Genomic DNA, 230,686 nt, shown 5'->3' on the forward strand with positions numbered 1-230,686 from the left:
TCTCAAACTGATTGCGGAAGGCGTTGAAAAAGCCGATCAGTACCGTTTGCTGTACGCGTTGCAATGTAACGAAGCGCAGGGCTTCCTGTTCAGCAAGCCGCTGTCCGGCCATGAGATCACCGAGCTCCTGATTAAAGACAACCCGCTAGGCCCTCAAAATCTAAGATCCCAGCATTGCTTTAATTCGTGATATCCCGAATTTTCCGGAAATGGCAGGGATCATGCTGAAAGTGCCGGAACTCGTTTCGTGATCCGGATACGAAGTAACGCCTGCAAAAACAATCAAGACGGCACTGCCACTGTGACAGCCGAGCCCATGGTCGAATGCAGCACCACCCGGTTACGCGTATCATGCTTGGCCCGATACAACGCCCGATCGGCAGCCGCAACCAGCGACGAGAACGTTTGACCGGCGCAAGTCGAGTCGGCGACACCGATGCTGACCGTACTCTTCAGGGTTATGCCGCCAAACTCGAGGTTCGCAGCGGCATAGGTCTGGCGCAAACGTTCTGCCAGCACCAGGGCTTCTTGTTCCGTTGTGGAAGGCAGCAGAATGCAGAACTCATCGCCGCCGTATCGCGCGAAGTAATCATCGGCACGAATAGTCATTTGCGCAATCGCAACCAGCCGGCTCAGCACTTCGTCTCCTGTCTGATGCCCATAACAGTCATTGATCGACTTGAAATGATCGACATCAAGCAGCATGATTGCCAGTGTATTCCCTGTACGTAAATGCCGCGCCCACTGAAGCACTGCCTCCTCTTCCAGCCGACGCCGGTTGAAGGCGCCGGTCAGCACATCGCGCGACGCCAGCTTCTGCATATCCGTGACCAGCCGGTAATCCAGCATCAAGATGAAACCAAATGTCACGCAGAGCTGCACCAGGCTGGCAATGAAAAATGACAATGGATTGATTGGTAGCTGCGAATAGATGCCAGCGTAAGCATCCGGCGGTGACAACCATATCGTCACCCCCCTGGCCAGCAGTACGGCTACCAGCACAACGAAAGACAAACCGGTAAACCAGTAGGCTGTCCGAAACGGAGACTCGATTCTGATAAGAAGTGCACGAGCGCACATAGCGTAACCAAAGGCATACACTATGGAATTCGCTATCGATCGAAGACGAACATCGGGATGCAGAACGGCAAACCAGACATTCAGGGAGAATACCGCGACGACAATCAGCGACAGGATACGCCAGTCGCCATGTTCACCCTTGAAGGCCTGTATGCCGCCGAATTGAAGACCTATCCCTACCGCAACCAGCGTCGCACCCGCAACGATGGCCCAATCGAATCCCGGCATGGGCCTGTTAAAAATATAAGCAAGTCCAAGCCCCAGACCCAAACACAAACTTGCAACAGACCATTGCCGGATACCCCGGATATTTCCGGCATGCAGCCTGGCCAGCTCGAGCAGACCGGCAAACATAAAAGCCAAAATGGCGAGCATCACCAATATCGTGCGAACATCTAAATCCATGCATCCCTCAGAAATGATTAACGGGACTCATGCCGGAATTACGATACAACCGGTGATTTAACCCATACTCAGGCCGAATTCTGGCCTCTTTTTGCCACTTAATCAAATACGACTGAACAGCCAAAGATGTGCATGAGCAGCGAACTGCAAAGCAATCAGCCCTCATGACATCATGATCTTGCTGGTTATATACAAAATATCCGGCGTGCCAGATCTTCCGTCAGACTTTACGCAACTGCCTGGCCCAGGCAGTCAGCGCGACCAGCTGTTCATGTACTTTCTGCCTGGTCTTTTCATCCACCAATTCGCCATCCCTGAATTTCTCCGGTACAGACGACACCATAATTTCCGGCTTGTTGAGCACGTAGGCGTTGAGGAATACACATATTTGCCGTAAATGATATTGCGCCCGCGCCGTTCCAATAGTGCCGCTGGTGGCTCCCATGATGGCAACTGCCTTGCCGTCGAAACTATTACTGCCGTACGGGCGCGATGCCCAGTCAAGCGCATTTTTGAGCACACCGGAAATGGAATAGTTATATTCAGGCGTTACCATGAGCACCGCATCGGCCTGCACGATCTTATCCTTAAATGCCGCAACCATTGGCGGAAGCGTTTTCTCAATATCTTCATTGTATAAAGGAAAGTCCCCGATATCGACAATTTCCACTTCAGTGCCGGCAGGAGCAAGCTTCTGTGCAGCACGCAGCAACGCCCGATTGTAAGAGTCTTTACGTAAACTTCCAGCGAATCCAAGGATTCTGGTCATGTCAGCGCTCCTTATAATAAGCAAATACAAACTTACCGGGTCAAGGATAGTCAGCAACATTCGGAACAGCTAGGCGCAGTGAACTTGTGATGAACGCCTATTCTGCCAAAGCAAGCGCGCTCAATGTCTTAAACCTAGACCATGAAAGCGGGAATGTCAAACCCGCTGGTTGGCACTCAATGCACGACCAATTCCCGCTAACCGGCAAACTATGGCACTATCTGGAATCAGCGTCAGATACAGTAAATCCTGCCCACTACAGAATTATTGGAAAGCCATGCCACCCATGCCAAAATTCCCCAATACAAAAACTTGCATGCTCGGCATTGCCGCACTGCTGGCAGCCAACCCGGTTCAGGCTGATGAAACGCAAACCGGTTTTTGCGATCCCGCCGAAAAAGGCATTACCGCACTTGCCCGGCATCCCGAAATTTACAATATCCACTTTGAAAATGACCTGTTCAATGGCACCGATGAAGGGTATACCAACGGCGTCAAGCTCTCCTGGGTTTCCGCGAATCTGAAGGATTATATTCACGATCCCTGTCTGCCGGTATGGGTACGCCGCCTGAATCGAATGTTCGAATCCTTGCACCGGGCCGGATACAAGTCGCGCAACATGGTCGTCACATTCGGGCAATCGATGTATACCCCGCTGAATAAAATCCGCACCGATGTCATTCCCGATGATCGGCCTTATGCTGGCTGGCTATATCTCGGTCTGGGTTACAACGAACGAAATGCAAGGCAGATGGATACGGTTCAGGTCAATCTCGGCATGATCGGTCCCGCGTCAATGGCCAAACAGACCCAGGACTTCATTCATGACCTGCGAGACATCCCGCGTTTCAATGGCTGGGGCAATCAGTTGCATAACGAGCCAGGTATCCAGATCATAGTCGAGCGCAAGAAAAAAGTATGGAACAGCGCCACCGGCAGCTGGCCGCAATTCGATGCCATCACCCATTATGGCGGCAGCCTGGGCAACGTGGCCACCTACCTGAATACCGGCTTCGAATTGCGCGCAGGCAACCGTTTACCCAACGACTTCGGCACTTCGCCGATACGCTCTGCCGGGGATAGCAACGCACCGCTTGAAGACCCGAACCTGCGGCGTTTTTCCTCTGGCGGAGTACATGCGTTCATATCCGCCGACGCACGGCTGGTCGCACATGACATCTTTCTCGATGGCAACACGTTTGCCGCCAGCCATAGCGTCAACAAGGAGCTGGTCGTGGGCAACATTGCGGTAGGCGCAGCATGGCAATGGCACGGTGGACAAATCACCTACGCCCATTACATCAGCAGCAAGGAATTCACCACCCAAACCACAAATCCCGGCTATGGCGCGATCACACTCAGTCTCGAATATTAAACCGGTGCGCAGGGCCAGCCTGATTTCAAATTCCGCACAAAATGAACTTCACGGGAAAGCAGCCCTGTTCATGTGCCTTATCATGTCGAATCTTCCCGGTACCACCGTTTAATCGGCCAGCTTCGTCGCAATCTCATCCAGCGCGCCATGCATCGCCGCCATGATGAGCTTATCTGCTGCCGGCTGATTAATTTCCGGAATATCCCAATCGAAAATTGCACGATATTTTTCCACCAGACTCCGCATATCCGCAGCGATTTCGCTGCGATGCGCATCCAGTTCCAGCTGTTCCATTTTTTTCATGATGCCCCTCCTTGAATTAAACAGCAATAAACATCTATTTCCACATCACGTCACTGTTCGCCTTGACGGCTGCCGTCAGCAGCTTCACCAGCGGCAGCCCGCGATTGGCCATGCTCACCACCGGCTCATCCTCATCCGCGTCGGCAACGGATGGTGCCGTCTTTTCGGCCTCAAGCGCACCGGTTAACCGGCGCAGGGCATCCGGCACATCCGCCGCCAGAATGGCGCCGGGCACAGTCGCGCTATGCCCCATCATTTTCAGCATGCTCAGCGCGACATCGCCAAACATGGTAATGTCGGCATAGGCATCGGTTGTGAATGTCACCAGCATATCGCTCTCCTTTGATAAATGATCGGCATTGTTTAGCCATAAAACCGGTCTGCCGATTCTACGCTGCATAGCGGGAATGGCATTCTCAATCACGTTGAGTATGGCGATAATTGCGAAAAAACGGGCAATCCGCCCGCGCCATTGTTAATCGACATGGGTACCGAATACCCGATCCCAGAACGAGGTAATGACACCGAAATCACATTTGCTTTGCCCATGATGATGCATGGCATGCAACCGCTTCCGTCGCTTCAGCCACCCGCCATTTGCCCGCCAGTGATGAGCTGCATGGTGCATCCAGGAATAAACGGCATAGCCGCTCACCACGCCGAGCGTGAAACCGCCACCCGACCAGATGCCCTCAACCAGCAAAGCCGGTAGAAATATGCAGACCAGAAACAGCATCAGACTGAATACAGTAGGGGTGCCGATTAACGCATAAGGCCGTAGATGATGTTGCGTATGCCAACCCTTGAACGGTTCTATCCCGTGCAACACAAAGCGATGCAATACGTATTCCAGCAGTGTCCAGGCGACCAGCCCGGTCATGCCGGCAATGACGATATTGATCCATTCGCCCTGCGGCGCGTAATGCAACAGCATAAAGGCAGCAACCGCCGGCAGCAGAAGGTAAACTGCAAAGTCGGCAAAATAAGCCGTTTTGCTGAATTCCAGATTGAAAAGATTCATGAGTCAGCGGCCTTATTCAGGCATACAGATGTCATAACAGAAAAATCGCACAAGCCATCTCCCCAACGATAATTACGCCATGTCATTAATTTAGACCGGTTGACCTTTACCGTTTGATACTCGCCAGCTTGTAGAGTTCATTACCGGATGGAAACGACGACGGGAACCGCCTGCTGTTTTCAAGAATATGCTAGGACATAACGTGCTGACGCTTCTGTGCACTAACGCACATATCGCCCGGAGAGCAGCAAGTTCAGGTGTCATCTCCCCCATTGCCCTTGCGCGAAAAAACGTAGATCACCGCCGCCGCCACAGCAATGGAGCCCACGGCCCAGATATAAGGCTCAAGCTGCTTCAACAGGAGCAGCGGCTGGGCGATACGTTTGCCCAGATAATAGGCCCCCAGGCCCCAGGCGCCGACCCACAGCGCCGCACCCAGTGCATTGAATGCCAGAAAACGCCACCACGGCATCTTCGCCAGCCCCGCCGCAATGCCGTTCAATTGACGCAGCAGCGTGACAAAGCGGGCAAATGTGACCAGCCAGCCGCCATAACGGGCGAAAAAATGTTCGACGCGCGTCAGGTGCGCCACATTCAACCCCACATAGCGTCCGTTGCGCAACACCACGGCTCGCCCGCCAAAACGCCCGATCAGATAACCGATATTGTCACCGAGCACCGCTCCCAGCCAGGCGAAAAACAATAGCGGCACGATATGCAGCTTGCCGCTCGCAGCCAGGAATGCCTCTGCGATCAACAGCGACTCTCCGGGCGCCGGCACCGCGAAATCCTCGATCAGTATCCCGAGAAATACTGCAGCATAACCATAGTGCTCAAAATAAGCGCCGGCCAGGGACAGATAATGATGCAGCGACTCGGAATACACCATATGCGATTTAATCAATAATCATCGGGGAGTCCGCTACCGGAGCCGCCGTCCCGGAGCGTTTCTCCAGCAATTTCCTGATCTCCTGCAGCTCGGCCGTGCGTTTTGCATCCGGATGCGGGAACTCCGGATTAAGCTCGCGGAACGTATCCAGGATGATTTCCGAAATGATCAGGCGTGCGTTTATCTTGTCATCGGCCGGCACCACATACCAGGGCGCGTCCTTGGTGCTGGTCACACTGAGGCAGGCCTCGTAAGCCTTCATGTAATCGTCCCAGTATTTGCGCTCTTCTATGTCGGCAAGACTGAATTTCCAGTTTTTCTCCGGCTCGTCAATACGCGCGAGGAAGCGCTTGCGCTGCTCTTCCTTGGACAGATGCAGGAAAAACTTGACTACCCGGGTGCCGTTGCGATGCAGATGTTTTTCCAATTCATTGATCGAGTGATAACGTTGCATCCAGATGGTCTTTTCATTGAGCAGCGCGTCCGGCAGACCCTGATTATGCAGGATCTCAGGATGCACGCGTACGATCAGCACGTCTTCGTAATATGAGCGGTTGAAGATACCGATGCGCCCGCGCTCGGGCAAACACCGGGTCGCACGCCACAGGAAGTCATGATCAAGCTCGCTGACGCTGGGATGCTTGAAACTGTAAACTTGGCAACCCTGCGGATTCACGCCCGACATCACATGCCGGATCGCGCCGTCCTTGCCGGCGGCATCCATCGCCTGAAAAATCAGCAATACCGAATAACTGTCGGCCGCATAATGCCGCTGCTGCAGCGCGCTCAATTCGGCAACCTGCGCCGCGAGTCGCTGTTGATATTGAGACTTGGACTTGTACACCGGCTTTACCAGCGTCGGCCATTTCCTGAGATTGACTTTTTTCCCTGCGGGTACACGGTAATCCGCCACATTGATCTTCATGCGCTTCCTTTCAGTTATTCTGGTTATTGCCTGACTGTACCGCTTTCCGCCCCGGTACGGTCAATGCTTCGAAACCGGAAATGACGTCGAACAGTTCGGCGTCTATCCCGCTCTGGCGCAATCGATGATAAGTCAGTTTAAGCTCGACCAGCAGTTCGTCGATGTTCTTTTCCGCCCGTTGCATCGCCGCCAGACGGCTGGCATTCTCGCTGGACAGCGATTCGGTGCAGGCACGAAACAGCGATACGAACAGATATTCGCGTATCAGCGCCCACAAGGTAGCCGTTTCGCCGCCCACTGCCTCCGGCAGATTGCGCGTCGGCCAGCGCTGCGCCAGCAAATCACGTTGCCAGGTTTCGTCCAGCGGCAGCAGACGCTGACTGACCGGTTCATACAATGCCCCCGGCTCAGGCCGGTTATGGAAGATATATACCTGATCCAGCAACCCCTGTTCGCGCTGCGTTTCGATCTCGATCAATAGGCGCGCTATCAGCGGCGTGATCGCATTGATCGAATTAGGCACGCCGAACAGCGCTTCGGGCACCAGCCCTATGTGCGCCAGCCGCAATTGCACGCGCTCGCCGACCGCCCAGATGATCGTGTCGCCCGGCAGATCGTTGAGCACCGCTGCGGTAAAATCAGCCAGCTCATCGTTGAACTGCCCTACCAGCCCCTGATCCGAGCCGAACACGATGACGCCTGTTGCCGCTGGCCGCTGCCACCCGCCAGCAGCGCCATCAAGCAACGGCGCACCTTGGCGCAAACACGCCGCCAGACCCAACCGTACGGTCCGATAATATTCATCCAGCGACTGCACCGCGCGTTCGTACTGGCTGACACTGGCCGCCGCCAGCGCCTTCATCGTGCGTACCACAGACTCCAGTTCGCCGGCATTACTGATCTTGCGTTGCAGATTCACCGAGATATCGCTCATGACGCACTCCCGGCATCCGCCTGCGCGACAAAAGGCGTCAGGGCCCTGCGCGCGATTTGCAAAATGATTTCCCTGTCCTCGTCCTCCAGATGGGTCGCCGTCGCAAAGCGCTGATAAACCGCTGACGGGATCGCCGCAGCCGCCTCACGCAAAGCGTATTCGGCTTCAGCCATGCGCGCCAGCGGCACGTCGTCAAACAGACGCGCACTCAGGGCCAGCAATACCGTAATCTGCACGGCTACCGGCACCGGAGAGAATTCCGGCTGTTTGAGACAGGCGCGGATGCGTCGCCCATGTTCGATGCTGCTGCGCGTATTTTCATCCAGCCGTGCCCCGAAACGGGCGAAGCTTTCCAGCTCCTCGAATTGCGCATAATCCAGCTTGAGATTCGACGCCACGGCCCGATATGCCGCCAGCTGCGCCTTGCCGCCGACACGCGATACCGACTTGCCGACATCGATCGCGGGCAGCACGCCCAATTCGAATAGCGACGGCGACAGATAAAGCTGACCATCGGTAATCGAAATCAGATTGGTGGGTATGTATGCAGAAATATTCTGCGATTCGGTTTCGATGATCGGCAACGCGGTCAGCGACCCACCGCCGAACTCCTGGCGCAGATGCGTCGCCCGTTCCAGCAGCCGCGAGTGGATGTAGAAGATATCGCCGGGAAATGCCTCGCGGCCGGGCGGCCGGCGCAACAGCAACGACAGCTCGCGGTAAGCGCGGGCATGATTGGTCAGGTCGTCATAGACGATCAGCACATCACGCCCCTGTTGCATGAAGTATTCCGCAATGCTGGTGGCGGCATACGGGGCGATATAAGCGAGGCCTGGCGGATCGTTGCCCTCGGTCACCATCACCATGGTATAAGCCAGCGCCTCTTTCTCGCGCAAGGTGGCGATCACCTTGGCTACGCCGGATGCACGCTGGCCGATGGCGCAATAGATGCACAGCACATTCTGGTTATGCTGGTTGAGAATGGTATCCAGTGCGATCGTGGTCTTGCCGGTCTGGCGGTCACCCAGGATCAGCTCGCGCTGGCCGCGGCCTATCGGTATCAGGGCATCGATCACCTTGAGCCCCGTCTGTAGCGGGCGGCTGACCGGGGCCCGGTCCATGATGGAAGGCGCAGGTCGCTCGACCGGCATGCGTTCGCTGAAATGCACCGCCCCGCCTCCGTCCAGCGGTTGGCCCAGCGGGTTGATGACGCGCCCCAGCAAGCCGTTACCGACGCCGACATCCAGTACCCGACCGGTACGCTCGACCTCATCGCCCGCATGCAAATGCCAGTATTCGCCCAGCAGCACCACGCCGATCTCGTCTTCATCCACATTGAACGCGATACCGAATACGCCGCCGGGAAACTTCAGCAACTCCTCGAAACCGACGCCGGGCAAGCCGGCAACCTTGGCGATCCCGGTAGCAATGCTGGTAATGATGCCGATTTCCCGCGACATCAGATACGGAGCCTGAGCTGCCCGCACCTGGTCAAACCCGGCGAAAGCCTGATCGAAAACCGCCCGCAGATTGTTAGCCGTTTCGCTCATGTAAACTTCACTCCGGCACGATATCGGGTTCAGGTTTGAGTTGCTTGCTCAATAATTCACCGACCCCTTTCTCCAGGGCGCCCAGATAATCCGCAATACTCCACGCCAGCTTCTGCCCGTCCGCAACCAGCTCGATACCGCTGACGGTATCGGCGACCTCGAATTGCAAGGGCTGCGCCAGGCCGAATACGGCTTTTACCGCATCGGCTATGACTGCATGCTGTTCGGCTGTCAGTGCATACGTGCTGCGCACCAGCATCTGGCTGGACGGCGCCTTGAATACGGAAACCAGACGCGTGCGCTCGGCGCCTTCCAGATCATGCAGGCGCTGCACGAACAACTCGACCATACGCGCTTCCAGACTCACGCCTGCCAGATCCGTCAGCACCTTGCGGGCAATGGCAAATACTTCTTCCTGCGTCCTGCGTGTGATCTCCGCATTCAGATTGCGATGTTCGTTACGCAAAGCCTCCTGCCACCGGCTACGCAAGTCCGTCGATTCCTGCCGCGCGGCATCGATGAAACGCTGCCGCTCAGCCTTGGCTTCGTCCATCGTCTGATTGACCATGTCGGCATGCGCTTGATCGAACGCGGTGTTCTTCCGGTTGAATTCGTCCCGGGCATGCTGCGCAGCCAGCTTGGTTGCATGGGCATTCGCGAGTTCGTCGGCAATGCGTTTTTCGCGGGCGGCGATGGCATCGAGGATCGGCCGGTAGAGGAACCGCTTTAACAGCCACACCAGCACCAGAAAATTGATGACTTGGGCAATGACGGTAAACCAGTCGATGATCATGGTTTATTTTCCCGCAGCTTCTGCGATGACATGACTCCAGAACGGGTTGGCGAATATCAGTATCATCGACACCACAAAACAGTAGATCGCAATGGATTCGATCATCGCCAGTCCGACAAACAGGGTACGGGTAATCATGCCTGCCGCATCGGGCTGCTGCGCCAGCGAAGTCAGCGCGGTCGACACAGCGCGTCCCTCCCCCAGCGCCGGCCCGATACTGCCCAGGCCGATAGTCAGCCCGGCAGTGACGATTGAAGCTACCGCAATTATTGTCATGCTATCCATTTCGGCTCCTTGTTGAAATTATGCTTCAGGTTGCAGAGGCGCAGTTTCGTGTTGAGGTCTGTGTGTGCCCGTTGCGGCGGCGATGTAAACCGTGGCCAGTATGCTGAAAATATAAGCCTGCACCATACCGGTCAACAAGCCCAGCACGCTCATCGCGATCGGGAACAGGAAAGGCGTGATGGTGAGCAGGATGCCGACGATCATCGCGCCGCTCATCATGTTGCCGAACAGGCGCACCGCCAGCGCCAGCGTGCGCGACAGCTCGCTGATGATATTGAACGGCAGCATGATGAAGGTCGGCTGCAGGTAATCCTTCAGATAGCCGCCCAGACCCAGCTCCTGGATACCGAACAGCGGCACCGCCACCAGCACGCAGATCGCCAGTGCAGCGGTAGTCGACAACGAACCGGTGGGCGGCTCGTAACCGGGGATGATGGTAAAAATGCTGGCGATCGCCACGAACAGAAACAGGGTGCCGAGAAAGCCCATGTATTTTTCCGGCTGACGCAAACCGACATCCATGATCTGCTGTTTGATCGCGGCGACCACGATTTCCAGCAGACTTTGCCAGCGCGTGACCTGCACGCCCTGCGGCGCGAGTGTGCCGATTTTGCGCGTCACCAGCCTGGCGCCGACCACCAGTACCAGCATCAGCGCCCAGGTGGTGACGATGGTGAGATTGAGTTTCGCCCAGCCGTATTGCCAGAACACCACGTCATCAGGGCTAAGATGCATGGCCGGCCTCCGCGGCCATCGCCGCTGTCTTGATATCGAACGGACGTGTGAGCCGGGTCACGATCAACCGTGCGATGACAAATCCGGCCAGACAAGCCAGCAAACGCCAGCTATCATGCGCCGCTACGGCATAAAATCCGGCCAGAGTAATGCCGGTTCGCAACAACAGGCTACCCAGAAACCAGACAGCAGGATGGCGCGCAGTCAACCCCTTGCGCACAGTCCACCACAGACCGCCGAAAAACATCGCCCCCAACAGCAATCCCGTCACCCACGCCAGCACCAGTCCTCCGATGTCATTCATCGCCACGTTCCTGTTCCTCCCGTACGCTCTGATTTTCCTTACCTATCCAACGCCACGCATTCCAGCATCCCAGACTCAGCCCTGTCATTATAAGCATCAGCGTCCATGAATGTGATATCGGATAATGCGCGTCCAGCCAATGGCCCAGCGCGGCGCCCAGCAACGTCGGTACCACCACCGACCAGCCTATCAGCCCCATTACGCTCAAACCTGACCATACCACCTCTGCGGCATTGCGCTGCGCGTTAAGCTTGCGCGTCGCCTTGGCGCCTACCTGACGGCTGAGCCGGGTTTCGCTTTGTGCAGGCTTGATTTTCGGCTGTTCACTCACCGCGGAATGCCTTGAAACGACGGATGAAACCGCTCTCCAGTTTCGCCAGCACCAGCCGCGCCTCACGCTCCTGCTCATCGAGATTGAGGAATTCCTGCTCCACTGCCGCGCGCAGTTTGCGCAGATCCGTACCTGCAATCGCATTGCGCACCGACACCAGCACGTCAGCGCCGGCTTTCACTAGCACGCCTTCATCGACGGCGACATACACCTCGCCTTCCGCTGCGGTTTCGAATACCAGTATCCCCGGTACCAGCGCAGCCACACAATCGAGCCGATGCGGCAGGATGCCGAATGAACCGACTGCGGTTTCAGCCACGATACGCGACACGTCGGTTTTCTCGACAAAAATCCGGTATGGCAGCAACACCTTAAGATTCATGGGGTTCGACCTCCACTGCGCTTGCAACCGGCACCGGCGCAAGTGTCGATGCCGATTGCGGCAATCTGGTCTGCGCTTCGTCTATACACCCTATCATGTACAGCGCGCTCTCGGGATAATCCTTGAATTCGTCGCGCAAGATACGTTCGCAGCCGTCCAGCGCATCTTCCAGGCTGACCAGTTTGCCTGCCATGCCGCTGAACTGTTCGGTAGTGAAAAACGGCTGGGTAAGGAAGTGTTCCAGGCGCCGCGCACGACCCACGATACTGCGGTCTTCCGGCGACAGCTGCTCAAGCCCGAGCATGGCGATGATGTCTTTCAGCTCGGCATACTGCGCGAGCGTACGACGAATCTCCTGCGCCAGCAGATAATGGCGCATGCCGATGATGCCCGGCGTCGCCATTTTGGAGCTGGACTGCAATGGATCGATCGCCGGATACAGGCCTTCGCTGGCACGCTTGCGCGACAGCACGATGGATGCCGACAGATGGGAAAAGGCATGTACCGCAGCCGGATCGGTAAAATCATCGGCCGGTACATACACCGCCTGAATCGACGTGATGGCGCCGTTATCGGTATTCGCAATACGCTCTTCCAGCTCGGCCAGTTCGGTGCTCATGGTCGGCTGATAACCCAGCCGCGACGGCATCTGTCCCATCAGTCCCGACACTTCGGAGCCGGCCTGGATAAAACGGAAGATATTATCGATCAGCAGCAGCACATCGCGATGCTCGTCGTCGCGGAAATACTCGGCCATGGTCAACGCGGCATGACCGACGCGAAACCGGCTGCCGGGCGGCTCGTTCATCTGGCCGAACAGCATCACCATGCCGGGCAGCACGCCCGCCTGCTGCATGTCACGGTAAAGTTCTTCGCCCTCGCGGCAGCGCTCGCCGATGCCGCAAAAGATGCTGACGCCGTCGTGATGCCCCACCATGTTATGGATCATCTCGGTGAGCAATACAGTCTTGCCTACTCCCGCACCGCCGAACAGGCCGGCCTTGCCGCCACGCTCCAGCGGCACCAGCACGTCGATGGCCTTGATGCCGGTTTCAAAAATTTCGGATTGGGTAGAACGGCGCAGCAAGGCGGGTGGTGCACAGTGCACGGAGCGCCATTCCACTGCTGACGGTGGGGGCTGGTGATCGATCGGCGTGCCGAAAACGTCGAACATGCGGCCGAGAATATCGCTGCCCACAGGTGCCTGCAAGGGGCCGCCAGTATCGGTCACCCGCATGCCGCGAGCCAGACCCTGGGTCGGTGTCAGCGCAATGCCGCGCACACGATGTGCGTCGAGCTGCGCCAGCACTTCAATGGCGATCTCGCCATTCAGGCCGGTACGCAGCAAGGTATAAATCGGCGGCAAAGAAGCCTCGAACCGTACATCCACCACGCTGCCCCGAATCGAGACGACAGCGCCAAGGTTAGGGGACCCGGTTTTATTATTCATGTTCGCTCCCGTTTGTCCGAGGGTGTTAAACCATCATAGAACGTTTTGACTGGCCCTGCCAGCCATTTCCTGCCACAGGCTTTCAAGTTGAACTTCGTGCACATTCATGCTGTCAGTCTTTAACGTATGGTAAGAAAGGTAATAATGTACTACAGTTGCTTAGCTACCCTCATTCAGCCAGCGTAATCGTATCAACTAATAAACAGGGTGAGAAAATATATGATTAAGCAGCCTACGACTCATCAAAATCAGTTACTGGCCGTACTTCCGGCTCCCGTCCTCAAGCGACTGCTCCCTCATCTGGAACTTGTTTCATTAGCGCGCGATGAAGTGCTATATGAAGCAGGACGCCCATTGCAACACGTATTTTTCCCCACTACCGCTATCGCTTCGATACTCTATATTTCCGAAAACGGCTCATCCGACGAATTGGCGATGGTTGGAAATGAGGGTCTGATCGGCATATGCGTACTGATGGGAACCAATTGCACCAACGATGATGCCATCGTGCAAAATGCCGGATATGCCTACCGACTGAAAGCCTCTATCCTGAAACAGGAACTGGACCGGGCTGGCGGACGCCGCTCCGGTGCGCTGCAGAACCTGCTGTTGCGCTACAGTCAGGCACTGCTTGCACACATGGGGCAAACTGCCGTGTGCAATCGGCATCATTCTGTGGAAAAACAGCTCTGCCGACGGCTGCTGTTAACCCTCGACCGTATTGACGGCAATGAACTGGACATGACCCAGGAATCGATCGCCAACATGCTCGGCGTAAGGCGCGAGGGAATCACCGAAGCGGCCGGAAAATTACAACGTGCCGGACTGATCAATTACCATCGGGGACACATAACCATCCTTGATCGGGAAAAGCTGGAAGCGAACGCGTGCGAGTGTTATCGGACAGTCAAAAAAGAGTATGACCGCCTGCTGGCGGATGAGCCCGCCAATCTCTCTTCCATGCCACCTCTCGCAGCCAATCTGGTATATATATCAGACTCGAAACGGAAAGCCATGCGCTGACTTCCGGCTTTTAAAACTCACAGGAATCCGCACCATGCGTCTACTTCATACCATGCTTCGCACCGGCGACCTCGACCGTGCCGTTGATTTTTACACCCATGTCCTCGGCATGAAACTGCTGCGCAGGACCGATTATCCCGAGGGGAAATTCACGCTGGCTTTCGTCGGCTACGGCGATGAGAGCGACCATACGGTCATCGAGCTGACCTACAACTGGGGCACGGACAATTATGATCTGGGCGACGGCTTCGGCCACATCGCCATCGAGGTGGATGACGTCTATGCTACCTGCGAGCAGATCAAGCGACTCGGCGGAAAAGTGGTGCGTGAGGCCGGGCCAATGAAACACGGCACGACCATAATAGCCTTCGTCGCCGACCCGGACGGCTACAAAATCGAGCTGATCGGCAAGAAACATTGATTTTCGGGGAAGCCGCAATCTCCCGGTTTATATGCCGGGAATAACGGTATTTCCGACGGGTAATCCAATGCAAGCAGCTAGTTTTTACCCAGATAATCCGCCTTGCCCAGCTCCACCCCGTTGTGGCGCAATATATCGTAAGCCGTAGCGATATGAAAAAACAGATTGGGTAGCGCGCGATTCAACAGAAAACTCTGGCCGGTGTAGAGGATCGAACTATCGCCCTGCTTGATCGTAACCTGCCTTTCCTCCGCACCATCGATCTGTTCCGGTTTGAAGGTGTTCAGATATTCGATGGTTTTTTGCAGGCGTTCGATGAGCTCGGGAAACGTCTTTTCAGTGTTCTCGGATGTCGGCGCTTCGATTCCCGCCAATCGGGCGGCTCCGTTTTTGGCATGGTCGGCGGCCACCTGCACCTGCTTGCCGAATGCGAACATGTCAGGATAAAGACGGAAACCGATCAACACAGCGGGGTCTATCTTCCTGGCTTCGGCGTGAGCAGCGGCTTTCTCCAGAATGGCGCGAAGATTATTCAAATTGCGGATAAATATGGGTATTGAAGCCTGGTACATTGAAATAGCCATACAAATACTCCTTATCGATTTGATTGAATAACTACATTGGACTCATGAAGATTGTTTCCAGACGGAAAGGGTTGATGGGTAAAACGCGGCGTTCGCTCATTGATAACGTAACATGCCCGACGATATGTTATAAATTAATACAAACAGCACGGCAAAGCAACGAGCGTTTTACCTCTGGCGCAAGCACAAGGCTTATGTTTGCGCATGAGCGGTTTCTGCATCGAATGCCTGCCAGCGGACTTCATTATCAGCAATGTAATTTACGACCGACTTTTGGAGAGGAATGATGAAAACAGGATTCATCGGGCTGGGACAGATGGGCGCAGGCATGGCCTCACGTCTGCATCAGGCAGGATATGACCTCACCGTATTCAATCGCTCTGCCGAGCGCATGCAACCCTTGGTAGCCATGGGCGTGAAAGGCGCAAAAAGCATCGCTGAAGCCTGCGATGCCGATGTGGTTTTCACCATGCTGGCAAATGACGTGGCGCTCGAAGAAGTGGTGCTGAGTCCGTCAGGCATGCTGGCGCATCTCAAGCCCGGCGCCATCCATGTCTCCTGCAGCACGGTCAGCGTCGCCCTGTCTGCCCGGCTCGCCCAGACGCACGCCGAGAAGCAGCAAGGCTATATCGCAGCGCCTGTTTTCGGCAGGCCGGATGCAGCCGCCGCCGGCAAACTGTTCATGGTCGCCGCAGGCAAGCACGAGCTCATCGCAAAGATCCAGCCGTTGCTGGATGTGTTCGGCCAGCGCACTTTCATCATGTCGGATGCACCGGAAAAAGCCAACCTGGTAAAACTGAGCGGCAATTTCCTGATCGCCACCGTGATCGAGTCGCTGGGCGAAGCCATGGCGCTGGTGGAAAAAGGCGGCGTGGACAGGCATCAATACCTGGAACTGCTGACTTCCAGCCTGTTCAATATCCCGCTGTACAAGAATTACGGCGGCATGATTGCCGATCGTCAATTTGAGCCCGCCGGTTTTGCCGCGCCTCTCGGGCAGAAGGACATGCGGCTTGTGCTGGCGGCAGCCGAGGAGTTGCAAGTGCCGCTGCCTTTCGCCAGCATCCTGCGCGATCGTTTTCTCGAGCTGATGGCGCATGGCGGCGATAAGCTCGACTGGTCGGCTGTAGGCAGCCTGGCCGCGAAGGATGCAGCTCTTCTTCCCTGAATGATGTAACCACTTATCGACTGGAGCCATTTATGAGCAAACTGTTTTCTCCTATCGCTATCGGCAAGCTGACATTAAGCAACCGCATCGTCATTTCACCCATGTGCCAGTACTCCGCCGAGCACGGTCAGGCAACCGACTGGCATCTCATTCACCTCGGCCATATGGCTTTATCGGGTGCCGGCCTGTTATTCATCGAAGCGACCGCAGTCGCAGCCGAAGGCCGCATCTCTGCCGGCGATCTCGGTTTATGGTCCGATCAGACCGAGGCCGCACTCGCGCGAATCATCACGGCGATACGGCGATACTCTCCGATACCCATTGCGATCCAGCTGGCGCATGCCGGACGTAAGGCCTCGACCCAGGTGCCATGGGAAGGCGGCAAATCCATCACTCCGGAACAAGGTGGCTGGCAAACGGTTGCACCGTCTGCGTTGCCTTATGGCGCAGACGACACGCCGCCGCTTGTACTGGATGCCGCCGGGCTGCAGCGCATCAAAAACGACTTTGTGGCGGCTGCACAACGCGCTCACCGGCTGGGCATCGATGTCATCGAACTGCATGCAGCGCACGGCTACCTGTTGCACGAGTTTCTGTCGCCGCTGGCAAACGACAGGCATGACGAATATGGCGGCTCGCTGGAAAACCGGATGCGTTTTCCGCTCGAAGTTTTCGAAGCCGTACGCAATGCGCTACCGGATGACAAACCGGTAGGTGTCCGCATTTCAGCAACGGACTGGGTACCACAGGGATGGGAAATCGAACAGAGCGTGGTTTTTGCAAAGGAACTGCAGCAGCGCGGCTGTGCATTCATCGACGTTTCCTCGGGCGGGCTGTCGCCCCTGCAGCAGATTCCGCTTAACCCCGGCTATCAGGTGCCTTTTGCTGAAAGAATCCGGCGGGAAACCGGATTACTCACCATCGCCGTAGGGCTGATCACGGAACCGGAACAGGCAGAAACGATTATCGCCTTGAGGCAGGCGGACATGGTAGCCCTGGCTCGCGGCATGCTATATGACCCGCGCTGGCCATGGCACGCGGCTGCCTATCTGGAAGATCAGGTAGATGCGCCCAAACAGTACTGGCGATCCCAGCCGCGAGAACTCAAAACGCTATTCAAGCAATAAATGCGATTCAGGCGCTGGCGCTCTACCAGACAAAGGCAAAGCGTTCTTCGCGGAATAGTTTGAGGCACGCCTCTACCGTCGACGGATCATAGAAGGTACCCTTATGATTGCCGATCTCCGCCAGCGCTATCACTTGTCCCAAACCGGCCCGGTAAGGGCGGTGAGAAGCCATCGCTTCCACGACATCAGCCACCGCAAGGATTTTGGCCTCGAACAGAATTTCCCCGCCCTTGAGTCCGTTGGGGTAGCCGGACCCGTCTATCCGTTCATGATGCTGCAACACGATCTGCGCAATCGGCCACGGGAACTGGATACCTTTGAGAATATCGTAACCGGCCTGCGGATGCTGCTTGATCATGGCATATTCAATGGCGGTAAGGCGCCCGGGCTTGCTGAGGATTTCCGCGGGAATCTGTATCTTGCCCAGATCATGCACGATCCCCGCAAGGTGCAAACCATACACCCGATCCTCGTCCAGTCCCAGTTCATGGGCGATCGCCACTGCCAGATCGGCAACCCGGTGCTGATGCCCAGCGGTATAAGGGTCGCGCACTTCCACTGTGGCAGCGATAGCCTGGATCGTGTCGCTCAGGTTGGAAAGCAGCTGCTCCGACTTCTCCCGGTAGCGTTGCAAGGCATCGTCGCGCTCGATTTCCGTGCGCAGACCGGCGATGCCGTATGCCATGTCACCCGCCATTTCTTCCAGCAACGCGATTTCCTCGGGGATGAATGCCGAGGTTTCCTTCGCGTAAATGCCAAGCACGCCGAATACCTTGCCCTTGATCATGAGCGGCAACGCGATACAGGCGTTATAACCGCGCTGTAGCGCATTCGCGCACCAAGGCGTCATGCGAGGATCTGCCCGGATATCCTGCACCACCTGCGTCATGCCGAGCCGCACGGCGCAGCCGACAGGACCATGCCCGCGTTCGCTGTCGGCCCATGTGATATCCACTGTTTCCAGATATCCCTGCTCGGCGCCTACGTGTGCGACCGGCACCACTGATTTCGCCTCATCCGCCTGCACATAACCGACCCAGGCCATCACGTAGCCGCCCTGCAATACCGCGGACTTGCATATCTCTTCCAGCAATTCGGTTTCGCCATTTGTGCGTACCAGTGCATGATTAACTGCACTCAGCGTCACGAGTGTCCGTGTGATACGCTGCAATTTCTGTTCGGCGTGCTCGCGCTCGGTAATATCCTCCATGACATGGATGGTATATATCTTGACGCCATTTGCATCCTTGATGGCATAGCAATGCGAAAGATAGATGCTGCCGTCGGCGAGGTGGATTTTTTCCTCCATATCCCCGGTATCGGTAGTGCTATATAACGGCTCATCCAGTTTGGGAAACAGCTGCCAGTAGTATTTTCCGATAATCTCTTTGTAAGGCAAGCCGATCTTCTCGGCATAAGCCCGGTTTGCACGCACTACGCGCATATCCTGATCATGGATGCAAATCGGGTCCGATACGCTGTCGAACACGTCCGCCCATTCCTTGCGGATATTTTCAAGCTCGGCAAATTGCTGCTGGAATTTTTCCTGAAAGGATTTGCGCTCGCTTATGTCACGAATGATCTCCTGACGAAACGTCTGGCTGCCGATTTCCATGAGACGCATGCTGACCTCGACCGGAAAGGTCGAGCCGTCCTTACGCTGATGCAGGGTCTCGAACAACACGCCGTCCGGCACAGCCGATTGTCCCCAGTCGATCATCAGACTGTCCCGGAACTCTGGCGCTCTCAAGCTGATTACCGACATTCCTTCCAGTTCTTCACGACTGTAGCCATAGACTTCAATCGCACGATCGTTGGCTTCGACCAGTCTCGATTCCGAGTCAAACAGCAGGATGATATCGTTGGCATATTTGATCATCGACTCACACTTGACTTTAAGTGTGCGCAATTCATCAAAAGTCTGCCTGCATTCCATGCTCAGGGATGACGTTTTCCCGGTGCCAGTTTCCTTAGTCATGCATGGCCCCGTCCTGCAGATTAAACCGATCTTTTATATCGCATATATTCAACCCTGAGTCTCCCTGCTTCCAAATGAGCAAAAACTTTCAATAACGCACATATCCATTTAATTTATATACGACAAACCGTTTTTTTCAATGCACGATTGGATAAAGGCAATAATTCGCTATCGCCATTACATGCGGCATTCCATCTTGCACAATGCAAGACAAAGACCATATCAACACAAGATAATTAATCAGTGATTTTGCAGATTGACGCAACAAAAAGGCGGGAGTGGCTGCCGAAATACAGACAGGAAGCGCGGCACCCGCCAGCATGGCGGGCGCCGGATAAGCAGCGTTTAGCGTCCGTAACGCCCGGTCAATGTCGCCTTTGCCAAGGCTTGGCTATTGATCATGAAACCTACCACTGAAGTCGAGGTGCCTGCAGGAATATCCAGCCTGTCGGTTTTCAGCGCATAGACAGTGAAATTATAATGGTGCGGCTTGTCGCCCTCCGGCGGGCAAGGGCCACCCCAGGCCGCCTGGCCGTAATCGTTGCGAATCTGTTGCGCACCTTGCGGCAGATTCCTGCTGTCCAGACCGCCATCGCCCTGTGCCAGACCAGTCATCGTCGCCGGCAAATTCACCACCACCCAATGCCAGAATCCGGCGCCGCCGGTAGGCGCATCAGGGTCATGCACCATGATGGCGAAACTCTTGGTGCCTGCCGGCGCATTTTTCCAGTTCAGCGCCGGCGATACATTCTCGCCGCTGCAGCCGAAACCATTGAATACGAACCTGGGTCCGATAGTCTGTCTGGGCGCAATATCGGGACTGCTCAACGTAAAGCTGGCAGCTGCCGCAACCGTCGAACCCAGTGCCAACACGCCTGCCAATAGGAAACGCTTCATTTTCACTTCTCCTCTTCAAAAAACATCATGACTCATCGGTTTAAAATCCGCCCCGCAACAACGGGGCGCTGACTGCTGCAACACGTTAGCACATATTTGTCGCAGCAATCGTACTCCAACGTCGGGCAACAGCACCATACCGTTAATGCGTCGGGACATGGAACTGCAATGCCGCCAGATTGGCATAGATGCCGCCGAGCGCGACCAGACTCACATGCGTGCCGGTCTCCACGATGCGGCCGTTATCCATCACCACGATACGGTCGGCGCGCTGCACCGTCGCCAGCCGGTGCGCGATGATCAGCGTGGTGCGCCCGACCATCGCAGCTTCCAGCGCGCCCTGCACCAGACGTTCGGATTCTGCATCCAGTGCGCTGGTCGCCTCATCCAGCAACAACAACGCCGGGTTCTTCAGCAACGCGCGCGCAATTGCGATACGCTGGCGCTGGCCGCCGGACAGGCGCACACCGCGCTCGCCGAGGAAAGCGTGGTAGCCTTCCGGCAATTTTTCGATGAATTCGTGCGCTGCCGCCATTTTCGCCGCAGCGACCACTTCGGCATCGCTGGCATCGGCACGCCCGTAGCGGATATTCTCCAGTGCATTGGCGAAAAAAATCACGGTATCCTGCGGCACGATACCGATCGTATCGCGCAGGGTATGCAGATCCAGTTGCCGGATATCGATACCGTCCAGCGTGATGATACCCTGCTGCGGGTCATAGAAGCGCAGCAGCAACTGGAACAGCGTGGTCTTGCCCGCACCGGACGCCCCGACCACCGCTACCGTTTCGCCAGGCCGCACTGTCAGCGACACGCCCTGCAGCGAAGGCGTTTGCGGACGCGACGGATAATGAAAAGTCACCTGCTGCAATGCCAGTGCAGCACCGTTGCCAGCGCATGGCGGCAACGGCAGCGCTTGCGCAGGCGGCCGGATCGGCGAACTTGCCGCCAGCAGTTCCAGCAAGCGCTCGGTCGCACCAGCCGCACGCTGCGCTTCGCCCAGCACTTCCGACAACGCACCGATCGCACCGGCCACGATCACCGCATAGAGAATGAATTGCCCGAGTTCGCCGCCGCTCATATCGCCCTGCATCACCGCATGCGCCCCCAGCCAGAGCACGAACACGATCGCGCCGAACACCAGCAGAATCGCGATCAGCGTCAGCATGGCCCGCGCCCGGATACGCCATATCGCGGTTTCGAACGCGCTTTCCACCGCAATGCCGAAACGGCCGGATTCCAGCGCTTCGTGGGTAAACGCCTGCACCGTCGGCATCGCGTTGAGGATCTCGCCTGCCATGGCCGACACATCGGCGATACGGTCCTGCGAATCGCGCGACAATTTGCGCACGCGGCGACCGAAAACGATGATGGGCAGCACCACCGCTGCCAGCAGCACGATGATGATGGCCGACAGCTTGATGCTGGTCACGAACAGCATCACCAGACCGCCGATCAGCAGCAGCATATTGCGCAGCGCCATGGAGATGCTGGTGCCGACCACCGCCTGGATCAGCGTGGTGTCGGTGGTCAACCGCGACAGCACTTCGCCGGTTTGCGTGGTCTCGAAAAACTCCGGACTGAGTCCGACCACATGGCGATACACCGCGCTGCGGATATCGGCAGTCACCCGTTCTCCCAGCCACGACACCATATAGAACCGTGCCGCCGTCGCCACAGCAAGTATGCAGGCGACACCGAACAGCGCCAGGAAATAGGTATTCACATGCTGGATGCTTTTACTGCCTGTCGCGCCAAAACCGAGATCTATCATCTGCCTGAACGCGTAAGGAATGGCCAGCGTGGCGCCGGCAGCGACCAGCAGCGCAATTCCCGCCAGCACGAATTGGCGCTTATACGGTGCGAGAAACGGCAGCAAGCCCTTGAGGATGACCAAACCTTTTACTTGCGTGGTTTGCTGCGGAGTAGTCATAATTTGAGTGGTTTCACGTATCCGGTCAGTTCCAGGTAGCCGCGCCCTGCGGCTTTGCCGTCACGGCTCAGGCTCACCGCACCTTCCCAATACACCGCGCCGGTGGACTGGCGCGAATCGAGTTCCTGATCGTCCTGCAGCGGCGTCAGTTGCCATACGCTCGTCCCGGTCTGCACCTGCATCGCGACCGGATAATTCGCGCCGGTGCGCGGAGAGCGCCAAACCCGCTGCGGCATGAAGCTCACCTCGCTGTTACCGAACTGCGTCATCCTGCCGCCGGCATCGCGCAGCGTCGCATGCGCCCACAGCGGCTTGCCGGATTTGTCGCGTATGCGGAACGCCATTAGCGCGCCGCCGTCATCCAGATTGGCGCCCACCCAGTCCCAGCCGACCGCATGCTGATCCAGCACGCTGGTCGACCATTCGTGGTCCAGCCAGGCGCTGCCGGTGACGTTCACGGTTTTGCCGTTACGCTCGACGCTGCCGCTGACGAGCAGATGCGGCTCGCTGTAATAATAGCTGGCTTGTCCCGGGCTGGCACCCTTGCGCGAATAGCCGTGCTCGCCTTGCAGCATCGGCGGCTGCGATGGGGAAAGCTGCAGCTGCAAGCGATAGTCTCGTGCAGCGACCGTCACTTGGTACTGGCCGCCGCTGGCGCGCAGCAGCCGCCAGTCATCCAGCTTGACATCGGTGTTCCCCGTCCCGGCATACGCCAGGCCGAAGCCCTGGCGCGCGCTTTTCTGATCGTGCAGCAACCTGCCCAGCGCCGGGTCGGACAGCGCGCTATGCGCGATGATGAGCTGTCTGGCGGCGAACTCGCTGGGGTTGGCGTCATCGATACCGGTAGCGATGCGGAAGAACGTGATCTGGAATCCCAGCGGCTTTTTATCCGGCGTCTGCAGCCAGCCGGTCGCATACCACCATTCCGTGCGGAAACCCGGATGCGCTCCGTAAGCCGCCGGGAAGCTGACGGCATGGCCGGAGGTCACCTGCGCAAATTGCGGCGGTGCAGCTGCAGCCCATGACGCCAGCAACAGAAATAACAGATTCAGATAACGCATCACCAGTCCTCGCTCACTGCACGAATCGCGCTGCCCGACAGCGCGTAACGCCCCGCTGCCAGCGCGGTCACGATGGCCGACACCAGCAGCAAGGCCGCCACCGAACTCAGCAATCCCCACGGCAGATGCAGCTGCATGCGCCAGTGGAACGACTGCGGATTGACCACAAACACGAGGATGAGGCTGATCGCAAAGCCCAGCGCAAAGCCGACCGCAACGCCGATGCCGGTCAGCAGACCACCTTCCGCGGCGAGGATGCCGATTATCTGCCTGCGGGTCACGCCTATATGCCGCAGCATGCCGAATTCCTTTGCGCGTGCCAGCGTCTGTGCCGAAAAGGTCGCCGCCACCCCAAACAGGCCGATAACGATCGCCACCACTTCCAGCAGGTAGGTCACCGCAAAGCTGCGGTCGAAAATCTTCAGGCTGACAGCGCGGATCTCGCCGGGTTCGGCGAATTCCAGCAGCGCGCCGAACGGCAGGTGTTTCAGGGTAGCGATCACCCGTGCCGGCGTGACGCCCGGTTGCAGCCACAGCCCGACGTCATTGGCATCCATGTCGCCGGTCAGCGCCCGATAATCCGTCAGCCGCATCTGGATCGCACCGAATTGGCGGCCGTAGTCGCGCCATACGCCGGCCACCACCGCATCCTGCATGCGCCCATTGAGCGGCAAGCGCACATGCTGACCCAGCGTATAGCCATACAGATCCACCATCGGTTCCGACACCCAGACCGGCATCCCCTGCGGCACGAGAGTCGGCCCGATGATCGGCAGGATTTTACCGGGGTCACGGACATCAATGGTACGCGCAATCAGCATCACGTCCGGCCGATCCGCCGCGAGCGTCAACGGCGTCTGGCGCAGAAAATCGGCGCGGGCGATGCCGGGCGCATTCGCGATCGTCATTTGCGCCTGCGGAGAAAGTGCGCCGGTGTCGCCATTTTGTGCCGAACGCACATATACGTCCGCCGCCAGCAGGCGCGACAGCCAGTCATCCACCGACACCCTGAAACTGGCGACCATGATCGCCATCGCCACCATCAGACTGAAGCTGGTCAGCACACCGCCCAGCGCAATGGACGCCTGATTCGGCGCATTGGTCAGTCGCGCCAATGTCAGGCTGGCGACGGCACCGCGCAGGTGCAGGCTGCTCACCAGCCGGAAAAAACCGCCGGTCAGCCGCGGCATCAGCACAATGGTGCCGATCAGCAAAAACGCGACGGCAATATAGCCGAATACCGGTAAACCGCGTACCGGCGGCAGCTGCGTCAACAATGCGCCAACTACCAGCATGGCCAACGCCGGCCACGGATTAGCCAATCGCGTCAGCGCGCCCTCTTCGCTGCCGGATTTGAGCGCCGCTGCCGGATGGGCACGCGCTGCTTCCCAGGCGGGCGTGACCGAACCCAGCAAAGCCACGATGACACCGAGCGAAAACAGCCCGGCTGCCGCTGCCGGCATAAAATGCACGACAGGATCAATCCCGGCAAAATAGCCGCCGCCCAGATCCCCGCCGAAGAAGTGCAGCGCCGCGGCGGCCATCGCGTAGCCCAACGCAATGCCGCCGACAGACCCCAGCATGCCGAACACCGTCCCTTCCAGCAGCACCTGGCGCATGAGCTGGGCACGGGTCAGCCCCATCACCCGCAGCAGCGCGAACTGGCTGCGCCGACGCATCACCGACAATGCCTGCGTGGAGAACACCAGAAACGCGCCGGTAAACAGCGCCACCATCGCCAGCACATTCAGATTGACCCGATAGGCGCGCGACATGTCGGCTGCCCGCGTCGTCTGCTCTCCGCTCTGCGTCACCAGCAGGCGGCCCTGCAGTTCACGCTGCAACGCCGCCTTGAATACGGCGCGGTTGACGCCCGCAGTCAGCTTCAGATCGATACGCGAAAGCTGGTCGACACGATGGAAGCGCCACTGCGCGGCAGCGATATCCATCACCGCGATGCGCTGGCCGGCGCGTGCATGCACCAGGCCGCCGGCGACACGCAATGCGATGATATGCGTCCCGGAACGCAGTTTCAGCTGATCGCCCTGATGCACCTGCAACCAGCTCATCGCCGCTGGCGACAGGAAAATCGCATCGTCCGACAACGTGTCGAAGGTCTTGTCCTCATCCGGGATGCCGATCAGATCGGGTGCGATCGCACCGGCGCGAAACATGTCGATGCCGAGGATTTTCAAGGGCTGCTTTTTGCCCGGCACGACCGCATCCAGCTCCAGCACCGGGCTGGCGACCGCCACCCCGTCATGCTGTGCCAGCCACGGATAGATACGCTGGTCGAAACCGGCTTGCGCACCACGCACCTCCAGATCGGATTGCCCCGACAGGCTCTTTACCGCCGCCGAAAACTCGTCCAGCGCCGCCGCATTGATCAGCTGGATCGCAAACCCCATGCCCACGCCGAGCGCAATCGCCGTGATGGCTACCAGCGCACGCAGCGGATAGGCGCGCCATTCGCCCCATACCAACCAGCGCGTAAGCAGAGCGGTACGCACGTTCATCAGGCGGGATGCAGGCCGTCGTTGGTCAGAATCAGCACGCGATCCGCGGTGGCCGCTGCCGCGGGGGAGTGGGTGACGATCATGGCGGAAGCGCCATTGGCCTTGATTTCGTCACGCAACAGCATCAGTATGCCGTGCGCCGTATCCGGATCGAGATTACCAGTGGGTTCGTCGGCCAATACCAGCCTGGGACGGTGCACCAGCGCGCGGGCAATGGCAACACGCTGCAGCTCGCCACCCGAGAGCTGACGCGGGAAATCGTCGCCTCGCCCTTGCAAGCCGACCGCATCGAGCATGGTCCGGACACGCTGCGTATCCATGCCATTCAGCAGCAAGGGCAACCCAATATTTTGCAGCACGCTCAAATGCGGCAGCACATGAAACGCCTGAAAGATGAAACCGAGCCGGGCGCGCCGCAGCAGGGTCGCCGCATTATCATCCAGGCCGGCCAGGGATACGCCGTCGATCACGATCTCGCCCGCATCCGGGCTATCCAGCCCGGCGATCAGATTGAGCAAGGTGGACTTGCCCACGCCGGAGTCGCCCATGATGGCGACATATTCGCCTTCGCCCAGCGTGTAAGACAAGTCGGTCAGCACACGCCGCCTGTTCGCGTAAGACTTGGCAATATGGTGCAGCTCCAGCATCATGACTCCGCTTGAGATGTGTTGGCGTTATCCTATCATTAATACCTGCCTGCCTATATCACCACTTGTTTATATGCGAAATACGGTTCGTCATGTCGCACCCGACATTCATGGCAACATGACACGAAATCCGGCTGTTGCCGATCTTCGGACTCTTCTGCGCTGATGGTGCTTGCCAGCCGGTATCGGGCATCATCCCGTACGCCATTCCCATTCATTTGACGTCATCGTATTCCTTGATGGAAGCCTCGACGACGCCGCGGGCGAGCGCGGATTCATTCTCGCTGTGCGTTTCGACCACCAGCACGATCTGACCGTTATCGAGCGCATCACGGACCATATCGGTAAATGGCCGTTCGGTATTGGCGGCCCCGATCGCAGCCCCCAGCATGCCGCCGACCCCGGCACCCCATCCCAGCATGAACAGTGGCGCCACTAGCGGGCTGGCGATGAACAGACTGACATTCGCCGCTACCAGCGCCAGCTCGCCCAATGCGCCGAGGCCGGTGCCGATCACGGTACCGACTGCACCGTCGACCAGCACATCCTTCAGCACCAGCTTGCTGCCCGCATGCGGTGTCGTAGTCAGTGCCGGCGGCTCGTTTTCATAAATCTGCATCTGGCTGGGCGAAAACCCTTCCTGCACGAGCCGGGCAAGCGCGCTTTCGGCGTCACTGCGGCGGACATAAAACCCTAATACATGGTGACGGTATGCTTGCATGTTATTTCTCCTTGAATTGACCCGTGCATGACGGATCTTGTCGAACGAGAGAAGATGGCCAGGCTAATGCTCATTCGCTCCTGGAAATCGGCCTGACACGAGATGTCCATAGCATGGCGATCTTTCAGGGAAATGTATGTTCGGCAGCACACCGAAGCATGCTATCGTTACCGGTGCGGCGATAAAGTATCCGCCCGGCTATGCATCAAAGCGTAATCAATAAACCTTAAACTCTTGCTTTCCGCATCGGTCTACATTCGTTTGGGAGATTAGTGCATGAAACAATCATGGAAAGACAGTATCTATCTGCAACGCGAAGATCTGGCGCACATGGTGAAAGACCCGCTGGCGCACCTGGCTGAACAGTGTCCCGCCGCATGGGGAGACCGGGAGCAACTCGATGCGGTGCTCACGCAGGGCTTCACCGGCATTCCTTACTGTACCTCGCTGTACTGCCTGACCACCGACGGCATCCAGATTTGCGACAATGTCTGCGCCCAGGGGCTGGCCCCTGAGCATTTCGGGCGTGACCGCTCGCAGCGCCCTTACATGAAAGAAACCGTACCGGCGTGGGGTTTCCTGCTCTCTGATGCCTACATCAGCCTGCGAGGACGGCGCCCGTCCCTCACCGCGCTGCAGATCGTTCGTGCCGACGGCAACGCGATAGGCTATCTCGGCGCCGACTTCGACTTGCGCGGCCTGCCGGTAACCTCGGCGCTCTACGAAGAACCCGGCTATTGGCGGCAGATAAAGGGCGACCCGGCGATCCGCGGCACGGTATTTCTGCAACAACGGACAGACAGCCCCATGGACGGCAATCTGGAACAGGCGCTGTCCATTCTGGAAGAACTGCTGACACAACGCGGCATATTCCAATGCCAGATACACTTCTCCAGCAGTCAGGCCACCATCTGGACCATGGACGACCCGTTCCGCTATCGCATTCTGGACCATGAGGCCTTGAGCGACCCCGATATCTGCCTGATATTCCCATCCCATCCTTATCCGCACGACGCGCTGATCCTGCAGCACAGCATCGCCCACATTCTCGACACCATGCGCTCATTGCGCTTCGCCGACCCTACCATTTACCTGCGCACCGCATCCATCAATGTCTTCAATGGCATGATCAGCGTGACCTTCTCCTGCGATGGATCGCATTACATGCCCTACGACGAATTCCTGCTGAAGAGCACGTCATTCTGGTTTTGAATGAGGGTACTGGCGGCTGACAACCCGCCGGGGCTTGTTATCTGCTATATTCCCGGCTAATTTGGCTGATCTGCCCTGACCTTCCGCAGGCCTTATGCGAATCAAGAACCGCAAGTTACCCGCTGACGCAGCACCTGCACACAGACTCCATCCGCGCAATCGCCATCAGGGCCGCTACGATTTCGAACGCCTGATGCAGGCCGATGCGCGGCTCGGCGATTTCGTCAGCGTCAATGCGCACGGCGAACGCAGCATCGATTTCGCCGATCCGGCAGCGGTCAAGGCATTGAATCGCGCGCTGCTGCAGGATAACTACGGCATCCGCGGCTGGGATATCCAGCCGCAGAACCTGTGCCCGCCGGTACCAGGACGCGCCGATTACGTGCATTACCTGGCTGACCTGCTCGCTGCCGATAACCGCGGCAGCATCCCCGAGAGCATACAGGCGCTGGATATCGGCACCGGCGCAAGCTGCATTTATCCGTTGATCGGGCACAGCGAATACAGGTGGGACTTTGCCGGTACCGACATCAATGCGGCATCGCTGACCAATGCGCAAGCCATTCTGGATGCCAACCCGGCGCTGGCGCAGCACATCACGCTGCGCTTGCAGCCAGCCGCCGGCAGGATTTTCGCCGGTATGATACGCGACAACGAATGGTTCGACCTGACGCTGTGCAATCCCCCATTCCATGCCTCGGAGGCCGAAGCCAGCGCCGGCACGCAACGCAAATGGCGCAATCTGGGCAAGCAGGATACCGGTCTGAATTTCGGCGGCGAGAGTGCGGAGTTGTGGTGCGCAGGCGGCGAACAGGCCTTCATCCGCCGCATGATAGACGAAAGCACGCAGATGCCCACGCACTGCTACTGGTTTACCACGCTGGTGTCGAAATCAGCCAGCCTGCCCGGCATCTACGCCGCATTGCAGCAAGCCGGCGTCCAGCAACACAAGACCATCGCGATGAGCCAGGGACAAAAGCAAAGCCGCCTGGTGGCCTGGACTTTTCTCAATCCGGCACAGCAGACGGCCTGGCGCAAACTGCGCTGGTAAACTCAGTTGCGTTGCGGCGTTTCGCTCAGCCGTTGTCGCGCAGCTGCGGTTTATTGAACTGTCAAGGTATCGTTTTCTGCTTGCTGCGCCGCCAGAAGCGCCCCATCATTGGTTTGACGCTCAAGCCATGCAGCAGGATGGACAGCGCCACCACGATCAGCGTCAGCTGTATCAGTTGCAGCGCCAGCGTTTCCGGCAGACCGCGCTGTATCGCGTACATCAGGTAATAGAGCGAACCGATGCCGCGCACCCCGAACCATGCCGTCATACCGCGTATCCGCCACGGCGTACGGGTTCCCAGCAGACTGACGACGACGCTGACCGGACGCGCAATAAAGAACACGAACAACGCCAGCCCGACCGCTGCCCAGCTCCATGAGTTGATGAAGAGCGTACCGCCGATCAGCAGGATCAGCAGCACTTCCGACAATCGTTCCAGATGCTCATTGAATATCAGCGAACCCTCGCTGACCTTGGCCGGCAATTCGCTATCCGGGTACAGGCTTGCGTAGCTGGGCGCAGTGCCTTCGTAGGCATGGCCGATAGCGGAACGAGCCGCTTCTGCCAGCTTCAGCTCGGTCTGGCGCAAGGTGACGGCAGCGAAGAAAACCGCCAGAAACCCGCCGACATGCAGCGATACTGCCAGCCCATACACCACCCCGATCAGCCCAAGACCGAGAAAATCGTCCATCAGTTCGTGTTTGAAGGGCGTACGGCGCAGTTTCCACCCCAGCTTGGCCAAGGCCAGGCCTGCGACTACGCCGAGGGCAATGCCGCCCACCGCAACCCAGACGACATCCACCAGCAACCAGTTCAGCCCGGTATTATGGAACCCCTCCAACCCCAGCAGACCCATTCCCAGCACCACGAAAGGGAAAGCGCCGCCGTCGTTCATGCCCGCCTCGGAGGTCAAGGTAAAACGCAGCTGGTCTCGATCGCTGGCATGCCGTATCTGCACGTCGGTCGCCAGCACCGGATCGGTGGGGGAAAGGATCGCACCCAGCAACACGCCTGCGCCCAATGGCATACCCAGCACATAGTAGGCAAAGGCCGCGATCATCGCGACGGTCACCGCCATGGAAACCGTCGCCAGCAGCAGCGGTGCACGCCAGCGCGCAAAACTGAACGGCAGCGGCATTTTGACGCCGGCGGAAAACAGCGAAATCAATACCGCGACTTCGGTCAGCACTTCCAGCAAAGCCGCTTCCTTGAGCGGGTTGAAGTGAAACAGATTGAGCATGGTCGGCCCGACCAGCAACCCCACCGCCAGATAAATGATGGCAGAAGTAACCGGCAGGCGTTTAAGGACGGAGGACGTGAGCCCCATCACCAGCAGCAATCCACCTACCAATACGAACCAGAAGGCGTTAGCCATCGATGGAATTCAGCAACAGGAAAAACAGCATAATCGAGGACACAAGCGGTTAGAAACGAGGATGCTCATCTTACCCCAACCCCCTGATGCGTAAAAGCGCAAACACGGCGCCGTAACCTGCTAGTAACAGATTGTTACATGCATAAGGAAAATAGAAACAATTATGAAACCACCCGGTTCAGATGAGCGAATACACGATTGAATCGGCTCCATTATTTTCAAATAGCTATCGACGGAATAAAGATAAATCGTCAGAATATCGTTACGAGACAATCGCTCGGCAAAGGGATAAAAAAAACGTGGCCGCGAAGCGGTCGGACACCCAGCCTGATTATGCTTATTCCCTACTAAATATCCAGCATGATGAATTTACTAACGATTCTGGCAAGTTTCGGGTTAGTCATTGTGGCATTTCACGCCCTGATTCACTGGAGCCTGCGTGCGCCCAGAGTGGTGGAGCAATCCACGCCGGAAGCGATGGGATTGGCATATTCAGAAACGCAAATTTTAACCACCAACGACAAACAGCTTTACGCCTGGTTTATTCCGGCGCCAGGGCCGGAACTCGCACCAGCACTGGTTGTATTGCATGGATGGGGAGGCAATGCAGAGACGATGCTTCCCCTTGCCGCACCACTGCACCGTGCCGGCTACGCACTGCTGTTCTTCGATGCCCGCAGCCATGGCCGTAGCGACATAGACACCTTCTCGTCCATGCCCCGCTTCGCCGAGGATCTCGACCATGCATTAAACCAGCTTAAATTGCTGCCGGGAGTGGATGCTAAACGGATAGGCGTGGTCGGTCATTCCGTAGGGGCAGCCGCAGCCCTGCTTGCCGCTTCGCGCCGGGATGATCTGGCGGCCGTGGTCAGCATTGCCGCTTTTACACACCCTGAGACTGTCATGCGCCGCCTGCTTGCAGCCTGGCACGTGCCATACATCCCTATCGGCTGGTATATCCTGCATTACGTTCAGCACGTGATCGGCTACAAATTCGACGACATCGCACCACTCAACACCATCGGGCGCATCCACTGTCCAGTCTTGCTGATTCATGGCACCGAGGATACGACTGTCCCCGTGTCAGAAGCACAAGCGTTATATAGCAGGCGTTACAGCGAGGCGGACAAATTGCTTTTGGTGTCAGGCAGCCATGACAGTTACGAAGATTTGGATCAACAGATTGGTGACATGATCGATTTTCTCAACGATGCCATGAATGTTTAAATGACCTTCTATTAATTTTTATTAGCGCGCCAGACTATGCCTTTTTAACAAACTCCGATTTCAACTGCATTGCACCAATGCCGTCAATTTTACAGTCGATATCATGATCGCCATCGACGAGACGGATGCTTTTCACCTTGGTACCCACCTTCACCACCGATGACGAACCCTTGACCTTCAGATCTTTGATCACCGTAACCGCATCGCCGTCCTGCAGTACCGTGCCATAAGCATCTTTCACCACGCGCTGCTCATCGCCACTCTCGGCTACCGCATCCTTCGACCACTCATGCGCGCATTCCGGGCAAACATACATATTGCCGTCTTCGTAAGTGTATTCGGAATTGCATTTTGGGCATTTCGGCAAGTTATTCATGGAAATCCTTTATTCGATTCATTAAAAGACATTAAAGTCAGAATCTATAATTATGCATCATTGCCAAACCAAGCTGCTGATTAACAGCATCATCCAAACACAGCAATGCTATCTGACGCGAGTATGGACGCGGTACCGACACAAAAATTTCCGAGCGAAATGATTCCTGTCGCCATTAAGCGAAAGAAAATGTCTTTGTTTAACAATCACTTGCTCGTCAAGTCGGTTTTTGTGTCGCTTGCAAACGACAAAATAGAGACTATCCAGAGCACAGAATTAATAGCAAGCCATTGAAAATAAAAGAATATAACGTGCTGGCACAGCCATTGCTATACAAAGATTAGCTTCGAAACGAAAGCTTTTTTATTTAACCCGTATAAAAATGGAGTATTCAAAATGACACAACATGCCAAACCGATGCGTACTAAAATATTAACCGCCATCATGGCTAGTGTAGTCAGCGTCGGCTTCGTCACCGCCGCCACCGCTGCAAGACTCGGTATCGACACCAACACCAATATCGGCGCAGGCACCAGCGTCGAAGCCCCCATAAATGATAGAGCTGGCGTGAGCGCCGATACGCACATGAGCACCTCCGGCAGCGCCAACAACGACGCTCAATGGGGCAGCGGCGCTTCCCGCGGCGCCGATCGTGCCGCTGATCGCCAGGACTTGAAGAGCGATACGCACATGTCAGCGACAATGCGACATCACAAAGGCAAGGAGTAAGTGCTAAATTTGCGGCAGGTTGGTTTAACGCCGCATAACGTCCGGGAAGCAGTGCCAGATATTGAATCTGGCACTGCTTTTTTTATTCATTGCATCCCTCTCAAGGCACTATGATAAAGTGAGGCGCGCAGGGAAATTCCATCGCGCGCTACAGGCATTGGCGAATTCAGTAGCAATGCCGGAAGGTCAAGATCGATCCCGATTCTCTCTTTTTCATACTTAAGGAAGCCGAGCAGATGACAATCACTGTTGAAATTCTGGGGAAAGCAGTTCAGATCGAATTAAGCGATGCGGCGGAAAAGACATTAAATCAACTGGAGAAACCGCTGCTAGTCGAGATGGAGCTGCTCTTTAGCTGCCTGATCCGCAAGACAGTACGGTTTCCACAGGACGCCGACCCGGATAGCTTTGTGTCCGCCACACCGCAATTGAAAGTAAGATTTCGCCCGGCCATGACCAAATTCTGCCGTATAAGCGACTTGGGCGACGAGACCCCGCCACTGGAAGATTTTCCTATCAAAAAACCATCGGCTTTCGTCCCCAAACAGCTATTTATCGACTTCAGGCATGGCCAGTGGCATGGCGAATTCCAGCATCACTAAATTCGCGCTTGCGCGTAACTCCGCGCCTTTAATGCTTTTCTCCCCTTCTGCATCGCTTCGTCCGGGCCGTTCAGGCGGGAGGGGTAGGCGAGCACTGTTCGAGTTCCGCAGCAGCTTGCGGGGTGTGCAAGCTGTCAGGGCGAGTTGCGCAGCCCCCGCCTGAACGGTTCGGACGAAGGCACCCCGAAGGGGCGAGGCTGCAGGGTGCCGTTCTCTTTGGTTACTTTCTCTTGGGCAATCAAGAGAAAGTTACTTGCCGCCAGGCAACCCCCGGCCTGACAGGGCTACGATCTGCTACATAGCTAGACCAAACCCTAAGTTCTTCTTAATCCATAATCATGGTGGGCCATCACAACTATCATCACTAGAGACCGAGTAACTCGATCTAACATGACTAGCGATCTGCCACAGAACTAGACCATATCTTGTACTACAAACGACTATCTCGATTCCAAATTTACTATATATATTTGAGCAATTCTTTGTACCAATTTGGCGCATGAATAATTCTTGCGATATGTTTTTTCCCTGCAAGAATTTCTGCTTTAGTTAATCGTGATAAATCTTCCCAATTATCACCTAATATATATATTGCGTTATTAACCCGCTGAGATTCCAAAATAAAAATATTTTTCGCTGTAAATCCAAATATGACATAGCCTTGATAACCACCTTGCCCAATAGCTCTAAAATCAGGGTCTAATGCGGAAATTTTCTCAAACCGATTTAGTGCTGCTAAAAAAGTTTTAGGAGGTTGACGCGATTGATTATCAACAATCACCTTTTTTAATACTTCCCATGGCAAATTACCGGGAGGTAATAATTTCCAATTAAGCCGTTTCGTAACAGATATTTTTTGAATATCCTGATCAGGCAGATATATATTACATACGCCAAACAACTCTAAAAAAATATTTATGGCATGCTTAATTTCTTCGAATTGATTTACTGTAAACTTAAATGTCTTTACTAATAATGAAATATGTCCATCTTGACTTTGAGAAACCAATATTTCGAGCCCTGGTGGTAAAATAATTTCACGAGGATATTTTAGGTATGGTATCCACACGAAGCTAGTAACAACCTCCGTTTGATCCTTACCACGCCACTGATGCCTCGTAAATTCCATATCACGATAATGAGTCTCTTTCGGTTGGTTTCGTTGAGGAATTTCTTTCCCTAATGTATTAAATCGGGTTATAGGGCCTACAATCGACGGAAGAATAACTTCACCTGTTACAAGCGGCCATGAAAGCCCCATCCGCTTTACTTGATCTGATGTTATTTGATTTTCAAGAACACCAATAACGATATCTTGTTCTTGAAACTCTTGCGGTAAATAACCAGCAATATTCAAAACTCGTTTTTGTTGAATGGTAATCATTGTTTGTGACTTTCTATAGAATACGATTAAAAGTTGTACCCATCTAAGTCACATGAGAGACCATAAACGCATGCACTCACACAACTTCAAAACCAAACCCAACATAACACCCACCTAAATAAAAAGGCGCATCGTAAATGCGCCTTTTTATTAACTTCCCCTCAATCCCAACTCAACGCCCCACCCGTCTGATACTCCGTCACCCGAGTCTCAAAGAAATTCTTCTCTTTCTTCAAATCAATCATCTCGGACATCCACGGGAACGGATTGGTCGCATTGGAGAACAGCTCATCCAGGCCGATCTGCTGGCAACGGCGATTGGCGATGAAGCGCAGGTATTCCTTAAACATGCTGGCGTTCAGGCCGAGCACGCCGCGCGGCATGGTGTCTTCCGCATAGCGGTATTCCAGCTCGACGCCTTTCAGCATCAGCGCCTTGATCTCGTCGCGGAATTCGCTGGTCCACAGGTGCGGATTTTCCAGCTTGATGGTGTTGATGAGGTCGATGCCGAAATTGCAGTGCATGGATTCGTCGCGCAGGATGTACTGGTACTGCTCGGCGGCGCCGGTCATCTTGTTCTGGCGGCCCAGCGCGAGGATCTGCACGAAACCGACGTAGAAGAACAGGCCTTCCATGATGCAGGCGAACACGATCAGCGATTTGAGCAGCTTCTGGTCGTTCTCCGGCGTGCCGGTCTTGAATTCCGGATTGGTCAGGGTCTCGATGAACGGGATCAGGAAGTCGTCCTTGTCGCGGATGCTCTGGATCTCGTGATAGGCGTTGAATACTTCGCCTTCGTCCAGGCCCAGGCTTTCCACGATGTACTGGTAGGCGTGGGTGTGGATAGCCTCTTCAAATGCCTGACGCAGCAGGTACTGGCGGCATTCCGGCGCGGTGATGTGGCGGTAGGTGCCGAGCACGATGTTGTTCGCGGCGAGACTGTCGGCGGTGACGAAGAAGCCGAGGTTGCGCTTGACCACGCGGCGCTCGTCTTCGGTCAGCGCGGCCGGGTCTTTCCACTGCGCGATGTCGCGGCTCATGTTGATCTCTTGCGGCATCCAGTGGTTGGCGCAGCCGGACAGGTATTTGTCCCATGCCCATTTGTATTTGAACGGCACCAGCTGGTTGACGTCGGCGGTGCCGTTGATGACGCGCTTATCTTCGGCGCGCACGCGGGTGGCGACGGCGGCCTGGGTATCGGCAGCGGACACGCCGCCCCCGGCGGGCATCACCGGTTTCAGTGCAGGACTGGTAAAAGTGTCTTCAAAATTCAGCATACGGTGCTCCTTGATTTATGTGCAGCACCGCCAGAATTGACTGGCGGCCTAATTTTATTTACTGGCAGGATTCGCAGGTCGGGTCGTCAATCGCGCAGAATTTGACTTCCGTTGCCGGGGCCGCAGCCGCGATGCTCACCATTGCCGGTGCACCGGAACTGACTGCGTTGAGCTCGCCGCCCTTGCCGGTGGATTTCTCGGCGCTGGTGGCACCCAGGGTGCGCAGGTAGTAGGTGGTTTTCAGTCCGCGCAACCAGGCCAGCTTGTAGGTTTCATCCAGTTTCTTGCCGGATGCGCCTGCCATGTAAATATTCAGGCTCTGCGCCTGATCGATCCATTTCTGGCGGCGGGCAGCGCATTCGACCAGCCACTGCGTATCCATCTCGAACGCGGTCGCGTACAGCGTGCGCAGTTCGGCAGGAATGCGGTCGATCTTCGCCAGCGAACCGTCAAAGTACTTGATATCTCCGACCATGACTTCGTCCCATAGTTTCAGTGCCTTGAGGTCGCGCACCAGATATTCGTTGGTCATCGTGAACTCGCCGGACAGGTTCGATTTGACGTAGATGTTCTGATACGCCGGCTCGATACTGGCGGACACGCCGACGATGTTGGAAATGGTCGCGGTCGGCGCGATCGCTACGCAGTTGGAGTTACGCATGCCGTGCTGCTTGATTTGCGCGCGCAGTGCGTCCCAGTCCAGTGTGCTGGACTGATCGACTTCCAGATAGCCGCCTCGTTGCTGGCCCAGCAGCTTGAGCGAATCGTGCGGCAGGATACCCTGGCTCCACAACGAGCCTTCGAAGCTTGAGTAACGGCCACGCTCGGCGGCAAGCTCGGTCGATGCCCAGTAAGCGTAGTAGCACACGGCTTCCATCGAGCGGTCGGCGAATTCCACTGCGGCTTGGGACGCGTACGGTACGCGCATGGCGTGCAGGCTGTCCTGGAAGCCCATGATGCCAAGGCCGACCGGACGGTGCTTGAGGTTGGAGTTGCGCGCCTTGCCGACAGCGTAGAAGTTGACGTCAACCACGTTATCCAGCATGCGCATTGCGATCCGGATGGTGCGCTGCAATTTTTCCATGTTCAGCTTCTTGCCGCCCTGACCGTCATCCTGCAAGTGCGCGACCAGATTGACCGAGCCCAGGTTGCACACGGCAATCTCGGTGTCGGAGGTATTCAGCGTGATCTCGGTGCACAGGTTGGAGCTGTGCACGACGCCGACGTGCTGCTGCGGGCTGCGGATGTTGCATGGGTCCTTGAAGGTGATCCATGGATGACCTGTTTCGAACAGCATGCTCAGCATCTTGCGCCACAGCTGGGTCGCCGGGATGCGCTTGAAGTACTTGATTTCACCGCTGTCGGCTTTGGCTTCGTAACGGGTATAAGCGATTTCGAACGCCTGACCGTAAAGGTCGTGCAGATCGATCACATCGGACGGGCTGAACAGGGTCCATTCGCCGTTTTCCATGACGCGCTTCATGAACAGGTCGGGAATCCAATTGGCGGTATTCATGTCGTGGGTACGACGGCGGTCGTCACCGGTGTTCTTGCGCAGTTCGAGGAATTCCTCGATGTCGAGGTGCCAGGTTTCCAGATAGGCGCATACCGCACCTTTGCGCTTGCCGCCCTGGTTCACCGCGACAGCGGTATCGTTTACCACCTTGAGGAACGGCACGACGCCTTGCGATTTGCCGTTGGTGCCCTTGATGCGCGCGCCCAGCGCACGTACCGGGGTCCAGTCGTTGCCGAGGCCGCCTGCGTATTTCTGCAGCATGGCGTTTTCCTTGATGGCCTGATAGATGCCGTCGAGGTCGTCGGACACGGTGGTCAGGTAGCACGACGACAGCTGGCTGTGGCGCGTGCCGGCATTGAACAATGTCGGCGTGGAACTCATGAAATCGAAGTTGGACAATACGGTATAGAACTCGATGGCGCGGGCTTCGCGGTCGATCTCGTTCAGTGCCAGCCCCATTGCGACGCGCATGAAGAACGCCTGCGGCAGTTCGATGCGGGTTTCTTCGATATGCAGGAAATAACGGTCGTACAGCGTTTGCAGGCCCAGATAGCCGAAATTGAAATCGCGGCTGGCATCCAGCGCGTTGCCCAGCTTGACCAGATCGAATTGCGCCAGACGTGCGTCGAGCAATTCGGCGTCGATGCCTTTCTTGATGTAAGCCGCGAAATATTCCGGATACAGACCGGCCATTTCCGCTTGCGTCGCGCTGCGTCCGAGCACTTCGTGACGGATGGAGTTGAGCAGCAGGCGGGCAGTCACGAAGGCATAATCGGGGTCCTGCTCGATGCCGGCACGCGCAGCCAGAATCAGCGCCTTCTCCACTTCTGCCATCGGCACGCCATCGTACAGGTCGCGTACCACGGCTTGCAGGATTCCCTCCGCGTTCACTTCCCCGCTCAGGCCTTCGCACGCAGTCAGCACCAGCGCCTGCAATGCAGCCATGTCCAGCGGCTTGCGTTCGCCGTTGTCGAGCACATAGATCGCGGATTCGGCAATGCCTTCGTCGCGATGCGCGGCACGTTCCTGATTGCGCTTTTCCCGGTACAGCACATACGCCCGTGCAACTTCATGCTCGCCCGAACGCATCAGCGCCAGTTCGACCTGATCCTGGATATCTTCGATATGGCAGGTGCCGCCATGCGGCTGGCGGCGCATCAATGCCTGCACCACGCCCTGAGTGAGCTGATCGACCATCTCGCGGATGCGCGCTGAAGCCGCCGCCTGACCACCATGCACTGCAATGAACGCCTTGGTCATGGCAATCGCGATCTTGGACGGTTCAAAGCCTACCACCGTGCCATTACGTCGGATGATCTTGTAATCATTCAACACGGTCTGGCTATTCGGCTCAGCCAAAGCATCAAAGCGCGGGGGCACGTTGGTTTCGGTGTTAGCGGCGGTTACAGTTTGCATGGGATGGTCTCCTGGAGTCCTTTGATTATATGGGGATAGCCACGGTTATTCACAAGATATGCACAGCTTATTTTACAAGATATGCACAACATCTAGTGATTTATCAGCTATCGACCCACTAATTGTAGTAATACCCGTACACAACGGCAAGTACTATTTGCGTATTTTTTTACATTGATTTTGAAATGCTTAGAAATCAATTAAATAGCACTGTGTTTACGAAAATCCATGAGGTATCGTTATAATATCGGACAGGATGTTGCATCAACCGGTGCGCACAAATTTAACGGCAAGCGAATCCCTACTACGCCCAAGCTAAACCAGGAGCCCATGATGTCAACCAAAGCCACGGCCATTCTTTTGATCAGCTGCCCTGACCAGAAAGGGCTGGTCGCAGCCATTGCCGACTTTCTCTACCAGCATAACGCCAACATCCTCCACGCCGACCAGCATCAGGACGCCGAACTCGGACTGTTCTTAATGCGCGTAGAGTGGGATCTGGCCGGATTCGACATGGACTTGCTGGATTTCGATGCTGCATTCAGGCCGATTGCCGAGCGTTTTCAGATGCACTGGCGGCTGGCACATTCCGGACATCGCCCGCGCATGGCGATATTCGTCTCGCGCTACGACCATTGCCTGGCCGACCTGCTCTACCGCTATCAGGCCGGTGAACTCAATTGCGACATTCCCATCATTCTCAGCAATCATCTGGATACACAATGGCTGGCGGAAGCCTATCGCATTCCGTTCCAGCATATCGCCATCCACAAGGATGCCAAAGCCGAGGCCGAAGCTACGCAACTGGCGATACTGCGCCACCATCGCGTCGATTTCATCGTGCTGGCGCGCTACATGCAGGTGCTATCACCGAATTTCATCCGCCATTACCCGAATCGCATCATCAATATCCACCACTCGTTCCTGCCGGCATTTCATGGCGCAAAACCCTATCATCGCGCCTATGAACGCGGCGTAAAACTGATCGGCGCCACCAGCCATTACGTCACCGAGGTGCTGGACGACGGCCCGATCATCGAACAGGATGTCGCCCGCATCTCGCACCGCGACGATCTCGACGACCTCATCCGCCGCGGTGCCGACCTGGAGAAGATCGTGCTCTCGCGCGCCGTGCGCTGGCATATCGAAAACCGCGTGCTGCTGTATGCCAACAAGACGGTGGTATTCGATTAAGCTGAAAATCGGGTGTTACGGCTGATGCCGTGGGCGGGATTATCCGGAATGTTGCGACGGCAGGAGAAAACGCCGTTTCTCCTGCCGGATGAATTACACGCTGATGTTGATGACGCTGCCGACCGGCTCGCCGGGAATCGGACGGTTCTGAAAACTGAATTGGCTGTTGCTTGCCGCCTGAGCCTCCTGCAACGGGTTGGGTCCCACTGGGGACGGCGACTCCAAGCGGGCTTTGAGCGAATTGATCTGATCCGATATGGTCTGAGCCTTGGCCTGACCTTCGGCGGTGTTCGCCGTCGAGCAATTGACGCAATCGGACAACTGCTGATGCAAACGGGCAAGCTGGGAATCCAGCCCGATCTGGACAATGCCTGAACTCGAAACGCCGCCTGCCACAGATAATCCTGTTGTCGATATCATTTGTTCACCTCCAATATCTATGCGCTGATATTGATGATGCTGCCGACCGTCGCCCCGGGAGTGGGGTTGTTCCCGGAAGCAGGCTGAACCTGGCTCGCCTGCTGCGCAGCCTGAGCCTGCGCAGCCTGTTTGGTATCGTTATCGCGTTTTGCCTGGGTAGCCTGACTGTAAGCCTTGAGCGCATCTGCGCTACTGGCCTGGCTGGATGTATTTCCGCTTGTTACCTGCATGTCAAATCCCCTTTAATTCAAGTTGAAGCACAGGCGGCAATCATGCCGCCAGCTATCCTCATACTTGTTTATCGGCAGCAAATTTAACTTCTTGAGGCGATTATCAAAGAAAAAACGAAATTTATTTCGCATCAGTCAGGCAAACCGGTTTACAAGCCTGATTCGAAATCCTCGCATAACGCCGCCCGTACTGCGTCCGCCAACGGATCGATAACGGCCTGACAGTGCGGATGATCGACCCCAACGCCCAGCGCAGCACCCGCCTTGAGCGCTGCTATCATCGGCGCAGTGAACTCGAAGCGCAGGAAATGTACGGCGGCGGTCTTTTCTGCATTCTCGCGTTCGATATCCTCATCGGCGATCGCAAATACCGGCTCGAATCCGGCCACCCGCATCCAGACACGGTCTTCGATACCCTTTAACAACGCCAGCATCTTCTTGCGCTGGGCATCGTCCGCATATTCGATCTGCATCGTGGCTTTCAGGTTGCTGCCATCCGGCACCAGCGGCGCAAAGCTGTCGAACTCGTGGCGGATGCCGTCTTCCTCGAATATCTTCTCGACGCGCAGCATTTCCTGTATCTGGTAATGGATCAGCAGCGCGTTTTCAAAAATCAGCACGACATGCTCATTGAGAAACACGCGGCGCAGCTTTTTCGCTGCCATCACCTGCTCACGCATCGCAGGCCGCGCCTTGGCGTAAGCTTCCAGGGTCAACAGGGATTCTCGGGTGAATGACATGATCTACTCCAATCCGTAAGCGATGCGTAACAAGGTCAGCGGGTGCTGTTTTCGGGCGTGGCCGGCACTGCCGCTCTCGGTCATGCCCTGCAAAATGTGTCTGCCGGCAATCGCGCAATCCGAGCTCACGTAATCCGGTTCGTCCTTGGCCATGGCCTTGAACACCGGCTTGCCGATCTTCATCGACAGCGCGTAATACTCCTTTTTCACGCCCCAGGTGCCGTCATGGCCGGAGCAGCGTTCGACCGTATTCACCGTCGCGCCGGTCAGCCTGAGCATTTCTTCGGTCTTGCGCCCGACGTTCTGCACTCGCGAATGGCACGGGATGTGATACGACACTTTGCCCAATGGCTGCTTGAAATCGGTTTTCAGCAAGCCGTCCTTGTGACGCTGCACGAAATATTCGAACGGGTCGAACATCGCGGCAGCCACCGCCTGCACATCGGCATCGTCGGGAAACATCAGCCGCAGCTCGCTCTTGAACATCAGCGTGCACGACGGCACCGGGGTCAGGATGGCGTAGCCGGTGCGAGCCAGCTCGGCCAGACTCGGAATGTTGACGTCCTTCAGCTTCTCCACGCTATCGAGATCGCCCAGCTCGAGCTTGGGCATGCCGCAACAGGCTTCCTTTTCCACCAGCCGCCAGGGAACGGCATTGTGCTCCAGCAGCTTCACCAGATCGTGGCCGATGCCGGGCTCGTTGTAATTGACATAGCAGGTGGAAAAAATCGCGACCTTGCCGGGCGTGCGCTCGCCGTCGGTGATCTGCTGTGCGGACGACATGCCCGCGGTTTTGCGGAAATGCGCACTGTCGTATTCAGGCAGCCAGCGCTCCTTCTTCACCCCCAGCACGGCTTCCATCGCGCCGCGCGCCGCACTGCTCTTGTTGACAGCGTTCACGACCTGCACCACGACGGGAATACTGGCCAGCCTGCCGACCAGATCGGTCGATGTCAGCAAACGGTCACGAAAGCTGGCCTCCCCCGCCTTGAATTTGATGGCCTTGGCACGCAGCATGGTATGCGGGAAATCGAGATTCCATGGATGCGGCGGCACATAGGGGCACTTGGTCATGTAGCAGACGTCGCACAGATAGCACTGGTCGACCACGCTACCGTATTTTTCCTTGGGCACACCGGCAACTTCGTCGTCGCCAGCGGCATCAATCAGATCGAACAGGGTCGGAAAGGCATTGCACAGCGACACACAGCGGCGGCAACCGTGACAAATCTCAAACACGCGCTCCAGTTCCTGCTCGCAGGCGGCTGCGTCATAAAACTGCGGGTTTTTCCAGTCCAGAGGATGCCGGGTTGGCGCTTCAAGATTGCCTTCACGCATAGTATTTTTCTTTCATTGTCATAATGGAAATCGGCAGTCCGGCGAGGCGACGGCAAGCCGCCGCCCGCTTTCACCCTTGGCTGCTACGTTTAGCCGTTCAGCGCATCCAGCGTTTTCTGGAACTTGTTGGCATGCGAACGTTCGGCCTTCGCCAGCGTTTCAAACCAGTCGGCGATTTCATCGAAACCTTCTTCGCGTGCCGTCTTGGCCATACCCGGATACATGTCGGTGTATTCGTGAGTCTCGCCGGCGACGGCGGTTTTCAGATTGGCATCGGTTGCACCGAAAGGCAGGCCGGTAGCCGGATCGCCGCAAGTTTCCAGATATTCCAGATGACCGTGGGCATGACCGGTTTCGCCTTCTGCCGTATTGCGGAACACCGCAGCCACATCGGCATAGCCCTCGATATCAGCCTTGTTCGCGAAATACAGGTAGCGACGGTTGGCCTGGGATTCGCCGGCAAAAGCGGCTTTCAGACTTTCTTCGGTTTTTGAACCTTTGAGTTGCATGGTGTTTTTCCTCCTCAGTGAATGAACTTACATGACAGGTATATCCGCCGGAATCTATCGGCAGGCGACATCACCCGGATTCACTTTAGTTCGCTTGTGCCATAGATACCAATTGATTTTTTGCATGGACTTGATAGCCATTGGCTATCAAAGCAGCCATCCCAATCCGGGACTTGCCTCAAATTTAAAGGACCGTCCCCAATTATCGGAGAAAAGCAAATTTTTATGTAAGACAATTTCTGTATTCATACTGCCAAAATTACTGGAACTTTCTGGGGCCTGACGAACTCAGAAAGGAAGCACTAACAGATATCCGGCTAAATTGCACCAGTGCGCAGACAACAACAAGCGAGGTAAAATTTGTTTCTCCTTCTATCAAACCATACATCTTTAACGTTCCCATCGTTTGCCATTTCATGGCGGGCCTCATGGTTTGCATGCAACGCCGGCCTTCTGTTCAGCCTCCTCGCCCATCCTGCTGCGGCATTCGATTTAAAACAGGTATCGGAGCGCGCACGCCAGCTTGCGAACGCGCCATTCAAACAGCCCCAGGTCAATCTGCCGCAAGAAGTAAAAGACCTCGACTACACGCATTTCCAGCAGATCAATTACAAACCCGAACGCATCCTCTGGCGCAACAGCGGTACCCGTTTCGATCTCGACTTCTTTCCCGAAGGCTGGCATTTCAATCTGCCCGTCAAAATCAATGAGGTCACCAGCCAGGGCGTGCACGAGATTCGTTACGATCCGAAGAACTTCAACTACGGTAGCAACAAAATCAATCCGGATAATTTGCGCAATCTCGGTTTTTCCGGTTTTCGGGTGCACTATCCGATCAACGTAGCGAATCGCCAGGATGAGATCGTGGCATTTCTGGGTGCCAGCTACTTTCGTGCGCTGGGTAAAGGCCAGCGCTACGGGCTATCAGCCAGAGGGCTGGCGATCGACACCGCAATGGGCAGCGGCGAAGAGTTCCCCCGCTTTGTGGAGTTCTGGCTGGTTAAACCCGAACCTTCGGCCACAAATCTGATTATCTACGGCTTGCTCGACTCGCCGCGTGTCACCGGCGCCTACCGTTTTGTGGTGAAACCGGGGGTATCCACCACGATGGAGGTCAATGCCCAGCTTTATTTCCGCGACAAGGTCGGCAAGTTGGGCATGGCCCCGCTGACCAGCATGTTCTTTTTCAGACCAGGCCAGCACCCCAACAACGACGATTACCGCCCGGCAGTGCATGATTCGAGTGGCCTGTCGGTACACATGAACACCGGTGAATGGCTGTGGCGTCCTTTGTCCAATCCCAAGCGCCTGCTGGTAACATCTTTCTCTGCAACCGATCCGATCGGATTCGGCCTGATGCAGCGCCATCGCGCGTTCGCCGATTACGAATCCCCATCCCATCGCTATGAGCTGCGCCCAAGTGTCTGGGTCGAACCGATCGGCAAATGGGGCACGGGACGCATCGAGCTGGTGCAGATCCCGACCACGGATGAAACCAACGACAACATCGTCGCCTACTGGGTGCCGGACAAGTCACCTCTGCCAGCCAAGGAGCCGTTCAGTTTCAACTACCGAGTATGGTGGCAAAAAGACCAGGAGACCCGTCCGCCCGGATTGTATGTCGCACAGACGCTGCAGGGCCGAGGCTATACGCACAACCCCGACGACAGCATTTCGCTGGCGGTCGATTTCGTAAGCGGTGACGCTGATCAGGTCACGCCCGACAACAAACCCGATGCACAGGTATCCGTAGACGCCAATGCAAAACTGCTGGAACAGACCTTGCTTTATAACGAAGCCACCAACGGCTGGCGGCTAAACTTGCGCTTGCAACGGCTCGACACCGGCAAACCGGTGGAAATGCGCGCATCTTTACATAATGGAAATAAGGAGGTATCTGAAACATGGAGCTACATCCTGCCACCCGATTGAAAAATAATTTTCCCTACGGGGCCTTGTGCGAACTCTATCTGGACCGATTGCCCCTCAGCCCGGAGCGCCGGGAGGCGATATTGACGCAACTGGCTGCACAGAATGCAGCCAGTCCGCGCGAAGCGATCACGGCCTTGCACGCTGCACTCGCCGGTCCGCAGCAGACAATCGATCCTGACAACCCGGCTGCGGCTTCGATCGGGGCGCGACTGGCGCTGGACGGCAAGGCGCCGGTGGCTGAGACACCCCTGATCTGGCGCCCAGCCTCAAGCCAGGCAGGCTTGCCGATCCGACCGCTCTTGCAGCGCACCACGATGGCACCACTGAATTGGCCGCCACGCTTCAGTTTCAACCTGTTCAAATCCAGTAATACCGGCCCGGGACAGGATTATTGCCCTGCCAATGCGCTGGCGGACGACAACGGGCTTGCCACCGGCAGCTGGCAGCAGGCCGGAACCCGGCGCCGTCTGGTGCTGCTGATGATGACCGTCGTCATCACTTATTTCACCACCACCGCGATGGAAGCCGTCTTGCCCTATCACGGTCGGCAATCGCTGGAAATCGCGATCCTGGTGCTGTTTGCGATATTGTCGGCCTGGGTCACACTGGGCTTCTGGACGGCGCTGGTAGGTTTCATCGTGCAACTCACCGGCGGCGACCGTCATATCATCTCTGCGCATTCGGCGGCGAATACGCCTATCGGCGAGCAAACGCGCACGGCGATCATCATGCCGATCTGCAACGAGAACGTACAGCGCGTGTTCGCCGGGCTGCGTGCCACTTATGAATCGCTGGCGCGCACCGGTGAGCTGACGCATTTCGATTTCTTCATCCTCAGCGACAGCAACGACCCCGACAATCGGGTGGCCGAGGTCGCTGCCTGGCGTGCCTTGTGCGAGGACGTGAATGGCTTCGGCCGCGTGTTTTATCGCTGGCGCCAGCACCGCATCAAGCGCAAAAGCGGCAATGTGGCCGATTTCTGCCGGCGCTGGGGCAGCCAGTACCAATACATGATCGTACTCGATGCCGACAGCATCATGAGCGGCAAGAGCCTCACCGGCCTGGTGCGCCTGATGGAAGCCAATCCGGGCGCCGGCATCATCCAATCCGCACCGCAGGTAGCCGGACGCGATACGTTTTATGCCCGCATGCAGCAGTTTGCGAGCCGGGTCTACGGCCCGATTTTTGTCGCCGGCCTGCATTACTGGCAGCTCGGCGAATCGCACTACTGGGGACATAACGCCATCCTGCGCATCGAGCCATTTATGCGCCATTGCGCGCTCGGCAGGCTGTCCGGCAAGGGTCCGCTGTCCGGCGAGATCCTGTCGCATGACTTCGTCGAAGCGGCATTGATGCGTCGCGCCGGCTGGACGGTGTGGATCGCCTACGACTTGCCCGGCAGCTATGAAGAAGTGCCGCCCAATCTGGTCGACGAACTGAAGCGCGATCGCCGCTGGTGTCAGGGCAACATGATGAATTTCCGCCTGTTCCTCGCGGATGGACTGCATCCGGCGCACCGGGCGGTGTTCATGACCGGCGTGGCCGCATACGTGTCGGCGCCGCTATGGTTCCTGTTCCTGCTGCTGTCCACCGCCCAGCTGGCGGTGCACGTGCTGGTGGAGCCGGATTATTTCACGCAGCCGTTCCAGTTGTTTCCGATCTGGCCACAATGGAATCCGGAACGTGCGATGGCGCTGTTCGGCGCGACCGCCGCGCTGCTGTTTTTACCCAAGATCCTCAGCGTCGTTCTGATCTGGATCAGAGACGCCAAAAGCTTCGGCGGGTGGTTCCGGCTCGGCGTCAGCATGGTCATCGAAGCGATTTTTTCCGCACTGCTGGCGCCCATACGCATGCTGTTCCATACCGGTTTCGTGATGAACACGCTGCTGGGGCGCGGCATAAAATGGAAATCGCCGGCGCGGGAAAATGCCGAGACCACCTGGAGTGAGGCGCTGCGCCGTCACGGCTGGCACACCTTGTTAGGGCTGGTCTGGGCTGCAGGCGTGTATTGGTTAAGGCCATCCTATCTGCTGTGGTTATCCCCGATCGTGGGCTCGCTGATCCTCTCTATCCCGATCTCGGTGCTATCGAGTCGCGTATCTTTCGGGCAATGGCTGCGAAAACTGCGCCTGTTCCTCATCCCGGAGGAGCTCAACCCGCCGGAGGTGTTGACCAGCACTTACAAACTTGCTGCAGTGCCGGCTGATGCGTCGGGCTTTATCGATGCCGTAGTGCATCCGGCAACCAATGCCCTGCTCTGTGCGGCAGGCGCACCCCGTTGCGGCGAGACGCCCATTACCCGAACGCACCGCAAATGGGTGGATGAAGCATTGGCAGGCGGTTTTGGCGTGCTCTCTGCAAATCAGAAAATGCATCTGCTCAACGATACCAACGCTTTATCGCGTCTGCATTTCGAAGTGTGGACTGCGGCCGCGGCACATCCTGACTGGATGGCGGCAGCGGCTCAAAACAAGAATTAACGGAACTCAGGATTAAAATCTATGCATCGACGCGACTTTCTCAAGACCTTGTCCCTTTTCGGCTTGCCGAGCTCTTTGCTGTTTCACCGGGATGCTACTGCTACTGCCCGCAGTCAGCTGAAGCATATCCACGAGAAACAGGCTTTCGACTACGCCATGCTCAAGGGCGAGGCCCGTGCTCTGGCCGGGCATCCTTATCGCCCGCCCCGCGAAGCGCTGCCCAAAAGCCTGCAACAGCTAAACTGGGACCAGTTCCAGGCGATTCACTACCGCCCCGACCATGCCTTGTGGGCCAAGCAGAAGCTGCGCTTCGAAACGCGGTTTTTCCACATGGGCTGGTCTTTCAAGACCCCGGTGCAGATGTACGAGCTGGACAACGGCCAGGCTCAGGAAATCGCCTATGACCCGGCCATGTTCGATTACGGCAAAAGCGGTCTGAACGGCACGCAACTACCCCACGATCTCGGCTTTGCCGGCTTCCAGCTGTTTTACCACACGGATTACCAGCGCGACATCGCCGCCTTTCTCGGCGCAAGCTACTTCCGCGCAGTCGGCGCAGAAATGCAGTACGGCTTGTCGGCGCGCGGATTAGCGATAGACAGCGGCATGGCGCGGGCGGAAGAATTCCCGCGTTTCACCGCTTTCTGGTTCGAGCGTCCGAAAGCGGAATCGGATCAGGTCACCATTTACGCGCTGCTCGATTCGCCCAGCATCACCGGAGCTTATCGCTTCGTCATCGACCTCACGCAGCAAGTGGTGATGGACGTCGATACGGCGCTCTATCCGCGCAAAACCATCGAACGGCTGGGGATCGCTCCGCTTACCAGCATGTTTCTGTACGGCGAGAACGACAATCGCCTCAACAACGACTGGCGGCCGGAGATCCACGACTCCGACGGCCTGGCAATATGGCGCGGCAACGGCGAATGGATATGGCGGCCACTCACCAATCCGGCCAGCCTTCGCTTCAATGCCTATACGGACGACAGCCCGCGCGGCTTCGGTCTGATCCAGCGCGACCGCGTGTTCGACCACTACCAGGACGACGGTGCCTTCTACGAACGCCGTCCGAGCCTGTGGGTCGAGCCGCGCGGCAACTGGGGCAAAGGCTCCATCCAGCTGATCGAGCTTTCCACGCCGGACGAAACCGCGGACAACATCGTCGCTTTCTGGAACCCGGACAAGCCGCCGCAACCGGGGCAGGAACTGCTGTTTTCCTACCGCCTGCACTGGGGCGCGAAACCGCCGGTGACTTCGCCCTTGGCCAAGGTCGTCGCAACCCGCACCGGGCTTGGCGGCATCGTCGGCCAGAAGCGCAAATATTTCTCCTGGCGCTTCGTAGTCGACTTTACCGGTGGCAATCTCGGCATGCTGGGCAAAGACAGCAAAGTCGAGCCGGTCATCACCGCCTCGCGCGGTACGGTAGAGATCACCTCGGTACGTCCTTTGGCCTCGGTAAACGGGCTGCGCGCGATGTTCGACCTCAGGCCCGACGACACTTCGACGGCACCGATCAACCTGCGGCTGTATCTGCGTCTGGACGGCCAGCCACTGAGTGAGACCTGGCTGTATCAGTGGACGCCGCCGAAAGTACGCCCGGAAATCTGATATATACGACCCTTGCTGACACCCCGTTCCCGAAACGAATTTTTTCGCCATAATGCTGCTTGTGGATGGATCAAATCAGGCTAAACTTGCGCATTGAAAATTTTCGCGTGGCCTGCGATAGTCACAGCCAGCAAAGGAATGTCATGGCGGGTAACAAGGACAGCAGCACTGCGCAATCGACATTGCGCAAATTCCGCACGATATTCAGTGCGGTAAGACAGCATACGCAGTGGGTGGAAGCGCAATGCGGCATCAGCGGCGCTCAATTATGGGTGCTCTACGAACTGGCGGCTCAGCCCGGAATGCGCGTGTCGGAGCTCGCTAATGCACTGGCGATAAAACGCTCGACTGCCAGCAACCTGCTCGACAAGATCGCACAGCGCGGGCTGATCCGCAGGGAGCGCGGCTCCCCCGATCAGCGTGCAGTGCATCTGTATCTGACCGATGCCGGAGTTGCCGTCATGACAAAGGCGCCGCAACCGGCGCAGGGAATACTTATCGATTCGCTCAGCCGACTGTCTCCCGATGAGCTGGCAGCACTGGATCAGGATCTGTCGAAACTGATGGACCTCATGGGGCTTACCGACAGTGCCGGCATGGAACCTGTGGCGGGAACCTGAAACAGGTGGTTCGCACTTCAATCCTCTGTTTCGATCGGCTTCCGGTTTCCCGGAAACACTGTCAGATGAGGGAAGGGTATCTCGATGCCCTGCTTGTCAAAAGCGTATTTCATGCGCCGCAGAAACTCGCGGCGCACATCCCATTGCGCCAGCGGCTGAACCTTGAAGCGGCAACGCAGTACCACGGCTGAGTCGGCCCATTTATCCACGCCCGCGATTTCGAGGTCTTCCATGATCCTGTCGCCAAAGATCGGATCGGTACGCATGTTCGCCCCGACTTCGCGCATGATGTCGAGGATGCTGTCTATGTCTTCGCGATATGCGATATTTACATCGACGACCGCAAAGGCGAACTGCCGGCTCATGTTGGTTACCGTCGTGATCGTGCCGTTGGGGATATAATGGACATTGCCGTCATAGTCCCGCAGCCGCACGTAGCGCAGCGTGACTTCCTCCACCAGCCCGCCCTTGCCGCCCGCTTCAACCACATCGCCCTGACTGATCTGGTTTTCCAGTAACAGGAAGAATCCATTGAAATAATCCTTGATCAGACTTTGTGCACCAAAGCCGACCGCTACACCAACTACCCCCGCCGTGGCAAGTATCGGTGCGATGGAAATACCGAATTCGGAAAGCACGAGCGAGCCGGCGACAACCGATATCACCGCCGAAGCAATGTAGCGGAATACCCGCCCCAGCGTCTCCAGGCGTTTGATGTTTTCCACGTCATGAGTGCGTCCGCTCATATAGAGGCGGAACATGCGGATTAGCCGGCTGGCGAGCCGCATCAGTATGGCGGCCAGCACCAGAATCAATACCACATGCAGCAGCGACTGCATGAAATCGGCATATTCCTTCAAGCCTACGCTGTTGAATATCGCGTGCATCGATCACCTCCGATCTATCCTTTATTCAAACCCCAAGCCTTGCGAAAAGGCGCATAGAATGCATCGCTCGGAGGAATGGCGCCGCGTATGCCGCAGAGCGCACGGGCAAAACGGTCGGCGCGCAGCAGTATCTGTTCAGGGCTCCAGTTTTTAAACAGACCAAGAATGAAAACCGAGGTAAAACCGTCACCTGCGCCGACCGTATCCTTGACCGGAATATCCTCGCCGGCAGGCAGACTGATAATATTGCCCTCGTCATCCAGCAACCAGGCGCCCTCTTTGCCGCATGTAACCAGGACGTTACTCAGATGAAACTGTGCCAGCAATACCGCAGCCTGTTGCACCTCGTCCCTCGCGCCCAGCCGCAACAGGCGCACGATCTGGGCCAGCTCCTCACTGTTAAGCTTGAGGATGTCGGCCTGTGCCAGGGAACGCTTCAGCGTGGTCACGTCATACCAGGGTGCCCGCAGATTGATATCCAGCATGCGCGGCACGGCTACGCTCCTCAGTAACGAACCGAGTGCGCGGCGCGATATCAGATGACGCTGCGCCAGGGTGCCGAAATAAACCAGCTCAGGCTGCACAGCCAACGCAACCATGTGAGTCACGCTGGCATGGATATAATCGTAAGCCTGTTCCGACAATATCTCGAAGCGGTGGCCGCCGTTTTCCATATGCACCTGAACCTGCCCGGTGGGATGAACCGGATCGGACTGCACGCCCAGTGTATCCATGCCCAGGCCGGTCATGGTCGCGATCAGGTCGTCGCGCAAGACGTCGTTACCGGTGCGGGTGATCAGCACCGGGTGCAGACCAAACGCCTGCAAATGGCGCGCGACATTAAAGGGAGCACCGCCGAGCACCCGACGGTCAGGAAATACGTCGGCCAGAACTTCACCGAACAAAGCCACGGTGCCCGTACGCTTGTCCGGCATGAGCGAATGTGGGTGTTGAGCCGACTGCAGTGATGATTCAAGCATGTCCGGGTAGCCCCTCGACTGGTATTCCGCAATTGTCTTTGAGTAAAATATAGTTTCTCACAAAACTATATGCCGAATCAAATCATCAAAAGTGGAGATGAGCTGATTTATAAATCGGATTGGCCGTATTGCCGTTATTTATGAAGCAGCGGTTTTTCGATACTGTCGCAGGGTTGACGCTGAGCCGTGTCATTAATAACAACCAATCGCAGGTTACACAAAAATGAATCCGCAAAAATTATTCCCGGCTACCGTCATGCCGGATCGGGACTGGTGGCACGCTTTGTGGCCCAACCCTGACAACGTCGTCAAGGCGTTGCATATCGGTGCCGGAATGACAGTGATCGATCTCGGCTACGGCGACGGTTATTTCACCGCAGCCATCGTCAACTGGCATCCGCTACCACGGGAAACGACACCGGTACTGGGACAACCGCGCGGCCCGCGCACGGAATTGCGCCTGTCCGCAGAGCAGACACAGCAAGCGGTAGAGCCGGCGGGCTTGCGGCTGGAAACGCTGGTTGAACTGCCGCCGTATCATTACGGTGCGATTTTCAGGAAAACAGCATAAAAAACGGGCCACAGTCATCTAAACAAACTATGGCCCGTCCTGATTTGCAAATTAACGCCGTTTCTGTATCAGCCCCTATTTCACCGCATCATGCCCTTCTTCATCCGCATCGATCGGCCACAACGCGTGTGTGTCCAGCAACAGACGATAACGGGCCTGTGCTGCCGCCAGCCGGCTGTTGATCGCGTTCAGCTCGGCATCCTGAGCCAGGCGCCGGGCATTGAGCAAATCGCTCAGCCCGCTCTCGCCCAGCTGGTAGGCACGGCCCATCAGATCGGCCTGTTTGCGCATAGCGTCACTGGCAGTCTCGCTGGCTTGCCAGGCGATGTAAGCGGATTGAGTAGCCAGCCAAGTGTTCGCAGTCTCGGTCTGGATTTTGGTGCGCACGCCCTGTTCACGCTCGACGGCTACCAGCTGATTCGCCGCCGCCATCTGCTGACTGGCCTTGCGCCCGCCGCCAGGCAGCGGAATGGTAAGGCTCACGCCGACCACTTTCTCTTCACCGCCGCGCTCATCGGCAAAACGCACGCCGACACTGGGATCCGGGATGCGATCTGCTTCGCTGCGCGACAACATCAGACCGTATCGCCGGGTGTCGGCATGAGCAATGGCCAGCTCGTGGTTATGTTGCATGGTACGCTGCTGCCATACGTCAAGACCGTCGGTCACCGGCACAGGTTGCGGCAGTATCGGATTCTCGGGAATGCTGATTGCCGGATAGCGGCGACTAAGCTCGTTACGCGCGGTAGCAAGACGCAACTCGGCCTCGGCCAGCTGCGCCTGCGCCTGCGACAGCGCCGCTTCGGCCTGTAGCTGGTCGAGCCTGGCGGCATCGCCGGCCTTGACGCGTTTTTGCACGATACGCATCTGCTCAGTCAGACCATCGATCTGCGCGTGCCACTGCCGGGTCTGATAGAACTCGCGCAGCCAGTTAAACCAGCTGGCAAGCAACATGCGCCCGGATTCATGCAGCGCATCGCCCAGCATATAGTGTGCCTGCACCACGCCCTGCTCGCCCAGTTCGTTATCTATGCGCGACTTGCTGGGCAGCCGCAACGCTCGCTCCAGACTGACATCCCATTCGTGATAACGGTTATCCGGCACCATGGTACGGCGTTGCTGGGAATTGAGGCGAACGCTGGTTTCATAGCCACCGGCACGCAAACGGTCGCGATTGGCGGCTTCGACACCCAGATTCGCCGTGGCCGCTCGCACCGTTGGGGTGTTATTCAAAGCGGTGGAGACAGCTGACAGCGGCGGCAGATCGGGCGGACTCAGATAGCTGTCCGCATATACCGGTGCTGCGAATAACGAGGCGATCAATACGATTAATTTTTTCATTTACGCCTCCTGTGGGGCAACGCCAAAGCGGCGATACAATATGGGTAGCAACACCAGCGTCAGCAGCGTGGACGTGACCAGACCGCCGATCACCACGATGGCCAGCGGTTTCTGGATTTCGGAGCCGGGACCGCTGGCAAAGACCAGCGGCAGCAGACCGAACGCCGCAATCATCGCAGTCATCAGCACCGGACGCAGCCGCCGTTTCGCCCCCTCTACCACCACCTCCTGCAAGGGCATGCCTTCCATCAGCAGGTAATTGAAGTAACTCACCAGCACCACGCCGTTAAGCACGGCAATACCCAGCAGAGCGATAAATCCGACCGATGCCGGTACCGACATGTACTCGCCGGACAGCCACAACGCAAACACCCCGCCGATCAGCGCGAACGGCACATTGGTCAGCACCAGCAAGGCCTGACGCACCGAACCGAAAGTAGTGAACAGCAGCAGAAAGATCATGCCCAGCGCAATCGGCACCACGATGGACAGGCGTTTGGCCGCGCGCTGCTGATTCTCGAACTGACCGCCCCACACCATGCTGTAGGCGGCGGGCAATTTGACCTTGGCCGAGACCACCTGCTTGGCCTGCTCCACAAAGCCGACCAGATCCCGTCCGTGCACGTTGGCTTGCACCACCACGTAGCGCCGCGCGTTTTCCCTGTCGATCTTGACCGGACCATCCACCCGGCGCAAATGCGCCACTTCACTCAATGGAATAGTGCGCCCGTCAGGCAGGCTGATGCGCATCGCCGCGAATACCGCCGGCGAAGTACGCACATCATCCGCGCCACGCAGCACCAATGGCGTACGTCGCACACCTTCCAGCACGACGCCCAAAGGCTTGCCTTCGATCTGCACGCGCAAGTCGTTCTGGATGTCATCGGCATTCAGCCCAAAGCGGCCAGCCGCCAGCCTGTCCACTTCGACTTGCAGGAATTGCACACCTTCATTCTTCACCGTGATCACGTCCTGGGCACCGGGTATGGTTTTGAGCACGCCCTCCACCTCAATCGCCAGACGATTCAGCTCAGATAGGTCAGTACCGAAAATCTTCACCGCCAGATCGCCACGCACACCGGTCAACATCTCCGATACACGCATTTCTATCGGCTGCGTGAACGCGATGGTAATACCGGGAAAATCCTGCATCACTGTACGCAACTGGTCGATCAGCCAGTCTTTATCCGGCTTGCGCCACTGATCGCGCGGCTTGAGCACAAGGAAGGTATCCGTTTCATTCAACCCCATCGGGTCCAGACCCAACTCATCCGAACCGCTACGTGCGACTACCCCCTTGACTTCAGGCACCCGCGCCATAATGGCCCGTTGCACACGCAGATCGATATCAACTGAATTTTCCAGGCTGATGGATGGCAATTTCATCAATTGCAGAATGATGTCGCCTTCATCCATCACCGGCATAAAGGTTTTGCCGATCAGCGTATACACGCCGACCGTTGCCGCCAATGCCAGCAATGCCACACTGACCACGATGCGCACATGGGACAGTGACCAGTTCAACACTGGCTGATAAATCGCCATCGCCTTGCGTACCAGCCACGGATCGCTATGCGCGCCCTGGCGCAGCAGCCAGGATGACAGTACCGGTACCACGGTCAGCGACAACAGCAAAGACCCTGCCAGCGCAAAGATGATGGTGAGCGCAACCGGGATGAATAGTTTGCCTTCCAGCCCTTGCAGCGTGAGCAACGGGAAAAATACGACGATGATAATGACCACGCCCGATGCCACCGGCGTAATCACTTCACGCACTGCGTGATAAATCAGCCTTAATTTGTCGCCTTCCTTGTCATGCGCCAGATGGGTAACGATATTCTCCACTACCACCACTGCCGCATCGACCAGCATACCGATGGCAATGGCCAGACCGCCCAGACTCATCAAGTTGGCCGACATGCCAAACTGGCGCATCATAATGAACGTAAACAACGCTGCCAGCGGCAACACCAGCGCCACCAATATCGCCGCCCTGATGTTACCCAGGAACAGCACCAGCAATACCACCACCAGCACGATCGCCTCTGCCAGCGCTTCAGATACCGTACCTATCGCCCGCTCGACCAGACTGCCGCGATTGTAAAATACACGGGTATGTACGCCCTTGGGCAAGGTTTTATCGATTTCGGCCAGTTTGGTTTGCACGCTCTCCACCACTTGCCGCGCATTGGCACCCTTCAAGCCCAAGACCAGGCCTTCGACCGCTTCGCCGCGCCCGTTTTTGGTCACCGCCCCATACCTCGTCAGGCTGCCGATTTGCACGGTTGCCACTTCACCGACACGAACGGGTATGCCGTCGCGATTGCCGACCACGATACTGCGCACGTCGTCCAGCGTTTTGATTGCACCTTCCACCCGCACCACCAGCACTTCTTCACCGGCGCGCAGGCGGCCAGCACCGTCGTTGCGGTTATTCATTTCCAGCGCGCGCTGCAGGTCGCTCAACTGCACGCCGCGCGCGGCCAGTTGCGCATTATTGGGTACGACTTCAAAGGTACGCACCATACCGCCCAGCGTATTCACATCCGCCACACCAGGGAGCGTGCGTAATTGCGGGCGTATCACCCAATCCAGCAAGGAACGCCGTTCTTCCAGCGACAAACCGCCACCTTCGACGGTGAACATGAACATCTCGCCCAAAGGCGTGGTAATCGGCGCCAGACCACCGGAACTGCCTTGCGGCAAATTGGCCTGCGCATTCGCCAGCCGTTCGGCAACCTGCTGCCGCGCCCAGTAGATGTCGGTACCTTCTTCAAAATCGATGGTAATATCGGCCAGTGCATACTTGGAAATGGAACGCAGGATACGCTGCCTGGGTATGCCCAGCATCTCCGTCTCTATCGGCGCCACAATGCGCGCCTCGACTTCTTCCGGAGTCATCCCCGGCGCTTTCATAATTAATTTAACCTGCGTACTCGACACATCGGGGAAAGCATCGATCGGCAGTTGCTGAAAAGCCATCCAGCCCGCACCAATCAACATTACCGTGAATATCAATACCAGCAGCCGCTTGGACAGCGAAATTTCGACGAGTTTATTCAGCATGTCACTCCCCACCCTCTCCGCCCATACCGGTCCATACCGCCTTGATTTGCGCTACACCCTGCATGGCAATCACATCGCCTGGCTTGAGGCTGCCGACAACACGGGCGACCCTCGCAGTTTGCGACAGCACCTGCACTGCCACCGGATGGAATCCGCGTGCATCGCGCACAAATACAAAAGCCTTGCTTTGCTGATAGGCCAACGCAGTCACTGGGACTTGCCAGTCACCACTGGCTTTGCGCATCAACTTGGCCTCCACCGCTTGCCCGCTGACCAGGCCATCCAACTCACCATCAATCTGTGCACGAACCAGTACCGTTTGCGCCAGTTGTGCGGATTGCCCGACCGAGAGCACACGACCGCTTGCCTTGCGTCCGGTCACACTCACTGCATCACCCACCCGGATCGCTGCGGCATCGCTGCCCGGCACCTGTATCTCCAGCCACAGCGGCTTCATTTGCGCGATTTTGAATAAGGCGGTAGCTGCATCGACACGCTGACCGGCAACGGCATTCACTTCCAGCACCACGCCCGTCATCGGCGCGACCAGATGCAGCTCGGCGGTATTCGCCTGACCGCGCTCCATTTGCGCAATGGTCGCCGCCGGCACCCCGAGCATGCGCAGTGACTGGCGCTGCTGGACCAGCATCGCGTTTGCGCTCAGATATGTGGCCCGCGTCGCCTGCTGGCGTGATTGTGGAATGATGCCGTCAGCCAGCAGCTGGTCATCACGCTGCAACTGCCCGCGCGCCAGCTGCGCCTGGGCGGCAGCCTGTACCAGCCCGCCTTGCGCCTCTGCCAGACCCGGACTGGCTAGTGTTGCCAGAGTCTGGGCCGCCTTGACCTGGGTATTGCTTGTCACCCATACCCGGTTCACCAGGCCCATCATCGGCGCCGCAACGATGCGTTGCTGGGTTGGCGGCACCACTACCGTTGCCGGATATCCCAGGCTGGCTTGCTCGCCGGATGCCGCTAGCGGCATGGTATGGATACCCAGAGTCTGTATCTGTTTGGGGGTAAAACTTAAATTGTCAGCGGCGTGCGCCGACATCGCCGCGCATAAGGCGGCAACAAAGATAGAACGGTGCATGAGATTTCCTCCACTCGAAATAGAACGCAAATCTGCAAACGGCAAAAGCCGGCAGATGCACTTAATTTATACGAGTTGTTATAGGTGGAGCGAGCGACAAGGGTCGCAAGTAAGATGGTGAAGCAAAGACGCCCGACAATGCAGGAAAATCCGCAATAATCAATTGCGTAGAGGGTATCAGCGCTACCAGGATACGGCTAATCAGCGCCGTCATGTCAACCACGCCAAGATCAAACTCATTTTTACCGACGGATTCCATGCCTATGGCATCTTCATCGGCCAGATGTTTTTTGAGCTGGTACACACCCGTATCGACCGGGGTATCGGCCACATCGACTTCCAGAGTATGGAAATGAATCTTGCCGGGCATCGACAGATCATGGACATGGGCGTGCAACAGCGGCGCAATGCTTTGCAGCAGCGCCAGGCACATCACCAGCACGATATTTTTCCAGGACCTAATCATCTGCTTATGATAGCTGCAAGCTGCGAAAATTTCTAGCAGATACTCGCAGCCCCCAGCCGATAAGCCTGAATTAGCGCATTTTTCAGCTGCGGATGTTGCATCAGATCAGCTATACCCAATTCGCGCTGTGCTACCGGCTGCAATAAACCGAGCACCTTGCTGTCGCGCCACTTGGCGATAAAAACGTCCTGATCGAATACACCGTTTGCAAGGCAGTCCGCCGCCAGCCCTTGCGCGTTATCGAACACGATTTCGGCATCCCGCATGACTTCATACAGATAGGAATAGGTGTCTATGTCATGCGCCTTGGCCAGCAACGCATGAATGGACGGAAACTCGCCTTTGCTTTCCAGCAAGGCATCCAGATCCAGCGTCATGCGCGGGGCATGGCTTTCACCCTTGTAATCGAACTCAACGTGCACATCGATGGTGTTTTTCATGCCATTGCTTCCCGTCGGTTTTCAACCAGCATACCGTCGTTGAGGCGCAGCACCCGCTGCATTTTGCCGCCAAGTTCGGGATCATGGGTCACCACAAGGAAACTGGTACCGTGTTGCTGGTTGAGCCGGAGCATCAGTTCATGGATACCCTCGGCGGTATGCCGGTCCAGATTGCCGGTAGGCTCGTCGGCCAGCACGCATGCCGGACGGGTAACCAATGCACGGGCGATGGCCGCACGCTGACGCTCGCCGCCGGACAATTCGCCCGGGGTATGGGCCAGACGATGGCCCAACCCGACTTCTTTCAGGATTTCGGCTGCCTGTGCGCGCGCCTCTTGCGGCGCCATGCGGCGAATGAACAGCGGCATCGCCACGTTATCCAGTGCAGTGAATTCGGGCAGCAGATGATGGAACTGGTATACGAAACCCAGGGAGCGGTTGCGCAATTCGCCACGCGCGACTTCGCTCATGCCCTGCATGTTCTGCCCCATGATATTGACCACGCCGCCGGTCGCGCTATCCAGCCCGCCAAGCAGATGCAGCAAGGTCGATTTGCCGGAACCGGACGCGCCCATGATGGCGACGCGCTCGCCAGCGCCGATAGCGATATCCACGCCATTCAGGACCGACACTACCGTCTTGCCCTGGATATAGGATTTGGTCAGCGACTGACAGGAAATAATGGACTTATTCATAACGCAATGCCTCCGCCGGATTGGTACGCGATGCGCGCCAGCTTGGATAAATCGTCGCCAGCCATGACAGCGCCAGCGAGACCAGACCGATCACCGTAACGTCATGCCAGTCGAGCTTGGACGGCAGCTCGCTGATCTGGTACACATCGGCGGAGAGGAATTGCACGCCGAAAGTATGCTCGATAAACGGCACCACCGTGCCAATATTCAGCGCCAGCAACACCCCGCTCACCAGCCCCAGCGCAGTCCCGATGACACCGATCACCGCGCCCTGCACCATGAATATTTTCATGATGCTCAGCGGCGATGCGCCCAGGGTGCGCAGAATGGCGATGTCGGCCTGCTTGTCGGTCACCACCATCACCAGCGTGGACACGATATTGAATGCAGCCACCGCGACGATCAGCAACAGGATCACGAACATCACCCGTTTCTCCATTTGCACGGCGCGGAAGAAATTGCTGTGCGATTGCGTCCAGTCGCGGATGTAATGATCGCCGGTCAGTGTCTTGGTAAGCTGCTGGGAAACCTGCGGCGCACGGTACAGGTCGTCTATTTTCAGACGCAGGCCGGAAACCTTGTCGCCGGTGCGGAACAGTTTTTGCGCATCCTGCATCGCAATCAGCGCGAGGCCGGAATCATATTCGTACATGCCGATCTGGAACAGGCCCACTACCGTGAACTGTTTCAGCCGCGGCACCATTCCTGCCGGGGTCACCTGTCCTTGCGGCGTGATGACGGTGACTTTGTCACCCATCTGCACCCCCAAGGAACGTGCCAGATCCGCGCCCAGCACTATACCCCACTCGCCGGGACGCAATGCACTCAGCTTGCCGGCACGCATCTTGTGACCAATATCGGCGACGCTATCCTCCTCGGCCGGCAGGATGCCCCGCACCAGCGCACCTTGCACCGCCTGATCGTACGCGATCAGACCCTGACCGACGACATAAGGGGCGGTTGCCTGCACTTCCTTCAATTTGCGGCTTTGCGCCGCGACTTGCTGCCAGTCTGCCAGCGTATTGTCGAATCCGCTGATTTCGATATGCGCCGCCACGCCCAGAATGCGGCTGCGCAATTCGTCCTGAAAGCCGTTCATCACCGACAGCACCACAATCAGGGCAGCTACGCCCAGCGCAATGCCCAACATCGAAATCAGGGAGATAAAAGAAATAAAATGATTACGCCGCTTGGCACGGGTATATCGCAACCCGATAAATAATTCGTAAGGCTTCACAGTATCCTATCCAACACGCATTACAAAAAACAGACCGATTTTTCTATTATTCAATTACCGGATCGCCAAATCGACAGTATCACCCACAAACTATTCAGGAACGCCAGCAGGAACCCTATAAACCCCATGAAGCGCCAACCGTCGACTGTCATCACGATAGATGAGCCAATCACCAGCGATGCGGTCAGTATTCCCATGGTGATGCGATTGCTGGCGCGATCGAGCTGCTGCCCGAACTGATCCAGCCGCTTCAGATCGAGGTCGATACGCAGATGCCCGCGCCGCGCCTCGCGCATGAGCCGCGCCAGATCGCGCGGCAAGCCTGCCACCACCTCGAACGCATCCTTTAAACTTCTGCGTCCGCGTTTTATCAGCGCATCGGGAGTATAGCGCTCGGCAATCACGCCACGCACAAAGGGCGTCAGATGATCAACCAGATGGAACTCGGGGTCCAGTTGCTGCCCCAGCCCTTCCAGGGTAATCAACGCCTTGAACAGCAGCGTCAGATCGGCTGGCAGCACCAGCGAATTTTCGCGTATCAATCCGGCGATCTCAGTCAGCATCGCGCCGATTTTAACGTCCTTGAGTTGCAGATTGTCGTAGCCGAACATAAGTTCCGAGACATCATAACCCAGCTTTGCCTCATCGACCTCGCCGTCGCCGGTCCAGTCCATCAGCACCTGCAACATCGCCTCTTCGTCTTTATGCGCCAGCGCATCCAGCAAATTCACCAGCTGCTGGCGACGATAATCGGTCAGCCGCCCCACCATGCCAAAGTCGATCATCCCGATACGGTTACCCGGCAGATAGATCACATTGCCCGGATGCGGATCGGCGTGAAAATAGCCATGCACCAGAATCATTTTCAGCACGAGATCCGCACCACGGGATGCCAGCAATGGCATATCCATCCCCGACGCGCGTACCGCAGCCAGATCGGTACCGGCAATGCCGACCAGCTCCTCCTGCACATTCATCGTCGAACAGGTGTAATCCCAGAATACCTGCGGGATATGCACCGTCTCGTCACCGGCAAAATTCTGGCTGAAACGCTCGATATTATGCGCTTCCATCAGCAGATCCTGCTCCCGGCGCAATGAACGGCGGAATTGCGCCACCATCATCGTCGGCTGATAGCGCCGCGCTTCCGGCATGTCGTGTTCGATCAGGCGGGCAAAGTGCTGCAGAATCCGCAGATCGGCTTCGATTTTCTTGTCGATGCCGGGACGGCGTATCTTGACGATGACGCGCGTGCCATCGAACAGCTCGGCGCGATGCACTTGCGCCATCGATGCTGCTGCAAACGGCTCGCGATCGAATTTCAGGAATGCCTCATCGATAGGCTTGCCCAACAAGGCGACAAGCTCGGCTTCGATCAATTCAAATGCGACAGCCGGCACGTTCGACTGCAGTTTCTCCAACTCGACTATCCATGCGGGCGGCAACAGATCGACCCGCGTAGCCAATACCTGCCCCAACTTGACGAAAGTCGGACCCAATTCTTCCAGCGCCAGGCGCACCCGTATCGCCGGTTCCAGCTGGCTGATTTCAGAAGGCTGGGCGTGCCAATGCAAAATACGCCCGGCACGCTCCAGCACCGTACCGATACCCAGCACCCGTACGAAATCACCCCAGCCGTAACGAATCAGGATACTGGCGATATCATGTAAACGCGACAAGTCGCGCACCACACTAAACGTCTCCCACAACATAGTTCCGGCACCACTCTTTAAATAAAGTCACTACATTCTACCTGCATAATTCGCAACGTAGAAAACCGCATAAAAATCCATGCGGGATATTTCTTTGACCAATCACACAAATTCGATTAAATTACCAAACCATGCGTATTATCAAATTGTTACTTATCTTTGCGCTTTTGATCCCCAGCCTTCCGGGGCGGGCGGACGACGCCTCGCCCAAACCGACGCCTACCCGTACCGAACTGGCACTGTTTGCGATGGGTTTGATCGGCGCCGTGTATAAGCCGGGCGGCGATAATCCCAGTACCGGCATGGACTGCAGCGGCTTTGTCAAATACGTATTCGGCCAGGTCGCCGGCTTGAAGCTGCCGCACAATGCGCTGGCCATGAGCAAAATCAGCACACAAATCGACAAGACCGAACTCAGGCCCGGCGATCTGGTTTTCTTCAAGACCATGAAGAACGCATTTTCCCATGTCGGCATTTATTTGGGCGATAACCGTTTTATCCATGCCGCCAGCAGCAAAACCGGCGTAGTGATGATTTCCCATCTGGATGACCCCTACTGGTCCACCAAGTTCAACGGCGCACGCCGCCTGCTCAACCCGATTTCCGCAATCACCACCATCCCCGACGCCGTTGCTGCCACTGAATAACTCACCGGGCTAGATGAAACAGATCAACCTCAAACTCAGTCTGGCGATTGGTTTTGGCCTCATGCTCGCATTGCTGCTGGCCCTCACCTTACTGGGTCTGGCACAAATGCGCTCCATCAATGCCAAGCTGGAAACCATCGTCACGGTGAACAATTACAAGACCGAACTGATCACCATCATGCGCGATGCGCTGCGCGACCGCACCATCACCCTGCATTCGCTGGTATTGAATACCTCGCCGTTCGATCAGAATGACGAACTCTACGAATTCCACGAAAACAGCGTGCGCTTCGGTCAGGCCTTGCAGGCACTGAATCTGAGCCCGCTCGGCCCAAAGGAACAGCAGCGTCTCGCGCAAATCAGCGAATATGCGAAGATTGCTCAGCCTCTGGGCGTACGTACGGCAGACCTAGCACTGGATCAGCGCAATACCGAAGCCCTGTTTCTTCTGCAGCACAGCACCATCCCCGCCCAGAAGAAGATCCTGGTGGCGCTGGACGATCTGCTGGCATTGCAGCGTAGCGCCAATGCCGATGCCGCAGTTGCCGCATTCAACACTTACGACCAGACCCGGAATTTCGTCATCGTGATGGGCACTGCCGCCGGGCTGGTCGGGCTGTTAATCGCCGTGTTCGTCACACGCCGCGCCGGTCGCCAGGCCGATGAGATCGAAAAACAGAAACTCAAATACCAGACCCTGTTCGAAGCCAATTCCGATGCCATTGTCATTATCGGCAAGAACGGTTTTACTGATTGCAACCCCGCAGCATTGGCCATGTTCAGAATCAAGACGGTAGATGAGTTCATCCGTCGGCCGCCGCACATGCTAGGCGCACCGATCCAGGCTGACGGGCGCAGCGCCGAAACCGTCGCCAATGAAGCCATCCTGCGCGTGCGCAAGGAAGGCTATTACGCTTTCGAGTGGACGGGCATCCGCACCAACGGCCAAACCTTCCCTGCCGAAATCGCGATGTATGCAATGCGCATCGAAGATCAACCGATGATACAGGCCATCATGCGCGATATTACCCAGCGCCGTCAGACCGAACAGAATCTGCAACAGGCTCGCGATGCGGCGCTCGAAGCTGCCCGCATCAAGGCCGAGTTCGTCGCCAACGTCAGTCACGAAATCCGTACGCCGATGAATGCCATCATCGGCATGAGCGGTCTTCTGCTCAAAACGCCACTGGATGCCACCCAGCACGATTACGCCCATACCGTCGACAACGCAGCCAAGACCCTGCTCAAGCTGATTAACGACATTCTCGATTTTTCCAAAATCGAAGCGGGCAAACTCGATATTGAACATATCGCATTCAATCTGCACCAGCATTTACGCGACACCGTGCAGCTCTTCAACCTGCGCGCCACCGAAAAAGATCTGGAATACACACTGGATATCGCAGCCGATGTGCCCGAATTCATTTTCGGCGACCCCTGGCGTATCCGCCAGGTGCTAACCAATCTCATCGACAATGCCATCAAGTTTACCAGTGCCGGCGCGGTGCGCATTCTGGTCGAATTCGACCAGAATCTGCTCATCGTTCGCGTAGAGGACAATGGCATCGGCATTTCCGATGAAGCCAAGTCGCGTCTGTTCCAGGCATTCTCCCAGGCCGACGGCTCCACTACGCGCAAATATGGCGGTACCGGACTGGGTCTGACGATCAGCAAGCAGCTGATCGAATTGATGGGGGGTGAAATCGGCGTAAACGACCATCGCACGCAGGGCAGCTGTTTCTGGTTCAGTCTGCCGGTCATGCCCGCTGCCGCCGCCGATGTTGACAGCGCTACGCCCATAATCGTACCGCACTTCGCCAACCAGCGCATTCTGGTGGTCGATGACAATGCGATTAACCGCAAGGTCATGTACCACCTGCTGATGTCGCTGGGTCTGCAAGTCGATACCGCAGCCAATGGCAAGGAAGCCGTCGAGCGCTGCATCGCGCAGCATTACGATCTGGTGCTGATGGATTGCCAAATGCCGGAAATGGATGGCTTCGCCGCCACAAGCACTATCCGCAACGTTGCTCCGCACACCGGCGCCATCATTGCGATGACTGCGAACACCCAGCCGGATACCCGGGATAACTGCCTGATTGCCGGCATGCAGGACTATCTCAGCAAACCGGTGCTCGAAGCCGACCTCATCAGGCTGTTCGAGCATTGGCTTAATACAACCGGTACCGCAACTTCGCCCCCGCTCGATATTGACAAACTGCGGCAGCTATTCCGTCGGGACGATGCCCTGATCCGGGAATTGCTCCAACTGTATCTGGGCACCAGCGCACCTCTGATCGAACAGCTCGAACAAGGCATTGCCGCCCGTAATCCGGCGGCCACACGCTACGCCCACGAACTGAAGGGCGCTGCCGCCTACATCAGCGCACTGACGACATCCATGCTTTGCGAGGCCATTGAGCACGCGATTAAAACCAATGACTGGGAAAGCGCGGAGGCCCGCATTAGCGAACTGAAAGCTGTATTTCTGGAAACCAGGAATTTTATTCAGCAATACCTGCAAACAGACATCGCATCACTTTAACTCGCCGCATCCCGCCTGATAAGCAACTGTTTTCAGGGTTATAGTTTATAATCTTGCCTTTGCCTGTTTGTCCTACTGTCAGCCCATGTCCATCGACTCAGAAATTCGCCGCCGCCGTACCTTTGCCATCATCTCTCACCCCGACGCCGGTAAAACCACACTCACAGAAAAACTGTTATGGTTCGGTGGCGCGATCCAGGTGGCAGGCGAAGTCCGGGCGCGCAAGGCGAGTCGTCATGCCACCTCCGACTGGATGGAACTGGAAAAGCAGCGCGGCATTTCGGTGACGTCGTCGGTGATGCAGTTCCCTTACCGCGAGCACATCATCAACCTGCTCGATACGCCGGGCCACGAAGATTTCTCTGAAGACACCTATCGCACACTAACCGCCGTCGACTCGGCGGTGATGGTGATTGACTCGGTCAACGGCGTCGAAGCGCAGACCATCAAGCTGCTCAACGTGTGCCGCATGCGCGACACTCCAATTATTACTTTCATCAACAAGCTCGACCGCGAAGGTCGCTCGCCGATCGAACTGCTGGATGAAATCGAATCGGTGCTGGGCATGCAATGCGCACCGATGACCTGGCCGATCGGCATGGGCAAACGCTTTCGCGGCGTGTATCACCTGTACGACGACACCGTGCTGGTATTCGATCCGCAGGCGGAAAAAGGCACCAGCGAGATCATAAAGGGGCTGGATAATCCGCGCCTGGACGAGTTCATCGGCGACCAGGCCGACGAATTGCGCATTGAAGTCGAGCTGGTACGCGGCGCATCGCACACTTTCAATGCCGAAGCTTACCTGTCCGGCAAGCAGACCCCGGTACTGTTTGGTTCCGCGGTGAACAATTTCGGCGTGCAGATGATGCTCGATGCCGTGGTCGATCTGTCCCCGGCGCCGTTGCCGCGCGCCACCGAATCGCGCCAGGTGGAACCCGCCGAGCCTAAATTCTCCGGCTTCGTATTCAAGATACAGGCCAACATGGACCCAAAACACCGCGACCGTATCGCCTTCCTGCGCGTATGTTCAGGCCGTTTTGACCGCGGCATGAAGATCAAGCAGATATCCACCGGAAAATTCATGGCGGTCAACAACGCCATTACCTTCATGGCGCAGGACCGCAATACCGCCGACGAAGCTTACGCCGGCGACATTATCGGCATACCCAACCACGGCACAATCCGTCTGGGCGACACCTTCACCGAAAACGAAAACCTGAAATTCACCGGCATACCGTCGTTTGCGCCGGAATATTTCCGCAAGGCGCGGATAAAGAATCCGCTAAAAATGAAACAGCTACAGAAAGGCCTGCAACAGCTGGCCGAAGAAGGCGCCACTCAGCTGTTCCGTCCTATTTCATCGAACGACTTGATCCTGGGCGCAGTGGGTACCCTGCAGTTCGACGTGGTCGCGCACCGGCTGGAATTCGAATACGGCGTCGACGTGCTGTTCGAGGGCTGCGAATTCGCCACCGCACGCTGGTTGCGCGGCTCCGAGGCCGACCTCAAGCAATTGGTGGACAAATACGGGTTCAACGTCGCGCTGGACGGCGCAAACCAGTATGTCTATCTGGCACCGAACCGGGTCAATCTGACCATGACCCAGGAACGTTTCCCCGATGTAAAATTCCTGGAAACCCGGGAGATTTATTGAACATGGCTACGGGAACGATGTCCTATAGCGGACGACACAAATAACATTGTTCCCTAAACATGCTTAACCATCCTGTCCCGTCAACCAATCAGAATTGGTTTAAAGCCCCGCCAAAACGCAAGAATACCAGTCTTGAAATCAGCATTAGCCGCAACACGCTTATCGGCATTATCGTGTCGCTGCTCATCCATGCGCTCCTGCTGTTTTTATATGTCCGCACGCCTGTACAGATGAACATGGGTGAGCCCGGCGATCAGACGCTCAGCGTGCAGCTCAGCCCGTTACCTGCTCCAAAACCGCAGGTTCCGGTCTTGAAACCGCAAGCTGAGGTCAAGCCCGCGCCGGTTAAAAACAAGAAATTGCACAAGCCCAGGACTTTGCCGCCTGCCTCGCCCCCTGTTCTCGCTGCCCGGACCAGAACAGCACCACCGATGCCGACCCCTGCACCTGAGACCGCCCCGGCCAGCAACGCCGCGCCTACCGACATGAGCAGCTATATCAATGCAGTGAGGGCAAAACGTGCAGCCGAATCCGGCGCTCCTCCCGCAGAACCGCAACCAAGCGCCGATGATATCCGCATGGCCAACATCAAACGCAATTTGCAATCCCAGGGCGGCGGCTTATTCCAGATATTGCGGGTAGGCAACAACACCGCCAGCTTCCTGTTCCGTGGCTGGGGCAACACTTATACCAGCCCCCTGCATGAAACCATTTATGTACAGGCGGACGGCAATACCGATATCCAGCACGCTGTTATCCGCAAGATGATCAGCATCATCCGCCAGCGGCAGACTGGCGATTTCACCTGGGAATCGATGCGTCTGGGTCGGGTGGTGACTTTATCCGCGCGTCCTGAAGACAACGCGGGTCTGGAAGATTTTCTGATGAGTGAATTTTTCGGAACAGACCTCAAACCGTCAGCGCAATAGCCTGACCATTATCAGTCCGTAATACGCGCGGCCCAGTTCTGCCGTGCCTGTTGCGCATTGCTGAACACCTGATTAAGCGCCGCACTGTCCAGATTAGCCAGCGCCTCACGCAGCTTATCGAGCTGCGCCTGATACGCATCCAGCTCGGCCAATAACGCTGGCTGGTTGGCAAGCGCAATATCACGCCACATCTCCGGACTGCTGCCAGCGATACGGGTGAAATCACGAAAACCGCTGGCGGCGAAGCCGAATAACTGATCTGCGTTATCGCGCTGTGCGATCATGTCCACCAGCGCAAAAGCCAGCAAATGCGGCAAATGGCTGACTGCGGCAAAGATCGCATCGTGCTCTGCGGCACTCATGCGACTGATGTTCGCACCGCAAGCCTGCCACATGGCCGTGACCCGCGCGATGGCGTCGGGATGCGTGGCAGCCAGCGGCGTCAGCACCAGATTTCTGGATTGATAGAGATCGGCGCGAGCCGCACTGGCGCCGCTCAGCTCCGCACCGGCAATAGGATGGGCCGGTACGCAATAGGCAAGATGCGCGCCCAGATGCTGCTGCATCAGGGCAGCCACATCCTGCTTGGTACTGCCCGCGTCGGTGACGATGGCATGAGCGGCAAGATGAGGCGCGATGGTTTGCATGATGCCCGCCATCTGGCCGACAGGAACCGCGAGCAATACGACATCGGCATCGCGCACGGCGTCGGCCGCATCGGCAGCAATGCGGTCAATGATACCGAGCTTGATGGCGTCCTCGAGATTGGCAGTGCTGCGACCGACACCGACGACCTCGCCTACCGCACCCGCCTGTTTTAGCGCCAGAGCAACCGAGCCGCCGATAAGGCCAACCCCGAACAGGGCGAGTTTAGGGAGAGCAACAGTCATTTATGCCAATCTTGAAATACGAAGAAAAAACAGATGCATTACTGGCCGGATGCAAAATCTCGCACCCGGCCGCCATACTTTAGATGTCGCGGCCAAGTATCTTGGCGATACCGCCCAATTCGCCCATCAGCGTTTTCAATTCACTCGGAGTCAATGCCTGATCGGCATCACACCAGGCTTCGCAAGGCGTGGGATGCATTTCCACCAGCAGGCCGTCGGCGCCAGCCGCAATCGCAGCACGTGATAGTGCCGGCACCATCCATGCCTTGCCGCCGGCATGCGACGGATCGACGATTACCGGCAAGTGAGTTTCTTTTTTCAGCACCGGGATCGCGGTAACGTCCAGCACATTGCGATAGTAGGTTTCGAAAGTGCGGATGCCGCGCTCGCAGAAAATGATGTTGTGGTTACCCGCCGCTGCGATGTACTCGGCAGCCATCAGCCATTCGGAAATGGTGGCCGACATGCCGCGTTTCAGGATAACCGGCTTGTCGACACGTCCCACTTCCTTGAGCAAATCGAAGTTCTGCATGTTGCGCGTACCGATCTGGATGACATCCACGTCCCATTCCATGAAGGTGTCGAGCATACGCACGTCCATCAGCTCGGTGACGATAGGCAAGCCCTGCGCATCGGCAGCCTTGCGGAACATTTCCAGACCCTCGACGCCCTTGCCCTGGAACGAATACGGGCTGGTACGCGGCTTGAACGCGCCGCCACGCATCAAACGGCAACCCGCCTCTTTGACATACCGGGCCGAATCGTCCATCTGTTGCTGGGTTTCGACGGAACAAGGACCGGCAATGATCTGCACGGTATTGCCGCCCAACGGCACACCCTTGATGTCGATAACGGTGTTTTCCTTGTGCCATTCGCGGGCCACGATCTTGTAGGGCTTGACGATATGCATGGACTGCTCGACACCGGGCAGTGCGTCGATCGATTCCTGATCGATGGCGCGCTCGTCGCCGATCGCGCCGATGATGGTGCGCTCCACGCCGCGCGAAATATTGGCTTCGCAGCTGTATTCCTTGATTTTTTTGACCACTGCTTCGATCTGCTGCTCACTGGCACCTGGGCTCATTACGATAATCATGCTTGCTCCTTAACGACGTCTTCCAACGCCTGCAAAAATTGGTTGTTTTCTGACGCCAGCCCTATGCTGACGCGCAAATATTCGGGCATTCCGTAATTGCCGACGGGGCGGACAATCACGCCGTGTTCCAGCAAGCGTCGGTACATCGCCGTGGCATTGCCGATGCGTATCGCCAGGAAATTGGCAAACGACGGAATATAATCTATCCCCAGCAACATCAATCCCTGGGTAAGCTGGCGCATGCCCAGCTGGTTCAATGCATAGCTACGCGCGATGAATTCATCATCATTGAGTGCAGCAGCCGCGGCTGCCAGCGCCAGATTGTTGACGTTGAACGGCTGGCGCACACGGTTCATCATATCAGCTACGGCAGCGCTTGCCAGCGCGTATCCGACACGCAGTCCCGCCAGACCGTAGGCCTTGGAGAACGTCCGGGTCACAATCAGATTCGGAAAACGCGACAGCCAGGTCAGCGCATCCGACTTCAGCGTCTCGGGCAAATACTCACCATAGGCTTCATCCAGTACGACCAGCACGTTAGCCGGTACTTTTTCCAGGAACGCCGACAGATCGGCGTTGGACAGCAAAGTGCCGGTAGGATTGTTCGGATTGGCGATGAATATCATGCGTGTATCCGCACGTACCGCAGCCAGCATCGCATCCAGATCATGGCCATAATCGCGGGCAGGCGCCTCGATACCTTCTGCCCCCGCGGCCAATACGGCCAGCGGATACACTGCAAAGGCGTGTTCCGAATACACTGCCGATGTGCCCGAGCCGAGGAAGGCCCGCGCTGCCATTTCCAGTACATCATTGGAACCGTTGCCGAGCACGATCTGATTGACATCGACACCCAGCCTGGCTGACAGTGCCGCCTTGAGATCGAAACCGCTGCCATCCGGATAACGCGCCAGCTGCTCGAGCTCGGCGTCTATCGCCGCCAGCGCCTTGGGACTGGCGCCCAGCGGATTTTCATTGGATGCCAGCTTTACAATACGATGCGGCTCCAGCCCCAGTTCGCGCGCAAGTTCGGCGATGGGCTTACCCGGCTGATACGGGGCGATCGCACGGACATAAGAAGGCGCGAGGTCACACAAATTCATTACAGAACACCTATCGGGTAAGACCCTAATAATTTCAGGAACGCCGCTCTGGCCGCCAATTCCGACAACGCTGCAGCGACAGCTGGATCATCGCGATGGCCTTCGATATCCACAAAGAACACATATTCCCATAACCCCGAACGCGCCGGGCGCGATTCCAGTTTGGTCAGCGATATCCCATGACGAGCGAACGGCTGCAACAATTCCACAATCGTGCCGGGCAGATTAAGCGCAGACATCACCAATGAGGTCTTGTCGTGACCGGAGATCGCCGCGTCATGCTTGCCCAGCACCAGGAAACGCGTGGTATTGTTCGGCTCGTCTTCAATGTTATCGAACAGACGCTGCAAACCGTAGATTTCAGCTGCGATGTCGCCCGCGACGGCCAATGCCGCTTCATCCGCTGCCGCCATTTGCGCCGCCTCGGCATTGCTCGCCACCTGTACACGCGGCACGCCTGGCAAATGGCGATTCAGCCACTCATGACATTGCGCCAGGGACTGCCCGTGCGAATAAATCACCTTGACGCCGTCCAGCCCGGAAATCTTGCGCAGCAGCGATTGGTGTATGCGCAAATCCACCTCGCCGCAAATCTTCAACGGTGTATCCTGCAGCAGGTCCAGCGTGCGGTTCACCGCACCTTCAGTCGAATTCTCCACCGGCACGATGCCGTAATCGGCACCACCCGCATTGACTTCGCTAAACACCTCGTCAATCGAGGCACAAGAACGCGTCTCTGCGGCGTGACCGAACTGCTTGATCGCAGCCGCCTGACTGAATGTACCTTGCGGCCCCAGAAACGCCACGGAAAGCGGCTTTTCCAGCGCCAGGCAGGCCGACATGATTTCACGGAACAGCCGCGCAGCGGTCTCGTCCGCCAATGGCCCCAGGTTCAATTCCTTGATCCTGCGCAATACCTGCGCCTCGCGCTCGGGCCGGTACACCGTACCGTTCTTCAACCGGCCTATCGTTTGCGCATGACGTGCGCGCTGATTGATGAGGGTTAATACCTGCTCATCAATGGCATCAATCTGGGCACGAATCTGCTGTAAATCTTCTGACATCGCTCAGCCTTGTTGTCGCACAAAATCCCGCATGTATTCAACCAGCGCCTGCACCCCGGCCATCGGCATGGCATTATAGATGGAAGCACGCATGCCGCCCGCCAGCTTATGCCCCTTCAGTTGCAGCAGGCCGCGCTGCTGTGCTCCCTTGAGGAAAGCCTCATCCAGCGCAGGGTCCCGCAGCGTGAAAGGAATGTTCATGCGCGAACGGTTCTCACGCGCAACGGAGCTGCCGTAAAAATCACTGGCATCCAGATAATCATACAGCAGATCGGATTTGGCGATATTGCGCTGCTCCATCGCGGCCAGGCCGCCCTCGCGCTTTAGCAGGGCAAACACCAGACCGGCAATATACATCGCATAAGTCGGCGGTGTGTTGTACATCGAGTCATGCTGGGCATGGGTACGGTAATTATACATCGTCGGTGTAGCCGCCAGCGCATTGCCGATCAGATCGTCGCGCACGATGACGATGGTCAATCCGGCCGGACCGATATTCTTTTGCGCGCCTGCATAGATCAGACCGAAACGGCTGACATCAATCGGTTTGGACAAGATATTCGACGACATGTCCGCCACCAGAGGCACTTCCCCGGTATCCGGCGTCCAGTGGAACTCTACCCCGCCTATGGTCTCATTCGGTGTGTAATGCACATATGCGGCGTTGCGATCAAGCCGCCATTCGGCCTGGGCCGGCGCATAGCTGAAATTCCTGTCCGCGCTGCTGGCTGCCACATTCACGTTGGCATAGCGACGGGCTTCATCGATGGCTTTTTCCGACCAGATGCCGGTATTGATGTAGTCCACGCTGGTTTTGCCGCGCAACAGATTCATCGGCACCATCGAAAACTGCGACGATGCACCGCCTTGCAGGAACAGCACCTTGTAGTTGGCCGGGATGCTCATGAGCTCGCGCAAGTCCGCTTCAGCCTGATGCGCGATCCCGGTAAATTCCTTGCCGCGATGGCTCATTTCCATCACCGACATGCCCGAACCATGCCAGTCCAGCATTTCGTCGCGCGCCTGTTCCAGCACCGGCTTTGGCAATACAGCAGGACCGGCGCTGAAATTAAAAATTTCGCTCATGTATTGGCCCTATCAAATATCCAGTTGACCGTTGGGACTGTCAGCCGGCGCCTCTTCGTCATCATCACGCTCCAGTACGCGTTCGACACCGATCAGTTTCTGTCCGTCATCCAGATTGATCAGGGTGACGCCCTGGGTAGCACGACCCATTTCACGCATTTCCTTGACACGGGTCCGGATCAGCACGCCGCCGTTGGTGATCAGCATGATTTCATCATCCGGCTCAACCAGCGTCGCCGCCACCACACGCCCATTGCGCTTGGTGGTCTGAATCGCGATCATGCCCTGGGTACCGCGGCCATGCCGGGTGTACTCGGCAATATTGGTGCGCTTGCCGTAACCGTTTTCGGTGGCGGTAAGCACGGACTGCTGTTCGTTCTCGGCAACCAGCAGGGAAATCACTTTCTGATCGGTCCCCAGCTTCATACCGCGCACGCCCCGCGCACCGCGGCCCATCGAACGCACATCGTTCTCGTCGAAGCGCACGGCCTTGCCGCCATTGGAGAACAGCATGATGTCGTGATTGCCTTCGGTAACCGCAACCCCGACCAGATAATCGCCTTCATCCAGACCCACCGCGATAATGCCGGCACGGCGCGGGTTACCGAATTCGGACAGCGTGGTTTTCTTCACCACGCCATTCGCGGTTGCCATGAATACATAACGGTTATCCACGAACTCCTTGACTGGCAGAATCGCGTTGATTTTCTCGCCTTCAGACAATGACAGCAGGTTGACAATCGGCTTGCCTCGCGAAATACGGCTGCCTTGCGGCACTTCATACACCTTGACCCAGTACACGCGGCCGAAGTTGGAGAAGCACAGGATGTAATCATGGCTGTTCGCAATGAACAGGCGTTCGATAAAGTCGTCATCCTTGGTCGGCGCTGCCTGCTTGCCGCGGCCACCGCGTTTTTGCGCACGGTAATCATCCAGCGGCTGCGACTTCATGTAACCGCCGTGGGACAAGGTCACGACCATGTCCTGCGGCGTAATCAGGTCTTCCAGACTCAAGTCTTGCGCATACACCACGATTTCCGAGCGACGCTTGTCACCGAACTGCTGCTTGATCAGGCCGATTTCCTCGACGATGATGGCGGTAATCCGTTCCGGTTTAGCCAGAATATCCAGCAAATCGGCAATTTTTGCGACCACTTCCTTGTATTCGCTGAGGATTTTATCCTGTTCCAACCCGGTCAAACGTTGCAAACGCAGTTCCAGGATTGCCTGCGCTTGTGCATCCGACAAGCGATAGCCGTCTTTGGAGAAGCCGAATTCGATCGCCAGACCATCCGGACGGAACGCATTGGCGTCTGCCACTGCGCGCGACAGCATCTCTTCGACCAGCTGCGAACGCCAGGTTCTACCCATCAGGCCTTCCTTGGCCACCGCAGGGGTAGGCGCGGCCTTGATCAGCGCAATGATGTCATCCACGTTGGACAACGCCACGGCCAGGCCTTCCAGAATATGCCCGCGCTCGCGGGCTTTCTTCAGCTCGAATACGGTACGGCGCGTCACCACTTCGCGGCGGTGACGCAGGAACGCATCCAGCATCTGCTTGAGGTTCAGCAGGCGCGGCTGGTTATCGACCAGCGCCACCATGTTCATGCCGAAGCTGTCCTGCATCTGCGTGTGCTTGTACAGGTTGTTCAGAACCACCTCGGGCACTTCGCCGCGCTTCAGCTCGATCACCACGCGCATACCGGATTTATCCGATTCGTCGCGCAGATCGGAAATGCCTTCGATGCGCTTCTCGCGCACCAGCTCGCCGATCTTGATCAGCAGATTGGCCTTGTTGACCTGGTACGGCAATTCATCGACGATGATGGACTGGCGATTCCCGGCCTTGTCCAGATCCTCGAAATGGGTACGCGCACGAATCACCACACGACCGCGGCCGGTGCGATAACCTTCGCGCACGCCCACCAGGCCGTAAATGATGCCCGCGGTCGGGAAATCAGGCGCTTTGACAATATCGATCAATGCCTCGATATCGGTTTCCGGCTCCTGTAACAGGGTCAGACACGCATCGCACACATCCGTCAGATTATGCGGCGGAATATTCGTCGCCATGCCCACCGCGATGCCGGAAGAACCGTTAATCAGCAGATTCGGGATTTTGGCCGGCAATATCAGCGGCTCATGTTCGGAACCGTCGTAGTTAGGTCCGAAATCAACGGTTTCCTTGTCCAGATCCGCCAGCAATTCGTGGGCAATCCTGGACATGCGGATTTCGGTATAACGCATTGCCGCCGCGTTATCACCGTCGACCGAACCGAAGTTACCCTGACCATCGACCAGCGGATAACGCAGCGAAAAATCCTGCGCCATGCGCACAATGGTGTCATACACGGCAGTATCGCCGTGCGGATGGTATTTACCGATGACGTCACCGACGATACGCGCCGATTTTTTGTAAGCCTTGTTCCAGTCATTGGACAACTCGTGCATGGCAAACAGAACACGACGATGCACCGGTTTCAGGCCGTCACGCACATCGGGTAGGGCACGCCCCACGATCACGCTCATGGCGTAATCGAGATAAGAGCGGCGCATTTCTTCTTCGAGACTGACGGGAAGCGTTTCTTTAGCGAAAGATTCCATTGCGTAGTGATTTTTATGTGAACGGATAATCCCGTGATTTTAGCACGGGCGGCGCATTCGGTGAAACCCGATCACACCACCCGAGATTATTAAATAGCCAATAAACCGATACCTAGCATGGCTACAGCTTCAAAAATCGAAATCGGAAGTAATTTAATCATGTTCATGATAATAATCTCCTTTGCCTATCTCAGCATTCCAGCCTGATTACAGGGACTACCGCACAAGCGCCTGAGGAAACTAACGATCCAGTCACTCAGGATCAAATCGACACTTCCGCCATCGCCACGCCCAATGCAGCGGCGACACGACTGCCATAATCCGGATCAGCCCGATAGAAATGCGCTATCTGCCTGATCTGAATAAACCGCGGTACCGGCGCTAATGCACCAGCCAGATTACCAATCAGTTGCGCCTGTTGATCTGCATTCATCAAGCGATACAAATTACCCGCCTGGGTGTAATCATCATTGCCCGCACGATGGTCGTAGCGATCCGCATCGCCATCAACGCGCAATGGCGGCTCTTTATAAGCAGCATTATCAGCAGGCCCATCAAAGCTGTTAGGCTGGTAATTCACCGCACCATCGTAATTGCCATCAAACCGCGTTTGGCCGTCACGGTGGTAAGTATGCACAGGACAATGCGGTTTATTGACCGATAGCGCGGCATAATTGATGCCAATACGATAACGATGCGCATCCGGGTAAGATAATATCCGCGCCTGCAACATTTTGTCCGGCGACACGCCCATACCGGGCGGGGTATTGCCCGGCTCAAACGCGGCCTGCTCGACTTCGGCAAAATAGTTTTGCGGGTTACGGTTCAGCTCCAGCACACCAACATCCATTGGCGGGTAGTCTTTATGCGGCCATACCTTGGTCAAATCAAACGGGTTGATTGCATAAGTATCCGCCTCCCGCTCCGGCATGATTTGCACCTGCACCTTCCATTGCGGAAATTCGCCACGCGCAATCGCATCATGCAGATCACGCCGATGGAAATCCAGGTCGGTACTCGCGATTTTTGCCGCCTCGGCATCGGTCAGGGTTTTAATGCCTTGCAGGGTTTTAAAGTGCCACTTCACCCAATAACGCTCGCCATTGGCATTCCACAAGCTGTAAGTGTGACTGGAATAACCGTTCATATGACGGTAATCGGCTGGAATACCGCGATCGGAAAACAATGTGGTAACCTGATGCAAAGATTCCGGCGACAAGCTCCAGAAATCCCATTGCATGGTGTTATCGCGCAAACCCGTCGCTGGATGACGTTTCTGTGAATGAATAAAGTCGGAAAATTTCAGCGGGTCACGTACAAAAAACACCGGGGTATTATTCCCCACCATATCCCAATTACCTTCTTCGGTATAAAACTTGAGCGCAAAGCCACGCGGATCGCGTGCCGTATCAGCGGAACCCTGTTCCCCCGCTACCGTGGAAAAACGCGCAAACACCTCGCACTGATTACCGACCTTACCAAACAGCTTGGCAACGGTATAGCGTGAAATATCACCCGTCACCGTAAATTTACCGAACGCACCTGCACCCTTGGCATGCACCACCCGCTCAGGCACACGCTCACGATTAAAATGCGCCATCTTCTCCATCAATTGATAGTCCTGCATCAGCACGGGACCGCGGGCTCCCGCAGTTTGTGAATTCTGATTATCCGCGACCGGCACGCCCGCAGTTGTCGTCATGGTTACAAATGGGCATTTACTCATCATCATCTCCTTCATTAGGGTTTCAGATACAACCGCCAGCATCCTGATTAACGTTTTTGGCAGTTACATTTAAGACCAAACCGTAGCGATTTCCCAATGAGATATTTCAACCGTCTCGATAGCGATAAACTATGACTGCCGCACATTACTGAAAGACATATCCTGTGCCTTTGTTATAATGCGCGACTGACTTTTGATTAGGTAGTTACCGTGTCCGAACGTTTCGCCGTATTGCTGCAACACCTGTCGCCCAAGCGGGCACTTACCGATTTCGCCGGGCTGATGGCCAATTCCCGCCACCCCGGGCTGTCGCAGTACCTGATCCGCTGGTTTCTCGGGCGTTACGACGTCAATATGGCCGAAGCCGCCAATCCGGACATCAGCAGCTACGGCAGTTACAATGAATTCTTCACCCGCGCGTTGCGCAGCGATGCGCGCCCGCTGGCTGCAGCCGGTTTCGTGTCGCCGGTGGATGGCGCGATCAGCCAGTTCGGCAATATCGAACAAGACCAGATATTCCAGGCCAAAGGCCATCACTACTCGACTACCGCGCTGGTAGGCGGCGACCGCGAGCTGGCCGCACAATTCGAAAACGGCCTGTTCGCCACACTGTATCTCAGCCCCAAGGATTACCACCGCGTGCACATGCCCTGCGCCGGCCGCCTGATGCGCATGATCTACGTGCCGGGCAGTCTGTATTCGGTGAATCCGGTCACAGCGCGCGGCGTGCCCGGATTATTTGCCCGCAATGAACGCGTGGTATGCGTATTCGAATCCAGCCACGGTCCGTTTGTATTGGTACTGGTAGGCGCCACCATCGTCGGCAGCATGGCGACGGTGTGGCACGGCATCGTCAATCCGCCGCGCACCGGTGAAGTACGCGAATGGCACTACGACGATCAGCACATCCTGTTGAACAAAGGCGAGGAAATGGGGCGTTTTCTGCTCGGCTCTACCGTGGTGATGCTGTTCCCCAAAGACACCCTGCAGTTCAACCCGGCATGGGCACCCGAGCGCCCGGTGCGCATGGGCGAGATGATGGGGCAGTAACAGCGGATTCAGCTGTGGATACGAATGACCATGCCGTCAGTCTTGACCTGACGCGGCCATAACACCGGCCAGATACGCCAGGCAAACACCCACAGCGACGACCAGATCAATAGCCCTCCTGCCACGATCACGGCATACCATCCCGCCAGGAACCCGACCGCGTAGGCGATCATGCCGGCATGGGCCAGCCCCATCTGCAGCCACGGCCATATCCCCATCCGGATCGGGTTGGCGGTAAATCGCGGCAGCATATGCGCGCCCAGCCCGTACACCAGCATGAGCATGAACCCGACCGTCACCAGATGCAGCGCGACCGGGCGGGTCGGCCCATCGGACAGCAAGGCGCCATTGACGATCAGGCCGATACCGCCCAGCATCAAATAGATCATCGCGGCGACGATAAACAGGCGATTGTCCAGCGACAGCGCGATGCCGGCATTCTGCATGTCGCTCTGCGCTTTCGCCGGCGCGCTGGCCACCCACTCACGCGCCTGCGCCAGCGTATGCACGCCCAGGCCTTTCAGCTCGTCGTCGATGACCAACGCGGGTATGGTCTTCAGCCGCAACCGGCTCACCAGCGCCCGACCTTCCGGCTGCGCCATGTCCACGACGGCAAAATCAATCTGCTTTTCCTTCGCGATCTGTTGCCAGATTTTTTCTTCCTGATGACAGGATGCGCACCATTCCGAAACCAGTAATTCGACTTTCATCGTCATCTCCTATTGCTGGCAGCGCATGCACTGCACATCGTAACGGTCTATCCAGTTCTTGAGCGCCTGCTGCGCCGCTGCCCCGGTAGTCAAATGATCCAGCGCGGTCGCCGGATCGTCCGGCCGCATCTGTACCAGCCAGGCATCCTTGTACGGATCGATATTGATCAGATTCGGATTCGCCAGCACCGTCTCGTTGCGCGCCACGATTTCGCCCGCAAACGGCGCAGGGATACCGCCCGCCCACTTGCCCGACTCGATGCGCGCCAGCGGCTTTTTCCATTCGCGGTGCGTGCCCACGTCCTTTATCCACACGTATTGCACCTTGCCCGACATTGTCTGCGACGGATCGGTCAGGCCAATGGTATAGATGCCGCCTTCTTCCGGGCGCACCCAGACATAATCCAGATCGTAATAAAGATCTTCCGGCAATTCACAGCCACGATGTTCAGACATGATGCACCTCCACTTATTTCCACGGGCCGGTAGGCCGCACGGTCAGTCCTATGTTCACGGCAAACAGGGCGATACCCGCGTACGCCAGCACGCCGCCTGCCAGCACCAGCCAATTGAGCATCGTTAACCAGCCTGCTATCATGACCGGCAAGCCGAGGTTGGCCAGATACAGCTGCCAGTTCGCCATGCGTTCCGAATACAGCGCCCGTCCGGAAAAGCGCGGCAGCACATGCAGCGCCACGCCGTAAATCATCATCAGAACAAAACCCAGCAACATGATATGACCATGAATACGCGGCACGTTACCCGGAATCAGGCCCGGCATGGTCAGATGCGTCAGTGCAACCAGACCGCCGAGCAAGCCGTAGACAAGACCGATACTGACAAACCAGCGATTGCGCTTATGCATGTAAACTCTCCCTTTAACTCGACGATTTCAGCATAGCAGATTTAATTTTTTAACGCCTTGACCTGGATCAATTCATGCTCATCAACCCCGACATCAAGGATTTCCGCCTCGCCCACCTGTTCCGCGACCTCGAGCGCGAGGTACTGGCACAAATCGCGCGGCATGCGGTCTGGCGCGAGCTCGACGCCGGCGAACCGCTGTTTGCCAGAGGCGATGCCGGCAAGTATTTTTTTCTGGTAAAAACCGGCGCAGTTAAACTGTTTTTATTATCCGAAGACGGCGAGGAGCACATCATGGAGATCATCGGCCGCGAACGCCTGTTCGCCGAAGCAGTGATGTTCATGGGCGGCAGTTACCCGGTATATGCCACTGCACTGGAACCGAGCCGGCTGATCGCATTCGACGCACAATTCTTCGTCAGCCTGTTGCGCAACAATTCCAGCCTGTGCCTTACCCTGCTCGCCGCCATGAGCCGGCAGATGCATGCGCTGGTTGCCGAAATCGACCGCCTGACCCTGCAAAGCAGCGCACGCCGCCTCGCGCAATACCTGCTGGCGCAACCGGCGCACAAATCGGGGAGCAGCCGCCAGGTAGCGCTCCCGGCATCCAAGCAAACCATCGCCTCATTGCTGGACATCCGCCCGGAAACGCTGTCGCGCCTTCTCGCCCGACTGACTGATGATGGCCTGATCGCCGTCCATGCCGACAGCATCACCATCCTGCAACCGACACTCTTGGACCAAGTATTGTGAGCCTGCCGATGAAACCCATGCCACCCGACTTTATCGCCTATAAACGCACCCGCAACTTTACCGATACCGACCTCCCCGAATCGCTGACCCGACGCCACGACACCAAGCCTGGCGCCTGGGCCAAAATCATCGTGCTGGAAGGTGCGCTGGATTACGAAATCATGACCGAGCCGCCCCGGCATTACCGCATCGATGCCGATCATCCCGGCATCATCGAGGAGCAGGTGCCGCATCGCGTCACGCCCGTTACCGTGCCGCTCAGTTTCTATCTTGAATTCTACAAACGTAGCGACACCGATGCCGCGACTCTGGCGCGCCCTATGGACACCGGCCTGTTCAAGCCCGAGTAAACGGCACGATCCGCCACATAAGGAAAACAACATGAGCATCCGCAATATCGCTACCCAGCCGTTTTCCGACCAGAAACCCGGCACTTCGGGTTTGCGCAAAAAAGTCAGCGTATTCCGGCAACCGCATTATCTGGAAAACTTCGTCCAGGCCATATTCAACAGCATCAATGCGCCGCAAGGTGCAACGCTGGTACTCGGCGGCGATGGGCGCTACTACAACCGCACCGCGATCCAGACCATACTGAAAATGGCGGCGGCCAACGGCTTCGGCAAGGTACTGGTCGGGCAAGGCGGCATTCTGTCGACACCCGCCGCATCCTGCGTGATCCGCAAATATCGGACCTTCGGCGGCATCATCCTCTCCGCCAGCCATAACCCGGGTGGCCCCGACGGCGATTTCGGCATCAAGTTCAATAGCAGCAACGGCGGCCCCGCCACCGAAACCGTAACCGAAGCCATTTTTGCCGCCAGCAAGATTATCAGCCAGTACCCGTTGCTGGATGCGCCCGATGTCGCGCTGGATAAACCGGGCACCAGCAAATTGGGGAACATGATCGTGGAAGTGATCGACCCGGTCAGCGACTACGCCGAGCTGATGGAATCGCTGTTCGATTTCGGCGCTATCCGCGATTTGCTGGCAAGCGGCTTCCGTATCCGATTCGACGCCATGCACGCGGTGACCGGTCCCTATGCCCGCGAGATATTGCAACGCCGTCTGGACGCACCTGCCGGCAGCGTGATGAACGCCGTGCCGCTGGAAGATTTCGGCGGCGGCCATCCCGATCCCAATCTCACCTATGCGCCCGAACTGGTCGGCATCATGTACGCTGACGACGCCCCGGACTTCGGCGCAGCTTCCGATGGCGACGGCGACCGCAACATGATTCTGGGCAGGCGGTTTTTCGTCACGCCTTCCGACAGCCTGGCACTGCTCGCCGCCAACGCGACACGGGTACCTGCATACCATAGCGGGCTGGCCGGCGTGGCGCGCTCCATGCCCACCAGCGCAGCGGTCGACCGCGTCGCCCAGACGCTGAATATCTCCTGCTACGAAACGCCTACCGGATGGAAGTTTTTCGGCAACCTGATGGACGCCGGCAAAGTCACCCTGTGCGGCGAAGAAAGCTTCGGCACCGGCTCCGATCATGTGCGCGAAAAAGATGGATTGTGGGCGGTACTGTTCTGGCTCAACGTCATCGCTGCGCGCCGCCAGCCGGTTGAAACCATCGTGCGCGAGCATTGGGCGCGTTTTGGCCGCAACGTGTATTCGCGCTACGACTACGAAGGCCTGCCGGCAGCTGCCGCGCAAAGTGTCGTGGATCACCTCAAAGCCAGCTTCGCCGGCCTGCCGGGCGCCCGCTTCGGCGCATATACCGTGAAGCGTTGCGACGACTTCAGCTACACCGACCCTGTGGACGGCAGCGTCAGCACAGGTCAGGGCATCCGCATCATTTTCACCAATGACTCGCGGATCGTCGTGCGCCTGTCAGGGACAGGTACTGAGGGCGCAACTCTGCGCCTCTATCTGGAAGCCTATGACCCCGATATCGCCAACCATCATCTGGATGCACAGCAGGCGCTCGCCGGGCTGATACAGGCAGCCTTGCAGATCACGGAATTAAAACAGCGAACCGGGCGTGAACAGCCGACGGTGATTACCTGAGAATAGGTAAAGGCAGTATTGCCGGATAAAACCGGCATAAAAAAACCCGGCACTTGCGTGCCGGGTTTTTTACATCTCAAACGGAATTAACCGGCTTGAATATTTGAAGCTTGTTTGCCTTTAGGGCCTTGAGTGATATCAAAGCTGACTTTTTGGCCTTCTTGCAATGATTTGAAACCGTTCATATTGATTGCCGAGAAATGCGCAAACAGATCTTCGCTGCCATCATCAGGGGTTACAAAACCGAAACCTTTTGCGTCATTGAACCATTTAACTGTGCCTGTTGCCATGTGATTACTTCCTTACTTTAAAAACGGGGAAATCCCCCGCGAAACTATTTGAATCGAAGAGTGCACATGGAAATACCAGTACTGCAGTGACTTGGAATCAAACGCCAAGTTACCTTGTACGCTACATTTACCAACACCGCAAGACATTTATCATATTAAATTTAATATATTTTTCGGAAGGCCGGATCCAGCACTGTTTCATCCTGTCAGCAAGATCGATTATCAAGCCGCAAACGAAACCGATATGGCATGTGCAACGATTGTCAGGCTGACAAATTCAAATTTCAAAAAATCTTTGCTACAATTTCGCCTTTGCAAAACTTGCCGCCATCTCCCGGTGCTTATCGATGCCGGCAAACCGGAAAACGGGGTGTAGCTCAGCCTGGTAGAGTACTGCGTTCGGGACGCAGGAGTCGGAGGTTCGAATCCTCTCACCCCGACCAATCCTGATTCAATCAATGTGCTACCCGTGTTTTACGGGCAATTCCCCAAAAATCAGCTACACTCAAGCATGGATAGAAGGCTTGATAGCCGCTACTTGGCCGGATCAGCATGTTCCATCCCGCCAGCTTGCCTTCCCTCATCCGGATATGAACAATATCATTACTGTTATCAGGAGACCGCCATGAACAAGCGCACGATCCTTGCATTATTCAGCGTAATGCTGCTTGGCATCCCCCCTTTAAGCGCTGCCGCCCAGCAGGAAGCTCCTGCGCATGAGAACGGCAAAACCACGACCAAGGAAGTCAAGCAAGACGTCACCAAAGCCGCCAAGACGATCAAAAGCTACTCGGTCGAGAAACGCGACGAAGCCGCAAAAAATGCGAAAACAGCACTCGATGCACTGGATGTCCGCATCGCGGCGATGGAGAAGCAGATCGACAAAAACTGGGACAAAATGAGCAAATCCGCCCGCGAAGACGCGCGCAACACGTTACAAGCGCTGCATGAACAACGGATTAAAGCCGCCGAATGGTACGGCGGCCTGAAAAACAGCAACGCCGATGCCTGGGAACACATGAAAAAAGGCTTCTCCGATGCCTACCAATCACTCCGGCACGCACTGGAAAAGGCGCAAGGAGCATACGAAAAGGACGAGAAAAAATAACGGCGCCAGCGGCCGTCACTGCCGCCATAGAATATGAGTAGCTTCAAGCGGAATCGCTACTCCATCGTGGTGCGGGATGATACGCGCGGTATAGTCTGTCGCCGGCCGGCTGGCAGAAACCCGCACCCGAAATGCATAGCCGTTGCTTGCGCCCACCAGCTGCTGCAAACGTTCCATTTCCTGCCGTACCGGCGCGTCCCCATCAATGCTCTCCGCATAGATTTCGATGCGGACAGCATCAGGATCAAGATCATCCAGATACACCTGCAATTCAAATTCATGCAGCTCGGTATCGGTCTTCACCTTCATTTCGCCGAACCGTAACGCAACCCATTTCCGATCCAGCTCGTGCCGCCAATTTACCAGTTGCACGCCGTATGCGCCATTGCCGGCGGCACGTTCACGGTAAGCTGCGGCTGCCGGCAGATAATGCTGACTGGTGTACTCGCATACCGCGCGATTGGTAGAAAAACGCGGCGTCAATTGCGCCATGCTTTCCCGCATTTTCGTCACCCAGGCAACGGGTATGCCCTGCTCGTCGCGCGTATAGAATTCAGGGATCACTTCGCGTTCGAGCAAATCATAAAGCGCCTCGGCATCCCGCGCATCCCAGGCCGGATCGTCGCCGTGCTCCTGAGCATCCCCGAACGCCCAGCCCACCTCTGGCGTGTAGGCTTCCGCCCACCAGCCATCGAGCACCGACAGATTAAGTCCGCCATTGACCAGCACCTTCATGCCGCTGGTCCCGCATGCCTCCCAGGGGCGGCGCGGGGTGTTGAGCCAGACATCCACTCCTTGCACCAGATGCTCGGTCATGTGCATATCGTAATCGCTCAGGAACACGACATGTGGCCGCACCTCGGGCCGCTGAATAAAATGCGTCCATTGCTGAATCAGCGCCTGCCCGGCGTGATCGTCGGGGTGAGCCTTGCCTGCCACAATAAGCTGTACCGGACGTTCAGGGTGGCTCAACAGCCGCAGCAGGCGTTCCGGATCATGCAGCAACAAATTAGGCCTTTTATAGGCCGCGAAACGCCGTGCAAAACCCAACGTCAGCACGTCAGGTCCAAACTGCAGTTTCGACTTCTCGATCGTCTCTGATGACGCGCCGCGCATGGCCAGCTGGCGGCACAAACGTTCGCGCACATATTCAACCACCGAGCGGCGACCGGCGCTGCGGAACTGCCACAGCGCCGCATCGGAAAGGCCGCGAATATCCTGTTCCAGTTCTGCTGCCGTGCCCTGCCAGCGATCCTTACCGCAGGTCGTGGTCCACAGCTCATCCGCATATCCCGAATCCCAGGTACGCATATGCACGCCATTGGTCACATGCCTCACCGGGACTTCAGCCGTTGCCCAGCCCGGGAACAGCGGTGCGAAAAGCTGGCGGCTGACTTTGCCATGCAACTGGCTCACTCCATTCACCGCACCGCTGCCTCGAATCGCCAGATAAGCCATATTGAACGGCTCCGCTGCATCATGCGGATTGGCACGTCCCAGCGCCATCAGATCATGAAAACCGATGCCGAGTTGCGTTTCGGCATAACCCGCCAGATATTGCTCCATCAACGCAGGCGTGAAACGGTCGAAACCCACTCCCACCGCCGTATGCGTGGTAAACAGATTGCCGGCACGGGTGACGGTAAGCGCCGTTTCAAAATCCACGCTGGTGTGTTCCATAAAGCCTCTGGCACGCTCCAGTACAGCGAACCCCGCATGACCCTCATTCAAGTGACAGACTTCCGGCTCGATGCCCAATGCCGTCAGCAATTGCCAGCCGCCTATCCCCAACAGGATCTCCTGCTTGAGACGCAATTCCGGGCCGCCGCCATACAGCTCGCTGGTAATACCGCGGTGGGCGGGGAAATTCACCATATCGTTGCTGTCCAGCAAATACAGATTCAGGCGTCCCACCTGCACTTGCCAGGTACGCAGCCAGACCGAATAACCGGGCAAGCGCACCTCCAGGCGCAACCACTCACCGTTTTCCCTGCGCAATGGCGTGATCGGCAATTGGCCCGGGTCGTTATAGGGATAGAGTACCTGTTGCGCGCCGTCCTTATCGATCACCTGGTGAAAATAACCTTGCTGGTAGAGCAGCCCCACGCCGATGATCGGCACCCCCAGATCACTGGCCGCCTTGAGCTGGTCGCCAGCCACATTGCCCAAGCCGCCGGAATAAATAGGCAAAGCTTCGCTCAACATGAATTCCATACTGAAATAGGCTACGCCGCTCAAGGGCGCCTGGGGATAGGTCTGCTGAAACCATGCGGGATTGTCTGCCGCGTCGCGCCGGACCTGCAGCAGATCGTCGATATTTTTACGGAAAGCGGCGTCGGCCAGCATATCCTGCAACTTCTGCCGGGACACTGTCTGCAACACCGCACGCGGATTCTGCGTCAGTTCCCACAATACGGGATCGAGCTGCCGCCACACATGGTCGGTGGCATGATCCCACGACGAACGCATATCCAGCGCGAGCTCGACCAGTTCGTCATAACCCTCGTCGCCGTTCATGTCCGCACGTAACAGATGCTTCTTCGGAAGATGGGCATGCGTTTGTTCGCTCATGACTTTCCTCAACCATTTCAACTCGCTGCATTCGGCTTCTCATGCGGGCCGGATTTCTTCAGATATGACTCAGGCACGCCGTCTTGTCCGAAGTATAGACCAAGAAACCCGGTAAAACCGTACCTGGAGCTCGCAAAGTTGCGTACTGTTCCGTCTGCCTCAAGCGCTCAGTGCGACCTTGGCTTCCTCACGCAGGCGCTTCGATTCGTTCAGCAAATAGCGCTGGTAATCGTCGAGATCACCGTCGAACGGCTCGACACCGCCACGCCCGACCAGCCAGAATTCATCGCACACCGAACGCAGCAAGGCGCGATCATGGCTGACCAGCATCAGCGTGCCTTCAAACTCGTTCAACGCCATCGCCAGCGCTTCGCGGGTGACCAGATCGAGGTGGTTGGTCGGCTCGTCCAGCAACAGCAGGTTGGGACGCTGCCATACCATCATCGCCAGCACCAGCCGGGCCTTCTCGCCGCCGCTCATGGTGCCGACAGCCTGCTTGACCATGTCGCCGCTGAAGTTGAAACCACCCAGATAGCCGCGCAGCGCCTGTTCACCGGTCTTTTCGCGGGACTGGGTATTGGCCTCGCGCGCCAGCCGTATCATGTGCTCCAGCGGGTTGTCTTCCGGCCGCAGCACATCCAGCTCCTGCTGGGCGAAATAGCCGATATTCAGCCCCTTGCCTTCGGTGATGGTGCCGCCCAGCGCCGCCATGTCGCGGGCGATGGTCTTGACCAGCGTGGATTTGCCCTGACCGTTCGCGCCCAGAATGCCGATGCGCTGTCCGGCCTGCACCGATTTGCTGATTTTGCGCAGAATGACCTTGGGCGGCAGATCTTCGCCGTCCTCATTCTTGGCCACATAACCGAAGCTGGCATCCGATATCGACAGCATGGGATTGGGGATGTGGGTAGGCTCCTTGAATTCGAAAGTAAAATCGGCGCTGGCGAGCATCGGCGCGACTTTTTCCATGCGCTCCAGCGCCTTGACCCGGCTTTGCGCCTGTTTCGCCTTGCTCGCCGAAGCCTTGAAGCGATTGATGAATTTTTGCAGATGTTCGATCTTGTCCTGCTGCTTCTCGAATGTCGCCTGTTGCAGCAGCATCTGTTCCGCACGCAAGGTTTCGAACAGGCTGTAGTTGCCGCCGTAACGGGTCAACTGCGCGCAATCGATGTGCACGGTGGTGGCAGTGACTGCATCGAGGAACTCGCGGTCATGGCTGATCACGATCATCGTGCCGGCGTATTTCTTCAGCCAGGCCTCCAGCCACACCAGCGCATCCAGATCCAGGTGATTGGTCGGCTCGTCCAGCAGCAGCAGATCGGACGGACACATCAGCGCCCGCGCCAATTGCAGGCGCATGCGCCAGCCGCCGGAGAAACTGTTCACGGGACTATCCAGCTCGTGCACCTGGAAACCCAGGCCCAGCACCAGCGCCTGCGCCCGGGCATTGGCGTCATGCTCGCCCGCGTCGGCCAGATCGGCGTAAGCCTGAGCGATCAGCATGCCGTCGTCGCTCTGTTCCGCCACCAGCAGCGCCTCTCTTAACTCGGTCAGGCGCGAGTCGCCGCCGATAACGAATTCGGTCGCACTCTCTTCAGTCTCGGGCATGTCCTGCGCGACTTGCGCCATGCGCCATTGCCTGGGATAGTAAAAATCGCCCGCATCCTCGTGCAACGAGCCGTTCAGCAAGCCGAACAGGGTGGACTTGCCGGCACCGTTACGGCCTACCAGCCCTACTTTTTCTCCGGGGTTGATCGTCAGCGAGGCATCGTTGAGCAGAACTTTGGCACTGCGCCGCAAGGTAATATTTTTTAAGGTAATCATTTAGGTTCGGATAGTTACTGCGCCCGACATCATCAATCCGCATGCGGCTAGGCATTACAAACAAGACAGGGACTCAGCCCACAACGCCAGATGCGCTGTTAAAAAGCTGGCAAGACAGAAAGGTGGAAAAATCAAGACATTATATCAACTGTAGAACATTGCCTCCGAATTATTCGAGGGACGGAAACTGTAATTTAGAGAAAATGGCCGGCACAAGCGCCTTATAGCAGGATGGATGGTTAGTTCACCAGCATCAAGTTAAGGGTAGAATCTACCACTTGCATGACGCATGCAGCATTCAACCTGGAGAATTACCGTGCCTGAAATTAATCTTAAATCCATCGAGGTTCCCGACCCCGGATGCAAGGGCTGTAAAGACCTTTTGGACTTTGATTTTACATTCGCATTCCAACCCATCGTCGATATTGAGCAACGAACGATATACGCTTATGAGGCACTGGTACGCGGACCAAACAAAGAAGGCGCAGCTGAGATATTAACCAAAGTGAACGACACCAATCGCTATCGCTTTGATCAGGAATGCCGCATCCGCAGCATTTTTCTTGCGCAGCGACTGGGAATAACCTCTCGCATTTCCATCAATTTCCTGCCTAATGCGGTATACCAGCCGGAATTATGTATCCGTACCACCATTGCCGCGGCCGAGGCCGCCGGATTTCCTCTGGAACAAATCATTTTCGAAGTCACCGAAGGGGAACAAATCATAGAACCGGAAAAATTGCTCTCCATCTTCCGTTACTACCGGAACCGTGGTTTTTCCACCGCAATTGACGACTTTGGCGCAGGCTATGCCGGTTTAACCTTACTAACCAACTTTCAACCTCACCTGATCAAAATCGATATCCATCTGGTAAGAGATATCGATACCAACCCTGTCAAACAGGCGGTGGTTAAAGGTATCCTGTTGAGCACGCAAATGCTGGGTATCCAGGTAATCGCCGAAGGCATAGAAACCGCAGCGGAAGCACGCTGGTTCAAGTCCAATGGCGTTCATCTGATGCAAGGATTCTATTTCGCCCACCCGGGTTTTGAATCCCTCCCCACCATCTCTCACTGGGACTTTGATTAACACATACACGATATCGCCAATGAACAGCATGCGCATGAAATTCAGTTAACCATGGATACACTTACACTACTGCGCACAGGCAAACTGGCAGGAACCCGGCGTTTGAATCTGGCATGCGACTTACGGGAATTTCCGCAAGAGATTTTCGACCTCGCCGATACGCTGGAAATCCTCGATCTCTCCGACAACGAATTATCCGCGCTGCCCGCTGATTTCGGCCGCCTGCACAAGCTGCGCGTCCTGTTCTGCTCCAATAACCAATTCACAGAATTGCCTGCCGTATTGGGACAATGCCCGCAACTGAGCATGATAGGTTTCAAGGCCAACCGAATACGCCATGTGCCGGCCGCCGCCCTCACTCCTGCACTGCGCTGGCTGATCCTCACCGATAACCGGATCAGCGAGCTTCCCGCAGAACTCGGACAATGCACCCGGCTGCAAAAGCTGATGCTGGCGGGCAACCGCTTGCAAACCCTGCCGGAAAGCCTGGCGGCCTGCACGCAACTGGAATTGCTGCGCATATCGGCCAATGAGTTCAGCGCGCTGCCGGACTGGCTGTTTTCCTTGCCGCGCCTCGCCTGGCTGGCTTACGCCGGCAATCCGTTGTGCGCGGATGACGCAGCGCCTGCCGATGACATACCCCATATCGACTGGCATGATCTGGACATATGCCAGCAACTCGGCGAAGGCGCGTCCGGCGTCATTCACCGGGCCGTATGGCAGCTCGGACCGGTGGAAAGGACCGATGTCGCAGTCAAGCTGTTCAAAGGCGCGCTCACCAGCGACGGCCTGCCGCACAGCGAAATGGCCGCCTGCATCGGCGCCGGCCTGCATTCCAATCTGATAGCCGTCCACGGCAGAATAAATAATCACCCTGAAGGCAAGTCGGGCCTGATAATGGAGCTGATAGCCACGGATTTTCACAATCTGGCCGGCCCGCCCAACCTGGATTCATGCACGCGCGACATCTATGCTGCCGGCACCGCCTTCAGCCTGGGTGCCATCGTGCGCATCGCCCATGCCATCGCCTCTGCGGCGTGCCACCTGCATGCGCGCGGCATCCTGCACGGCGACCTGTATGCCCATAACATCCTGCATAACGGCGCGGGCGACTGTCTGCTGGGGGATTTCGGCGCAGCTTCTTTCATCGCCGGAACCGATCCCGCACATGAGCAAGCTTTGCAGCGCATTGAGGTGCGCGCTTTCGCCTGTTTGCTGGCGGAGCTGCTGACGCGTTGCGAGCTTCCAGCCGACCCCGCCGCGCTGAGCGCATTGGGCGAGCTGCAGCAGCATTGTGACCACTGCGACAGCGAGGCTCGCCCCCTGTTTACGGAAATCAAACAGACGCTGATGAAGCTGCGGGCGAGCCCCGCTGCAGGCTAACGCGCTGGCGACGGATCAGCGCGTACCCGCCAGTACGAACAGGACCACGATGCAGCCGAAACCCACTGTCCACACCAGCGAACGCAGCATGGCCTTGTCCAGCACATAGAACACCGCGTGAAGCACGCGCATCGCCACGAAGACCAGTGCCAGCATGTCCACAGTGGATTGGGTAACGTGTTGCAACTGGGCGATGATGACGGCTGCGGCGAAGGCGGGAAACGCTTCGAATCCATTGAGTTGCGCCCAATAGGCACGCTTGCGGTAACCTTCCGATCGCTCCAGTTGCTCACGCGGTGCATGGTTGTCGTATTTCCGGCCGGCTTTCGCCAGCATCACGACAGGATAAGGCAGCATTGCCGCGATCAGCACACACCAATAAGCGATACTCATGGATCAACTCCCCGTGTTTAAATGAGGTGCCCATAGTGGCATTTTTTGATGACCATTTCAAATCAGGGGGATGCTGTCATACTGATCTGCCAGCTCTTGAAAACCGCACGATGCATCCCAATCTGGATGACAAATTTTTGTTCAACATAAACGGAGAATAAGCACATGACCGTAGCAGCACACAAGGAAACACTAGGCTTCCAGACCGAAGTCAAGCAACTGTTGCAACTGATGATCCATTCGTTGTACAGCAACAAGGAGATCTTTCTGCGCGAACTGATTTCCAACGCTTCCGATGCCGCCGACAAACTGCGCTTTGAAGCCCTGTCAGACAGCGCCTTATGGGAAAATGATCCCGAACTGAAAATACGCATCGCCGTCGACAAGAACGCCCGTACCATTACCATTACCGATAACGGTATCGGCATGAACCGTCAGGAAGTCATCGACCATATCGGCACCATCGCCAAATCCGGCACCCGTCAGTTCTTCGAAGCCTTGTCCGGCGACCAGTCCAAGGACTCCAACCTGATCGGCCAGTTCGGTGTCGGTTTCTACTCCGCCTTCCTCGTCGCCGATAAGGTCACCCTGATTACCCGCCGCGCCGGGCTGGGCGCCGAACATGGCGTGCGCTGGGAATCTGCCGGCGAAGGCGATTACACGCTGGAAACCGTGGAAAAATCCGGACGCGGCACCGAGATCACGCTGCATCTGCGTGAAGATAACGACGATCTGCTGACCAGCTACCAGCTGCAATCCATCATCCGCAAATACTCCGATCACATCACCCTGCCCATCGTGATGCAGAAGGAAGAATGGGATGCCGACGCGCAAACCATGGTCGCCAAGGACGAAGACGATGTCGTCAATCAGGCCTCGGCACTATGGGCACGCCCCAAGAGCGAGATCACCCAGGAACAGTACGACGAATTCTACAAGCACGTCGCCCACGATTTCGAAGCGCCGCTGGCACACATCCACGCCAAGGTGGAAGGCAAGCAGGAATATACCCAGCTGCTATACATCCCCGCCCGCGCCCCGTTCGACCTGTGGGACCGCGAACAGCGCCACGGCATCAAACTCTATGTGCGCCGCGTGTTCATCATGGATGACGCCAAACAGCTGATGCCGATCTACATGCGCTTCGTGCGCGGCGTGATCGACGCCAACGACCTGCCGCTCAACGTCTCTCGCGAAATTCTGCAGGAAAGCAAGGACATCGACGCGATCCGCGCCGGTTCGGTGAAAAAAGTGCTGGGCATGCTGGAAGACCTCGCAGAGAATCAGCCGGAAAAATACGCCACCTTCTGGACCAATTTCGGCAGCGTGATGAAGGAAGGCATAGGCGAAGATTTCGCCAACAAGGACCGCATCGCCAAGCTGCTGCGTTTTGCTTCCACCCATACCGACACCGATGCGCAGGACGTCACGCTGGCCGACTACATCGGCCGCATGAAGGAAGGCCAGGACAAAATTTACTATGTCACCGCCGACAGCTTCGCCGCTGCCAAGAACAGCCCGCATCTGGAGATCTTCCGCGCCAAGGGCGTGGAAGTGCTGCTGCTCGCGGACCGCGTCGATGAGTGGATGCTGTCCTACCTTACCGAATTCGACGGCAAGAAGCTGCAGTCCGTCGCCAAGGGCGACCTCGATCTGGGCAATCTCGCCAACGAGGAAGAGAAGCAGGAACAGGCGCAGGAAGCCGATGCGTTCAAGGAGCTGGCCGACAGGATCAAGGCAACGCTGGGCGAACAAGTCAAGGACGTACGTGTCACCCACCGCCTGACCAGCTCACCGGCCTGTCTGGTAGCAGGCGAACACGACATCAGCGGCAATCTGGAGCGCATGCTCAAGGCTGCTGGGCAGAACGCGCCGAACAGCAAACCCATCCTGGAGATCAATCCCAAGCATGGGTTGGTGCAACGCCTCAAGACTCAGACCGACAGCGATAAATTCAGCGACTGGAGCCACATCCTGTTCGACCAGGCCCTGCTGGCGGAAGGCGGGCAGCTGGAAGATCCGGCGACTTTCGTGCAACGCCTGAATGCGTTGTGGCTGACGCTGTAATCCCCAAACCGGCATCAAACAAAAAGGGCGCACTAGCGCCCTTTTTAACGGCTATCGAAATGACAGGGATTTTCTGTTTGCGCAAAAAAATGATAGAATTCATAAAACTAAAGTTGCATGCATAAATCAATAATAAATTATGAACGAGCAAGCACCGAATTCCATAGAAGACCGCATCAGCGTGTTGCGCACGCACTGGGAGCGCTACGCCGCCAAAGGCCGTTTCAATCAATTCATTGAATTTGCCGTCGCGGTGAACAGTCTCGCCGAATATTTCAATCAATTGCGCCTGTCGGGTCTGGTGCGCCTGTGCGAAGGTCTGGAAAACACCGTACTGGCCAAAATGGGCGATGAAACATCGCACCCGCTTGCGCAGCAGGACCTCCTGTCGTTGCAGCGCCAGATCGACACCTTGCTGAGTTCCGTAGCCAATTCACGCGCTCCCAACATCGAACATCGCACGACAGCGCCAGCCGCGACCGACATCGACTGGATCAAGCCGCGCTCGGTGTGGATGGTGTCTGCACCCGGCCAGCGTGAAATCACCGATGCCATGGGTTCGCAGCTGCGCTTTTTCGGATTCGATATCCATGAACTGGGCTGGAACAGCGGGCCGGTACCGGAAAGCGCCGCGCTTGCCGTACTGTTCATTCCCGCCAATGAGCACACCCAGACTGAAGAATTGGCGCATATCGCAGACATCCGCGCCAATTGCCCGGCCAGCCAGCTGCTCTATCTCGGTACGCAATCGGCAATCGAGCCCATCGTCGCACTGATGCGCGCAGGCATCGACGTCACCATTCCATCCGAAGGGCAAACCGCGAATGTTCTCAATTGCATACTCGATCTGGTAAAGATCAACGAACAGGAAAAATTCCGCGTTCTGATCGTGGAAGATTCGCGGGTCGCGGCTGCGCTGATCGAACGCACGCTGGCACAGCACGGCATGGACACCTGCGCCATCAACGACCCCGGCAGCCTGCTGGAAGTGCTCGAATCCTATCATCCCGACCTGATCCTGATGGACATGTACATGCCGCGTTTCAACGGCATTGAAGCGACCCGAGCATTGCGGCAAATGAGCGCTTACAGCGCGTTGCCCATCGTCTATATCTCGGGCGAATCCGATGTCGGCCTGCAGGTGGAAGCATTGCGCCTGGGCGGCGACCAGTTCATCATCAAACCGTTCAACCCTGTGCTGCTCGCCGCCATCATCAAGACCAAGATCGAACGTTTCCGCGAAACGCAACGCTCCAGCCGTCTTGACGGACTCACCGGTCTGCTCAACCATTCTGCCGCCAAACTGCACCTGAAGGCCATGCTCAGCCAGACCCCAGCGCAGGGCATGCTGACGGCCGCAATGATCGACATCGACCATTTCAAGGCGATTAACGATACCTATGGTCATCCCGTTGGCGATCAGGTCATACGCAGACTGGCCTGGTTGCTTAAAGGACGCCTGCGCTCCCATGATCTGATCGGGCGCTACGGCGGCGAGGAATTCCTGATCGCGTTGCCAGGCATCAGCCCGACGCAGGCGATTTCCGTGATTGACCGCATCCGCAGCGATTTTTGCGCTTTGCCGCATGCGTATCCGGGCGGCGTACTGCATGCCAGTTTCAGCGCAGGCGTGGCAGCGTTCCCCGAAATGGATACCGCCGCCGCGCTTACCGAAGCGGCAGACGCTGCCTTGCTGCAAGCGAAACGGCTGGGGCGAAATCGCGTGGAACAAGCGCAATAATCGCACTCCGATACAACTAAATGCCTTGTCAGCACCCGAGCCGCAATTTATAGTACGTTGATATTTACCATTAACGTACAACATGCACAACGTCCATTCTGTCGATACCCTCATCGAAGCCCGCTGGATCATCCCCATAGAACCGGCCAACACCGTATTGCACGACCACAGCATCGCCATCGACGGCGGCCGCATCGTCGCCATCCTGCCCACCGGCGAAGCGCGGCAACGCTTCGTCGCCGCGACTTATCACCGGCTCACCGACCATGCGCTGATGCCCGGCATGGTGAATCTGCACACCCACGCCGCGATGACCCTGCTGCGCGGCTATGCCGACGATCTGCCGCTGATGGAATGGCTCAAGGGCCATATCTGGCCGGCAGAATCCAGACACGTCTCCGCCGACTTCGTGCGCGACGGCGCCCGCCTCGCCTGCGCGGAAATGCTCAAGGGCGGCACCACCTGTTTCAACGACATGTACTTTTTCCCCGAAGCAGTAGCCGAGGCCGCCGTGGCCTGCGGCATCCGCGCCGCCATCGGCATGATCGTGATCGACTTCCCCACCGCCTATGCCAGCGACCCCGACGACTACCTCAACAAGGGCCTCGCCATGCGCGACCGCATGCGCGACGAACCGCTGCTGTCATTCACCCTCGCGCCGCATGCGCCATACACCGTCAGCAACGCCACCTTCGAAAAAATCATCACCTACGCCAGCCAACTCGACCTGCCGGTTCATGTGCACCTGCATGAAACTGCCGACGAAATCGCCCAGAGCATGACGCAATACCAGCAACGCCCGCTGGCGCGACTGCACCAGCTGGGCCTGACCGGCCCCAATCTCATTGCCGTACATGCCGTGCACCTGAACCCGGACGAGCAGGCGCTGCTGGCGCAGCAGGGCAGCCACATCGCACACTGCCCCGCATCCAATCTCAAGCTCGCCAGCGGTTTCGCACCCGTCGCCAGCATGCTGGAACAAGGCCTCAATATCGGCATCGGCACCGACGGCGCCGCCAGCAATAACAGCATCGACATGTTCGGCGAAATGCGGCTGGCCGCGTTGCTGGCCAAAGGCGTCGCCAATGATGCCGCCGCGCTGCCCGCCCACACCGCACTGCAAATGGCCACGCTCAACGGCGCACGTGCACTGGGGCTAGATCAGCACATCGGTTCGCTGCTTCCCGGCAAATGTGCCGACCTCATCGCCGTGGATATGGCGCAGCTCAACACCCTGCCGTGCTTTGACCCCATCTCCAGCCTGGTCTACAGCGCCGGACGCGATCAGGTCAGCCACGTCTGGGTCAACGGCGAACTGCGGGTGGACAACCACCAGTTCACCGCGCTCGACGAACGCACCCTCAAAATTACCGCCAATGTCTGGCAAAGCCGCATTCAACCATCTCACTAAGGAATACCATGCTCCACGAATTCATCAACTGGATACTCGCCACGGTTCACGACTGGGGCTACGCCGGCATCTTCATCCTCATGGCACTGGAATCCACGGTATTGCCGGTACCTTCCGAGCTGGTGCTGATCCCCGCCGGCTACCTCGCCTTTGAAGGCCACATGAACCTCGCCCTGATATTACTCAGCGCCACCCTAGGCTGTCTGGCCGGTGCCTCGATCAACTATGCCTTCGCGCTGTGGGTAGGCCGCCCGTTCCTCGAGCGCTGGGGCAAATACTTCTTCGTACGCCCGCCGCTATTGCACAAAACCGATGAATTCTTCGCCCGTCACGGCAAAATCTCCACCTTCACCGGCCGCCTGATCCCTGGCATCCGTCACCTGATCTCGCTGCCCGCCGGCCTCGCACGCATGAATCCCGCTACCTTCGCCATCTACACCATGCTTGGAGCCGGCCTGTGGTCGACCATACTCACCCTGATCGGCTACTTCATCGGCGGCAATGAAGTGCTGATCAAATCTTATCTGCACCTGCTGACTATTGCGCTGATTGGCGGGGTGGGGGTGATTATTGCGGGGTATTGGTGGTGGCAGAGAAGGATTGTGCGGGAGGGAAAATAAACTGTGTAGTGGGTTTATTTAATAGACACCTTATCAGTATATATAACATTAGATGCTTGAGAGTCCTTGCGCAAAATGAAAACTGCACAAATTGGAAAGTGTGGCGAATTGTTGGTTCAATATCAGCTCCTGATGCGTGAGGTAGAATCTGCGCCCCTCACCACAGATTCTGGTGTTGACTTAGTTGCATATTCACCACGAAACGCACGCCCCATAACAATTCAAGTTAAAACCAATCTCCGAGCCAAACTTGGTGGTGGCAAAGGAAAAGAGGCTCTTGATTGGTGGGTTCCTGAAAACAGCCCTGCGCATTATGTTGCGCTTGTTGATTTGTCTTCCCAGCGTATCTGATTATTATCACAGGCTGAAGTGGCTGCACTGGCCCAACAAACATCCAATGGTCGGCATCATCTTTACATGTATGTTGACCCAACAGCCAACCCCGCAAAAGGCGGTCGCCTTGTTCATAGTTACGAATTCGAAAAGTATCTTCTCCAAAACCGTGCTCATGAAGTTTTCGATATGTAACACATCTAAACCTACGCTCAGGCCCGTAACCCGGGTACACGGGGTCTGGTCTAGCTATGTAGCATAGCCCCATCCAAGTCAGGCCGGGGATTGCCCGACCTACCATGCCAACAGAAACCACACTGCAACCTTTCCCCCAAACTACCCATCCTGCTCCATAGCCAACGTATAGTCGAATAGCTCAGGCTGGTTCTTGCGATACACCCGCAGCCACATGACGGTTGCAGGGATCAGCGAGCGCACCACGAACCACAGCGCTTCGCCTGCCGCCGGGCCGGGTTCGTTGAGCTGCCTGGCAGTGGCTGCCCAGCCATCCCAATCCACTTCGGCCATGATGGCGCAGATCTGCGGTGGCAGCTTGGCAGCGATGTCGGTCATGATTTTGACCTGACGGGTCACTTCTGTCCGAGTCAGGCGCGAGTTGAGGAACTCGTCTTCCTCCAGCCCTTCGGTCAGAGTCAATACGGTGATACAAGCTTCTTCGATGATGGATAGTAAAGATGCGTTCAACATGACCGGCTCCGGGATATTTAATCATACCGTTTGCATGCAGCAATCATTGTGCCAAGCGCTGAAACATGCTTTACCAGCCTGATACCATGCTCGATGTGGCATTTTGTCGCAAAGCTGACAGTCTGGCGGGAGCAGTTTCCACAATCCGACGACAAATCAGGGGCCTTGAAGTCTCATCCACTTCGACGCACAATGCAGGCACACACGACAATATCAGCATGATCGAATACCAAAATGGGTGACGTCATTCAATTCAAGAAGCCGAAACCGGGCGAAAAATTCAAGGGTTTGTCGCTGTGCAACAGCGGTTTCCACAAGTGGGAGCCGGTACAGGAAAACCCGTTCGATGTAGACCAGGGGCGCCTGATCACGCGACTGGTATGCAAGCGCTGCGGCGCGACCAAAACCGAAGCCCGCTAACACCCATAACATCAACCCTTGATGCAGACCTTGGGCCGCAAAAACGCCACCCGTTTGGCGAGGCCGGCTTTTTCCGTGGCTTCTGCCACCTTACCCACGTCCTTGTAAGCGCCGGGCGCTTCCTCGGCCGCACCGCGCATGGACTTGGTACGAATCAGGATGCCGCGGAGCGCCAGTTCATCGATCAGCTCCCTGCCGCGCCAGAACTTGAGCGCGGCATTGCGGCTCATGGCCCTGCCGGCACCGTGGCTGGCGGATGACCAGGCTTTGTTTTCACTTTCGCGGGTTCCCGCCAGCACGTAGGAGCCGGTGCCCATACTGCCGCCGATGATGACGGGCTGCCCGGCTTCCTGGTACCGCGCCGGCAAGGATGGATGATGAGGGCCGAACGCGCGGGTCGCGCCTTTGCGGTGGATGTAGAGCCATCTTTCCCGGCCCTCATACACATGTTTTTCCAGCTTGCAGGTGTTGTGCGACACATCGAACAGGGTTTCCAGCGCGCTGTGCGGGAACACTTCGCCAAATACCTCGCGGGTGAGGTGGGTGAGTATCTGACGGTTGGCCAACGCTACGTTGATCGCGGCATTCATCGCGCCCAGATAAGCCTGGCCTTCGGGTGAGTTGATTGGCGCACAGGCAAGCTCGCGGTCGGGCAGAGTAATTCCCAGACGGCCGGCAGCTTTGGCCAGACTCAACAGATATTCGGTACCGATCTGGTGGCCGAGGCCGCGCGAACCGCAGTGGATGGACACCAGAACCTGGCCTTCGCTCAAGCCAAAGGCCTGTGCCGCTTCGGCGTCGTAAATGCGGTCGACTATCTGCACTTCCAGGTAATGATTGCCGGAGCCGAGGGTACCCATTTCGCCGCGCTGACGTTTTTTGGCGAAATCGGACACGTTTTCCGGCACGGCTCCGCCGATACAGCCGTTTTCTTCGATATAGGCGAGGTCTTCGCGTTTGCCGTAGCCGTGCTGGATGGCCCATTCCGCGCCGCCGAGCATGACTGCATCGAGCTGGGACGGGCTAAGCCGCAATGAACCCTCCTCCCCCACCCCGGCCGGAATAGCCTGAAACAGCGCATTAGCGAGGCGTTCTGCTTGCGGCACCAGATCGCCGAGAGTCAGATTGGTGCGCAGCGCGCGGATGCCGCAGGAAATATCGAAGCCGACCCCGCCGGCAGAGATGATGCCACCCTGCTCCGCATCAAAGGCGGCTACTCCGCCGATGGGGAAACCGTAACCCCAGTGCGCGTCCGGCATGGTCATCGCAGCGCCGACCAGCCCGGGCAGCCGGGCGACATTGCTGATCTGTTCGCGCACCTTCTCATCCATGCTCGCCAGCAGCGGCTCGCTGCCGTACAGCAGCACCGGAGCACGGTGTTCTGCGGCATTTTCCGGAATACGCCAGCAATAGGGCGAAATTTCATTCAGGCCCTGCAGGTTCATGATCTTTCCCCTTCAGACATCGACTATGCAACGCGCATCCCACAAATTGTCCATGTGGCGTACCGAGAGCATGGTCAGCGTGGCGCCTTTGACTTCCACCCCGCGCTCCAGCGTCTCGCGCCAGGGTTCGCCCCAGACCCGCCCGCGCCAGTGGCTGCCGTCGCGGCTGAGCTGGAATTTCCCCAAGATCAGGCCGTGGCTGCGCGCTTCCGCGAGCAGCAGATTGAGCCAGGTCACCAGCGCGAACTCCAGATCGTCCTCATCAAACGCGATGACGATCTCGTTCCTGGGCTCGATGCAGCGCAAATCAGCCATGATCGCGAACATGGCTTCCGCCGCCGCAACAAATGCCGCTTCGGGCGTGCTGCCCTGCCCGACAATGCCGATATCTGCATCGTGATCAAAGTAGGAATATGTGTGTTCGGCCATGATTATTTATAGCAGCTGGCTGACTTATTACGAATCCTGAAATCAGCATGCGTAAATAGCGGGCAAAAACCGTATACTGCAGAAAAAAGGGAGGAAACATCATGGCTGAAGTGGACGAACGTTTAACCAGCATCGAGTCGCGCCTGACCCGACTGGAGCAGCTACTGCAAACGCTGGCTGCGCGCACCGAATCACCCGAACCGGCACCACTGGCGCAAGCGGCGAGCGCGGCGGCCATGCGCCCTACGCTGACCAAAAAACCTGTCGTCAGCCATACTCACGACAATATTTCCGTCACTAATATCCTCGGCTGGACCGGCGCCACCGCACTGGTGCTGGCAGCGGCCTATCTGATCCGACTGGCGATCGATTCCGGCTGGCTCACGCCCGAACGCCAGATTGCCCTGGCGGTACTCGGCGGTTTCGCCCTCATCGGCATCGGGCTGGCCCTGCGCAAATCGGATAAAAATTACGCCAGCCTGTTACCGGCTGGCGGTCTGGTGGTGCTGTTCATGTCCACCTATGGCGCGCATCTCTACTATCACCTGATAGGCGCTCACACCGCCGTGGGTGCGGTGATACTGATCTGCCTCGGCGCATTGTGGCTGGGCAGGCTGTTCGAAAGCGAACTCTATGCGCTGTTTGCGGTGACCGGCTCGTATTCGGCGCCGTTTTTATTGCCCAACCTCACCAGCTCGGTGACCGATCTGGTGATCTATTTCTCGGCGTGGAGCGTGCTCTTCAGCATCTATTCCATTTGGATTGGCAAACGCCGGGTATATCTGCTGGCGTCATACATGGCGCTGCTGGGATTCAATGCGATCTGGACACTGACTTCGCCCGACAGCTGGGTCGAAGCGCTGGTGTTTCAGGCAGCGCAATTCATCATCTTTCTGGTGGGTGCGGTTACCTTTTCCATCAAGCGCAACAGCCCGATGGATCAGAATGCAGCCATCGCCCATTTGCCGCTGCTGCTGATTTTCTACGCGCTGCAATACAGCCTGTTACAACACAATCTGCCCGACTTCGCGCCGTGGATTGCGATAGGCAGTGCAGCCGTGCTGCTGGCCGGCTATCTGGTGGCGAAGCATGTCATCAAGGCGCCGCTGCAATCCGGCAGCATACTGGTCGGGGCCTACGCTGCTCTTGTCCTGTTTCACGCCGGCTATCTGGAATCGGTGCCTGCGGAATGGGCCCCGTGGGTGGCGTTATCGCTGCTGCCGGTATTGGCCGGCTATTTCCTGGTCAAAGGCGAGCTCACAGCCATTGTGTGGCCGCTGCGGCTGACGATCGGCGTGATCTTCGTGATCAACTACCTGCGCGTACTCGCTGAAGACGACTTGCATCTCATCCCTGCCCACGACTTGCTGGCGCTGATCTATGCGCTGCAGCTGTATGCCGGCTATTATTTCGCGCGTCGCATCCCGGCGTTAATCGCATTTGACAGCCCGTTGCTGTATGCCGGACACATTGCGCTGATGAGCGCGGCGTATCAGGTATTCGATGGCCGGCTTACCGTGTCCTTCGCCTGGGGCATCATCGGCATCAGCTGTCTGGCGATCGCACTGGGCAAAAAGGACAAGATACTGGGCAAATCGTCGCTGCTGATCTTTGCGATATCGGCGGCCAAAGTGCTGCTGTTCGACCTGTCCGACGCAGCGCCGCTGATACGCATAGCCTGCCTGTTCGTGCTGGGAGTGACGCTCTACGCTGGCGGCTGGATGTATCGCAAGGTCGATGCGATGGAGCAACCGGCACGGTTCAATAATTAACGGGCTGCTATCGCATAATCCGTCGCGTCGTACACCTGGGTGAGCTGCACACCGGCATCAGCGATCGCCTGCAGCTGGCTGGCCAGCGCGTTACGGATAATTTCGTGTTGCGCTGCGGGTGGCGGGTAGCCTTGCCAGCCGTCTGCGTTATGGGTGTCCAAATTGTAATAGGCATACGGGGCGATTTTATCGCCGATATCCTGAGTGACGATGGTCAGACGATAACCGCTCGCAATGCCGCCGGTTGCATCCGGGATTACCAGCGCCTCGAATTCGACGAATTCGTCATCGACTTCCTCAACATAGCCCGGCAATGCCGCGAGCAATTCCACGATTTGCGCATGGGTCAGCCTGACCCTGAGTGCACTGCGATAATCATCCTGATCGATCTCCCAGCGCGCCACCGGCAGCTGCTGCTCGTTTTCAACCACACCCGACAGCAGGCCGCGCACGTTCACCATGTCAGCAATGTTCACACAGAACATATCCGGAGTCAGCCCGCACAAATTGAATCGGGCCAGCTCCCACGATGGCAATACCTGGATATACGGCATCCAGCCCACGCCTTTGCGCATAAGGCCGGGCTTGACCTGATATTGCAGGATCAGGGTCTTGCCCTGTATGGTAATGAGGACTTTTTTCACAATGGACAGCCAGATTAATCAGGGGCGCACTCATCGCAATACTGCAAATACAGCGCTTCCACTTTTGCCCGTGCCCAGGGCGTCCGGCGCAGGAATTGCAGGCTGGATTTGATACTCGGGTCATGGGTAAAGCATCTGATATTGACATGCTGCGCCATGACCACCCAGCCATAATACTCGACCAGCCGGTTGAGTATTTGTTCCAGCGTGACGCCATGCAGCGGGTCAGAGGAAGTATGCGTTGCCATCAGTCTAACCGCGCAGGCGCAGGCTCAGGCCTTTAAGGAAGTATCTAAGCAACTGGTCACCGCATACCCGATAATTCTTGCTGTCGGGATTCCTGAAGATCGCGCTCAATTCCGGCTTGGATATCTGGAAACCCGCCAGCTTGATGATGTCATGCAGGTCCTCCTCTTTCAGCTCAAACGCGATGCGCAGCTTTTTCAGGATGATGTTGTTGGTCAGGCGCTTGACCGGCGCCGGCTTGATGTCGCTGGGGCCGCGCTTGTGAATGATCAGCCCGTCCAGAAAATCCATCAGCAACATGTCATCGCACGCCGCATAACCGGCTTCATCTTCCTTTTTCAGCAGACCAGGAATCCGCTCGGGCGCAATCTCGCCGCCTGCCAGTCTGACCATCTCGCCGATGGCCGCATCGGGCAGATCCAGCGCGTAGCGTATGCTGCGCAATACATCGTTATTGTTTTCCACTATAGATTCTCATCGCTATCGTTCAATGCCGCATCATAGCATGGCGCTCAGGCTGCGGCGTTCACTACTGCCAGCATCCCGGCGCCGTAGGCTTCGAGTTTGCGCGCGCCGATGCCGGAGATCTCTCCCAGCTCCGCCAGGGTTGCCGGACGCCGTTGCGCGACCTGTGCAAGCGTGGAATCATGGAAGATGACATAGGCCGGAACGTTATGCTCGCGCGCCGCAGCTTGCCGCCATACGCGCAATTTTTCGAACAGCTGGTCATCGGCAGCATTGTGCGGCGCTGCCAGCGGCCGGCTGGATTGGCGTCTTGCGGGCTTGACGCCAAGATCCTTGCGCATCCACACCTGCACTTCACCTTTGAGCACGGCGCGGCTTTGCGCAGTCAGCACCAGCGCGCCGTAAGCATCGTGATCGACGCTGAGGTAACCATGCGCCATCAGTTGCCGCAACACCGCACGCCAGCCTTTTTCGTCAATCTCTGCACCGACACCGAATACGCTGAGTTGCTGGTGGTCCCATTGCCGGATTTTTTCCGTGTCGCGGCCGAGCAGCACGTCGATCACATGTCCGGCACCGAAACGCCCACCGGTGCGATAAACGGCAGACAGGGCTTTTTGCGCAGCAACGGTGCCATCCCAGGTTGCCGGGGGCGACAGACACACATCGCAATTGCCGCAGGCTTCGGCCTCTTCACCAAAATAATTCAGCAGCCGCACCCGACGGCAACGGGTGGCTTCACACAACGCAAGCAGCGCATCGAGCTTGGTCTGCGCCACGCGCTTGAATTGCGGATCGGCTTCGCCGCTTTCGATCATGCGCCGCTGCTGCACCACGTCGTTGAGGCCGTACGCCATCCACGCATCCGCTGGCGTGCCGTCGCGTCCGGCGCGACCGGTTTCCTGATAATAGCCCTCGATGCTCTTGGGCAGATCCAGATGCGCAACGAAACGCACATCGGGCTTGTCGATGCCCATGCCGAAGGCAATCGTGGCGACCATGACAATGCCGTCCTCGCGCAAGAAAGTATCCTGATGACGCTGCCGCGTTGCGACCTCCATGCCGGCATGATAAGCCATGGCGTGGATGCCCTGTTTCTTCAGCCACTGCGCGGTTTCTTCCACCTTGCGCCGCGACAGGCAATAAACGATACCGGCATCCTGCGGATGCTCGTCCTGAATGAACGCCAGCAGCTGTTTACGCGGGTCGTTTTTCTCGACTATCTGGTAGCGAATATTGGGGCGGTCGAAGCTGGAAACGAACTGCTGCGCATCTTCCAGCTGCAGTCGCGCGACGATCTCGGCACGGGTCTGCGCGTCAGCGGTTGCGGTCAGCGCGATGCGCGGCACATCCGGGAAACGCTCGTGCAATACCGACAATGCAATATATTCAGGGCGGAAATCGTGCCCCCACTGCGAAACGCAATGCGCTTCGTCGATCGCGAACAGCGCGATTTCAGCGCACTCGAGCAACGCCATGAAGCGCGCGGTGACCAGCCGTTCCGGCGCGACGTACAACAGATCCCATTCGCCGCGCACAAAGGCCCGCTCCACTTCGCTGGCCTCGGCTGCCGACAAGGCGGAATTGAGATAGGCTGCGCGCACGCCGGCTTCACGCAATGCCGCGACCTGATCATGCATCAGCGCAATCAGCGGCGACACCACCACGCCGGTGCCGGCGCGCAGCAGGGCCGGAATCTGGTAACACAGCGACTTGCCGCCGCCGGTCGGCATCAGCACCAGCGCATCACCGCCGCTGGCAACGTGAGCGACTACATCGGCCTGACGGCCACGAAAGGCGGGATAACCGAAGACGCTATTGAGGATGGATAAAGCACTGGACATAACAAAAATCACGCACGCAGAAAGCCGATTACTATACCGGATTATGAGCTAACCTTAACCCAAGCTGACACAATTTATCCAGCAACGCCGGTTTCCTGTAAAATCATGTTTTTCTCTTTTTACATCCCGTACGCCATGAGCTTGTCCTCCCTCACCGCCTTATCTCCCCTCGACGGCCGCTATGCCGCCAAAGTCGCTCCCTTGCGCGCCCATTTCAGCGAATTCGGCCTGATTCGCAACCGCGTCACCGTGGAAATCGAATGGCTCAAAGCCCTGGCTGCTGAACCTGCCATTGCCGAAGTACCGGCTTTTTCGACCGATACCATTATTGAACTGAACGAACTGATCGCCAATTTTGCCGAAGCCGATGCCGAAAACATCAAGGCCATCGAGCGCACCACCAATCACGATGTCAAGGCGGTTGAATATTTCCTGCGCGAGCGTTTTGCCAGCAACCCCGAAATCGCTCGTGTCGGCGAATTCATCCATTTCGCCTGCACTTCCGAGGACATCAACAATCTGTCGCATGCGCTGATGCTCAAAGCCGCGCGCGAACAGGTGATGCTGCCGTCGCTGAATAGCGTAATCGCACGTCTGACCGAGATTGCCCACGAACATGCGGCGCTGCCCATGCTGTCGCGTACCCACGGTCAGCCTGCATCGCCAACGACATTAGGCAAGGAAATGGCCAACGTGGTGTACCGCCTGCAACGTCAGACCAGCCAGATCGCCGCCGTGCCAATGCTGGGCAAAATCAACGGCGCAGTCGGCAACTACAACGCGCACCTCTCCGCTTACCCTGAGATCGACTGGGAAAGCTTCGCACATCGGTTCGTGGAGAATCTGGGGCTGACTTTCAACCCGTACACCATCCAGATCGAGCCGCACGATTACATGGCGGAGCTGTTCGACGCCATCAGCCGCGTCAATACCGTGCTGATTGACCTTAATCGCGACATCTGGGGCTACATATCGGTTGGTTACTTCAAACAAAAAGTCAAAACGGGCGAAATCGGTTCATCCACCATGCCACACAAGGTCAATCCGATCGATTTCGAGAACGCGGAAGGCAATCTGGGACTTGCTAACGCACTGCTGCGCCACCTCGCTGAAAAGCTGCCGATCTCACGCTGGCAGCGTGACCTGACCGACTCCACCGTGCTGCGCAATATGGGAGTGGCGCTAGGTTACGCATTGTTGGGATTCGATTCCTGCCTGCGCGGCCTCAACAAGCTCGAAGCCAACCCGCAGCGCCTCGCCGAGGATCTCGACCACAACTGGGAAGTACTGGCCGAGCCTATCCAGACCGTGATGCGGCGTTATAACGTGCCGAATGCCTACGAACAGCTCAAGGAACTGACGCGCGGCAAATCCGGCATCAACCGCGACAGCCTGCATACCTTTATCAACGGGTTGGCGATACCGGATGCCGACAAACAGCGTCTGCTCGCAATGACGCCAGCCAGCTATATCGGCAAAGCGGTTGAACTCGCGCAACGTAAAACTTACTAAGGCATATTGTGCTCCACTCAAAAAAGCACCTTTACTGGTGCTTTTTTGGTTTTAACCGCCACTCTTATCGAATCTGGTTATGACTATGAAAACTCCTGAACTTCTTGCCCCCGCCGGCACTCTGGAAAAAATGCGTTATGCATTCCAGTTTGGTGCAGATGCCGTCTACGCAGGCCAGCCACGCTATTCGCTGCGTGCACGCAACAACGAATTCCAGCTGGAACAACTGGATACCGGCATCCGCGAAGCCCACGCCATGAGCAAGAAATTCTTCGTCGCCAGCAATCTGATGCCGCACAACGCAAAAATCAAAACCTATATGGCCGACATGGCGCCGATTATCGCCATGAAGCCGGATGCGCTGATCATGGCCGACCCCGGCCTGATCATGATGGTGCGGGAAAAATGGCCGGAGATACCGATTCATTTGTCGGTACAGGCCAACACCGTCAACTATGCCACGGTAAAGTTCTGGCAGGCACTCGGGCTTACCCGCGTGATACTGTCACGCGAACTGTCGTTCGACGAAATCAAGGAAATCAAGCAGCAATGTCCGGAAATGGAGCTGGAAGTTTTTGTGCATGGCGCATTGTGCATCGCCTATTCCGGCCGTTGTCTGTTATCCGGCTACTTCAATCACCGCGATCCCAATCAGGGCACCTGTACCAACTCCTGCCGCTGGGACTACAAAGTACACGACACCGATGAAGACGCCACCGGCGATGTACAGAAAATCGACCTCGATTTCCGTTCAGCGATGGAGGAACCTGCCTTCGCCGACTGCGGCAACCAGCAACGTCATCCGCTGGCCGACAAGGTATATCTGATCGAGGAGCGCGATCGTCCCGGCGTGATGATGCCGATCATCGAAGATGACCACGGCACCTATATCATGAATTCCAAGGATCTGCGCGCGGTAGAACACATCGAACGCCTGGTCAGGATCGGCGTGGATTCGCTCAAAATCGAGGGCCGTACCAAATCCGCCTATTATGTCGCTCGCACTGCGCAGGTGTACCGCAAGGCCATCGATGATGCAGTAGCGGGTCGACCATTCGACCTGTCATTACTGTCCGATCTGGAAAGTCTCGCCAACCGAGGCTACACCGATGGTTTCTACGAACGCCACCACACGCAAGAGTACCAGAATTACATGAGAGGGCATTCGGAAAGCGATCGCAGTCAGTATGTAGGCGATGTAGTCGGCTACGATGAAAAGACCGGGCTGGCCGAAATAGCGGTAAAAAACAAATTCCTGGTCGGCGACCGCCTGGAAATCATCCACCCTACGGGCAATCGTGTCATGCAGCTGGCCCGGATATTCAACAAGCACGGCGAATCAGTACAGGAAGCGCCAGGCAGCGGCCACTACGTCAAGATTCCGATGGAAGCCAATCTGGAGAAAGCGCTGATCACGCGCTTCCTCACCGCCTAGCAAACAGATGAGTTATCGGCTCGCCTGTTTGCTTCAGGCCAGTCGCGCATCTGCAGCTTTTGCCGCCTGCAAGGTGTTTTCCAGCAGCATCGCTACTGTCATCGGTCCAACACCGCCTGGAACCGGAGTAATCCACGCAGCTCGCTCTGACGCTGGCATAAATTCCACATCGCCGCATAAACGGCCGTCTTCCAGTCGATTGATACCCACATCGATGACTGTAGCACCCTGCTTGATCCAGGCCCCCTTAACCAACTCCGGACGCCCTACCGCCACCACCAGAATGTCGGCCTGACTCACAAATTCAGCCAGATTTTTGGTGAAGCGGTGACAAGTCGTCACGGTACATCCCGCCAACAGCAACTCCAGCCCCATCGGGCGACCTACGTGATTGGAAGAGCCTACCACTACCGCATTCAGACCTTTCAGATCATCATGCGCCATAGCCAGCAAACGCATCACGCCATACGGCGTACACGATCGCAAGGTCGGCATACGTACCGCAAGGCGGCCAATGTTATAAGGATGAAAACCATCCACATCCTTGTCCGGATGAATCCGCTCGATCACTGTTTCAGAGTCGATCTGCGGCGGCAACGGCATTTGCACCAATATCCCGTGCACATCCACATCGCTGTTTAACTCATCAATCAAGGCCAGCAACTCTGCCTGAGAAGTGCTGGCAGGCAAATCATACGAAATTGAACGCACCCCGGCCTTGATGCAAGCATTGCGTTTATTGCGCACATAAATGCCTGATGCCGGATCATTCCCCACCAGAATCACTGCGAGTGCCGGCGTAGCGAGCCCCGAAGCTTCCCGGCCAGTCACCTGCGTCTGGATATTGGTAATGATCTTTTCGGATAAACTTTTTCCATCGAGGAGTTGGGCAGACATAATGTACACAGGCGTTGGATTAAAGATGCAATCATCTCATTTTTACCTACCAACTTTCAAGATGGGTGTTGACGAAATCACGCATGACGCGTATAGTTTCGGTCTTTCGGGGCGTAGCGTAGTCTGGTAGCGCGCCTGGTTTGGGACCAGGATGTCGGGAGTTCGAATCTCTCCGCCCCGACCAAGTTTCTTTGTTAAAAACAAGTATACTTAGTGTATATTAAGTAGTTCCTTCATCTGCAAGGCGGTCATGGTGCCGGTTTATGAGCTGCCCGTAGCTCAACCGGATAGAGCACCAGCCTTCTAAGCTGGGGGTTACAGGTTCGATTCCTGTCGGGCAGGCCAAGTTTCCAGTTTCAACGGTGGATGTAGCTCAGTTGGTAGAGCCCCGGATTGTGATTCCGGTTGTCGTGGGTTCGAGCCCCATCATTCACCCCAAAAAATCAAGCACCTAGCGCATAATTGCCTAGGTGCTTTTTAATTGCCAATCGAAACACGCACAGCGCCAAGCCAACACTTCAATCGAAAATTTTGCCGTCTGCGCTTACACTATCCACTAAAATCCAGTCATCCGGAACTTAGCGCTTCGTCCGTAAACGTTTGCACAAACTGGATATCCGCAAAGGCATACTGACGGTCTATTCCGACGAGCCCCCCTCACGGCCGCTGCCGCCGGTTGCGGTAGACGGGCCCGGCCGGGCGCGCGCCGTCAACGGCACGATCAGCTACATGCCACCGCTGTTCGGCCTGATGCTGGCAGGCGAAGTAATCCGCAGACTGTTGCAGCCGTTCGCCGTACGTTAAATCCGGGATTGGGCAGGTGGTGATGCCAATTTCTGGCAATAAAAAACCCCCATGGCGTAAGCCCTGGGGGTTTCTGGAATGGGTGTCTGACGATGACCTACTTTCACATGGGTAATCCACACTATCATCGGCGCGGTCCCGTTTCACGGCCCTGTTCGGGATGGGAAGGGGTGGTTCCAGGACGCTATGGTCGTCAGACGTAAACGGTTGGGCATGTCACAGATTTTATGTCTTATGACATGCGCCTTATTCGGAAGAAGTAAAGTTCTGGTTTGCGTGTTATACACGCATGTTTCAATTGTATCGCGCTTTATTAACCCAACCTGCTACTTAAGGTTATAGGGTCAAGCCTCACGGGCAATTAGTACTGGTAAGCTTAATGCATTACTGCACTTCCACACCCAGCCTATCAACGTCCTGGTCTCGAACGACCCTTCAGGGGGGTCTAGCCCCGGGAAATCTCATCTTAAGGCGAGTTTCACGCTTAGATGCTTTCAGCGTTTATCTCTTCCGGATTTAGCTACCCGGCGATACCACTGGCGTGATAACCGGTACACCAGAGATCCGTCCACTCCGGTCCTCTCGTACTAGGAGCAGGTCCCTTCAAATTTCCAGCGCCCACGGCAGATAGGGACCAAACTGTCTCACGACGTTTTAAACCCAGCTCACGTACCACTTTAAATGGCGAACAGCCATACCCTTGGGACCGGCTACAGCCCCAGGATGTGATGAGCCGACATCGAGGTGCCAAACTCCCCCGTCGATGTGAACTCTTGGGAGGAATCAGCCTGTTATCCCCAGAGTACCTTTTATCCGTTGAGCGATGGCCCTTCCATACAGAACCACCGGATCACTATGACCTGCTTTCGCACCTGCTCGACTTGTCAGTCTCGCAGTCAAGCATCCTTTTGCCATTGCACTATCGCTACGATTTCCGACCGTAGCTAGGATACCTTCGTGCTCCTCCGTTACGCTTTGGGAGGAGACCGCCCCAGTCAAACTGCCTACCATGCACGGTCCCCGATCCAGATAATGGACCTAGGTTAGAATCTCAAACACACCAGGGTGGTATTTCAAGGTCGGCTCCACGAGAACTGGCGTCCCCGCTTCAATGCCTCCCACCTATCCTACACAAGTCTGTTCAAAATCCAATGCAAAGCTACAGTAAAGGTTCATGGGGTCTTTCCGTCTAGCCGCGGGTAGATTGCATCTTCACAAACACTTCAACTTCGCTGAGTCTCAGGAGGAGACAGTGTGGCCATCGTTACGCCATTCGTGCGGGTCGGAACTTACCCGACAAGGAATTTCGCTACCTTAGGACCGTTATAGTTACGGCCGCCGTTTACTGGGGCTTCGATCAAGAGCTTGCACCCCATCAATTAACCTTCCAGCACCGGGCAGGCGTCACACTCTATACGTCCACTTTCGTGTTTGCAGAGTGCTGTGTTTTTATTAAACAGTCGCAGCCACCTTTTCACTGCAACCCTGTTCTGCTCCGCGAGCAAGTCGCTTCACATACTAGGGGCACACCTTCTCCCGAAGTTACGGTGTTAATTTGCCGAGTTCCTTCTCCTGAGTTCTCTCAAGCGCCTTAGGATTCTCACCCTGCCCACCTGTGTCGGTTTGCGGTACGGTCGTCCTTGAACTGAAGCTTAGTGGCTTTTCTTGGAAGCAGGGTATCGCTCACTTCAGTGCCGTAGCACCTCGTCATCATGTCTCAGCATTAAACCCCCGGATTTGCCTAAGGATTCTGCCTACACACTTAAACCAACTATTCCAACAGTTGGCTGAGTTAACCTTCTCCGTCCCCACATCGCATTCAAGGCCGGTACAGGAATATTAACCTGTTTCCCATCGACTACGCTTCTCAGCCTCGCCTTAGGAGCCGACTCACCCTGCGCCGATGAACGTTGCGCAGGAAACCTGGGGCTTTCGGCGAACGGGCTTTTCACCCGTTTTATCGCTACTCATGTCAGCATTCGCACTTCTGATACCTCCAGCAAGGTTCACACCTCACCTTCGCAGGCCTACAGAACGCTCTCCTACCATATGTACAAGTACATATCCGTAGCTTCGGTGCACAGTTTGAGCCCCGTTACATCTTCCGCGCAGGACGACTCGACCAGTGAGCTATTACGCTTTCTTTAAATGATGGCTGCTTCTAAGCCAACATCCTGGCTGTCTATGCCTTCCCACATCGTTTACCACTTAACTGTGTCTTTGGGACCTTAGCTGACGGTCTGGGTTGTTTCCCTTTTGACACCGGACGTTAGCACCCGATGTCTGTCTCCCACGCTCGCACTCTTCGGTATTCGGAGTTTGCAATGGGTTGGTAAGTCGTGATGACCCCCTAGCCATAACAGTGCTCTACCCCGAAGGTGATACGTGAGGCACTACCTAAATAGTTTTCGGAGAGAACCAGCTATTTCCAGATTTGTTTAGCCTTTCACCCCTATCCACAGCTCATCCCCTAATTTTTCAACATTAGTGGGTTCGGACCTCCAGTGCGTGTTACCGCACCTTCATCCTGGCCATGGATAGATCATCTGGTTTCGGGTCTACGCCCAGCAACTATCGCCCTTATCAGACTCGGTTTCCCTTCGCCTCCCCTATTCGGTTAAGCTCGCTACTGAACGTAAGTCGCTGACCCATTATACAAAAGGTACGCAGTCACGGATCAAGTCCGCTCCCACTGTTTGTATGCATGCGGTTTCAGGATCTATTTCACTCCCCTCCCGGGGTTCTTTTCGCCTTTCCCTCACGGTACTGGTTCACTATCGGTCGATTACGAGTATTTAGCCTTGGAGGATGGTCCCCCCATGTTCAGACAGGATTTCTCGTGTCCCGCCCTACTTGTCGCAAACTTAGTTCTACACACAGGTTTTCACATACGGGACTATCACCCACTATGGTCCATCTTTCCAGAAGGTTCTGTTAACGTGTGTGCTATATCTTGCAGGCTCCTCCGCGTTCGCTCGCCACTACTTGCGGAATCTCGGTTGATTTCTTTTCCTCGAGCTACTTAGATGTTTCAGTTCGCCCGGTTCGCCCCACTGAGCCTATGTATTCAGCCCAGGGTACCCCTAAGGGTGGGTTTCCCCATTCGGATATCTGCGGATCAAAGCTTGCTTGCCAGCTCCCCGCAGCTTTTCGCAGGCTGCAACGTCCTTCTTCGCCTGTAATCGCCAAGGCATCCACCACATGCACTTAGTCGCTTGACCCTATAACCTTAAGCGCCTTTTTCAAGGCTATCCGGTTACAGGTTAATAAAGCGCTTATGACCCGGCATCGCTCGACTAAAAGCCATGCCGGTTGATACAATCAAAACCCATTTGTTAACGCCCTTCCTCATCACGCTTGCGCGCGACGCGTCCAGTCGTCAACCTTTACTTCTTCCTGTTTGTTAAAGAGCTTTCACACTAAAGCGTGAGGTCTGACGCGTCTTCAACGCGGCACACCTGACACTTCAAGTCAGGCTACAATTGTTTCTTCGCTACGCACATTGCGTTCTACTGCGGCCTTGCTCAATTTGATTATTCATCAATCAAGCAGGGTGTTTGGTGGAGGATGACGGGATCGAACCGACGACCCTCTGCTTGCAAAGCAGATGCTCTCCCAGCTGAGCTAATCCCCCGTAATCTTGGTGGGTCTGGTTGGGCTCGAACCAACGACCCCCGCGTTATCAACACGGTGCTCTAACCAACTGAGCTACAGACCCTGTAGCAGGATCTAGTCGTGTCGGGCTACTCCGCTCTGCTGTCTACGGTTCGCCTTCTTCGCGCCATTCCCTGTGCGTCGCTGACAACCGATAAGTGTGAGTATTTACAGCAGCTTCTCTAGAAAGGAGGTGATCCAGCCGCAGGTTCCCCTACGGCTACCTTGTTACGACTTCACCCCAGTCATGAATCCTACCGTGGTAAGCGCTCTCCTCGCGGTTAAGCTACCTACTTCTGGTAATACCCACTCCCATGGTGTGACGGGCGGTGTGTACAAGGCCCGGGAACGTATTCACCGCGACATGCTGATCCGCGATTACTAGCGATTCCGACTTCATGCAGTCGAGTTGCAGACTACAATCCGGACTACGATCGGCTTTCTGGGATTAGCTCCCCCTCGCGGGTTGGCAACCCTCTGTACCGACCATTGTATTACGTGTGAAGCCCTACCCATAAGGGCCATGAGGACTTGACGTCATCCCTACCTTCCTCCGGTTTGTCACCGGCAGTCTCATTAAAGTGCCCAACTCAATGATGGCAATTAATGACAAGGGTTGCGCTCGTTGCGGGACTTAACCCAACATCTCACGACACGAGCTGACGACAGCCATGCAGCACCTGTGTCTAAGTTCTCTTTCAAGCACCAAGCCATCTCTGGCAAGTTCTTAGCATGTCAAGGGTAGGTAAGGTTTTTCGCGTTGCATCGAATTAATCCACATAATCCACCGCTTGTGCGGGCCCCCGTCAATTCCTTTGAGTTTTAATCTTGCGACCGTACTCCCCAGGCGGTCAACTTCACGCGTTAGCTGCGTTACTAAGGAGGTCTCCCTCCCCAACAACTAGTTGACATCGTTTAGGGCGTGGACTACCAGGGTATCTAATCCTGTTTGCTACCCACGCTTTCGTGCATGAGCGTCAGTGTCGACCCAGGGGGCTGCCTTCGCCATCGGTATTCCTCCACATATCTACGCATTTCACTGCTACACGTGGAATTCTACCCCCCTCTGCCGCACTCTAGTCTTTCAGTTTCCAACGCAGTTCCCAGGTTAAGCCCGGGGATTTCACATCAGACTTGAAAAACCGCCTGCGCACGCTTTACGCCCAGTAATTCCGATTAACGCTCGCACCCTACGTATTACCGCGGCTGCTGGCACGTAGTTAGCCGGTGCTTCTTCTGCAGGTACCGTCATTAATCATGGGTATTAGCCACAATCGTTTCTTCCCTGCTGAAAGAGCTTTACAACCCGAAGGCCTTCTTCACTCACGCGGAATGGCTGGATCAGGCTTGCGCCCATTGTCCAAAATTCCCCACTGCTGCCTCCCGTAGGAGTCTGGACCGTGTCTCAGTTCCAGTGTGGCTGATCATCCTCTCAGACCAGCTACTGATCGTCGCCTTGGTAGGCCTTTACCCCACCAACTAGCTAATCAGACGTCGGCCGCTCCAATAACGCAAGGTCTTGCGATCCCCTGCTTTCCCCCTCGGGGCGTATGCGGTATTAGCACAGCTTTCGCTGCGTTATCCCCCATTACTGGATACGTTCCGACGCATTACTCACCCGTTCGCCACTCGCCACCAGACCGAAGCCCGTGCTGCCGTTCGACTTGCATGTGTAAAGCATTCCGCCAGCGTTCAATCTGAGCCAGGATCAAACTCTTCAGTTTAATTCCTGTTCGCTACTCGCCATCTTCCGAAAAAAACAACTTTCGCCGTCGCTTGCTCACAATATCTCTATTTCAAGCATGCGTATTTACTACAATAGTTTTTAGCTTCGCTATCCCGCCACGGTCTCCCGGAACAAAACAACAAAACCGCTACCGTAAATACCCACACTTATCGGTTGTCCAATTGTTAAAGAGCTGTGTCGTCAGCCAGCCTTTTCTTGCTCTGCGCTAACAACGAGGTGCGAATTATACAGCGCATAAAACACCTGTCAACTGTTTTCATCAGGTTTGATAAATTTTATATTCCGGCGGCTTGTCCATGCCAGCATAGCCACCCCGACAAACATGAGCACACCGAATCCTGCCACCGTCTGGATAACCGGCATTTTGGCAGCCAGTCCATAACCACTGACCAATAGCAGCATGGCGATATTTTCATATAAATTCTGTGCTGCCAGTGCACGCCCCACCCCCACACTCTGGTGTCCGATGCGCTGCAGCAATGCGTTTAGCGGCACAACAAACAAGCCGCCACTGATACCAAGCACGATGAGCAACAACATTACAGGCAACAGCGTCGTTTGCACGGACAACAGCAAAATAACCGGCCCTATCATCAAGCCGCCGATGTAAGCAAGGCGCACATCCTCCAGTTTCACCATGACGGATGCCAGCGCCGCACCAACCACAATCCCGACGGATAATGCCCCCATCAAATTTGCCGGCGTTTGATTATCGTTGATACCCAACGCCACCGGCACCCATACAAACAACATCAAACGCAATGTCGCGCCACTTCCCCAGAACAGGCTGGTGCCGAGCAAGCTCATGCGCGCCGCCGGCTCATGCCCCAATATACGCAAAACACTCCAGAACTCTCGCGAGATCTTTGCGAATCGCCAACTGCGGACATTACGTTCAGGATGAAGCCGCGGAATAAACAAATTAAACACAGCGGCCGCGGCGTATATGGCAATCACGCTCACCAGCGCCACCGTAAGCGACTTGTCGGCCAGCATCCCGCCCAGAACCACGCCCAGCAATATTGCGGCGATGGTAGAACCTTCCAGCCAGCCGTTAGCCTTAACCAGTCTGTCCGCACCGAAAAACTGGCTCAGGATGCCATATTTGGCTGGCGAATAAATTGTCGCGCCTATACCCACAATCAAGTACGCTGCAATCGGGTACACGTCTGCCAGCATCAATCCGGTTCCGCACAGCTTGATGGCATTGCCTATCAGCATCACCCTGCCTTTGGGCAATGAATCCGCAAATGCACCTGCAAAGGGCGCCAACACAATAAAAGGCAATATAAAGCCGGCCTGAATCCAGCTAATGCGGTCAGCCTGACCGGCGAGTTTCATCAATGCGATCGCAGCAATCAACAGCGCGTTATCGGCCAGCGCAGATAAAAACTGCGCGCCGAGCAAAGCGAGCATGGGCCTGGCACTCAACCGCAAATTCAGATTGTCCCGACTCACTCGTTTGCTCCCATTGATTTCAACTTCACATAATCTACCTTGCCTGTCCCGAGCAACGGCAAGGTATCGACATGAATCACTTTGCGCGGCACCGCGATTTCAGGTTGTCCGCTTTCCTGCGCTGCTTGCTGCAAGCGTTCACGATCCAGATTCGTATCGGTGGTATACAACCAAATCGTTTCGCCGCGCTGCAAATCAGGCTGGGTCGTCGCCGCATGCACAAAACCGGAAGAAGCATGATTTGCTATATTTTCAACCGCTTCCAGCGACACCATTTCACCCGCCACTTTTGCAAATCGTTTTACACGTCCGCGTATATAAATAAACCCCTGCTCATCCTTATCAACAATATCACCCGTCTCATACCATCCTTTCCCCAATACCGATTCAGGAGACTCCAGCACACCGGGATGTTCGGCGCGCAGATATCCGGACATTAAATTCGGCCCGCGCACATACAGCATTCCTCCTGCCGCTATGCCAGGCACCGGGATTATGCGTGATTCGATACCCGGCAAAAGCTGCCCAACCGAGCCTCTTTTGAAAGCCATGGGTGTATTCACCGCAAGAACCGGCGCTGTTTCAGTCGCACCGTAACCCTCCAGAATGCGGATTCCGAACTTTTCAAACCACAAGTCACGGACGCTATCGCTTACTTTTTCGGCACCCGCCACCACATAACGCACCCGATAAAAATCATAAGGATGCGCGAATTTAGCGTAATTTCCCAGAAATGTGCCGGTACCAAACAATATCGTGCAGCTTTTATCGTAAACCAGCTCGGGAATGATGCGATAGTGCAATGGACTCGGGTATAAAAACACATTCATACCTGTCAAAACCGGCATCAAGGTGCCCCCTGTGAGCCCGAACGAATGGAACATCGGCAGCGCGTTAAACACCTTATCCGTCGGCTGCATATCAATCACAGCGCGCACCTGGGCAACATTGGACAACAATGCCCGGTGCGACAGCACCACACCCTTGGGCTTGCCTTCGGAGCCGGAAGTAAACAATACCACCGCAGCAGATTCGGGATCGCCAGCCCGTAAAACAAATTGAGGAAAATACGTGCCTGCCAGCAACCACAATTTGTCGGTCCAACTTAAACTCGCCCGCAAATCCTCCAGATAGATCAAGCTGATTCCATTCAAGCCCTGAACGGCATCCGTCAAATTCACCTTGTCCAGAAAAGCCCGCGAGGTCAATATCCAGCGCACCTCGGCAGCAGCGCATGCACTCGCCATGCCGTCCCGGCCAGCCGTATGATTAATCATCGCCGCAATCCGATTTAGCGCCGACAAGCCGAATATCGCCCCCACTGTCGCAATCAGATTGGGCAGCAGCACTCCGACCCGCTCGCCAGCGACAGTATCGCGTTGCAATACACGGGCGATTGCCAGCGACATTTTCCATAAAGTACGATAACTCATCGGCACCCGCCGGATATCTTCAATCACTTTGCGCTTGCTGCCATATATCGTCATGGTCTCGATCAATGCCTGCCATAGAGTCTGGCGCGGCCGCGAATGAAACAGCATATCCTGCATGATCAGCCGCAAAACTTCGCCGGAATGCTTGCGTCGCAGTTTTGCACTCGGCAAATCCGGCATGGGGATATACGTTGCTGACTGTATGCTAATACGGATCGCAGGAAACAGATGATGCGGATAAGCTCCGGTCAACCGGCTAAAATACGAGCGCGCAGGCCCATCCAGCCGTACCGGCACTACTGCAGCACCTGTCCTCGCCGCAATAAATGCAGGACCATCGTAAACCTTCATCAGGCTACCGGTCAGGGTGATACGGCCTTCAGGAAAAATAACCACCGGGCGCCCCGCTTCCACCAGTTTCAAAATCTTTTTTATCGCCATCGGCTGCGCGGGGTCAACCGCCAAATAATCCGCCAGCTTCAAGAACACCCGCAGTACCGGATGCGCCGCTACCCAGCTATGCACGATGAATACCGGTTCAACCGGTAAAAACAGGCCCAACAACAGGCCATCCAGGAATGATTCGTGATTGGCGACAATCAGCGTCCGCGGGTGCCCAAACGCCCGCAAATCGCCTTCGACCTTGACCCGGAATACAATACGACACAACCAGCGCAATATCGCCTTGAATACGGACATCAGCACATTTACCCCCAACCCTTTTAATTATGCACACCTTGAAACTGCGCGCCTCAAATCTGATGCAAAGAATCCGTTAAGGCGACCACCACAAAAGTTATAATGGTAGCAAGGAGAACCCATATGCGCCCCATCATTTCACTTATCGCCGCAATGGCCAAAAATCGTGTTATCGGCATCCGCAATACCCTGCCATGGCAACTGCCTGCAGATTTGCAGCACTTCAAGAAACTGACGCTCGGCCATCCCGTCATCATGGGACGCAAAACCTTCGAATCAATCGGCCGACCGCTTCCCGGTCGCCTTAACATCATTATTTCACGTAACGGTTACAAGGCACCCGCCGAATGCAAGGTGGCCGATTCCATTGCTGCCGCCATCGCACTTTGTGCCGGTCATGACGAAGCTTTTTTCATCGGCGGCGAGCAATTATATCGGCAAGCCTTGCCAGTTGCCGATCGCCTGTACCTCACGGAAATTGATACCGAGATCGAAGGCGACGCATGGTTCCCGGAATTTGATCCGCATGACTGGAAGGAAACTCAGCGCGAATCCCATTATGACGACAACAACGGTTTTGGGTACAATTTCGTCATCTATCAACACAAACCTACAGGAAATGACGCCTCATGAAAATCGCACACATAGTCCCCATTACACTTGCCATCAGCAGCATAATCTTTACCAGCAATCCTGGCATTGCCGGTGAAATAGACGGCGGCGCCGTGCTCGGAGCCGCTTTGGGTGGCGCCGCCGGCGCCGCCATTGGCTCCCAAGTCGGCGGCAGAAACGGCGCCATTCTAGGTGGAGCGATTGGCGGCGGCACCGGGGCCGCAGTCGGGTCAAACAGCAGCCGCACATACAGCCGCCACTATGAAGACGATGACCGCTATCATCATGACAATGGCAGACATGAAGGCGAATATCATCGCCACAAACATGACGACTGAAACATTAATATGACAGACAATAAAAAAGGCGCTAAAAGCGCCTTTTTTATTGTCTGTCACTCAGAACAAATCAACTCCAGGAACGGTTACCATTGCTACGGTTACCATTACCGCTTTTGAAACCGCCGCCAGCACCCTGACCATCACGACGGGCACCGCCGGAACCAGCAGGACGCGACGCGCCATCACGACGTGGCGCGGCACCTGCCGTATTGGCAGACTGCCCCCATGTATTACCGTTCGCAGCGGCACCATTGCTATTGCGATTAGCGGTACCGGCGTTGCTATTATTGCCATAACCGCTATTACCATAGCCACCACCACTGCGACGCGGCTCACCCTGACCGGAAGGACGTCCACCACGGCCACCATTACCAGGACGGCCGCTCGGCGCGCTGGTGCGCGGTTTGAGCTTTGGCTCAAGACCTTCGATTACCTGGGCAGGAATCAATTGACCGGTAAAACGCTCGATGCGCTTCAATTGCATGGAATCCCGTGGACTGGCCAGCGACACCGCAATACCCGATGCACCGGCACGACCGGTACGACCAATACGGTGCACATAATCCTCCGGATTTTTCGGCAGATCATAGTTAATCACGTGAGTGATGCCTGGCACGTCCAGACCGCGCGCAGCAACGTCAGTCGCCACCAGCAAACGAATAGAACCATGACGCATCTGGGTAATGGTACGGTTACGCGCACCTTGATGCATATCGCCATGCAATGCAGCCACTTTGTGGCCCGCCGCTTGCAGATCATCCGCTAGGCTATCGGCATCACGCTTGGTAGCAGTGAAGATAATGGCCTGATTGATATCAACGTCATTAACCAGGTGAGTCAATACGCGATTTTTATGCGACAAATCGTCCACATAATGCATGTGCTGAGTAATATTCTCATGACGCGCCTGCTGATGCGCGATTTCAATGCGTTTCGGTGTTTTCAGCAACTGGGTTGCCAAACGGGCAATATTGCCTTCAAACGTTGCGGAGAACATCACGGTCTGGCGCGTATCAGGGGTCGACATCGCAATGCGTTCCACATCATCGAAGAAGCCCATATCCAGCATGCGGTCGGCCTCATCCAGAATCAGCATTTCCAGGCGCGAGAAATCAATGCGGCCGCGCTCGATGTGATCGATCAGACGACCGGGGGTCGCCACCAGCACTTCAAACGGCTGGGATAACATCTTGTTTTGGATAGGGTAAGGCATGCCGCCCAGAATGCTGACCACTTTAACGCGACGCAAATGCTTGCTGTATTTCTCAGCAGCAGCCGTCACCTGCAAAGCCAGTTCACGAGTAGGGGTCAACACCAGGATACGCGGACCGCGACCGGCCACGGGGCTGGGCGTAGATAACTTTTCCAGTGCAGGCAACATGAAAGCAGCTGTTTTACCGGTACCGGTTTGCGCAGAAGCCAGCAAGTCATGGCCTTCCAGAATTAACGGAATAGCTTGTTCCTGAATAGGCGTTGCCTGAGTATAGCCGGAATCGACCAGTGCTTTAACGAGGGATTCATTGAGACCTAGAGTTTCAAAAGACACAGAATTTTCCTTAAAAATAAACGCGAAGCATAGCCAACGGGGGGTAGGCTATGCATATCAGCCATCCACTGCCGGCGCGGAAACATCGTCGCTAACCGGGTGGAGCTGCGCCTTCAGGAAAAACTGCTGAAACGCTATAAGGTCAGGGATCGATGGCGTGTTAAAAAACACGCGCCCAGTCAATCGTTCAACTTGACTGGAGAAGTCGCATTGTACAGCAATATCACAATAAATCAAGCAAATGCTAATATTTTAATAAATCATACATATTTAACATGCTATAATTTCTGGTTTATCAGAACCGGAAACAATCAAACATGTCCCGCGCGCTCAGAAATATCGCCATTATCGCTCACGTTGACCATGGCAAAACCACTTTAGTGGATAAACTCCTTCAGCAATCAGGCACATTCGCCGCTCACCAGTCTGTAACCGAGCGCGTAATGGACAGCAATGATCTGGAAAAAGAACGCGGCATTACCATTACCGCCAAAAACACCGCTCTGGAATACAACGGCTACCATATCAATATCGTCGACACCCCGGGTCACGCCGACTTCGGTGGCGAAGTGGAACGCGTGCTGTCCATGGTTGACGGCGTATTGCTGCTGGTAGACGCTGTAGACGGCCCCATGCCGCAGACCCGTTTCGTGACCCGCAAAGCATTGGCGCTGGGATTAAAGCCCATCGTCGTGGTCAACAAAGTTGACCGTCCCGGCGCACGCCCTGACTTCGTGGTCAACGCCACCTTCGACCTGTTCGACAAGCTTGGCGCAACTGAAGAGCAACTGGATTTCCCGGTTGTTTACGCATCTGCCTTAAACGGTTTCGCCATGCTGGACATGAGCGAAACCAGCGACAACATGAGCGCACTGTTTGAAACCGTGCTTAAACACGTACCAGCACCCGCCGGCGATCCTGAAGCACCGTTACAGCTGCAGATTTCTGCACTGGATTACTCCAGCTTCGTCGGCCGTATCGGCGTCGGCCGCATCAGCAATGGCCGCATCAAGCCAGGCCAGACCGTAGTGGTCATGAATGGTCCGGAAGGCACGCCCAAAGCAGGCCGCATCAATCAGGTGCTAGGCTTCCAGGGACTTAACCGCGTTTTAGTGGATGAAGCCGAAGCAGGCGATATCGTCCTGATCAACGGCATCGAAGAAATCGGCATTGGCGTCACCATTTGCGACAAGGAAAACCCACAGGCGCTGCCGATGCTGAAAGTGGACGAGCCAACCTTGACCATGACATTCCAGGTCAACAGCTCACCGCTGGCCGGCACTGAAGGCAAATTCGTCACCAGCCGCCAGATCCGCGACCGCCTGAACAAGGAACTGCTCACCAACGTCGCACTGAAGGTAGAAGATACCGACGATGCCGACACCTTCCTGGTTTCCGGTCGCGGCGAATTGCACCTGACCATCCTACTCGAAAACATGCGCCGCGAAGGTTTCGAAATCGCCGTATCCAAGCCACGCGTCGTGTTCAAGGAAATCAATGGCGAGAAGTGTGAACCATACGAAGCCCTCACCGTTGACGTTGAGGAAGTCAATCAGGGCGGCATCATGGAAGAGCTCGGCCGTCGCCGTGGCGACCTGCAAGACATGCAACCGGACGGTCAGGGGCGCGTACGTCTGGAATACCGCATCCCTGCCCGCGGTCTGATCGGCTTCCAGTCGGAGTTCATGACCCTGACCCGCGGTACCGGCATCATGGCCCACGTATTTGACGATTACGGCCCGATGAAAGCCGATATGCCTAGCCGTCGCAATGGCGTGCTGATCTCCCAGGAGCAAGGCGAAGCCGTGGCTTACGCATTATGGAAACTGGAAGATCGCGGCCGCATGTTCGTATCCCCGGGAGATAAACTGTACGAAGGCATTATCATCGGCATTCACAGCCGCGACAACGATCTGGTTGTGAACCCGATCAAAGGCAAGCAGCTTACCAACGTTCGCGCCTCCGGTACGGATGAAGCCGTGCGCCTGACTCCGGCAATGAAAATGACGCTGGAATCGGCAGTGGAATTTATCGAAGACGACGAGCTGGTGGAAATCACCCCGCAGTCCATCCGTATTCGCAAACGTTATCTGACCGAAAACGAACGCAAGCGTAATCGCTAAAAATCGGTTAACACGACAGCTTGACAAGGTGGAATCGCGCGAGCGGCTCCACCTTTTGCTTTTTCTAGGAAGTACCTGCTAAGCCTTTATTTTATCGCTGTTTCGTGATATTTTATTCAAGATTTTTTAACCATAACTAATGGAGTAATACCATGGCTGTTGAACGTACCCTGTCGATTATCAAACCTGACGCAGTTGCCAAGAATGTGATTGGCAAAATCTACCAGCGTTTCGAAGATGCCGGCCTGAAAATTGTTGCCGCACGCATGGTGCAGCTGTCTCGCGCCGATGCCGAAGGTTTTTACGCAGTACACAGCGCCCGTCCTTTCTTCAAGGATCTGGTTGATTTCATGATTTCCGGCCCGGTCATGGTACAAGTGCTGGAAGGCGAAAACGCCATGCAGAAAAATCGCGACCTGATGGGCGCTACCGATCCAAAGAAAGCTGATGCAGGCACCATTCGCGCCGACTTTGCCGACAGTATCGATGCCAATGCAGTACACGGCTCCGACTCCACCGAGAATGCAGCGATCGAAATCGCCTATTTTTTTCCGGCAATGAACGTTTACGCACGCTAAGCAATCCAATACGGTTTTGACCCCATAACGTTCATGCCCATCAATTTACTCGATTATGACCTGGCAGGATTAACCGCCTACTTTGCTGAACTGGGCGAAAAACCGTTTCGTGCCAAGCAGGTAATACGCTGGATGCATCATTTCGGTGTAGCCGATTTCGAGCAGATGAGCGATCTCGCCAAATCGCTACGCGAAAAACTGTCGCTTATCGCCACCGTCACGCCACCGCAAATGATGGCAGAACAATCATCGAGCGACGGTACCCGCAAATGGCTGCTGGACGTCGGCAGCATGAACGGCGTTGAAACCGTATTCATTCCTGACGATACGCGCGGCACGCTGTGCGTATCGTCCCAGGTTGGCTGTGCACTGGAATGCACGTTCTGCTCTACCGGCCGCCAGGGATTCAACCGCAATTTAAGTGTAGCCGAAATTATCGGCCAGCTTTGGTGGGCAAATCGCGCCTTGGGGCGCGACCCCAAAGGCGAGCGCATCATCACCAATGTGGTCATGATGGGCATGGGCGAACCGCTTGCCAATTACACCAATGTCGTCACCGCGCTCAATCTCATGCTGAACGATAATGCTTACGGTCTTTCGCGGCGACGCGTCACAGTCAGCACATCGGGTCTGGTACCGGCGATGGACAGATTGCGTGAGGATTGCCCCGTCGCTTTGGCGGTATCATTGCATGCACCCAACGACACTTTGCGCGATGAAATCGTGCCTATCAATCAGAAATACCCGCTGGCGGAGCTCATGGCAGCTTGCCAACGCTATCTGGAAAAGGCGCCACGAGATTTTGTAACCTTTGAGTACGTCATGCTCGACGGCATCAATGATCAGCCCGAGCATGCCCGCCAACTCGTCGCACTGGTCCGCGATGTACCTTGCAAATTCAATCTGATTCCGTTTAATCCGTTTCCGAATTCCGGTTACCTTTGTTCCAAACCCGATGCTATCCGGCGTTTTCGCGATATTCTGATGCAGGCCGGACACGTCGTCACCACCCGCAAAACGCGCGGGGAAGATATTGACGCTGCCTGTGGCCAGTTGGCCGGGCAAGTCCAAGACAAAACCAAACGTACACTACGTCGCATCGAGGTGGTTCAATGACTAAACATCAGCTTTTGCTCGCGTTTTTAATCAGTGTCATCCCATTAGGCGCAAATCCGGCTTTTGCCGAATCAAGCCAACCCACCTCGATTGCCAATCAAACTCGTGAGGAAAATCGCGCTCGCATCCATACCGAGTTAGGTGCCGCTTACTTCAGCCGCGGACAATACCAGGTCGCACTGGAAGAGTTGCACGACGCCCTGTCTTCGGATAACAATTATGCGCCAGCTTATGGTGTCATGGGCCTGGTCTACATGGAGTTGCATGAAGACAAATCCGCCGAAAACAATTTCCGCCGGGCAATGGATTTGGCGCCAGGCGAATCCGAGATTCATAACAATTACGGCTGGTTCCTCTGTACCCGCCATCGCTATGATGAGGCGATGGATCAGTTCAACATCGCGCTCGGCAATCCGCTCTACCCATCACCCGAACGCGCGCTCACCAACGCAGGTATTTGTTCGTTACAAGCCAACAAACCCGAAGTAGCTCAAGGCTATCTGGAGAGATCGCTCAAATTCCAGCCTAACCAGGCCCAGGCACTTACCAAACTGGCGCAGATTTATTATCAGCAAGGCCGGCTGTTTGAGGCCCGTACATTGATTGAACGCTTCTTCGAAAACAACCAGCCAACAGCCGAAGCATTATGGCTGGGTGTACGCCTGGCCCGCAAACAGAATAACAAGGATGCCGAAGGCAGCTACGGCTTGCAGTTGCGCCGCCTGTTCGCCGACGCGCCGGAAACTCAGCTTCTATTGCAAGGGAAATACGACTAATGGAAATGACGGATAACAAGGAAACAACCCTATCCGTCGGTACGCGCTTGCGTACAGCGCGGCAAGCTGCGGGAATGAGCATTAATGACGTATCACAGCACATCAAACTCACCCCAAAACAAATTGCAACCATAGAAAACGATGGTTTCGAAGAACTGGGGCTGGTATTCAGCCGCGGTTTTGTCCGCAACTACGCACGCCTGGTCGGGCTTGATGCGAATGCCCTGGTGGCCGAGATGTCCAGCACCCTGCATAGCAAGACAGAATCACTGAGCATACACGACGAGCACATCCCGCTTACCAGCGGCTTATCGAAATACTGGCTGATCATGACAGCCATCGCTCTCACTCTGGTAATCGGCGTACCACTCTTGGTATACCACTGGCTCTCGGGGGATGACAACCCGCCCAAAATCGCCGCTGCCGTAGCATCCGTCGTTCAGGCAAAGCCTGCGGCAAAACCGGCGACCCCTGCGTTACCTGCCAAAACTGCTGCGCCACAACCGGTACAGCCAGTGCCGGAACCGGTTGCAACCGCTCAGCCGGATGCCGCCGCCAGCACCCCAACCGACAATCAGGCGATGGGGCGCGTACAATTCCAGTTCGACCAAGATTCCTGGGTTGAAATCCGCGACAGCAAGCAGCATACCGTGATTTCCCATTTATACCGTGCTGGCGAAACCGCCGAAGTATCAGGCTCGCCACCACTTTCGCTGGTCATCGGCAATGCGCCGCACGTCACCCTCAAATACAACGACCAGAAAGTGGATCTGACAGCACACACGGCAGCAACCGTTGCCAGACTCACCTTAGAATAGAGTGCACCATGTTTAATATTCAACTTCCCCGCCACAGCACACGCAAAGTCTGGATAGGCGACATTGCAGTAGGCGGAGATGCGCCGATTGCAGTGCAATCCATGACCAACACCGACACTGCCGATATCGCCGGAACGGCAGAACAGACCTATGCCCTCTGGCGCACAGGATCGGAAATGGTACGCATCACGGTCAATACCATGGAAGCTGCCGAGGCCGTGCCGCATATCCGCGACGCCCTGGCCAAGCGTGGCTGCAATGTGCCATTGATCGGCGATTTCCACTTCAACGGACACAGGCTGCTCACCAGTGTGCCTGCATGCGCAGAAGCGCTGGCCAAATACCGTATCAACCCCGGCAACGTCGGCAAAGGCAGCAAACGTGACGAGCAATACGCCGCGATGATAGAAACAGCCTGCCGTTACGACAAACCCGTGCGCATCGGCGTCAACTGGGGCAGCCTGGACCAGGCGCATCTGGCGCGCATGATGGATGAAAATGCCCGGCTGGCCGAGCCGCGCGAGCCGGAATGGGTGATGCGCGAAGCACTGATTACATCTGCGCTGGAATCGGCACGCAAAGCCGAAGAAATCGGACTGGGCCGCGACAAGATCATCCTGTCATGCAAACTCTCCGGTGTGCAGGACCTGATCAGCACCTATCAGGAACTGGCATCGCGTTGCGATTACCCGCTGCATTTAGGCCTGACTGAAGCCGGCATGGGTTCGAAAGGCATCGTCGCTTCGACCGCTGCACTGTCGGTTTTGCTGCAGCAAGGCATCGGCGACACCATCCGCATTTCCCTCACACCCGAACCGGGCGGCGACCGCACCCAGGAAGTGGTTGTGGCACAAGAAATATTGCAAACCATGGGCTTGCGCTCATTCACCCCGATGGTAGTCGCCTGCCCCGGCTGCGGGCGCACCACCAGCACCGTATTCCAGCATCTGGCCCAGGACATCCAGCGTTACCTGCGCGACCAGATGCCGAGCTGGCGTAATCGTTATCCCGGCGTGGAAAACATGCACGTTGCGGTCATGGGTTGCGTCGTCAACGGCCCTGGCGAATCGAAGCATGCCAATATCGGCATCAGCTTGCCCGGTACCGGCGAAGTCCCGGTTGCACCCGTGTATGTGGATGGCGAAAAAACCGTCACGCTCAAAGGCGAACGTATAGCCGAGGAATTCCAGGCCATTGTCGAGAATTATGTACAAAGTCATTATGGTGAGGCCCAAGCGGTAGCTCGCAGCAAGACCATAACCATACACCCAGCTTCTTAAAATTTATGAGCAACCCCATACAAGCCATACGCGGGATGAACGACATCCTGCCAGAACAGACGCCACGCTGGCAACAGTTCGAATCCATTGTCCACGACTGGCTGAACGCTTACGGCTACCGGGAAATCCGCACGCCCATCGTCGAACAGACCAGCCTGTTCAAACGCGCCATCGGCGAAATCACCGATATCGTGGAAAAGGAAATGTACTCGTTCGAGGATGCGCTCAACGGCGAACAGTTATCGCTGCGTCCAGAAGGCACAGCGGCATGCGTGCGCGCGGTCATCCAGCACAACCTGCTCTACAATACACCACAACGGCTATGGTACGCAGGCCCGATGTTCCGTCACGAACGCCCGCAAAAAGGCCGTTACCGCCAGTTCCATCAAATCGGCGTCGAATCCCTGGGCTACGCCGATCCTGACATGGATGCCGAGCATATCATCATGACGGCCGACCTGTGGCGACGTCTTGGCCTGTCCGGCATCACGCTGGAAATCAATACGCTGGGCGATGCGGCAGCGCGTGCCCGCCATCGCACCCGTCTTATCAGCTATCTGGAAGCGCACAGCGACCAGCTTGACGACGATGCCAAACGCCGCTTGCACAGTAACCCGTTACGCATACTCGATACCAAAAACCCGGCCATGCAGGCATTGGTTGACGCTGCCCCGAGACTTTACGATGATCTGGATGAGGCGGCACTGGTCCATTTCGAAGCTGTGCAATCCATTCTGCGGGCAAATAATATCGAATACCGCATCAATCCCCGTCTGGTGCGCGGCCTCGACTATTACAATTACACCGTATTCGAATGGATTACCGACCAGCTCGGCACCCAGGGTACCGTCTGCGCAGGCGGTCGCTACGACAGCCTGATCGAACAAATCGGCGGCAAGCCCGCGCCAGCATGCGGCTACGCCATGGGCATAGAGCGCCTGCTCGCGCTGATCGAGGTCGCCGGCATCGCGCTCACCGGAAATACAGCAGACGCTTACATCGTGCATCAAGGCGAAGCAGCCACTGCCTTTGCCTGGCAAGTCGCAAGCGAATTGCGTCAGGCCGGACTGAATGTAATTTTGCATTGCGGCGGCGGCAGTTTTAAGTCGCAAATGAAAAAAGCCGATGCCAGCGGTGCTGCATTTGCCTGTATCATTGGCGACGACGAGGCCGCGCTAGGGCAAATCACTTTGAAATCCCTGCGTGCTGCCATGGAACAAACGAGCTGCGCCACAGAACAAGCCATCAGCTTATTAAAATCAAGGAATTAGCATGTCTTTAGATCTGGAAGAACAAGAAAAACTCGACACGTTAAAAGAATACTGGAGCCGCTACGGCAATCTGGTCGTGAGCGCACTTGCCGCAGCAGCGATTGCCTATGCCGGGGTACAATGGTGGCAACATAATCAGCAGCAAAAGTCTGCTGAAGCCTCTGCCTTGTTTACCGCATTGCAAAACGCACAAAAAACCAATCAGACCAAAATCGTTACCGACACGGCCAAGACGCTCACCGAACAGTATGCTGGCACCGCTTACGCCGCGCGCGGGCATTAATAGCCGCCGCCAGCAACCTGCAATCGGATGACACCAAGACCGCCAAAGCCGAATTGCAATGGGTATTGGATAACAGCAAGGAAGAAGGCATGAAAGCGCTTGCCGCATTGCATCTGGCAGGCGTACTGCTGGACGAAAACAACCCGGCTGCAGCATTGGCCTTGCTTGACGCACCGCATGAAGAAGCCTTTGCCGACTTGTTCAGCGACCGCAAAGGCGATGCGCTGGTCATGCAAAACAAGCGCGACGAAGCACGCGCCGCTTACAAGATTGCGCTGGAAAAATTGCCCGAAAACAGTCCTTATCGCAAAGTTGTCGAGATCAAACTCAATGCCATCGCCGGAGTCGCTGCCAAATGAATTTCCGCCTAAGTGTACTACTATTAGCCCTCGTCACCAGCCTGAGCGGTTGTGCCGGGATTACCAGAAATCTCAATCCAATGAACTGGTTCGGCAGCAGTTCGACGGTTGAAAAGCCGGCACCACTAGTCGACTTCAAGCCCGGCGTTACCGTCAAAACCGGCTGGCAGGCCAGTGTAGGCGCCAGTCAGAATATAGCCTTTGCACCTGCCATCGTACTGGATGCCATCTATAGTGCCAGTGCCAAGGGCCAGCTGGTCAAACTGAATCCGGCTACCGGCAAGGTCGAGTGGCAAACGACAGTCGGCACAGCGCTTTCGGCAGGTGTGGGCGCCAGCATAGACAGCGAATATGTAGGCACGCCCAAAGGCGAAGTCATTGCATTCGATGACAATGGCAAAAAGCGCTGGGCCACGCAGCTATCCAGCGAAGTATTAGGCGTTCCCAAAGCGGCTGAAGGCATCGTCGTGGTGCGCACCGAAGATGGCCGCATTTATGGGCTGAGCGCCGATGACGGCAAACAGAAATGGATGTACCAGCGCGTGCTCCCTGCACTGATCCTGCGCAGTCAGGCCAGCCTGCTGATTACCAAAGGCGCCATATTTGCCGGCTATCCCGGCGGCAAACTGATCGCCCTGTCTCTTGATACCGGCAATGTCGGCTGGGAAGTCAATGTGGCCCAGCCGCGCGGCGCATCGGAAATCGAACGCGTCAGCGACGTGACCAGCATGCCCGTCATCGACGATCAGCGGATCTGTGCCGTTGCCTATCAGGGACGCGTTGCCTGTTTCGAGATTCGTACCGGCACCCTGATCTGGGCAAAAGACATCTCCAGCACTGCCGGCCTGACCATGGACAACAACAACCTCTATATCAGCGATGACAAAGGTGCCGTAGTCGCACTGGATAAAACCACAGGCGCCAGTGTATGGCGGCAAGACCAGTTGCGCGCGCGTCGCCTTACCGCTCCGCGTCGCGTCGGTGATTATCTGGCAGTAGGCGATCTGGAAGGCTATGTCCATGTGCTGTCGCTGGATGACGGCCACTTCGTCGGCCGCGCGGCAACGGACGGTTCCGCCATTATCAGCCAGCCGCAGGAACGCAACGACAACCTGATTGTTCAAACTGCGAAAGGCGGCGTTTACACGCTGACCGTACGTTAAGTCACCGACAGCAGTACCGCCATCAGCAGGATATGATACTCATATCCTGCTTTTCTATTTAGCATTTAAGGTTCACCCAACATGAAACCCACTATCGTACTGGTCGGTCGCCCCAACGTCGGAAAATCCACTTTATTCAATCGCCTGACCAAGACGCGCGATGCCATCGTTGCCGATATTCCCGGGCTCACCCGCGACCGTCACTACGGCCACGGCAAGATCGGCAGCAAGCCTTATCTGGTCGTCGATACCGGCGGTTTCGAACCGATCGCCAAAGACGGCATCATGCACGAAATGGCGCGACAGACTCTGCAGGCGATCGACGAAGCCGATGTGATCCTGTTCATGGTCGATGTCCGTACCGGCTGTACGGCACAGGACAAAGTCATCGCCGATCGGCTGCGCATGAGCGGACGTCCCGTGCATCTGGTCGTCAACAAAACCGAAGGCATGCGCCGCGAAGTCGTGACCGCCGAATTCCATGAACTGGCGCTGGGCGAGCCGATGGCCATTTCCGCCAGTCACGGCGAAGGTGTGCCGGAACTGGTCGAGATCGCGCTGGAACACATACCGGAGGCGACCGAAGAAACCGAAGACGACCATCCCAAGATCGCGTTGATCGGCCGCCCCAACGTCGGCAAATCGACGCTCGTAAACAGCTTTCTGGGCGAGGAACGGGTGATCGCATTCGACCAGCCCGGCACCACGCGCGACAGCATCTACATCGACTTCGAACGCAACCACAAAAAATACACCCTGATCGATACCGCTGGCGTACGCCGTCGCGGCAAGGTATTCGAAGCCATCGAGAAATTCTCGGTGATCAAGACCCTGCAAGCGATCGAAGATGCGAATGTGGTAGTACTGGTACTGGACGCGCAGACCGACATTTCCGAACAGGATGCGCATCTGGCCGGATTCGTACTGGAAGCCGGACGTGCGCTGGTGGTTGCGGTCAACAAATGGGATGGCCTGAGCGATTATCAGCGCGACTGCGTGAAACGCGAGATCTCGCGCAAACTGCAATTCCTTGAATTTGCCAAATTCCATTACATTTCCGCACTTAAAGGCACCGGACTCAATCCGTTACTGGTTTCAGTGGATGCCGCCTATACCGCCGCAATGGCCAAGCTGTCCACGCCACAACTGACCCGCATCCTGATGGATGCAGTCGCCGCCCACCAGCCGCCGAAAACAGGGCCATTCCGTCCCAAGCCGCGCTATGCCCACCAAGGCGGCATGAACCCGCCGCTCATCGTCGTGCATGGCAGTGCGCTGGACAAGATCAGCGACAGCTATAAGCGCTATCTGGAAAAAACCTTTATCCAGGCTTTCAAACTACAAGGCACGCCGCTCAGGGTGCAGTTCAACGTCGGCAAAAATCCGTTCGCTGACAGAAAACCCGCGCCGCTCACCCCTGCCGAAGCCAAAGCAGCTCATCGCAAGCGTCGTCAGGGCCGCAAAATGTACGGCAAACAGCGCAAGAAGGATTAAACGGCTTACGGTTGCTGGCAAAGTCCATACTGCCGGCAATACGCCACACCGGCTATTCGATTCATCTCCCTGAGCTCCCACTCGCACAATACCCTCAATTCAGTTCAGTGCCGCCATCGCCACAGCTGTGCGTTGCAGTCCCGGATCACCGTGTCCCCACTAGCTTCCCGGTTATCCATACCATATCATTCCACTTGCCGCGATCTGTCGCCAGAATTGAAAATTCTGTTAGGCTTGAGCGAATCGCGCCTAACCGCTTCATGTCGTTCAAAGCTGCATTCATTGCGAAAGAATCCGAATATGCCCAAGTTGCCATTACGGTTTTTACTGCTGATTATTGCGTTCGTGTTTCTGCTAACGTTCGTCCAGCTGGGTGTGCTAACCATTGCTTTTGACAAATTGGGCCTATCGCCGCACTCTGCCTATCTGCTGTTCATGACCACCCTGCTTGGCAGTTTCATCAATCTGCCGCTGTTAACCGTGGAAGCAACCGCCCCCGCCACGCCCATGCCGGCTCCGCCATTAAGCAAATTGTTTCATGTCACCGTGCCGCCCTTCGAAGGAAAAACACTCATTGCCGTGAATGTAGGCGGATGTTTGACGCCTCTCGGTTTCTCCATTTATCTGTTAATGCACAACCCGGTGAATCTGATCCAGGCCGGCCTGGCTATCGCCGGAGTAGCAATCATCAGCTATGTGACCAGCCGCCCTTTGCATGGAATAGGCATAGGGATACCCATATTTGTGGCACCACTGGCAGCCGCACTGATGGCGGTAATCATTAATCATGAACAAAGTGCGCCGCTGGCATACATCGGCGGAACGCTGGGTGTGCTGATCGGCGCGGATCTGCTGCGGTTGAAAGACATCCGGGCGATGGGAACTCCGCTGGCCTCGATAGGTGGCGCAGGCACATTTGACGGGATTTTTGTGACCGGCATCGTCGCCGTACTGCTGACATAACAGGCGTGCACCCACGCCAGGGGCTACAGAAATCCGTTACGCAAACAGTCGATACGGCAAACGCCGTACATTTTCCGGTTCGCGTTTTCGGGTTGATCCCATCTAGTCCAGCAAAAACGTAATATTGGCGTTAATGCGGTATGTGACAATCTTGCCGCCATCGACCTTGGCTTCAAAATCCTTGATATAAATGGACTTGATGCCATGCAAGGATTTGGCGGCACGCGCCACCGCCTGCTGCGCCGCGTCTTCCCAGCTCTTGTCCGACTCGGCCAGCACTTCGATTACTTTCAGCATCTCCGACATGATATCGCTCCTTCCAGGGTATTTAACGATTAACCCTGATCTCTATCGCTGTGCAGGGTTAATTCACTATAGTACAAATCCTCCCAAATACCCGCAGAGAGGCTCCGACTGCGGTCGGAATCGGTCCGGCTAGGGCACAATCATGGACAGGCTCGACAGCAATAACTCCTGGGCACAGATCGGCTTGGCGCGGCGAGAATGGCGTTGCCGGTAGCTGCCATTGGCCTCCATCTCCCATGCCTGCGAATTATCCCTGAGGTAGGGTTTGATGCCTTCAGCCAATATCCGTTTCTTGAGCCGCGGATCAAGTACGGGAAACGCCACCTCGATGCGGCGGAAGAAATTGCGCTCCATCCAGTCCGCGCTCGACAGGTAAATATCATCCGCCCCGCCGTTGCGAAAATACAGGATACGAGTATGCTCCAGGAACCGTCCTATCACTGAACGCACACGAATATTGTCCGACAATCCCGGATAGCCGGGCTTGAGTGCACAGGCGCCGCGCACCACCAGATCGATCTGCACCCCGGCCTGCGAAGCTTCGTATAGCGCCAGGATGACCTGCGGTTCCAGCAATGCATTCATTTTGGCGAAAATCGCTGCCTGTCTGCCGGCACGGGCATGCTCAATCTCGCGCTGGATCGCCGCAATAACCTGGCTATGCAGGCTGAATGGCGACTGCCATAAATGCTGCAGATGCGAAGCGCTGCCCAGTCCGGTCAATTGCGTAAATACTTCATTGACGTCAGTGCAGATCCCTTCATGGCATGTCAGCAACCCGAAATCGGTATACATCCTCGCCGTACGCGCATGATAATTCCCGGTCCCCAGATGCACATACCGGCGCAATTGATTATGCTCGCGCCGCACTACCAGCGCCATCTTGGCATGCGTTTTATAACCCACCACACCGTATACCACATGCACACCGGCCTGCTCCAGCTTGGCGGACCAGCTGATATTGGCCTCTTCGTCGAAGCGCGCCATCAGCTCGACCACCACGGTAACTTCCTTGCCGCGCGTGGCCGCATGGATCAGCGCTTCCATCAGCATCGAATCCGTACCGGTACGATATACCGTCTGCCGTATCGCCAGCACATCGGGATCTTCAGCGGCCTGACGGATAAAATCGATCACCGGCTGAAAACTCTGGAACGGATGATGCAACAGCACATCGCCCTTGCGGATGACGCTGAAAATATCGTCCGATTTGCTCAACACAGCCGGCATACCAGGTACAAATTCGGGAAATTTCAAATCGGGACGATCGACCTGGGCCGGGATCTGCATCAACCGCACCAGATTGACCAATCCGTTGACCTGATATAAATCCTCATGCTTCAGCCCGAACTGGCCCAGCAGGAAATTCACCATATCTGCCGAACAGTTATCGGCGACTTCCAACCTTACCGCATCGCCCAGATTGCGCTGCGACAACTCGCCCTGCAAGGCTTCGCGCAGATTCTTGATTTCTTCCTCGTCCACGAATAATTCGGAATTGCGCGTCACTCGGAATTGATAACATCCTTCTACCGTCATCCCCGCGAACAGTTCATTGACGTGCGCATGCAGGATCGATGACAGGAACACAAAACCGTACTCGCATCCGGCGATCTCCGGCGGCATCAAGATCACCCGCGGCAGCGAACGCGGCGCCTGCACGACTGCGGCACCCGAACTACGACCGAACGCATCGCGGCCGGACAGCTCGACTGCAAAATTCAGGCTCTTGTTCAGTACACGCGGAAACGGATGGGCTGGATCGAGACCGATCGGCGTCAGCACCGGCATCAGCTCGTTGAAAAAATAGGCCTGCACCCATTCGGCTTGTGCCGCGTTCCAATGGTTACGGCGCAAGAAACGTATGCCTTGCTCGCTCAATTGCGGCAGAATATCCCGATTGAGCACTTCATATTGCCGATCGACCAGCGCCCGCACGCGAGGCTCCAGCTCCTGCAAGGTCTGCTTCGCGGTATAGCCGTCAGGCGACTGATGGTGCGGGCTCATTGCTGCGCGCTCCTTCAGTCCGGCCACGCGCACTTCAAAAAATTCATCAAGATTGCTGCTGACGATGCAAACGAATTTCAATCTTTCCAGCAAAGGCGTATGCGCATCCTGCGCCTGGGCAAGGACGCGTTCATTGAATGCCAGCAAACTGAGTTCGCGATTAAGGAAATGATCGTTCGGCAATGAGTTCATAGAAGTATAAACAGGCTAAAATACAACACCATGATATGACATTAATGTGACATGACTATGACAACTGAAATCGAATTAAAGCTCAAAATAGACCCCGCCGACGTAAATTTGTTATTGCAGCAACCGGTTCTGATCGCTGCCGGCGAACCGCATCGGCGCTTGCTCGTCAGCCGCTATTTTGACACACCTGCGCTGGAATTGATGGCCCGGCATGCTGCCCTGCGCGTACGCCGCATCGGGCAGCAATGGATACAAACCGTCAAGATAGGCGGCACCGCGGTCAATGGCCTGCATACGCGCCCGGAATGGGAAATACCTGTACCCGACGATCAGCCGCATCCCGAACTCTTTACCGAACCCGCCGTGCGCGCCGTGCTCCAGGAGCACATCACCAGCCGGCTACAGGCGGTATTTCAAACCGAATTCTGGCGCAGCACGTGGCTCATCGACTTCCACGACAGCCGCATAGAAGTCGCGCTCGATCAGGGCGAAGTCGGCAGCCTCAGACGCAGCGAACCGATTTGCGAAGTCGAATTGGAACTGAAGTCAGGCAATGCAGAGGCATTGACTGCACTCGCCGATCTGCTCTCCCGGCACATCGCGCTGATGCCTGATTCCGTCAGCAAAGCCCAACGCGGTTATGCGTTGTACCGGGCGCAGCACGCCATTTCATCCTGATTATTTATTTTGTCACATACCCTCACTATTATGACGGATTTAGGCAGAACCATGGATTTGATTTTATGGCGGCACGCCGATGCAGTTGACGGCTCCCCCGACATGCAACGCGAACTGACCCCCAAAGGTATCAAGCAAGCCAAGCAAATGGCTGAATGGCTGAATGCCCGCCTGCCGGAAGACGCCCGCATTCTGGTCAGCCCGGCAGCCCGCGCGCAACAGACTGCCGCCGCGCTCGATCGCCCGTTCATAACGGACAAAGCGCTCGCTCCCGATACCAATGCGATGTCGTTACTGCTTGCAGCAGGCTGGCCGGATGCAGGCGGTACGGTGATGCTGATCGGCCACCAGCCCGGCTTCGGCCGCGCTGCCATGCTGTTGCTGGCCGGTATCGAATCCGACATGTCGATCAAAAAAGGCGGCGTAGTATGGATCAGCAACCGCGTACGCCAAACCACCCAGCAAAATGTATTGCGCGTCTTGATGTCACCGGATATGGTATAAAGCAGTATCCCCTGATTCCAGATGTGCAATGTCTTATAAAACGCCCGAATCCGTCCTTGTCGTCATTTACACGCCCGAGTTGGATGTCCTGTTACTGGAACGCGCCGATCATCCCGGCTGGTGGCAGTCCGTGACCGGCAGCATGGAACAGGAAGAGTCGGCGCAGCAAACCGCGGTTCGGGAAACCATGGAGGAAACCGGCCTGGATGCAAACAAGTATCCCTTACAGGACCTGGGCTATAGCAACCGGTATGAGATATACGACTGTTTCCGCCATCGCTATGCGCCCGGTGTCACCCACAATACCGAACATGTATTCGGCCTGGTCGTCCCTCGCCAAACCCACATCACGCTCGCGCCGCGCGAGCATCTGCGTTATATTTGGATACCGGCGCAAGCAGCCGCCGAAAAATGCTTTTCACCAAGCAATCAGGCAGCGATTAATTTTTTATTAAAGGGAAGATCATGATTAACATAACGACTGAAAACAACACCGTGCGGGCTGCTGTATTGGGTGAGTTCAGTATCGCCGACTTCCGCGAATTTGAAGAAACCATACTTTATGGCATCAAGTTCCAGGGCACGGTGAATTTGCTGATCGATTTACGCGACATGCTGGACTTCACCATCGATGTCGCCTGGGAAGAGATCCGTTTCAGCCGCGCGCATGCTACCGAATTCGGCAAAATCGCGATTATCACCAGCAGTCAGTGGCTGAGCTGGAGTGCATGGATAAACCAGTTATTCGTCGAAGCCGAAATCATGGTATTCGACACTCCCGAAGCTGCGGATGCATGGCTGAAAGAAGCGTAGCCGCACGCTACTCCACATCCGGGGATAACACGCCCGGCGTCATTTCAACTGGCGGCTGCACCAGTTTCCATATCTCGCGGTTATATTCCTGCATGGTGCGGTCTGTCGAGAAAAATCCGCTGCAAGCTGTGTTCATGATGCTCATTTGCGTCCATTTCTCGGTATCCTGCCATGCCAGCGCCACTGCATGCTGCGCATCGACATAACTGCGAAAATCAGCTACCGTCATCCACGGATCAGACGCGCTCAGCATCGAATCCAGTATGCTGTCGAAAATACCCGGTTCCGACTGATTGAAATGACCGCAGCGCAGCAGATCGATCACATCGTGCAACGCCTGATCGCGTTCAATATATTCCCAGGGCCGATAATCATGGCGCAACGTCTCGACCTGTTCCGCGTGCAAACCAAACAGGAAAAAGTTCTCTGTCCCTACTGCATCCATGATTTCGATATTGGCGCCATCGTAAGTACCGATAGTCACCGCGCCATTCATCATGAATTTCATGTTGCCGGTGCCTGATGCCTCTTTGCCCGCTGTAGAAATCTGCTCGGACAAATCGGTCGCCGGCGCGATCACCTCCATGGCCGATACCCGATAATTCGGAATAAACGCCACTTTCAACCGCCCATTCACATCCGGATCGTTATTGACGACATCCGCGACGTTATTGATCAGCTTGATGATGGACTTAGCCATGTAATAACCCGGTGCTGCCTTGCCGCCGATCAACACGCAACGATTCACCCAGTTATCGAGATTTCCGTGCTTGATGCGCAGATACAGATACACCACGTGCAGCACATTCAATAACTGGCGCTTGTATTCATGGATGCGTTTTACCTGCACGTCGAACAATGCCGCAGGATCGAATTCGACGTGGCATTCGCTCTTGACCAGCGCCGCCAGACGCTGTTTGTTCGCCAGCTTTACTGCACGCCAGTGCGCATGAAAAGCCTTGTTATCGAAGGAAACCAGCTGTTTCAGGCGCTCGATCTGGCCTAAATCCGCGATCCACTCGTCGCCTATGTGCTCGCTGATCAAGGCGGTCATGCCGGGATTGGCGTAAGCGATCCAGCGCCGCGGCGTGACCCCATTGGTTTTATTATTGAATTTCTCCGGCCACAATTGGTAGAAATCATGGAACAGGCCGTCGCGTAATAATTGCGAATGCAGTGCCGCCACGCCATTGACAGAAAAACTGCCGACGATAGCCAGCCATGCCATGCGTACATAGCGCACCGGCCCTTCTTCAATGATCGACATGCGACGCTGGCGGTCGGTATCGCCGGGCCATTTCATCGACACGGTACGCAGGAATCGCGCATTGATTTCGTAAATGATTTCCAGCAACCGCGGCAGCAGCCGTTCAAACAAGCTGACCGGCCATTTCTCCAACGCTTCCGGCAGCAAGGTATGGTTGGTATAGGCCATGCACTGCGAGGTGATCGCCCAGGCATCTTCCCATTCGACGCCCTTGTCGTCCAGCAATATTCGCATCAGTTCCGCGACCGCGATGGTCGGATGGGTATCGTTCATCTGGAATACGTTCTCGGCGGCAAAATGATGGTATTCGAACTCGCCGTGCCTGACCCAGATGCGCATGGCATCCTTGATGCTCGCCGAGGCAAGGAAATACTGCTGGCGCAAACGCAATTCCTTGCCATTCTCGCTGCTGTCATTCGGATACAGCACCATGGAAATATGCTCGGCCTGATTCTTGGCCTGCACCGCCTCCGTATAACTGCCGGCATTGAATTGGTCCAGATTAAATTCATCCGTCGCCGCGGCTTTCCATAATCGCAACGTGTTAACCGTCCGATTCCGGTATCCGGAAACCGGCATGTCAAACGGAATCGCAAGAATATCGTCTGTCCCTACCCAGCGCGCCCGTGCCCGGCCCTGCTGGTCGTGATAGTGTTCGGTATAGCCGCCGAACTGGACATGCTGGGTATACTCGATACGCTCGATTTCCCACGGATTACCGTTTTGCAGCCAGTGATCGGTTGCTTCCTTTTGATAGCCGTTCTCTATGTATTGGCGGAACATGCCGTATTCATAGCGCAGGCCGTAACCGATGACCGGCAAGCGCAAGGTCGCGCAGCTGTCCATGAAGCATGCCGCCAGTCTGCCCAGACCGCCATTGCCGAGGCCTGCATCAGGCTCCTGTTCCAGCACGTCTTCCAGCTTCTGGCTGTAATCCAGCATCGCCTGATCCGTGGCGGTCCTGATCCCCATATTGAGCAGATGATTCCCCAATGAGCGCCCGATCAGGAACTCCAGCGACATGTAATGCGCACGGCGCGTACCCGGCTGCAGCTGCGTATTCCAGGTATGGCGCCAGTCCACCATCAACCTGTCGCGCACGGTGTAGGCCAGCGCCTCATAGATGTAATTCTGCGCGCAGCCCTGAAAGCGGCCCAGATGATACGACAGGTAATGCCTGAAGTTGTGACCTATGGTGACTGCGTCACAACCCAGCGGATCAAGCGTAAAAGGGCGATAATAATAAGGGGTACAGGATTTGCTGGTCATATCTCATCTCTCTCATTTGTTTGACGTCGCCCTATACAATGCCAAATAGGACTGTGCACTGTGTTCCCAACCGAAAGAATGGTTCATGCCGGTGCGCTGCAAAGCCTGCCAGACCCGGGGCTGGGCGTAACAGGCTATGGCCCGCTCGATAGCGGCGATCAGCGCTTCGAAATTGAATTCATCGAACACGAAACCGTTGGCGATGCCCTGAGCCAGATGCTCGCGGCTCGCGTCTATCACCGTATCCGCAAGGCCGCCGGTGCGATACACGACAGGCGGCGTGCCATAACGCAGGCTGTACATCTGGTTCAGGCCGCAGGGTTCAAAATGCGACGGCATCAGGAAGATATCCGCCCCCGCTTCCAGCAAGTGCGCGAGTGACTCGTCATAGCCTATGAACACGCCGATGCGCGTTGGGTATTTCACCGCAAAATCGCGCAGTTTCGCTTCGTACTTGCTATCGCCGCTGCCTACGAACACCATCCTGACATCGGTATGTGACAGCAGATAAGGCAATGCGGCCAGCACCAGATCCAGGCCTTTCTGTTCTACCAGACGCCCCACCATGCCCAGCAAGGGCACCTGCATCGCTATCTCGTCCGATTCCATGCCGAATCGGGACAACAAAGCCTGCTTGTTCAATGCTTTTCCAGGCTGGCGGCGATTTGCGGAATAGTGGGCAAGCAGATGAACATCGGTCGCAGGGTCCCAGACCTTTTCATCGATACCGTTGAGAATCCCGTGCAGCTTATGCCGCGATATCTGCAACACACCTTGCATGCCATAACCGAATTCCTCCGTGCAGATTTCCCGCGCGTAAGTCGGGCTTACCGTCGTCACTTCGTCAGCATAGACGATACCGGCCTTCAGCATCGAGAAGCCGCCATAGAATTCGACGCCTTCCGGTGTCCACCACTGCCGCGGCAATGCCAGGCGATTGAAATCCGCCAGACTGAAATGACCGCCGTACGCCATGTTGTGAATGGTAAAGATACGCTTCGGCGGGTGCGGAAATTCGCCCAGCAAGGCCGGCACCAGACCGGTCTGCCAATCGTTGGCATGCACCACATCGGCTTGCCAGTTGATGCCCAGCACATCGCGTGCCAATTCGGTCACTACCCGCGCGAATACACTGAAGCGCTCGGCATTATCGGCCCAGTCATGACCGTCTGCCTGCACATACGGATTGCCCGGACGGTCGAACAGCACCTGGCAATCCGCCAGCCAGATCGGAAATGCGAAGTCGGCATGCCGCACTTCCAGAATACGCACTGAATGGGTGCGTTTTGCGCCGCGCACATCGAGCCAGCCGAGTATATTGATACTATCAACCTGAGTCAGCACCGTCCGGTATGCAGGCAGTACCAGCCGCACATCGGCGCCAGCGCGCTGCAAGGCATGGGGCAAGCTGTAACCCACATCGCCGAGCCCTCCGGTTTTGATCAAGGGATAAACTTCGCTTGCAGCAAACAGCACCCGTGTTGTTACATTCATTTTCTATTCCGTTTTTAATTTCAGATAGATAGCTGCCAATGGCGGCAGGGTCAGCACCAAAGACTGCGCGTATCCCATCCATGGCAATGCTTCACTATACAATTCGCCTGCATTACCGCTATTGCTGCCGCCGTAGTAGGCCGAATCCGTGTTCAGCATCTCCGTATAGACTCCGCCCTGCGGTACGCCGATACGATAAACGTGACGCGGCACCGGGGTAAAATTAAGCAGCACGATGACTTGTTCGGTATCGCTCTTGCGCATCAGGCTCAGCACTGACTGGTCGCTATCGTGACAATCTATCCAGGCAAATCCGCGCGACTCGAAATCATACTGGTGCATGGCCGGCTGCGTACAGTATAGCCGGTTCAAATCCCGCACCAGACGCTGCACGCCGTCGTGGATGGGGAACTGGCACAAGCTCCAGTCCAGCTCGCCCCGATCGCTCCATTCGTTCCATTGCCCGAACTCGCAGCCCATGAACAGCAGCTTCTTGCCGGGGTGAGCGTATTGCCAGGCATAAAACAGACGCAAATTGGCAAATTTCTGCCAGTAATCTCCCGGCATCTTGTCCAGCATGCTGCCTTTGAGGTGCACCACTTCGTCATGCGACAGCGGCAACACAAAGTTTTCCGTATAGGCGTAGATCTGGCTGAAAGTAAGCTGATCGTGATGATATTTACGATGCACCGGGTCCTCTTCGATATAGACCAGATTATCGTTCATCCAGCCCATGTTCCATTTCATCGAAAATCCCAGCCCGCCGAGTTCGACAGGGCGCGACACCATCGGCCATGCCGTGGATTCCTCGGCGATGGTCAGCACGCCGGCAAAGCGCCCATGCACCACGCTGTTAAGCTCGCGCAAGAAGGCGATGGCTTCCAGATTCTCGCGCCCGCCGTATTGGTTGGGTACCCATTCCCCGGCTTTGCGCGAGTAATCAAGGTATATCATCGAGGCAACGGCATCCACCCGCAGGCCGTCGATATGAAACTCGTCCAGCCAGTACAATGCGTTGGCCAGCAAGAAATTCCGGACTTCGTTACGCCCGTAATCGAATATCAGCGTACCCCAGTCCTGATGCTCGCCGCGCCGCGGATCGGCATGCTCGTACAGCGGCTCGCCGATAAATCGCGCCAGACCGAAATCGTCCTTGGGAAAATGCGCAGGCACCCAGTCCAGAATCACGCCCAGATCGGCCTGATGACAAGCATCCACAAACGCCCGCAAATCGTCCGGCGAGCCATAGCGGGCAGTCGGCGCATAGTAGCCGGATACCTGATAGCCCCAGGATTCATCCAGCGGGTGTTCGGCGATGGGCAGCAATTCAATGTGGGTATATCCCAGATCCCGAACGTACGGAATCAAACTCGCGGCCAGTTCAGCCCAGGTATAAAACCTGCCATCAGGATGGCGCCGCCACGAACCGACATGCAGTTCATACACGCTGATCGGCTGATGCTGCCAGTCGAACCGGGCCCGTTGCGCCAGCCAGTCGCTGTCCTGCCACGCATGCTGGCTGGCGAAGGGGATGCAGGAAGTTGTCTCCGGGCGGATGAACGCCTGTTGCGCATAGGGGTCGGCTTTGATGGTCAATTGCCCGCCCGGTCCGAGAATCTCGTATTTATACGCCAGCCCGGCTTGCAAGCCGGGCACAAACAATTCCCATATGCCGCTCTCGCCTCGCGAGCGCATGGGGTAACTGCGCCCGTCCCACTGGTTAAAATCACCCACAACGCTGATGCGCTGCCCGCCCGGGGCCCATACCGCAAACTGGCATCCGGCAATGCCATCCACCATGCACAGGCGCGAACCCAGCACATGCCAGGCATGATGATGCCGGCCGGCCGCCAGCAAATACAAATCAAGTTCACCGATCTGCGGCGTAAAGGTGTACGAGCTGATGGTCTGATGCCATGCGCCGCCGGCTTTATCCTGCCAGCGCAGTAACGGATGCTGTGTTATTTTCTCCGGGCTGCGCAGCTCGAACAAATCGCTGCCTTCCACCCGCGTCAGTGTCCCGCCATTCGTCAACCCGACGCGTTCTGCTGCCGGCATGAACACTCGGAACAGCCAATCGCCCGAGGGCTGTTGATGCCAGCCCAGTACGTCGAAAGGATCGTGATGCATACCTTGTTGAATGCGATGTAAGGCTTTATTCATGTTTTTAGACGCCTCGTTTGTTGTAGCTGTTTACGCAAATTGAATGCCAAATCAGTCGGGATATCCCGCCACCGGAACTGCCATAGCCAGTTCCCGTCAGTCGTTCCCGGGGTATTCATGCGTGCCTCGCTGCCCAGGCCCAACAGATCCTGCAACGGAATGACGGCCAGATTCGCATGACTGTCCAGCACGGTCCGGATCATGGCGGCATTCACCTGTTCGACATCCGCCACCTTTAATATCGCCGCGACGGCCGCTTGCTGTTCGGCATCCAGACTCGCGAACCAGCCTCGCGTCGTATCATTGTCATGGGTACCGGTATAATAAACCCTGTCTGCAGTAACGTTCTGCGGTTTATGCGGGTTATCGGTAAACACGTCAAATGCGAACTGCAGCACACTCATGCCCGGCAATTCGAATTGCAGGCGCAAAGCCTCGACTTCAGGGGTAATCACCCCCAGATCTTCAGCCACCAGCGGCATGGCGCCCATATCCTGCCTGATGCACTGCAGCAATGCGTCTCCAGGCACGTCCTGCCAGTAGCCGTCGACTGCCGTAGGTGAACTTACCGGTATCATCCATGACGCAACCAGACCGCGGAAATGATCTATTCGTACCAGATCAAAAAACTCGAAATGATAGCGCAAGCGCTCGCGCCACCAGCTAAAGTCAGACTGGCGCATATGCTCCCAGTCATACTGCGGGTTTCCCCAGCGCTGGCCGGTCTCCGAAAAATAATCCGGCGGCACTCCGGTCACCAGCGTCGGCTGCCCGGCTTCATCCAGTAAAAAACATTCCGGATTGGCCCAGACATCGGCGCTATCGTGCGCGACGAAAATCGGCATATCGCCAAACAGCGCGACTCCCTGTTTCGCCGCATAGCTGCGCAAAGCCTGCCAATGCAGGAATAACTGATATTGCTGGCGGATATGCGCATCCATTTCAATCTGGTGCTGCTGCACGAAAGCCTGAAGCGCGACCGGATCGCGTTGCCGCAACGGCACCGGCCAGTCGGTCCAGGGGCTGCCGCCGTGCTGCTGTTTCAACACCATGAACAGTGCGTAATTATCAATCCATTGCCACTGCCGTACGCGCCAAGCCACCAATGCCCGATCGGTTATTGCGACGACAGGCAGATCCTCTGGAAACAGCCTAGGGTTGATCGCGAACGCGGAGACGCACTGATACGGGGAAACGCCTGCCAACGGCACGCCCAGTGGCAGCATCTGCCATACGCTCATGCCTGCCGTCGCCAGCAAATCGAGCCAGTGCCGCGCATCGTCGTCAACCCGTCCGGAGGGCAGCGATGTCGGGTGCAGCAGCACCCCGGCCCGTCGTTGCTTGACACCCGCACTCATTCTACATTCCTGCGCATGGTGCCTGCATTTTCAGCATCGCCGCCGCCCAGCGACAGCGGCGCATCCAGACTCTCGGGCGGCTCCTCCCCCAGCAACCGGTACAATTCGCGCAACTGTTCACGATACAGCTGCTCGAAATCGCTGACGCTCCCGGCGGGATTGTAGTCGCCAAACCACCAGAACCAGTCCGAACCTTCGCAAATCGCCAATTGCTTGATCGCCAGTTGTTGCCGGGCCGCTTCCAGTTTACCGGCTGCCATAACCTTATCGAACGCCAGTTTGGCTGCCACCAGATAATCCCAGGCACGGTTCTTGTCGCTCGAGCCTATCCACGTCGAGAATGAACCGTAGACCCAGCTCCCCGCACAGATACGCGGTATCGGCTGTGCAGCAAGCGTTGCCGCAACATAGGAAAAAGTGGTCGTATTTACCCGTGCAGTCTGTGACAGCGCGTCATACAATCCGTCGAGAAAATGCGAGCCATTATCGGGATAATATTCCCAGGCATTTTCCCCGTCGAGTATCACCGACACCACATGCTGGCTGGCTTTATCACCCAGAAAAGTAGCGATATTATTCAGATGCTGGACGAAATCCATGATGGCATCATCCGCATGCCAGTCGCTATACCTGAATCCGATCAGGTCGGAGAGACCATCGTCGCGAAAAAACATCCGCGTTTGGCAATCGAGATGCTGACGCGGCGTGAACAGACCGCGCTTGCTGTCGATCTCCGCTTCATCGCCGCCCGACAAACGGCAACTGTTGCGCCACACCCCTTCACCCGACGCCGTCCAGCGGATCTGGTATTCATCCAGCAATCGCACTGCATCCTCGCTGATACCGCCCTCGGCCAGCCATACCCCCTGCGGTTTGTGCCCGAAATAATGCTCGAATACCGCCAGCCCCTGTTCCATATGCCAGCGGCTGCGCACATCGCCATCCGGATAATGCGTCGCCAGCGGGCGCGGCGCATCCGGTGTCGCACACAGCATGTTATCGAAGCTGTGCAACAGCGGAATAATCGGATGCCCATACGGCGTCATCGACAGCTCGACCTGGCCGCGTTCGGACAATGCCCGATAGCGCGGGATCAGTCCGCGCAGGCATTCGAATATCACCGTCAACAGCTCATGGCGGTGCTGCACAGTGTAATTCGTGCCTTGCGCAAACAGGGCTTGCACGATCGCTTGCGAACGCAAACTCTGCCCCAGCCAGGCCAGGTGATACCAGCTCAGCAAATCCAGAAAGTACTGCTCGTTCAGATAATTCAAAGGATACTGCACGGCGTGGCTGCCCATGCCAACATCGTCGGTTGCACCTATCATCTGCAACAGATGACTGAAAGCCGGATAAGGATGGATCATGCGCGGCGCATGGCAACGCTGGCAATCCCGCACCAGTTGCCAGCGTCCTTCGATATCGCCGGGGATAGGCTCAACGCCTGCCAGCAGATTGAGCAAGCGATCCTGCGTAGGTGTGCCGTTCTCCAGAAAGCGCCCGATCCCGGTCGCATAATCGTCCAGCTGCTCAAGCAATACCGGCGCAAAATTCACGACTGCCCGCATTTGCGGATAGCGCTCCAGATGCGCCACCATGTCGCTGTAATCCTTGATGCCATGCAGATACACCCACGGCAACTGATATTCGCCGCTCAGCCCCTTGCGGTAATAAGGCTGATGCATGTGCCAGCACAACACCACGTTCAATCGACTATCCATCATGCCGCTCCGCTTAGCTCTATCAACGATACAAATGCTGTCCCAGCATATCCGGCGTCACCAGCACGATACCTTCCTTGGTGACGTGGAAACGTTTCGCATCCTCTTCCAGATTTTCCCCGATCACCGTGCCATCGGGGATATCGCAGGCCTTATCGATCACCGCACGCGTGATGCGGCAATTCTTGCCGATGGAGACCTTGGGCAGGATCACGCAGTCCTTCACCAGACTGAAATTCTCGATTCTGCAACCGAAAAAGACCACCGAACGTTTCACCCGCGCGCCGGAAATAATGCAGCCTGCCGAGATCAGCGAATCGATCGCTTCACCGCGCCGCCCTTCGTCGTCGAAGATGAATTTGGCGGGCGCCGATTGCGGCTGGTAGGTCCATATCGGCCAGTCGCGGTTATACAGATTCAGTTCAGGGTCGATTTCGCACAGCTCCATATTGGATTTCCAGTACGAATACACCGTGCCGACATCGCGCCAGTAACCCGGCTCACCGTCTTCGTTGCGGAACGGATACGCCATCGCACAGGAATTATGGATATTGGCGGGAATGATGTCCTTGCCGAAATCATGCGAAGAGCCGTTGCGCTCGGAATCCGCGATCAGTATCTTGAACAGGTACTCGGTGGAAAATATATAAATACCCATCGAAGCCAGCGCCGTGTCCGGTTTGCCCGGCATCGCCTCGGGATCTGCCGGCTTTTCCGTGAATTTGGTGATCTGCATATCCTCGTTGACCGACATCACCCCGAATTCGGTGGCTTCCTCCCGCGGCACCTCGATGCAGCCCACAGTAAAATCCGCGCCCAGTTCGACGTGGCGCAACAGCATCGCGGAATAGTCCATGGTGTAGATGTGGTCGCCGCCCAGCACGATGACATATTTGGGATCATGCCGGCGCACGATGTCCAGATTCTGATACAAGGCATCGGCGGTACCCTGATACCATTCCTTCTTGTGCGTGCGCTGCTGCGCCGGGAGTATCTCCACGAATTCGCCGATCTCGGCGCGCATGAAACTCCACGCACGTTGCAAATGACGAATGAGCGAGTGGGATTTGTACTGAGTCAGTACGCCAATCCGGCGCAAGCCGGAGTTGACGCAATTGGATAAGGCGAAATCGATGATGCGGTATTTGCCGCCAAAAGGCACAGCCGGCTTGGCGCGCCACGCAGTCAGGTTCTTAAGCCGGGAACCCTCCCCGCCCGCCAGAACCAGTACCAGTGTTCTGCGCGTCAATTCCGTCACCATCTTCGGCTCGGTGTAATAGCGGTATAATTTTTCCTGCTCCAGTTTTGTCATTGTCATCCTGCATCTCCTTATTATCGGGTACCAAGCTGTTTTAACTAATCGCTATTTTTATTGCTCCCTGCACTCCCGCACGGGGATTTGTTATCAGATGAATCGGCGTCTGCAATACCAGATCCGCCATACGCCCTTTATCTGCCGCTATACACATGAATCGCTCGGCTTTGAGCCATGCATGCAAATGTATCGCCATGCCACCCGCGATATACAACCCGCCGCGCGGCTGGTATAGCAATGCCAGATTTCCTATCCAGGCCGCATAGATATCCGCAAACATCTGTACTGCGGCCATCGCCACCGTCTCGTTTCTTAACGCGGCAGCGTGTATCCAGGCCGCATCCGGCGCCGACTGTGCCGACTGCCCGGTAAACAGCAGATGATTGAACTGGTACAAAGCCGTCAGACCCATGCCGGAAAGCAGGCGTTCCCATGATACATGCGAAATCTGCTGCACCTCCAGCGTAGCCGCCATCCAGTTCAGCAATTCACGCTGTTGCGCATTGGTCGGTGCGAAATCGACATGCCCGCCCTCGGTGGCGAAAGTCTGATATTCGCCGTGGCTGTCGGCCTGCATCCAGGCCAGGCCCAGCCCGGTTCCTGCACCGGTGACCACCCGCGTTGCACCCAGGCGCGTCAAACCGGAATTCAGCACCTCATAATCCGTTTTTTGCAGCGTCGCCACCCCGGCCGCGGCAGCCTGAAAATCATTGATAAAGCGCACATCGGCGATCCCCAGTTCCGCACCCAGCATATCAGCGTCCACTACCCAGTCCAGATTGGTGAGCGCCACCCGTCGCAGTTCGACCGGGCCCGGCAAAGCCAGACACAGGATATCCGGTGGCAGCACATGCCCGGCATCGGCCATGAACGTGCGCAACAATTCGCCGGCACTATCAAACGCGGCGCTTTCATAACGCTGTTCAAACAACAGTCGCGGTGGCTGATGCGCTATATAGGCAAGCCAGACCAGCCAGCTTTTGGTCCCGCCGATATCCCCGGCGATGACATGAGTCAGCTTTGTTTTAAAAATATTATGTGGATCATTCCATCGGACTAGAGACATCATGCACCCATGGTTAACTTGCCTTGCGCCAACGATGATAATAATTAATCAGTCCGTTAGTCGATGCATCGTGCGTTGTCACCGCATCGTGCACACTCAACTCCGGCAAAATCTGTTTCGCCAATTGTTTGCCCAATTCTACGCCCCATTGATCGAAAGAATTCAAGTTCCAGATAATGCCTTGCACAAAAATCTTGTGCTCGTATGCCGCCAGCAGCATTCCCAGCGCATGCGGCGTTAAGCGCTTGAGCAGCAAGGCATTGCTCGGATGGTTGCCGGCAAACACCTTTTGCGGCAAATACGATTGCTCGCCGGCGCCGCTCTGCGTTTCCGCCAGCGTGCGGCCGCGCATCAGCGCTTCGGTCTGCGCAAGGAAGTTCGCCACCAGGATGTCATGATGGGACTGCAGGCTGCTGTGCGACTGCATCGACACGATGAAATCCGCCGGAATCAGTTTCGTCCCCTGATGGATCAGCTGGTAGAACGCATGCTGGCCGTTTATGCCACTGGCACCCCATACGATGGAGCCGGTCGCATAATCGACCATCTGCCCGTTACGGTCGACCGATTTGCCGTTGCTTTCCATATCGGCCTGTTCCAGATACATCGGCAGACTGCGCAAATAATGATCGTAAGGCAGGATGACCTGTGACTCCGCACCGAAGAAATTGTTGTACCAGATGCCCAGCAACGCCATGATGACCGGCATATTCTGCGCAAACGGCGCATGCCGGAAATGCTCATCCATGTCATGCGCCCCCTGCAATAGCGCCATGAAATGTTCGTGACCTATGGCCAGCACGATGGACAAACCGATTGCCGACCACAGCGAATAGCGGCCGCCCACCCAGTCCCAGAATTCGAACATCTGCGCGACATCGATGCCGAATGCAGCCACTGCTTCGCGATTGGTCGAGACGGCGACAAAATGACGTGCGATATGGCACGCTGATTGTGCATGCTGCAAGAACCACTCCCGCGCATAAAAGGCGTTGGTCATGGTTTCCTGTGTAGTAAAAGTCTTGGACGAAATAATGAAAAGCGTGGTTTCGGGATCCAGTGTTTCGAGTATTTCTTCGGCATGGGTGCCATCGACATTGGAAATGAAATGCACCTTCAGTTCGGGGTGACGATATGGTTTCAGTGCCTGATAAACCATCTGCGGCCCGAGGTCGGAACCGCCGATACCGATATTGACCACATCGGTGATGCGTTTGCCGCTGTAGCCCCGCCACGCGCCCTCCCGCACCTGTCCGGCGAATACAGCCATTTTGTCGATTACCGCGCGCACGCCGGGCATGACATCCACGCCATCGACCCACACCGGATGTTCGCTGAGATTGCGCAAGGCGACATGCAAAACTGCCCTGTTCTCGGTATTGTTGATTTTCTCGCCGTTGAACATCTTGTCGCGCCAGCCGGCAATATCAGCTTCTTCGGCCAGTTTCACCAGCAAACGCATGGTTTCGGCAGTAATGCGGTTTTTGGAATAGTCCAGCAGCAGATCGCCCAGTTGCAGTGAAAAGCGTTCGAATCGTTGCGGATCCTGCGCAAACATATCGCGCATATGCTGGTGGCGCACTGTTTCGTAATGCTGCCGTAACTGCTGGCAAATCGGTCGGTGCAAAGGCACATTAGACGGCGGCGTTTCAGTATATGAAGGCATGACTGGAATAGTAGACATTCTATTTCCTCATTAACTTAAGCATATAAACTACCAAGCAATACACAGGCCAAATTCATCGTCCTTGAAATATATTACAAACAACACCATTTCAATATTGCGGTTTCCGGCACGTCATGATATAAATAAGAATCTTTCTCATTTAACAAAAAATGAACACTTCACTTGACCATCTCCATCCCAACCAAAGCGGTACGATCATCGCCATAGAAGCGGGAGCGGAACTGACGCGGCGCATGTCGGCCCTGGGTTTACGGCTGGGACGGCGGGTCGAAGTGCTACGCATCGCACCCTGGCAAGGGCCGTTACAAATCCGCGTGGGTCATACCGAACTCATGATCCGCCGTACTGATGCAGCCAAAATCAATATTCAGCTAAGCGCCTAAATCCTATGAAACGCATCGCCCTGCTAGGAATGCCCAATACCGGCAAATCGACTTTTTTCAATCGCCTGACCGGCGCCGGGGCACGGGTAGGCAATTGGCCCGGTATCACGGTCGATCTGCTTTCAGCCAAAGTGCTGCTGGCCGGCAGCATGGTCGAAATAGTCGATTTGCCTGGCATTTATAACCTGCATGGTTTTTCGGACGACGAACAGGTAGTGCGGCACTTTCTTGAATCCCAGGCGGTCAACGGTCTGGTTGTCATTCTTAACGCTACCCAGCTGGATCGCCAGCTTGCATTATTATTACAGCTTAAATCGCTCAAAGTTCCATTGACACTAGTGCTCAACATGGCTGACGAAGCCAAGCAAATGGGCATCAAAATCGATCTGGAACGTCTCGCCGCAGATCTCGGCGTCGCGGTCACCATGATCAGCGCGAAATACGGCCAGGGCTTTGGCAGCATACGCGGTGCCATCGAAACCGTACTGCACGATCAGCCTAAGGCCATGCACGCCAACAGCGACGCCTTCCATCAGGATGACAACATCGAGGCCGAACTGGATCGCATCATCAGCGATACGGTCACCACCCCCATCACGCTGCCGCCTGATCTGAGCCGCCGGCTGGATAAGGTGCTGCTGCACCCCTGGCTGGGCCTGCCATTATTCTTCATTACTGTATTCCTGCTGTTTCAGCTCGTCTATGGGATAGGCACCCCATTGCAGGATGGCGCCGGCTGGTTGCTGGACCAATTCAAGACCGGCATACTCGAACCCGCACTCAGTCATGCGCCAGCCGCTCTCAAAAGCTTTATCGTCGAAGGACTGTTCGACGGAGTCGGTACGGTATTGACCTTTCTGCCTATCATCGTTGTGTTCTTCATGTTCATGGCGATCATTGAGGACAGCGGCTACCTGGCGCGCGCCGCTTATCTGATGGATGCGGTGATGGCTAAACTGGGCCTGGACGGGCGTTCTTTCGTCATGCAGCTGATGGGTTTCGGCTGTAACGTGCCCGCCCTGATGGGTACGCGTGTGATGCGTTCGCGTGCGCTGCGCCTGCTGACGATGATGGTGATACCGTTCTCACTGTGTTCCGCCAGATTGCAGGTATTCCTGTTCTTCACCACCGCCATTTTCGCGCCACGCGCCGCCGCTGTAGTGATGTTCTCACTGTATCTGATGAGTTTTCTGATGGCGTTCCTGACCGCGCTGGTATGGCGCGGCAAATATCGCAGCCATGAACCGCTGCTGCTGGAACTGCCGCCGTACCGCTTCCCCACCTTCAAACAGCTGCTGGCGCAAGGCTGGCAGCAGTCGGGGCATTTCATCCGTGGCGCCTCCGGCTTCATTATCGCCGGCGTCATCATCGTCTGGGCGCTGACGCATTATCCGTTCAACGTGCCGCCAGCCAGTCCCACTACGCTGGCCGGTCAGCTGGCGAGCTGGATGGAGCCGATCTTCGCGCCGCTGGGCATCGATCGCCTGCTGTCGGTCGCACTGCTGTTCGGCTTCATTGCCAAGGAAATCGTCATCGGCGCGCTCGCCGTGATTTACGGCGCGGGACAAAACAATCTGGCCGGCATCATCGCCGGACAACTGGACTGGGTACAAGCCTACAGCTTCATGCTGTTTACCCTGATCTACACGCCATGCCTGTCAACCGTCGCGGTGCTCAAGCAGGAATCGAAGAGCAACTGGTTCACCGTAATCGCGGTAGCGTGGCCACTGGGCCTGGCATGGGTGGTGAGCTTCGCGTTCTATCAGGGTGCGCGGGCGCTGGGGCTGTAACGGGCAGGCGCGTTACAGCACGCCACGCTCCATCTCTTGCAGATAGATAAATTCCGGAGCTTTTACGCCTGCCTTGCGCCTGATCTCTATCAGCTCGGGCGACTCAAGGAAACGCCGGGCCTGCTCCAGCGATGACCACACTGAGAAATGAACGATGCGATTCTCATCGTCATCATAACGCAGCAACTGGTAGCTGATTTCACCGGCATTTTTTCTCATGACGGCAGCCTGATCAAAAACAGCCTTCCATGCTGGATATGCCTCGACCTCATGAATAATCAAAACATGCTGCATGCGACTCCTTAGCGCCACTCCTTCGGCAAATAATAATCACCGTAGCTGTCCTCATCCATCGGCACTTCGATCACGCCTTTTGATAAGGTCTGCTGCGGCACGCCGCCGGTAATCGACGGGAAAGCGATCACCAACACCACCATCGCCAGCTGGATCAGCACGAACGGAATCGCGCCACGATAGATATCGGTGGTCTTGATATCCTTGGGTGCGACGCTTCGCAGATAGAACAGCGCAAATCCGAACGGCGGATGCATGAACGAGGTTTGCATGTTAATGCCGATGAGCACGCCGAACCACACCAGATCGATGCCCAGCTTCTGTGCAACCGGCGCCAGCAGCGGGATGATGATGAAGGCGATCTCGAAAAAATCGAGGAAGAATGCCAGCACGAACACCAGCAAATTCACCACGATCAAAAAGCCCAGCGCGCCGCCAGGCAGACCGGTCAGCAGGTGCTCCACCCACAGGTCACCGTTGACGCCGCGAAACACCAGACTGAATACCGTGGAGCCGATGAGGATGAACAGCACGAAACTGGATAACCGCGTGGTGGTATCCATGGCCTGTTTCAACATATCCAGCGGCAAACGGCGCTTGATCCAGGCCAGCACCAATGCACCCGTCGCACCCATCGCACCACCTTCAGTCGGTGTCGCCCAACCCAGGAATATCGTGCCCAGCACCAGGAAGATCAGCAACAATGGCGGCATGATCGACAGCATCGCACTGCGCCATAACGCCCAGCCGCGCAAAGTGCGGGCGGTGAGCGGCAAAGCCGGCGCCGCGACAGGTTTTATCAGTGTAACCATGAACACAAACAGCACGTAGAAACCGGTCAGCACCAGACTCGGCACCAGAGCGCCCTTGTAGAGATCGCCCACCGACACCCCCAGCTGGTCGGCCAGCACGATCAGCACCAGACTGGGCGGGATGATCTGCGCCAACGTACCGGAAGCCGCGATCACGCCGGTCGCCAGTCGCGTATCGTAACCGTAACGCACCATGATCGGCAGCGAAATCAGCCCCATGGCAATCACTGAAGCGGCTACCACGCCAGTGGTGGCCGCCAGCAAGGCGCCGACGAAAATCACTGCATAAGCCAGCCCGCCGCGGATCGCACCGAACAGCTGGCCGACGCTATCCAGCAGCTCCTCTGCCATGCCGCTGCGTTCCAGTATCAGTCCCATGAAAGTAAAGAACGGGATCGCCAGCAGGGTCTGATTGGCCATGATGCCGAGCACGCGCTCGGGCAGCGCCTGCATCAGGCTCATATCAAAAAAGCCGAGCTTCATGCCTATCGCGGCAAACAGCAGCCCGTTCGCCGCCAGCGAGAATGCCACCGGGTATCCCATCAGCAGCACGATCACCAGGCCCGCAAACATCGCGGGCGCCATCCACTCCATGCTCATGCCGTATGCTCCCTGGCCGCCTTGTACCCGGACAGCACGGCAATATTCCTGATCAATTCAGCCACGCCCTGCAGCGCCAACAGACTGAAACCGGCTGGAATGAGCAGTTTCACCGGCCAGCGCAGCAATCCCCCTGCATCCGGCGACATCTCGCCGCTCTGCCAGGCGCTGACAAACATCGGCCAGCCGAACCAGATAATCAGCAGCGAGAACGGCAATAGAAACAGCACGGTGCCGACGATCTCCAGCCATGCCTGCGCCCTTGGCGACAGGCGGCCATGGATGAAATCGATACGCACATGGCCGTTGTGTTTTAGTGTATAACCTGCACCCAGCAGGAATAGCGCACCGAACAGATACCACTGAATTTCCAGTCCGGCATTCGAGCTTTCGCCAAGGCCGTAGCGCACCAGCGCATTGCCCGCCGAAATCAGCGTTGCCAGCAGTACCAGCCACTTGATACTGCGCCCCACCCACTCATTCAGCGCGTCTATGGCGTGCGCAATCCGTAACCATCCTTGCATCGTCGATCAGTCCCCGGCTACGGTCATCTGTGCGACCAGAATCGAGCCGGTCTGCTTGGAACCGCGGGTTTCCGTGTCGGTACCGATTGCAACAATGTCCTTGAACATTTGTTTGAGATTGCCGGCGATGGTGATTTCCTCCACCGGATATTGAATCACCCCGTTTTCCACCCAGAACCCGGCGGCACCGCGAGAATAATCGCCTGTCACCATATTGGTGCCGTGGCCGAGCAACTCGGTTACCAGCAGGCCTGTCCCCATTTTTCGCAGCAGTCCGGCAAAGTCTTCACCGGTATTGCTCACCAGCAGATTGTGATTGCCTCCGGCATTGCCGGTGGTCTGCATGCCCAGTTTCCGGGCGCTGTAGCTGCCCAGGAAATAACCCTGCAACACGCCGTCCCTGATCACTTCGCGATCGACGGTCGCCACGCCTTCATTGTCAAACGGGCTGCTGGCGAGGCCGCGCAACAAATGCGGCCGTTCGCCGATCTGCAGCCATGCCGGGAATATGCTCTGCCCCAGGCTGTCCAGCAGGAACGACGATTTGCGATACAGGCTGCTGCCGCTGATCGCCGACACAAAACTCGACAGCAATCCTGCCGCGACCGGCGCTTCGAACAGCACCGGCACCTGACAGGTTTTTACCTTGCGCCCGTCCAGACGCCGCACCGTACGCTCGCCGGCACGCCGGCCGACTTCCTCCGCAGACAGCAAATCCGCTGCCCGCCGTGCCGAGGTATACCAGTAATCGCGCTGCATGCCTTGTTCCGACTCGGCGATCACCGCGCAGCTCACGCCGTGACGCGAGGTCGGGTATCCTGCCGAAAAACCCAGGCTGTTGCCATACACGAACAAGGAATTCTGCGTGTTGACGCTGGCTCCCTCCGAATTACTGATGCGCGGGTCCGCAGCCAGGGCGGCAGCTTCGCATACGCCCGCCATGGCGATGGCTTCGTCTATCGATTGCGTCCACGGGTGGAACAGATCCAGCTCCGGGAACACCGTCGCCAGCCGGTCGGCGTCGGGCAAGCCGGCGAAGGCATCCTCCGCGGTATAGCGCGCGATCGTCAGCGCTTTGTCTACCGTATCCAGCAGTGCCTGCCGGCTGAAATCCGAAGTGGAAGCATTGCCGCGGCGCTGACCGATATACACCGTCACGCCGATACCCTTGTCGCGGTTATATTCTATGGTCTCGACTTCACCTTTACGCACCGTCACCGACTGCCCCATACCCTCCGATGCTTCAGCCGCACAGGCTGTTGCACCTTGCTGCTTGGCGTAGTCCAGCATGTCCTGCACCAGGGATTGCAATTCGTTTTTAGTATGGCTAAATTGATCAGACACGAAAACTCCAGACTAAGAAAGACTAAAAACGTTATCATAGCAACATTTAGGCGATATCTGAGTACCATGGAAGAAATTGAAGACGAAATCCCCGTCATCAGCAAAAGCGAGATCAAGCGTCAGATGACCGCTTTGCAAAAGCTCGGGGAAGAACTGATCGCGCTGCCCAAGGGCAAGCTCGACAAACTCGATTTGCCGGAAAACCTGCGCGATGCGATTGATGCCGCGAAGCGTATTACGGCGCACGGCGGACTGAGCCGGCAAAAGCAGTATATCGGACGCCTGATGCGCATCATCGATGCCCGGCCTATCGCCGAACAACTGGAGAAATGGCGCAACCATCATAGCGAAGAAAATGCCGTATTCCACCAGATGGAACACTGGCGCACGCGGCTGATCGAAGACGACACCGCCATCACCCTGTTCATTGCCGATCATCCCGGCGTCGACGTGCAGCAATTGCGTACGCTGGTACGTAACGCACGCAGGGAAGCCAGCCAGCAGCAGCCTCCGAAGAGCAGCCGCGCCTTGTTCAAGCTGATCCGCAGCATTTTTGAGCAGGATCATCCGGAACTCGCTGCGCCTGCCGAAGACGGCGCGGATACTGAAGACGCGTAAGGAACCATGCAAATTCGGGGGTTTCGGTTTATAATATGCAGCTAATATACGCCCCCGATGAGGACGAATAGATGCAGAGAACCATGTTGAAGTCGAAGCTGCACCGAGTGCGCGTCACGCAGTCCGAGCTGCATTACGAAGGTTCCTGTGCCATTGACGACACGCTGCTGGAAGCAGCCGATATTCGCGAATATCAGCAAATCGACATTTACAACGTCACCAATGGCGAGCGCTTCACCACCTACGCGATTCGTGCCGAACGCGATTCCGGCACCATTTCCGTCAATGGCGCGGCGGCGCACAAAGCCAGCCCCGGCGATATTCTGATCATCGCCACTTACGCCACATACAACGAAATCGAACTGGAAAGATTCGCACCGCAGCTGGTTTATGTGGATGAGGACAACCGCATCAAGAGCAGCCGCAACCATATTCCGGTGCAGGCGGCCCAGGCTTAACCAGCCTTCAACAATTGCTCGAATGCTGCCGGCGGCAGCGGCCGGGAATAAAAATAACCCTGAGCATAATCGCAGCCGCATTGCGTTAGCAAATCCCGCTGCTCCAAAGTTTCCACACCCTCGGCAATCACTTTCAGGCCCAGCTTGTGCGCCATCACCACAATCGCTTCGGACAAAGCCAGATCGCTGGGGTCGGTAGTGATATCGCGCACAAAGGTCTGGTCGATTTTCAGATAATCGATATCGAATTTTTTCAGATAGGACAGTGCGGAATACCCCGTACCGAAATCATCCATTGACACTTTGATTCCAGCATCTCTGAATGCCAGCAATTTATCCGAAATCGCGGAAGTCACATCGAGCAGCAAACTTTCCGTGATTTCCACCACCATATTTTTGCCGGGCAAGCCTATTGCCTGCAAATGCGCGAGCCAGCTGTCCATTTTGACGGTGTCGTCTTTAAACTGGATCGGCGACATATTCACGCTCACCTGGATGCTTTCTCCTGCGCGATCCGATTTCCAGCGCCGGGCCCAGTGCGCCGCTTCCTTGAATACCCAGTCGCCAATCGCCACAATCAGGCCGGTTTCCTCGGCCAGCGGAATAAACTCCGCCGGGTTTACCATGCCGCGCACAGGATGCTGCCAGCGGATCAGCGCTTCTGCCTTGGTGATTTTTCCCGTTGCCAGATTCACGATGGGCTGGAAATAGAGCTGAAACTGATTTTCGGCCAGCGCACCGCGCAAATCGCTTAACAAACTCAGACGGTTTCGCGCTTTTTCGCGCAGCTCGGAAGTATAAAAACTCAGCCGATTGCGCCCGGCATTTTTCGCAACATACATTGCCTGTTCTGCGCCCTTTAGCAAGTCTTCGGCATTCATCGCATCGGATGGATAAAAAGCGATGCCGATACTCGCCGAAATATAAATCGCGCTCTGATTTTCGATCAGCGTAAACGCCGTCACCAGTTTGGCGATAATCCGTTCCGCTATTCCGGCCACATATGCGCTATCCGGCGGCGCGAGCAAGATCACGGTAAACTCATCACCCCCCAGACGCCCCACCACATCTGTTTCATTCACACAGGATTTGATGCGCTGCGCAACCTCGACCAGCAGCTGATCGCCAATCTGATGCCCCAGCGTATCATTCACCTCCTTGAACTGATCCAGATCGATATACAGTACTGCCAGCGTCTGCTCATGATGACGAGCGTTACCGATTTCCTGCACCATGCACTGATGCAGCATATAGCGGTTGGGCAGTTCGGTAAGCATATCGTAATTCGCTTGCTTCCAGATCAGCTCTTCCGAGCGCACTTTGTCGGTGATGTCATAAAAAGTGGCCACAAAACAATAGGGGGCGTCATCTTCATCCAGCACGAGATTTATCGTCAGCCATTCCGGATATATTTCGCCATTCTTGCGTTTGCTCCATATTCTGCCCTGCCAATGCTGATACGCTTTTAACGAGCGCCATATCGATTTGTAGAATGCTTGAGTATGGCGGCCGGAGCTCAGTATTCTGGGGTTTTTGCCCATCACTTCATCTGCCGTATATCCGGTGATATGGGTATAAGCCTGATTGACGGAAATAATGCGATTGGAGGCATCGGTGACCATCATCGCCTGACTGCTGTACTGATATACCATCGAGGCAAGCTTTAATTCCTCTTCGAGTGTCTGCCGCTTCTTTTCCCGATCGAAGTTATCCAGCGCAAAAGAAATATCGCTGCACATTTCCTCAATCAGCTGAATGACCTCATGATCAAAAGCGCCTTGTTGTGAATGATGCACACTCAGTACGGCAAACGTCCTGCCGGCTCGCAGAATCGGAAAAGCTGCCGCAGAACGCCAGCCGACTTGCGCTGCGCGTTCCCTCCATGGCACGGTCATTTCATCAGCTTGAAAATCATTGATAACAACGATACGCCGCTCCCGGAATGTCGTGCCTACGGGTCCGCGGCCGGCAATCTCATTTTCGTTCGTTGAAATCATGATCTCATCGAGATATTCCTTGCCACATCCGTAACTCACAACCGGCCTGATCAAACTCGCGGTTTCATTCGCCTGACCTACCCAAGCCAGCGCGATGCCGCCAAATTCCACAGCCACCTTGCAAACCAGCGACAATAATTCAGTCTCGTCGCGCATGCGTACAATAGCCTGATTGACTTCGCTCAACGCCTTGTAAAAATTGGTAAGCCGGGCAATCTGCGCTTCATGCTTCTTTCTGAGCGTAATGTCATGAGCGATTGCCAGCAAAACCTGTTTGTCGTCCATTTCAACCAGACGCAGAAATAATGCGACCGGCAACGCCGTTTCGTCTTTACGCAGAAACGACATTTCAAAATCGACCGCCGATTGCTCCCCCATCGGCAAGGACGCCAGAAGCTGCTGACAATACTGGTCGGAAAACGCCGGATTCAGCTGGTTCGCCGACATGCCCAGCATCTCGCTTTGCGTATATCCGAGGCTTGCCATCAAACTATGATTAACAAACGTAAAACGCAGCGACTCCGGCTCCATCATGAATACCAATGATGGCGTCTTATCCAGAATGATTTGAGCTTGAACCAGCTTTGTCTTTAATGCGCTAATTTGTGATTGCATACCCTGCCTGAACTGAGATTCAGTAACGAATATTTGTTATTAAAAGCGGCACCAATACATCCCGATAACAAACGTTATCCGCAAATGCTTGTTTAATACAGACTTACTCTCCCCTTACAAAAAGTAACCTTACCAGATTTATGGTTTTTCACAAATGAAAATTGCATTAACGAATCTCCTGTTCATTTTAAACATTCAGACCGGGCACATGTTTTAATAAGCAAGCGTTTCTGCCGAAGCGTGCCAGGAGGTTCGATTCCGAGCAGTTTCGATTCATGGCTTTGTCGTGCTGATTAGCCAGTTATCGGTCCGATATGATATAACTTGACTCTCGCTAATAACCTGGCAGCGGATTATGCATCCTCGCAGCTGCGGTAACAGGCAAAATTATTTTTTCTTTTTTAAATTCGACGACACAGCCATGTTCGAACAGCGTTTGATACTATTACTCTCCCGCTTTAACAAGCTGCTGCATATCGCACTCGCCATTGCATTGGTGATTGCAAGCTTGATGATCGTGTGGCAATTCAGCGTGGAAGTGATTAGCGCTATCGTCCACGGCCATTTCGTCCGCGGTTTTTTGCAATCACTGGGTACATTATTTCTGGTATGGACTCTGTCCAGCCTTATTTCCGCGGAAATAAGCTATTTGCAGAACGGCATTTTTCAGGTCAGAGTCTTCATTGAGGTGGTGATCATCACCCTGCTGCGCCAGATTATCGTTGAACCGGTACAAATCGTCAGCGCCCAGCAAAACATGGTGGAAAGCTTTGATCTGTAGTAGTCGCGATCTGATCTGACAGTTCCCCGGTTTGACAGATGCAGCTGTCAGTTCAGATTCAGTTGTTCAATGTGGTGATTTTATCGTGCCATGCCTCCTTTCCGTCAATAAGTGTTTGCGTCGGAGTGCGGCCGCAGCACATCTTGCCCTGATGGGTGCGGTCATTGTTGTAATAAACCAGCCATTCATCCAGATCCGTTTGCAGCTCCGCGATTGACCGGTAAATCTTGCGCCGGAACGCGACCTGATAGAACTCCTGCAGGATGGTCTTGTGGAAGCGTTCACAGATGCCGTTGGTCTGCGGATGATTGGCTTTGGTCCTGGTATGCTCGATGTCATTCAAGGCCAGATAGAGCTGATAGTCATGGGATTCCGGTTTGCCGCAATATTCGGTGCCGCGATCCGTCAGGATGCGTATCATCCCCATGTTCTGCTCGGCGAAGAATGGCAGCACCCGGTCATTAAGCAGATCGGCTGCGGTGATCGGCATTTTGGTCGTGTAGAGTTTGGCCGCTGCCCACTTCGAATAGGTGTCAACGAAGGTCTGCTGGTAAATCCGGCCGACGCCTTTGAGGGTGCCCACATAGAACGTATCCTGGCTGCCGAGATAGCCTGGGTGAGCCGTTTCAATCTCGCCATGCGCCACATCGTCGTCCTGTTTCTTTTCCAGGGCGCCTACTTGCGCTTCGGTCAGCACCTCGCCCGTTTCAGCAACATGCCGTTCCAGTGCAGTCAGGCGCTTCTTGAACGATTCGAGATCACGCCGCAGCCAAACAGAGCGTACACCAGAGGGAGAAACAAAGATGCCGCGTTTGCGCAGCTCATTGGATACGCGCACCTGACCAAATGCCGGTTGTTCCAGGGCGAAGGCGGCAACCGCTAATTCTGTGGCCTCTTCAACCCGGTTCTTGTGGTTCGGCTTTCTGCGATTAGCATCGATCAGGGCGTCGACACCACCGTTTTCCATAGCCGACTGATAACGGTAGAAGGTATCGCGGGAAAAGCCCATCACCTTGCAGGCGCGGGACACATTACCGAGTTCAGCAGCCAGATTCAGCAGGCCAACCTTGTGTTTGATAACGTTTTGGTGAAAACTGTTCATGGGGTTACTCCTTGGCGCTTGCGCGCTTTGTTTGATAAAGATTCGCACCTATATCAAACCGGGTAACCTCACCTTTGGCAAGGCCATACTGTCAGATCAAGTCGGAACTACTACATTTGATCCCATGCACTACGGATTGATTCTCGCCGCACTGCTGGTCGCCGGCATCCTGCACTGGCTGGTAGGAAGCGTTTCCATTTCCGTCAGCAACACGCCCGCCATCCAGGATGGCCGTATAACGACTGAAAAATCGCCATGATTATCAATGCAGATCATCAATTGGCAGTACGAATCGACCCCGCCACGTTGCCGTGGCTACCGTCGCCATTGCCCGGCGTCGAGCGTCGCTTGCTTGAACGCGACGGCGCTGAGCAGGCGCGCGCCACATCCATCGTACGCTACCAGCCCGGCGCCGGATTTGCTGCACATAGCCATCCGCTAGGTGAGGATATTTTCGTGCTGGACGGCATATTTCAGGACGAATACGGCGTTTATCCTGCCGGCACCTACATCAAAAATCCGCCCGGTTCCCAACACACGCCATTCAGCGTTACAGGCTGTACCCTGTTTGTGAAATTGCGTTACACGCAGCCGGATGATACGCAACGCATCATCGTCCATACCCATCAAGCGACCTGGCTGCCGGGGCTGGTTGATGGCTTGAGCGTTTTACCGTTGAGCGAATTCAAAGGCGAGCACACGGCATTGGTACGCTGGCAACCCGGTACCCGCTTTCAGCCGCATCGGCATTATGGCGGTGAAGAGATTCTGGTGCTGGACGGCATGTTTCAGGATGAACACGGCGATTACGGCCAAGGCGTCTGGCTGCGCAGCCCGCACCTCAGTGCACACCAACCTTATAGCGAATCGGGATGCACCATATTCGTCAAGGTGGGTCATCTGGATATCGGCTGATGCACATCTGGGTGGATGCCGACGCTTGTCCCGGCGTCATCAAGGATATTCTTTTCCGTGCGGCGGAACGCATGCAGATACCGATGACGCTAGTCGCCAATAAACTGTTGCGTACGCCGCCATCGGCTTATATCCGGACTCTGCAAGTACCGCACGGTTTTGATGTGGCTGACGACGAGATCGTATTACGCGTGCAAGCCGACGATCTGGTCATCACCGCAGATATTCCGCTGGCAGCCAGTGTCGTCGAGAAAGGCGGCCATGCGCTGAATCCGCGAGGAGAATTCTATACGCCGGAGAACATCCAGGCAGCATTGACCCTGCGTAACTTCATGACGGAATTACGCGGCAGCGGAATCGAGACAGGCGGCCCGACGGCATTTTCGCAGAGTGACCGCCAGGCATTTGCCAATCAACTGGATCGGTTCCTGAATCGGATGACAAAGGACCGCTAGAGGAATGATTACAGATCTTGACGAGACAAAAAAAACGGCTATTTCCATACGGAAATAGCCGTTTTTAATTTTTAATGCTGAATTAGACCGCTTCGAGTTTGCGCATGAAGGATGGCAGCAACTTGAAATCAACCAGACTGCTCACCAAAGCCTTCATGAAGCTGGCATCCGCTTCATAAACCAGTTTGTAATACTGCAGGCGCATGGTCATCGCACTGCCGAAAATGATGCTGATCAACGCCAGGAATGAACCGAGTGCCAAAGTCGACATGCCGGTAATTCCTTGACCGATGGTACAACCCATCGCCAATACACCGCCAAAACCCATCAGAACTGCACCAAAGACATGATTGCGGAAATCGGCAAAGGACGCGAACCATTCAATGCGGAAATTTCTGCTCAACAGCGACCATAACAACGATCCGGCGATAACCCCGGCCAATGCCATAACGCCGAAGGTCAGCAGGCTGATGTCAAATTTGCCGGCCACATAACCCAGAGTCTGCCCCATCGGATTGATAAAGGTAAACGACTGCGGACTCAGCGGACGGCTGTCGGCAGGCTTGATCTCGTTTGAGCCGGCAACGAAATCCCATTCCTGCACATAACCTTGCAGCGTGTAATTGGTGCCGTCGACTTTAACCTGGATCACGCTGCTGATATACCAGGCACCCAATACGACCAGTCCGACAACCAGACCACCGATGATGTTGTCCTTATTGCTGCGGAAATCGGCTGATTTGAACACAAACACCGAGATCGCCAATGCTATCAGCACACCCAGCACCAGGCGTGCCTGTTTCAGATTGGCGTCGCTGACCAGGAATGAAGCCAGATCCTGATGGCTGCCGGTATTCACCGCCAATGGACGTATCCAGCCGTTGAACAGCACCGTAAACAAGGTCTTGTCGCTGCCCGGGAACGGATTGACCATAAAATAGGCGATCACGGCGATGATCAGCAGCACAACGATGGACTTGATGTTACCGCCGCCGATACGAATCAGGGTCTTGTTACCGCAACCGGATGCGAAGGTCATGCCGATACCGAACAATACACCGCCCAGAATATTCTCTGCCCAGATCAGCTGAGCACCGCGATACGGAGGGAAAGAGGCATCGAGATTCGCGAGCCCGAAATACTCCAGAACGGATACGCCCAGCATCGCTACCGCGATAGCCAGCAACCATGCGCGCATGCGGCCCAGATCGCCCATGTTGACCCAATCGGATATGGCGCCCATGGTACAAAAATTGGTCTTGTTGGCAACCAGACCCAGCACTACGGCCAAGCCAAACGTCGCCCACAGCAGCACTGACTGTGCTTGAGCAAAGCTATCGAACAACATAGGAAACTCCCCCTGAATTAATTTAAAACTGAATAGCGAGACTATAAAACTTTTTGGATTATGATTTAACGGCTGATAATAACAATGAGCTATTTATACTAAGCGATAACGGGTCGGGTCAGGAATCCCGGCCTGCTCAAACCCCTGTTGCCGTAACCGGCAGGAATCACATACACCGCATGCGCGGCCTTCGGCATCGGCCTGATAGCAGGACACGGTCGCCGCGTAATCGACGCCCAGCGTTGTTCCCAAGCGGATGATTTCGGCTTTCGACAACTGCATGAGTGGTGCATGAATATGCAAATCCTGGCCTTCCACACCGGCCCTGGTTGCAAGATTCGCCATGCGTTCAAAGGCAGCGATATACTCGGGGCGGCAATCCGGATAACCGGAATAATCTACCGCATTGACGCCGATAAAAATTGCCCGGCTGTTGAGCACTTCTGCCCATGCCAATGCGATCGACAACATGATCGTATTGCGCGCCGGGACATAAGTCGATGGAATGCCTGTAGTCGGGGTTTCAGGCACGGCAATATTGCTATCGGTCAGTGCCGAGCCGCCAAACATCGCCAGATCCATTCTAAATGTGCGGTGCTCGGCGGCACCCTGGCTGGCTGCCATGCAGGCAGCGGCAGCCAATTCGGCATGGTGCCGCTGACCATAATCAAAACTCAGCGCATGACAAATATAACCATCGCGCTGTGCAATCGCTAATACCGTCGCCGAATCCAGTCCTCCAGAGAGGAGGACGATGGCGTGTTTGGGTTCATTCATTACCGGCCTGCCGCGTCATTCCATAAAATCTTGTGCAATTGTAACTGCATTCGCACCGGCAGGCGATCGCGCAATATCCAGTCGGCCAGTTCGCTGGCCGCGCCGCCATGCACTGGCGAGAACAGTACCGGACATTGCTCGGCGAGCGCGTGTTCCGCCAGTGTCTGGCGTGCCCACTGATAATCGGCTTCATCGGTAATCACAAATTTAAGCTCATCATGCGCAGTCAAATACGCCAGATTTTCCCAACGGTTTTTACTGACCTCCCCGGAACCGGGAGTTTTGATATCGACGATCCGCGACACGCGCGGATCCACTGCGCCGATGTCCAGTGCCCCGCTCGTTTCCAGCGAAACATCATAACCTGCATCGCACAAGGCGCTAAGCAGCGTCAAAGCATGTTTCTGCGCCAGCGGTTCGCCGCCGGTCACGGTGACATAGCGGGGATGATAAGCCGCCACCCGTTCCAGGATGGTGGACAGCGTCAGCGACTCGCCGCCGTGAAAAGCGTAAGCGGTATCACAATAACCGCAGCGCAACGGACAGCCGGTAAGGCGCACAAACACCGTAGGCAGGCCTACGCGGCTGGTTTCACCCTGTACGGAATAAAAAATCTCGGTAATACGCAGAGTCGCCGCATCCATTACTTCAGCAACTCAAGACGTTTCTTGGCCAGTGCTGCGGCAGGTGTCGCGGCATATTTCGCCACCAATGTTTCCAGGGTCTTGCGAGCTCCCGCCATATCGCCCAGCTCTATTTGCGCGCTGGACATATTTAACATGGCATCCGGTATCTTGGGACTGTTCGGATAGGCACTGATCAACTTTTTCTGGGTGGACAGTGCATTTTTAAAATCTTTGGTCGAAAAATACGCATTACCTATCCAGTATTGCGCACTCGCCGCCATGCTGCTGTTCGGGTATGTCTTGCCGAACTGTTTGAAGCCGGCAATCGCTCCGGCATAATCGCCGCGCTTGAACAAGGTGAGCGCCGCTTGATAGCTTTGTTCTTCATTGGCATTACCGGACTTTGTTGCCGGTGTTGCGGCATCCGCTGTCCCCGCCGTGTCGGAAGGTGCAGCTGACGCCGCAGCATCGTTACGCGTCATGTTGCGCAGACGCGTATCAAGGTCCTGATATAAGTCTGTCTGGCGTTTCTGGGTAGTTTCGATATCGTGGGTTTGCACATCCAGCTGCCCGCGCAGGTGGCCAACTTCGGCCTTGAGCGCATCGATCTGCGACTGCAAAGTCAGCAAAGACGATGCTTGCGGCTTTGCTTCAAGCGCATCCAGACGCTGATTCACGGTACTCAGCTGCTGCTGAATATCCGCCAGACGGCGTGCGGTATCGTCATCCATCGCCGCAGCAGCAGATGCCGTACCCAACCATATCAATCCCAATAGCAGATTCGAAACAGACTTAATCCTCATGCATTATTCACCTTGATAAACGATATCGGTGCGACGGTTTTGCGACCAGGCAGCTTCATCTTCACCGGTTGCTTTAGGCTTTTCTTCGCCAAAACTGACGGCTTCCATTTGTGACTCAGGCACATTCAGCAGGTTCAAAGCCTTACGCACGCTATCGGCACGACGCTGACCCAATGCCAGGTTATATTCACGGCTGCCGCGGTCGTCCGTATTACCTTGCAAGGTCACTTTAGCATCTTTATGGCTGGTCAGATAAGCTGCATGTGCTTCTATCATAGGACGGAAATCATCCTTGACATTGTATTTGTCGAAATCGAAGTACACGCTACGCTGTGACAGGATGTTGGATGGATCTTTTAACGGGTTTGCCTGGCTAGCCAGACGAGCCCGCTCCAAAGCAGCAGCTTCAGCGGCAGCCTTGTCGGCAGCGGCTTTCTCAGCAGCGGCTTTTGCAGCAGCATCTTGCGCCGATGTATCAACCACCGGTGCCGGTTTGGTTCCTACCGACGAACATCCTGCCAGCATCCCTACAATAACAAGACCCAATACTGTTTTTTTCATTTATTACACTCCTTAAAAAGAAAAGTACTACAAATATAGCCCATCAGGGCCATCACCGTCCCCAAGCCGGTTCACGCATATCACCCGCACGATCCGACAAACGCACTTGCGTTTTGCCATCAGAGGAAACTGCTGCCAATACGCCACGACCATTGATTTCGGTAGCGTATACGATCATTTTGCCATTTGCGGCAAAACTCGGCGATTCATCAAGATTGGTATCCGTCAGCACCTGGACCTGACCCGACGCGATATCCATCACCGCGATACGGAAACGGCCTTCACTGCGCTGCACAAAGGCAAAGCGTTTGCCGTCCGGACTCCAGTTCGGCGACACATTATAATTGCCGTCGAAGGTCATTCTTTTGGCATTGCCGCCGCTCACCGGGATCTGATAGATCTGCGGGCTGCCGCCTCGATCGGAAGTAAACAGCAATGACCGCCCATCCGGACTCCAGGCCGGTTCGGTATCGATCCCGCCGCCGAAGGTCAGACGTTTCAGCCCTGAACCATCGGCATTCATGATGTAGAGCTGCGAACCGTCGTCACGGGTCAGCACCAATGCGATTTTGCTGCCATCAGGCGACCAGGCCGGTGCACTGTTGCTCCCCTTGAAATTTGCCAGCACCCGTCGTGCGCCGGTAAGCATGTTCTGCACATAGATCACCGGTTTTTTGTTTTCGAACGACACATAGGCCAGCTTGCTGCCATCAGGCGACCAGGCCGGGGAAATCAGCGGTTCGGCCGATTTCAGCACCGTTTGCACACCTTGGCCATCGGCATCCGCGACTTGCAGTTCATAACGCTTGCCCTGCTTGATGACGTAAGCAATATGAGTAGAAAATATGCCGGGTACGCCGATCAGCTTTTCATACACCACGTCGGCGATTTTATGCGCGACCACGCGTAACTGATTAGGGGTAGTGGTATAACTGTAGCCTGCCAGCTGGGTTTGCTTTACAGCATCCATCAGCCGGAAATTCACCTGGATCTGACCGTTTGCCAGCGTCGTCACCTGGCCGAGCACCACGGCTTCAGCACCGCGCTTGCGGGCTATGCTGAAACGCGGATCGGACGGATCGGTTAATGGCGGGTTGAGGTCGGTCACATCTACCAGGCTCAATTCGCCGGTACGCGCCAGATCCGCCGCGACCACATCGGTAATTACTCGATAAGTCTGGCCGGCACCATTAAACGGTGCAATGGCCACAGGCAGCTTGCTCGCCGCACCGCCGATGATCTCTATGGTCATTGCTGCATGCGCCCATACCGGCAGCAACAGCAGCATGATCAAGCCCTGCATATATCGCTTCAATACATTTTTCATCTGGTTAACCTTTGTTAGTTTTCGTTTGGCGAAAATTTCAAATCCAGATCTCTGAATTCGTTCACTAATGCCGAATCAGGCGGCATCGGTAGCGGCGAAGCCTTTAAAATCGCACGTTCAACCGCGTTATCATATGCCGGCTGCCCGCTCGGGCGCAGCAGCTTCACATGCACCACATCACCTGTCGGCAATACCGAGACTTCAAATCGTGCTTGCGGGTTCCCTTGCAGATCCTCCGGATAACGGATCTGACTGCGGATCTTCGCCTTGATCTTTTCCTGATACTCTGCCCGCATCGACGACTGCTCGGCCGCCTTTTTACTTGCCAGCGCGGCTTGACGGCTGCTGGTCAACGCGTGGGCGGATTCCGTCTTAAGCTCACTTTGCATCTGATTCGCAATCAGCTGGCGCAACGCCGCCTGCTTTTTCTGCTGCTCAATTTTTTGCTGCTCGGCTTTCTGCTGAACAGCTTTCTGTTCTGCCTGTTTTTGCTCGGCCAGTTTCTGTTGCGCTTTTTGCTGCTCGAGTTTCTGTTGCTCTAATTTCTGCTGTTCCAGCTTTTGCTGGGCCAAAAGCGCTTCCTCGCGTGCCTGTTGCTCCGCCAGCTTGCGTTTCTTCTCAGCCAGCGCAATATCCGGCTTGGGGACCGTCGGCTCGGGTTTGCTGACAATTTCGACGGGCGGCTTCGGTATCACCACAGGCTGCACGTGCGTGACGGGTGGCGGTTGCCACAATTCCACCATTACCGGCTCGGGGGCGTGCGTTTTCCAGTTTACGCTGTATACCAGCAATGCAATAAACACCAGGTGCACCAATATTGCCAACACAGCGGCTGGTATGCGCCCTCGCGTGGCTGCGGTATTACGCATTTATTTTGCCCCGGGTGCGGCGAGCAAACCTACACGTTTAACATTGTTTTGCTGCATCAGGCTCATCACTTTCATCACGGCATCATAACGCACGCTTTTATCAGCGGCGATAACGACAGGCTGGTCGGGCTGATCCGCCTGCTTTTGCCGCACCAGCGACAATAGCTCATCCTGACTTACGGTTTGCTCGTCACCGCCGTGCGCCTGATCACGCACGCGCAATTGACCGTCGGCGCGTATCGTCACTTGCAAAGGCTGCAATGCGACCGTTTGCGTTTTAGCCACGCTGGGCAGATCCACCTGCCCCGGATTAATCATCGGCGCAGTCACCATGAAGATGACCAGCAGCACCAGCATCACGTCGATATACGGCACGACGTTGATTTGATTCATTTGTTTGCGAGGACGACGGGCGTTCATTTCTTATGCGCTTGTCGTTGCAGGATGTTGGAAAACTCTTCCATGAAGCTCTCGAAGCGGTTCGCCAGGCGATCGATATCGTAGGTATAGCGGTTATAGGCGATTACCGCCGGAATGGCAGCGAACAGGCCCATCGCCGTCGCAATCAACGCTTCTGCAATACCTGGCGCCACATGCGCCAGCGTGGCCTGCGCAACGTTAGCCAGGCCGCGGAACGCGTTCATGATGCCCCACACGGTGCCGAACAAACCGACATACGGACTGACCGAACCCACGGTTGCCAGAAACGACAAATGCGACTCGAGCTCATCCATCTCGCGCTGATAAGATGCCCGCATCGCGCGCCGGGCGCTTTCGATCATCATCGTCGCATCGGTTCCCGGCTGGCTCTTCAGTTTCATGAACTCGCGGAAACCGGCTTCAAAAATGCGTTCCAGTTCGCCGCACTGGTCATGGTCGCGCGATATGCGCTGATACATCTGGTTCAAGTCGGCACCGTTCCAGAATTCCTGCTCGAACGCTTGCGCCATTCGGGCCGCACGCTTCACAGCGAACATCTTCAGAAAGATATACCACCATGACATGAATGAAGCGAAGAGCAGCAACCCCATTATCAACTTGACTGTCAAACTCGCGCTGGCAAGCAAGGCCAGCATCGACAAATCCTGATTTACACCTATATCCACTGTATTTATTCCAAAAGTTGCAAAATATGTTCGGGTATTCTAACCGGCTTAAATGTCAGCGCATTGACACACACCACCTCGATTTCACTTGTCGCCAGCACGCCATTGCACTGCAGGGTTTGCGCAAAACGGATACGCGCCTCGCCCAACCGTTTAATCCGCGTCAGCACCGTCAGCAAATCGTTGAATCGCGCCGGCTTGAGATAGTCGACGGTCACGTGCCGCACCACGAACACGACGCCCGTTTCCTCGCGCAATACGGTTTGTTCCACCCCTAATGCCCGTAGCCATTCGGTGCGCGCCCGTTCCATGAATTCAGATAGTTGGCGTAATAAACCACACCCGCCGCATCGGTGTCCTCATAATAGACCCGCACCTGCCAGATAAATTCCAATTCAGGCATCGCGTTCATCCCACAAGTCCACCTTGCCCGGCGCATTCAGCCCGAAATGCCGGTATGACATCAGCGTCGCCATACGGCCGCGGGGGGTGCGCTGCAAATAACCTTGCTGAATCAAATACGGTTCCAGCACATCCTCGATGGTATCGCGCGATTCGCCGATTGCAGCAGCCAGATTATCCAGCCCGACCGGGCCGCCATCAAATTTTTCCAGCACCGCACTTAGCAGCTTCCTGTCCATCACATCCAGTCCGGCATGATCGATATCCAGCATCTGCAACGCTTCATCGGCAACTGTCCGTGTTACCCGGCCATCGGCGCGCACTTCTGCATAGTCGCGCACCCGGCGCAATAACCGGTTGGCAATCCGCGGCGTGCCGCGCGAACGCCGCGCGATTTCAAAGGCGCCTTCGTCCGCGATGCTCATTTCCAGCAATTGCGCGGAACGCGTCACGATACGGGTGAGCTCTTCCGCCGTGTAAAATTCCAGCCGCGCCACGATCCCGAAACGATCGCGCAACGGGTTAGTCAGCATACCTGCCCGAGTAGTTGCACCCACCAGTGTAAAAGGCGGCAAATCCAGCTTGACAGAGCGGGCTGCGGGGCCTTCGCCTATCATGATATCAAGCTGAAAATCCTCAAGCGCAGGGTAGAGTATTTCCTCTACCACCGGGCTCAGCCGATGAATCTCATCGATAAACAGTACGTCATTTGGTTCAAGATTGGTCAGCAAAGCCGCCAGATCACCCGCACGTTCCAGTACCGGCCCGGAAGTCTGACGCAGATTAACCCCCATTTCGCGCGCTACGATATGCGCCAGCGTGGTTTTACCCAGGCCGGGCGGGCCGAATAACAACACATGATCCAGCGATTCACTCCGCTTGCGCGCCGCTTCAATGAAAATCGACAGCTGCCCGCGCGCTTTTTCCTGCCCCACGTATTCGGATAACTGCTTGGGGCGCAATGCGCGCTCTATCTGTTCTTCAACTACACTACTGGCAGCAGGTGCTATCAAACGATCGGTCTCTATCATTTGGACAACCATTTCAAAGCCAGGCGGATGCCATCTTCCACACTTTCGCTGACGGCAATCTGACGCACCGCATTGCCTGCCTCACGTTCGTTATAACCCAATGCCAGCAAGGCGTTAAGCACATCGGCATTGACGTTTCCGGACGCGTTGCCGGCGTTTCCTGCGCCGGCAGGCGGCGCATCGGCGATCTTGCCTTTCAGTTCCAGCAGCAGGCGCTCTGCAGTTTTCTTGCCTATTCCCGGTATTCTGGTCAATAGCCCCACATCCTGCATCACTACAGCCTGTGCCAGCTCCGCTGCGCTCAGGCCGGACAATACTGCCAACGCCATTTTGGCCCCGACACCGCTAATTTTAATCAGCTGACGGAAACTCGCTCGCTCGGCCTCGCTGCCAAAACCGTAAAGCAGTTGCGCGTCCTCGCGCACCACCAGATGGGTATGCAGTGCGATACGTTCGCCCAATGCGGGAAGATGGTAAAACGTGCTCATCGGCACATCGATCTCATAGCCCACCCCCGCCGCTTCGACGACCACCTGTGGCGGATGTTTCTCAATCAGCAATCCCGTTATCCTGCCTATCATTGCATCATCCTATCAGTCGTCCATTCTTCATACGATATCCGGCCGTCGCCAACGCACCCAGACCCTGTCCACCATGCGCGTGACATATCGCACACGCCAGCGCATCAGCCGCATCAGGGCTGGGAACGCCAGGCAGATTCAACAGCCGCTTGACCATTTCCTGCACCTGGTCCTTGGCTGCGTGACCGTTGCCCACTACCGATTGCTTGACCTGCAGTGCCGTGTATTCGGCCACCGGCAAGTCATGCAGTACCGCCGCGCATATCGCCGCGCCGCGCGCCTGCCCAAGCAGCAGAGTCGATTGCGGGTTTACGTTGACAAATACCTTTTCTATCGCCACTTGCTGAGGCTGATTAACGGCGATCACTTCACCCAGACCTGCCAGTATCACTTTCAGGCGTTGCGGCAATTCGCCCTCGCCGCTCCGGATACAACCGCTCGTCACGTACACCAGGCGATTGCCGATTTTTTCCAGCACGCCGAATCCGGTTACACGCAAACCCGGGTCTATGCCCAGAATCCGTATCGTCAAAACCATTCCTTAATCACAGTCACCCCTTGCGGCCAAGCGGATTCGCCATCTCTATGCTATTTTACCCGTCCCGTCTCATTCCTGCTGATTTTTTGGCACTTTTGCTATACTAACCGCTCGTCATGCTCAACCAGACTCGCGATGCCTAGCCCAAACCACGAATATATAGCCCCGACATGGTTACCGGGAGGTAATTTACAAACACTTTACCCCTATTTCTTTGCTGCCAGACCCAAACTACATTACCGCCGCGAACGCTGGGAGCTGCCCGACGGCGACTTTCTGGATCTGGACTGGGTAGATAACCCGCTCGATCAGCCGCTGGTCGTGCTGTTCCACGGACTGGAAGGCAACTCGCACGGATTTTATTCACTGGCGCTGATGCAGCAAATCAAACAACGTGGATGGCGCGGGGTCGTCGTCCATTTTCGTGGTTGCTCAGGTGAACCCAATCGCCTGCCGCGTGCCTATTTCGCCGGCGACAGCGCTGAAATCAACTACGTACTGCGCCGGCTGCGCGATCAGGAAACAGCGTCCACGATTTACGCTGTCGGCGTCTCTCTCGGCGGCAACGCGCTCTTGAAATGGCTGGGCGAACAGGCTGCTGCAGCCAATGGCATCATTCAGGCAGCCGCTGGCATTTCAGCGCCGCTTGACCTTACTGCCGCGGGCAATGCGCTTGACCGCGGCTTTAACCAGTTGTTTTATACCCGGCATTTCCTGATCACATTAAAACAGACCGCCTTGCAAAAACTCGAAAAATTCCCCAACCTGTTCGATGCTGCTCGCGTGCGTGCCGCCACTACCTTGCGCGAATTCGACGATGTGGTAACCGCGCCGTTACATGGTTATCGCGATGCCGAAGAATACTGGCGCACCGCGTCCAGCAAGCCGGGCTTGCTCCGTATTACGATCCCCACTCTGATCATCAACGCCAAAAACGACCCTTTCCTGCCGGCTAGCGCCTTGCCCGAGCAGAACGAGGTGTCGCCCGCCGTCACGCTCAATTACCCGGAACAAGGCGGTCATGTCGGTTTCCATAGCGGGGCTTTTCCCGGACATGTTAACTGGCTTCCCAAATATGTTCTTCATTATCTGGAACGCAACATGTAAGAACTTGTCCGACAAACCGGTTGCAGGTATGCTTATCGTCATAATAGCGCTTTAAGCTGCAAGCGAATTCGAGATGTATCAATCAATCAGGGGAATCTCCATGCAAAACCTACCTCAGGAAATCTTCAAGGCCTACGACGTACGCGGCATCGTGGGCAAAACCCTCACCCCGGAAATCGTCGAAGCCATTGGTCACGCCATCGGCTCGGAAGCGGTTGCCCGCAACCAGAGCGCCATCTGCATCGGCCGTGATGGTCGATTGTCAGGCCCCGAGCTGGCAGCAGCACTGGCCCGCGGCATCCAGAAAGCGGGGATCAACGTTATCGACATCGGCATGGTTGCAACACCCATGACCTATTTTGCCGCATATCAGCTCAACACCAATTCGGCAGTCATGGTCACCGGCTCGCATAATCCCCCCGATTACAATGGACTTAAAATGGTTCTGGGCGGCGAGACCCTGTCCGGCGACACGATCCAGAATCTGCGCAAACGGCTGGAAAACAATGACCTCGCACATGGCAACGGCACTTATAGCCAGCACGACATTGCGCCGGAATATCTGGATCGCATCACCAACGACATCAGGCTGGCCCGCCCCATGAAAATCATCGTCGATGCCGGCAATGGCGTGCCCGGGGCTTTCGGCCCTGAACTGTACCGCCGGTTGGGCTGCACCGTCGAGGAGATGTTCTGCGAGGTTGACGGCAATTTCCCCAACCACCATCCGGACCCTTCCCAGCCCGCCAATCTGATTGACCTGATTGCACGTCTTAAAACCAGCGATGCTGAAATCGGCCTGGCCTTCGACGGCGACGGCGACAGATTAGGCGTGGTCACCAAGGATGGCACCATTATTTTCCCAGATCGTCAGCTCATGCTGTTTGCCGATGATGTCCTGAGCAGAAACCCGAATGCCGAGATCATCTTTGATGTAAAATCCACCCGCAATCTATTTCCATGGATCCGGGCCCGCGGCGGACGTCCGTTATTATGGAAAACCGGTCACAGTTTCATCAAATCCAAAATGAAAGAAACCGGCGCCTTGCTGGCAGGCGAAATGTCCGGCCATGTCTTCTTCAAGGAACGCTGGTATGGTTTCGACGACGGCCTGTACGCCGGCGCGCGATTACTGGAATACCTGAGCAAACAGGCCGACATCAACACCACGCTGCACAGCTTGCCCGATACGGTGAACACTCCGGAGCTCAATATTCTCATGGCCGAAGGCGAGCATTACAAACTCATGGACAAGCTGAAAACCAGTGCGACCTTTACCGGTGCCGAAAACATCATCAAGCTGGACGGCTTGCGTGTCGAATACGCTGACGGCTTCGGTCTGGCCCGCCCATCCAATACAACGCCGGTCATCGTCTTGCGTTTCGAAGCGGATACGCAGGACGGGTTAGGGCGCATACAGGCCGATTTCAGGCGCGTATTCACTGAAGCGGCCCCCGATTTAACCTTGCCTTTTTAATAAATCATGGATATTGCACACATAGGTATCGTCTCCATCTCCGACCGCGCATCCACCGGCGTATATGAAGACAAAGGTATCCCAGCGTTACAAAGCTGGCTGCAAAATGCATTGATCAATCAATGCGAATTTGAAACACGGCTGATACCTGACGAACAGCCTCTTATTGAAGAAACGCTAAAAGTCCTGGCGGATACCCACCGTTGCGACCTGATACTCACGACTGGCGGCACAGGCCCCGCACCCCGCGACGTCACACCGGAAGCCACCCTGGCCGTGGCCGACAAGGTCATGCCCGGATTCGGTGAAGCCATGCGTGCCGTGAGCCTGAAATACGTACCTACTGCCATTCTCTCTCGTCAGGTAGGTGTGGTGCGCGGCAACAGCCTGATTATCAACCTGCCAGGACAACCCAAAGCGATCGCAGAAACCCTTGATGGTGTGTTTTCAGCCATACCTTATTGCATCGATTTGATAGGTGGCGCCTATCTGGAAACTCGTCCGGAAATAATCCAGGTTTTCCGGCCCAAAAGTAGCAAAAAAGCAACAAATTGATGAACAATTACTATCCCCTCCAATTTCAATGGTGGTATTCTCATTTTTCAATTTATCATGCCAAATCCATTACGTGCGGTAGCGCACATAACCAGTGGATTTATCATGATAAAGTCTTTATGTTGGCAGGCGTATAGTTGACAACGAATTTTTATAAACCAAAGGAGAATAATATGTCCCGTACCTTACGTAATCTGGTTGCAATTTCTTGCGCCATCATGGCTGGCCAGGCTGCCGCTGCAGACATGGATACCCGCCCTTACCTTGCTCCCAACGTTAATTATACTTTCACAGATAATGACTGGGGCGTAGATGACGCGATTGGTTTCGGCATTGCGCTGGGCAAACCGGTTTCCGAAAGCTTCAACCTAGAATTGAATGCCAACTACGCATCGCATAGCACCAACGTGACCGGCAGAACAGGCACACTGGACAACACCGGCCTGAGCGTCGATGCGTTATATTTCTTTAACCGCAATCCTGACTTCGCTCCTTACCTGGTTGCAGGTATCGGCGGTTTGAATAGCCGTGCTTCCAATGTAAATGAAACCAACTTCGCAGCCAACGCCGGTATCGGTTTCATGAAAATGTTTAACGGCGTCGGCTTCCGTTCCGATGTGCGTTATCGTTACACCGACAATGTCGGTTATACCCCGACCATCAATCCGGGCGACTGGATAGTCAGCGCAGGTCTGGTCATTCCATTGGGCGCAGCACCTGTTGCACCAGAACCTGCCCCAGCACCGGCTCCGGAACCTGTAGCAGCACCAGCTCCGGCACCGGAACCAGCTCCGGCTCCAGCTCCTGAAGTTGCGCGTCCGGAAGCTCACACCAAGATCATCCTGGAAGGTACCAATTTCGATTTCAACAAAGCCACCTTGCGCCCTGCCGGCAAGGCAAAACTTGATGAAAACGTCAAAGCTCTCACTCAGTACCCGGATATCAATGTTGAGATTTCCGGTCATACCGACAGCATCGGTTCAGCCAAATACAATATGAAGCTGTCTGAAAAGCGTGCCATGACCGTGAAGAAATACATGGAGTCCAAAGGTATCGCGGCTGACCGCATGACCACCAAAGGTTATGGCGAGACCAAGCCTATCGCCAGCAACAAGACCAAAGCTGGCCGCGCAGAAAACCGTCGCGTAGAAATTGAAATCATGAACTAAGCAGCACCCGTACCAAATAAAAAAGCCGCAGCTTACTGCGGCTTTTTTATTGTCTGAAAAAACAACTATCCCTGCACCGACTCCCACATTTTCTGCAGGCGCTTGACTGAGACTGGCTGCGGCGTTTTCAGGCTTTGCGCGAACAGCGAAATGCGCAGTTCTTCCAGCTGCCAGCGAAACTCCTGCAGTTGCGGATCGTCCACACCTGCCTTGCGATGTTTCAGCTCACGCGCCTGCCATTGCGCGGTCAATGCAGCCAGCGTCGCCGTATGCTGCTGATCCTGCGCCAACCGGTCCGGCAACTTGTCCAGACGCTGCTGCACGCCTTGCAGATAACGCGGCAGATGCTGCAGGCGCAACCACGGCGTCGTCGTGACAAACCCAGGATAAACCAGCTGATGCAATTGCCCTGCCACGTCTTTGGTTACATGCGGCCATGGCGTTTTGAGCCTGGGCGCCAACTGTTGATACAGCGTCAGCACCTGCGCGATGATACGCGTCAACGCATCGGCAACCGGTTTGATACGCGCCCGCGCCCTGACGAGTTGCGCATCGAATTGGGCAGCGGTACGCGGCAACGGATCATCACCCAGGCACGCTCGTTCGGCGATGGCAGCAAGCAGGGCTTCGCGCAGATCGTCGGCATCGCCGAACTGCCGATAGGCCAATGCCAGCCGCGTAAAATCGGGGATGTTCTTTTCCAGATACCTGAACTGTTCGATCAGATGCAACCGGCACAGCCGCACCACCCCGTGCCGGTGGGCGCGTTCCGCCGCGGCAGGTGTATCCAGCAGGCGCAAAGCCACGCTGTCCTGCTCGTCGATAATCGCAGGATAACCGGTGACGGACTGACCGGCGCGGGTAAACGGCAACGATTCCGGCACATCGCCGAAATCCCAGCGCTTGAATCCAGTTTGCTCAAAGGTGTTATCCGGCGCACTGAAGGTCAGCTGCGCCGCTTCGCCCAGTTGCTGGCGCAAAGCCTGCAAATCCCGGCCCATCGCCAGTTCCTGTCCACGCTCATCGACTACACGGAAATTCATCTGCAAATGCAGCGGCGGTGCATCATGCCAGTCACTGGCCGCAATTTTCAGACCGCTGCGTTTCGCCAGCCAGGCGGCCAGCGCTTCGGTCAATGCCGAGTTCGCAGTCAGTGCCGACATGGCGGCAGTGACCGTATCCGGCACCGGCACGAACACACGGCGCAAATGCTTGGGCAGCGCCTTCACATACCAGCCCAGCTTTTCCCGCAGCATACCCGGCACCAGCCAGTCGAAACGCCATGCAGGCAAGGCGTTCAGCAATGCCAGCGGCACCGTTACCGTCACCCCGTCCAGCACATGCCCCGGCTCGAAACGGTATTGCAGCGGCAGGCTCAGACCGTCCCACTGCAGGGTCTGCGGAAACCAGTCTTCGGTAATGCTACCGGCGTCATGCCGCATCACATCGTCACGGCTTAAATACAGCAGGCGCGGGTTTGCCCGCTCCGCCTCGCGCCTCCAGCGCTCGAAACCGCTGCCGTTGACGATATCCGCCGGTATGCGCGCATCGAAGAACGCGAACAGCCGTTCTTCGTCCACCAGCACATCCTGGCGCCGCGCCTTGTGCTCCAGCGCACTGACTTCGTTGAGCAATTGCTGGTTATGCGCGGAAAATGCCGCACGGGTGTCGAATTCGCCCGCCACCAGTGCGGAACGAATGAAAATACGGCGGCTCTCGACCGGATCGATGGCGCCGTAATGCACGCTGCGGCGCGGAATAATAATCAGGCCGAACAGTTGCACTTGCTCAAAGGCGCTTACCTGCGCAGTTTTCTTCTGCCAGTGCGGGTCGAAATAATTGCGTTTCAGCAGGTGCGCGGCGATGCTTTCCAGCCATTCCGGCTCTATTTTTGCCGCCGTGCGCGCATACAGTCGCGTGGTCTCGATCAGCTCGGCCGCCATTACCCATTTCGGCGGCTTCTTCGCCAGTGCCGAACCAGGGTGCACAAAAAACCTGATGCCGCGGGCACCCTGGAAACCCCCTTCGTCCATTTTCACGCCGATATTGCCGAGAAAGCCGGTCAGCAGGGCCTTATGAATGGCTTCGTAATTGGCCGGCCCGGCATTCTCGGCCAGACCGAGTTCGGATGCGGTGGCCGCCAGTTGCCCATGCACCTCGCGCCACTCCCTTAAGCGGGTAGGATTGAGAAAATGCTCGCGGCAGGTTTCCTGCAACTTGCGGTTGGATTTTTTATGCCGAAGCGCTTCGTCATAGAATTCCCATAATTTAAGCAGGCCGGCGAAATCGGAAGTCTCGTCGGCAAACGCGCGATGGCGGTCATCCGCTGCACCTGCCTGCGCTGCCGGACGCTCGCGCGGATCCTGCACCGACAACGCCGCGCACAGGATCAATGCCTCGCGCAAACAGCCGTACTGCTGCGCCGCCAGCAACACCCGCCCGATTTTCGGATCCAGCGGCAAGCGCGCCAGCTGCTTGCCTATTGCCGTCAAACGCCGGGTGGCATCTATCGCGTTCAACTCTTCCAGCAATTGATAGCCGTCCGCAATCAGGCGAGGCGCTGGCGCATCCAGAAACGGGAAATCGGCAGGCTGCCCCAGCCGCAGTGCCGACATGCGCAAGATCACGCCGGCCAGCGAGGTGCGCAGAATTTCCGGATCGGTATATTCCGGACGTGCCGCATATTCCTGTTCGGCATACAAACGGATGCATACGCCGGCCGCGACCCGGCCGCAGCGGCCGGAACGCTGATTGGCGGAAGCCTGCGACACCGGCTCGGTGAACAGCTGATCGACCTTGTTGCGTGCCGAGTAACGCAATATCCGCGCATAACCGGGGTCGATGACATAGCGTATCCCCGGCACGGTCAGCGAAGTTTCCGCGACGTTGGTCGCCAGCACGATACGGCGGGCGTTGGTCGGCTGAAAAATGCGTTCCTGCTCCTTGACCGACAGCCGCGCAAACAGCGGCAGTATCTCGGTATGCGGCGGATGGTGTTTGCGCAAGGCTTCGGCGGTATCGCGAATTTCGCGCTCTCCAGGCAGGAATACCAGAATATCGCCCTCGCCCAGCCGCACCAGTTCATCCGTTGCGTCCAGTATCGCTTGCGTGATCCGCTCCTCATCGGTTTCGCGAGCTTTCCGCCCCTCCTCGGCCCGCTCGGGTGCGAGGACAGGACGATAACGGATTTCCACCGGGTAAGTCCGTCCCGACACTTCGATGACCGGCGCCTGATTGAAATGCCTGGAGAAACGCTCGGCGTCAATGGTCGCGGAGGTAATGATGATTTTCAGTTCGGGCCTGCGCACCATGAGCTGGCGCAGATAACCCAGCAGAAAATCGATATTCAGACTGCGCTCATGCGCCTCGTCAATGATGATGGTGTCGTATTCGCGCAAATCGCGGTTGCCGGTGGTTTCCGCCAGCAGCATGCCGTCGGTGAGCACCTTGATCACACTGTCGGCGCGCACCTGATCGCTGAAACGCACCTTGTAGCCGACGCCTTCGCCCACCCGCGTGCCCAGCTCCTGCGCCACGCGCGACGCCACAGTGCGCGCTGCGATACGCCGCGGCTGAGTACAGGCTATGCGCCCAAGCTGACCGCGCCCGGCTTGCAGACAGATTTTCGGCAGCTGCGTGGTTTTGCCGGAACCGGTCGCACCGCAGACGATGACAGCCTGATGCTGCCGTATGGCTGCGATGATTTCCTGATGTCGTGCTGATACGGGTAGAGCTTCGGGGTAGTTGATTACGGAAGGTTGCCAGTAACGCGGCGGAGTAGTGGTTTCTGTCATTTATTATTTACATAATGTTTATCGTCAAACGTCGCCACCCATTGCGGGCGATATACCACCAGTACCGTCATCAGCATGCCGGTGGTCACCGCTTCCGACCACGCCATCAGCAGGAAATAAGGCAGGTAGGTATGCGCCAAATCGGTAAATGCATAAGCGCCGATTTCCGTCAGCGCCAGTGTCGCCGCTACGCCCGTCAGTCCGACAGCCAGAGCGGCCCCCACGAAAGCATTGATAAAGATATAAATGAACAGGTGATTAGGCAGGTAACGATCCGCAAAGCGGTATATCCACCAGCTCACCGTGACCGGCACGACCCCCATCAACAACGCATTGAGCGCAAAAGCGTGCCATCCGCCATCCCAGGCAGTGGTCAGCAATAACACCAGCATCAGCCCCAGCAATGCAAACCAGGGGCCGAATAGCAGCGTCAGCAGCGTCGCCCCCAGGATATGCAGATTCAAGCCGGGGCGTATGCCCGCCTTGATCTGCCAGAAACCCAGCACCAGTACACAAGCGCCCAGCATCAGATTCAAGATGCCGGGTTTGCGCAACACCAGCCAGGGCGTCGAACGTAACGTCCATGCCAGCATCAGCGCAAATACCAGCCAAAGCCAGTCCAGCGTTGATGGTAACAAACTGTCCGTAAGATTCACAATATGCTTACCCCCATATTAATTTCAGACCAATCAGGATCGTCACGATTTCAAATGAGCGCTTGATCCATAAATTGCCTTTCCTGATGGCGATATGGCTACCCAGGTAACCGCCGAGTATCGAACCGGCAAGCAATGCAGGCATCCAGCCCCAGGCAATATGCCCGAGATAACCCAGCACCAGCGCCCCGGTGCCATTCCATAGCAGGCCGCAGAGCACTAAAGTATAAGCGACCGCACGCTGGTAATCGAGTCCGAAATAGCGGATCAGCCAGATGGTCAGAAACAATCCCGTACCCGAGGTCACCGAACCGTTCAGAAACCCGACCACGAACAGCCCGAGCATACCGAGCAGCAAAGCGGAGCCGGATTGATGACGAGGCGCGTATTCCATGCCGAGTTTGGGTTTGAATACCGAATAAACGCCCAGACCGAGGGTCAGCACACCCAGCAGCAGCATGGCTATCCTGGGAGGAATAACGAGAATCACGCTCGCCCCCAACACCACGCCCGGTAAACCCGCACCCAGAATAATCAGCGACAAACGGCGTTCGAGCTGGTTATTCTTCAGATGGCGCATCGTTGCGCCGAGGCCCAGCGCGACACTGGCGACTTTATGCGTTGCCAGCGCCACTGCGAATGGCAGCCCCAGAAAAATCAGTATCGGAAACTGTATCAGTCCCGCGCCGCCACCGGATAAAGCCGAGAACCAGTTCGCTGCAAACGATGCCGCAAACAACACTAACTGATCAGCAAAACCGGTCATCAGGTTCCCATCAACGACCGGTAATGCCCGCAGTCACTGGTGTCAGAGTATAGAACAACTGCAATGTCTGGTCGGCACATAAAGCCAGTACGGCATCAACCTGCGCCTGGGTCAGCACCAGCTCGACAATCACCGGCAATTCGCCGCCCAGCTCGAAAAAGGTATCCTCATGCAAACCGTGCCGCCCGAAACCGGCACTGGCACGCAATACCGTACCACCTGCGACACCCAATTGACGGGCGCTATCCAGCAGCCAGTCAGGCAGCAGATGTCCATGATGCTGCTGTCCCTCACGAGCATATAAACGCAAACAGATTTGCTGCATGATTAACCCCTCAACATTTTGTAAGTCCATACACCCAGCGCAGTCATCGCTACCGAACCGGCCAGATGCAGACTCACCGACAGCGCACCCCAACCCAATTGCTGCCGGGACAACAAGGTAAACACTTCGGCCGAAAAAGTCGAGAATGTAGTCAATCCACCCATAAAACCGGTGATGATCAACAGCCGCCATTCCGGCGACAGTCCCGGCTGCTGCGCAAAAAAAGCAATGGCAAGGCCGATCAGATAACCGCCGAGCAGATTTGCGGCCAGGGTTCCCATGGGCAGCGTCGGAAATACCGGGTTCAACCACAGCCCCAGCCCCCAGCGCAGCCATGCACCAAGCGCCGCACCTATACCTATGGCAATAAAAGCTGAAATACCCATCACATTTTACAAATCGGATCGTTGTTGGGATGTAACGCGCTGGATGCTAGGTTAGCAAACAGGGCATCGATTTCCTCCAGACTGAAATGCGTCATCAGGCGATTGGCGATATCCGGCGAGACAGCTACCGTCGTGGTCCGGCCATCGGGCAAAGTCACACGGAAGCCGGCGACATGTTTTTCCAGCCCGCCCGCTTCCTCCTCAGTGAGCCGCATCTGCTCGTCCTGCAGGGAGTCATAAGTCGCTTCCAGTTCATGCATCAGCGCATCTGTGAGCTGGTTTTCCGGCACCGCAACCACCCAGCCGAAATGGTCATCCCGGACTGTACTGGCAAGTTGCAGGCTCTTCAGATACGCGACGAAGCGATCACGGATACCTGCATCAAAGAAAATAAAATCCAGCATGATTTATCGCTTCTTATCCTGCGGACGGTTTTGCGGCAGCTGCTCCGGTACCGGCAAACCCACCCATTTCAATATCGCTGCGACCTGGGAGGATTCCAGCTCCAGCATTTGTCCGCGCTTCACTCGCGGCGGCAGATTCACCATGCCGAAACGCACCCGGATCAGCCGGCTCACCATCATGCCCATTTTTTCGAACATACGCCGTACTTCGCGGTTACGGCCTTCCTTGATGATCACCTGATACCAGCGATTCGAGCCTTCGCCGCCCATCTCGGCAATGCGTTCAAAATACGCCATGCCGTCTTCCAGTTCGATGCCGGCAGTCATGCTCTTCATCTGCTCCTGACTTAACTCGCCCATGATGCGCACGGTGTATTCGCGTTCCACTTCAAAGCTTGGATGCATCAGACGGTTGGCGAGTTCGCCACTGGTAGTAAAAATCAGCAATCCCTCGGTATTGAAATCCAGCCGGCCTATCGCCACCCACTTGCCGTTACGTACCCGGGGCAACGCATCGAACACGGTTTTACGCGCTTTGGGATCGTCGCGGCTGACTATTTCGCCTTCCTGCTTGTGGTAAATCAGCACACGTGGCAGTTCGACGTCAAAACCCAGTTTCACCGGGCGCTTATCCACCAGCACCCTGTCACCCGGCGAGACGCGCTCGCCCAAAGCGGCTGTAATCCCGTTGACCGACACACGCCCTGCAGTAATCCAGGTTTCCATCTCGCGTCGCGAACCCAGGCCGGCAGCGGCCAGCATTTTCTGCAGCTTTTGTGCGCCGGCGTGTGTTTCGTTTGCTTCCGGCGCAGCCGCAGGCGCTTCAGCTGCATGACGGCGCGGCGCTTCTGCCTTCTGTCTGCGCTCACCCAACGGCGCCTTTATATCTTTGGAAAATTTCGGCTCGGCGAGGGTGGCAGCAGGTTTACGCGAACGGCGTATAGGAGAAGCGGGCATAATCTATCCAGGTTATTGCATATAATTCATGATTATACTGCAAAAGCTAGCTTTCCTCGGTTAAATCCAGCTGCGCAGTATGTGGATTGGGGGCCACCAGATTGCCCAGTTCAACCAGTGGCGGCAACTCGTCGAGCGCGCGCAAATTCAAATCGCTGAGCAATTGCGTGGTGGTCACATACAACGCCGGGCGGCCCGGCACTTCGCGATGCCCTACGGTTTTGATCCAGTCGCGCTGCTCGAGAGTCTTGATAATTTGCGTATTGACCGCAACACCCCGGATTTCTTCTATATCGCCGCGAGTTACCGGCTGTTTATAGGCGATTATCGCCAGCGTTTCCATCACTGCACGCGAATATCTGGGCGGCTTTTCCGGGTTAATGCGTTGCAGGTAACACTGATATTCCCGCCGCGTCTGAAAACGCCAGCCATCCGCGATCGTAACCAGCTCCAGCCCCCGGTTTTGCCATTCGTCGCGCAATTCGGCCAAGGCCCGACGCAGCATATCCGCTCCCAGCTCTTCGTCAAATGCGCCGCGCATCTGTTCCAGCGTAAGCGGCTCGGTGCTGGCGAACAGCAACGTTTCCAGTACGACTTTCAATTCGGCAATGTGCTTAATCGGCATGGGCTAAACGGACATAAATCGGCGCAAAATTCTGGTTCTGGGTAATTTCCACACGGCGTTCGCGGGCGAGTTCCAGCATGGCCAGGAATTTTACCACCAAGTGCGACACGCCCAGCTCCACTTCAAACAACGTAGTGAATTCCATAAACAGATCGCCCTGCAGCGCATTCAGTATTTGCCCCATCGCTTCGCGCACTGACAGCTCCTGGCGCCCTACCGTATGATTGCGCCGCGTGCCGGCACGGGCGAGCAAGCCCAGCCAGGCTTCTCGCAAATCCTCAGTGGAAATCTGCGGCAGCAATCTTTCGGCCTGTTCCTGCCAGACGCTTACCGCAAAAAAATCGCGATCGACCCGTGGCAGCTCGTCAAGCAGTTCGGCAGCCAGTTTCATTTGCTCGTACTCCAGCAAGCGTCGCACCAGCTCGGCACGCGGATCGGTTCCTTCGTCATTTTCATCAGCCAGCACCGGCCGCGGCAGCAACATGCGCGATTTTATCTCGATCAGCAATGCGGCCATCAGCAGGTATTCCGCCGCCAGTTCAAGCTGTTGCTTGCGCATCATGGTCACATATTCCATGTACTGCGCCGTCAGTCTGGCCATCGGGATATCCAGTACATCCAGGGAATGGCGGCGGATCAGGTACAGCAACAAATCCAGCGGGCCTTCGAAGGCGCCCAGATACACCGCCAGTGCTTCTGGCGGTATGTATAAATCCTGCGGCAGTTCTGTCAGCGGCTCGCCGTTGACCAGCGCCAGCACTGCCTGCGTCTCGATAACGTCGGGCGTCACGGCTGCACTACCACGCAGTTACGTCCCTGCGCCTTGGCATGATAAAGCGCGACATCCGCGTCGTGAATCAGCTGCCTGCCGATGCCGGTTTCATCCGATCCGTCATCCTCTATCGCAGCACCGGCCACGCCGATCGAAATAGTCAATGACAACGGCTCGTCCAGATTCTCGCAAAAAACATGGCTGCCGATGGCTCGCAAAATCCGGTGGGCGATTTCACTCGCAATTTCATGGTCCGCTCCAGGCAGCAGCGCGACGAACTCTTCGCCGCCATAGCGCGCGAAACTGTCACTGCCGCGCAATACGGACTGAATGACCTGGGCTGCCTGCTGCAGCACCATATCACCCACCGGATGTCCCCAGCGATCGTTAATTCGCTTGAAATGATCGAGGTCGAACATCATGGCTGCCAATGGCTGCTTGTGGCGCACCGCATGACTCACCGCCTCTTTTAACCGCGCGTCGAAATAGCGCCGGTTATTGACCTGCGTTAACGCATCGGTCAGCCCGAAACGCTCCAGCTTGTCGAAATACAATGAGTTTTCCAGACACATCACCAGAAACGCGGTCAGGCGCTCCAGAAAGTAAGTGCCGTTTGTCGCCCGGAAACGATTGCCGTCACGACTGGCCAGATGCAGGCCGCCCATCAGATTGCCCTGCCGCACCAATGGCAATAACGCCACCGAAGCCAATCGGTCGCTCCCGAACAATTCGCCATGAAAATCGGCCTGATATATTCCCAGACGGGGACGCAATGGCGGATGATAAAACCCGCGCAATTGGGATTTATGCGCGGCCAGCACCAGTCCCTTTTCGCAGAAAGCCGGCAAATGCGTATCGCCCAATACGCGCGCCCACTCCCCGCTTTCATCCAGCAACCACAAACGCACTTCATCGAGCTCGAAATCCCGCGGGAAATCGTGCAATACGATATTCACCAGTTGCGATAGCCCGCGCGTCTCCATCAATCGCTGCTCCAGTTGCCCGAAGCGCAGCAGTTTCTTTTCGTTCTTGCGCGCCTCAGTCAATAATGTATCAAGCTGCTCGCGCAATGGTTCGGTTTGCAAGTGCCATTCCCCTTTATGAGCATTGCCAAAAAATAATAAATCACCTGATGCCGAATACCAGAAGCGCCTTTAGCAGACGATATTCCGATGATATTTATCAGATAATCGCCAAAAAATGCAGTCCCGGCCAGTGCAGATTTATATTGTTGGCGGTGCTTCAAACTTATTCGTGATATTACACATCTCGGCTCAATATCGCTATTTTAACGTCTGAATCGCGTTGTGAGTTTTCTACATTCAGGTTATCGGGTAAACTCACAAAATTATGATTATTGTTTAGCATACTCAACAGGTAAAAAACATGCTCACAGGCAGTTTAGTCGCGATTGTTACCCCGATGTTTGAAGATGGCAGCCTCGATCTCGCAAGCTTGCGCGCTCTGGTCGACTGGCATATCGCGCAAAAAACCGACGGCATCGTCGTCGTGGGCACAACCGGCGAATCCCCGACCGTCAATCCGGAAGAGCACTGCTCGCTCATCCGCACCGTGGTCGAACACACTGCCGGACGCGTACCGGTCATTGCGGGCACTGGCGCCAATTCAACTTCGGAAGCCATTGAACTCACGCGCTGCGCGCTGTCCGCTGGCGCAGATTACGGCCTCTCGGTCGCCCCGTATTACAACAAGCCCGGACAGGAAGGCTTGTACCGCCATTTCAAAGCCATTGCGGAAGCAGTCGAGCTACCGCTCATGCTCTACAACGTGCCCGGTCGCACCGCAAGCGACATCAGCAACGATACCGCATTGCGTCTCGCGCAAATCCCCAACATTGTCGGCATCAAAGACGCCACCGGCAACATGGAACGCGCCACCGACCTGATCATGCGCGCCCCGAACGATTTCGCCCTCTATACCGGCGATGACGCCAGTGCACTGGCCTTCATGCTGCTGGGCGGACATGGCGTCATTTCCGTCACTGCCAATATCGCCCCCCTGTCCATGCACGAAATGTGTGTCGCGGCATTTAACGGCGAGATCCAGCGCGGACGGGAAATCAATCACACGCTATTCGGCCTGCACCGCAAATTATTCGTGGAAGCCAACCCCATCCCCGTCAAATGGGCCCTGGCGGAAATGGGACGGATCAAATCCGGTATCCGCTTGCCGCTTACAGAACTTTCCGCTGAACACCACGACATTTTACGCGCAGCCTTGCGCCAAGCTCATGCTATTTAAGGACTTATCAATGAAACGCACACCTTTATCAATCGCCCTCATTTGCGCTGGCGTTATCGTTAGCTTAGGCGGATGCAGTTCACTCGATATTCTGGAAACAAAAAAGATCGACTACAAGTCGGCAGGCAAGATCCCTACACTGGAAGTTCCTCCCGACTTGACCACGCCAACTACCGATAACCGCTATCAGGTTCCGGATCTTAATCCGGGCGGCAGCGCCACCTATTCGGCATACAACGCTGAACGCGGCGACAAGGCGAGCGCCGGCAGCGACGTATTGCCGACCCAGAACAAAGTTCGTCTGGAACGCGCAGGTAGCGAACGCTGGTTGGTAGTGGATGAATCCCCGGATAAAGTCTGGCCGATTCTGAAGGAATTCTGGCAAGAAAACGGTTTCATCCTGAATGAGGATCAGCCCGCCACCGGTATCATGGAAACCGAATGGGCAGAAAACCGCGCCAAAATTCCGCAGGATTTTATCCGCAAGACGATAGGCAAAGTTCTGGATGGCCTGTATTCGACCGGCGAACGGGATAAATTCCGTACCCGTATCGAACGCAATCCAAAAAATCCCAATGAAACGGAAATTTACATCAGTCATCGCGGCATGGTCGAAGTCTATGACGGCAGCGACAGCAAGCACACCGTGTGGCAGCCGCGCCCGGCCGATCCGAGCCTGGAAGCCGAGATGCTCAGCCGCCTGATGGTACGCCTCGGTGTAGAGAAAGCCCGAGCAGACGCCATGCTGGCGGAAAAGAGCCAGGGCGACCGGGCCCAGATCAGCAAATCCAGCGATGGCAACATGATGCTCACCGACAACGAATCGTTCGATCGCGCCTGGCGTCGTGTCGGTCTGGCGCTGGATCGCGTCGGCTTCACCGTGGTTGACCGTGATCGTGCCAAAGGCGTTTATTACGTACGTTACGTCGATCCCGAGCAGGATAATCAGACCGGCAAGAACAAGGGTTTCTTCAGCAAGCTCGCCTTCTGGAAGAGCAGCAGCAAGACCAACACCGAACAGTACCAGGTGGAATTATCAGAAAATCCGTCTGCAACCGGTACCGCTGTCCGCGTGCTCAGCGCAAAAGGCGAACCGGCACAACCGGAAACTGCCAACAAAATCATCAAGCTGTTATTGGAACAGCTTAAATAGGCAGCAATGCGTTTTGCCAGCCTGGGCAGCGGTAGCGAAGGCAATGCGCTGGTCGTAGAAGTCAAGCATACCCGCATCATGCTCGATTGCGGTTTCGGCTTGCGCGAAACCGCAAGTCGCCTCGCCGGGAAAGCACTGCAACCGGACGACATCGACGCCATTGTGATTACCCATGAACACGGTGACCACATTGGTGGTGCCGCACGTTTCGCGCGCAAATACAAAGTGCCGCTATGGATGACGCACGGCACATTCAGCGTGTTTCGCCGGCAATGCGAGCAGTTGCCTGAAGTGCAGCTCTTCGATAGCCACCAGAACTTCAGCATAGGCGACATTGCGCTCACTCCCTTCCCTGTACCTCACGATGCCCGCGAGCCGGCACAGTTTGTGTTCAGTGACGGCGTACACAGACTGGGCGTACTTACCGATGCCGGCGCCTCCACCGCACATATTGAAACCATGCTCAGCGGCTGTGACGCACTGGTGCTGGAATGCAATCATGACAGCGAGTTGCTGAAAAACAGCAGTTATCCGCCAGGTTTGAAAAAACGCATCGCCGGCCTGTTCGGCCATCTGGACAATCAGGCAGCTGCCGCATTGCTCGCCAAGCTGGACACCAGTCGTCTGCAGCATCTGATTGCGGCCCATCTCTCCAAACACAACAACACACCGGCACTTGCACTCGGCGGTCTTGCCGGCGTTCTGCGGTGCACTCCGGACTGGCTTGATTATGCCAAACAGGAAGACGGGTTTTGCTGGCGACAACTCACTTAAGCGACGAACGCGCTTGCCGAAAATGCTTTCTCACGCTAAAGTGATGTACGTTTCTGGTCTGAGGGAGTACACGTGTGTTAGCAATTATTGAAGCGGCGGGCTGGCCGATCTGGCCGTTGGTTTTAGCCTCTGTATTATCTGTAGCCATCATTATCGAACGTTTCATTTCGTTACGCGCGACCGAAGTCACTCCCAAGGGTTTATTGGAAAAAACCGTGCAGGCCTACCGCCAGCAAGGCGCGAACGGCGACATGCTCAATCAGCTGGCACAAAGCTCACCGCTGGGACGGATTTTTGCTGCCGGTTTGCGCAATGCGAAGAATTCGCGCGAAATCATGAAAGAATCCATTGAAGAAGCCGGCCGCGGCGCCGTCCACGAGCTGGAACGTTTTCTGCCTGCGCTGGGCACCATCGCTTCGGTTGCACCATTACTCGGCTTGCTCGGCACCGTCATCGGCATGGTGGAAATCTTTGGCGCACAGACTCCTTCCGGCGGCAATCCTGCCGTACTTGCGCACGGCATTTCCGTGGCACTGTATAACACCGCATTCGGTCTGATCGTGGCCATCCCCAGTTTGATCTTTTATCGTTTCTTCCGTACCCGCGTCGATTCCCTGGTTGTAGAAATGGAACAGGAAGCTGTTAAACTGGTCGAAATTGTGCATGGCGAACGCCAATAAACAGGATCAACATGAATTTCCAGCATCGACACACTCAGGAAGAACCCGAGATCAACCTCATTCCGATGATAGACGTATTGCTTGTGGTATTGATTTTCCTGATGGTAACCACAACCTACGCCAAATTTTCCGAGCTGCAAATCAACCTGCCTCAGGCAACAGGCGATGTGTCCAAGGAAAAGCCGTCGCAAATCACTGTTTCCGTCGATGCGGTCGGCAATTATGAAGTCAATAACGCTGCAGTCACTTTCTCCACTGTCAGCAATCTGGCACAAGTATTGAAGCAGGCTGCAAAGGGTTCGCCTGATACAGTCATTATCATCAATGCCGACGCCAAAGCGACTCATCAATCGGTTATTAATGTAATGGAAGCCGGTCGTGAAGCCGGACTCACCCGTATTACCTTTGCCACACAAAAAGGCAATTAAACCCCATGCCTCGCTTTTCGCGAGGCACTCTCTACCATAACTGCTATGAGCACTTGGAAAGACCCGTTTGGCAGCAACCGCCTAGGTTTATGGCTAGCTGACCGTCACGACCGCAAAAACAAGCAGATTTCGCGCATTGTCGCGCGCTGGGGCTGGCTAAAACCCATGGGCGACCGCGGCAAGGTCGTCTGGGTCATGGCTGGCGCCAGTGCGGACAGCGTACGTCTGGCTGTTGAACTGGTACGCGCCATTCGGGAAAAACGTCTGGATATTCGGCTGGTGCTGACCTTCGAAAAGGAATACGCCGACATTCTCTCCCTGCTCGACGATTGCGATAAAACCGGCTGGGGTTATGCGCCTTGCGATCATCCGCGTGCCTTGACCCGTGCCATGCAACGGATTGAACCATTCGGCATTATCGCGGTAGGCACCCAGCCGCAGCTCAACCTGAGCAAGCTGCTGGACCAGCACCAGCACGTATTGGTCGTCAATCCGCCGCAGCCGGTCACCTTTCATTGCGAACGCGTCTATAACGGCATATCCCTGCACGACAGCGACGAGCCCGGGGCGATGGCCGACATGCGCGCCATCCTGGCGCAAGCGCAGATCGATCCCAATTTCAAATCGCTGGTCAATCATGGCGCAGAACGCCATTTATGGTGGCTGCACGGCGTCTCGGCAGAAGAGAGCGCCGCTATCGCCAGACAGCTGTTTGCGCACGCACCTGAGGATGTAATCTTTGTCAGCGGCGAACGCGCGAATGACACGCACCTGCAAATCAGCCAATGGGACCGCACCCCTATTCCTGGCAGCCGCATAGTTTGGGTGGACGAAGAAAAATGGCTGCCAGCCATTTCCGCAGCGGTTACCGCCACCCACCTCGCCGAGATTCATCCGGTAACTTTGTGGCAAGCCATGGCCGGCGGCGCAGCGATCTCATGCCCCGACCACAGCAAACTCCCCAAAGCGGAGCTGCATGCTGCCATTACGGCATGTACGGATCCGGTTGCTGCCTGGCAGAATTTTCGCGCCAATGTCATTCAGGCACGCCAGCATGGCGACATCGCACGACGCCTGTTCTGGCAGGAACGCCGTCTGGCGGAAACCATGAGCCAGGAACTGGTCGAGCGCATATTTGAATGGTAGCCTGGGTACAGCGCCAATGGCGCAGCACCACTCCGTGGCATGCGCTGCTCATCCCGTTATCCTGGCTATTCGCCATCCTCAGTGCACTTCGCCGCACCGGCTATACCAGCGGTCTGCTGCGGCGCCAGCATCTCGCCGTTCCCGTCATCATTATCGGCAATATCAGCGTCGGCGGCACCGGCAAGACCCCGCTCGTTATCTGGCTTGCCCAGCAGCTCGCAGCGCATGGCCGGCACCCCGGCATCATCAGCCGCGGCTATGGCGGCAACGCGGCCACCCCGCAGGCCGTCTCTGCGCACAGCAATGCCGCGATTGTCGGCGATGAGCCGCGCTTATTAGCGCAACGCCTGGCCTGCCCGGTCTGGATAGGGCGCAACCGTCCCGCTGCCGGACGCGCACTGCTGGCCGCACACCCCGAAGTTGACGTCATCCTCAGCGATGACGGATTACAGCACTACGCCCTGGCGCGGGATGTCGAAATCGCCGTAATCGATAGCTCCCGCGGCTTCGGCAATGCACGCCTGCTCCCTGCGGGCCCGTTACGCGAACCGCTCAACCGACTGCAGCAGGTGGATGCGGTGATCGTCAACCAGACCGGCGCATCTCACCCCGGCCTTCCGCCGTTGCAGCACGCTTATGCAATGCAGCTGGTCGGGCATCATTTCACCAATCTGAAGCACCCGAAACAGACTGCTGTCGCTGCCGATTTCAGCGATAGCCAAGTGCATGCGGTTGCCGGCATCGGTCACCCGCAACGTTTTTTTGATCAGCTCGATGCAATGGGGTTGCATGTCATTCCTCATGCTTTTGCCGATCACTATCAATATCAAGCGTCCGACCTCAATTTCCCCGGCATTATCATCATGACCGAGAAAGATGCGGTAAAATGTCAGGCTTTCGTGACTGAACATATGTGGGTATGGCCGGTGCAGGCACAGCTTGATCCGGAATTACTGCCGCGCCTGCTCGCCAAACTAGGAAATCATCATGGATAGCAAATTATTAGACATACTGGTATGCCCGATCTGCAAAGGCCCACTGGTGTATCACAAAGCAGTGCAGGAACTGATTTGCAAAGCCGACCGTCTGGCTTTCCCCATCCGCGACGACATTCCGGTAATGCTGGAAAGCGAAGCGCGCACGCTGGGCGAGGATGAAGTCGTTTAATGCAGTTCACCGTCATTATCCCTGCCCGCCACGCGTCCACACGACTGCCCGCCAAGCCGCTCGCCGACATACACGGCAAGCCGATGGTGGTGCGGGTTGCAGAACGCGCCGCGCTCAGCGATGCCGCTGCGGTCTGGGTGGCAGCAGATGACGAGCGCATCATCAATGCTGTTGCCGAACATGGCATCCAGAGCATTGCCACCTCGCCCGAGCACGCTTCGGGTACGGACAGGCTGGCGGAAGCGGTGATCCAGCTCGGCCTCGCCGACGACGTGATCGTGGTCAATGTGCAGGGCGACGAGCCACTGATCGCACCGGAGCTCATCCGTGCAGTCGCGGCCGATCTTGCTGCGCATCCCGAATCGGTGATGGCAACGGTGTGCCATCCGCTGCACGATTATGCCAGCATGATGAATCCGCACATGGTCAAAGTGGTGATGGACGACAATGGCCATGCCATGTACTTCAGTCGCGCACCCATTCCCTATGCGCGCGACGCTTTTGCCGCGGGTACGCAACTGCCTGCCGATTTGCCGGCATATCGCCATATCGGGCTGTACGCTTACCGGGTAGGGTTTCTCAAGCAATACGCCAACTTGAGCCCGGCGCCCATCGAGCGCTTCGAATCGCTGGAGCAGCTGCGCGTGCTCTGGCATGGTTTCAAAATCAGCGTCAGCATCAGCCCCCACCCTGCGGCACCCGGCGTCGATACGGCGGAAGATCTGGCACAGGTACGGGAATTATTTTTAGCATCATCATTATCAAAAGAAGGTTAACCAGAAATGCGAGTCATACTCCTCGGCGGCCCCGGCGCGGGCAAAGGCACACAAGCCAATTACATCAAACAGCATTACAACATCCCGCAAATCTCGACAGGTGACATGCTGCGTGCAGCGATTGCAGCCGGCACGGAACTGGGCAAGGCAGCCAAAGCCGTGATGGATGCCGGTCAGCTGGTATCCGACGATATCATCATCGGTCTGGTCAAGGATCGCATCGCCCAGCCCGACTGCGCCAACGGTTTTCTGTTCGACGGCTTTCCACGTACCATTCCGCAGGCTGAAGCGATGAAAGCAGCGGGCGTGCCTATTGATTATGTCGTCGAGATCGATGTGCCCGACAGCGAAATCATCCAGCGCATGTCCGGCCGCCGTGTGCATATGGCATCGGGCCGCACCTACCATACCGTATTCAATCCGCCGAAAGTGTCCGGTATCGACGACATCACCGGCGAAGCGCTGATCCAGCGCGATGACGATCATGAGGACACAGTCAAAAAACGCCTGGATGTATATCACGCCCAGACCGAACCGCTGGTACAGTATTATTCGAGCTGGGCCGCAACCGGCGCGAAACAGGCGCCCAAGTATGTGAAGGTTCACGGCATCGGCAATGTCGAAGCCATCCGCGATGCCATCTTTGCAGCATTGGGCTGATACGCCTCCTAAACGCCGAGTTTGTCAGAAAATCATTGTCGTCAGATCGCCCTCCGTCCTTTCTGACGGCAGCAGCCACATTTAGTCAATCCTATGAATATCAATCCAGCCGACACCCTCTCACCTGCCACCCTGACGATTGAATCCCTCAATCATGAAGGACGCGGGGTTGCTCACCGGGAGGACGGCAAAACCATATTCGTCGATGGCGCCATTACCGGCGAAGTCGTGCAATATTCGGTTTACCGGAAAAAAGACAGCTACGAAATGGCGCAAGTCACCAAACTTGTGCGCGAAAGCGCCATGCGGGTCAAACCACATTGCCCTCATTTCGGCGTATGCGGCGGCTGCAGTTTGCAGCATATCGAGCCCGGTGCGCAGATTGCCGCCAAACAGCGCGTGCTGGAAGACAATCTCGCCCATATCGGCAAGGTCAAGGCCGCCAGCATGCTCTCGCCTATCCATGGCCCAGCCTGGGGCTATCGTACTCGTGCGCGTCTGTCGGTGCGCTTGGTAGAAAAAAAGGGCGGCGTTCTGGTAGGTTTCCACGAACGCCGGAACAGTTTTATCGCGGATATGACTTCCTGCGCGATTCTGCCCCCGCGCATCTCGGCGCTGATTCCGCTGCTGCGCGAATTCATCATGAAGCTCACCATTCGTGCGCAATTGCCGCAAATCGAAGTCGTGGCCACCGATGCTGTCGATGCGCTGGTGATACGTCACATGGTTGCAATCCCTGCCGAAGACGAAGCGCTGTTGCGTGAATTTGCGGATGCCCATCCCCACATCCAGTGGTGGACACAATCCAAGGGCCCCGACACCATCAAACCGCTCTATCCGCTGGATGCGCCCGAGCTGGCCTACACGCTGCCCGAGTTCAATCTGGTGATGCCGTTCCGTCCCAGTGAATTTACCCAGGTCAATACCGACGTCAATCCCATCCTCATGCGCCGCGCGATGCAGCTGCTGGATCCACAACCGACTGATCGCATCGCCGACATGTTCTGCGGGCTGGGCAATTTCACGCTGCCCATTGCGCGTCATGCCCGTCATGTCATCGGCATCGAAGGCAGCAAGGAACTGGTCGCCCGCGCACAGCAGAACGCCGAGCGCAACGGCATCGGCAATACCGAATTCCTCACCGAGAATCTGTTCGAGATCACCAGCGAGCGCCTGAATGCGTTGGGCCATTTTGACAAGATGCTGATTGATCCGCCCCGCGATGGCGCATTCGCGCTGGTTGAAGCGCTGGATGGGAATGCACCTGCACGCATTGTGTATGTGTCATGCAATCCGGCGACGCTGGCGCGCGATGCAGCGGTTTTGGTGCATCAGAAAGGCTATCGGTTACAGACGGCGGGCATTGCCAACATGTTTCCGCACACCGCTCACGTGGAGTCGATCGCGGTATTCGAACGTAACTAGTTGACCTGTCCGTGCACCAGCTGCCGGACTTGCTCCGCCGACATGTTAAGCAGCTCTCCGATCTGCTTGTAATCATCCGGCAAGGCCGCATCATTCCAGCCATTCGTGGAATGACGCGCCAAGTTGATGGCCAGCACCAGATTACGCATTTGCCGTCCATGACCATCATTGCGATTCATGAATCCGATCAGCAGCTCGGGCAAACCCCATGACTTGGCCAGTGCCAATTGCAGATCGGATAATTTGAAACCGAATATTTCCTTTTGCGCATCACGGGTGCGTAACGTTTTATCCTTCTGCTGCAGATGTCGCACTTGCGCCATTTCCTCCGGAGCGTAACACCACATGAGTATTTCGGCGAAATTGTGCAGCAGCGCGGCGATGCGGATTTCATCAAAATGAAGATCCTGCAGGCGCACCGCCCATTCCTTGGCGTAATGCGCTGCCTGGATGGCGCGGCGTACCGTTTGCAGCAGATTGGTCAGCTCGAACATGCGACCATCCAGCAGTTCCTCGACCACCAGTTGCGGCTCGACCTTCTCAAAAAAGGTCTGCATACCCAGCATCATCAACGCCTGCTCGATTTGCACGACTTCATTCAGTTGGGTATTGTGTTTGTGCTGTTGCAGATAGCGCAGCAGGATCACCGTCATCAATGGATCATGCGAGATGACATCGGTCACTGCGCGCACGCTCAGATTCTCGGCGTCGGCCTGCAGCACTGCCAATTCACGGACAGTGCGTTTAAGTATGGGGATATCGGCCGTTTCAAAAAACTTGATCCAGCCATCTAATCCTTTGATATTCGGTTCCATTTCATCCACCGCCAGACTTATTGTTATTACCGAAGAATATACTTATTATCGTACCAAAAATCAAAAACCTGAATTCGATGTACCAATTTGGGTGCGACTGTCGCTGATGATGCTCTAAACTTGCAACTTTAAGCATCCTGCTATAGTCTATGGTACATGCTTGTTTTTAAAACGTGAGGTAGCCATGCAACCGGAAATTCAACTGTCTAACAGTACGACTCAACTCGAGTCAACGCAGAATAAAGTACTGCGCAATACCTATATGATGCTGGGCCTGACCATGATCCCGACCGTGATCGGCGCATACATGGGCCTGAACATCAATTTTGCCTTCATGGCACAACATCCGATTCTATCCCTGCTGGGAATGCTGGCCGTAATGTTTGGCATGTTCATGGGCATTGCGGCTAACCGCAACAATGCGCTGGGCGTGGTGCTGCTGCTGGGTGTCACTTTCCTGCTGGGCCTGATGCTGGGACCGATTCTGCAGGCAGCGCTGCATTTCAACAACGGTGCGCAACTGATCGGTATGGCGGCAGGCGGAACAGGAGCCATTTTCCTCACGCTCTCCACCATTGCCACGGTGACCAAAAAAGACTTCAGCTTCCTGGGCAAGTTCCTGATGGTGGGCCTGGTGATGCTGATACTGGCATCCCTGGCCAACGCCTTCTTTCAGGTTCCTGTAGCGTCTTTGGCGATCTCCGCGATCGCGATCATGCTGTTTGCGGGCTACCTGCTCTATGACGTCAGCCAGATCGTGCATGGCGGCGAAACCAATTACGTCATGGCAACCTTGGCGATTTACCTGGATATTTACAATATTTTCGTGAATTTGCTTAACTTGCTGATGGCGCTGTCGGGCGACCGCGACTAATTGCAACTACGGCAGCGGGTTAGCCCCGCTGCCGTCCCAGACTCACCCGCTCGACCCCTGCCAGATCCCTGTGCGTTACCACCGCATCAAACCCTGCATCACTTAATAAACTGCGCACAGCCACACCCTGATCGTAACCATGCTCCAGCAGCAACATGCCGGTCGCCGCAAGGTAACGGGGCGCCTGACCGATAATGCAACGCAAATCGGATAAACCCGCATCACTGGCCGCCAAAGCGGATATAGGCTCAAAGCGCAAATCCCCTTGCCGCAAATGCGCATCGTCCACCGCGATATAAGGCGGGTTACTGACTATCACATCGAACAATGGCATCGCAGGAATCTGCTGCCACCAGTCGCTATGCATGAATTGAAGATTGGATAAACCCAGACGCTGCGCATTCGCTTCCGCCACCTGTAATGCGGCAAGGCTCATATCCACAGCCGCTACCTGTGCCTGGGAACGCAAAGTCGCGAGACTGATCGCAATCGCGCCGCTGCCCGTCCCCAGATCGAGCACACGGCACGCCCTGTCTGCCGGAATGTATTCCAGCGCCAACTCAACCAACAATTCAGTCTCGGGGCGAGGTATCAGCACGTCTGGCGTAACATGCAGACGGATTCCGTAGAATTCCTTTTCACCGAAGATATAAGCCATGGGCTCGCCATGCAAACGGCGCTCCAGCATGCCTTGATATTGCATATACGCAGTATCAGGCGGCGGTTCGTCGCTATGTGCGATCAACCAGGCGCGATTGATCTGCAATGCCTGCGCCATCAGCAGCTGCACTTCAAAGCGCGCATCCAGTGCAGACAACCCTGACGCATGCGCCAGCCGTAACTGATCCTGTTGCAGTATCTCACCGATACTGGACATTACTCGCCCATGGCCGCAAGCAATTCTGCCTGATGCTCGCTTGCCAGTGCGCCCAGCAGCTCGTCAAGATCGCCATCCATGATCGCGTCGATCTTGTACAGCGTCAGGTTGATGCGATGATCGGTAATGCGGCCTTGCGGAAAATTATAGGTACGGATGCGCTCGGAACGGTCCCGCTACCGACCAGCGATTTGCGGGTAGCCGCTTCCTTGGCGGCAATCTCGCGCAACTGCTTGTCCTTGATGCGCGCAGCCAGCACAGACAAGGCCTGCGCCTTGTTTTTATGCTGGGAGCGGTCATCCTGACATTCGACAACGATGCCGGTGGGGAGGTGAGTGATACGCACCGCCGAGTCGGTCTTGTTGATATGCTGGCCACCCGCGCCGCTGGCACGGTAGGTATCGATGCGCAAATCCGCCGGATTCAGACTCACATCCGCCACTTCATCCGCTTCCGGCATCACTGCTACCGTACATGCCGAAGTATGGATGCGCCCCTGGGTTTCGGTCGCCGGCACTCGCTGCACGCGATGACCGCCGGACTCGAATTTCAGTCGCGAATACGCGCCGCGACCGATGATTTTAATGATGACTTCCTTATATCCGCCGAGCTCGCTCATGCTTTCCGAGACGATCTCCACCTTCCAGCGCTGGCGCTCGGCATAGCGCATATACATACGCAGCAAATCTCCCGAAAACAGCGCAGATTCATCGCCACCGGTACCGGCCCGGATTTCCAGGAAGATATTGCGCTCGTCGTTGGGGTCCTTGGGCAACAATTCCGTTTGCAACTGCATCTCGAGCTCAAGCAGGCGCGCCTTGCCTTCCGCAATTTCCAGCTCCGCCAGTTCCTTCATCTCGGCATCCTCGAGCATTTCGGTCGCACCTGCGATGTCGGTCTCGGTTTGCGTATAGGCGCGGTATAAGGCGACCACCGGCGCGATCTCAGCATGTTCGCGCGTCAGTTTGCGATAGTTGTCCATATCGCTGGTTACCGTTTCCACGGCAAGCAAACGATCGATCTCATCCAGCCGTTCGGTCAATTGAGCAAGTTTATTCAGTAATGTGGGTTTCATTCTTGGTGCAGCGAGTAGAGCCGCGATAGCAATGCCACCAGTTCCTGGCGTTCAGTATCGCTGGCATGATTGAGGGCATGCGTAGGATGATGCAGGAATTTATTGGTCAGGCTGCGTGACAGCACGTCCAGCACATGGGCTGGCGACTCGCCTTTGGCCAGCAGCTTGATCGCCCGGTCCACTTCATGACGGCGCATGCGTTCCGCCTGATCGCGCAAATTGCGTATTGTCGGTACCAGTTCACGCGTTTCCATCCAGTGCGAAAACTGCTGCACACTGGCTTCGATGATGATTTCGGCCTGACTGACCTGCGACAGACGGCTGTCCAGCCCCTGTTTGACGATGCTGCCCAGATCATCGACGCTGTACAGAAACACATCGGCCAGCTCGCCAACTTCGGCTTCGATATCGCGCGGCACGGCCAGATCCACCATGAACATCGGGCGATGACGCCGTGCTTTCAGTGCGCGCTCCACCATGCCTTTGCCCAGGATCGGCAACGGGCTGGCGGTACTGGTCACCACGATATCGTAGCTGGCAAGATGTTCAGGCAATTCGCTCAGCGCAATCGCCGAACCCTGATACCGGTCCGCCAGCGCTTGCGCGCGGGACACGGTGCGGTTCGCAACCAGTATGTGTTTGGGGTGACGCGCGCCGAAATGGGCGGCACACAGCTCTATCATTTCACCGGCACCGATAAACAGTACATTCTGCTCGGAGATACTCGGGAAAATACGCTCCGCCAGCCGCACTGCCGCCGCCGCCATCGACACCGAATTAGCGCCGATTTCGGTAGAGGTGCGCACGTCTTTTGCCACCGCAAAAGTATGCTGGAACAATTTATGCAGCACGATGCCGAGCGTACCGGCCTGCTCCGCGACCTTGGCAGCCTGACGCATCTGCCCGAGGATTTGCGTTTCGCCCAACACCATGGAATCGAGGCCTGACGCTACGCGAAATGCATGTCGCGCCGCTTCGGTAGCGGGCAGGGTATACAGGTAAGGATCTATGCTGACACGGCTCATTTGATGATAATGCGCCAGCCAGTCGAGTGCCGCATCCTGATCGACTGCATTGCAATAGATCTCGGTACGGTTGCAGGTCGACAATATGGCCGCCTCTTTCACCGTGCCGGTCTTGATGAAGTCACGCAAAGCCGCTTCCATGCGCTCGGCATGGAAAGCCACCTGCTCCCGGATTTGCAGCGGTGCAGTTTGATGATTAATCCCGAAAGCCAGCAATTGCATCGTCGTACTCGAATCAATAGGCTTCGCCCGCATTCGGGCGACGCTCTTCTATCGGTGCAGGCGGCTGCTGCGCGGGCACTGCTGGCAGGTCCGCTGCCGGTGGGGTTTTGGCGGGGAGCGGAATAGGCTTGGGCAATGCTGCGCTCTCCTTGGTTTTCTTGGGTTTAATTTCTGTTTCCATGTACAGGGATGGCTTCAAACCAGGCAGCGATGTCGGCATGGAATCCGGTTTAACCGGTGCAGATACCGGAGCCGGCACCGGGATTGCCTTACCCTGCTCAGGCGTATCCTGTACCTCATGATGATCGTCCCCGACCGGCACAGGTTCAGCTGGCACGCGTTTAACGTTTAACGGTGCCAGTACAGCCGCCAATTGCGGACTCATGGCCTTGATTAATTGAGCCGGCAGCGCGCTGGTGAAACGATATTTCGCCGCTTCCTCGCCGCGCACGATCGCCGTCATCGTACCAAAAAACCGGTCGCCGATATAAAACACCATCGTGGCTGTACGATTCACTACGCGAGAAGTCACCACATTACCGCTTGCATCGAAGGTATCAAAACGATGATCACCGGTACCGGTTTTACCGCCCATCACAATCGGGTTGCCTTCGGCATCCTTGAAGGCACCCTTGAGCCGGATCGCCGTACCCTGTTCTATCACGCCCTGCAATGCGCGACGTACGACCTGGGTCAACTCCACCGGCAGCAGTCGCTCACCCTGCGGCTGTTTACGCACGAATTCCGTTTCATATGGCGTCCCGGCCGCAAAATGCAGTTTCTCTATCGAGACTGCCGGCATGCGTACGCCATTATTGACCAGTATGCCCATCAATTCTGCCAAGGCCGCCGGACGATCAGCCGAGGTGCCGATCGCGGTCGCGTAAGACGGCACCAGACTGTCGAACGGATAGCCCAGACGTTTCCAGTCCTGGTGGATCTTCTCGAAAGCTTCTACCTCCAGCAGACTGTGTATACGCTGATCCTGCGCATTTTTACGACTGGTTTTGAATAACCAGTTATACACCGCAATGCGCTGATCGTGACTGGCGGCAACGGCATCGCTGAACGTTGAGCTGGGATGGGAACGCAAATAGCCGACCAGCCACAATTCCAGCGGATGTACCTGAGCTATGTATCCCAGATCGGCCAGAGAAAAAGCCTTTGGCGCATATTGGGAATACAAGGCCGCTATGGTGCGATCATTCAGCTCGACACTGTCCGGCAGGCGGCTGCGCAGGAAAGTGGTGAAGCTGGCCAGATTTTCTTCTGGTGCAAGATAACGAAACACTGCCGCCAATCGGCGTGGCGTTGGATGCATGCCATCCAGTAAGGTTTCGGTCACCTGTTGCGGGGTCTGTCCGCGGTACTTTTTATAGAACCGCAACAGGAATTCCTGCCCTTCGCGATCGGCGAAACGTTCCAGGTAGGTACGCCGCGCAGGATTGTTCGCGTCTTCCAGAATCTTGCCCGCCACGCCAGGGGTTTGCGCCATATAGTAGCGACTGATGTCGCGCATCAGCCGGATATAAACCAGATTCACAGATTTTCGCGTCGCTTCCCACAAATCCATGTTCCGGCTGTTGTCTTCCTTGTCGAAGTTGACGAAACGGTGCAAGCCGCCGCCGGTAAAGAACATGGTGGAAGGATCGGCCGAATAATGCCGCGCCATGGCGGCTTCCAGCATGGCGGTCAGCGATTTGTCCTTGCTGTCACGGTAATAATCCGCCGCCCATATCGAAATGGGGTCATGATAGCCGGCGGCCAGACTTGTCAGCTGCTCCGGGGTTAAATCCTGATACTGTTGATGCAGCTTGCTGACGATTTCCAGATAACTGATCAGGGTACGCAACTTGGCTGTCGAACCCAGATCGAGTTTGGCGCCTTTGTTGATATCAAACGGCTGATTCAGATTATCTGCCTGCACTCGCAACAGCGCGCCCTGGGGCGAAATCTCATACAGCGTGAAACTGTAAATGATTTTGCTCAGGTCGTTATCCGGGTTAAGCAGATTCTTGCCGTACATGCCGACCTTGTCAGCGCCTTCGACTGAATTCAGACTGATAAGGAATTGGCTGACCGCTTTTTGTGCGGGGGCATTCAATGTGCTGTCGGCAGTCAGGTCAAAACGGTCCAGCTCATATAAACGCGGCAAGCCCAACAGGTTTGCCAGACGGGAACGTACTGCATTAGCGGCTTTCTGATCGATGAAATCGCGGTTGCGCAACGGACGCTGGATATTGAACGTCAGCGGCGCCTGCAATGCCGCATCACGCAATGCCGGGCTGATCACGCCCTCTCTGGCCAACAGACGCAAATGGATATTGGTGGTCTCTTCCAGCGCCTTGTGGTTCACATTCAGATAATAAGACGGTTTGCGCTGAGCGATCAACAGTGACAACACATGCTTGTACGCATTACCGGTAGCGGCATCAGCGTGATTTGCCTGCAGCAGGCCGGATACGGCGTGATAATCCAGGCCGTACCATGCCCATAACGCATCGGGCAGACCGATGACTTCGCCGAAGCCGGGCGCGGCGGACAGCGGAACTGTGTTCAGGTAATCCAGCACCAGACGTTGCCGGGTGGCTTGCGTATTTTCGCCATCCAGATAAGCGCGTACCGATGCCGATGCCATTTGCTGCCATTTATCCTGTACCGTCATCGTCAGACCATCGGGTGAATGGCGATATTTTTCGATCTGCGTTGCCAGCGTACTGCCGCCAGGAACATCATGCGCCGGATTGACGAACTGGATAAGTTTATCCAGCACCGCCTGCGCCAGCCTGTCCCATTCCACGGCCGGATTGCGCTTGGGATTATCCTGATTCAGCAATTCGCGGTTTTCAATAAACAGCAGGCTGTTGCGCAACAGGGGCGGAATCGACTTGAAATCGGGGAATGTGCGCTGAGGAGTACGGCTATCGTACATCGGCGTTCCGGTGGCATCCGTCAGTGTGAGGCCGGCCTGATCCTTTTCGTGATAAGGCAGATTCAGATTTTCATCTGCCATTTGCTGCATCGCCGGGCTAATCCGTGCCTGGCGCTGTACCTCAAAACCTTGTTCATTCAGACGCCGGGTAAGCTCCGGCAAACTGGTATAGCCCACACGTATGTCGGTCGGCCCCTGAGTGGGGAAACGGATGGAGGAACTTGGTCCGGCCTTGACCTGATACTGCATTTTAGCGGCATATTCGCTCAGGTACTTCGCCTGCAGCGTTGAAGTCGTAAATTCCCAGACCAGAAAAGCCGCCAATGTCCCGACAATGGCAACACCCGTCCCTGCAACAATATAATAAATGCGTTTGGATGCCATATTCAGCTGTTATTCAGCCAATTCTTTCCGATAATAAAATCGCTATACAAGCGGGCTTCAGGCGTTCCTGCTTCAGGCTGCCATTGGTAGGCCCATTTGGCTACCGGCGGCATGGACATCAAAATGGATTCGGTGCGTCCGTTCGACTGCAAGCCGAACAGGGTGCCGCGATCGTACACCAGATTGAATTCCACGTAGCGGCCACGGCGGAATGCCTGAAATTCGCGTTCGCGTTCAGTATAGGATAAATCCTTGCGCCGCTCTAAGATAGGCACATAAGCCGACAGGAAATGATCGCCGACGCTCTGCATCATCTGGAAACTGTGATCGAAATCGCGTTCGGCGAAATCATCGAAGAAAATACCGCCGATGCCGCGCGGTTCGTTGCGGTGTTTCAGGAAGAAATACTCATCGCACCATTTCTTGAAACGCGGATAATAACTGCTATCGAACGGCGCGAGGGCGTTATGGCACATCTGATGAAAATGCACTGCATCTTCCTCGAAACCGTAATACGGCGTCAGATCCATGCCGCCGCCAAACCACCATACCGGTTCTGCACCGGGCTTGGTCGCCATGAAAAAGCGCACGTTGAAATGCACAGTCGGCACATACGGATTACGCGGATGGAACACCAGCGACACGCCCATCGCTTCAAAACTCCTGCCGGCTACTTCGGGATGGGCGGCTGAGGCCGATGGCGGCAGATTCGCCCCGAACACATGAGAGAAATTCACGCCGCCGCGTTCCAGCACATTACCGTTTTCGATGACGCAACTCATGCCGCCGCCCCCTTCTGCACGCTCCCAGCTATCGCGCACGAAGGATTTGCCATCGACCTGCTCGATACGTTCGACGATGAGCTCCTGCAATTCCAACAGAAATTCCTTGACTGCTATCGCGTCCATTCCGGCACCCCCCATGAATAAAATCTCAATGACGTAAAATCTGGCCGGTCACCAAATCCCTGATAACGCTTGGGCGATCAGCCTTACCGATTTTACCGTGAATCACCCGTACCTGCCGACCAAATACATGCTGTACCTGTCGCGCCTGTTTCAATGAACGCTGTCCGCTCCGATTGGCGCTGGTGGACACCAACGCCGATCCATGTTTCCTGCATAACCGAACCACCGGCTGATGTGCTGTCATGCGGACGGCCAGCGTAGCATGCTGCCCCCTTAACCATGGCGGACACTGTTTCGAAGCTGCCAGCAGCAGGGTAACCGGTCCCGGCCAGAATCCGGATGCCAGCGCGGCCCGCAACGCGTCTTTGGCCACATAACGCGCCAGCTGCCGCGGATGCGATGCAATCAGGATCAGCCCCTTGGCCTGCGGACGCCGCTTAAGTTTTAAAATCTGTAACACTGCCCTCCGCGAACGCGGATCGCACCCCAAGCCGTAACAGGACTCAGTGGGGTAAGCAATAACCTGATGCGACGCCAGATGCTTCAAGACTGTATTTACTTCTTGCGGTCGATCGCACGATAACCGATATCGCGGCGCATCTGGCTACCGGCAAAATGAATCTGTTCTGCAACTTCATATGCGCGCCGCTGCGCGATCTTGACGCTGTCGCCCAGCGCGGTGACGCACAGTACGCGACCGCCGCTGGTCACCACCTGATCGCCCTGCAATTGCGTCCCCGCATGAAACACGTGGAAATCTTCTTCATTTTTCGGCAATCCGCTGATCGCATCGCCGACACGCGGACTATCCGGATAATTGGCAGCCGCCATCACCACACCCAGCGCGGTACGCCTGTCCCATTCAGCTTCGACCGTATCGAGCGTACCATTGACAGCATGCTCCATCAGCATCACCAGATCCGACTTCAGCCGCAACATGATGGGTTGTGTCTCGGGATCACCCATACGGCAGTTAAATTCCAGCACTTTGATATTGTTATCGCTGTCGATCATCAGGCCGGCGTACAGGAATCCGGTATACGGCGTCCCCGCCTGCTTCATTCCGGCCATCACCGGCGCGATCACCTCGCGCAAGGTCTTGGCATAAATCTCCGGCGTCACCACCGGGGCGGGCGAATACGCGCCCATGCCGCCGGTATTGGGGCCGGTATCGCCGTCACCGATACGCTTGTGATCCTGACTGGTCGCCAATGGCAGCACATGCTCGCCATCGCACATCACGATAAAGCTGGCCTCTTCCCCGCTCAGAAACTCCTCGATCACTACGCGTGCACCGGCATCGCCCAGCTGATTGCCTTGCAGCATCATATCTACCGCTTCGTGGGCTTCTGCCGCAGTCTGCGCCACCACCACGCCCTTACCGGCAGCCAGGCCGTCGGCCTTGATCACGATAGGCGCACCATTCGCATCAATATACGCATGGGCGGCAGCAATATCGCTAAAAGTCTGGTATTTTGCGGTAGGAATGCCATGCTGCTGCATGAAGGCCTTGGCAAAATCCTTCGAAGCCTCCAGCTGCGCCGCGGCTTGCGTAGGGCCGAATATTTTAAGGCCTTCGGCACGGAAGGCATCAACGATACCTGCAGCCAATGGCGCTTCAGGGCCCACCACAGTCAACAGGACCTGTTCGCGCCTGGCGAATTCAAGCAGCAACGGTATCGAGGTGACCGGTACATTGGTCAGTTCCTTTTCGCCTGCGGTACCTGCATTACCCGGCGCCACAAACACCTTGGCAATACGCGGCGACTGCGCCAGACGCCATGCCAGCGCGTGTTCGCGTCCACCTGAACCAATAACGAGAATATTCATGAGTATCCTGACTTAATGACGGAAATGCCGATGTCCGGTAAAGACCATGGCGATACCGTGTTCGTTGGCAGCAGCAATCACCTCTGCGTCTTTCACGCTGCCACCCGGCTGGATGACAGCCTTGGCGCCGGCCTCGGCCAAGACGTCCAGACCGTCGCGGAACGGGAAGAAGGCATCCGAAGCGACAGCACAGCCTGCCAATGACAAACCGGCATTAGCCGCCTTGATTACCGCAATTTTGGTGGAGTCGACGCGGCTCATCTGTCCGGCGCCGACACCCAGTGTCTGACCACTGGCAGCGAACACGATGGCATTGGATTTGACGAATTTCGCTACGCGCCACGCAAACAGCATGTCCTGTATCTGCTGCGCGCTGGGATGGATATCCGTCACTACGCGCAAGTCGTCGACTGTGATATTGAAATTATCCGCAGTCTGGACCAGCAACCCGCCGCCCACACGCTTCATTTCCAGTACATTGGTTTCATGAGCCAGCGGCACCGTCAACACCCGCACGTTAGTCTTTCTGGCCAGCACTTCACGTGCCGCCGCACTGTAAGCAGGCGCGATCAGGACTTCCATAAATTGTTGCGACACGGCTTCCGCCGCCACTTCATCAACCTCGCAGTTGAACGCGATAATACCGCCGAATGCGGAGCTGGCATCCGTCGCGAACGCCAGACGGTAAGCGCTTACCGCGTCATGTGCGACAGCGACGCCGCTCGGGTTGGCGTGCTTGACAATCACACATGCGGGCTGATTGAAGGTCTTGACGCATTCCCACGCCGCATCGCTGTCTGCGATATTGTTATAGGACAATTCCTTGCCCTGCAACTGAGTATAGTGCGCCAGGCTGCCTGCAACCGGATTCAGGTCGCGATAGAATGCTGCGGCCTGATGCGGATTTTCGCCATAACGCATGGTTTGCACGCGCTCGAAATTCAGATTCAGTCGGCTCGGGAATGCAGCCTGTTCGCCATCCAGTTCACGTGCGGTCAAATAGTTGGAGATCGCACTGTCGTACTGCGCAGTATGGGAAAAAGCCTTGCACGCCAGATCGTAGCAGGTGCCTGTCGACAGCGAACCGTGATTTGTTTTGAGTTCACCCAGTACCTGTGCGTAATCCGCCGGATCGGTTACCACGGCGACATGCTGATAATTCTTTGCGGCGGAACGTACCATGGTCGGCCCGCCGATATCGATATTCTCTATTGCGTCAGGCAAGGTGCAATCCGGCTTGGCTACGGTCTGGCTGAACGGATACAGATTCACCACCACCAGATCGATGTAACCGATCTCCGCACGCCGCACCGCTTCAGCGTGTTCGGCCAGATCGCGCCGCGCCAGTATGCCACCATGGATTTTGGGATGCAGGGTCTTGACACGGCCGTCCAGCATTTCCGGAAAACCGGTGTAATCGGCCACTTCAGTCACCGGAATACCATGCTCGGCCAGCATTTTTGCTGTACCGCCGGTGGACAGTATTTCGATATTGAATTCGCGTAAACCTTGAGCCAGCGCCAATACACCGGTTTTGTCAGACACACTGATCAGTGCGCGTTCTATGTAAGCCATGTTGGATCCTGAATGATTAAATGATGGGACACAGCAAATTATTCGATGCCGTACTGTGCCATTTTTTTGCGTAAGGTATTGCGATTAATGCCGAGATATTCTGCAGCCCGGGTCTGATTTCCCTGAGAGAAATGCAGAATCTTCTCAATCAGGGGCTGTTCCACACACGCCAACACCATGTCATAGATACCCGTCGGCGTTTCGCCGTCCAGGTCCTGAAAATAGGTGTCCAGGGCGCGCTCCACACACGCCGCGATTTCATTCTCTCTGTTCATTAAGTCCCCTAGCTAGCTTGATTATGCAGCCAGCGTTGTTGCGTCATCGGCAACGTCATCTGCCACATAGTCGAGATGTTTGCCGCGTGCGCGGCATCGCTCAAAAAAATCATCAACAGCGGCCACTTGCTCTTCCAGTGTCTGCAACTGATTCATTGCATGACGGAATATTGCAGAATCATGCAACCCTTTGGTGTACCAGGAAATATGCTTTCGCGCGATACGCACACCGGATTGTTCGCCATAAAAACCATACAGATCATGCATATGATCCGTCAGCACCCGATGTATTTCATCTACTTCAGGAGGCGGCAAGTACGTCCCGGTTTGCAGGAAATGGGCAATCTCGCGAAATATCCATGGACGCCCTTGCGCGGCCCGCCCTATCATCACCGCATCCGCCCCTGTGTATTCAAGCACGAATTTCGCCTTTTCCGGCGTTGTAATATCACCGTTGGCGATAATCGGAATGCGCGCCGCCGCTTTGACTGCAGCAATCGTATCGTATTCGGCTTGTCCGGTATAACCGCAAGCCCGTGTCCGCCCATGCATGGCCAAAGCCTGAATGCCGCTATCCTCGGCGATTTTCAGGATGGTCAATGCGTTTTTATGCTGCCTGTCCCAACCGGTACGGATTTTCAATGTCACTGGCACCCCTGGTACCGCCGCCACGACCGCGGCCAGGATGCGCGCCACCAGCGGTTCGTCCTGTAGCAAAGCCGACCCTGCCATCACATTGCAGATTTTCTTGGCCGGGCAACCCATGTTGATGTCGATGATCTGTGCCCCGCGATCCACGTTATGCCGTGCCGCTTCAGCCATCATCGCCGGATCGGAACCCGCGATCTGCACCGAAATGGGATCGACTTCGCCCTCGTGGTTCGCACGGCGCTGGGTCTTGGCCGAGCCGTACAGCAGCGAATTGGAAGTCACCATTTCCGACACCGCCATCCCTGCGCCCATTTGCTTGCATAACTGCCGGAATGGACGATCGGTCACCCCGGCCATAGGGGCGACAATGAGATTGTTTTTAAGGGTGTGACTACCAATACGCATGGATGGGAGAAACCGTAAAATAGCCGCACATTTTATACGCTAAACCCGTTCCACGCAAAATTGGTGGATAATATCGGCTTTGCAATTTTGATAGGCAATTCATGAATGCGCACCTTCCCACCGCCAAACTCTGGCATCGCTTTGCCGCGATGCTGTATGAAACCCTGCTATTGCTGGCGGTATTATTCATTGCCGATTACCTGTTCATCAGCCTGACGCATAACGCACAATCGCCCTTGTTCAAGGCACTGCTGCAGATTTACCTGATAGTGGTCATGGCTGCGTACTTCAGCTGGTTCTGGATGCGCGGGCAATCCCTGGCGATGAAGACCTGGCGCATACGTGTGGTAAGCGTGGACGGCAGCAAACTCACGCTGCGGCAAGCGCTATTGCGCTTTCTGTTCAGCTGGCTGATCGGCATTACCCAGATATGGGCATTCTTTGATCGCGACGGCCAGTTTCTGCATGACCGGCTTGCAGGCACCCGGCTGGTTACTGACGCTCGACCCGCTTAAGCAATACGATACCCAGCAGCAGGAAGCCGATGGTAGGGACTATCGCGCTCATCAATGCAGGCCAGTCGTTCAGCAAGCCGATATAGGCGAACAGCCGGTTGAACAGATGGTAACCCAGACCCAGCATGATGCCGGCAAACACCCGTGTGCTCACCGATCCGGCGCGCGGGCGGTGATACGCAAAAGGCAGCGCCAGCAAAATCATGACAGGCGCTGCAAACGGATAGATCAACTTGCTCCACAACGCTATTTCATAACGCTTGCTGGGCTGGCGGTTGGCATGCAAATGCTGAATGTATTCCCACAGATTCAGCGCCGACATCTTCTCCGGCGCCACCAGCAGCACGTTCATGATGCTGGGCGTCAGCACCGATTGCCATTGATTCTCCGGATAGTGAGCGACAGTGATCCCGGCCGGGGTAAACCGGGTTTCATCAATCTGCTTTAACTTCCAGACATTGTCGTGCAAAAATTCGCCGCTGGCGGCGCGATAGATCCGCTGCAGACGAAAGTGGTCATCGAACGTATACACGTTGACATCGCGCAACGCCCCATCCGGAGTCACTTCGCGCACATTGATAAAATTGCGGTCGTCGCGCACCCACAGACCGGAACGGAAAGCCTGCGCCACCAGCGCATTGGTGGCCTTAAGCTTCATCTGCTCGGCATAGCGTTCGCTCGCTGGTGCGACGATCTCGCCAAACGCAAAAGTCAGCGCAGTGAACAGCAAGCCTATCAGCATCAGATAAACGGCGATGCGCCGCATCGACAAACCCGACACCAGCATGATGGTGAACTCGGAGTTCTCCACCATCCGCGATAGCGCAACCAGCGTGCCGATCAGCGCGGCCACCGGGAGCAGCTCATACAAATGCCCTGGCACGCTCAAAGTCACATACACCAAAATCTGCCAGAAACCATAAGTGCCCTTGCCCAGCGAATCGAGCTCATTGATCAGATCGAACAGCGCAAACAAAGTCATCAGCGCAGTAAAAACAAATAACGATGCGGTGAGCGCCTCGGTTGCCAGATAGCGGACGATGACTCTCATTTCCACCACCGCAATTTGCGTACCGTTACCCGTTGATAAAACATCAGCGCCATGACGGTGGCCATGATCAGATGCGCACCCAGCAGGCCGGCAATGAACGATATCCGCTGCTGCGCGACCCACGCTTCGATAATGCCCAGCATGTTGTTATAAATGACGAAAATGAGCAGCGAAAGAATCAGGCTGAATGAACGACCCGCACGCGGATTGACGAAACTCAGCGGTATCGCCAGCAACGCCAGGATCACCGCGCTGATCGGGAATCCGCAGCGCCAGACGAATTCCGCCAGATTGACCGCGGTAGGGTTCTGCAGCAATGTCAGGGTAGGCAACGCATTGGCGCCGTAATCGCGATGCAGCGCCACCGTTTGCGGCTCGAGCCGCATCCAGTAGCGCCCGAATTCGGCAAGCTTGTAGTCCGCCTGCCCCGGTACGCCTTCATAGCGGCGCCCGTTTTCCAGCACCAGATAACGTTCACCATCAGGCAATTCGTGATGCTCTCCGGCTTGCGCAACGGTGATGCCCAGCGTGTTGTTTTCCACCGACTGCATAAACACGTTCTTGACGCGCGCGCCGTTGTTTGCCAGACCTTCGATAAAATATACCTTATCCGCCTGCTTGGATTCGGTAAACATGCCGGGAGCGATCACCGACAGCTCATCGCGGCTGTTCAGCAACTGCCTGAATTCGTCCTTTTTACTCAGCGCCCACGGGATCACCGCCAGATTCAATACGCCGATCGCCAGTACCACCGGCAATGCAAAGGTCAGAATGGGACGCACCCATGCAGTCAGGCTCAGCCCCGCACTGAACCACACCACCATCTCGCTCTCGCGGTAAGCGCGCGACACCGCCATGATGATGGAAATAAACAAGGTCAGCGACAGCAGCAACGGCAGAAAACTGAATACGCCGAACCCCAGGAATGCAAGCACGGCCTCGACCGCCAGCTCACCTCGCGCCGCCTCGCCGAGCAAGCGGATAAACAGCGTAGTCAGCGTGATGGTCACCAGCACTAGAAACACGCCGAGATAATTAAAAATGAGTTCACGCAATAATGCGCGGCGAAAAAGCATGATAAATTTTCTTAGTTTTGACTTTTAACAGAAGACTGCAAATAATGGGGGTATTCATTCATGCGCAGGAGCATCTCGTGGAATTTAGCATAAAAAACACCCAACCAGAAAAACAACGCGCTGCCTGTATCGTGGTCGGTGTATTCGAATCCCGTCAATTATCCGCCAGCGGACGCGAATTGGATAGCGCCAGTCAGGGTTATTTATCCAAAATCCTGACGACCGGCGACATGAACGGACGTGTCGGCAGCACCCTGTTACTGCATCATGTGCCGCATCTGGGCAGCGAACGCGTACTGCTGGTTGGACTGGGCAAGGCCGAGGAGTTCAACGCCAAGGCCTTCCTCACCAGCATCAATGCCGCACTAGCCAGCCTGAATGCCACGGGCGCCACCAGCGCCGCGCTGTATTTGCTCAATGAAGTCGTCGACAGCCGCGACATCGCCTGGAAGATCGAACAAACCGTACTGGCCGCCTACGCGCAACGCTTCCAGCCCGGCAAACTGAAAAGCAAAAAGGACGAACCGAAAAACAGCGGCAACGCGCTCAAGAAGCTCATCCTCAACATTGCACCGGCCTATACCAAAGCAGCGGAAACCGCGCTTGCTCATGGCAAGGCCATCGCCGCCGGCGTAGAACTGGCGAAAGACCTCGGCAACCTGCCCGGCAACATCTGCACACCGGCTTATCTGGCGCAGCAGGCACAGGACCTGGCCAAGGCATTCCCGCTCAAATGCGAAGTGCTGGAGCGCAAAGACATGGAAAAACTGGGCATGGGTTCCTTGCTCGCTGTAGCGCAAGGCAGCAACCAGCCGCCGAAACTCATCATCCTGCGCCATAACGGCGGCAAAAAGGGCGCGAAGCCGATCGTGCTGGTCGGCAAGGGCATCACCTTCGACTCCGGCGGCATCTCGCTCAAACCGGGCGCAGAGATGGACGAGATGAAATACGACATGTGCGGTGCAGCCAGCGTGCTCGGCACCTTGCGCGCAGCCGCCGAACTCAAGCTGCCGCTCAACATCATCGGCATCATCCCCAGCAGCGAAAATCTGCCTGACGGCATGGCAGTCAAACCCGGCGACATCGTCACCTCGATGTCCGGCCAGACCATCGAAATCCTCAACACCGATGCAGAAGGCCGCCTGGTGTTATGCGATGCGCTCACTTACGCCGAACGCTTTGACCCCGAAGTCGTCATCGACATCGCCACCCTCACCGGCGCCTGCGTGATTGCGCTTGGGCATCATGCCTCGGGGCTGTTCAGCGGCAATGACGAACTCGCCGCCGAAATCGAACAGGCCGGCGTATCCGCACAGGATCGCGTCTGGCGCATGCCGCTGTGGGACGACTACCAGCCGCAGCTCGACAGCAATTTTGCCGACATCGCCAACATCGGCGGACGCCCCGCCGGCTCGATCACCGCTGCCTGCTTCCTGTCGCGCTTCACCCAAAAATACAATTGGGCGCATCTGGACATTGCCGGCACCGCGTGGAAATCCGGCAAGGACAAAGGCGGCACCGGCCGTCCCGTGCCATTGCTGACGCATTTCCTGACGGCACGCGCAGCAAGCAAATGACGCGGGTAGACTTCTACTCCAACGCGACGGACAAGCTCGAGCTGGCGCGGCTGATCATTCAGAAAGCGCACCGCCAGGGCTTGAGCATCATGGTGCACAGCACCGACCAGCAGGCGCTCGGCGAACTCGACCGGCGCTTGTGGTCCGATCCGGCAACCAGCTTTCTGCCGCACTGCAGCACCGAAGCTGCGCATGCCGCGCAGACGCCGGTGGTGCTGGGTGCGGATATCGGCGATCTGAGCCACAACGATGTGCTCATCAATCTGAATGATACAACGCCCGGTTTTTTTAGCCGCTTCGAGCGCCTGATCGAAATCGTCAGCCTTGACGAAACCGACCGCGAGACCGCCCGGCAGCGCTGGGTGTTCTACAAGCAGCGCGGCTACGCGATGAGCAATCACGACATGAGCAAAAAATAACCGATCATTATGGACGATCCCCTACTCGACAAAATGCAGGCATTGATGGGCAAATACCATGCGCCGGTTGCAGGTGCGCCTGCGACGCACACGGAACCCCTGACGATACCGGATTACGATACCGCACCGGCCTTTCCTATCCTCACCGATATCGTCAAACTGGGCGATGCGGTTTTTCACGATCCGCAATCGATCGCCGCGCTACAAACCGACACCAGTGCGATTTCTGCCGACACCAGTAACCAGATTGCGCAGCAGATTTTGCGTGCCGTCGATGCACAAATGCAGAATCAGGTCACGGCCCTGATCGCACCGCGCTTGCAGCAAGCCATGGACGAAGCCCTGGCCGCATTATTGCCGCAGCTCACGGTCAATATCGAACACATCATCCATGAAACGCTGGTGAAGGAATTCGCCCGTCGCGGGATTCCGCTCAACAAGGACGACGATTCGGTATAATGTCGTGTTTTACCCAACACGACTCTGCATCATGGAACTCGCCAAAAGCTTCGAACCCCAACAAATAGAACAACGCTGGTATCAGCACTGGGAACAATCGGGGTATTTCCGCCCGAGCATGGACAGCCAGCAGCCCGCTTACTGCATCATGCTGCCGCCGCCCAATGTCACCGGCACCTTGCACATGGGGCACGCTTTTCAGCACACCATCATGGACGCGCTGATTCGTTACCATCGCATGCAGGGCGACAACACCCTGTGGCAGCCCGGTACCGACCACGCCGGCATCGCCACGCAGATCGTGGTGGAACGCCAGCTCGACGCCAAACACATTTCCCGCCACGACCTCGGCCGCGACGCCTTTCTCGACAAAGTATGGGAGTGGAAAGCCCACTCCGGTTCCATCATCACCGGGCAGATGCGCCGCCTCGGCACCTCTTGCGACTGGAGCCGCGAGCGCTTTACCATGGACGAAGGACTCTCCACAGCAGTCTCCGAGGTATTCTTCAAACTGTATAACGAAGGCCTCATCTATCGCGGCAAACGCCTGGTGAACTGGGACCCGGTACTGGGTACCGCGGTATCCGACCTGGAAGTCGTCTCCAGCGAAGAAGACGGCTTCATGTGGCATATCCTCTACGCCATCGAAGGCGAGGAAGGCTTTGTCGAAGTCGCCACCACCCGCCCGGAAACCCTGTTCGGCGACGTCGCCGTGGCCGTGCATCCGGAAGACGAACGCTACAGGCACCTGATCGGCCGCCATGTGCGCCTGCCCATCGCCGAACGCAGCATCCCTGTGATTGCCGACGACTATGTCGACCCCGCATTCGGTACCGGCGTGGTCAAGATTACCCCCGCACACGACTTCAACGACTATGCCGTAGGCGCGCGCCATCATCTGGTGCCGATCAGCGTATTGACGCTGGATGCGAAGATGAACGACCTGTGTCCGACCGAATACCAGGGGCTGGACCGTTACGCCGCCCGGGAAAAGCTGCTGGCCGAACTGCATGACAAGGAACAGCTCGCCCATGCCAAACCGCACAAGCTCATGGTGCCGCGCGGCGACCGCACCAATGCGGTGATCGAGCCCATGCTCACCGACCAGTGGTTTGTCGCCATGGCAGAGATGGGCAAACAGGGGCTGGAGGTAGTCAAATCCGGCGAACTCAAGTTCGTACCGGAGAACTGGACTTCCACCTACAACCAGTGGCTGGAAAACATCCAGGACTGGTGCATCTCGCGCCAGCTATGGTGGGGGCACCGCATCCCGGCCTGGTATGACGAAGACGGCAACATCTACGTCGCCCATACCGAAGCCGAAGCACAGCAGCAGGCCGGCGACAAGCTCATCCGCCGCGACGAAGACGTGCTCGACACCTGGTTCTCCTCCGCGCTGTGGCCGTTCTCCACGCTGGGCTGGCCGGAGAAGACACCCGAGCTGGACGCATTCCTGCCCGGCTCGGTGCTGGTCACCGGCTTCGACATCATCTTCTTCTGGGTCGCGCGCATGGTGATGATGTCACTGCATTTCACCGGTAAGGTACCGTTCCGCGAAGTCTATGTCACCGGCCTCGTGCGCGACGCCCATGGCAACAAGATGTCGAAATCCAAAGGCAACGTGATTGACCCGCTCGACCTGATCGATGGCATCGCGCTGGAAGATCTCATCGCAAAGCGCACCACCGGCATGATGAACCCCAAGCAGGCGGCCAGCATCACCAAACAGACCCGCGCCGATTACCCGAACGGCTTTGCCGCATTCGGTACCGACGCGCTGCGCTTCACTTTCGCCAGCCTCGCCACCCACGGCCGTGACATCAAGTTCGACTTGCAGCGAGCCGACGGCTACCGCAATTTCTGCAACAAGCTGTGGAACGCCACACGCTTCGTGATGATGAATTGCGACGGCAAGGATGTCGGCCTCGACGAGACCCTGCCGCTCACCTACAGCGATGCCGACCGCTGGATCATCAGCCGTCTGCAACAGGCCGAACTGGGCATGGCCCAGGCCTTCGCCGACTACCGCTTCGACATGGCGGCGCGCACGGTGTATGAATTCGTCTGGGACGAATACTGCGACTGGTATCTGGAACTGGCCAAGGTGCAACTCCAGGCAGGCGATGAAGCGGCCGCCCGTGCCACGCGCCGTACGCTGGTGCGAGTGCTGGAAACCGCATTACGCCTGGCCCACCCTATCATCCCGTTCATCACCGAAGAGCTGTGGCAGACCGTCGCACCGCTGACCGGCAAGTCCGGTGGCAGCATCATGACCCAGCCTTATCCGCAGGCCGACACCGGCAAGATCGACGACAACGCCAACACCCGCATCGCGTTGCTCAAGGACATCGTCAATGCTACCCGCGGTCTGCGCGGCGAAATGAGCCTATCGCCCGCCCTTAAAGTGCCTCTGGCGATGACCGGCAACGCCGCCATGCTAAACAGCTTCGCGCCTTACATCGCGGCGCTGGCCAAGCTCAGTGAAGTCAAAATCCACAACGAACTGCCGCAAGGCGATGCGCCGGTTGCGATCGTCGGCGACACCAAACTGATGCTGCTGATAGAGATTGACCGCGAAGCCGAGACTGAGCGCCTGAACAAGGAAATCAGTCGCCTGCAGGGCGAGATCGGCAAATGCGAGGCCAAGCTCGGCAACGCCAGCTTCGTCGACCGTGCGCCGGCTGCCGTCGTCGATCAGGAGAAACAGCGTATGCTGGACTTCAAGACAACGCTGGACAAGGTACAGGATCAGCTGCAACGCTTGCTGTCCAATTAACCTATGCCGCGCTGGGACATCTTCTGCGCCGTCATCGACAATTACGGTGACATCGCCGTCACCTGGCGCCTGGCGCGGCAACTGACAGCAGAACACGGCATCAAGGTACGCCTGTGGGTAGACGATTTACGCCCGCTGGCCGCGCTATGCCCGGACGCCGATGCCAGTACCGGCCGGCAAACCATCGATGGCGTGGAAATCCGCCTGTGGGCGGCCGATTTCCCTGCCGTCGACATCGCCGATGTCGTCATCGAAGCCTTTGCCTGCACTATTCCCGACAGCTACATCGCGGCCATGGCCGCCAGCGCCGTCAAACCGCGCTGGTTCAATCTCGAATATCTCAGCGCGGAAGACTGGGTAGCCGGCTGCCACCGCCTGCCTTCCCCGCATCCGCGCCTGTCGCTGGTCAAGCATTTCTTCTTCCCCGGCTTTACTGCCGGCACTGGCGGATTGCTGCGCGAGCATGACCTGCTCGACCGCCGTCATGAGTTCCAGGCATCATCTGCACAACAGGCCGAGTTCTGGGCGCAGCTGGGCATCGCGTCAGACCCCGCCGCATTCAAGATATCCTTGTTCGGTTACGAAAACCCGGCGCTGGCCGAGTTATTGCAAGCCTGGATCGACAACCCCACGCCCATCTGCTGCATGTTGCCCGATAGCCGGCTCACGCCGCAAGTCAGTGAATTTTTCGAGGCAGGCAACACCTGGCAACGCGGCAATCTGCGCGTGCACCGGCTGCCCTTCCTCGATCAGGAACGCTATGATCGGCTATTGTGGGCCTGCGACATGAATTTCGTGCGCGGCGAAGACTCGTTCGTCCGCGCCCTGTGGGCTGGGCGGCCCTTTGTCTGGCATATCTACCCGCAGACGGATAACGCCCATCACGTCAAGCTCGATGCGTTCCTGGCCTTGTACAGACAAGGGCTGGGCAGCCGCAGCGCCGCCGTACTGACCGGCTTCTGGCACAGCTGGAACCAGATCGGTACGCAGCCGCTTGCCTGGCAGGCCTGGCAAGCGGCTTATCCGCAGATCAGGCAGCATCATGAGGCATGGGTGTCCGAACTGGCAAAGCAAACCGACCTGGCGACCAATCTGGTTAAAGCCGCCTGTAACGCCTGATCACGCCAGCACAATAATCCACTCACCGAGTGAGAACAGGCAGCGCCTGCCTGCCCGCCGGCCCTCACCCTTCCGCAGCCGGTCAATCATAAGCGAACCCCGGATTCAGATGCATACCCGTCAGACGCGGCACATTGGGTACATGATTTTTAACCACCGGCGTACTTTTCAGATACTGCTCGACCACGTCCCATATCGGTTCTCCCTCTGACTGCGAGCTGCCTGCTCCCCACTTCGCCACTTTATAGAGCTTGTTGGCCTGCACCGGCTGACCGTGCAATGTCATGTTGCTGATACGCGCATTCATCTCTGCCGCGGGTTCGCACATGTAAATCAGCCCGCCAGTACGCACCATGTCGCCGCCCTGATGCTGATACGGATCGTCATTGAATATCTTGTCGCACAGTTTTTCCAGATGCTGCTTGATCTCGGCCCCGGTCATCTCCGTCACGGAAGTATGAGGATAGGTAATCGCAGTCTGTTCCATCAGATTTTCGCGGGTGATCATCTGTCCGGGCAAAAGCGTGGTACCCCAGCGGAAGCCGGGTGAGAATGCGATCTCGGCGTCCTTGACCTGCATCAGGGCTTCGACGATCAGCTGATCCCAGGTTCCATTGAAATTGCCGCGCCGGTAGAGCAACTCCCGGCTCTCTGCGATGGGTTCCTGCAGGCGCGAGGCGAACGGCGCGCGCACCCGGTCAATGACCGCCTGCATATCCGGGTCGGCAGGCAGCAATTCCGAAAACACCGGTAGCAGATGGTAGCGGTAATCGGCCACCCGCCCGTGCTTGACGTCAAAATCGATTACGGCAAGGAATTTCCCATGAGAGCCGGCATTGGTGACGATGGTCTTGCCGCCCGCATTCCGCACCACGCTCGGCACCGGCACACCGTCGTGGGTGTGACCGCCCAGAATCATGTCGATGCCGGTTATGCGCGTGGCCAGTTTAAGGTCGATATCCATCCCGTTGTGCGAGAGCAGGACGACGACTTGCGCGCCTTTGCTGCGCGCCTGATCGACCACCGCCTGAAGATGCATCTCGTCGATGCCGAAGTCCCAGCCGGGGACGAACTGCTCACCGTTCGCCATCGGTGTATAGGGGAACGCCTGCCCGATGATCGCAACCGGGATACCGTTCTGCTCACGCATGACATACGCATCAAAAACCGGCGAATCATCCTTGCCCGCGATGTTCTGAGCGATGAAAGCGATCTTGTCCTTGAAGTCGTTGCGCACGACATGCAGCACACGCTCTGCGCCATGGCTGAACTCCCAGTGCCCGGTCATGATATCGACGCCCAGCGCCAGCGATGCTTCCACCATATCCTGTCCCGCCGTCCACAGGGCCGTGGCCGATCCCTGCCAGCTGTCGCCCCCGTCCAGCAGCAAAGCCTTGGGGCGGTCGGCCTTGAGGCGCTTGACCAGACTGGCGAGATGCGCGAAACCGCCTACCTTGCCGTAAGCCCGCGCCGCCGCGTCAAAATTCAGATGCGAGAACGCATAAGCCTGCCGGCTGCCGGGCTGAATGCCGTATGCGTCCAGCAGCGGCATGCCGACCAGATGCGGCACTTTCCCCTCGGTGCTGCCGACGCCCAGATTGATGCTGGGTTCGCGATAATAAATGGGCAGCAACTGGGCGTGACAGTCGGTGTAATGCAACAGACTGACGTTGCCGAAAGCAGGAATATCGTAAAGCTGCTCCGCGCTATTGGGCGCGTTCGCATCGGTGGGGACATAAATTTCCATTCTGACTCCTCGTACCGGGAAGGCCGGTTTCAACAGCAGCGCGCGTATGCAATCGCCGCCTGCTCACGCACATTGCGTCATTCATCATCTCCGTCCGTTCGGGCAATACCCTTTTCACTGCGGACGGCACGTTCGAACATTTCATCGCGTTCCAGCATGGTGTATTTGGGTTTCTCGGCCCACGCGCGGAATGCGGACGAAATGAACCATACGCCTGTGAGCAATACAATCAGGACAACGATGGCACCGACAAGCGCTGACATCATGGCTGCCGCCCCGCAGCGGGTTTGAACAGGCTGCGCACGAAGGCACTCACCGCCTGCCTGTCTGCCGGCGCAAGCTGATGCCAGGGCGGCATGCTGGCGCCGGGAACCCCGTTATCCAGCGCATCGAGTATCAGCGCCGTATCAGGCCGGGCTTCGGTAAAATCGGCAGGGCGCGGCAGCAACGCGATGCTGGCGGGGCCGTCACCCTTGCCTTGTTCACCGTGACAGTTCAGGCAATTCTCCGCATAGACCACGGCACCGCGGGACAGCACATTGACCGGCGCCTGCGCCGGATCGTCCGCCCCGGTATGAAACGACTGCACATAAGCCGCCAGACTGGCGAGATCGTTGACGGGGAGATCGCGCCAGGCCGGCATCGCGGAGCCTGGCACGCCATTCCACAAGATATACGCCAGCCCCTTGACTGTAAACTGCTGCCGCCGCAGATCGGCTGGTTTGGGCGACAGCCCCGCTGCAGCCGGTCCATTGCCATCACCATTGCCACCGTGACAGCCTGCGCAATTCTGTGCGAACAGGGTACGTCCGCGTGTGAGCAGCTGCGCGCGCGCCGGTACGCCATTTACCAGATCCGGCGCTACGTCGGCGATCCTTGCCTGATTCGGGTGGATAAAAGGCGTAGCGCAGATGCTCGAAATCTCCATCTGCATGGCCGGATCCAGCCCCTCATCGGTGACAGTGCCTGTCCCCGCACCAGACTGCCGCGCACGACCCAGCGTATGCAGATAAGCCAGCAGATCGGAAGCAGCAGCAGTCGGACGGTCGGGGCGGCCATTGAACAGCCACGGGAACCCCGGCATCACCGAATCGGGAACGATCCAGCGCGGACTATACAGGTGCGTGAGCTGCCAGTCATCGCTGCGGACGCTGGCCTCGCGCGCAAGATCGGGACCTATGCGCCGTGTTCCCCACAGTTGCGGATAATCGTAACCTGTTTCCCATGCTGCCGTGGGCGGCCCCCAGTGCCGCACGTCGGTAAACAGAAAACGCACCTGCTGGGTATGGCACAGCGCACAGCCCAGGCTGGCATAGACGCGGCGGCCGCGAAGTTCGGCGGCAGTGTAATTCGGCATGGGCGCCGGGCCATGCACGCCCATCGTCTTCGCCAGACGCCATCCGGGCAACACCCCCAAGACGACAAACGAGAGCAGGAAGAAACCGATGCCGGCGACGAAAACCAGCAGATACGCCAGGCCGAACCAGCGCTGCGGCTCCAGCCTGGATTGATGGATTGCCATCTCAGCCACCAGCCGCCTGAGGCGCCGCTGCGCCCATGTGAAAACTGCGCTTGCCGGTGCCGGCATGACGATTGACTGCACCGGCGAACATGCCCGCGATAAACGCCGCAAATCCCAGCAGCAAAGGTATTGCAGTGGCTGCGCGGACCAGCCAGTAAATACGCGAATCGCGCACCGAATCCATCCACGGCGCCGTACTGTTCCATAACCTACCCTGCATCAGCCCTGCCATCGTCAGATCGACGAACATGACCCCAAGGCCGAACAGGATCAGCCAGTAAGCGAGATGCATGTAGCCCGAATGATAACGGCAACCCGCACTGCGCTCACAGACATGCGCGATGCCGCCCAGGGCGCCGAAGGTGGCGAAACCCAGCATCGCCAGATGCGAGTGGCCGATGACCCAATCGGTAAAATGAATGTAGCGCTGCATCGGCATCAGCGCCTGAAGCGAGCCTTGCAGGCTGACGACAAGGTAGATCACCACGCTCGTCCATACAAAAAGCAGCGGGGCGTCACGCCTGACCCGCGCACCCTGGCCGCGCAGCGACATCAGCAGATTGAATACCACGATGATCACGTCGATACCCAGAATGACCGATGCGGCGATGGCCGCGCGCTGGGTGTCCATCGGTATGGACGAATAGATGTAGTGATGCGTGCCGTTAAGCGGGTAAACGAAAAACAGCAGCCAGAAACCCAGCATCGAAAGAAAATGGCTGTAGATGGGCTCCCCGGTGCGTACCGGAAATACATAATAGGCGATCGCGACGACCAGGGGTGTCACATACAAGCCGATGGCGTCGTGTATCCATAACCCGCTGAATGCGGCACCAATCGCGCCGGGCACCAGCATCGGCACCAGACTGCCCACCGGAAAAGCGAGAAGGGTGAATACCAGTGCGCCGATGATATACCACGACGTCACATAGATGCCGTCCGGATTAGGCCTGCGCGCCAGCGGCGGGATGAATTGCAACGCCGTCAATATCAGGCAGGCTTCGGTCACCAGATTGACTGCCAGCGGGAATTCCGTCCATTCGAGCGGCTTGATCGCCCACAGATAATCAGGCAGGTTGATGAGGACGACCGCCCAACCCAGCGCGACCACAGCGAGATTCCATAATACGAACAGCCACCATCCCAGCACGCTGCTCATCACCGGGCGCCCGGCCAGACGCGGCACGGCAAAATACAGAAACGCCAGGAACGCATTGCCGAGCCAGCCGAACAGGATGCCCTGGGTATGATCCGCGCGCACCGAACCCCAGGTATCCCACACATGCCCGCTCAGAAAGTCCGGATCGACCAGCTTGATGGCGGCGACCGTGCCGAACAACGCAGCGATCAGCAAACTCGCCACCACTGCATAGGCATGGGCTCGCATCAGGGCAGCCTCGACAGGCGCGACCTTCGCACCCGTCACAAAACTGAGCGACGGCCCGTTCCGATGTCCGGCATCGTGTTGCATCACCTTCTCTTATTATGCGGTGCGCTATTCGGAGTTCCCTTGCCCAGTTGCTGCCCGTTCACCGTAAGTCCGTACATGCTGTCGGGCGAATCGTGATATTTTGCGCGGGTCTCGGCGAGATTGCCGTTGAAACGCGGATCCTGCGGACGTTCGTGACTGTCCATGAAGGTCGCCACATCCCATGCCTGCTGATCGGTCAGCGTACCGCCCAGACCCAGCGGCATATTGGCCTTGATGAAACCCGCTGCATTCTTGATGCTGCCCATGCCGGCACCCCAGTTAAAGGATTTCTCGCCCCATAACGCAGGGAACACGGTCCGGCCGTTGGCATCGACCTGACCGGCCCCGTCCGCGCCGTGACACACGGCACAATGCTGTTCGAACACTTGCTGGCCACGTGCATAATCCCGCGGCAATGGTGGCTTGGCCACCTTGGGATAACCCCGGCCCGGCAGCTTTGAATTGATAGTCGCACCACTCGCCAGCCAGTACGAATAGGTTTCCAGCGCCACCAGCACAGGGTCGCCAAGCGGCGGCGCTTTGCCGTTCATGCTGAATTTAAAGCATCCCTGTATGCGCTCGGCATAGGTATTGACGTGCTTGTTCTTGCTGCGATAGGCGGGGTAAGCGACATAAGCTGCCCACAATGGCGCTGAATTGGCGAGACGGCCCGCGTCCAGATGGCAGCTGGCGCAACGCAGATTGCTGTTCGGACTTACATACTGGCTGGCAGCGCGTCCCGTATTCTCGAAGATATCCTTGCCCATTTGCACGACCTTGCCGAATTCATCCTGGGGCATGTCCTGATCGGCTGGCGGCTGAAACAGGGCCGGTTTGGCATTTGCCGTGGCAGCCGACGGCGCCTGCGGCTTGTGAACCGGAGTGTCGGCAGGATTCCGGGCTGGCAGCGGTTGCGCGGCTCCGGCCGTGAGGATGATGCCGCCTGCAGTGACAGCAAGAGCAGCGACGGTCAATCCGGCAGCTAACTGAGTCTTCATGGCTTAGTCCTCCCATTGGCAGTGCTCACGGGCAATGTTGCGAAGTACGCGGCAACATCACGGATATCGGTCGCGGACAACTTGGATGCGATGACTTTCATCAACCCCAGGGGACCAGGAGCACGCGCGCCCTGCTGCCAGGCATGCAGCTGGTTCTCGATGTATATCGAAGACTGTCCGGCCAGCGCCGGGAAAGTGGCGCCCACGCCCGCCCCGGTCGCGCCGTGACACTGGATGCAGGCCGGCAATCCTTGCGCCCAGCGGCCCTGGAGCGCCAGACGTTCGCCCGCAGGATTCGCGTGAGGCGTTGCACCTGCCGCAGTGGCGGGGGCAGGCAGGCTGGCGTAATAGCCCGCAACCGCGGCCCGCTCCTCCGCGCTCAGGGATTTGGCGATGGGCGACATCACCGGATTGACGCGCTGCCCTTTCGCCAATGCGACAAGCTGAGTCTGCAGATAGCCGGCGTTCATCCCGGCCAGCCGGGGGAACCCGCTTGCGGCCATGCCTTCACCGTTGGCACCGTGGCAGGAAGCGCAGGCCGGCGTACCGTGATCGGTACCACGTTGCGCGATGGCAGCACCGTCGGCAAATGCGGGATTAATCATCCCGGCGGATGCAAGACCGACCAACGAAATGAGAGTCAGATTCGGACGCATGGAAATTCCCTCCTTGACGACAACAATTCATGAAATCCACCTTGCGACATTGCCACTCCGGTTAAGCGCTCCTTCAGGCCCGGATAAACGCCAGCAGATCGGCGCTGAGCTGCGCCTTATGGGTGTCCGTGAGGCCGTGCGGCGCGCCCGGATAAATCTTCAGGGTCGCATTCTTCACCAGCTTCGACGAATGCAGTGCCGACGCGCCGATAGGCACGATCTGGTCATCGTCGCCGTGCACAATCAGCGTCGGCACGTCGATTTTTTTGAGATCTTCGGTGAAATCCGTTTCCGAGAACGCCTTGATGCAATCCAGGGTGTTTTTATGCCCCGCCTGCATGCCCTGTAGCCAGAACGAGGCCATCGTGCCTTCCGAAACCCGCGAACGCGGCCTGTTGGCACCATAGAACGGGCCACTGGCGAGATCCTTGTAGTATTGCGAACGGTCATCGATGGAGTGCTGGCGTATCTCGTCGAACGTCTCCATCGGCAAACCGCCGGGGTTTTCCGGCGTTTTCAGCATCAGCGGCGGCACGGCGGAGACCAGCGCGACCTTGGACACCCGTTTGCTGCCATGCCGGCCGATATAACGTGCAATCTCGCCGCCGCCCGCCGAGAATCCTATCAATACGGCATCCTGCAGATTCAGCGTCTCCATCAGTTCGGCGAGATCATCGGCATAAGTATCCATGTCATTATAATTCCACGACTGGCTCGAGCGGCCGTGGCCGCGGCGATCATGCGCGATGCAGCGATAGCCGTTGGAGGCCAGATAGACCATATGGCCCTCCCAGCTGTCCGCGTTGAGCGGCCAGCCATGACTGAATACCACGGGCTGCCCGACACCCCAATCCTTGTAATAGATGCATGCTCCGTCCTGCGTTGTGATTCTGCTCATTCTCGCTTCCTTGTTCATTTATCGGAAAGGCCGCCCTTCCCTGTCTCCGTTCATATTTACGATATGCCCTTACAGTGGCTACGCCAGAATTCGTACCGACTTTTCCCGGGCCCATTGCCGCGTTTTTGCCGCAGCGATGAATGCATCGATATCGCTGGCCGCCACGACGCCGGCGTCCGCTTTGATATTCGCCATTTTCACAAGCGCTTGGCCGCCTTTGTCAAAGACAATGGCCTTGAGATGACCATACGCATCGCGTATGAAGTCGATGGCGGCAGCTTCCCCCGCCAGGGTTTTTGCGCCCTCGTCGGAAAGAATGACGCCGACTGCATCAAACAGCACCGAAGGCGTGCCTGCAAGCTGTCCGTCTGCCGCGAGCATCGAGCCATCGGCCAGCTTCGCGCCGCCCACTTTGAGCGCAACGATCCTGACAGTAGCACCGGCATCGGTCGCAGCCTTTTTGAGCTTGCTGACTGCGGCAGCATCGGAACCATCCGCGACAAGGATGCCGATGACGCGCCCCATCAGCGTATCTTTCATCTTGCCAATGGTCCGCAAGGCAGGCGAAGGCGGCAGCTTCAGGATCGGCGCTGCGGTCGGCGGCGCCTCCGGCATTGCGTCCAGCGCCAGACCTCCAGCAACGCGTCTGGCGAGATCGGCGTCGATATGCAGCAAGTGGCCGACCATCGCCTTGCGTACATGTACATGCTCGACCTTGGAGAGCTCGAACACCAACGCCGAGGCGATATGGGTCTGTTCATGCGGGGTCTGGCTGATATAGAACTGACGCGCCTGACTGTAATGATCGGCAAAACGCTCGGGCCGGATGCGGCCTTTCTCGCCGGTTTCGGTAACCGCAGCGCTGCGGAACCCCTGCGGCGTTTCACGCGGCGAGTCCCCCGACAGGGAATTCGGTTCGTACGCCACGCGGCCGGCCGGTTGCGTCATCTGCATGTGGCCGTCGCGCTGCTGATTGGCGAACGGGCATTTGGGCATATTGACCGGAATCTGGTGAAAATTGGGCGAGCCCAGACGCGAGAGCTGGGTATCGAGATAGGAAAACAGCCGCCCCTGCAGTAACGGATCATTGGAGAAATCGATGCCGGGCACGATATTGGCCGGGCAGTAAGCCACCTGTTCGGTCTCGGCAAAGAAATTGTCGGGCCAGCGATCCAGCACCATGCGCCCGATTACCTGCAAGGGCACCAGTTCTTCCGGAATCAGCTTGGTCGCGTCCAGATGATCGAAGGGGAATTTGCCCGCTTCTTCCTCGGTAAAAAGCTGGACCGCCAGTTCCCACTCGGGATAATGGCCGGCCTCGATCGCTTCGAACATGTCACGGCGATGGAAATCCTGATCGGC

213 protein-coding genes, 6 tRNA genes, 3 rRNA genes and 2 pseudogenes (2 of these 224 cut by a window edge) are annotated in these 230,686 nt (G+C 56.4%); 89 read left to right on the forward strand and 135 right to left on the reverse strand.

Going from position 1 to position 230,686, the window contains the following annotated elements; all coding sequences use genetic code 11:
- Positions 1-190, forward strand: the 3' portion of a protein-coding gene (locus CAP31_RS09595; RefSeq protein ID WP_087447326.1) for an EAL domain-containing protein. The gene continues 1,964 nt to the left of window position 1, outside the view; only the last 190 of its 2,154 coding nucleotides appear in the window; its start codon lies beyond the left edge, outside the window; the stop codon is at positions 188-190.
- A 92-nt stretch (positions 191-282) separates the two neighbouring features.
- Here the strand turns inward: CAP31_RS09595 and CAP31_RS09600 are convergent, their stop codons facing one another.
- Both CAP31_RS09600 and CAP31_RS09605 read right to left on the reverse strand, forming a co-directional pair.
- Positions 283-1,485 (reverse strand): GGDEF domain-containing protein, encoded by a 1,203-nt coding sequence (locus CAP31_RS09600; protein ID WP_087447327.1) that lies wholly within the window; start codon positions 1,483-1,485, stop codon positions 283-285.
- 220 nt (positions 1,486-1,705) lie between these two features.
- On the reverse strand, positions 1,706-2,314 hold the full coding sequence (locus CAP31_RS09605) for an NADPH-dependent FMN reductase (protein WP_223247242.1): 609 nt from the start codon (positions 2,312-2,314) through the stop codon (positions 1,706-1,708).
- A 217-nt stretch (positions 2,315-2,531) separates the two neighbouring features.
- On the opposite strand from CAP31_RS09605, the gene CAP31_RS09610 reads away from it, so the two are divergent.
- The gene (locus CAP31_RS09610; protein ID WP_223247243.1) at positions 2,532-3,629 is read left to right on the forward strand and encodes a lipid A deacylase LpxR family protein; all 1,098 of its coding nucleotides are present in this window, start codon (positions 2,532-2,534) and stop codon (positions 3,627-3,629) included.
- 108 nt (positions 3,630-3,737) lie between these two features.
- On the opposite strand, the gene CAP31_RS09615 is transcribed toward CAP31_RS09610, so the two are convergent.
- From CAP31_RS09615 to atpD, 14 genes are all read right to left on the reverse strand, one after another.
- Complete coding sequence (locus CAP31_RS09615; protein ID WP_087447330.1) at positions 3,738-3,932, reverse strand: hypothetical protein; 195 nt, start codon at positions 3,930-3,932, stop codon at positions 3,738-3,740.
- 34 nt (positions 3,933-3,966) lie between these two features.
- Complete coding sequence (locus CAP31_RS09620) at positions 3,967-4,263, reverse strand: DUF1840 domain-containing protein (RefSeq protein WP_087447331.1); 297 nt, start codon at positions 4,261-4,263, stop codon at positions 3,967-3,969.
- Between the two features lie 144 nt (positions 4,264-4,407).
- A complete protein-coding gene (locus tag CAP31_RS09625; RefSeq protein WP_087447332.1) occupies positions 4,408-4,953 on the reverse strand; it encodes a sterol desaturase family protein in 546 nt (181 codons plus the stop codon).
- 253 nt (positions 4,954-5,206) lie between these two features.
- On the reverse strand, positions 5,207-5,857 hold the full coding sequence (locus CAP31_RS09630; protein ID WP_157662727.1) for a DedA family protein: 651 nt from the start codon (positions 5,855-5,857) through the stop codon (positions 5,207-5,209).
- Entirely contained in the window at positions 5,850-6,767 is a 918-nt protein-coding gene (locus CAP31_RS09635) for an ADP-polyphosphate phosphotransferase (RefSeq protein ID WP_087447334.1), read from the reverse strand. Before CAP31_RS09635 ends, CAP31_RS09630 begins: the two co-directional genes overlap by 8 nt.
- 10 nt (positions 6,768-6,777) lie before the next feature.
- The gene (locus CAP31_RS09640) at positions 6,778-7,701 is read right to left on the reverse strand and encodes a F0F1 ATP synthase subunit gamma (RefSeq protein ID WP_087447335.1); all 924 of its coding nucleotides are present in this window, start codon (positions 7,699-7,701) and stop codon (positions 6,778-6,780) included.
- On the reverse strand, positions 7,698-9,251 hold the full coding sequence (locus CAP31_RS09645) for an alternate F1F0 ATPase, F1 subunit alpha (protein ID WP_087447336.1): 1,554 nt from the start codon (positions 9,249-9,251) through the stop codon (positions 7,698-7,700). Before CAP31_RS09645 ends, CAP31_RS09640 begins: the two co-directional genes overlap by 4 nt.
- A gap of 7 nt (positions 9,252-9,258) precedes the next feature.
- A complete protein-coding gene (locus tag CAP31_RS09650; protein ID WP_087447337.1) occupies positions 9,259-10,044 on the reverse strand; it encodes a hypothetical protein in 786 nt (261 codons plus the stop codon).
- A 3-nt stretch (positions 10,045-10,047) separates the two neighbouring features.
- Complete coding sequence (locus CAP31_RS09655; RefSeq protein WP_087447338.1) at positions 10,048-10,329, reverse strand: F0F1 ATP synthase subunit C; 282 nt, start codon at positions 10,327-10,329, stop codon at positions 10,048-10,050.
- A gap of 18 nt (positions 10,330-10,347) precedes the next feature.
- Positions 10,348-11,064, reverse strand: coding sequence for a F0F1 ATP synthase subunit A (locus tag CAP31_RS09660; protein WP_087447339.1), 717 nt, complete (start codon positions 11,062-11,064; stop codon positions 10,348-10,350).
- On the reverse strand, positions 11,054-11,368 hold the full coding sequence (locus CAP31_RS09665; protein WP_087447340.1) for an ATP synthase subunit I: 315 nt from the start codon (positions 11,366-11,368) through the stop codon (positions 11,054-11,056). Before CAP31_RS09665 ends, CAP31_RS09660 begins: the two co-directional genes overlap by 11 nt.
- Complete coding sequence (locus CAP31_RS09670; RefSeq protein ID WP_087447341.1) at positions 11,361-11,699, reverse strand: AtpZ/AtpI family protein; 339 nt, start codon at positions 11,697-11,699, stop codon at positions 11,361-11,363. Before CAP31_RS09670 ends, CAP31_RS09665 begins: the two co-directional genes overlap by 8 nt.
- Positions 11,692-12,081 carry a F0F1 ATP synthase subunit epsilon gene (locus tag CAP31_RS09675; protein ID WP_087447342.1) on the reverse strand — a complete coding sequence of 130 codons (390 nt, stop codon included), beginning with the start codon at positions 12,079-12,081 and terminating at the stop codon, positions 11,692-11,694. Before CAP31_RS09675 ends, CAP31_RS09670 begins: the two co-directional genes overlap by 8 nt.
- Positions 12,071-13,531: a F0F1 ATP synthase subunit beta gene (gene atpD / locus CAP31_RS09680; protein WP_087447343.1), complete on the reverse strand. Its 1,461-nt coding sequence runs from the start codon at positions 13,529-13,531 to the stop codon at positions 12,071-12,073. Before atpD ends, CAP31_RS09675 begins: the two co-directional genes overlap by 11 nt.
- A gap of 219 nt (positions 13,532-13,750) precedes the next feature.
- Here atpD and CAP31_RS09685 point away from each other — a divergent pair, with 219 nt between their 5' ends.
- The gene (locus CAP31_RS09685) at positions 13,751-14,554 is read left to right on the forward strand and encodes a Crp/Fnr family transcriptional regulator (protein WP_087447344.1); all 804 of its coding nucleotides are present in this window, start codon (positions 13,751-13,753) and stop codon (positions 14,552-14,554) included.
- A 34-nt stretch (positions 14,555-14,588) separates the two neighbouring features.
- Positions 14,589-14,975, forward strand: a complete 387-nt coding sequence (gene gloA, locus CAP31_RS09690) for a lactoylglutathione lyase (protein ID WP_087447345.1) — start codon at positions 14,589-14,591, stop codon at positions 14,973-14,975.
- Positions 14,976-15,052: 77 nt separating this feature from the next.
- On the opposite strand, the gene CAP31_RS09695 is transcribed toward gloA, so the two are convergent.
- Positions 15,053-15,559, reverse strand: a complete 507-nt coding sequence (locus CAP31_RS09695; RefSeq protein ID WP_087447346.1) for a DUF1993 family protein — start codon at positions 15,557-15,559, stop codon at positions 15,053-15,055.
- A gap of 283 nt (positions 15,560-15,842) precedes the next feature.
- On the opposite strand from CAP31_RS09695, the gene CAP31_RS09700 reads away from it, so the two are divergent.
- Both CAP31_RS09700 and CAP31_RS09705 read left to right on the forward strand, forming a co-directional pair.
- The gene (locus tag CAP31_RS09700) at positions 15,843-16,727 is read left to right on the forward strand and encodes an NAD(P)-dependent oxidoreductase (protein ID WP_223247244.1); all 885 of its coding nucleotides are present in this window, start codon (positions 15,843-15,845) and stop codon (positions 16,725-16,727) included.
- Positions 16,728-16,759: 32 nt separating this feature from the next.
- Positions 16,760-17,854: an NADH:flavin oxidoreductase/NADH oxidase gene (locus tag CAP31_RS09705; protein WP_087447348.1), complete on the forward strand. Its 1,095-nt coding sequence runs from the start codon at positions 16,760-16,762 to the stop codon at positions 17,852-17,854.
- A gap of 22 nt (positions 17,855-17,876) precedes the next feature.
- Here CAP31_RS09705 and CAP31_RS09710 read toward each other — a convergent pair whose 3' ends face one another.
- The 7 genes from CAP31_RS09710 to CAP31_RS09740 form a co-directional block, all read right to left on the reverse strand.
- Positions 17,877-19,832, reverse strand: a complete 1,956-nt coding sequence (locus CAP31_RS09710) for an HD domain-containing phosphohydrolase (RefSeq protein ID WP_087447349.1) — start codon at positions 19,830-19,832, stop codon at positions 17,877-17,879.
- 345 nt (positions 19,833-20,177) lie between these two features.
- Positions 20,178-20,729 (reverse strand): YbhB/YbcL family Raf kinase inhibitor-like protein, encoded by a 552-nt coding sequence (locus CAP31_RS09715; RefSeq protein WP_087447350.1) that lies wholly within the window; start codon positions 20,727-20,729, stop codon positions 20,178-20,180.
- A gap of 142 nt (positions 20,730-20,871) precedes the next feature.
- Positions 20,872-22,662, reverse strand: coding sequence for an ABC transporter transmembrane domain-containing protein (locus tag CAP31_RS09720; RefSeq protein ID WP_087447351.1), 1,791 nt, complete (start codon positions 22,660-22,662; stop codon positions 20,872-20,874).
- Positions 22,659-23,723 (reverse strand): lipocalin-like domain-containing protein, encoded by a 1,065-nt coding sequence (locus tag CAP31_RS09725; RefSeq protein ID WP_087447352.1) that lies wholly within the window; start codon positions 23,721-23,723, stop codon positions 22,659-22,661. Before CAP31_RS09725 ends, CAP31_RS09720 begins: the two co-directional genes overlap by 4 nt.
- Positions 23,723-26,239, reverse strand: a complete 2,517-nt coding sequence (locus tag CAP31_RS09730) for an FtsX-like permease family protein (protein WP_087447353.1) — start codon at positions 26,237-26,239, stop codon at positions 23,723-23,725. The genes CAP31_RS09725 and CAP31_RS09730 overlap by 1 nt, the downstream gene beginning before the upstream one ends.
- Positions 26,239-26,886, reverse strand: a complete 648-nt coding sequence (locus CAP31_RS09735; RefSeq protein WP_087448345.1) for an ABC transporter ATP-binding protein — start codon at positions 26,884-26,886, stop codon at positions 26,239-26,241. Before CAP31_RS09735 ends, CAP31_RS09730 begins: the two co-directional genes overlap by 1 nt.
- A 214-nt stretch (positions 26,887-27,100) precedes the next feature.
- Positions 27,101-27,607 carry a hypothetical protein gene (locus CAP31_RS09740; RefSeq protein ID WP_087447354.1) on the reverse strand — a complete coding sequence of 169 codons (507 nt, stop codon included), beginning with the start codon at positions 27,605-27,607 and terminating at the stop codon, positions 27,101-27,103.
- 276 nt (positions 27,608-27,883) lie between these two features.
- Here CAP31_RS09740 and CAP31_RS09745 point away from each other — a divergent pair, with 276 nt between their 5' ends.
- A complete protein-coding gene (locus CAP31_RS09745; RefSeq protein WP_087447355.1) occupies positions 27,884-28,819 on the forward strand; it encodes a hypothetical protein in 936 nt (311 codons plus the stop codon).
- 94 nt (positions 28,820-28,913) lie between these two features.
- Positions 28,914-29,870, forward strand: coding sequence for a 23S rRNA (adenine(1618)-N(6))-methyltransferase RlmF (gene rlmF / locus CAP31_RS09750; RefSeq protein WP_087447356.1), 957 nt, complete (start codon positions 28,914-28,916; stop codon positions 29,868-29,870).
- A 61-nt stretch (positions 29,871-29,931) separates the two neighbouring features.
- On the opposite strand, the gene CAP31_RS09755 is transcribed toward rlmF, so the two are convergent.
- Positions 29,932-31,245, reverse strand: coding sequence for a sodium:proton antiporter (locus CAP31_RS09755; protein ID WP_087447357.1), 1,314 nt, complete (start codon positions 31,243-31,245; stop codon positions 29,932-29,934).
- 360 nt (positions 31,246-31,605) lie between these two features.
- Between CAP31_RS09755 and CAP31_RS09760 the strand changes: the two genes are divergently transcribed.
- The gene (locus tag CAP31_RS09760) at positions 31,606-32,472 is read left to right on the forward strand and encodes an alpha/beta hydrolase (RefSeq protein WP_087447358.1); all 867 of its coding nucleotides are present in this window, start codon (positions 31,606-31,608) and stop codon (positions 32,470-32,472) included.
- Positions 32,473-32,506: 34 nt separating this feature from the next.
- On the opposite strand, the gene CAP31_RS09765 is transcribed toward CAP31_RS09760, so the two are convergent.
- Positions 32,507-32,848: a zinc ribbon domain-containing protein YjdM gene (locus CAP31_RS09765; RefSeq protein ID WP_087447359.1), complete on the reverse strand. Its 342-nt coding sequence runs from the start codon at positions 32,846-32,848 to the stop codon at positions 32,507-32,509.
- A gap of 396 nt (positions 32,849-33,244) precedes the next feature.
- Here CAP31_RS09765 and CAP31_RS09775 point away from each other — a divergent pair, with 396 nt between their 5' ends.
- Both CAP31_RS09775 and CAP31_RS09780 read left to right on the forward strand, forming a co-directional pair.
- Positions 33,245-33,577: a hypothetical protein gene (locus tag CAP31_RS09775; RefSeq protein WP_087447361.1), complete on the forward strand. Its 333-nt coding sequence runs from the start codon at positions 33,245-33,247 to the stop codon at positions 33,575-33,577.
- Positions 33,578-33,813: 236 nt separating this feature from the next.
- Complete coding sequence (locus CAP31_RS09780; protein WP_087447362.1) at positions 33,814-34,179, forward strand: hypothetical protein; 366 nt, start codon at positions 33,814-33,816, stop codon at positions 34,177-34,179.
- Positions 34,180-34,639: 460 nt separating this feature from the next.
- Here the strand turns inward: CAP31_RS09780 and CAP31_RS09785 are convergent, their stop codons facing one another.
- The 3 genes from CAP31_RS09785 to CAP31_RS09795 form a co-directional block, all read right to left on the reverse strand.
- On the reverse strand, positions 34,640-35,563 hold the full coding sequence (locus CAP31_RS09785; protein ID WP_087447363.1) for a hypothetical protein: 924 nt from the start codon (positions 35,561-35,563) through the stop codon (positions 34,640-34,642).
- Between the two features lie 161 nt (positions 35,564-35,724).
- Positions 35,725-36,792 (reverse strand): ribonucleotide-diphosphate reductase subunit beta, encoded by a 1,068-nt coding sequence (locus tag CAP31_RS09790; RefSeq protein ID WP_223247426.1) that lies wholly within the window; start codon positions 36,790-36,792, stop codon positions 35,725-35,727.
- Positions 36,793-36,898: 106 nt separating this feature from the next.
- Positions 36,899-39,772, reverse strand: coding sequence for a ribonucleoside-diphosphate reductase subunit alpha (locus tag CAP31_RS09795; protein WP_087447364.1), 2,874 nt, complete (start codon positions 39,770-39,772; stop codon positions 36,899-36,901).
- Positions 39,773-40,105: 333 nt separating this feature from the next.
- On the opposite strand from CAP31_RS09795, the gene purU reads away from it, so the two are divergent.
- Positions 40,106-40,966 (forward strand): formyltetrahydrofolate deformylase, encoded by an 861-nt coding sequence (purU, locus tag CAP31_RS09800; protein WP_087447365.1) that lies wholly within the window; start codon positions 40,106-40,108, stop codon positions 40,964-40,966.
- Between the two features lie 93 nt (positions 40,967-41,059).
- Here purU and CAP31_RS09805 read toward each other — a convergent pair whose 3' ends face one another.
- From CAP31_RS09805 to CAP31_RS09825, 5 genes are all read right to left on the reverse strand, one after another.
- Entirely contained in the window at positions 41,060-41,386 is a 327-nt protein-coding gene (locus CAP31_RS09805; RefSeq protein ID WP_157662729.1) for a hypothetical protein, read from the reverse strand.
- Between the two features lie 17 nt (positions 41,387-41,403).
- Positions 41,404-41,616 carry a hypothetical protein gene (locus CAP31_RS09810; protein WP_087447367.1) on the reverse strand — a complete coding sequence of 71 codons (213 nt, stop codon included), beginning with the start codon at positions 41,614-41,616 and terminating at the stop codon, positions 41,404-41,406.
- A 149-nt stretch (positions 41,617-41,765) separates the two neighbouring features.
- Complete coding sequence (locus CAP31_RS09815; RefSeq protein ID WP_087447368.1) at positions 41,766-42,356, reverse strand: DUF3501 family protein; 591 nt, start codon at positions 42,354-42,356, stop codon at positions 41,766-41,768.
- 3 nt (positions 42,357-42,359) lie between these two features.
- Positions 42,360-43,694, reverse strand: a complete 1,335-nt coding sequence (locus tag CAP31_RS09820) for a (Fe-S)-binding protein (RefSeq protein ID WP_087447369.1) — start codon at positions 43,692-43,694, stop codon at positions 42,360-42,362.
- An 89-nt stretch (positions 43,695-43,783) separates the two neighbouring features.
- Positions 43,784-44,203, reverse strand: a complete 420-nt coding sequence (locus CAP31_RS09825; RefSeq protein WP_087447370.1) for a rubrerythrin family protein — start codon at positions 44,201-44,203, stop codon at positions 43,784-43,786.
- Positions 44,204-44,563: 360 nt separating this feature from the next.
- Between CAP31_RS09825 and CAP31_RS09830 the strand changes: the two genes are divergently transcribed.
- The 4 genes from CAP31_RS09830 to CAP31_RS09845 all read left to right on the forward strand — a co-directional run bounded on the left by CAP31_RS09830 (position 44,564) and on the right by CAP31_RS09845 (position 50,843).
- A complete protein-coding gene (locus CAP31_RS09830) occupies positions 44,564-46,135 on the forward strand; it encodes a glucan biosynthesis protein G (protein WP_087447371.1) in 1,572 nt (523 codons plus the stop codon).
- Positions 46,108-48,615, forward strand: a complete 2,508-nt coding sequence (mdoH, locus tag CAP31_RS09835; RefSeq protein ID WP_087447372.1) for a glucans biosynthesis glucosyltransferase MdoH — start codon at positions 46,108-46,110, stop codon at positions 48,613-48,615. The genes CAP31_RS09830 and mdoH overlap by 28 nt, the downstream gene beginning before the upstream one ends.
- A 21-nt stretch (positions 48,616-48,636) precedes the next feature.
- Entirely contained in the window at positions 48,637-50,223 is a 1,587-nt protein-coding gene (locus CAP31_RS09840) for a glucan biosynthesis protein (protein WP_087447373.1), read from the forward strand.
- Between the two features lie 86 nt (positions 50,224-50,309).
- Positions 50,310-50,843: a MarR family winged helix-turn-helix transcriptional regulator gene (locus CAP31_RS09845; protein WP_223247245.1), complete on the forward strand. Its 534-nt coding sequence runs from the start codon at positions 50,310-50,312 to the stop codon at positions 50,841-50,843.
- Positions 50,844-50,860: 17 nt separating this feature from the next.
- Here the strand turns inward: CAP31_RS09845 and CAP31_RS09850 are convergent, their stop codons facing one another.
- Positions 50,861-51,730, reverse strand: coding sequence for a mechanosensitive ion channel family protein (locus tag CAP31_RS09850; protein WP_087447374.1), 870 nt, complete (start codon positions 51,728-51,730; stop codon positions 50,861-50,863).
- A 14-nt stretch (positions 51,731-51,744) separates the two neighbouring features.
- Positions 51,745-52,710 carry a carbohydrate kinase gene (locus CAP31_RS09855; protein WP_369802395.1) on the reverse strand — a complete coding sequence of 322 codons (966 nt, stop codon included), beginning with the start codon at positions 52,708-52,710 and terminating at the stop codon, positions 51,745-51,747.
- Positions 52,711-52,933: 223 nt separating this feature from the next.
- Here CAP31_RS09855 and CAP31_RS09860 point away from each other — a divergent pair, with 223 nt between their 5' ends.
- On the forward strand, positions 52,934-53,281 hold the full coding sequence (locus tag CAP31_RS09860) for a hypothetical protein (RefSeq protein WP_087447375.1): 348 nt from the start codon (positions 52,934-52,936) through the stop codon (positions 53,279-53,281).
- A gap of 75 nt (positions 53,282-53,356) precedes the next feature.
- Here CAP31_RS09860 and CAP31_RS09865 read toward each other — a convergent pair whose 3' ends face one another.
- The 8 genes from CAP31_RS09865 to CAP31_RS09900 all read right to left on the reverse strand — a co-directional run bounded on the left by CAP31_RS09865 (position 53,357) and on the right by CAP31_RS09900 (position 63,328).
- Positions 53,357-54,622 carry a TolC family protein gene (locus CAP31_RS09865; protein WP_087447376.1) on the reverse strand — a complete coding sequence of 422 codons (1,266 nt, stop codon included), beginning with the start codon at positions 54,620-54,622 and terminating at the stop codon, positions 53,357-53,359.
- Complete coding sequence (locus CAP31_RS09870) at positions 54,623-57,688, reverse strand: efflux RND transporter permease subunit (protein WP_087447377.1); 3,066 nt, start codon at positions 57,686-57,688, stop codon at positions 54,623-54,625. It abuts the gene before it with no gap.
- Position 57,689: 1 nt separating this feature from the next.
- The gene (locus CAP31_RS09875; protein ID WP_087447378.1) at positions 57,690-58,778 is read right to left on the reverse strand and encodes an efflux RND transporter periplasmic adaptor subunit; all 1,089 of its coding nucleotides are present in this window, start codon (positions 58,776-58,778) and stop codon (positions 57,690-57,692) included.
- Positions 58,779-58,839: 61 nt separating this feature from the next.
- Positions 58,840-59,244 carry a hypothetical protein gene (locus CAP31_RS09880; protein ID WP_157662730.1) on the reverse strand — a complete coding sequence of 135 codons (405 nt, stop codon included), beginning with the start codon at positions 59,242-59,244 and terminating at the stop codon, positions 58,840-58,842.
- A 32-nt stretch (positions 59,245-59,276) separates the two neighbouring features.
- Entirely contained in the window at positions 59,277-59,684 is a 408-nt protein-coding gene (locus CAP31_RS09885) for a hypothetical protein (RefSeq protein WP_087447380.1), read from the reverse strand.
- Positions 59,681-60,379 carry a lipoprotein-releasing ABC transporter ATP-binding protein LolD gene (gene lolD, locus CAP31_RS09890; protein ID WP_087447381.1) on the reverse strand — a complete coding sequence of 233 codons (699 nt, stop codon included), beginning with the start codon at positions 60,377-60,379 and terminating at the stop codon, positions 59,681-59,683. The genes CAP31_RS09885 and lolD overlap by 4 nt, the downstream gene beginning before the upstream one ends.
- The gene (locus tag CAP31_RS09895) at positions 60,372-61,616 is read right to left on the reverse strand and encodes a lipoprotein-releasing ABC transporter permease subunit (RefSeq protein WP_087447382.1); all 1,245 of its coding nucleotides are present in this window, start codon (positions 61,614-61,616) and stop codon (positions 60,372-60,374) included. Before CAP31_RS09895 ends, lolD begins: the two co-directional genes overlap by 8 nt.
- A 50-nt stretch (positions 61,617-61,666) precedes the next feature.
- Positions 61,667-63,328 carry an AarF/ABC1/UbiB kinase family protein gene (locus tag CAP31_RS09900; protein ID WP_087447383.1) on the reverse strand — a complete coding sequence of 554 codons (1,662 nt, stop codon included), beginning with the start codon at positions 63,326-63,328 and terminating at the stop codon, positions 61,667-61,669.
- Between the two features lie 131 nt (positions 63,329-63,459).
- On the opposite strand from CAP31_RS09900, the gene CAP31_RS09905 reads away from it, so the two are divergent.
- From CAP31_RS09905 to CAP31_RS09920, 4 genes are all read left to right on the forward strand, one after another.
- Complete coding sequence (locus CAP31_RS09905) at positions 63,460-63,975, forward strand: C40 family peptidase (RefSeq protein WP_087447384.1); 516 nt, start codon at positions 63,460-63,462, stop codon at positions 63,973-63,975.
- A gap of 13 nt (positions 63,976-63,988) precedes the next feature.
- Positions 63,989-66,520: an ATP-binding protein gene (locus CAP31_RS09910; protein ID WP_087447385.1), complete on the forward strand. Its 2,532-nt coding sequence runs from the start codon at positions 63,989-63,991 to the stop codon at positions 66,518-66,520.
- An 85-nt stretch (positions 66,521-66,605) separates the two neighbouring features.
- The gene (locus tag CAP31_RS09915; RefSeq protein WP_087447386.1) at positions 66,606-68,177 is read left to right on the forward strand and encodes a peptide chain release factor 3; all 1,572 of its coding nucleotides are present in this window, start codon (positions 66,606-66,608) and stop codon (positions 68,175-68,177) included.
- A 59-nt stretch (positions 68,178-68,236) separates the two neighbouring features.
- Positions 68,237-69,106: a hypothetical protein gene (locus CAP31_RS09920; protein WP_223247246.1), complete on the forward strand. Its 870-nt coding sequence runs from the start codon at positions 68,237-68,239 to the stop codon at positions 69,104-69,106.
- 11 nt (positions 69,107-69,117) lie between these two features.
- On the opposite strand, the gene CAP31_RS09925 is transcribed toward CAP31_RS09920, so the two are convergent.
- From CAP31_RS09925 to CAP31_RS09955, 7 genes are all read right to left on the reverse strand, one after another.
- Positions 69,118-69,996 (reverse strand): prephenate dehydrogenase/arogenate dehydrogenase family protein, encoded by an 879-nt coding sequence (locus CAP31_RS09925; RefSeq protein ID WP_087447387.1) that lies wholly within the window; start codon positions 69,994-69,996, stop codon positions 69,118-69,120.
- 79 nt (positions 69,997-70,075) lie between these two features.
- The gene (gene aroF, locus CAP31_RS09930) at positions 70,076-71,092 is read right to left on the reverse strand and encodes a 3-deoxy-7-phosphoheptulonate synthase (protein WP_087447388.1); all 1,017 of its coding nucleotides are present in this window, start codon (positions 71,090-71,092) and stop codon (positions 70,076-70,078) included.
- Entirely contained in the window at positions 71,089-72,195 is a 1,107-nt protein-coding gene (hisC, locus tag CAP31_RS09935) for a histidinol-phosphate transaminase (protein WP_087447389.1), read from the reverse strand. The genes aroF and hisC overlap by 4 nt, the downstream gene beginning before the upstream one ends.
- Positions 72,195-73,259: a prephenate dehydratase gene (gene pheA / locus CAP31_RS09940; RefSeq protein ID WP_087447390.1), complete on the reverse strand. Its 1,065-nt coding sequence runs from the start codon at positions 73,257-73,259 to the stop codon at positions 72,195-72,197. Before pheA ends, hisC begins: the two co-directional genes overlap by 1 nt.
- A 3-nt stretch (positions 73,260-73,262) precedes the next feature.
- Positions 73,263-74,345, reverse strand: a complete 1,083-nt coding sequence (serC, locus tag CAP31_RS09945) for a 3-phosphoserine/phosphohydroxythreonine transaminase (protein ID WP_087447391.1) — start codon at positions 74,343-74,345, stop codon at positions 73,263-73,265.
- Between the two features lie 12 nt (positions 74,346-74,357).
- Complete coding sequence (gene gyrA, locus CAP31_RS09950) at positions 74,358-76,949, reverse strand: DNA gyrase subunit A (RefSeq protein WP_087447392.1); 2,592 nt, start codon at positions 76,947-76,949, stop codon at positions 74,358-74,360.
- Between the two features lie 262 nt (positions 76,950-77,211).
- Positions 77,212-78,675, reverse strand: a complete 1,464-nt coding sequence (locus tag CAP31_RS09955) for a catalase (protein ID WP_087447393.1) — start codon at positions 78,673-78,675, stop codon at positions 77,212-77,214.
- 210 nt (positions 78,676-78,885) lie between these two features.
- Here CAP31_RS09955 and asd point away from each other — a divergent pair, with 210 nt between their 5' ends.
- Positions 78,886-79,725 carry an archaetidylserine decarboxylase gene (asd, locus tag CAP31_RS09960; protein ID WP_087447394.1) on the forward strand — a complete coding sequence of 280 codons (840 nt, stop codon included), beginning with the start codon at positions 78,886-78,888 and terminating at the stop codon, positions 79,723-79,725.
- An 8-nt stretch (positions 79,726-79,733) separates the two neighbouring features.
- Here asd and CAP31_RS09965 read toward each other — a convergent pair whose 3' ends face one another.
- Genes CAP31_RS09965 through CAP31_RS09975 form a run of 3 tightly spaced genes read right to left on the reverse strand, consistent with a single transcriptional unit; the run spans position 79,734 to position 81,300 of the window.
- The gene (locus tag CAP31_RS09965) at positions 79,734-80,435 is read right to left on the reverse strand and encodes a thioredoxin family protein (RefSeq protein WP_087447395.1); all 702 of its coding nucleotides are present in this window, start codon (positions 80,433-80,435) and stop codon (positions 79,734-79,736) included.
- Positions 80,436-80,444: 9 nt separating this feature from the next.
- Positions 80,445-80,891 (reverse strand): glycine cleavage system protein H, encoded by a 447-nt coding sequence (locus tag CAP31_RS09970; RefSeq protein WP_087447396.1) that lies wholly within the window; start codon positions 80,889-80,891, stop codon positions 80,445-80,447.
- Positions 80,892-80,904: 13 nt separating this feature from the next.
- The gene (locus tag CAP31_RS09975) at positions 80,905-81,300 is read right to left on the reverse strand and encodes a hypothetical protein (RefSeq protein ID WP_087447397.1); all 396 of its coding nucleotides are present in this window, start codon (positions 81,298-81,300) and stop codon (positions 80,905-80,907) included.
- Between the two features lie 74 nt (positions 81,301-81,374).
- Between CAP31_RS09975 and CAP31_RS09980 the strand changes: the two genes are divergently transcribed.
- The 3 genes from CAP31_RS09980 to CAP31_RS09990 are packed head-to-tail and all read left to right on the forward strand — an operon-like array spanning position 81,375 to position 84,065.
- Complete coding sequence (locus tag CAP31_RS09980; protein WP_087447398.1) at positions 81,375-82,052, forward strand: Crp/Fnr family transcriptional regulator; 678 nt, start codon at positions 81,375-81,377, stop codon at positions 82,050-82,052.
- Between the two features lie 8 nt (positions 82,053-82,060).
- Entirely contained in the window at positions 82,061-82,402 is a 342-nt protein-coding gene (locus CAP31_RS09985; RefSeq protein WP_087447399.1) for a DUF1971 domain-containing protein, read from the forward strand.
- A 31-nt stretch (positions 82,403-82,433) separates the two neighbouring features.
- A complete protein-coding gene (locus CAP31_RS09990; protein WP_087447400.1) occupies positions 82,434-84,065 on the forward strand; it encodes an alpha-D-glucose phosphate-specific phosphoglucomutase in 1,632 nt (543 codons plus the stop codon).
- A gap of 86 nt (positions 84,066-84,151) precedes the next feature.
- Here CAP31_RS09990 and CAP31_RS09995 read toward each other — a convergent pair whose 3' ends face one another.
- Entirely contained in the window at positions 84,152-84,355 is a 204-nt protein-coding gene (locus CAP31_RS09995; RefSeq protein WP_087447401.1) for a cold-shock protein, read from the reverse strand.
- A 366-nt stretch (positions 84,356-84,721) separates the two neighbouring features.
- On the opposite strand from CAP31_RS09995, the gene CAP31_RS10005 reads away from it, so the two are divergent.
- Together CAP31_RS10005 and CAP31_RS10010 are read left to right on the forward strand one after the other, a co-directional pair.
- Positions 84,722-84,798: transfer RNA gene (locus tag CAP31_RS10005), tRNA-Pro, on the forward strand.
- A gap of 182 nt (positions 84,799-84,980) precedes the next feature.
- On the forward strand, positions 84,981-85,463 hold the full coding sequence (locus tag CAP31_RS10010; RefSeq protein WP_087447403.1) for a hypothetical protein: 483 nt from the start codon (positions 84,981-84,983) through the stop codon (positions 85,461-85,463).
- Positions 85,464-85,478: 15 nt separating this feature from the next.
- On the opposite strand, the gene glgP is transcribed toward CAP31_RS10010, so the two are convergent.
- Entirely contained in the window at positions 85,479-88,034 is a 2,556-nt protein-coding gene (gene glgP, locus CAP31_RS10015) for an alpha-glucan family phosphorylase (protein WP_087447404.1), read from the reverse strand.
- 159 nt (positions 88,035-88,193) lie between these two features.
- A complete protein-coding gene (locus CAP31_RS10020; protein ID WP_223247247.1) occupies positions 88,194-89,858 on the reverse strand; it encodes an ABC-F family ATP-binding cassette domain-containing protein in 1,665 nt (554 codons plus the stop codon).
- Between the two features lie 316 nt (positions 89,859-90,174).
- On the opposite strand from CAP31_RS10020, the gene CAP31_RS10025 reads away from it, so the two are divergent.
- Together CAP31_RS10025 and CAP31_RS10030 are read left to right on the forward strand one after the other, a co-directional pair.
- Positions 90,175-90,948 carry an EAL domain-containing protein gene (locus CAP31_RS10025; RefSeq protein ID WP_223247248.1) on the forward strand — a complete coding sequence of 258 codons (774 nt, stop codon included), beginning with the start codon at positions 90,175-90,177 and terminating at the stop codon, positions 90,946-90,948.
- A gap of 51 nt (positions 90,949-90,999) precedes the next feature.
- Positions 91,000-92,331 carry a leucine-rich repeat-containing protein kinase family protein gene (locus tag CAP31_RS10030; RefSeq protein ID WP_087447405.1) on the forward strand — a complete coding sequence of 444 codons (1,332 nt, stop codon included), beginning with the start codon at positions 91,000-91,002 and terminating at the stop codon, positions 92,329-92,331.
- Positions 92,332-92,346: 15 nt separating this feature from the next.
- Here the strand turns inward: CAP31_RS10030 and CAP31_RS10035 are convergent, their stop codons facing one another.
- A complete protein-coding gene (locus tag CAP31_RS10035) occupies positions 92,347-92,724 on the reverse strand; it encodes an MAPEG family protein (protein ID WP_087447406.1) in 378 nt (125 codons plus the stop codon).
- A 165-nt stretch (positions 92,725-92,889) separates the two neighbouring features.
- Between CAP31_RS10035 and htpG the strand changes: the two genes are divergently transcribed.
- From htpG to CAP31_RS14835, 5 genes are all read left to right on the forward strand, one after another.
- On the forward strand, positions 92,890-94,791 hold the full coding sequence (gene htpG / locus CAP31_RS10040) for a molecular chaperone HtpG (RefSeq protein ID WP_087447407.1): 1,902 nt from the start codon (positions 92,890-92,892) through the stop codon (positions 94,789-94,791).
- A 139-nt stretch (positions 94,792-94,930) separates the two neighbouring features.
- Positions 94,931-96,532, forward strand: a complete 1,602-nt coding sequence (locus CAP31_RS10045) for a diguanylate cyclase (RefSeq protein ID WP_087447408.1) — start codon at positions 94,931-94,933, stop codon at positions 96,530-96,532.
- Positions 96,533-96,614: 82 nt separating this feature from the next.
- The gene (locus CAP31_RS10050) at positions 96,615-97,943 is read left to right on the forward strand and encodes a TRZ/ATZ family hydrolase (protein WP_087447409.1); all 1,329 of its coding nucleotides are present in this window, start codon (positions 96,615-96,617) and stop codon (positions 97,941-97,943) included.
- An 8-nt stretch (positions 97,944-97,951) separates the two neighbouring features.
- Entirely contained in the window at positions 97,952-98,563 is a 612-nt protein-coding gene (locus tag CAP31_RS10055) for a DedA family protein (RefSeq protein ID WP_087447410.1), read from the forward strand.
- Between the two features lie 75 nt (positions 98,564-98,638).
- Entirely contained in the window at positions 98,639-98,914 is a 276-nt protein-coding gene (locus tag CAP31_RS14835) for a hypothetical protein (RefSeq protein WP_157662731.1), read from the forward strand.
- 318 nt (positions 98,915-99,232) lie between these two features.
- Here the strand turns inward: CAP31_RS14835 and CAP31_RS10065 are convergent, their stop codons facing one another.
- Positions 99,233-99,604 (reverse strand): hypothetical protein, encoded by a 372-nt coding sequence (locus tag CAP31_RS10065; protein WP_087447412.1) that lies wholly within the window; start codon positions 99,602-99,604, stop codon positions 99,233-99,235.
- A gap of 234 nt (positions 99,605-99,838) precedes the next feature.
- Between CAP31_RS10065 and CAP31_RS10070 the strand changes: the two genes are divergently transcribed.
- Positions 99,839-100,024, forward strand: a complete 186-nt coding sequence (locus tag CAP31_RS10070; protein WP_087447413.1) for a hypothetical protein — start codon at positions 99,839-99,841, stop codon at positions 100,022-100,024.
- A gap of 11 nt (positions 100,025-100,035) precedes the next feature.
- Here the strand turns inward: CAP31_RS10070 and CAP31_RS10075 are convergent, their stop codons facing one another.
- Positions 100,036-101,469 carry an RtcB family protein gene (locus CAP31_RS10075; RefSeq protein WP_087447414.1) on the reverse strand — a complete coding sequence of 478 codons (1,434 nt, stop codon included), beginning with the start codon at positions 101,467-101,469 and terminating at the stop codon, positions 100,036-100,038.
- Between the two features lie 12 nt (positions 101,470-101,481).
- Positions 101,482-101,898, reverse strand: coding sequence for an archease (locus CAP31_RS10080; RefSeq protein WP_087447415.1), 417 nt, complete (start codon positions 101,896-101,898; stop codon positions 101,482-101,484).
- Between the two features lie 101 nt (positions 101,899-101,999).
- Here CAP31_RS10080 and CAP31_RS10085 point away from each other — a divergent pair, with 101 nt between their 5' ends.
- On the forward strand, positions 102,000-103,670 hold the full coding sequence (locus tag CAP31_RS10085) for a DUF2339 domain-containing protein (RefSeq protein WP_087447416.1): 1,671 nt from the start codon (positions 102,000-102,002) through the stop codon (positions 103,668-103,670).
- Here the strand turns inward: CAP31_RS10085 and CAP31_RS10090 are convergent.
- The 4 genes from CAP31_RS10090 to recQ are packed head-to-tail and all read right to left on the reverse strand — an operon-like array spanning position 103,667 to position 106,869.
- Positions 103,667-104,314, reverse strand: coding sequence for a hypothetical protein (locus tag CAP31_RS10090; RefSeq protein WP_087447417.1), 648 nt, complete (start codon positions 104,312-104,314; stop codon positions 103,667-103,669). The genes CAP31_RS10085 and CAP31_RS10090 overlap by 4 nt on opposite strands.
- 14 nt (positions 104,315-104,328) lie before the next feature.
- The gene (locus tag CAP31_RS10095; protein WP_087447418.1) at positions 104,329-104,562 is read right to left on the reverse strand and encodes a VF530 family DNA-binding protein; all 234 of its coding nucleotides are present in this window, start codon (positions 104,560-104,562) and stop codon (positions 104,329-104,331) included.
- A gap of 4 nt (positions 104,563-104,566) precedes the next feature.
- Positions 104,567-105,025 carry a DUF1456 family protein gene (locus tag CAP31_RS10100; RefSeq protein WP_223247249.1) on the reverse strand — a complete coding sequence of 153 codons (459 nt, stop codon included), beginning with the start codon at positions 105,023-105,025 and terminating at the stop codon, positions 104,567-104,569.
- A gap of 47 nt (positions 105,026-105,072) precedes the next feature.
- Positions 105,073-106,869, reverse strand: a complete 1,797-nt coding sequence (gene recQ, locus CAP31_RS10105) for a DNA helicase RecQ (protein ID WP_087447419.1) — start codon at positions 106,867-106,869, stop codon at positions 105,073-105,075.
- Positions 106,870-107,004: 135 nt separating this feature from the next.
- On the opposite strand from recQ, the gene purB reads away from it, so the two are divergent.
- On the forward strand, positions 107,005-108,381 hold the full coding sequence (gene purB / locus CAP31_RS10110) for an adenylosuccinate lyase (protein ID WP_087448351.1): 1,377 nt from the start codon (positions 107,005-107,007) through the stop codon (positions 108,379-108,381).
- An 85-nt stretch (positions 108,382-108,466) separates the two neighbouring features.
- Positions 108,467-109,816: a tRNA 5-hydroxyuridine modification protein YegQ gene (gene yegQ / locus CAP31_RS10115; RefSeq protein ID WP_087447420.1), complete on the forward strand. Its 1,350-nt coding sequence runs from the start codon at positions 108,467-108,469 to the stop codon at positions 109,814-109,816.
- A 33-nt stretch (positions 109,817-109,849) separates the two neighbouring features.
- Here yegQ and folD read toward each other — a convergent pair whose 3' ends face one another.
- Positions 109,850-110,713 (reverse strand): bifunctional methylenetetrahydrofolate dehydrogenase/methenyltetrahydrofolate cyclohydrolase FolD, encoded by an 864-nt coding sequence (folD, locus tag CAP31_RS10120; RefSeq protein WP_087447421.1) that lies wholly within the window; start codon positions 110,711-110,713, stop codon positions 109,850-109,852.
- Between the two features lie 107 nt (positions 110,714-110,820).
- Between folD and CAP31_RS10125 the strand changes: the two genes are divergently transcribed.
- From CAP31_RS10125 to CAP31_RS10140, 4 genes are all read left to right on the forward strand, one after another.
- Positions 110,821-110,897 (forward strand) — tRNA-Pro (locus CAP31_RS10125).
- 84 nt (positions 110,898-110,981) lie between these two features.
- Positions 110,982-111,058 (forward strand) — tRNA-Arg (locus CAP31_RS10130).
- A gap of 17 nt (positions 111,059-111,075) precedes the next feature.
- Positions 111,076-111,151 (forward strand) — tRNA-His (locus tag CAP31_RS10135).
- A gap of 162 nt (positions 111,152-111,313) precedes the next feature.
- Positions 111,314-111,517, forward strand: coding sequence for a hypothetical protein (locus tag CAP31_RS10140; RefSeq protein WP_087447422.1), 204 nt, complete (start codon positions 111,314-111,316; stop codon positions 111,515-111,517).
- An 84-nt stretch (positions 111,518-111,601) separates the two neighbouring features.
- On the opposite strand, the gene rrf is transcribed toward CAP31_RS10140, so the two are convergent.
- From rrf to aas, 7 genes are all read right to left on the reverse strand, one after another.
- Positions 111,602-111,715 (reverse strand): 5S ribosomal RNA (gene rrf / locus CAP31_RS10145).
- 142 nt (positions 111,716-111,857) lie between these two features.
- Positions 111,858-114,738 (reverse strand): 23S ribosomal RNA (locus tag CAP31_RS10150).
- A 337-nt stretch (positions 114,739-115,075) separates the two neighbouring features.
- Positions 115,076-115,151: transfer RNA gene (locus CAP31_RS10155), tRNA-Ala, on the reverse strand.
- 7 nt (positions 115,152-115,158) lie between these two features.
- A tRNA-Ile gene (locus tag CAP31_RS10160) sits at positions 115,159-115,235 on the reverse strand.
- A 122-nt stretch (positions 115,236-115,357) separates the two neighbouring features.
- Positions 115,358-116,895, reverse strand: a 16S ribosomal RNA gene (locus tag CAP31_RS10165).
- The 16S, 23S and 5S rRNA genes sit together here with 2 tRNA genes alongside, the layout of an rRNA operon.
- 269 nt (positions 116,896-117,164) lie before the next feature.
- Positions 117,165-118,376, reverse strand: coding sequence for a lysophospholipid transporter LplT (lplT, locus tag CAP31_RS10170; protein WP_087447423.1), 1,212 nt, complete (start codon positions 118,374-118,376; stop codon positions 117,165-117,167).
- Positions 118,373-120,508, reverse strand: a complete 2,136-nt coding sequence (aas, locus tag CAP31_RS10175; protein ID WP_223247428.1) for a bifunctional acyl-ACP--phospholipid O-acyltransferase/long-chain-fatty-acid--ACP ligase — start codon at positions 120,506-120,508, stop codon at positions 118,373-118,375. The genes lplT and aas overlap by 4 nt, the downstream gene beginning before the upstream one ends.
- Before the next feature lie 123 nt (positions 120,509-120,631).
- Between aas and folA the strand changes: the two genes are divergently transcribed.
- Positions 120,632-121,141 (forward strand): type 3 dihydrofolate reductase, encoded by a 510-nt coding sequence (folA, locus tag CAP31_RS10180; RefSeq protein WP_087447424.1) that lies wholly within the window; start codon positions 120,632-120,634, stop codon positions 121,139-121,141.
- Positions 121,138-121,458, forward strand: coding sequence for a hypothetical protein (locus CAP31_RS10185; protein WP_087447425.1), 321 nt, complete (start codon positions 121,138-121,140; stop codon positions 121,456-121,458). The genes folA and CAP31_RS10185 overlap by 4 nt, the downstream gene beginning before the upstream one ends.
- Before the next feature lie 70 nt (positions 121,459-121,528).
- Here CAP31_RS10185 and CAP31_RS10190 read toward each other — a convergent pair whose 3' ends face one another.
- A complete protein-coding gene (locus tag CAP31_RS10190) occupies positions 121,529-123,007 on the reverse strand; it encodes a DEAD/DEAH box helicase (protein WP_087447426.1) in 1,479 nt (492 codons plus the stop codon).
- A 317-nt stretch (positions 123,008-123,324) separates the two neighbouring features.
- On the opposite strand from CAP31_RS10190, the gene typA reads away from it, so the two are divergent.
- The 11 genes and pseudogenes from typA (at position 123,325) to CAP31_RS10250 (ending at position 135,231) form a co-directional block, all read left to right on the forward strand.
- Complete coding sequence (gene typA, locus CAP31_RS10195) at positions 123,325-125,130, forward strand: translational GTPase TypA (protein WP_087447427.1); 1,806 nt, start codon at positions 123,325-123,327, stop codon at positions 125,128-125,130.
- A 152-nt stretch (positions 125,131-125,282) separates the two neighbouring features.
- Positions 125,283-125,708 carry a nucleoside-diphosphate kinase gene (gene ndk / locus CAP31_RS10200; protein ID WP_087447428.1) on the forward strand — a complete coding sequence of 142 codons (426 nt, stop codon included), beginning with the start codon at positions 125,283-125,285 and terminating at the stop codon, positions 125,706-125,708.
- A gap of 33 nt (positions 125,709-125,741) precedes the next feature.
- Positions 125,742-126,824: a 23S rRNA (adenine(2503)-C(2))-methyltransferase RlmN gene (gene rlmN / locus CAP31_RS10205; protein WP_087447429.1), complete on the forward strand. Its 1,083-nt coding sequence runs from the start codon at positions 125,742-125,744 to the stop codon at positions 126,822-126,824.
- Positions 126,821-127,600 (forward strand): type IV pilus biogenesis/stability protein PilW, encoded by a 780-nt coding sequence (gene pilW, locus CAP31_RS10210; RefSeq protein ID WP_087447430.1) that lies wholly within the window; start codon positions 126,821-126,823, stop codon positions 127,598-127,600. Before rlmN ends, pilW begins: the two co-directional genes overlap by 4 nt.
- Positions 127,600-128,418, forward strand: a complete 819-nt coding sequence (locus CAP31_RS10215) for a RodZ domain-containing protein (protein ID WP_087447431.1) — start codon at positions 127,600-127,602, stop codon at positions 128,416-128,418. The genes pilW and CAP31_RS10215 overlap by 1 nt, the downstream gene beginning before the upstream one ends.
- 8 nt (positions 128,419-128,426) lie before the next feature.
- Complete coding sequence (ispG, locus tag CAP31_RS10220; protein ID WP_087447432.1) at positions 128,427-129,698, forward strand: flavodoxin-dependent (E)-4-hydroxy-3-methylbut-2-enyl-diphosphate synthase; 1,272 nt, start codon at positions 128,427-128,429, stop codon at positions 129,696-129,698.
- A gap of 5 nt (positions 129,699-129,703) precedes the next feature.
- Positions 129,704-130,969: a histidine--tRNA ligase gene (gene hisS, locus CAP31_RS10225; protein WP_087447433.1), complete on the forward strand. Its 1,266-nt coding sequence runs from the start codon at positions 129,704-129,706 to the stop codon at positions 130,967-130,969.
- Between the two features lies 1 nt (position 130,970).
- A pseudogene (locus tag CAP31_RS10235) lies at positions 130,971-131,611 on the forward strand (YfgM family protein).
- On the forward strand, positions 131,608-132,774 hold the full coding sequence (bamB, locus tag CAP31_RS10240) for an outer membrane protein assembly factor BamB (protein WP_087447436.1): 1,167 nt from the start codon (positions 131,608-131,610) through the stop codon (positions 132,772-132,774). Before CAP31_RS10235 ends, bamB begins: the two are co-directional and overlap by 4 nt.
- A gap of 81 nt (positions 132,775-132,855) precedes the next feature.
- Positions 132,856-134,268 (forward strand): ribosome biogenesis GTPase Der, encoded by a 1,413-nt coding sequence (gene der / locus CAP31_RS10245; protein WP_087447437.1) that lies wholly within the window; start codon positions 132,856-132,858, stop codon positions 134,266-134,268.
- 300 nt (positions 134,269-134,568) lie between these two features.
- Positions 134,569-135,231 (forward strand): DUF1614 domain-containing protein, encoded by a 663-nt coding sequence (locus tag CAP31_RS10250; protein WP_087447438.1) that lies wholly within the window; start codon positions 134,569-134,571, stop codon positions 135,229-135,231.
- A 102-nt stretch (positions 135,232-135,333) separates the two neighbouring features.
- On the opposite strand, the gene CAP31_RS10255 is transcribed toward CAP31_RS10250, so the two are convergent.
- Positions 135,334-135,537 carry a dodecin family protein gene (locus tag CAP31_RS10255; protein ID WP_223247250.1) on the reverse strand — a complete coding sequence of 68 codons (204 nt, stop codon included), beginning with the start codon at positions 135,535-135,537 and terminating at the stop codon, positions 135,334-135,336.
- A gap of 129 nt (positions 135,538-135,666) precedes the next feature.
- Complete coding sequence (ppk1, locus tag CAP31_RS10260) at positions 135,667-137,736, reverse strand: polyphosphate kinase 1 (protein WP_087447439.1); 2,070 nt, start codon at positions 137,734-137,736, stop codon at positions 135,667-135,669.
- A 51-nt stretch (positions 137,737-137,787) separates the two neighbouring features.
- On the opposite strand from ppk1, the gene CAP31_RS10265 reads away from it, so the two are divergent.
- The 4 genes from CAP31_RS10265 to CAP31_RS10280 are packed head-to-tail and all read left to right on the forward strand — an operon-like array spanning position 137,788 to position 139,731.
- Positions 137,788-138,414, forward strand: coding sequence for an inorganic triphosphatase (locus CAP31_RS10265; protein ID WP_087447440.1), 627 nt, complete (start codon positions 137,788-137,790; stop codon positions 138,412-138,414).
- A gap of 51 nt (positions 138,415-138,465) precedes the next feature.
- The gene (locus CAP31_RS10270; protein WP_087447441.1) at positions 138,466-138,918 is read left to right on the forward strand and encodes a histidine phosphatase family protein; all 453 of its coding nucleotides are present in this window, start codon (positions 138,466-138,468) and stop codon (positions 138,916-138,918) included.
- Between the two features lie 28 nt (positions 138,919-138,946).
- A complete protein-coding gene (nudB, locus tag CAP31_RS10275; RefSeq protein WP_087447442.1) occupies positions 138,947-139,387 on the forward strand; it encodes a dihydroneopterin triphosphate diphosphatase in 441 nt (146 codons plus the stop codon).
- Positions 139,384-139,731 (forward strand): STAS/SEC14 domain-containing protein, encoded by a 348-nt coding sequence (locus CAP31_RS10280; RefSeq protein ID WP_087447443.1) that lies wholly within the window; start codon positions 139,384-139,386, stop codon positions 139,729-139,731. The genes nudB and CAP31_RS10280 overlap by 4 nt, the downstream gene beginning before the upstream one ends.
- 7 nt (positions 139,732-139,738) lie before the next feature.
- Here CAP31_RS10280 and CAP31_RS10285 read toward each other — a convergent pair whose 3' ends face one another.
- The 8 genes from CAP31_RS10285 to pgi are packed head-to-tail and all read right to left on the reverse strand — an operon-like array spanning position 139,739 to position 153,068.
- Positions 139,739-142,267 carry a glycogen/starch/alpha-glucan phosphorylase gene (locus CAP31_RS10285; RefSeq protein ID WP_087447444.1) on the reverse strand — a complete coding sequence of 843 codons (2,529 nt, stop codon included), beginning with the start codon at positions 142,265-142,267 and terminating at the stop codon, positions 139,739-139,741.
- 12 nt (positions 142,268-142,279) lie between these two features.
- Positions 142,280-143,761 carry a glycogen synthase GlgA gene (gene glgA / locus CAP31_RS10290; RefSeq protein ID WP_087447445.1) on the reverse strand — a complete coding sequence of 494 codons (1,482 nt, stop codon included), beginning with the start codon at positions 143,759-143,761 and terminating at the stop codon, positions 142,280-142,282.
- Positions 143,762-143,764: 3 nt separating this feature from the next.
- The gene (glgB, locus tag CAP31_RS10295) at positions 143,765-145,924 is read right to left on the reverse strand and encodes a 1,4-alpha-glucan branching protein GlgB (protein WP_087447446.1); all 2,160 of its coding nucleotides are present in this window, start codon (positions 145,922-145,924) and stop codon (positions 143,765-143,767) included.
- A complete protein-coding gene (gene malQ / locus CAP31_RS10300; protein WP_087447447.1) occupies positions 145,921-147,282 on the reverse strand; it encodes a 4-alpha-glucanotransferase in 1,362 nt (453 codons plus the stop codon). Before malQ ends, glgB begins: the two co-directional genes overlap by 4 nt.
- A complete protein-coding gene (locus CAP31_RS10305) occupies positions 147,279-149,006 on the reverse strand; it encodes a glycoside hydrolase family 57 protein (protein WP_189836610.1) in 1,728 nt (575 codons plus the stop codon). The genes malQ and CAP31_RS10305 overlap by 4 nt, the downstream gene beginning before the upstream one ends.
- Before the next feature lie 19 nt (positions 149,007-149,025).
- On the reverse strand, positions 149,026-150,321 hold the full coding sequence (glgC, locus tag CAP31_RS10310) for a glucose-1-phosphate adenylyltransferase (RefSeq protein WP_087447449.1): 1,296 nt from the start codon (positions 150,319-150,321) through the stop codon (positions 149,026-149,028).
- Positions 150,322-150,355: 34 nt separating this feature from the next.
- Positions 150,356-151,387, reverse strand: coding sequence for a glucokinase (locus CAP31_RS10315; protein WP_223247251.1), 1,032 nt, complete (start codon positions 151,385-151,387; stop codon positions 150,356-150,358).
- Between the two features lie 10 nt (positions 151,388-151,397).
- Entirely contained in the window at positions 151,398-153,068 is a 1,671-nt protein-coding gene (gene pgi / locus CAP31_RS10320; protein WP_369802399.1) for a glucose-6-phosphate isomerase, read from the reverse strand.
- A gap of 152 nt (positions 153,069-153,220) precedes the next feature.
- Between pgi and CAP31_RS10325 the strand changes: the two genes are divergently transcribed.
- A complete protein-coding gene (locus CAP31_RS10325; protein WP_087447451.1) occupies positions 153,221-153,454 on the forward strand; it encodes a FeoA family protein in 234 nt (77 codons plus the stop codon).
- Positions 153,455-153,459: 5 nt separating this feature from the next.
- Complete coding sequence (feoB, locus tag CAP31_RS10330; RefSeq protein WP_087447452.1) at positions 153,460-155,244, forward strand: ferrous iron transport protein B; 1,785 nt, start codon at positions 153,460-153,462, stop codon at positions 155,242-155,244.
- A 12-nt stretch (positions 155,245-155,256) separates the two neighbouring features.
- On the opposite strand, the gene CAP31_RS10335 is transcribed toward feoB, so the two are convergent.
- The 4 genes from CAP31_RS10335 to pmbA are packed head-to-tail and all read right to left on the reverse strand — an operon-like array spanning position 155,257 to position 158,818.
- Positions 155,257-155,538 (reverse strand): antibiotic biosynthesis monooxygenase, encoded by a 282-nt coding sequence (locus tag CAP31_RS10335; protein WP_087447453.1) that lies wholly within the window; start codon positions 155,536-155,538, stop codon positions 155,257-155,259.
- An 8-nt stretch (positions 155,539-155,546) separates the two neighbouring features.
- Complete coding sequence (locus CAP31_RS10340) at positions 155,547-156,950, reverse strand: TRAP transporter large permease subunit (RefSeq protein ID WP_223247252.1); 1,404 nt, start codon at positions 156,948-156,950, stop codon at positions 155,547-155,549.
- Positions 156,947-157,474, reverse strand: coding sequence for a TRAP transporter small permease subunit (locus CAP31_RS10345; RefSeq protein ID WP_087447454.1), 528 nt, complete (start codon positions 157,472-157,474; stop codon positions 156,947-156,949). Before CAP31_RS10345 ends, CAP31_RS10340 begins: the two co-directional genes overlap by 4 nt.
- 6 nt (positions 157,475-157,480) lie before the next feature.
- Entirely contained in the window at positions 157,481-158,818 is a 1,338-nt protein-coding gene (pmbA, locus tag CAP31_RS10350; RefSeq protein WP_087447455.1) for a metalloprotease PmbA, read from the reverse strand.
- Positions 158,819-158,884: 66 nt separating this feature from the next.
- Between pmbA and yjgA the strand changes: the two genes are divergently transcribed.
- Positions 158,885-159,436, forward strand: coding sequence for a ribosome biogenesis factor YjgA (gene yjgA / locus CAP31_RS10355; RefSeq protein WP_087447456.1), 552 nt, complete (start codon positions 158,885-158,887; stop codon positions 159,434-159,436).
- Between the two features lie 71 nt (positions 159,437-159,507).
- Positions 159,508-159,894 (forward strand): aspartate 1-decarboxylase, encoded by a 387-nt coding sequence (panD, locus tag CAP31_RS10360; RefSeq protein WP_087447457.1) that lies wholly within the window; start codon positions 159,508-159,510, stop codon positions 159,892-159,894.
- Here panD and CAP31_RS10365 read toward each other — a convergent pair.
- A complete protein-coding gene (locus CAP31_RS10365) occupies positions 159,891-162,506 on the reverse strand; it encodes an EAL domain-containing protein (protein ID WP_087447458.1) in 2,616 nt (871 codons plus the stop codon). The genes panD and CAP31_RS10365 overlap by 4 nt on opposite strands.
- 421 nt (positions 162,507-162,927) lie before the next feature.
- Between CAP31_RS10365 and CAP31_RS10370 the strand changes: the two genes are divergently transcribed.
- A complete protein-coding gene (locus CAP31_RS10370; protein ID WP_087448356.1) occupies positions 162,928-163,287 on the forward strand; it encodes a phosphate-starvation-inducible PsiE family protein in 360 nt (119 codons plus the stop codon).
- Positions 163,288-163,345: 58 nt separating this feature from the next.
- Here the strand turns inward: CAP31_RS10370 and CAP31_RS10375 are convergent, their stop codons facing one another.
- Positions 163,346-164,389, reverse strand: coding sequence for an IS481 family transposase (locus tag CAP31_RS10375; RefSeq protein WP_087446117.1), 1,044 nt, complete (start codon positions 164,387-164,389; stop codon positions 163,346-163,348).
- Between the two features lie 31 nt (positions 164,390-164,420).
- Here CAP31_RS10375 and CAP31_RS14910 point away from each other — a divergent pair, with 31 nt between their 5' ends.
- The 3 genes from CAP31_RS14910 to CAP31_RS10390 are packed head-to-tail and all read left to right on the forward strand — an operon-like array spanning position 164,421 to position 165,759.
- Positions 164,421-164,648, forward strand: a complete 228-nt coding sequence (locus tag CAP31_RS14910; protein ID WP_189836611.1) for a hypothetical protein — start codon at positions 164,421-164,423, stop codon at positions 164,646-164,648.
- A complete protein-coding gene (locus tag CAP31_RS10385) occupies positions 164,645-165,304 on the forward strand; it encodes a cupin domain-containing protein (RefSeq protein ID WP_087447460.1) in 660 nt (219 codons plus the stop codon). The genes CAP31_RS14910 and CAP31_RS10385 overlap by 4 nt, the downstream gene beginning before the upstream one ends.
- Positions 165,304-165,759 (forward strand): YaiI/YqxD family protein, encoded by a 456-nt coding sequence (locus CAP31_RS10390; protein ID WP_087447461.1) that lies wholly within the window; start codon positions 165,304-165,306, stop codon positions 165,757-165,759. Before CAP31_RS10385 ends, CAP31_RS10390 begins: the two co-directional genes overlap by 1 nt.
- Before the next feature lie 82 nt (positions 165,760-165,841).
- On the opposite strand, the gene CAP31_RS10395 is transcribed toward CAP31_RS10390, so the two are convergent.
- The 14 genes from CAP31_RS10395 to ruvC all read right to left on the reverse strand — a co-directional run bounded on the left by CAP31_RS10395 (position 165,842) and on the right by ruvC (position 175,728).
- Positions 165,842-167,107: a YeeE/YedE family protein gene (locus CAP31_RS10395; protein WP_087447462.1), complete on the reverse strand. Its 1,266-nt coding sequence runs from the start codon at positions 167,105-167,107 to the stop codon at positions 165,842-165,844.
- 93 nt (positions 167,108-167,200) lie between these two features.
- Positions 167,201-167,884 (reverse strand): 7-cyano-7-deazaguanine synthase QueC, encoded by a 684-nt coding sequence (queC, locus tag CAP31_RS10400; RefSeq protein WP_087447463.1) that lies wholly within the window; start codon positions 167,882-167,884, stop codon positions 167,201-167,203.
- Positions 167,884-168,528, reverse strand: coding sequence for a 7-carboxy-7-deazaguanine synthase QueE (gene queE, locus CAP31_RS10405; protein WP_087447464.1), 645 nt, complete (start codon positions 168,526-168,528; stop codon positions 167,884-167,886). The genes queC and queE overlap by 1 nt, the downstream gene beginning before the upstream one ends.
- Positions 168,528-169,313: a tol-pal system protein YbgF gene (gene ybgF, locus CAP31_RS10410; RefSeq protein WP_087447465.1), complete on the reverse strand. Its 786-nt coding sequence runs from the start codon at positions 169,311-169,313 to the stop codon at positions 168,528-168,530. The genes queE and ybgF overlap by 1 nt, the downstream gene beginning before the upstream one ends.
- A 3-nt stretch (positions 169,314-169,316) precedes the next feature.
- The gene (gene pal, locus CAP31_RS10415; protein WP_087447466.1) at positions 169,317-169,874 is read right to left on the reverse strand and encodes a peptidoglycan-associated lipoprotein Pal; all 558 of its coding nucleotides are present in this window, start codon (positions 169,872-169,874) and stop codon (positions 169,317-169,319) included.
- 52 nt (positions 169,875-169,926) lie between these two features.
- Positions 169,927-171,201 carry a Tol-Pal system beta propeller repeat protein TolB gene (gene tolB / locus CAP31_RS10420; protein ID WP_087447467.1) on the reverse strand — a complete coding sequence of 425 codons (1,275 nt, stop codon included), beginning with the start codon at positions 171,199-171,201 and terminating at the stop codon, positions 169,927-169,929.
- A gap of 14 nt (positions 171,202-171,215) precedes the next feature.
- On the reverse strand, positions 171,216-172,070 hold the full coding sequence (gene tolA, locus CAP31_RS10425) for a cell envelope integrity protein TolA (protein ID WP_087447468.1): 855 nt from the start codon (positions 172,068-172,070) through the stop codon (positions 171,216-171,218).
- The gene (gene tolR, locus CAP31_RS10430; RefSeq protein WP_255377105.1) at positions 172,071-172,463 is read right to left on the reverse strand and encodes a protein TolR; all 393 of its coding nucleotides are present in this window, start codon (positions 172,461-172,463) and stop codon (positions 172,071-172,073) included.
- A 23-nt stretch (positions 172,464-172,486) separates the two neighbouring features.
- Entirely contained in the window at positions 172,487-173,170 is a 684-nt protein-coding gene (gene tolQ / locus CAP31_RS10435) for a protein TolQ (protein WP_087448357.1), read from the reverse strand.
- A gap of 11 nt (positions 173,171-173,181) precedes the next feature.
- Complete coding sequence (locus tag CAP31_RS10440; RefSeq protein WP_369802400.1) at positions 173,182-173,487, reverse strand: YbgC/FadM family acyl-CoA thioesterase; 306 nt, start codon at positions 173,485-173,487, stop codon at positions 173,182-173,184.
- The gene (locus CAP31_RS15320; protein WP_369802401.1) at positions 173,451-173,579 is read right to left on the reverse strand and encodes a hypothetical protein; all 129 of its coding nucleotides are present in this window, start codon (positions 173,577-173,579) and stop codon (positions 173,451-173,453) included. The genes CAP31_RS10440 and CAP31_RS15320 overlap by 37 nt, the downstream gene beginning before the upstream one ends.
- Positions 173,572-174,609, reverse strand: coding sequence for a Holliday junction branch migration DNA helicase RuvB (gene ruvB, locus CAP31_RS10445; protein WP_087447470.1), 1,038 nt, complete (start codon positions 174,607-174,609; stop codon positions 173,572-173,574). The genes CAP31_RS15320 and ruvB overlap by 8 nt, the downstream gene beginning before the upstream one ends.
- Positions 174,606-175,190, reverse strand: coding sequence for a Holliday junction branch migration protein RuvA (ruvA, locus tag CAP31_RS10450; RefSeq protein WP_087447471.1), 585 nt, complete (start codon positions 175,188-175,190; stop codon positions 174,606-174,608). The genes ruvB and ruvA overlap by 4 nt, the downstream gene beginning before the upstream one ends.
- Positions 175,191-175,194: 4 nt before the next feature.
- A complete protein-coding gene (gene ruvC, locus CAP31_RS10455; protein ID WP_087447472.1) occupies positions 175,195-175,728 on the reverse strand; it encodes a crossover junction endodeoxyribonuclease RuvC in 534 nt (177 codons plus the stop codon).
- Positions 175,729-175,863: 135 nt separating this feature from the next.
- Between ruvC and CAP31_RS10460 the strand changes: the two genes are divergently transcribed.
- The 4 genes from CAP31_RS10460 (at position 175,864) to CAP31_RS10475 (ending at position 180,036) form a co-directional block, all read left to right on the forward strand.
- Positions 175,864-176,835: a hydrolase gene (locus CAP31_RS10460; protein WP_087447473.1), complete on the forward strand. Its 972-nt coding sequence runs from the start codon at positions 175,864-175,866 to the stop codon at positions 176,833-176,835.
- A 100-nt stretch (positions 176,836-176,935) separates the two neighbouring features.
- Entirely contained in the window at positions 176,936-178,312 is a 1,377-nt protein-coding gene (locus tag CAP31_RS10465; protein WP_087447474.1) for a phosphomannomutase/phosphoglucomutase, read from the forward strand.
- Positions 178,313-178,318: 6 nt separating this feature from the next.
- A complete protein-coding gene (gene mog / locus CAP31_RS10470; RefSeq protein ID WP_087447475.1) occupies positions 178,319-178,867 on the forward strand; it encodes a molybdopterin adenylyltransferase in 549 nt (182 codons plus the stop codon).
- A gap of 173 nt (positions 178,868-179,040) precedes the next feature.
- Positions 179,041-180,036, forward strand: coding sequence for an OmpA family protein (locus CAP31_RS10475; RefSeq protein WP_087447476.1), 996 nt, complete (start codon positions 179,041-179,043; stop codon positions 180,034-180,036).
- A 65-nt stretch (positions 180,037-180,101) separates the two neighbouring features.
- On the opposite strand, the gene hrpA is transcribed toward CAP31_RS10475, so the two are convergent.
- From hrpA to CAP31_RS10525, 10 genes are read right to left on the reverse strand one after another with little or no spacing between them, the layout of a single operon-like run.
- Positions 180,102-183,830 (reverse strand): ATP-dependent RNA helicase HrpA, encoded by a 3,729-nt coding sequence (hrpA, locus tag CAP31_RS10480; protein ID WP_087447477.1) that lies wholly within the window; start codon positions 183,828-183,830, stop codon positions 180,102-180,104.
- Positions 183,827-184,486 (reverse strand): energy-coupling factor ABC transporter permease, encoded by a 660-nt coding sequence (locus tag CAP31_RS10485; protein WP_087447478.1) that lies wholly within the window; start codon positions 184,484-184,486, stop codon positions 183,827-183,829. Before CAP31_RS10485 ends, hrpA begins: the two co-directional genes overlap by 4 nt.
- 7 nt (positions 184,487-184,493) lie before the next feature.
- The gene (locus CAP31_RS10490) at positions 184,494-185,252 is read right to left on the reverse strand and encodes a sulfite exporter TauE/SafE family protein (RefSeq protein WP_087447479.1); all 759 of its coding nucleotides are present in this window, start codon (positions 185,250-185,252) and stop codon (positions 184,494-184,496) included.
- A gap of 10 nt (positions 185,253-185,262) precedes the next feature.
- Complete coding sequence (locus tag CAP31_RS10495) at positions 185,263-185,577, reverse strand: DUF190 domain-containing protein (RefSeq protein WP_087447480.1); 315 nt, start codon at positions 185,575-185,577, stop codon at positions 185,263-185,265.
- 2 nt (positions 185,578-185,579) lie between these two features.
- Complete coding sequence (gene crcB, locus CAP31_RS10500) at positions 185,580-185,963, reverse strand: fluoride efflux transporter CrcB (protein ID WP_087447481.1); 384 nt, start codon at positions 185,961-185,963, stop codon at positions 185,580-185,582.
- On the reverse strand, positions 185,963-186,367 hold the full coding sequence (locus CAP31_RS10505; protein WP_087447482.1) for a hypothetical protein: 405 nt from the start codon (positions 186,365-186,367) through the stop codon (positions 185,963-185,965). Before CAP31_RS10505 ends, crcB begins: the two co-directional genes overlap by 1 nt.
- A 3-nt stretch (positions 186,368-186,370) precedes the next feature.
- Entirely contained in the window at positions 186,371-187,324 is a 954-nt protein-coding gene (locus tag CAP31_RS10510; RefSeq protein WP_087447483.1) for a pseudouridine synthase, read from the reverse strand.
- 46 nt (positions 187,325-187,370) lie between these two features.
- Complete coding sequence (gene scpB / locus CAP31_RS10515) at positions 187,371-187,949, reverse strand: SMC-Scp complex subunit ScpB (protein ID WP_087447484.1); 579 nt, start codon at positions 187,947-187,949, stop codon at positions 187,371-187,373.
- Positions 187,939-188,739: a ScpA family protein gene (locus tag CAP31_RS10520; RefSeq protein ID WP_223247254.1), complete on the reverse strand. Its 801-nt coding sequence runs from the start codon at positions 188,737-188,739 to the stop codon at positions 187,939-187,941. The genes scpB and CAP31_RS10520 overlap by 11 nt, the downstream gene beginning before the upstream one ends.
- Positions 188,736-189,806 carry a DUF484 family protein gene (locus tag CAP31_RS10525; RefSeq protein WP_087447486.1) on the reverse strand — a complete coding sequence of 357 codons (1,071 nt, stop codon included), beginning with the start codon at positions 189,804-189,806 and terminating at the stop codon, positions 188,736-188,738. The genes CAP31_RS10520 and CAP31_RS10525 overlap by 4 nt, the downstream gene beginning before the upstream one ends.
- A gap of 301 nt (positions 189,807-190,107) precedes the next feature.
- On the opposite strand from CAP31_RS10525, the gene dapA reads away from it, so the two are divergent.
- The 11 genes from dapA to rlmD all read left to right on the forward strand — a co-directional run bounded on the left by dapA (position 190,108) and on the right by rlmD (position 199,192).
- Entirely contained in the window at positions 190,108-190,983 is an 876-nt protein-coding gene (dapA, locus tag CAP31_RS10530; RefSeq protein WP_087447487.1) for a 4-hydroxy-tetrahydrodipicolinate synthase, read from the forward strand.
- Between the two features lie 10 nt (positions 190,984-190,993).
- Positions 190,994-192,136: an outer membrane protein assembly factor BamC gene (gene bamC, locus CAP31_RS10535; RefSeq protein ID WP_087447488.1), complete on the forward strand. Its 1,143-nt coding sequence runs from the start codon at positions 190,994-190,996 to the stop codon at positions 192,134-192,136.
- Positions 192,137-192,142: 6 nt separating this feature from the next.
- Positions 192,143-192,910, forward strand: a complete 768-nt coding sequence (locus CAP31_RS10540; RefSeq protein WP_087447489.1) for an MBL fold metallo-hydrolase — start codon at positions 192,143-192,145, stop codon at positions 192,908-192,910.
- 74 nt (positions 192,911-192,984) lie between these two features.
- Positions 192,985-193,590 (forward strand): MotA/TolQ/ExbB proton channel family protein, encoded by a 606-nt coding sequence (locus CAP31_RS10545; protein WP_087447490.1) that lies wholly within the window; start codon positions 192,985-192,987, stop codon positions 193,588-193,590.
- An 11-nt stretch (positions 193,591-193,601) separates the two neighbouring features.
- Entirely contained in the window at positions 193,602-194,018 is a 417-nt protein-coding gene (locus CAP31_RS10550; protein WP_087447491.1) for a biopolymer transporter ExbD, read from the forward strand.
- A 45-nt stretch (positions 194,019-194,063) separates the two neighbouring features.
- The gene (locus tag CAP31_RS10555; protein ID WP_087447492.1) at positions 194,064-195,164 is read left to right on the forward strand and encodes a glycosyltransferase N-terminal domain-containing protein; all 1,101 of its coding nucleotides are present in this window, start codon (positions 194,064-194,066) and stop codon (positions 195,162-195,164) included.
- On the forward strand, positions 195,158-196,159 hold the full coding sequence (lpxK, locus tag CAP31_RS10560; protein ID WP_087447493.1) for a tetraacyldisaccharide 4'-kinase: 1,002 nt from the start codon (positions 195,158-195,160) through the stop codon (positions 196,157-196,159). Before CAP31_RS10555 ends, lpxK begins: the two co-directional genes overlap by 7 nt.
- Entirely contained in the window at positions 196,152-196,331 is a 180-nt protein-coding gene (locus tag CAP31_RS10565) for a Trm112 family protein (RefSeq protein ID WP_087447494.1), read from the forward strand. Before lpxK ends, CAP31_RS10565 begins: the two co-directional genes overlap by 8 nt.
- Complete coding sequence (kdsB, locus tag CAP31_RS10570; protein ID WP_087447495.1) at positions 196,331-197,107, forward strand: 3-deoxy-manno-octulosonate cytidylyltransferase; 777 nt, start codon at positions 196,331-196,333, stop codon at positions 197,105-197,107. Before CAP31_RS10565 ends, kdsB begins: the two co-directional genes overlap by 1 nt.
- Positions 197,108-197,113: 6 nt before the next feature.
- On the forward strand, positions 197,114-197,767 hold the full coding sequence (gene adk, locus CAP31_RS10575) for an adenylate kinase (protein ID WP_087447496.1): 654 nt from the start codon (positions 197,114-197,116) through the stop codon (positions 197,765-197,767).
- A gap of 93 nt (positions 197,768-197,860) precedes the next feature.
- The gene (gene rlmD, locus CAP31_RS10580; protein WP_087447497.1) at positions 197,861-199,192 is read left to right on the forward strand and encodes a 23S rRNA (uracil(1939)-C(5))-methyltransferase RlmD; all 1,332 of its coding nucleotides are present in this window, start codon (positions 197,861-197,863) and stop codon (positions 199,190-199,192) included.
- On the opposite strand, the gene CAP31_RS10585 is transcribed toward rlmD, so the two are convergent.
- Positions 199,189-200,007: an HDOD domain-containing protein gene (locus CAP31_RS10585; RefSeq protein WP_087447498.1), complete on the reverse strand. Its 819-nt coding sequence runs from the start codon at positions 200,005-200,007 to the stop codon at positions 199,189-199,191. The genes rlmD and CAP31_RS10585 overlap by 4 nt on opposite strands.
- A 184-nt stretch (positions 200,008-200,191) precedes the next feature.
- Between CAP31_RS10585 and CAP31_RS10590 the strand changes: the two genes are divergently transcribed.
- The gene (locus tag CAP31_RS10590) at positions 200,192-200,881 is read left to right on the forward strand and encodes a Bax inhibitor-1/YccA family protein (RefSeq protein WP_087447499.1); all 690 of its coding nucleotides are present in this window, start codon (positions 200,192-200,194) and stop codon (positions 200,879-200,881) included.
- A gap of 19 nt (positions 200,882-200,900) precedes the next feature.
- On the opposite strand, the gene prmC is transcribed toward CAP31_RS10590, so the two are convergent.
- The 10 genes and pseudogenes from prmC to dusB form a co-directional block, all read right to left on the reverse strand.
- Entirely contained in the window at positions 200,901-201,758 is an 858-nt protein-coding gene (gene prmC / locus CAP31_RS10595; protein WP_087447500.1) for a peptide chain release factor N(5)-glutamine methyltransferase, read from the reverse strand.
- Positions 201,758-202,833: pseudogene (gene prfA / locus CAP31_RS10600) on the reverse strand (peptide chain release factor 1). The gene prmC and the pseudogene prfA overlap by 1 nt, the downstream one beginning before the upstream one ends.
- Entirely contained in the window at positions 202,830-204,080 is a 1,251-nt protein-coding gene (gene hemA / locus CAP31_RS10605; protein ID WP_087447501.1) for a glutamyl-tRNA reductase, read from the reverse strand. Before hemA ends, prfA begins: the two are co-directional and overlap by 4 nt.
- Before the next feature lie 13 nt (positions 204,081-204,093).
- A complete protein-coding gene (locus CAP31_RS10610) occupies positions 204,094-207,396 on the reverse strand; it encodes a transglycosylase domain-containing protein (protein WP_087447502.1) in 3,303 nt (1,100 codons plus the stop codon).
- 2 nt (positions 207,397-207,398) lie between these two features.
- Positions 207,399-208,304 (reverse strand): oxygen-dependent coproporphyrinogen oxidase, encoded by a 906-nt coding sequence (gene hemF, locus CAP31_RS10615; RefSeq protein WP_087447503.1) that lies wholly within the window; start codon positions 208,302-208,304, stop codon positions 207,399-207,401.
- Positions 208,305-208,329: 25 nt separating this feature from the next.
- The gene (locus CAP31_RS10620) at positions 208,330-208,851 is read right to left on the reverse strand and encodes an L-threonylcarbamoyladenylate synthase (protein WP_087447504.1); all 522 of its coding nucleotides are present in this window, start codon (positions 208,849-208,851) and stop codon (positions 208,330-208,332) included.
- 8 nt (positions 208,852-208,859) lie between these two features.
- Positions 208,860-210,134, reverse strand: coding sequence for a phosphoribosylamine--glycine ligase (gene purD, locus CAP31_RS10625; RefSeq protein ID WP_087447505.1), 1,275 nt, complete (start codon positions 210,132-210,134; stop codon positions 208,860-208,862).
- Between the two features lie 12 nt (positions 210,135-210,146).
- The gene (gene purH / locus CAP31_RS10630; protein WP_087447506.1) at positions 210,147-211,709 is read right to left on the reverse strand and encodes a bifunctional phosphoribosylaminoimidazolecarboxamide formyltransferase/IMP cyclohydrolase; all 1,563 of its coding nucleotides are present in this window, start codon (positions 211,707-211,709) and stop codon (positions 210,147-210,149) included.
- A gap of 38 nt (positions 211,710-211,747) precedes the next feature.
- Positions 211,748-211,984 carry a helix-turn-helix domain-containing protein gene (locus CAP31_RS10635; RefSeq protein ID WP_087447507.1) on the reverse strand — a complete coding sequence of 79 codons (237 nt, stop codon included), beginning with the start codon at positions 211,982-211,984 and terminating at the stop codon, positions 211,748-211,750.
- Positions 211,985-212,005: 21 nt separating this feature from the next.
- Positions 212,006-213,040, reverse strand: a complete 1,035-nt coding sequence (dusB, locus tag CAP31_RS10640; RefSeq protein WP_087447508.1) for a tRNA dihydrouridine synthase DusB — start codon at positions 213,038-213,040, stop codon at positions 212,006-212,008.
- Positions 213,041-213,141: 101 nt separating this feature from the next.
- Here dusB and CAP31_RS10645 point away from each other — a divergent pair, with 101 nt between their 5' ends.
- On the forward strand, positions 213,142-213,555 hold the full coding sequence (locus CAP31_RS10645) for an RDD family protein (protein WP_087447509.1): 414 nt from the start codon (positions 213,142-213,144) through the stop codon (positions 213,553-213,555).
- Here CAP31_RS10645 and lptG read toward each other — a convergent pair.
- Together lptG and lptF are read right to left on the reverse strand one after the other, a co-directional pair.
- Complete coding sequence (gene lptG, locus CAP31_RS10650) at positions 213,533-214,606, reverse strand: LPS export ABC transporter permease LptG (protein ID WP_087447510.1); 1,074 nt, start codon at positions 214,604-214,606, stop codon at positions 213,533-213,535. The genes CAP31_RS10645 and lptG overlap by 23 nt on opposite strands.
- A complete protein-coding gene (gene lptF, locus CAP31_RS10655) occupies positions 214,603-215,682 on the reverse strand; it encodes an LPS export ABC transporter permease LptF (RefSeq protein WP_087447511.1) in 1,080 nt (359 codons plus the stop codon). Before lptF ends, lptG begins: the two co-directional genes overlap by 4 nt.
- Positions 215,683-215,759: 77 nt before the next feature.
- Here lptF and CAP31_RS10660 point away from each other — a divergent pair, with 77 nt between their 5' ends.
- Genes CAP31_RS10660 through earP form a run of 5 tightly spaced genes read left to right on the forward strand, consistent with a single transcriptional unit; the run spans position 215,760 to position 222,032 of the window.
- Positions 215,760-217,259, forward strand: coding sequence for a leucyl aminopeptidase (locus CAP31_RS10660; RefSeq protein ID WP_189836612.1), 1,500 nt, complete (start codon positions 215,760-215,762; stop codon positions 217,257-217,259).
- Positions 217,256-217,678, forward strand: a complete 423-nt coding sequence (locus CAP31_RS10665; RefSeq protein ID WP_087447512.1) for a DNA polymerase III subunit chi — start codon at positions 217,256-217,258, stop codon at positions 217,676-217,678. Before CAP31_RS10660 ends, CAP31_RS10665 begins: the two co-directional genes overlap by 4 nt.
- A 9-nt stretch (positions 217,679-217,687) precedes the next feature.
- Entirely contained in the window at positions 217,688-218,137 is a 450-nt protein-coding gene (locus CAP31_RS10670; protein WP_087447513.1) for a hypothetical protein, read from the forward strand.
- Positions 218,138-218,168: 31 nt separating this feature from the next.
- On the forward strand, positions 218,169-220,913 hold the full coding sequence (locus tag CAP31_RS10675) for a valine--tRNA ligase (RefSeq protein ID WP_087447514.1): 2,745 nt from the start codon (positions 218,169-218,171) through the stop codon (positions 220,911-220,913).
- A 3-nt stretch (positions 220,914-220,916) separates the two neighbouring features.
- A complete protein-coding gene (gene earP / locus CAP31_RS10680; protein WP_087447515.1) occupies positions 220,917-222,032 on the forward strand; it encodes an elongation factor P maturation arginine rhamnosyltransferase EarP in 1,116 nt (371 codons plus the stop codon).
- An 82-nt stretch (positions 222,033-222,114) separates the two neighbouring features.
- On the opposite strand, the gene soxB is transcribed toward earP, so the two are convergent.
- The 8 genes from soxB to CAP31_RS10720 all read right to left on the reverse strand — a co-directional run.
- The gene (soxB, locus tag CAP31_RS10685) at positions 222,115-223,779 is read right to left on the reverse strand and encodes a thiosulfohydrolase SoxB (RefSeq protein ID WP_087447516.1); all 1,665 of its coding nucleotides are present in this window, start codon (positions 223,777-223,779) and stop codon (positions 222,115-222,117) included.
- A gap of 77 nt (positions 223,780-223,856) precedes the next feature.
- Entirely contained in the window at positions 223,857-224,045 is a 189-nt protein-coding gene (locus CAP31_RS10690; protein WP_087447517.1) for a hypothetical protein, read from the reverse strand.
- Entirely contained in the window at positions 224,042-225,301 is a 1,260-nt protein-coding gene (locus tag CAP31_RS10695; protein WP_087447518.1) for a cbb3-type cytochrome c oxidase subunit II, read from the reverse strand. Before CAP31_RS10695 ends, CAP31_RS10690 begins: the two co-directional genes overlap by 4 nt.
- Position 225,302: 1 nt before the next feature.
- Entirely contained in the window at positions 225,303-226,772 is a 1,470-nt protein-coding gene (locus CAP31_RS10700; RefSeq protein ID WP_087447519.1) for a cbb3-type cytochrome c oxidase subunit I, read from the reverse strand.
- Positions 226,772-227,770: a c-type cytochrome gene (locus tag CAP31_RS10705; protein WP_189836613.1), complete on the reverse strand. Its 999-nt coding sequence runs from the start codon at positions 227,768-227,770 to the stop codon at positions 226,772-226,774. The genes CAP31_RS10700 and CAP31_RS10705 overlap by 1 nt, the downstream gene beginning before the upstream one ends.
- Positions 227,767-228,426 carry a cytochrome c gene (locus CAP31_RS10710; protein ID WP_087447520.1) on the reverse strand — a complete coding sequence of 220 codons (660 nt, stop codon included), beginning with the start codon at positions 228,424-228,426 and terminating at the stop codon, positions 227,767-227,769. The genes CAP31_RS10705 and CAP31_RS10710 overlap by 4 nt, the downstream gene beginning before the upstream one ends.
- A 73-nt stretch (positions 228,427-228,499) precedes the next feature.
- Positions 228,500-229,324, reverse strand: a complete 825-nt coding sequence (locus tag CAP31_RS10715; protein ID WP_087447521.1) for an alpha/beta fold hydrolase — start codon at positions 229,322-229,324, stop codon at positions 228,500-228,502.
- Between the two features lie 78 nt (positions 229,325-229,402).
- Positions 229,403-230,686: the 3' portion of a catalase gene (locus CAP31_RS10720; protein ID WP_087447522.1), read on the reverse strand. It continues 828 nt past the right edge of the window; 1,284 of the gene's 2,112 nt are visible here — the last part of the coding sequence; the start codon falls outside the window, past its right edge; the stop codon is at positions 229,403-229,405.

The sequence above is a fragment of the Sulfuriferula sp. AH1 genome (assembly GCF_002162035.1).
GTDB lineage: Bacteria > Pseudomonadota > Gammaproteobacteria > Burkholderiales > Sulfuriferulaceae > Sulfuriferula.

Excerpts from the sequence above, each read along its gene's own strand:
- CAP31_RS09600 (WP_087447327.1), bottom strand. The coding sequence starts at position 1,485 with ATGGATTTAGATGTTCGCACGATATTGGTGATGCTCGCCATTTTGGCT.
- CAP31_RS09605 (WP_223247242.1), bottom strand. The coding sequence starts at position 2,314 with ATGTTGCTGACTATCCTTGACCCGGTAAGTTTGTATTTGCTTATTATA.
- CAP31_RS09610 (WP_223247243.1), top strand. The coding sequence starts at position 2,532 with ATGCCACCCATGCCAAAATTCCCCAATACAAAAACTTGCATGCTCGGC.
- CAP31_RS09615 (WP_087447330.1), bottom strand. The coding sequence starts at position 3,932 with ATGAAAAAAATGGAACAGCTGGAACTGGATGCGCATCGCAGCGAAATC.
- CAP31_RS09620 (WP_087447331.1), bottom strand. The coding sequence starts at position 4,263 with ATGCTGGTGACATTCACAACCGATGCCTATGCCGACATTACCATGTTT.
- CAP31_RS09625 (WP_087447332.1), bottom strand. The coding sequence starts at position 4,953 with ATGAATCTTTTCAATCTGGAATTCAGCAAAACGGCTTATTTTGCCGAC.
- CAP31_RS09635 (WP_087447334.1), bottom strand. The coding sequence starts at position 6,767 with ATGAAGATCAATGTGGCGGATTACCGTGTACCCGCAGGGAAAAAAGTC.
- CAP31_RS09640 (WP_087447335.1), bottom strand. The coding sequence starts at position 7,701 with ATGAGCGATATCTCGGTGAATCTGCAACGCAAGATCAGTAATGCCGGC.
- CAP31_RS09645 (WP_087447336.1), bottom strand. The coding sequence starts at position 9,251 with ATGAGCGAAACGGCTAACAATCTGCGGGCGGTTTTCGATCAGGCTTTC.
- CAP31_RS09650 (WP_087447337.1), bottom strand. The coding sequence starts at position 10,044 with ATGATCATCGACTGGTTTACCGTCATTGCCCAAGTCATCAATTTTCTG.
- CAP31_RS09655 (WP_087447338.1), bottom strand. The coding sequence starts at position 10,329 with ATGGATAGCATGACAATAATTGCGGTAGCTTCAATCGTCACTGCCGGG.
- CAP31_RS09660 (WP_087447339.1), bottom strand. The coding sequence starts at position 11,064 with ATGCATCTTAGCCCTGATGACGTGGTGTTCTGGCAATACGGCTGGGCG.
- CAP31_RS09665 (WP_087447340.1), bottom strand. The coding sequence starts at position 11,368 with ATGAATGACATCGGAGGACTGGTGCTGGCGTGGGTGACGGGATTGCTG.
- CAP31_RS09675 (WP_087447342.1), bottom strand. The coding sequence starts at position 12,081 with ATGAATCTTAAGGTGTTGCTGCCATACCGGATTTTTGTCGAGAAAACC.
- atpD (WP_087447343.1), bottom strand. The coding sequence starts at position 13,531 with ATGAATAATAAAACCGGGTCCCCTAACCTTGGCGCTGTCGTCTCGATT.
- CAP31_RS09685 (WP_087447344.1), top strand. The coding sequence starts at position 13,751 with ATGATTAAGCAGCCTACGACTCATCAAAATCAGTTACTGGCCGTACTT.
- gloA (WP_087447345.1), top strand. The coding sequence starts at position 14,589 with ATGCGTCTACTTCATACCATGCTTCGCACCGGCGACCTCGACCGTGCC.
- CAP31_RS09695 (WP_087447346.1), bottom strand. The coding sequence starts at position 15,559 with ATGGCTATTTCAATGTACCAGGCTTCAATACCCATATTTATCCGCAAT.
- CAP31_RS09700 (WP_223247244.1), top strand. The coding sequence starts at position 15,843 with ATGATGAAAACAGGATTCATCGGGCTGGGACAGATGGGCGCAGGCATG.
- CAP31_RS09705 (WP_087447348.1), top strand. The coding sequence starts at position 16,760 with ATGAGCAAACTGTTTTCTCCTATCGCTATCGGCAAGCTGACATTAAGC.
- CAP31_RS09710 (WP_087447349.1), bottom strand. The coding sequence starts at position 19,832 with ATGACTAAGGAAACTGGCACCGGGAAAACGTCATCCCTGAGCATGGAA.
- CAP31_RS09715 (WP_087447350.1), bottom strand. The coding sequence starts at position 20,729 with ATGAAGCGTTTCCTATTGGCAGGCGTGTTGGCACTGGGTTCGACGGTT.
- CAP31_RS09720 (WP_087447351.1), bottom strand. The coding sequence starts at position 22,662 with ATGACTACTCCGCAGCAAACCACGCAAGTAAAAGGTTTGGTCATCCTC.
- CAP31_RS09725 (WP_087447352.1), bottom strand. The coding sequence starts at position 23,723 with ATGCGTTATCTGAATCTGTTATTTCTGTTGCTGGCGTCATGGGCTGCA.
- CAP31_RS09730 (WP_087447353.1), bottom strand. The coding sequence starts at position 26,239 with ATGAACGTGCGTACCGCTCTGCTTACGCGCTGGTTGGTATGGGGCGAA.
- CAP31_RS09735 (WP_087448345.1), bottom strand. The coding sequence starts at position 26,886 with ATGCTGGAGCTGCACCATATTGCCAAGTCTTACGCGAACAGGCGGCGT.
- CAP31_RS09740 (WP_087447354.1), bottom strand. The coding sequence starts at position 27,607 with ATGCAAGCATACCGTCACCATGTATTAGGGTTTTATGTCCGCCGCAGT.
- CAP31_RS09745 (WP_087447355.1), top strand. The coding sequence starts at position 27,884 with ATGAAACAATCATGGAAAGACAGTATCTATCTGCAACGCGAAGATCTG.
- rlmF (WP_087447356.1), top strand. The coding sequence starts at position 28,914 with ATGCGAATCAAGAACCGCAAGTTACCCGCTGACGCAGCACCTGCACAC.
- CAP31_RS09755 (WP_087447357.1), bottom strand. The coding sequence starts at position 31,245 with ATGGCTAACGCCTTCTGGTTCGTATTGGTAGGTGGATTGCTGCTGGTG.
- CAP31_RS09760 (WP_087447358.1), top strand. The coding sequence starts at position 31,606 with ATGATGAATTTACTAACGATTCTGGCAAGTTTCGGGTTAGTCATTGTG.
- CAP31_RS09765 (WP_087447359.1), bottom strand. The coding sequence starts at position 32,848 with ATGAATAACTTGCCGAAATGCCCAAAATGCAATTCCGAATACACTTAC.
- CAP31_RS09775 (WP_087447361.1), top strand. The coding sequence starts at position 33,245 with ATGACACAACATGCCAAACCGATGCGTACTAAAATATTAACCGCCATC.
- CAP31_RS09780 (WP_087447362.1), top strand. The coding sequence starts at position 33,814 with ATGACAATCACTGTTGAAATTCTGGGGAAAGCAGTTCAGATCGAATTA.
- CAP31_RS09785 (WP_087447363.1), bottom strand. The coding sequence starts at position 35,563 with ATGATTACCATTCAACAAAAACGAGTTTTGAATATTGCTGGTTATTTA.
- CAP31_RS09790 (WP_223247426.1), bottom strand. The coding sequence starts at position 36,792 with ATGCCCGCCGGGGGCGGCGTGTCCGCTGCCGATACCCAGGCCGCCGTC.
- CAP31_RS09795 (WP_087447364.1), bottom strand. The coding sequence starts at position 39,772 with ATGCAAACTGTAACCGCCGCTAACACCGAAACCAACGTGCCCCCGCGC.
- purU (WP_087447365.1), top strand. The coding sequence starts at position 40,106 with ATGTCAACCAAAGCCACGGCCATTCTTTTGATCAGCTGCCCTGACCAG.
- CAP31_RS09805 (WP_157662729.1), bottom strand. The coding sequence starts at position 41,386 with ATGATATCGACAACAGGATTATCTGTGGCAGGCGGCGTTTCGAGTTCA.
- CAP31_RS09810 (WP_087447367.1), bottom strand. The coding sequence starts at position 41,616 with ATGCAGGTAACAAGCGGAAATACATCCAGCCAGGCCAGTAGCGCAGAT.
- CAP31_RS09815 (WP_087447368.1), bottom strand. The coding sequence starts at position 42,356 with ATGTCATTCACCCGAGAATCCCTGTTGACCCTGGAAGCTTACGCCAAG.
- CAP31_RS09820 (WP_087447369.1), bottom strand. The coding sequence starts at position 43,694 with ATGCGTGAAGGCAATCTTGAAGCGCCAACCCGGCATCCTCTGGACTGG.
- CAP31_RS09825 (WP_087447370.1), bottom strand. The coding sequence starts at position 44,203 with ATGCAACTCAAAGGTTCAAAAACCGAAGAAAGTCTGAAAGCCGCTTTT.
- mdoH (WP_087447372.1), top strand. The coding sequence starts at position 46,108 with ATGGAGCTACATCCTGCCACCCGATTGAAAAATAATTTTCCCTACGGG.
- CAP31_RS09840 (WP_087447373.1), top strand. The coding sequence starts at position 48,637 with ATGCATCGACGCGACTTTCTCAAGACCTTGTCCCTTTTCGGCTTGCCG.
- CAP31_RS09850 (WP_087447374.1), bottom strand. The coding sequence starts at position 51,730 with ATGCACGCGATATTCAACAGCGTAGGCTTGAAGGAATATGCCGATTTC.
- CAP31_RS09855 (WP_369802395.1), bottom strand. The coding sequence starts at position 52,710 with ATGCTTGAATCATCACTGCAGTCGGCTCAACACCCACATTCGCTCATG.
- CAP31_RS09860 (WP_087447375.1), top strand. The coding sequence starts at position 52,934 with ATGAATCCGCAAAAATTATTCCCGGCTACCGTCATGCCGGATCGGGAC.
- CAP31_RS09865 (WP_087447376.1), bottom strand. The coding sequence starts at position 54,622 with ATGAAAAAATTAATCGTATTGATCGCCTCGTTATTCGCAGCACCGGTA.
- CAP31_RS09870 (WP_087447377.1), bottom strand. The coding sequence starts at position 57,688 with ATGCTGAATAAACTCGTCGAAATTTCGCTGTCCAAGCGGCTGCTGGTA.
- CAP31_RS09875 (WP_087447378.1), bottom strand. The coding sequence starts at position 58,778 with ATGCACCGTTCTATCTTTGTTGCCGCCTTATGCGCGGCGATGTCGGCG.
- CAP31_RS09880 (WP_157662730.1), bottom strand. The coding sequence starts at position 59,244 with ATGATTAGGTCCTGGAAAAATATCGTGCTGGTGATGTGCCTGGCGCTG.
- CAP31_RS09885 (WP_087447380.1), bottom strand. The coding sequence starts at position 59,684 with ATGAAAAACACCATCGATGTGCACGTTGAGTTCGATTACAAGGGTGAA.
- lolD (WP_087447381.1), bottom strand. The coding sequence starts at position 60,379 with ATGAATAAGTCCATTATTTCCTGTCAGTCGCTGACCAAATCCTATATC.
- CAP31_RS09900 (WP_087447383.1), bottom strand. The coding sequence starts at position 63,328 with ATGTTGTGGGAGACGTTTAGTGTGGTGCGCGACTTGTCGCGTTTACAT.
- CAP31_RS09905 (WP_087447384.1), top strand. The coding sequence starts at position 63,460 with ATGCGTATTATCAAATTGTTACTTATCTTTGCGCTTTTGATCCCCAGC.
- CAP31_RS09910 (WP_087447385.1), top strand. The coding sequence starts at position 63,989 with ATGAAACAGATCAACCTCAAACTCAGTCTGGCGATTGGTTTTGGCCTC.
- CAP31_RS09915 (WP_087447386.1), top strand. The coding sequence starts at position 66,606 with ATGTCCATCGACTCAGAAATTCGCCGCCGCCGTACCTTTGCCATCATC.
- CAP31_RS09920 (WP_223247246.1), top strand. The coding sequence starts at position 68,237 with ATGCTTAACCATCCTGTCCCGTCAACCAATCAGAATTGGTTTAAAGCC.
- CAP31_RS09925 (WP_087447387.1), bottom strand. The coding sequence starts at position 69,996 with ATGACTGTTGCTCTCCCTAAACTCGCCCTGTTCGGGGTTGGCCTTATC.
- aroF (WP_087447388.1), bottom strand. The coding sequence starts at position 71,092 with ATGATTATCGTAATGAGCCCAGGTGCCAGTGAGCAGCAGATCGAAGCA.
- hisC (WP_087447389.1), bottom strand. The coding sequence starts at position 72,195 with ATGAATTTGTGTGACCTCGCGCCTTCTTATGTCCGTGCGATCGCCCCG.
- pheA (WP_087447390.1), bottom strand. The coding sequence starts at position 73,259 with ATGTCAGAAGATTTACAGCAGATTCGTGCCCAGATTGATGCCATTGAT.
- serC (WP_087447391.1), bottom strand. The coding sequence starts at position 74,345 with ATGAGCGAAATTTTTAATTTCAGCGCCGGTCCTGCTGTATTGCCAAAG.
- gyrA (WP_087447392.1), bottom strand. The coding sequence starts at position 76,949 with ATGGAATCTTTCGCTAAAGAAACGCTTCCCGTCAGTCTCGAAGAAGAA.
- CAP31_RS09955 (WP_087447393.1), bottom strand. The coding sequence starts at position 78,675 with ATGAGTAAATGCCCATTTGTAACCATGACGACAACTGCGGGCGTGCCG.
- CAP31_RS09965 (WP_087447395.1), bottom strand. The coding sequence starts at position 80,435 with ATGAAAGTCGAATTACTGGTTTCGGAATGGTGCGCATCCTGTCATCAG.
- CAP31_RS09970 (WP_087447396.1), bottom strand. The coding sequence starts at position 80,891 with ATGTCTGAACATCGTGGCTGTGAATTGCCGGAAGATCTTTATTACGAT.
- CAP31_RS09975 (WP_087447397.1), bottom strand. The coding sequence starts at position 81,300 with ATGCATAAGCGCAATCGCTGGTTTGTCAGTATCGGTCTTGTCTACGGC.
- CAP31_RS09980 (WP_087447398.1), top strand. The coding sequence starts at position 81,375 with ATGCTCATCAACCCCGACATCAAGGATTTCCGCCTCGCCCACCTGTTC.
- CAP31_RS09985 (WP_087447399.1), top strand. The coding sequence starts at position 82,061 with ATGAAACCCATGCCACCCGACTTTATCGCCTATAAACGCACCCGCAAC.
- CAP31_RS09990 (WP_087447400.1), top strand. The coding sequence starts at position 82,434 with ATGAGCATCCGCAATATCGCTACCCAGCCGTTTTCCGACCAGAAACCC.
- CAP31_RS09995 (WP_087447401.1), bottom strand. The coding sequence starts at position 84,355 with ATGGCAACAGGCACAGTTAAATGGTTCAATGACGCAAAAGGTTTCGGT.
- CAP31_RS10010 (WP_087447403.1), top strand. The coding sequence starts at position 84,981 with ATGAACAAGCGCACGATCCTTGCATTATTCAGCGTAATGCTGCTTGGC.
- glgP (WP_087447404.1), bottom strand. The coding sequence starts at position 88,034 with ATGAGCGAACAAACGCATGCCCATCTTCCGAAGAAGCATCTGTTACGT.
- CAP31_RS10020 (WP_223247247.1), bottom strand. The coding sequence starts at position 89,858 with ATGATTACCTTAAAAAATATTACCTTGCGGCGCAGTGCCAAAGTTCTG.
- CAP31_RS10030 (WP_087447405.1), top strand. The coding sequence starts at position 91,000 with ATGGATACACTTACACTACTGCGCACAGGCAAACTGGCAGGAACCCGG.
- CAP31_RS10035 (WP_087447406.1), bottom strand. The coding sequence starts at position 92,724 with ATGAGTATCGCTTATTGGTGTGTGCTGATCGCGGCAATGCTGCCTTAT.
- htpG (WP_087447407.1), top strand. The coding sequence starts at position 92,890 with ATGACCGTAGCAGCACACAAGGAAACACTAGGCTTCCAGACCGAAGTC.
- CAP31_RS10045 (WP_087447408.1), top strand. The coding sequence starts at position 94,931 with ATGAACGAGCAAGCACCGAATTCCATAGAAGACCGCATCAGCGTGTTG.
- CAP31_RS10050 (WP_087447409.1), top strand. The coding sequence starts at position 96,615 with ATGCACAACGTCCATTCTGTCGATACCCTCATCGAAGCCCGCTGGATC.
- CAP31_RS10055 (WP_087447410.1), top strand. The coding sequence starts at position 97,952 with ATGCTCCACGAATTCATCAACTGGATACTCGCCACGGTTCACGACTGG.
- CAP31_RS14835 (WP_157662731.1), top strand. The coding sequence starts at position 98,639 with ATGAAAACTGCACAAATTGGAAAGTGTGGCGAATTGTTGGTTCAATAT.
- CAP31_RS10065 (WP_087447412.1), bottom strand. The coding sequence starts at position 99,604 with ATGTTGAACGCATCTTTACTATCCATCATCGAAGAAGCTTGTATCACC.
- CAP31_RS10070 (WP_087447413.1), top strand. The coding sequence starts at position 99,839 with ATGGGTGACGTCATTCAATTCAAGAAGCCGAAACCGGGCGAAAAATTC.
- CAP31_RS10075 (WP_087447414.1), bottom strand. The coding sequence starts at position 101,469 with ATGAACCTGCAGGGCCTGAATGAAATTTCGCCCTATTGCTGGCGTATT.
- CAP31_RS10080 (WP_087447415.1), bottom strand. The coding sequence starts at position 101,898 with ATGGCCGAACACACATATTCCTACTTTGATCACGATGCAGATATCGGC.
- CAP31_RS10085 (WP_087447416.1), top strand. The coding sequence starts at position 102,000 with ATGGCTGAAGTGGACGAACGTTTAACCAGCATCGAGTCGCGCCTGACC.
- CAP31_RS10095 (WP_087447418.1), bottom strand. The coding sequence starts at position 104,562 with ATGGCAACGCATACTTCCTCTGACCCGCTGCATGGCGTCACGCTGGAA.
- recQ (WP_087447419.1), bottom strand. The coding sequence starts at position 106,869 with ATGTCCAGTGCTTTATCCATCCTCAATAGCGTCTTCGGTTATCCCGCC.
- purB (WP_087448351.1), top strand. The coding sequence starts at position 107,005 with ATGAGCTTGTCCTCCCTCACCGCCTTATCTCCCCTCGACGGCCGCTAT.
- yegQ (WP_087447420.1), top strand. The coding sequence starts at position 108,467 with ATGAAAACTCCTGAACTTCTTGCCCCCGCCGGCACTCTGGAAAAAATG.
- folD (WP_087447421.1), bottom strand. The coding sequence starts at position 110,713 with ATGTCTGCCCAACTCCTCGATGGAAAAAGTTTATCCGAAAAGATCATT.
- aas (WP_223247428.1), bottom strand. The coding sequence starts at position 120,508 with ATGTCCGTATTCAAGGCGATATTGCGCTGGTTGTGTCGTATTGTATTC.
- folA (WP_087447424.1), top strand. The coding sequence starts at position 120,632 with ATGCGCCCCATCATTTCACTTATCGCCGCAATGGCCAAAAATCGTGTT.
- CAP31_RS10185 (WP_087447425.1), top strand. The coding sequence starts at position 121,138 with ATGAAAATCGCACACATAGTCCCCATTACACTTGCCATCAGCAGCATA.
- typA (WP_087447427.1), top strand. The coding sequence starts at position 123,325 with ATGTCCCGCGCGCTCAGAAATATCGCCATTATCGCTCACGTTGACCAT.
- ndk (WP_087447428.1), top strand. The coding sequence starts at position 125,283 with ATGGCTGTTGAACGTACCCTGTCGATTATCAAACCTGACGCAGTTGCC.
- rlmN (WP_087447429.1), top strand. The coding sequence starts at position 125,742 with ATGCCCATCAATTTACTCGATTATGACCTGGCAGGATTAACCGCCTAC.
- pilW (WP_087447430.1), top strand. The coding sequence starts at position 126,821 with ATGACTAAACATCAGCTTTTGCTCGCGTTTTTAATCAGTGTCATCCCA.
- CAP31_RS10215 (WP_087447431.1), top strand. The coding sequence starts at position 127,600 with ATGGAAATGACGGATAACAAGGAAACAACCCTATCCGTCGGTACGCGC.
- ispG (WP_087447432.1), top strand. The coding sequence starts at position 128,427 with ATGTTTAATATTCAACTTCCCCGCCACAGCACACGCAAAGTCTGGATA.
- hisS (WP_087447433.1), top strand. The coding sequence starts at position 129,704 with ATGAGCAACCCCATACAAGCCATACGCGGGATGAACGACATCCTGCCA.
- bamB (WP_087447436.1), top strand. The coding sequence starts at position 131,608 with ATGAATTTCCGCCTAAGTGTACTACTATTAGCCCTCGTCACCAGCCTG.
- der (WP_087447437.1), top strand. The coding sequence starts at position 132,856 with ATGAAACCCACTATCGTACTGGTCGGTCGCCCCAACGTCGGAAAATCC.
- CAP31_RS10250 (WP_087447438.1), top strand. The coding sequence starts at position 134,569 with ATGCCCAAGTTGCCATTACGGTTTTTACTGCTGATTATTGCGTTCGTG.
- CAP31_RS10255 (WP_223247250.1), bottom strand. The coding sequence starts at position 135,537 with ATGTCGGAGATGCTGAAAGTAATCGAAGTGCTGGCCGAGTCGGACAAG.
- ppk1 (WP_087447439.1), bottom strand. The coding sequence starts at position 137,736 with ATGAACTCATTGCCGAACGATCATTTCCTTAATCGCGAACTCAGTTTG.
- CAP31_RS10265 (WP_087447440.1), top strand. The coding sequence starts at position 137,788 with ATGACTATGACAACTGAAATCGAATTAAAGCTCAAAATAGACCCCGCC.
- CAP31_RS10270 (WP_087447441.1), top strand. The coding sequence starts at position 138,466 with ATGGATTTGATTTTATGGCGGCACGCCGATGCAGTTGACGGCTCCCCC.
- nudB (WP_087447442.1), top strand. The coding sequence starts at position 138,947 with ATGTCTTATAAAACGCCCGAATCCGTCCTTGTCGTCATTTACACGCCC.
- CAP31_RS10280 (WP_087447443.1), top strand. The coding sequence starts at position 139,384 with ATGATTAACATAACGACTGAAAACAACACCGTGCGGGCTGCTGTATTG.
- CAP31_RS10285 (WP_087447444.1), bottom strand. The coding sequence starts at position 142,267 with ATGACCAGCAAATCCTGTACCCCTTATTATTATCGCCCTTTTACGCTT.
- glgA (WP_087447445.1), bottom strand. The coding sequence starts at position 143,761 with ATGAATGTAACAACACGGGTGCTGTTTGCTGCAAGCGAAGTTTATCCC.
- glgB (WP_087447446.1), bottom strand. The coding sequence starts at position 145,924 with ATGAATAAAGCCTTACATCGCATTCAACAAGGTATGCATCACGATCCT.
- malQ (WP_087447447.1), bottom strand. The coding sequence starts at position 147,282 with ATGAGTGCGGGTGTCAAGCAACGACGGGCCGGGGTGCTGCTGCACCCG.
- CAP31_RS10305 (WP_189836610.1), bottom strand. The coding sequence starts at position 149,006 with ATGATGGATAGTCGATTGAACGTGGTGTTGTGCTGGCACATGCATCAG.
- glgC (WP_087447449.1), bottom strand. The coding sequence starts at position 150,321 with ATGACAATGACAAAACTGGAGCAGGAAAAATTATACCGCTATTACACC.
- CAP31_RS10315 (WP_223247251.1), bottom strand. The coding sequence starts at position 151,387 with ATGATGTCTCTAGTCCGATGGAATGATCCACATAATATTTTTAAAACA.
- pgi (WP_369802399.1), bottom strand. The coding sequence starts at position 153,068 with ATGTCTACTATTCCAGTCATGCCTTCATATACTGAAACGCCGCCGTCT.
- CAP31_RS10325 (WP_087447451.1), top strand. The coding sequence starts at position 153,221 with ATGAACACTTCACTTGACCATCTCCATCCCAACCAAAGCGGTACGATC.
- feoB (WP_087447452.1), top strand. The coding sequence starts at position 153,460 with ATGAAACGCATCGCCCTGCTAGGAATGCCCAATACCGGCAAATCGACT.
- CAP31_RS10335 (WP_087447453.1), bottom strand. The coding sequence starts at position 155,538 with ATGCAGCATGTTTTGATTATTCATGAGGTCGAGGCATATCCAGCATGG.
- CAP31_RS10340 (WP_223247252.1), bottom strand. The coding sequence starts at position 156,950 with ATGAGCATGGAGTGGATGGCGCCCGCGATGTTTGCGGGCCTGGTGATC.
- CAP31_RS10345 (WP_087447454.1), bottom strand. The coding sequence starts at position 157,474 with ATGCAAGGATGGTTACGGATTGCGCACGCCATAGACGCGCTGAATGAG.
- yjgA (WP_087447456.1), top strand. The coding sequence starts at position 158,885 with ATGGAAGAAATTGAAGACGAAATCCCCGTCATCAGCAAAAGCGAGATC.
- panD (WP_087447457.1), top strand. The coding sequence starts at position 159,508 with ATGCAGAGAACCATGTTGAAGTCGAAGCTGCACCGAGTGCGCGTCACG.
- CAP31_RS10365 (WP_087447458.1), bottom strand. The coding sequence starts at position 162,506 with ATGCAATCACAAATTAGCGCATTAAAGACAAAGCTGGTTCAAGCTCAA.
- CAP31_RS10370 (WP_087448356.1), top strand. The coding sequence starts at position 162,928 with ATGTTCGAACAGCGTTTGATACTATTACTCTCCCGCTTTAACAAGCTG.
- CAP31_RS10375 (WP_087446117.1), bottom strand. The coding sequence starts at position 164,389 with ATGAACAGTTTTCACCAAAACGTTATCAAACACAAGGTTGGCCTGCTG.
- CAP31_RS10385 (WP_087447460.1), top strand. The coding sequence starts at position 164,645 with ATGATTATCAATGCAGATCATCAATTGGCAGTACGAATCGACCCCGCC.
- CAP31_RS10390 (WP_087447461.1), top strand. The coding sequence starts at position 165,304 with ATGCACATCTGGGTGGATGCCGACGCTTGTCCCGGCGTCATCAAGGAT.
- CAP31_RS10395 (WP_087447462.1), bottom strand. The coding sequence starts at position 167,107 with ATGTTGTTCGATAGCTTTGCTCAAGCACAGTCAGTGCTGCTGTGGGCG.
- queC (WP_087447463.1), bottom strand. The coding sequence starts at position 167,884 with ATGAATGAACCCAAACACGCCATCGTCCTCCTCTCTGGAGGACTGGAT.
- queE (WP_087447464.1), bottom strand. The coding sequence starts at position 168,528 with ATGGATGCGGCGACTCTGCGTATTACCGAGATTTTTTATTCCGTACAG.
- ybgF (WP_087447465.1), bottom strand. The coding sequence starts at position 169,313 with ATGAGGATTAAGTCTGTTTCGAATCTGCTATTGGGATTGATATGGTTG.
- pal (WP_087447466.1), bottom strand. The coding sequence starts at position 169,874 with ATGAAAAAAACAGTATTGGGTCTTGTTATTGTAGGGATGCTGGCAGGA.
- tolB (WP_087447467.1), bottom strand. The coding sequence starts at position 171,201 with ATGAAAAATGTATTGAAGCGATATATGCAGGGCTTGATCATGCTGCTG.
- tolA (WP_087447468.1), bottom strand. The coding sequence starts at position 172,070 with ATGCGTAATACCGCAGCCACGCGAGGGCGCATACCAGCCGCTGTGTTG.
- tolR (WP_255377105.1), bottom strand. The coding sequence starts at position 172,463 with ATGAATCAAATCAACGTCGTGCCGTATATCGACGTGATGCTGGTGCTG.
- CAP31_RS10440 (WP_369802400.1), bottom strand. The coding sequence starts at position 173,487 with ATGGAACGGGCGCGCACCGAATGGCTACGGGCATTAGGGGTGGAACAA.
- CAP31_RS15320 (WP_369802401.1), bottom strand. The coding sequence starts at position 173,579 with ATGCCTGAATTGGAATTTATCTGGCAGGTGCGGGTCTATTATGAGGAC.
- ruvB (WP_087447470.1), bottom strand. The coding sequence starts at position 174,609 with ATGATAGAGACCGATCGTTTGATAGCACCTGCTGCCAGTAGTGTAGTT.
- ruvA (WP_087447471.1), bottom strand. The coding sequence starts at position 175,190 with ATGATAGGCAGGATAACGGGATTGCTGATTGAGAAACATCCGCCACAG.
- ruvC (WP_087447472.1), bottom strand. The coding sequence starts at position 175,728 with ATGGTTTTGACGATACGGATTCTGGGCATAGACCCGGGTTTGCGTGTA.
- CAP31_RS10460 (WP_087447473.1), top strand. The coding sequence starts at position 175,864 with ATGCCTAGCCCAAACCACGAATATATAGCCCCGACATGGTTACCGGGA.
- CAP31_RS10465 (WP_087447474.1), top strand. The coding sequence starts at position 176,936 with ATGCAAAACCTACCTCAGGAAATCTTCAAGGCCTACGACGTACGCGGC.
- mog (WP_087447475.1), top strand. The coding sequence starts at position 178,319 with ATGGATATTGCACACATAGGTATCGTCTCCATCTCCGACCGCGCATCC.
- CAP31_RS10475 (WP_087447476.1), top strand. The coding sequence starts at position 179,041 with ATGTCCCGTACCTTACGTAATCTGGTTGCAATTTCTTGCGCCATCATG.
- hrpA (WP_087447477.1), bottom strand. The coding sequence starts at position 183,830 with ATGACAGAAACCACTACTCCGCCGCGTTACTGGCAACCTTCCGTAATC.
- CAP31_RS10490 (WP_087447479.1), bottom strand. The coding sequence starts at position 185,252 with ATGACCGGTTTTGCTGATCAGTTAGTGTTGTTTGCGGCATCGTTTGCA.
- CAP31_RS10495 (WP_087447480.1), bottom strand. The coding sequence starts at position 185,577 with ATGCAGCAAATCTGTTTGCGTTTATATGCTCGTGAGGGACAGCAGCAT.
- crcB (WP_087447481.1), bottom strand. The coding sequence starts at position 185,963 with ATGGGTATTTCAGCTTTTATTGCCATAGGTATAGGTGCGGCGCTTGGT.
- CAP31_RS10505 (WP_087447482.1), bottom strand. The coding sequence starts at position 186,367 with ATGCTGGATTTTATTTTCTTTGATGCAGGTATCCGTGATCGCTTCGTC.
- CAP31_RS10510 (WP_087447483.1), bottom strand. The coding sequence starts at position 187,324 with ATGCCCGCTTCTCCTATACGCCGTTCGCGTAAACCTGCTGCCACCCTC.
- scpB (WP_087447484.1), bottom strand. The coding sequence starts at position 187,949 with ATGCCGATTAAGCACATTGCCGAATTGAAAGTCGTACTGGAAACGTTG.
- dapA (WP_087447487.1), top strand. The coding sequence starts at position 190,108 with ATGCTCACAGGCAGTTTAGTCGCGATTGTTACCCCGATGTTTGAAGAT.
- bamC (WP_087447488.1), top strand. The coding sequence starts at position 190,994 with ATGAAACGCACACCTTTATCAATCGCCCTCATTTGCGCTGGCGTTATC.
- CAP31_RS10540 (WP_087447489.1), top strand. The coding sequence starts at position 192,143 with ATGCGTTTTGCCAGCCTGGGCAGCGGTAGCGAAGGCAATGCGCTGGTC.
- CAP31_RS10550 (WP_087447491.1), top strand. The coding sequence starts at position 193,602 with ATGAATTTCCAGCATCGACACACTCAGGAAGAACCCGAGATCAACCTC.
- CAP31_RS10555 (WP_087447492.1), top strand. The coding sequence starts at position 194,064 with ATGAGCACTTGGAAAGACCCGTTTGGCAGCAACCGCCTAGGTTTATGG.
- lpxK (WP_087447493.1), top strand. The coding sequence starts at position 195,158 with ATGGTAGCCTGGGTACAGCGCCAATGGCGCAGCACCACTCCGTGGCAT.
- CAP31_RS10565 (WP_087447494.1), top strand. The coding sequence starts at position 196,152 with ATGGATAGCAAATTATTAGACATACTGGTATGCCCGATCTGCAAAGGC.
- kdsB (WP_087447495.1), top strand. The coding sequence starts at position 196,331 with ATGCAGTTCACCGTCATTATCCCTGCCCGCCACGCGTCCACACGACTG.
- adk (WP_087447496.1), top strand. The coding sequence starts at position 197,114 with ATGCGAGTCATACTCCTCGGCGGCCCCGGCGCGGGCAAAGGCACACAA.
- rlmD (WP_087447497.1), top strand. The coding sequence starts at position 197,861 with ATGAATATCAATCCAGCCGACACCCTCTCACCTGCCACCCTGACGATT.
- CAP31_RS10585 (WP_087447498.1), bottom strand. The coding sequence starts at position 200,007 with ATGGAACCGAATATCAAAGGATTAGATGGCTGGATCAAGTTTTTTGAA.
- CAP31_RS10590 (WP_087447499.1), top strand. The coding sequence starts at position 200,192 with ATGCAACCGGAAATTCAACTGTCTAACAGTACGACTCAACTCGAGTCA.
- prmC (WP_087447500.1), bottom strand. The coding sequence starts at position 201,758 with ATGTCCAGTATCGGTGAGATACTGCAACAGGATCAGTTACGGCTGGCG.
- hemA (WP_087447501.1), bottom strand. The coding sequence starts at position 204,080 with ATGCAATTGCTGGCTTTCGGGATTAATCATCAAACTGCACCGCTGCAA.
- CAP31_RS10610 (WP_087447502.1), bottom strand. The coding sequence starts at position 207,396 with ATGGCATCCAAACGCATTTATTATATTGTTGCAGGGACGGGTGTTGCC.
- hemF (WP_087447503.1), bottom strand. The coding sequence starts at position 208,304 with ATGGACGCGATAGCAGTCAAGGAATTTCTGTTGGAATTGCAGGAGCTC.
- purD (WP_087447505.1), bottom strand. The coding sequence starts at position 210,134 with ATGAATATTCTCGTTATTGGTTCAGGTGGACGCGAACACGCGCTGGCA.
- purH (WP_087447506.1), bottom strand. The coding sequence starts at position 211,709 with ATGGCTTACATAGAACGCGCACTGATCAGTGTGTCTGACAAAACCGGT.
- CAP31_RS10635 (WP_087447507.1), bottom strand. The coding sequence starts at position 211,984 with ATGAACAGAGAGAATGAAATCGCGGCGTGTGTGGAGCGCGCCCTGGAC.
- dusB (WP_087447508.1), bottom strand. The coding sequence starts at position 213,040 with ATGCGTATTGGTAGTCACACCCTTAAAAACAATCTCATTGTCGCCCCT.
- CAP31_RS10645 (WP_087447509.1), top strand. The coding sequence starts at position 213,142 with ATGAATGCGCACCTTCCCACCGCCAAACTCTGGCATCGCTTTGCCGCG.
- lptG (WP_087447510.1), bottom strand. The coding sequence starts at position 214,606 with ATGAGAGTCATCGTCCGCTATCTGGCAACCGAGGCGCTCACCGCATCG.
- lptF (WP_087447511.1), bottom strand. The coding sequence starts at position 215,682 with ATGCTTTTTCGCCGCGCATTATTGCGTGAACTCATTTTTAATTATCTC.
- CAP31_RS10665 (WP_087447512.1), top strand. The coding sequence starts at position 217,256 with ATGACGCGGGTAGACTTCTACTCCAACGCGACGGACAAGCTCGAGCTG.
- CAP31_RS10670 (WP_087447513.1), top strand. The coding sequence starts at position 217,688 with ATGGACGATCCCCTACTCGACAAAATGCAGGCATTGATGGGCAAATAC.
- CAP31_RS10675 (WP_087447514.1), top strand. The coding sequence starts at position 218,169 with ATGGAACTCGCCAAAAGCTTCGAACCCCAACAAATAGAACAACGCTGG.
- earP (WP_087447515.1), top strand. The coding sequence starts at position 220,917 with ATGCCGCGCTGGGACATCTTCTGCGCCGTCATCGACAATTACGGTGAC.
- soxB (WP_087447516.1), bottom strand. The coding sequence starts at position 223,779 with ATGGAAATTTATGTCCCCACCGATGCGAACGCGCCCAATAGCGCGGAG.
- CAP31_RS10690 (WP_087447517.1), bottom strand. The coding sequence starts at position 224,045 with ATGATGTCAGCGCTTGTCGGTGCCATCGTTGTCCTGATTGTATTGCTC.
- CAP31_RS10695 (WP_087447518.1), bottom strand. The coding sequence starts at position 225,301 with ATGGCAATCCATCAATCCAGGCTGGAGCCGCAGCGCTGGTTCGGCCTG.
- CAP31_RS10700 (WP_087447519.1), bottom strand. The coding sequence starts at position 226,772 with ATGCAACACGATGCCGGACATCGGAACGGGCCGTCGCTCAGTTTTGTG.
- CAP31_RS10705 (WP_189836613.1), bottom strand. The coding sequence starts at position 227,770 with ATGAAGACTCAGTTAGCTGCCGGATTGACCGTCGCTGCTCTTGCTGTC.
- CAP31_RS10710 (WP_087447520.1), bottom strand. The coding sequence starts at position 228,426 with ATGCGTCCGAATCTGACTCTCATTTCGTTGGTCGGTCTTGCATCCGCC.
- CAP31_RS10715 (WP_087447521.1), bottom strand. The coding sequence starts at position 229,324 with ATGAGCAGAATCACAACGCAGGACGGAGCATGCATCTATTACAAGGAT.